Genomic DNA, 230,686 nt, shown 5'->3' with positions numbered 1-230,686 from the left:
ATCGCTTTATATAATTTTTTTTAGTATATCATATTGTTTCCTGATAAACAATATTTAGTTTCCCGATTAACAATAAGTTTTTATTTATTGTTTTCTGTCAATGATATTTTTTATCAATAAACTCGGCTTCATTTGGCGTATTTTTCTCCAACAAGAAATTGATTGTCATGACAACATCCAGAATGTTCACCTGACCATCATTATTCACATCTCCGCTTGTCGGCAGATAATCGCACCCGGCATGAGCTTTCCGTGCGATCACTCTCACCTCAGCGTAAAAAGCCTCTCCATTTTGGAAAGGCCTTTTATTCATAAATAAATATTATCAATATTATATGGTTCTGTTTTTTCTTTAATCCCTTTGTCTAAAACAGCCGTATGGCAAACTGAGGGCAATGAGGACTGCAATAACCGCACAAAATACAACGCTCTGTATCGACTTCAGCTTTATCATCCTTTAACATTAAAGCATTGTTGGGGCAGGCATCCACACAAGCGCCGCAACCAATACAGCCATCCTTAAAGATCCATAACCTTTTCTTCGCCTTAACCTGGTCAATTGGATCCAAGATAACCTCTTCATGATTAAACAATTTTACATTGATCTCCAATTCCCTTTCTTCCACCATTCCTACGGCAACTGAACTGATCCCAGGAATTCCCAGGACAAAATCATAAGATTCCTTCACTTGATCAATCAAATTACCTCCTGCCAAAGCTTTCATCGCAAAAAGCCCTTTCCCTTTTTGATGAGCCTGGGTAATGGCGCGGATCATCTCCTCCTTAGTACCTCCCACAATACCCAGTCCGGCTTGGTTAATCAGGGGGAAAACCACATCAATATCCTTTTCTTCCGCTGCTCCTTCTACCACCTCAATTGCATGAGTGGCAATGCCGATGGCGCGGATGACACCTTTTTTCTTCAGATCCTTTAAACATTGAAAAGCTCCCCCGCGTTCTTCAAAAACAGTCCTTTTGGTGCGGGCGGCATGAAGGTGAAAAATATCAAAATAGCTTCTTTCTAAAGCAGACAATCCATCAAAAACAGCCTTTTCCATATCTTCGTAAGTTGTCGCCATCGATTTAGATGAGATAATTACTTCCCCGGTAAAGCCGGTCAATGCCTCTTTAATGTATGGATAAGTAAAATAGCTTTCTGCCGTATCAATAAAATTAATTCCCTGCTCCAATCCCTTGCGGATTAAAGCAGCTCCTTCGGGTAAGGGAAGATTCTTCTGTAATGGTCCCAAAGGCAATGCCCCAAAGCAAAGGGGCGATACTTCCATTCCCGTTGCCCCTAATATATTTCTTTCCATAAAATATCTCCTTTTCTTTCTCGAATCTAATCGGATAATAATTAATACTATATCAAATTTTTGTTTAGCAGCATAGACTAATATCCCAGTTTCTTGACGAAAGCAGTTGGATAATTGGTATTAAAAGATTTCCAGGCATTTAACTTATTGAACAATCCCGTATGGCCAATCAATAATGCCGCCAAAGTCATAAACATTGGTATAGCCCATTTCCAGCAGAAGTTTTGCCGCTTGGGCACTTCTGTTGCCGCTGCGGCAGTAGATAAGGATTTTTGCGTTTTGATCCGGGAGCACCTGAGCAGCCTTTTCCTTGATTTCGGTATTTGGCAAAAGCACAGAACCTTCAATATGCCCTGCCTGGTACTCACTACGAGTACGCACATCAAGAATAATGACTTCCTCTTCCCCATCGATCATGGCTTTGGCCTCTTGGGCGGAAATTTTTTGATTAATAGGACGAATCTCTATTCCTGTAACCTGAACGGGATAACTTTCGCGAATTTCAGGTAAGATCGTTATCTCAACCCCTTGACCCACCGAAAGTTGAACTTTACGTTCTGCATGGGAAATATCGACACTGGCTTTATCAAAATCGGTACTATCCCCGGTAACAGTTACCAGGATACTGTTTTCAGTAATATCTTCTATTACCCCACGAAAGGTAATATTTTCTTCTTTTTGAGCACAGCCAGACGAAAGCAGCAGCATGACACAAAATATCATTAAAAAATGCCTATTAATTTTATTTCTAATTCTCATTCTAATTCTCATTTCATTAAATCTCCCTTCCATGAGCGGTCATACTTTTCAGCTACTCTTTAATGTTTTTTTAACAAAATAACCTAAGGGATCAATTACTTCCCGTATTAAACCGATCTCTTCCACGGTAGGCGGTTCAAATTCATAGACATTATCATCCACCAAAAGAGGAAAACCTGTCATATCCTGGACACTGGCCACGGTTTCCCCCGGCATGGTGGCGAGAATCTTCATGCGTTTTGTTTCCTCATCAAAGCCCATCAATGCTTTGGTCGTGATTACCCGGGCCGGGCCATTTCCCTGCAAGCCGGCCGCTTTTCGTGCTCCGGGTTTTCCGTCAAAATAACCCATACTGGTATAGTAATTCAACCTGGGGGCAAAGCGGCGTGGTTCATGGGCCATAATGATGATGGTATTAGTGCAGGAGCATGCCATATCACCGGCACCTCCGCTCCCCGGCAGCCTTACCTTGGGCTTTTGGTATTCTTCAGGAAAACACCCCATCATCGTAGAATTAAGATTGCCATAAGGATCAATCTCCGCCCCGCCGATAAAACCGATATCAATAAAACCCCTTTGGGTGAGTTCAAAAGCCGAACTCAAACCTTGCATATAATGAGCTTTGCAGCTGGTTCTGGAATCACCCACTGATAAAGGAAGGCCTCTCGTTAGGGAAGACCCCACCGCTCCGGCTTCAAATACAGGTATAATGCCCGGTGCATGGGTTAATTGAGCCAGGGTAATGCCCACCATCGGCAGTCCTGTTCCGGCAAAGATCACCTTATTGTCCTCTAGTTGGCGGGAACCGGCCGCCACCAGCATTTCCTGAGGAGTATAATCTGCGGCGTATTGTTTCAAAATTCATCCCTCCCCTTCTCAATATACTTCCAAAAACTTTTGCAGGTCCAGGGATCGTCCTTCTGCCTGCCGGCTGTATTTCAGCTCTTGATAAGGAATCTGGCTGATAAATCCGTCAAAATCAGTGACATCAAAGATATATTTATGGTAATAATCTTCCAGTCCCCTGGCGTCCCCTTGACGAAAAGCTTCCGTTTTCATTTTAAAATCGGCAATATGTGTCTGCCCGAAATAATAATGATCATGACACATACCGGGGAAAGCACCAAAAGGAATTTCCACGACCGCATCCACGGCAAAGAAAGGGATACTGGTTTGGGTGGGATTAGCCGTTATTATTTCGTGATCCACCAGCTTTTCACAGGTGATAATGGTATGAGCAGAGGCCATGGCAATTTCCGGGCAGGTAAAGGTTTGTCCATTAATGCGGCAATTCCCATAGATATCCGCCTCCTGTACATGGATTAATCCCACATTGGGATGAGCTGCCGGTACAAGACCAATGGGACGGCCGGTAAAAGGACAATCCATGGTTTTGGACCGGTTACCGGCCATGACGTCACTGCCTAATGGGCTCCGGACAGGCATGAAAGGAAGTCCGATTGACCCGGCCTTAAAACGGGCGGACATATTATAATTGCTCCAGTCTTCAAGTTCCGTTAAACCCTTTTCGGCCAGATAGCGAAACATGGATGATATTCCGGCAAATTCATGAGCAAAATAAGCAAATTCCATGCGCTTTATTGAAACATGAGAAGGATTAAGGGCCATCGCACCGGCTAAAAGCTCCGGGGCTAATCCGGCGGAATGAAAATTTAAGGTTAGGTTGCATCCTCCCTGCCGGATGATTTCGTGGATAATGGCTACTGGTTGGCGACTGTTGACAAATCCCCCGATACCCAAGGTATCTCCGTCTTTGACAAAAGTTTTTACCGCCTCAGTCAAGGTCATCCTTTTATCTCTTTTTGACTTGTCTTTGTTCGCCAGGAATTCTCTGGCGTCATCAGGTGAAAGTCCACTCCAGAACAATAAACAAACCTCCCTATTTGACTATAATCATGATTGACTAAAAAATACGCAGCTCCTGCTGCGCTGTTTTCGTCACATAATGTCCCTTACGATAATTTTATTTTTTTTAGTATAGCATATTTTCCCCTAATAATATCAACAATATTTAGTTTCCTGTTTAACCATAAGCTTTTAAAAAAAAAGAAGACTGCCGGGCAAAAACTCAGGATCTTTAAAGTTTTTGCTCTGACAGTCTTCAATTTTTATGGCGCCATGATAAATATAAGACTTACTTTCGATATGTCTTAACTTCGTTCATAATTTCGTCTACATCAAGAACCATTTCCATCATGCTGATTTGTTCGTCATAAACAGCTGGATCAATTTCATCTTTAAGTTCAAAAATATGATAAGCTTTGAGTCCCAACGAGACTCCGGATAATGGACCGGCAAAAGTAGGATCACCGACAGATACGGTTTCGGCGGCAAGACCGGAAGCCTCTGCTTCAGCCCCGCCCAGAACAACTATTAAATCTTCTTTTCCGTATTTCTCTGCCAAATCTTTGATCCTGGATTGGTTTTCCAGGTCCATTGCGCCTGCCGCTGTTCAGACAAAGCATTCAGTAGTGGAGAATACTACTTCTGCCCCGGCTGATTTCAAACATTCTTCCATGGCAGGCCCGGGGATGCCGTCCCGGTCACCAATTACTGCCACTTTTTTGCCTTTTAGCATGGTGTTTACCCCTTTCATATTCTAAAATTTTACTCATTACGGAAGCAGTCATATATAGTTAAATATAGTTAATTAACGAAAATAATTTATATTTTAACTTTGAACACAGTTTGTTCTTGTACATCTTGCGTTAATGAATCCAGGGCAACGCCTACCCGGTGATAACGAAGTTTCCATTGTTCCTTTTTATCTGTCCCCGGGTCGCCCAAAGGATAGGGGATGGAAATGGTGGGTACTATTCTGTTGGAACCTACAGTTGTCGCCACCGGAATCAAATTAGCCATTTGGACCACAGGGAATCCTGCCCGTTCTAACTCTTTTACCATCGTTGCACCGCAACGTGTACAGGTGCCTCAGGTGGAGGTGAGAATAATACCGTCCACATGATCTTCTCTTAGATAGGGTATCATCTCTTGGGCCATTCTTGCTGCTTCTGCCTGTGTTGTGCCGGTACCTACCGTGGAATAGAAGAAATTATGCAGCTTACCGATCTTTCCTTCCTTTTCATAAGCCCTCAGAGCATCTACCGGAGTAATTACATCCGGATCTGCATCTGCTGCAGCCGGGTCAAATCCGGCATGAACAGTTTTGTATACGCCGCTCTTTAGATCATCCAAGCCTTCAATGTTGTATCGGCCCCACCTGGTAGCAGAGGCTGATTGGATTCTGTCCGGATTGTCCACGGGAACAATACCGCCGCTTGTGATCAGGGCAATATTAGCTTTACTTAAATCTGCGATAGGAGGAGCAATCGGTACCCGATCCATTTTAGGAATCGGTAATTCCGTTTCATAGGGTTCGCCATTCAATTTTTTGATCAGCATTTCTACAACTCTGTCGGCAGCCGGTTTTTTGTCATCCAGCCACACTTGGTGTCTGATGCCTCTGGGATAATATCCTTCCAGGGCAGCTTCCAGAATAGCCTCGCCTTTTAAGAGTTTGTTGCCAAGGCGGGCCATATTTTTGATGTCTTCTCTCATTTTGGCGGCACTCTTGCCGCCCCTCATGATATACATATCCTTCTGGAACATCTCTACCCCAGGGTTCTCTTCGTGCATCGATGTGACCACCGGGATGTTAAATTTTTCTTTTACGGCTTTACAGATGTGACCGCAAGCGCTGCCATATCTTCCGGCCTGAAAAGCAGGACCGGCTAAAAAGATATCCATTTCCTTGTCCTTAAGAAACTCTAAGATGGTATTAACCGCATCTTCGGTATTGGACCCCATATAGTTATCACCGCAGATGATCGTATGGGTAACATCTGCGTCCAAATGTTTTACAAGCTCGTTGGCCGGTCCAACCAAGCCTTCCTGGATCATAGGCGCAATATCAGCTTTGTCTTCCCCGCCGATCTGGCCAAAAAACTGGTTGATATATAATATTGCTTTTGCCATAGCTTACACCTCCTTAAAATGCTTTGACGGTCTTGGGGGACCATCCTACAACCTGATCACCACAGAACATCGCGTTGTTTTCCATAATCACAGAACCGTCTTCTCTGACGGATGGTCCCAGGATTTCGTCTGTTGACCAGCCGCCGGAACAACCGTCTCTGCCCAGAGCTTCCAATTCTCCTAACACTGTCTCCATGGGAGGAAGTTCAATTATTTCTGATACATTACCACAGGAAACGATGGCAGTAAGTTTTTCGTCCATTGTGACCAGAGGTTGTGATGCTCCGTCTCTTCCGGTACACTCGTTGGTGATACCCACGGTTTTAACTCCTGCATCCTCCAGAGCTACGATGCATGCCACAAAGTCGGCATCCGGATTTCCATAGCCTTCTTCCGCAACAATCGCCCCGTCGGCGCCCAGGGATTTTGCGATCTGGGCCACAAAGAGAGCAGATCTTTCTTTTTGTTCCAGGGCGACATTAAGATTTGACATGATGACCCCTAAGAAGTTTAATGTCTTGCCATGTTCTTGATACAGCCTCTTAATTACAGGAAAGTTCTGAAAGTCATAGGTGGACCACTTGGAAGAACAGGGCATAAAGCTTCCTGAAATAATCGAGCCATCCAGCACTTCATTTGGATGCATAAATGTGGGTACCATGTGATTGGTGTCCCAGCCATAAAGCAGGTCATTGTATCCGCTTTCTTCCATCTGAGACTGAGGCTGAAGCACCAGTACCACCTTGGGCAGCTTCATTACTTCCGGATCCCTGTTTAAAACAGGATCCAACTGATAAACTTCCGTCTCTTCCGGCACCAAATCTTGCACACATGAAGCGATAAACTCAGCCAGTTTGTGGCCTGCCAGTCTTAACGCCTTGTTTTTCTTCTGCTGCTCATGCTTTTCAAAATCCTCATCAGTATCAGCTACCAACACAATATTTATCAACTGGGAGTAGTAGGTGTATTTTGCTCCTTCACCGCTCATATCGATGAAGCCATCCTGGAATCCACCCCAGTGTTTGCCCACGACAGTGACACAGCAGTCTTTAAGTGCATGGGTCTTTCCTTCTCCTACAGGCATTAATTCTCCGGTAAATCCCGGAAAGAGGGGACCGCAATTTAACCTTACCCGGGGTTCAATTGCTTCCTTTACCGGGCACATACGAATTTTGTCTCCCGGTTTAGCGATATAAAGTTCGGCTTCTGTGATATGCTCGTCCTGACAGATAAAGTCCAAAGCTTCTTTTTTATCGATGGTCAGGATACCGCTCTTATAAGAGGTCTTTTCCCCAAAAACAATATCCTTCACATAGAAATTTCCTATTTCGAGTTTCAAATTTAACACTCCTTTCTTTAATGAAAAACTAAAGTTATTCTTTACTGAAAATCTAAAGTTATTATATTAGCAAAAGTTATGCCAAGTTGTTGGATGATAAAATTATTTTTGGAATTATAGCTGTTAAAGGCAGGTAACACTAGAAAAATAAATGTTCCAAATAGTACAAAGTTCCTGAGGGATGATTACTTAACGATTATAAAAATTAATGCAAAAAGCAAAATAAGGTAGGTTTTGATGCATATTGTGAAAAAGAAAACAAGCCCACCTTGTACGGTGGGCTTATCATCATCATATCCTGAATATTTTTTGTTTCTTATTTAATACCATATTTTTTCATGCGGTAAACCAGCGTCTGTCGGGACACACCCAATTCTTGAGCGCTATTCGTGATGTGACCTTGATTTTTGATTAATGCGGCGATGATTTTTTCCTTCTCATTTTGCCGGATGGAGGACAAAATATTAACCTCCCCCGATGCATTATCTTTAGGCATTTCCGGGGCAGTAATGGGTGGATTAAGCTTCCCCGCCGGTAAATCCAAGTTGGACAACGTAAGGGAATCATGGCCGTATTCTAAACCCTCTTTCAAATAGAAGGGTAAATGTTGTTTCTTAATCGTAACTTCATCATCATTAACCAAATTCATGGCACATTCAATACTGTATTTCAATTGGCGTACATTGCCCGGCCAAGGATAATCCATAATGAAGTTTGTCACTTCATCATCCATGGACTGAACCTTCTTACCATACTTGGCGTTATACTGGGAGATAAAATGATTGGCCAGAAGAAAAACATCGCTTTTTCTTTCTTCCAATGAAGGAATCAAAATATTGATCACGGCCAGGCGATAGAATAAATCTTCCCGGATCTGCTGTTTTTTTATCGCCTCCCTGGGAAATACATTGCAGCTACTGATAATTCTGGTGTTGATTTTAATTTTTTCTTTACTGCCCAAGGGTGTAACATACTTATCTTCGATCACCCGGAGCAGCTTGGATTGGGACGATAGGGGCATCGAATTAATTTCATCCAAAAACAAGGTGCCTCCGTCCGCCTGCTCAAAGAGACCCTTTCGTTCTATCGCACCGGTAAAAACACCCTTTTCCGTTCCAAAGAGTAATCCTTCCAGCAGGGTTTCAGGAATAGCGGCACAGTTTATTGCCAAAAATGTCTCATTTTTTCTTTTGCTGGCCGAGTGAATACTTTGGGCAAACAGTTCTTTACCTGTCCCCGTGCGCCCGCACAAGAAAATAGGTGCGTCACTTTGGGCCGCATTATACGCCAGATTCTTACATTCTTGCAGCAAGGGGTGATTACCGATAATATCATTAAATGTAAAAAGCTTTCCCTCTTTTTCTCCCTTGACTGGTGTTTCGTCATGATATTTAAAAAACTTTTTTTGTAATTCAATGTTTTTTTCAATAGTTTCCTTTAACTTGGTAACATCTTTTTGAATGGAAAAAGCTCCCCAAGTGCCGTCCGGAAATTCAATAGGAAAAGTATTGCAAATCTTGTAAACTTCCCTGTTATTAACGTCATAGCGTAAAGTATGGTCATAGAGGGGTTCTTTGCTGGCAGTCACACGGAGCAGAGGGCTTTGCACAGTATCCAGACCGTATAGTTCTGTGACCGTATGACCTTCCGCCTGTTGCAATGTATAACCATCCAGTTTTTCCGCTGCTTTGTTCATGTAGAGGATGATACCCTGGTGATCAACAAAATAAACAGCATCACTTAAATGGTCAAATATTTCTCGTAAAACGGTGTTACTGCTAAAGAAATCTCTTTCCATGAAAACATCACCCCCGCTGGATTCAAAATCTGGTAGCTCTCTTACGTGATATCATTTAATATACAATCTATATTGCACATGATGCCTCTTCTCGATATATTATATCATCATAAATTGAAAAGAACACCCCTGCACGATTACAACTGCATTATTGAAACCGGATCACCTGCCTCGTGCAAGAGCCCTCCCTTTATTATAACAGGAAAATTAGATAGAATATGTGTATGGTTAATGGGGAAAATGTTATAATGAATGATAAATACATATAGAAAGGAAAAATATAATGAACAACAAATACAAAGCTCTTTTTGAACCCATCACTCTGGGAAACGAAGTGCAGGTGGATAACCGATTTGCTATGGCGCCGATGTTGATCTTCGCCTCCAACGAAGACGGTTCTATCGGGCAGGAGGACTATGATTACTTTGAACTGCGCAACGATACGGGAGCTCTGATTATCACCGACGCGGCAGCAGTATCGGAAGAAGGATTGGGCATGCCCAACCAGCTTACCGTGTACAATGATGATAAAGTCCCGGGATTGAAGAAACTGGCCGATATCATCAAGGCTAAGGGGAACAAGGCGATCATGCAGCTGCACAACGCCGGACGTGAAGCGCTAGGTGCTTATCAGCGCTATGGCAAGGTACTGGCCCCCAGCGCTATTGATTTTCCTTTTTTAAATTACGTGCCCGAAGCGCTCACAGACGAGCAGATCCTTTCTATTATCGATGATTACGGCCAAGCCACGCGCCGCGCTGTGGAAGCGGGTTTCGACGGGGTCGAGATTCATGGCGCCAACCACTACCTGCTGCAACAGTTTTTCTCAGCCTACTCCAACACCCGTACCGATGATTGGGGTGGCAGTTTTGAAAAGCGGATGGCCTTTCCGCTGGCGGTGTTGAAAAAAGTAAAGGAAGTGGCCGCTGAAAAGGCCGGCAAGGAGTTCATCGTTGGCTACCGCATCTCCCCCGAAGAAGTACATGGCGAAAACGTAGGTTATACCGTGGATGATTCCGTCAAGCTGATTGCCAAAGTAATCGACGGCGGCGCTGACTATCTGCATGTCTCCTCGGCAGACTACAAAGCTATGCCGGGCGCCGGCGGTCAGGGCGAACCAATCGCGCAAACAGTATACAAGAGCATCGGCGGCAGAGTACCAATGATGCTGGCAGGCAGCATCCTGACACCGGACGATGCGTTGAATGCCTTGCGTTACACCGATATCGCAGCGTTAGCCCGGGCAGTGATCATTGACCCGGACTTTGTGCCCAAAGTGCGCGAGGGCAAGGCAGAAACCGTGGAACTGAGCGTGGCCGGCCGTCTGGACAAGTTGGCACTATCCAAGGTGCTGTTGAACTTCTGGCAGATGGAAAATTGCCCGCTGCCACCGCTGAAAGGGATCACCTACTAAACACCGTTCTCACATAGTAAAGAATAGTGTCGACATCGGACTTCAGATGGGATATCTACCCCACCTGAAGAAAAAATGAGCTCCCTCTTAATAGAAGTGGGAGCTCATTTGAATTTGATCAATTTTTAGGGGAAGCATGTTGTGGCTGCACACCATAATCAGTCAAGCACTTCAACCTTTGCATAATAAGGCTCAATATGCACGATGACCTGAACATTATTGTTAATTTCCTCCTTGATTTTGTCTTCAATATTATGCATCAACTTATGAGATTCTTCAACACTCATGTCAGGCTCGATCATTACATGCATATCGATATGAAGATCATGTTCACAACCTCGGCTCCGAATGTTATGGGCATCCTTAACTTGCTCAAAGCCAAGAGCAATATTCCTGATTTTTTCTGTATCTACCACTACCTTATCAACTAGTATTTCGCCATTATTTTTGAAAATTTCATAAGCTGCATGCATAATAAAACCAGCTACAACAAGAGAAGCAATCGGGTCAATGATTGGAGGTAAACCAATCTTGATAGCTATTAAAGTCACCAGTACACCCAGTGAGACATAGATGTCACTTCTGGTATGCATAGAGTCGGAGATTAGAATCGGGCTGCCCAGCTTCTTACCTGTACTGAATTCATAGTAGCTTACAAAAATATTGACCAAGAGTGTGGCAAGAAGAGCAATCAGGCTTGCCATCGTAATGTCAGGTGCGACAGGGTTCATGAACCTGCTGATGGCATTTAAAATGATGTTTACGCCAATAAAGAAAAGCATGCCGGCAATAAAAAGCCCTGTCAGCATCTCAATCTTGCCATGTCCATATGGGTGATCCTCATCAACCGGCTTGGATGCATATCGTATCCCGATCAACCCCACGATATTAGAAGAACCGTCAGTTAGAGAATGAAACCCATCAGCGGTCATACTGGAACTATTGATGATGTTACCAACAAATATCTTCAGAAATGCAACCCCCAGGTTGGCAAAAAGAATAATCCAAAGTACCTGTCTCACTTTTTTATAAGTATGATCAGTCATAATTATCCACCTTATCAATTATTTCCCTTGGGGATATACTCTTTAAATCTAACCTTACCTTTAAATCATATTAATCCTAATATTAATCTAACTATAAATATAAATACCAATGAAAATGTCAATCTAACTATTTATATTATCTATCCTTCTGTGTTTAAAAAAATACCCATGGGTCTATAATTTGTTGATAATTATAGTCCCACAGGTATTTTCCCTGTTGCCGGCATTACGCCTGCCCGACCCTATACACTAAAAAAGTGTATCGCCTGATCTATTTAAAGTATTTAAAGTATTTATAGTATTAAATTGTCAGCTCCTATAAATCTTATGCTAAAACCCATAATTTTGTCAACTGTTTTTTGTGATTAAATTTAAAAAAATTACAGGGGAAGGCAAACAGGGGAGAAGGCAAACAGGGGACGGCAAACAGGGGAGACGGCAAACAGGGGACGGTTCTTTGTTTGACACAGATATCCAGACTTAACGGATTTATTGTTAGTAAGATTTTTCAATGCTAGAACAAAGAACCGTCCCCTGTTCTACTCGGGAACAGCTTGAAATTGCTTGATGTTATCTGTTATTATTCGGCAATTGTTTTGCCAAAGTCCACCGCCGACTTTTGCGCTGCATCATCCGGGTTCCATTGGTTTCTATAGCCTTCCGACACAACTTTAAATCCCGCGTTTTCCATCAGCTCATTAATAACCTTTACCGATTCTCCGCTCCAACCATAGCAACCGAAGGCCGCCGCTTTTTTCTCTTTGAATTTAAGCTCTTTCATAAGATGGATAAACCCAGCCACCGAATGCAGAATGCTGTTTGAAATTGTCGGCGAACCGATAACGACGGTTTTTGATTTAAAAACCTCGGTAATCAGATCGTTCTCATCGCTCTTGGAAAGATTATGGACCTTAACAACCACGTCAGGATCAGCCAGCCTGATTCCTTCCGCTATTTTTTCAGCGAGCAGCTTTGTGCCGTTCCACATGGTGTCATAGATAATAACAATTTGATTCTCCTGATAATTATTTGACCACTGGGCGTATTTTTCAATGATCTGCATGGGATTGTCCCGCCAAATAACGCCATGACTCGTCGCGATCACTTCAATCGGAAGGTTCAACGCGATGACTTCGTCCAGCTTTTTTCTTAAGATGGGGCTGAACGGGGTCAGGATATTCGCGTAATACTTAGTAGCCTCATTGAATAGATCGCACTGGTCAACCTGATCGTTAAACAGCTGCTCTGTGGCTAAATGCTGTCCGAAAGCATCGTTGCTGAATAAAATATTATCCTTGGTTAAATAAGTTGCCATGCTGTCCGGCCAATGAAGCATTTTCATTTCGACAAAAACGAGTTCTTTTCCATTCCCGATATCAATTTTATCTCCGGTCTTAACAACCTGAAAATTCCAGTCTTGATGATACTGGCCCTTCAGGGAATTGACCGCGCTCGCAGTGCAGTAAATCGGCTTGTCCGGAATCTGCTTCATTAATTCGGGAAGAGCGCCGCTGTGGTCAACTTCTCCGTGATTAGCAATGATAAAATCAATTTTATTCAAATCGATTTCCCTGTCCAGGTTATCAACAAACTCTCCGGCAAAAGGAGCCCAGACCGTATCAATCAGAACGGTCTTTTCTTCCTGAATCAAATAGGAATTATAAGTGGAGCCTTTATGAGTTGAATATTCGTTGCCGTGAAATTTTTGAAGTTCCCAATCTACTTTGCCGACCCAAAAAACATTGTTTTTGACTAGTTTTTTCATTTTTTATCATGCTCCTTTATCGTTATTTATTCTTCCCTGATTATTTTCCCTTTGATCACACCATTCAATCCGCTTTTTATACAGGGTATTTACATCAAGAACAAAGAACCATTCCCTGTTCTACTTAAATAGCCCGAGGCCTTGAGGCCGACGGTATTCTGAATAGCGCAGGCCATGAAAAGTGGTACACCAGCATCATCAATCAAATTCTGCAAAATGAAAAATACATCGGCGATGCCCTTTTGCAGAAAACATATACCACGGACTTCCTCACAAGGTTTTATATATATTTGCTGGTTAATGGTTTGAAAAAATCTTCCGGAATGATATTAAATAAATTTATCTGCCCGCCTCCTCACCATTCCCTATTGTTATCTCATTTCGACATAATTGCCTAACACCATTTTGCATAATTATACTATTATCAATTAGACTTAACAACATATTGGTCATGACATTGATTTTAATGTACTTTCATCAAAGAAGACATTCCTCAATGAAAATTCTCTGGAGCCGGAATTGTATTTTATTCATTGAGTTGTAGGAAATATTTAAACATAACTTTCCACTATTTTTTTTAAGTAATCTGCAAAATATATACTTGTGGACAATTCCATTATAATTATTAATTATTTGAAAAGAGGATGAAAAATGGGTAAGCAACACGGGAAAAAATTATTTGTTGCCTGTTTAGTATTATGTTTTATAGCTGTATTGACCTTTATCTATTACTTACCTATTAATTATGTAAAAAATGTAAATAAAGAGGAAAAAACTATTCTACTACCCTTAGGGCAGGAAAAAAATGGCGTCAATCCGATAAATACAAATAATCGTAAAGCTAAAGTAGCCATCGTTATTGATGATTTTGGACAATTCAATCAATCAGGTATAGAAGAAATGATGTCTATCCGTAAACCTTTGACCTTTGCAGTTATGCCTAACCTGGAATTTTCGCAAATAGCGGCGAACAAAGGAGCAAAAAGCGGATTCGAAATCATAGTCCACTTACCCATGGAACCCAAAAAAGGTAAGTCCAGTTGGTTAGGTCCGGGTGCCATTGTTTCCACAATGAATACCAACCAAATTAAACACAGGGCATCTTTAGACTTAGCGGCAATTCCCGGCGCGATAGGTTTCAATAATCACATGGGATCATTAATTTGTTCAAATGAAAATTTAATTCGACCGGTACTAGAAGCGGCTAAAGAAAAAAACTTTTTTGTCTTAGATAGCGGAACAGATGAGCACTCCCTCATAATACCTTTGGCTCATCAGATGAAAATACCCTGCGTTAAAAGAGATATTTTTCTCGATAATGATAAAAGCATATCACACATAAAAAAACAATTAGACTTATTAGCTGATAGAGCATTGACCAATGGCGGTGCAATAGGCATTGGTCACGTCGGTTTAGGCGGTGAAAAAACCGCCCAAGCTCTTCAGGAAATGATCCCAATCATGGAGAACAAAGGAATAGAGTTCGTCTACCTATCTGAATTAGTCAAATAGTACTTATGAAACTAATAAATCTAAGGGGGCAATTATGCATAAAAGATTTATTCTCACTACAGTAATGTTCTTCCTTGTTATTTTATCCCAAATAGCAATAGCTTCCCCGGGTTATGGCAATTATGGCATTATTGCTCAAGCACCGGGTTCCCCTATTATTGCCATAGATCCGGGGCATGGAGGTTATGACCCAGGAGCAGTTTCCGGCAATGTTCTGGAAAAAGATATCAATCTAATAATTTGTAAAAAATTAAAAGAACATCTTGAAAACAAAGGATTTTTGGTAGTACTAACCCGTAATGGTGATTATAACCATGCAATAAAAGGTCTGCATGGAAAAGAAGCAAAACGCTATGACCTAACAGAAAGAATCAAAATAATAAATTCCAGCAATGCGGAAATACTATTGACCGTCCATGTTAACAGCAACAATAAAAACGCCTATGAAGGCGCAGAAGCATTTTACCATCCGAAATCATTAAATGGTAAAATGCTAGCTAATTACATTCAGGAAGAACTCAGAACTGTTCCCGAAATTAGAAAAAGGCTGTCAAAAAACAGTAAATGTTTTATGCTGTGTAATACTAAAATTCCTGCTGTACTGGTAGAAATCGGTTACCTAAGTAATCCTAGAGAACAAAAAAAATTAGAAGACCCTCAGTACTTAGATCTTATCGCTCAAAAAATCACAGCAGGAGTATTAAAGTACTATGATCTAAAAACTGCTTGGGAACACATGGTTACTTTTCTTCCTTTGAATTTTTAAACTCTTTGGATTTGTCAATATTGGTTCAGTAAAAAAGCGCAAGGATAAAATATTAGTTTAATTGAAAATGGAAATTTACTCTTTCTAAAATAGCACCACCATTGAAAACATGTTTAAGAATTAATGAAAACTATTAATGTTTTTTGGTGAGCCCAGAGATAATTACCACTTGGGCTACTTAGGTGCCGAAGGGGAGCCTTTACAGACGGGGTCCCCAAGCGTGTTAAAATAGTTTTTAGACGGGCTTATATGAAACATTATGTTTCTCGGAGCCGCCCGTCGGTAATTTAATAACGACACGCGTGGGGTGGATGTCAAGGCCACCGGGGTTTCATAAAACAATCGGACTATATTTTAAAAAGTCAATTTAGGCTGCTATTTGATTTTGGTAATACATTCCCCTAAATATCATTGGGGGCCATCCATTGTTCGTACTATAAATACGCCTTAAATTATAGTAACAAATATACCTGTATATTACTGTTTTAACCTCTGCTGTAGTCATTTTTGTAGTATCCATCTGATATAGTTTTTCTTTTTTTAGGGTGGCAAAAAAGCTCTCCATTCTAGCATTGTCATAACAACGGCCGACACTGCTCATGCTTTGTATTGCCCCATATTGAGTTAAGGTGTTTCTGAAGATACCGCTGGTAAATTGGCTTCCCCTGGCCCCATCATTGCGACAGGCATGTTTAAAGGCCTCTACGCAAAGTTCGGCTTTCATATTAGTATCCATTTTAAAACCACGTATGCTGCCGTCGTAGCAGTCAAGTACTGGCGCAAGATAGAGCTTCCCGTTTTTACAAGGTATTTCGGTAATATCCATTAACCATTTTTCATTGGGATTTTGTGCTGTAAAATCCTGGTTTATGAGGTTCTCTGCTTTTTGTGCCTCAGAATCGGCTTTCGTTATTCCTTTTGGCCTTCTTTTACAATGGATCATTAGATTGTTTTCTTTACATATTCTGTATATAGTGCTATAGCTACCTTCATAATTTTTATTATTCATTAGGTATTGATATATTCTTTTAACTCCATAATTTGCGTTTTCCGGATCTTCTTTCAAGAGATCATAAATCTGTTTTAATAGATCAGCATATTTGTAGGGTTTACTTTTATTTCTAAGGTATTTATAATAGCCGGATTCGCTTACCTGAAGTACCCGACATAATGCCGCTACGCTCCATTTTCTTTCCTGGCTGCGTAATTCAATGTACTTCATCCGCTGATCCTTTTTTACTTCCTCCGGCTTTTTGCGAAAAAACCTAAAGCATCCTGAAGTATTTCTATGTCTTCCCGGGCTTGTTTTAATTCCTTGCGAAGTCTGTCATTTTCTGCTTTGATTTCTTCTTCGCTCATTTGCCGGCCGTTACTATCAAATACCATTTTTTGTTTCTTGGCTCGGGCTTTCCAACCGTAAATTGTACCTTCTTTAATTCCCAATCGTTGGGCTGCTGCCGCTGCCCCTATTTCATTAGCTAGTTTTAGAGCTTCAATGCGTTCCTCTTTTGTGTAACTTTTTGCCATCCAAAATCGCTCCTTTGTATTTTTAGTATATCATTTCCTTGCGATTTTGGACTGCACTTTAATTATAGCACTCCACTCTAAGGAGGAGTTGGGTTAGTTCAGTTCTTAGTCTTCATATCCGGCAAGATCTTCATTGTCGTTTTCATTTTGAATATTATCGTTATCCCCAGCTTTTGATCCCTTTTCTAGAACAAACAGGGGGAACAAACAGGGTCTTACAAACAGGGTCTTACAAACAGGGTCTACAAACAGGGGACGGTTCTTTGTTTGGCACAGATACTTACAAACAGGGGACGGTTCTTTGTTTGGCACAGATATCCAGACTTAACGGTTTTATTGTTAGTAAGATTTTTCAATACTAGAACAAAGAACCGTCCCCTGTTCTACCCGGCCACGCAATCCCCGTACCAAGCCTTTTCATTATCCGGCACCTTTTTGTCCACCTTTTCATAAAATATATCGTAATAAGATTGTGGCAGAGAGTAAAAAAAATATTAGGAGGGTGGCCATGACTAAGAATAGAAATTCAAGTTGCGATGATAAATGTGATGATAAATTAAAAGTAAGAATAAGACAATCGGATGATGGTTGTAAGAAAAAATTAGAAATTAAAAATAACTCTTTTAAAGTGAAGGTGCGTGTGAAAGACTAGGACTGGGGAATTTAAACAAAAGATGATGACTGATCTATAAATTTAGGTAGTGTCCCGGGATTTGTGTAAACCTAAAAATTTGATGTAGAATATCTTAAATGAGTTAGGGGTTAAGAGCCGTTTCGAGGCACTTGACCCCTAATTACATAATAACTTTACTAATAAACATGTCAATAGGTTTAACCTTTCCATTCATATAGCAATGAATAAAAAACTTATCTCTCATTTATCGCCAATTCGTTTTTTATCAATGTAATGACCACAGGAATCAATGAAACTGCAATGATTCCCAATATAACCAGGCTTAAGTTATCTTTAACAAAGGTCAAATTGCCAAAGAAATATCCGCTGAATAATGCAATTGTTACCCAGGAAATTCCACCTGCTACATTAAATAGAGCAAACTCACCATAAGGCATGATACCCACTCCGGCCACAAATGGTGCAAATGTTCGGATGATAGGGACAAATCTGGCAATGATAATGGTTTTACCACCGTGTTTTTTAAAGAATTTGTTTGTGCGCTCAAGGTATTCTCTTTTTATAAAGCGCATATTTTCATGCGCAGAAACCTTGTACCCAAAAAAATGTCCTATTGCATAATTTAAGGTATCTCCGGCGATAGCAGCAACACAAAAAATCAGATAAATCGGCAGGACCTTTATTGAACCGGCCGCTGCTAACGCACCTGTAGTAAATACAAGCAAGTCCCCCGGCAGGAATGGTGTCAACACAAGACCTGTTTCACAAAATATAATGGCAAATAGTATAAAATAGATAAATATGCTATATTCATTTATATGTAAGCGTCAAATCAAACCCACATATTCGTCCTTTTCTTACTATGAGATAATGAATTCGAAAAGAGGGACAAAACCTCCTCCATGACAATCACAAGGAAGTGAGTGTGGCTATGATGTTAGGCCGAGTAGACACGGTTTATCTTGCAGCCGGCGCAACGGATCTTCGCAAGTCTATCGATGGCTTGGCTGTAATCGTGCAAGAGCATTTCCGCTTGGATCCATTCTCTAGGCATCTTTTTGTCTTTTGTAATCGCAAAAAGGACAAAGTCAAAGTCCTAGAATGGGGTGGCGATGGATTCTGGCTCCATTACAAGCGCCTCGAGAAAGGACACTTTCAGTGGCCAGATGGCAATAGCCAGTCACTTGCTGTCAGCCAGCGAGAATTTCGATGGCTGCTCGATGGTTTACCCCTTCATCAGGCAAGTGCCAATCCGGAAATAAGCGAGAGAATCATCATATAAAAACTGCGAAAAACCTTGATTCTATGCGGTTTTTGGCTATCTTTCATTAGCGAAAAATGATATAATAAAGCCATGGAAAACATAACTGAATCAGACGCAAACCATCCTCAAACGGATGAACATATACAAAGTCTTAAGGACAAAATTTCTGTTCAAGAGCACCAAATCGAAGAGTTGTCCGCTAAGCTGAAATGGTACGAAGAACAGTTCCTTTTAAGCCAGAAGCGGCGATTCGGTGCATCCAGCGAGAAAACCAATCCAGATCAATTAAGTTTCTTCGATGAAGCGGAACAAGAAGCCGATCCTAAGGCATCTGAACCAACGGTTGAGGAAATTACATATAAAAGACGCAAGACCAAGGGCAAGAACGACAAAATGCTTGATGATCTTCCCGTAGAGACTGTGGAATACCCCTTATCGGATGAAGCACAAACTTGCCCACAGTGTGGTGAGCATTTACATCAGATGAGTAAAGAAATCCGAAAGGAGATCAAGGTTATTCCAGCTCAGGTTAAGGTAGTCAAACACGTGCGACACGTATATACATGCCGTAACTGTGAGAAAAATGACATCTCCACGCCGGTGATCACTGCACCAATGCCTGCCCCTGTGCTTCCGGGTAGCTTTGTCTCACCGTCTTTAATGGCGTTTGTGATGGATCGAAAATATACTTTAGCTGTTCCGCTTTACCGGCAGGAGCAGCAATTCAAACACTTTGGTATTGATTTATCTCGCCAAACAATGGCCAACTGGATGATTCACGGTGCGAATGATTGGCTTGTTCATCTGTACAACCGCATGCATACCAAGCTAATTGAGCATGAGATTTTACATGCGGATGAAACGATATTGCAAGTGCTGCGTGAAGAAGGAAGAACAGCCGCTAACAAATCATATATGTGGCTGTATGCTACAGGTCATACGGATGTGCCGATCTATCTTTATGACTATCGTACGACCAGAGCCAGTAAGCATCCGCAAAACATGCTTGACGGTTTTAATGGATATTTGCATACTGATGGCTATATAGGGTATAACGGCATTCCAGGTGTCAAACCGGTCGGTTGCTTCGCTCATGCCAGAAGGTATTTTTCTGATGCACTCAAAGCCTTGCCAAAAGGCTCCGACCAGACATCTTCTGTTGCGAAAGAAGGGCTGGATTATTGTAACCAGCTTTTTCACCTAGAGCAAGGGTTCAAGGATCTGGATGCTGACGAGCGATACGACAAGCGTTTGGAACAAAGCAAACCGGTTCTTGATGTCTTCGAAGCCTGGTTAAGAACGAAGAAAAGACAGGTTCTTCCGAAAAGTGCTTTAGGAAAAGCCATTGATTACAGCCTGAAGCAGTGGGATAAACTGTGCGCGTTCTTGCTTGATGGTCGGCTGGAAATCAGTAATAACCGAGCAGAACGAGCCATCAAGCCTTTCGTAATCGGAAGAAAAAACTTCCTCTTCAGTAACACTCCGAAGGGTGCTACGGCCAGTGCAATCATCTACAGCATGATTGAGACGGCAAAGGCCAACCATCTGAGCCCTTTTCATTATTTGACGTATCTATTTGAGAAGTTGCCCAACATTGACTTGGGAAATATGGCTCAACTGGATGCTTTGCTCCCATGGTCGGACACGCTTCCGGAATCCTGCAAAGTTTCTTCAAATAACTGATAGCGTCTTAACGACATCAGAGAGAAGTTTGGGATTGAATCCCGGACGCACTTCAATAGTTGCTTTGCCTACACGAACGGGCAAAGCTTCTTGAGGTTCGCTTACTTCTAACCCGCCGATCTCCACGGAAAGCCACTGCATTTTCTTCTCTGCTGACTTGCTTTCTGACTTAAACTTACGCATCCAGTAGCGCAGCTGATTGATCTTCAATTCATGTGCTGTGCACCATGCTGTAGCCGTTTGGCCACTCGATTTAAATTCATTCACCCTGGATTTCCACATTTGGCACTTTTCAACTTTGGTCAATGAGCAGGCCTCCTTATAGTTATCATGGAGACATTATCTCATAGCTAGATTCAAAAGAATATGTGGGTAGTATTTGACGCTTACATGGCAAATAGTATAAAATAGATAAATATGCTATATTCATTTATATAAATACTTAAATGTTGATCCAGATGTAAAAAAATATCTATAAAGCTCATTACACTGCCCATTTCACTTCTCCTAACCCATATTATTGATTATTGAAATAACTCTAACCCAACCTATAACCACTTTTAACCACTTTTTATCCAATTTCAAGACTCCTACTTCTATAAGTGGGAGTTCCACTTTTTGCTTCGGTGGGGGTAGAGTCCCTCACCGAAGTCTCGATGTCCAGCTTAGCTGGACGAGTTCACTTTAGCCTTACTTGAATATTATAATCCCCCGACTTAAACTCCACCGAAAACAAAGTTAAACTATTCTTAAACTATGGATAATAGATTATTTTAAAGGGAAAAACAAGCTTTCCTTTCGACATTGTTTATGTTGGGTTTAAAACCGAATAAAAAGTCTATGCTATAATTTAGAATATAAGTCAGCAAGGCGGTACTTTATATGACAATAAAAAATATGACGATAAAAAAACGGCTTGTCATTTCAAATATCCTGATGATTCTCTTGCCGGTAGTGATCACCACACTCATTGCCCTTGTGTGCGTGGGCATAATCTGGTTTGCAGTTACGCACAGCGCGGGAATCGGTTTCGGGGATAGCAAGGACTTTTATAGGGCCAGCCAGAGCATCGCCTTGATTATCGAGAAGTCTCTAAAGGATATATCTCACGAGGGCCGACCAGACGAACTGTCAGGACTTAGCCAGGCCCTTGACCAAAGCTCCATGACGCTGTCTGTAGATTCCTCCGGCGAGAATATTTATCAGTATGGAATTGGTACCGATGCCGACAAGACCCTGCTGGCAGCCGTGAACATATTGGGCGGCGAGGGCTTTGTTTCCAACGGGAGCCGAGAGCTGTATGTCCGGCAGACGGAGATTGACGGCATCGTTTACCGCATTGCGATCTTTGCCAGCCCATCGGAACTATCCTATGGCACTCTTAAGGTTGCCCTTGCGCTGTCGGCGATTATTCTGATATTTGCCATCTTCTTCTCCATTCTGCTCACGAACCGCTTTCTTACCAAATTTGTGTTTCAGAAGATCGAACACCCGCTGGATATTCTTTCCGAAGGAGTAAGACAGATCAGTGAAGGAAATTTAGAGTACCGCATCGAATATGACTTGCAAGACGAGTTTACTCCCATATGTGCGGACTTCAATGAAATGGCTACCCGACTGAAAACAACGGTTGAGCTGTTACAGCAGCATGAGCACAGTCGTAAGGAATTGCTTGTCGGCATCTCACATGACCTGCGCAGTCCGCTGACCTCGATCCGCGCTTATGTGGAGGGACTTTTGGACGGTGTTGCCAAAACGCCCCAGGCCCAAAAAGGATATCTGGAAATCATAAAGAGCAAGGCCGAGGACATCGACCGTATGCTGGCAAAGATCTTTTTGTTCTCCAAAATGGAGCTGGGCGAGTACCCGGACAATCCGGAACTTCTGCGGCTTGACGATGAGGTGCGGCAGCTTGTACGAGCACTGGGCGCAGAGTACGAGGAAAAGGGGCTTATCATCTCTATAAATGTACTTGTGCCGGCGACAATAGCGGCTGACCCGGATCATCTTCGACGTGTGCTCACAAACATTATCGAGAACAGCTTAAAGTATAAAACTAAGGCGACGGGAAATCTGGACATTTCTTTGGAGGAGGAAAACGACGGATATTGTCTGTCTCTTTGTGATGATGGCCCAGGTGTTTCTGAGGATGCATTGCCCCATCTGTTCGAGGTGTTTTACCGCAGTGATCAGTCACGGCAGAACCCCCATCGCGGCAGTGGTCTTGGCCTTGCCATCGCAGCCAATGCGGTACACCGCATGAAGGGAACCATTAAGGCAAAGTCCCAAGAAAACTGCGGTCTGGAAATCTTAATTTGGCTGCCAAAAGCGGAGGAATAACATGGAAAAAATATTGATAATAGAAGATGATAACGCCATCGCCGCCATTGAGCGGGATTACCTTGTGATTGACCATTTTGAGGTAGAGATCGCGCCGGACGGCAAGAGCGGTATGGAAAAAGCTTTAAAGGGCGGTTTTGATTTGATCCTGCTTGATCTTATGCTTCCCGGTATGGATGGCTTTACCGTCTGCCGTGAGCTGCGGGAGACACTGGATATTCCGATTCTGATGGTCACAGCTAGGCGGGAGGATATCGACAAGATACGCGGACTTGGACTCGGCGCGGACGATTATATCGAAAAACCCTTTTCGCCAAGCGTGCTGGTGGCGCGGGTCAAGGCGCATCTGGCACGGTACGCCCGATTGAAGCAGACGGGCAAGACCGTACCAACGCAGATCAGCATGGGCAATATCCGCATCAACACCAATACCCACCGGGTCTATATGAACGAAACAGAAATTGATCTGAAAAATAAAGAATATGAACTGCTGCTGTTTATGATGCTTAACATGGACGTGGTGTTCAGCCGCGAAACGCTCTATGAGCGCATCTGGGGTATGGACGCCATGGGCGATAATGCCACTGTTGCCGTCCACATTAACCGGCTGCGGGACAAAATAGAAGCAGACCCGAGCAATCCTCGTTATATCCAGACTGTCCGGGGTGCGGGCTACCGGTTTAAGGCGTAATTGATAATATTTTATCTGCAGTTTAACTCTATTATAGACAAAGTTTAATCCACTTGCTTATACTGGTTTCAATACAGGCAACAAATGAATTTTTTAATTATGAGGTTAGATGTTATGTCAAAGAACTTAACAAAAAGAACCATCAACGCATTCTCTGTACTCAGCCTGGCAGTTTGTATCGCGTTTTTTGTTTATGCCTACAATCGGCATCTTTTCACGTCTCTGGAGGCTTTGCAGGCATATATCGCAGGGTTTGGTGCAATCGGAGCGCTGGTTTTTATCGCTTTTCAAGCTGTCCAGGTGGTCGTTCCAATCCTTCCGGGGGGTCTCGGCTGCTTGGGGGGCGTATTGCTGTTCGGTCCATGGACAGGCTTACTCTACAATTATATTGGCATTTGCATTGGTTCCATTACGGCATTCTGCATTGCCAGAAACTGCGGTAAGCCAATTTTATACTCTATTTTTAACGAGAAAACAATTGCAAAGTATGAAACGTGGACGGGAAACGCGAGTCAATTTGCCAAATGGTTTGCAATCGCGATTTTTCTTCCGGTGGCACCGGATGATTTTTTGTGCTATTTGGCCGGTACCACCCAAATGAGTTGGAAAAATTTTGTCGCCGTTATCCTGCTCGGTAAACCCGCCAATATAGCTCTTTATACCTTGGGATTGAATACGGTTTTTCATCAGATCGTATCTCTGATGCATTGAAAGGAGTTTTCATATGCGTGTTACCTTATATGCCGGAGGCCTGTCACTGGTGCGAAAAAGCGGTGTCGGACAAGCAATTATGCATCAAAAAGCCATGCTGGAACGTGCCGGTGTTGAAACAACCAACAAGTGGGCAGAACCGTCAGCAGTGGTGCATATCAATACTGTCTTCCCTGATTCGCCGGTGGCAGCTTGGCTGGCGCGGAAACAGCACAGGAAGGTTGTATATTATGGACATACCACCATGGAGGATTTCCGAAACTCCTTTAAGTGTTCCAATTTATTCGCGCCGTTGTTCAGGCGTTGGATCATCCTTTGCTACGAACTGGGCGATGTAATCATCACCCCCACGCCTTATTCGAAAAAGCTGTTGGAAAGCTATGGGATAAAAAAACCGATATACAGTCTCACCAACGGGATCGACACGGATTTTTTTGCACCCAGCAAAGAACGCCGCGCCGCATTCCGCGCGAAGTATCAGCTTCTTCCGGATACCAAAGCTGTTATCTCTGTCGGTCATTATATTGAGCGCAAAGGGCTTTTGGATTTTGTGGAGCTGGCGCGCAGTATGCCGGATGTGCGGTTCTTTTGGTTTGGATATACCAATCTGAATCTTGTTCCTAAAAGTATACGCACTGCCATTAAGAATGCGCCGGAAAATTTGTGTTTTCCGGGTTATGTGGAGCGGGATGAACTGCGGGATGCCTACTGCGGCTGCGACCTGTTTGCGTTTCTCTCCAAGGAAGAAACCGAGGGGATTGTAGTGCTGGAGGCGCTCGCCTGCGGTATTCCTACTCTTGTCCGGGATATTCCGGTCTATGAGGGCTGGCTTGCTGACCGGAAAAATGTGTACAAAGCAAAAGAACTGACCGAGTTCAAAGAAAAAGCGAAAGGCATCCTGACCGGCACTTTGCCCGTTCTTACGGAGTCCGGCCTGAAAGTTGCACAGGAACGCAGCTTGGAAGCTGTGGGCAAACAGCTTCTAAGCATTTACAGAAAAGAAAATATTTTATTTCCCGTTTATCTTCATGCAAACAGCAATTTAGAAGCGGTTGATACATGATGCACTTCATTATGCCTCCATGCAGCCAAAATTTTATGATCCTAATCAGAATGATAAATTTATTTGGGCTAATTTATTAAACGTTGGGGTATCTTGACCGGAAGTCTTTTTAAATCCTCTGCAGTAATTCCTTTAATTTTAATCATACCAAAGAGATAGATAATTCCACCAAGAACGATAGAAAGAGAAACAGAAATTAAGTTGAGCCAATAGGCCGAAGCAATGATTCCGGAGAAAAGCATCTCTGAACCTTTATAGCAAAACAGAACCAGTACCCCCATCACCAGAGAAATAGATAACGGCCTGAAGAAAATGCTTTTAAAATATACCTCTACCCCTGCATGTTTTTTAATGCTTAAATGATTTAGTATAGCAGCCAGGGCGTAACAGACCATACTCCCGATAACAGCGCCGTTGACATTAATGCTTTTAATAGCAATCAAATTGTAATTGATTATTACTTTGAAGATTAGAGCAACAACCATATGGATAGTTGGTAAATGGGTCTTCCCTATTCCCTGGAGGATTGCTCCCTGTACCTGTACAAGTGACATAAGCACTACTACAGTAGAACCAATCTCCAAAAGAACCCAACCATGAACATTAGCGGGAAACAAAATGGTTATCACCGGTTTGGCTAGAACAGCAAGACCTATGGCCGCCGGTATTGTGAGCAAAAAGATCGCCCGCAAGCTCTCATTTATTTTTCTGCTTAGCAGTCCCATATCTTTGATGGCAGAGGCGGCAGAAACCGAGGGTATGATGGTTGCAGCCATAGCAGTTGAAATGACAAGAGGGATATTCATGATTTTCTGAAACTGGGTCGTTAGAATCCCATAAAGTGAACTCGCTTCATAGGCGCTAAACCCAGCTGTCATAAGACGGCTTTTCGTATATTTCATGTCGATGAGATTGGCTGCATAAACTGCAAAAACACCTAGTGTTATGGGCAATGAATATCTGAGAATTCTCCTTGCGATCACCCGTTTCGACTCCACATGAAATTTCTCTGTCTGTAAGTCTACTTCATCGATAATGGATTTCCTGCTCTTTAAATAAACGATGGCTAAATATGCCACACTACCGATCGCACCGACAGATGTCCCCACAGTTCCACCGGCCGCAGCAAACTCGATGGCAATCAGTTTGACCTGATGCGCATCACTAATCCCGTGTACGGCAGCATAATGATAACCATAGCGTAACATCAACCAGGCAAAAATGATGGTCAACGATGAATTGATAAACTGCTCAATAACCTGTGAGACAGCAGTTGGCATCATATTGGACCGACCTTGAAAATATCCCCGAAATGCACAGGAGACAGCCGCAAAAAACATAGTCGGTGAGAGGGCTAAGATGGTCAAATAGGCTTCCGGCCATCCAATGGCCCTAGATAAGGGTCCCGCAAAAATCGCCATAAATGAGCTAGTGAAAAACCCCAGGAGCGCCAAAATGACTAATGAAATCTTCAGGGTGCGTCTGGTAGCTTGATAGTTTCCCAGCGACATCTGTTCGGAAACTAATTTGGAGATAGCAACCGGGATACCTGTGTTGGTGATGACAAAAACCAGAGTATAGATCATATAGCCGGCATTATATATCCCATTGCCATAATCATCTATAAGCAGGGTAAGAATAGGCACATAAATAACTGCCAAGAATTTGTTAATAATCCCGGCGATGCTTAATATGGTAAAACCTTTTGTGGAAGTCTGTTTTTGAACCATTTATACACCTTTTAGATTTATTTTGACTTAATACGGGAATTAAGGATACTGATTGCCGCCGCTGGCTGCGAATGCTCCGGTGCCAAACTGTCCTATGAGGATATTCAAATATTTATCCAAATGCAAGAAAATGTCAAACGCTATTTTAATATAATTCATTCATCCCCCTGATTTTTTCCCCTCATTCCCGAATTGTACTCCTTTTCTAAAAAAGGTCAAACTATTTTTGATCGGCAAGCAAACATGGGAGCAAACATGGGACGGTTCTTTGTTCGACATTGATATCCAGATATACCTGTGTTAGAACAAGGAGGAACGAAATCGCTGGCGCAGCTGCTTTTGTGAAGCTGCCATATTCCACCGTCTAGATAAAAGCCATGAATTTTTGAATATCCATATTCATATCCCATATCCATATTGGAGCACACCCTTGCATCTGACTTTATCATATATTACATGACAAACATTCACTTTTGTAATTCACAAGGCCATGATACAATAAGTACATGATTTTTTCAACAAAGAGGGTACAGATATGGTAAAAGCAATCAACAAAATATCATACCTCAAATACATCTTGGCACTATTACTATTTGGGTCAAACGGCATTGTCGCAAGCTACATTTCACTTACAAGCTATGAAATCATCTTTTTACGTACATTGATCGGCAGCTTATTGCTCATAGCCTTGTTTAAATTAGCAGGAAATAAACTTGACATTACCAAAAACAAGCGACATCTAATTTATCTTACAATATCAGGTATCGCAATGGCAGTAAGCTGGATGTTCCTTTATGAAGCTTATCAACAAATCGGTGTCGGTATCGCATCCCTTGCCTATTACTGCGGCCCGGTAATTGTCATGGTTCTTTCCCCGCTGCTGTTTAAGGAAAAATTCACTCTGCCCAAAGTTGTAGGATTTGTTACTGTAATCTTTGGGATTATGCTCATAAACACACAGGCGATGCACGATGGCAAGACATCCTGGGGACTCTTTTGTGGAGTTATGTCTGCCATCATGTATGCAATTATGTTGATTTTTAATAAAAAGGCGGATAGCATCACAGGAATGAGCAATGCCATGCTTCAGCTAACTATCAGTTTTTTAACTGTAGCTATCTTTTTAGGCTTTCGGCAGGGTTTTGTCATTCATGTTAGGGAAGGTGATTGGATTCCCATATTCATCCTTGGACTTATCAATACTGGGATTGGATGTTACCTGTACTTTTCTTCGATTGATAATTTGCCCGTTCAAACAGTCGCGACTTTCGGCTACCTGGAGCCCCTATCGGCTGTTGCTTTTTCAGTCTTGTTTTTAAGAGAAATACTGGATCCAATCCAAGTTCTTGGTGCTTTATTGGTTATCGGTGGCGCCGTATTTACTGAAGGAATATTCAAACGAAAAAATCCAAATAGCATTACTACGCCATATTAGACCAGTTCCAGATTAGATTTATCTTTTACTCCGCATCCTCATCCAGTGTCTCAATCAAAAAGCTCACTGGACGGAAGCCGTCATTACACGAAATCATTGCCGACTTCTTGTTCTTCATCCACCCGTCATAAAAATCTTCGCCGCCGTGGGCAAGTGCCATAACAAAAGGAGACATACTTTCCCATGCACTATCACACATTTCTTTAGGCTTTTCCCACCCATTAGCAACAGAAAATTGCCCAATCTTCATATTGCAAGCGTGCTGTATGGGATTTTCATATTTATCTATCAAGTCTTGATAAACTGTTTGTTTCATCGCCGTTATTTTTACTTTTTTCATATTGATTTCTCCCAATCTCAGTTTTATTATGTTTTAGGGGTAGCAATTTCGATGAAGCGGCCGGTCGCTTTTCAAACGACAAATGACCTGCTTTGATATCTCTCAAAGAGGATCTGTCACAGTAAACTATCCCATTAACTCAATAGAGCTGCCCAGCATGCCCTTTTTTATGATCACTTTTTTGTCGATCCTTTCCTTTAATTCATTGACGTGGGAGATGATCCCTACCAGCCTGTTCCCTGAGGTTAAATTGTTTAGGGTGACAATGGCCTGCTCCAGGGATTCAGTATCCAAGGCTCCAAAACCCTCATCAATAAACATGGTATCAATCTCCACGCCCCCGGCATAGCTTTGGATGACATCAGAAAGGCCCAAGGCCAGGGAGAGAGACGCCTTGAAGGACTCACCCCCGGACAATGATTTAACGGTGCGGATCTTTCCGGTGTAGTTGTCCAATACATCAAGCTCTAATCCGGATTGAGACCGGTGGTCCGTGGCGTTCTCTTTCCGGAGCAGCTCGTATCTTCCGCCTGTCATCGCCGACAGCCGCTTATTTGCTTCCTGGATGATCTGGTTAAAGTAAGATGCCTGGACAAATTGTTCAAAGGCCAGCTTCTGCTTGCCGGCAAGCTCCCCATTGGCAGTTTTCGCTAAGCCGCTCACCGTCAGATATTCCTTTTCCGTTTGGCGGCGCTCTCCGTCAATCCTGACAATTGATTGCACCGTTTTCTCGTTGTTTTGCAGCCTGCCCAGAACCCGCTGCGCCTGATCGTCCAAGGCAGCCTTTTTCAGTTGCCATGCTTTTTGATCTTCCAGGATCTTCTGAAGATCCTGAGGTTTCTTATCTTTCGTTTCTTCCCTGAGGCGGAGGATATCCCCATTGGTGATTTTGCAGGCTTCCCGATAGTCGGCAATACTCTTTTGCAGTTGGGAAAGATTCTCCTCCGGGAGCAGTGCCTCATGATAAGATTCCGCATCCCTAAAGCCATATTCCTGATATTTGCCTGTAAAATCTGCCCAAGCATTCTCTGCTGTCCGGACAGCCCCTTTCAATCTCTCTTCCTGATCCAGGAGTAATGCTTTATTTTTGTCCAGTGCACCCTTGTTTTCTTGATAGAGGTTTTCTGCCTCCTTAAGCATCCTTTTTGATTCCTTAAGTTTTTCTGCGGTAAACCCGATTATTTCCTGAGCTTTTTCCAGGGAGGGGTGTTCCAATAGGGCTAGGAGAGTATTGATTTCACTCTTGATGCTGCTCACTTTTGCAAGAAGGCTGCCTCGCTCCTCTGACTGCCCGGTGAAAGATTCATTAATTTTCTGAATCGTCTCCTCCAGCTGCCCCAGTTCCTGCTCACAGGCTACCTTTCTTTTTGATTGGGCTTCCAGGATCCCTATTGCCTCAGTCTGCTTACCCTTATTTTCCAGGGTTTGGGTAAGACTTCTTACTGTCATCAGCTCCAACTCCGGGATATTTTTTGGAGTTTTCGAATTTTCATGATTTTCCGAGTTTTCCGGCGTTCCCAGAATTTCCAGAGTGTGCTCCTCAAACAGTTCTTTGCCCCTTTGCATCAAATGAGTCCGGGATGTATCTATTTCGGATTTTTTCCGGCCGGCATCTTCACTGGCCAGCTGCATGGCCTTCAGTTTATTATCTTTTTGGCTTTTCAACTTTTGGATGTCTGCTTCCCTGGGGGCATCTGCTGTCGCTTCGGCCTTCTTGGGATGCTGGGTAGAGCCGCACACCGGGCAGGGAGACCCCTCTTCCAGACTCTCTGCCAAAATACCTGCCTGCTCCCGAAAAAAGGCATGCTCTTTTTCTATGTATTCCTCATTTATCCCTTGATATAATTTCTCCGCCTTTAGGAAGGATCCTTGCAATTCCTGGTACTCCGTCTCCATCTGCTTCAAAACAGCCATGTCGGTGATCATAGCATTGAAGAGTTTTTCATCAGCGGCCAGATTGATGAGTAAATTGGTGCACTCCAAGAGCCGGATATCCGCGTCCTTCAGCGCACCTTCCTCCTCTTTAAGCTTGTCCTTCTTTTCCGACAGTTCTTCCTGCTTAGCTTTCAATGCTGCTAAGGAAATTTCTGCGGCTTTCAAATCTTTTTCCAGGTTCTCTTTTTCATTTTTCAGCTTATCTACTTTTTCATATTGGGGCAGGGTTTCCGTGAGCTTCATCAAATCACCGGCCCACCTCTCCCTGATGGGTTCCTTTTTCTGCTCTGCCAGCAAGGCATAATGAAGCTCCTCCACCTGCGGGATTTGCCTTTCAATTATCGTACTCAGTTTTTCTATTCCGCTCTTTAGTTCATCATGAGCCTTTTTCTCACGCAAATAGATGTCCCAAACGGGTTTTACCCCATAGAGGGCCTTTTCCCCAGCTCCGGCTGCTTTTTCATTCTCTTCCATTTCTTCTGCCTTGTTCAAAAGCTCCTGCCGGGATTCTTCCGCCTGTTCCAGAGCAGCAAATGATTTATTTACATATTCTCCTTCTTTAAGCTCCGCTGCCTTTCTCATAATCAAATTGTCAATTTCTTCAGACTGCATTTTAGCCGCTTGGAAGATGGATCTGTCCTCCTTAATCAACCCCTGAAGCAATTTAATGACTTCTTCTGTTCCGTGGACACTGTTCTTAGCTATCAGTCCGGAAAGCTCCCCATAATCCTCATGCTCCTCATTACATATGATGCCGTCCATGAATTGCAAAATGCTCCGTATTTTTTCCTCGTATCGGCCTTTTAGTTCTTTCTCTCTTTTCTTCAAGGCCTCCTGAACCGAGAGATAAATATCCGTATTAAATACCTTACGAAAAATCCCCGCCCGCTCGCTGCTTTCCGCAAGGAGAAGCTTCAAAAACTCTCCTTGGGCAATCATGGCAATTTGTTTGAACTGCTTATAATCGATCCCTAAGAGTGATACAATTTTTTCGGTAACTTTATTGTTGCCTGTTACTACCCCGCCGTCAGGATAGTAGAATGTGGCATCAGCATTCTCATTGGTGAAACCGGTGCCGCTTTTTTTAGGCCTCTCATATTTAGGATTGCGCAGCACTTTATATTCCTGCCCCTTATGCAAGAAATCCAGTTCCACATAGGTTTTCGTCTCCGGTCTGGCAAAATCGCTCCTTAAGGTATCCACAGTACGTACCGAACCGCTGGCACCGTCAAAAAGAGCAAAAGCGACGGCATCAAAAATGGTGGTCTTCCCTGCTCCCGTTTCTCCGGTGATCAAAAAAAGGCCCTCCTGCCCCAATTGAGTGAGAGGAAGTTCCACCTTTTCCGCATAAGGCCCAAAGGCACTCATCACTATTTTTAATGGCTTCATTTCCCGGCACCCCCCGCATCCTCAAAAACTTCCTCCATCATACCAAGTTCCTCCGCTGTCATTTCCACGTTGTTCTGCTTGAGATAAAATTCCTCAAATAATTCCAAGGGACTTTTTTGTGCTACATCCCCATAAGCAGCAGATTTTGAGTTAATCTCCTCTATGCTCCTGCTGTTATCAAAGTCGATGCGCATGATGTTGGGATAAACCTGGCGCAGCTGTCCAATGGCATCATACAACTCACCCTCGTCAGTTAAAATTGCCCGGATATAATCCTGATCATTTTCCGGAGATGACCCGTGAGTTCCAATCAATTCATGAAGGGGACCCTTGATTTCTCTCATGTCCCGAAAGGGATGGAGGGGAACGGTCCCGATATCCAAGGCTCCTTTATCCCCTAGCTGGAGCATGGTCAGAGATTTATGATGGCGTGCTTCAGAAAAGGAATACTTCAGGGGTGAACCGGCATAACGAACCGTTTCCCAGCCGATGGACTGAGGTCCGTGCAAATGCCCCAGAGCTACATAATCAAAAACATCAAACACGGCGGCATCTATATTATCCAATCCTCCCAGAGAAATTGTCTCGGAATCACATCTCTCCGGTTCCTTACTGCCCCCTGTTATGAACTGATGGGCAACCAGGATGTTTCTTTCCTGGGGATCGATTTTTTCATGATCAATTATTGCCTTTACCGCGTCCTCATAGGATTGGATATCCTGGTCCTGGAAATGCGGGCTTACCACAGCCGGTTTGATAAAGGGTAAAAGATAAATATTTAAAGGACCGAATTCATCATTAAGGACAATATGCTTCAACCTGCCGTCAAAGGTGCCTGCGATATAGACCCCCGTATGCTGCATAATCCGGCTGCCAAAGTTCAGCCGCTCCGGGGAATCGTGATTTCCGCTGACGATGAAGACCTGAATCTTTCTGGCCGCCAGTTCCGTCAAAAAATCATCCAGTACCTCAACCGCCTCGCCCGGAGGAACACTTTTATCATAAATATCCCCGGCCATAATGATCCCCAGGGGATTATGCTCATCTGCAATTTTCAGGATTTCCTTCAGTATGTATTTCTGATCCTCAAGCATACTGAACTCGTTGACCCGTTTGCCGATATGCAAATCTGCGATATGTAACAGCTTCATGTGCTTAGCTCCTTACATTTTGAATATGACTCCGGCATGGTATCAATGCCGATATGAATAAAAAAATGGCGAACACAAATACCGCACCCCCAAGCCATCCGGACAAAACCGGAAAGACCGAGGATATAAATAAATACTTCTGACAGGCGGCCCAGATCAATGTTCCCAGCAAAAGAAGCGCGCAGCCAATCCGAAATATTCTGATACCGGTTCGTTTTTGTCGAGCGAAGCTCAAACCCAGGCTTAAAACAATGAGCAGGCTCGCGGATACCAGCATCCCGATTACTGCACTCAATACGTATTGCCCCCAAATAATTCTTCTCATGCCGACAGAGGGGAAGGAACGCCATTGGGCCCAGTCGCTGAGTAAATAGGATATAAACGGCCAGCTTCTTTGGCTGTTGGTCAGGATCACAAAGGCATCACCTGTTTTCGGCACAGCTTGAAAGTGGGTCATGATGCCATTACCCTGACCGCCGTGAGCAACGGAGAGGGCACCGTTTGGCAGCGTTTCGGTACAATGCCCCAATCCATAAGCGTCAAACACCAGTCCGTAAATTCCGATTTTACGAACTTCACTTTCAGGTGCATACATCAGCCGGACACTTTCAGCCCTTAGTACCGGATTTTCTTGCATGTCCGCCGCCGCAAACCGGGCAATATCCTCAACCGTGGCAAAAAGGCCCCCTGATGCCTTTGTGGGATAAAGGTAAACCGGCACCGGCTTTCCATCGAGAGTATATCCCGTAGGGGGATATTGGGCCATAGTTTCGTCTACAGCAAAGGCAGCCCTTTCCATGCCCAGGGGAAGAAGCACCTCTGAGCGCATATACTCCGCAAAGCTTTGCCCCGTGACCTCCTCAATTAAGAGTTCCAGCAGGTTGTAGCCCACATTGGAGTAGGAGAACCCCGCTCCCGGCTCGCGCAGCAAAATCGCTTCTTGGGTGAGTTTTTCCCGGAGGGAAGGCATTTCTTCTCCGGGGGCATAAGTGTCGGTGAAGTCACCCAGGGGCAACCCCGCGCTGTGATTTAAAAGACGGCGTATTGTAACTTTTTCCACCGGATAATCGTTCTCTGGAAATTTCCAGCTCTTCAGATAAACCGACAAAGGTGCGTCCAAATCAATCAAACCTTTTTCGACAAGCTTCATTACTCCCCATGCCGTAACGGATTTGGTGATGGATTGAACGCTCATAGGGACATCGGTGGTCAGGATTCTTCCCTTCTCTACATCCGCGTAACCAAAGCTTTCAGTCCATTCAATTTCGTGATCACGCACAAGTGCGATGCTGCAGCCTGGAATCTGATACAATTTCATTAAAGCGGGGATGCGTTCATCCATATACCCCCGGAAATCGTCCAAAGAGGCATCAGCGTGGATATTTCGTTTGATTTGTAAACTGCCGGAAAACAATGCAAGAACCAACCCGATAAATAAGGATAAAAGGATAAACCATACCCATATCCAGCGGCCTCCAAGCCGTTTTGGGTTTTTCATTTTCAAGTCCGCACCTCCTTGAATAAGATGGCTCCAATCCAATTTCTTCAAAAACATACGAAAACATACGAAATGTACTTTTCCGGCTACCTGCTGGATTCCTTAACCGTTAAATATCCGGGAATAATTTTTAACGTATTCATATGCGTGTGTTCATATGCTTGTTTTTATGCTTGTGTTCATAAGTAAGCAAGAAACGGGTATGGCCAATTATTTTGACAAGAGGAGGCAATTGTCCTGTTTTTTTGCCAAAATATTTACCCGGGAAGCATTGAGGTGCAAAATTAATTGGGGTATTGGGTTATGTAACCGGAGAATTATTCTGTGTTTTATGTTAAGAAAGGGCAAATACATATTCAAAATTTATCAGAAAGCATAAAAAAAGAACAGCCAAAGCTGCTCATTTTTTATGTTTCAGGTTTTTTAAACTAAAGTGGTAACATTGTTTTTCCATATTCGTTATTGATAACCTGAGCAAGACTTGTATAAATTGCTGAAGCTCCGCATACTATTCCTACCCAACCACCTAAAATTTTAATAAAATGAATTCCGGTAAAATCTCCAATTGATAAAAGAATAAATAGCATTGTCAAGGTCAGAAAGATAAATTGCAATGAACGGCTAAGCTTCAGTGTAGCTACAAACATCATTAAAGTAAAGATACCCCATAATAGCAGATAAAATCCCATGCTTTTTTCATCTGCAGCTGCAATTCCCTGAAATGGATTGATCCAGATCATGATTAAAGACCACCAAAAAAAGCCATAAGAAGTGAAGGCAGTTGCGCCAAATACATTATTTTTTTTAAATTCCATAATTCCGGCTATTATCTGGGCAGACCCGCCAAGAGCGAAACCCATTGCTACAATTACAATTGATAAAGGTATGATGTCAGTATTATGTAGGTTCAGCAGCAATGTGGTCATGCCAAACCCCAAGAGTCCAAGTGGTGATGGATTGGCAATAGAAGATTGATTGTTTTCGCTTGTCATTTTCTCCCCCCTTTTATTAATTATTTTAATACCATTAAAAATATACCATGAAGTGACTGTCTTTACAATATGAAACATCCATTCATGTTTGTCATTCTGAGCATTAGTTAAGTGGTCAGATTGGATGTCATAGTCAGGAGAAAGATCTTCCCAGCTAAAAAAATAAAAAAGTTGGGAAAAGGCACGTTCCAATAGGGTAACTTATTGAACCATACCCCAAACCGATACGGAAATGGAACAAGCGAGGCACATCGTGACGATATTGCCTCGCTTATTTTATTTTCACTTGTGACTATACTCGCCTCTGTCCTGCTTCGAATATTCTGTGCCATTTTTGATTTATATTATAAAATGGAACAATATCTATTGACATATTCTTGAATTATGGTTATTATATAACTGTGCCAAAATTAAATAATCGCAAGGAGTGGAACAGATGAATGCATTTGATTTAATACCCAAACTTGTCCGTTCAAGCTTGGAAGCTGATAAAAAGAACATTGAGGCAACGGCGCTCATGATTGCAAGGAAAATAAAAAAGGACTACCCCGCTGCCGCCGAGGAAATAACAAAAGCATTAGCCTACTCAAGACTCGATAGCCCTGTAACCCGCTCAATTGATTTGCAGCCGTTGCCCGTTGATAAGGAAACAAGGTATTCCCTTGTAAAAATCGAAGAGCCGATTGAAATGCCCGATCCAATATTAGAGGATTTTATCAGGCAACAGCTTGAAGACTTTATCAAGGAAAGACAAATCCTCGAAGATTTTCTGAGAGAAGATATCGTTCCGCCTAACAGTATATTGCTTGATGGCCCTCCCGGAGTCGGCAAGACTTATATCGCTTATTGGCTTGCATACCGATTAAACACGCCAATAATAACGCTTGACTTGGCATCGTCGATTTCAAGTTATCTTGGTAGGACTGGTCAAAATATCCGAAACATTTTCGATTACGCAAGATCACAGAGAACAATCTTGTTCTTGGATGAATTGGATGCCATCGCAAAGCGGAGAGATGATGCTGGCGATTTAGGTGAACTAAAACGCTTGGTAAATGTGTTATTAAAAGAATTGGAAGACTGTCCTTCCTCCTGTGTGATCATTGGCGCCACCAATCATCCCGAGCTTCTTGATAAAGCTATATGGAGGCGATTTGACCGAACCTTAACTATTTCCATGCCCGATGAACGCGAGCGTCGCTCTTTGTTAATAAGGCATCTCGGGAAATTCGGAGATGAATTGAGAAAGGATACTTTGGATTATTTAGTCAAGCACACGAAAAATATAAATGCCGCAGATATATGTAAACTAAGCGAGCATATGAAACGGAGGGCGTTCCTGAGTCCGAACGAACCTCTTCAAATAATTGCATTATCGGAATTATATAAAATAAAACCCTTAGCAACAAAAGAAGACAAAACCAATATCTGCAGATTACTAAAAAAAGAATTTTCCGGCTTGAGCGTAAGAGATATCTCGATGATAACACAAATACCATCGACCACTGTCTCAAGATATCTCAGTGTAAACAGAAAGGGGGATGAAGAGCATGTCGAATGAAAAACATCCAATAATCGCTAATGGCGAGCTATATGTTGAACCAATCAGGAAGAAGACCCGTCCTATGGAAAAGAAAATTCCTAATGAGTATCCAATTGCAAAACAAAATATGATCCGCTATATCGATCATATTTTTGAGCAGGTACAGAAGCAGGAAGAAATATTTTTGGACGAAAAAGTAATATGCGTTCGTATGGAGCCAAAATTTGAAGCGAAATCTTACGTTCCTACTTCAATTATCCCTGGTGATGGGAGCTTAGAAATAGTCGGCGGTAGGAAATATAGAATTGAATCTGAAGAAGATACAGATGCTAAGCTTTATTTTGTTAAGGCAACGGATCGGGGACTAAGCAACTTGAAAACCACTTTAGAAAAAGGCCTCAAGGATAATGTTGAATCATGGAGAAATCAGATTGGCTCCATTCGCTCCATGGATTTGCTTTCTCGGGATGAAAAAATTATGGGGTTTCCCGATGATTGGGATTCTGGAACCGTTGAAATAATATTGCATCCCATGGCTGGCGAAACAGATGAAATGATTTCTCTTTTTCGCAGCACAAGCAAATTACCAGAAGATCGTATGATTATTCGCAGTTACGACGGCGGTCCAACCTTTATTTCTGCAAATTGCTCCAAAGATGAAGTAGAAAAAATATCGGCACTAAACCCTTTGAGAGCTATTCATCCAATGGGCCAGGTCAGTATTGCACCTATCAGAACACTACCTTCAAATAGCGCACCTCAAGCGCCAGATGCAAAGAAAAAGTCAAAGATTACAGTCGGTGTATTTGATGGTGGTGTCGCCGAAAGCGTGCCTTTGTTGTCCAAATATGTGACCGCCATCGATTGTGTTTCCGAGCCAGAGGATGCCAGTTGCGTAGAACACGGTACTGGTGTTTGTGGAACTGTTTTATATGGAAACCTTGCCGGGCGTAGTTCAACAGATAGATTGGAAATACCGCATGTGTCCGTTGAGAGCTATCGTGTACTGCCCATAAAAAATCGTTTTGATTTAGAGCTTTACGAGGCTATTGATGCTATCGAAAATGTTATAACAGGACAATCCAACATCAAACTATATAACCTGTCCTTCGGCCCGGTGGGGGCGATTGTAGATGATAGCATAAGTCGCTTCACCTACGTCCTCGACCTTTTGACCTATAAAGTTGCCGATGGTGATATAAACCCTTTAATCTGTGTCGCAGTTGGAAATGATGGCGAATGTGATTATCCACATAACCGAATTCAGTCACCATCGGATATGGTTAACGGGATGGGTATCGGAGCATACACCTTTGCCGCTGACGGCTCAAAAACACGGGCATCATACAGTTGTGTCGGCGGAGGCAGAGAAGGTGCCAAAATTAAGCCCGATATACTTGAGTTTGGTGGAAGCATTGATAGACCCTTTGTGTTAGTCGGAGCAGCTCCCAATACTTTATCAACCTCTGCAGGGACAAGCTTCGCATCACCGTTCGCAGTACATAAAATTGGGAAGCTAATGGCTAAGAGCGACGGAATTATTCCTCATATCGGTCGCACTTTATTAATTCACACCGCTCAAAAGTGTAACACATTAACGCAGGATGAACAGGGATTTGGATTTTGTCTTGATAATGTTGATGATATTCTTAACTGCGAAGATAACAAAGTTACAATTCTCTATTCTGGTGTACTTGATTCTTCGCAAACAGTCAGATTGCCTATTTTTGCTCCCAAAATTAATGATGTTAAAGGAAATATCACCATAACGTGGACTGTCTCGACTATCGTGAATCCGAACGTAAACGACCCCGACGCTTATTCATGCAACTGTATCGAGGATACCTTTATTCCTCATGACATGACCTACAATTTTACAAAAAAAGGCTTTTCAAGTAAAACGCTTAACTTTCTCAAGCCTGACCATGCAGTTCAGGTAAAGGGTTTATTAGATAATGGTTATTCCAAGTCGGAATTTCCTAAGAGCCATCCAGCAAAAAAATATTGGGATGAGACGGATTTACGGGCTGTAGATTTGAAATGGGATACCGTAATCAGAAAATTTGTAACGATGAGGGGTTCTTCGATATTGAATCCTGCATTAACACTCCATGCCATCGGGCGTAATGGGTTCGGTACACAAAAGATTAAATATTTTACAGCTATAACTATTGATGCCCCAAAATACGGCGGCGCTTTGTATGATGCTATTCTCCAGCAGTATCAAAACTTAGCTCCTATAGAAATCCGCAATATTAACCGCGTATTAGTCGACATAAGGTAATTCAGCAAGAGCAGCAAAGAAGCAGCTGAAAGCATATTTTTAATATGGAAACTTATTGAACCATACTCCAAATCGGTACGGAAATGGCAATGTAGGCGTTGTCCCGCAAGACCATAGCGCCACTCTGCTCAATTCTTGACCTGATTTAACGGCTACAAATCAACCGCGAGAGTTGGGGGTCTATTTCGGCACAATCTTCCCATCAATTTCTTGCGCTCTACCCTGTTTTATCAATAAATCACAGGCTGCATACATTGAGGCACCAATACCCTGTGTCATGCGCTGCCAGCCGTAGACTCGTGTTGTTTCTATGCAAAGTCCTTCTCGCGAACTGCCAACAGCGATTTGGAGAATAGTATTCATAGCCTCTGCAATTTCCTCTACTGCAATATGGCCGATTTTACGCATATTAGGCACTCGCACTATGATTTTTTGCCATCCAGCAGGATAGAGGAAGTCTCCTTTTTTGATAATTTTATTGCGTAACCGGTTTATGCCGTAATCGACTTCTCGCCTAACTTTTACGGTTGCTTTTTCATTGCCATAAAGCGGCGCAAGCCTTTGGCAGAGCAATTCATAATGCATAGGATACTCGTTATTCACATATGCCATAATGCAATCAGCTATGTCCAAATATCCGCTGGAGTTGCGTGGCAATGTGTTTAAGCTTGTTGTTTTCGCTTCTGCAAAGCCGTAAGGATTTACTTGTTCGGTAATACTCACTTCCTTTTTATCAACAGACACAAAGTCGTCAGCTTCTGGCTCATCGTCTGACATATCAACTGAAGACTCAAATTTTGAAGTATCACCATAATTAGCGATTGCATCATTAATTGCGGCAATAAGTGCCTCGCCTTCAGTCCGTGGGTCTTTGATCCAGTCGGTTGACCATATACGATAGATATTCCACCCCATATTTTCAAGAACTTCTTGACGCAAACGATCCCTTTCCCGTGCAGTCCTTGCAGAATGGTATGCGGCTCCGTCACATTCAACACCAAGAACATAAATTCCGCTGAGGCTCGGATGGTTTACCGCCATATCAATACGGTAACCAGAGCAACCCACCTGTGTTGCAACTTTATAGCCTTTTCTGTCAAGAAAATTGTATACTGCTTCTTCAAATGGTGAGTCGTGTTCGGTTACATCAAATTCAGTAGTCTCACGTGCAAGTGACTCTACTCCATTAATGGCAAAATCGATATATGATCTAAGCAATTTAGGCCCATCTGATGTTATTTTTTCGACATCAATATCGGTTGGTAAAATTGAGCCGACAAGCTTTACATTATACTTGGCACGGGTAATGGCAACATTAAGTCTGCGCTCGCCGCCTGATTTGCTTAGAGGCCCGAAATTCATGCGAAAAACACCGGCAGAGTCTTTTGCGTATCCAATGCTGAAAATAATTGTATCCCGCTCGTCACCTTGAACGTTTTCAAGGTTTTTTATAAAGAATGGCTCATCCGAATCTTCCTTAAAAAAATGTTCAAAACTTTGATTCCTCAAACGCATTTCACGAATAGCAGTATCTATTGCCATTTGCTGAACTTCACCGAAAGCAATAATCCCCAAAGAGCGGTTAGGGTGTTTTCGGAAGTGTTCGAAGACCATTTCGGCTACTTTTTTTGCTTCGATTACATTTCCCTTTTTCCCGCCACGGTCATAGAATCCATCGCGAACATACACATACTCGACACCGTTGTCAGGCATTTTATCAATGTTTGCAGGGAATGTGATGAGGTTGTTTTTATAGATTTTTGTGTTTGAAAAAGCAATAAGATGTTCGTGCCTACTCCTGTAATGCCAAAGCAGCGTACGTTCTGGTAAAAGTCCTGCCTCGTCAAGAATAGATTCATAAGCACCGGTGTCATCAAATTCGTTTTCATCATCTGTGTCAAAATCACTATCCGATGAAGTTGATGCAGAGAAAAAGTTTGTTGGCGGTAATTGTTTACTGTCTCCGGCGATTATTACCTGCTTCCCACGTGAAATAGCACCGATTGCGTTTTCGGTACAGACCTGAGACGCTTCGTCAAAGATTACGGTATCAAACTGATATGTTTCTGCTTCGAGGAACAGACTTACGGAAAGCGGGGACATCATCAAACACGGCTTTAAGGTCAATAATAAATTCGGTATCTCTCGGAAAAGTTTTCGAATAGGCATTATACGACGTTGCTTGCCGAGTTCCCGCTTCAAAATGCTAATCTCATCAACACCGTTTGTAAACCTTTGTAAAGAAGGCAAGTCATTAATGAGTTTGCTCCTGATTCGAGCTTTTGCTATTTCAAACTGAATTTTATCCAGTCGTGCGAACTCATCGATAGCATTTTCATGCATTTTGCGCCGGAAGTTTAAAATAGCCGGATAATTTGGTAATACTGCATCAAGCCAGAGCCTGAAAAAACGCTTCTGGAACACGGGTATTATTTGAGAGGCCTCAATATGTAGTTCTTCAATTTTACTTATATAGTCAGCCAGTCCCTCCGCTCTGCAGTTTTCTCTTGCAGTACGGAAGTCAATCCATTCTTCGAGCAATGCCAGCCCGTTTTGGCAAGCTATTAAGCGGTCTTGGAGTTCTGCCATTGGGATAACTTTGAACGGGTTAGTATTTTCAAATAATCCAATAAACCAGAGAAACTCACTATCGAGATTTTCCGTGAGCATTTCCAACTGCTTTATTATATTTGTATATTTACTTGACGGTATTTCTCCAGAGCATACAGATTCAACGAAACGGGAATTTAGTTTTAGCTGGCCGACATAATTTCTGAAAGTGGCCGCCCAAGTTAACGAACTACGTATATGCTCCCATTCTGTATCAAATCCTTTATACAGGAACTGATAATGGGCAATCAGGGTGTTTTCAGATTGTTCCGATTTATTCGCTATTTCAAGTAACTGTTTGAGCAAATGAACGCTACCTAACATTGAAGAGTTTGCCAATATATAATTTTCTGTTTTTAGGAAGTCAGACTTCTCATCTGTAATCAGATTGCCAAAGAGCTTAACAAAACCACCTTGGTTTTGTGAAAACCACTGTTTTAACTCCTCGACTTTACGGAGATGTGTCACGAGTTCCAAGACTTGTTTGTCAGACACTTTCTTCACGATTTCCTTGAATTGTGCCTGAATCAGTTTTTTGTCCGCCTTGTAATTTTTATTAAAAAACTTTAAAAACGATGTATAATCTGTTTTGTAGCGTGTCAGGATTCCGTTGTAATCAATAGCAAAAACCGTCTCCTCAAACGAAGCAGATATTAGTCCGATGATTTCGTTTAATTGGTTCGCCTTGACGCGAGCTTCGTTAAATAAAGCCTGGGCAGAAACAAAATCTGCGTTCATATTTGAATAGGGGAAGTGATGTGTAATGGATTCCGTCAATTGATTCAGTTCATCTTCAATCGCTTCCGCTGTTATCAGCCTACTCATTGGCGACAATTCGATAGTTGCGTCATTTGAAGCAATAACTGAATATTGTACCCCCAATTCTCCATGCTTCTCCCAAAACTTATTTTTAAGCGCTTCACACTCAGATACCTCTTCAAAAAGCGGTTCGATGGTGCTTCCAAGAATCCAAGCAGCAGGAACAATAGGTGCTTGACCAGCTACCTTAACAACTGGAATAATGTCCATAATAGCTTGATAGGATGTGTTCCAATCTAACGACATTCTATCAAACAAGGTGATTAATTCCTTTTGCGCCGCTTCAACTTTAGGTATAAGCGAACCAAGTTTTTGCCCAACATCATAACGAAGCTCATGAGATACAGACTGTACCGTTGCTCCGTACCACGGGTTGGCTTTATAGTCATCGGACATCTTTCCAATCGTGGAAGTAAACTGCTGTAGGAGATAGATAAAACGGTTAAAGAGTTTTGCATCAACCTTTCCAATATTCTCAATCTGGAATATTACATAGTCATACGATTCCAAGTGAGCAAGGGCACCGTTTACTTGATAAATGGATCTTCCGAGAGGCTGAACAACATCGAATACCTGTGAAGCGTATTCATTTAGCCTTTCTTTATCGGCTTGTAATAAATCAAGTTTCTGATAAGCTTCATCACTCAGAGTGGCTTTTTTCTGTGCCAAAGCAAGAGTTTCCCCTAATTGGTCAAGCACGGCGTGTTTATTTGCTTTATAGCTGTGAAGAATAAGACAAAAATCATTTATACCTGCACTTGTTAGCCTCCTATGTACGACTTCAAGCGCAGCCATTTTTTCCGATACAAAGAGAACCTTTTTACCATCTTCAAGGCATTCAGCGATAATATTTGTAATGGTTTGACTTTTCCCGGTTCCCGGAGGGCCCTGTAATACAAAACTAATGCCCTTTTTGGCGCAAAGAATAGCGTCTTGTTGACTCGAATCCGCATCAACTACCTGGAACATTTCCGAAGGTGTAAGGTTTTTATCATAATCAAAATCTGAAATGTCATCAGGAATTTTGTTAGAGGCTGAAGCGTCTCCGCTTACAGTACGCACAATTGGGTTTAAGGCAATTACCTCTTTATGTTTGCTCAAATCATTGTACATATTTATTTTTAAGAACGAGAGCAGACTCAAACTTGCTTCTTCCGCAACTTCCCATTTATTTGCCTTGCATAAGCGTAAAATTTCGGAGAGGATTGCCCGAAGGTCATCGCCTTCTCCGTACTTAGGGAGAATAATTCCAAAATCATTTTCGAGTTTATATGCCAAAGTTGGGTTAACCACAATTTCATCTTCATGAAGACTGAGAATATACGGAGATGATATCGATTCGATTTTTAACGATGCCGGTACAAGCAAAATCGGCGAATTAAACCAATAATCTGAATCCTGAGACTCAGACCACCTAAGAAATCCAAACGAGAGGTACAAAATATTAACACCCTGCTCTTCAAGGGCGGTCTTAGCCTTATCTCTTAGAGATTTCAGTGTCCTTTGAGTCTCTTTGGGACTTTGGTTTGTCTTTATCGGATAATAATTTTCGTCGTCTCCCTCTTCGTCAACATCACTATCGTTTATGATGTTTGGAAAAGTAAGCTGAGCCTCTTCGATATTTGGGAAAATAAGAGGCTGCTCATTCTGGACAAAGGAATTATACAGATCGAAGCACTGGGGAGTATGTATTTTCAGACTTGAGCGCTTTGTTTCTCGATAATTCAACAGACGATTACGCTTACCCAAGTCAAGCAACTTGTTTTTCCATGTTTCGATTTTAGCATCCACATCAATCTTGGGCATATATAAACCTCCGATATTTTAATTCATAGCATCGACCATGATTTGGTTGAGCTTGTCGATTATTATAAGCGATTGCTATAGCCGTCTATCTCTAAAATAATTTCTTTACGGAAATACCGTTCTGCTCACAAAAAGATATAAACACCTGCATCGTCAATTTGTTGGGATGAGTCTTGCCGTTCTCCCAGCGATTGATTGTGGCGAAACTTACATTCAAGGCGCGGGCCAAATCTTCTTGGCTCATATTCAGTTTTGTGCGTATCATTTTGACTTTTGCGGGAAAATCCACTTATTTTCACCTCTTACCGACAATTATAGCATGTGTTATAACTTTTTTCAATTTCAAAGGATACTTTTCGCATAATTCAGTAGCTATCTTCGAAAAGCTGTGGTAGTGTTGTCGCTTGAAGGGAGATGGCCTTATGAAAAAGCATATAATCGCTGTATTCGCAACTATCGCCTGTATCGCGCTGTGTGCCGCCGTGTGGCTACGAAGCGCCGAGGTGGAGGAATTACCCGCCGAGCCGTTAATAAATGCCACAAACGCCGAAATTGAGGCTCGGTCAGAGGAAACGCCGCATATTTTTATCTCTGCAGATGTACCTACCCCTGTAACGGAGGTTATCACAGAAAGCAACTTTCCCGAAACGGAGATAATAGCAGAAAAAGAAACAAAAGAGCCCGCACCAGCGCATACAGCGCAACAGGCAAAGCCAGCCGTATCGTCCTCCGAGCCGCATAATGGAGATGTTCGTGTCGTAGATGGTGAGAAGCAAATCTATTTCCTCGGCTTTGGCTGGATTAAAGATGAGGGCGGTGGTAGCTGTGGAACAATGGTCGGTAATTCCGGCGACCAGCTTACCGGCCACAAGGTAGGCATTATGGGAGGTGGAACGACCGTTGACGACAAAGGCGACATCAACAAAATGGTCGGCATCATGGGCGGCGGAAACGTCGCTAAGGATATGTATGAGTCGGGCGTAAAAATCGGCATCATGGGTGGTGATGATTCTGCACCTCGCGAAACAACTCCGCCGCCGTCAGAGCAGCCGGAGCCGACCGGCGACGTCATATATGTAGAGCTTCAGCCGCCGGTAACAAAGGACAGTACCCCACTAGCATATAAGCCAAACGGAGAGCCATATACTCCGTAAGAAATTCAAAGGAAGCGTACTCAGCCCGCCAGACCGAGTACGCTTCCTCTTTCTGTTCAAAAACGCAGGAATATGAAGCTATAAGTTACATTTCCGAGTGTTCAGCTTCGAGGTATATAGTGCGCTGTGAGCGCACTATGCCTTGACAATCCTCAACATCTCATCGCCGGTTATCAGCTTCCGCTGGTAATCGGCCTTCGCTTTGGATGCCGCCTTTGACCATGTGCGAAATTCATCACGTGTCATATCCTTGCCAGCAAATTCGGCGTCCGTCTTTCCGTCGGCACGGTAAAAGCGGGAATAGACTTTGTTATACTCGGTTTCAAATCTCTGCAGACACTCGTCAGCCTCAAGGCTCTGTTCATAACGGAGCAGCGGGCCAATGTCCTGACAGGTCTTGCCGTTTTCATATTCTCTGTCACAGAACTGCCGCTTGCGTTTATCTATGAGCACAAAATATCTGTCGCATAGAGCGCACCTCTTGACTGGAATCCCTTGCTTGAGCATCTCAACAAATTCCAGAAACAGCATCTCGTCTAATGACTGCACATGGTAGTACGGCAGGACATTCACTCTGGAGCTGTCTGTGTTCACCGCCGCCAGCAGTTCTCTCGTACCCGTGATACCGGTATCGTTAATTTCCTTTGTCCTCTTGAAATCCAAGAAGCCCTTTCTTATTGGTATAACAGCAAAACCGGTCGAGATGGTGAAGCTGCCCAAATCGGGATATTTGAAATAGAAAGCGTTGACACGCTCCGCAACCGGCCTGTCGGTATGATTGTCTTTATCAAGGCAGAGGCTCAACGCAAATGAAAATATATCATAAAGCCCGACGAGGGAATCGAGATACAGGATGCACTCCCGAAGATGTGACAGCAGCTGGTTATCCTCTTCTTCGCTGCCGTTAAAAACCGTGTTATACATCGCATCCTCATCTTTGACTACGACCTGAGTAAGCAGAATGTTATTCAGCGCGCCGACCATAAAGAAATATGCGTACTCATGCTTGTCCCTGAAATATTCGATAGCGTCAAAAACGCCATTGCGTATGGCGTCGTAGTTTTCATTCGTCAAAGGTATGGAGTCAAGCTCCTTCACTTTTTCAACCAGCGGGTTGATGTCCAGTTCGCAAAAGCTGACAAGACCTTCTCCAATATGCGTGAACCGCTTGAAGCTGTGACGCTTCTCATCGGTGTACATGATTGCGTCTATGCACATATCGCTGTCTATAAAAACCTTGCAGTACGGATACATGTCTGTCCTCCTTTGCAAATAATCTATTTTTACAAAAATAAATTTTTTGTATTCTCTGTATCAGTCTAACACAGCTTCTGCGAAAATGGAAGCGCAGAAGAAGGGAGGTGAGAAAATGCAGAAAAAGAAAAACAGAATCATACGCATGAGCGACATTGAAACCGAGCAGGTGCGCTGGCTGTGGTATCCGTTCATCCCCTATGGCAAGGTTACGATTATACAGGGCGACCCAGGCGAAGGCAAAACATCTTTTGTTTTGGCGATGATTGCTCTTTTAACAACAGGCAAACCTCTGCCGGAGGAAACTGAAGCTGCGGAACCCATCAGCGTCATCTACCAATCCGCCGAGGACGGTCTGGCGGATACCATCAAGCCAAGACTCGAAGCATCAGGCGCTGACTGTTCCCGTGTGCTGGTGATTGATGAATCGGACAAGGAATTGAATCTTTGTGATGAACGGCTGGAGCAGTCGGTGCAGGAAACCGGCGCAAGGCTGATTGTGCTTGACCCGCTGCAGGCCTATCTCGGCGACAACGTGGATATGCACCGCGCTAATGAAGTGCGTCCCATATTCAAACGGCTTTGTGCTATGGCCGACCGTACCGGCTGCGCCATTATACTCATCGGTCATATGAACAAGGCGCAGGGATTGAAATCCTCATACCGTGGACTCGGCTCTATCGACTTCCGTGCGGCGGCGAGAAGTGTGCTTTTGGTAGGCAGGCTGAAAAGCGATCCTGCCGTCCGTATCGTCGCTCACGACAAAAGCAGCCTTGCGCCGGAGGGTGAGTTCATCGCATTCTCGCTTGACGCCGAGAACGGCTTTCAGTGGATTGGTTATTGTGATGTCTCTGTGGATGACGTTCTCTCCGGCACAGGTTCGGTTCAGACTAAGACGGCGCAGATTGAGGACGAGCTCAGGAAGATGCTTATAAAATCAGTTCCGGCGGAGGAAGTATTTCGCAGAGCGGCGGAGCTTGGTATCTCGGAGCGTACGGTCAACATTGCATAGAAGAATGTCGGCGTCGTTACGGAGAAGGTCGGAAACCGTTGGAATTGGCGGATTTCTGATTCAAGGTTGTAAGGGTGCAATGTTTTATACACTTTGCACCCTTGCATCCTTCCCGAATGAACCGAGTTGGCTCACTTTTATAGAATCTCCTCCACGAAGGCGAAAAAGTGATCCGGCGTGGCTCACTTTCGCGGTCACTGGCGTCATACCGGAGAAGAAATAAACCACCGTGGCTCATTTTTCTGGTCAAGGATTGCAACAGCTAAGAATTCTGACAGCGGACAGAAACAGTAATCGGTAGCAACATAAAAGATCCCGAATGTAGGTGAATCACGGGCCGATTTCCATAGCAGGTTAAAGCGCGGGGCTGCAGGCCGCCCCTGCACCTCTTACATCGCCCCGCAACGCGGGTCGTTTCAAGGACTTTCGCCAAGGGGTCAAAGGTGCACCTGAAAATGAATTAGGCGACGTATGAAACGTCCGTAAGCCGAGAAAACGCCGTTGTTAGGCACTATTGCGGAAGTCCCATACGGAATTTTAAAAAGAAACGGAGGTCATTATGAAAGAGAACAAAAAAGAAAAAGTACCAATCTGGATGTATCCCGACATGGTGAAGCAGGTTGACGCAGCCTATCCGCTGCATGAAATATCAAGCAGGAGCGAGTTTGTCTGCAAGGCCGTGGAGTTTTATCTCGGCTTTCTGCAAACGGAATCGAGCCAGGAATACATCAACAAGACAACGCTGGCGTTCCTTGAAAATCAGCTTGGTAAGCTCGAAGCACGGGTATGCCGTCAGCTTTTTCGGATGTGCGTGGAGCAGTCGATGGCGGCTCACCTCTTCGCTTCCCAGCTCAGATTCAAAGGTGATGGTATGGAAGCGCTCAGAAAGAAGTGCGTGAAGGATGTAAAGAACACCATCGGCAACATCCGCTTCGACGGCATCTACGCCTATCAGCATCCGAATGAATACAGAAACGAGTGTTGATATAAGCAGAGAAATTGAGAAAATCACTGTGTCGCTGCCGGCGGAAACACTCCGCTTGGCTGACGAGAACCACAAGCGCTTCGGCTTTGATAACCGCTCTGAATTCATAAACGCCGCCATTCGGGAGTATGTAAGCCGTGACATTCTGAGGCAGTTTGGCGGAGAAATCGCCGAGGTGTACTCAAAAATACAGCACAGCGAAATACGGAATCTGGAGGAACATTTGTCAAAGCTGTCATATAAAATCGCGGTTGAAATGGCGCAGGTGAATCTGTTTCTGGCATCGGCGATGGAGGTTCCTTACCTCGATATGCAGAAGCTGCGAGGAAAAGCCGTGCATCTGGTCAACAGCAGCAGAGGCTATGTTCCGTTAAGCGAAGCCGTCAAGCACAATATGGATATTCGTTTTTTGGAGCACACCGTTGATGACGATGATGAAAATTATTAAAGCACCAGCCACGGCAGGCATTAATTTATGAAACCACAGCAGGAATGTTTCGACGCCTATGTGTTCGGAGAAAGGATAATCCTTGTCCCTAAAGGTCATCCGTACACGTCGGAGTTCGATTTAATCGCAAAGGAATATGGCGGCAAAAAGGCACGGGTATGGCGAAGAAAGGTCGAGGATGAGTATAAGCATTACTTAAAAACGGGCATTGACGGCGGCTATGAAACAGCCGGTATTATTGATACGGAACTCGAAAATAAGCTGCTACCTCTATTTGAGGATACGGAATTAATCGAGCAGCCAGACAGTATCTGTCTCGACCGCCATATGATTGTGGGCGGCAAGAAGTTTGCCGTGCGCTCGGTTTTCCCGAAAACAGCAACCAAAACACCCACGTGTTTCCGCTAATCTAACTTGGCGGGAAATTTTTCCTTTATTAGGCAGATATTCCATGTAAAATGGGTAAAAAAGGGGAAGCTGAATAAATATATAGATCAGCTTCCAAATTACACTTCGCATGACAATTTTAACACTGATCAAGCCCTTATTCAAGAAACAAACTAAAAGGATCTATGGGCCGCAGGAAATCCCCCCATGGCATTTTTTGTACGGCAAGAAGTGCTGGCGTTGTGGCCACTATGAGCGCAAACTGCGCCTTTACGATAAATCCGTTATTATTGTTGTGGTCTATCGGTTTTATTGCCCCGAGACCAGAAAGACATATTCCTTATTGCCTTTTTTCATTTCCCGTTATGAACGGCATATTAATACCGTGTTGGAGGATGTTCTTTATGGTCGCCTGGTAGACGGCCTACCTATAGAAAAATTATCTGAAGAACCAGCCCCTTCCCCTTGGACTGTCCGTAGGTGGATTCATAAATTCGGTGCTATTTTAGAGAATTCCAAACAATCAGTAGAGATTTTTCTGATCCGCAATATTCCTGATTACCACCCGGCAACTGTTTCGATGAGTTCACATCCTTTTAAAACGTTATTGGAAAAAGCCTCTCATTTGGAGGCTAACCAAAGCCACTTATCCTTTTTTAGTCCTTTAAGCTATATTTTTTATGTCAATGCTATGTAAGCCATTCTTTTTTAAGCTTGGTCCTCTTTTTTCCGCCTTCATTTTTCTTATTTCCGTCAATCAACCGTAGTTATCCGCATGTTGCCCTCTCACTGATAGATTTCCGCCTTTGGGGCGGATCTCCGAAGATTAGTTTTGTTGATTTTATGGATTTTTTCCCCAGATATTTCCGGTACTTTATGATTAATAACAGAATTCTATCTTTTCCTTTATCATCCTTTCGAATATTATTCATTCTAATACCAGGAAAGGATGTGTTTTTTTGAAAGAGATTGAACGTGAAAAATCGCCCAGCAAAGATATGATCTCATTGCGCCTATTGTCAAACACCCTGCTGAAAATATGGGTCGTGGAGAACGATATGCCATCCTTCGGTCTATTGCGGAAGGTAGATATCCTAACCTTTTGCCCGAGGGAAAAAAGGTTGGTCTTCGTACCTTGGAACGTTATCTCCAACTCTACGAACAAGGGGGCTACGAAGCACTAAAGCCTAATATGCGCGGCCGTTCCCGTAAAATCCCCTCCGAATATCTAGAAGCTGCAGCTGAATTAAAACGGGAAAATATGCAGCGTAGTATTAATACGATTATTACTCTCCGGAACAGGCCGGGAAAGTTCCTAATGGTGTTTTAAAACCTAGTACGGTTTATGATTTTTTTAGTCAGGAACGGCTTACCCGTCCCTTTCTTTTACCCACTAAAAATGGCCAATACACTAAATTTGGTGCACAGTTCCGGGGAGAAATCCTTCAGGGAGATGTTCATCATACCATGAAACTTCCTGATCCCTCCCGCCCAGGACAGGAACGTCAGGTCTATCTTTTTGCTTGGCTGGATGATTACTCCCGCCTGGTGTTTGGCCAATTTTATTGGAAAGAAAAACTCCCTGCGTTGGAAGATTCCCTAATGAAATGGGTTTCCCTTTATGGTGTTCCCCTTAGTATTTATTGCGACAATGGTGCCGTTTATTCATCTCATCATCTGCAAAATATTTGCGCGTCTTTAGGCATTCAATTACATCATAGCCGTCCTTACAGGCCCCAAGGTCGCGGCAAGGTTGAAAAGTTCTTCCAACTTGTTGAGAGATCTTTTAAATCCGAGGTAGAACTCCTTGTTAAGCAGGGAAAAATCTCTACTCTTAATGATTTAAACAATCTTTTTTCTCTTTGGCTGAACAAGTTTTACAATCGCAAGTTTCATTCTGCTACCAAACAAGCGCCCATGTCACGTTGGGAAGGAAATTCCTATCAATTGAAGCATCCACCTGTCGATACCCTTCGAGAAGCCTTTCTTTGGAAAGACGAAAGGACAGTCTCTCTTACAGGTATTATCTCAGTGGATACAAATCAATATGAAGTGGAACCTTTTCTTTGTGGTAAAAAAGTTACCCTCCGTTACGATCCCTATGACCTTTCATGCGGAATTAGGGTTTTCTATGATGGCCGACAGTTTAAGGATGCCGTACCTGCTAAAATTCACCGTCATAGCAAGAAAGGGTTTCAAAAAAAGCTTTCTTCTACACCTCCTGTTACTGGATTGAATTTTCTGGAACAGCTGGCCGAAACTAAACTAACTAAGAAGCAAGCCCTTTCTTTTTCCGGGTTGGAAGGTGATTTAAAATGATGGCTCAACTTTCTTTTTTACGGGAAATCCCCACGGAAAGTTTACTTTCTCTCCCACAGCACAGGGAAGCTCTTGCCCGTCTTAAATACATAATAGCATCGAAAGGTTTTGGTGTTATGACCGGGTCCCCAGGTATGGGAAAATCCTCAATTTTACGCACTCTTGATGCTTCCCTGGATAAATCACGGTTTCTTTTTTGCTATATCAATGATGCAGATTTAAAACCAAAAAATCTGTATAGCAAAATTCCTTATTATTTATCTGTACAGCCATCAACCTATCTGGATCGGATGAAAAAACAGTTTCGTGATGCCGTAGTCAATTTATATGATACTCATGACCGCCTACCCATCATCGTTATTGATAACGCTCAAGATTTACCTATCCAGACTATTAAGGAGATACGTTACCTACTAAACTTTGAAATTGATGCCAAAAGTTTACTGTCCCTTATCCTCGTGGGCCACCCTGAATTAAGGGATACTTTAAAACTTCGTTCCTTTGAGGCAGTTTCCCAGTGTATTACCGCTCACTACCGTCTCTCACCTTTGGATGAGAAACAAACATACGAATATATTTCGCATCATCTCAATCTTTCTCAACTTAAGATGCTATTTCCTGAGGATGTTGTTAACCGTATCCATCAGTTTACTTCCGGGATTCCCAGGGTCATTAATCAGATTTGTCGACACTGTCTCATTGATATGGATTCCAATCAACTGGAATTGGCAGATCACCAAGTATTAGAACGGGTTCTTTCTGAGTTCCAGTATTAATGGAGGGAGTGGATTTTAATGAATTTTTCATGTTCCTGTTGTTGGGAAAATGGTAAAAAAGAAAATTGGACGGGACGTATTGCTGACATCTACTCTTATGGCAGCCATTATGAAATTTCCATCCAAAGTCGTTCCAGCATTCGTATCCTTATTGGCCAAACGTGTTCCGGATTCTTTGCCTGCATCCCTGATTTCCAGGCCGGATGCCACTTAGGTTCCTTAGAGGACATCTTTTACAATCAAGAAAAGTTAACGTTCGCTATGGAAAATGTTATTGATGCTGCTACCGTAGCCTCGGCCCTTAGGTATTTATCCGGTATTTTATCATTTTAATTTCTTTCTATATTTTTAAAGCAGATGGGTTTTCCTCTCACGGAGAGGGTAGGGCAATGTCTTGGGGATGACAACCTGAGCGCTCTGTGGGAGGCCTGGAGTAATTCCTCCCACCCTTACCGGGTGGGGAAAGCCCATCTGCCTTTTTATATTACTCTGGGCCTTTAAAGCGTTAATTCCCCCCCACGATCTTTTTCCGTATTTATACGTCAAAAACTATATATCCGTCACTTATCATGGAATTATCCGCCATTTTAGATTGGAGTCAACACCACGGACAAGCTCCTCTCTTTAATCGACAAGGAGCTTGAAATATGAGCGTTTTTCTTTCGAAATTCAGTAGACTTCCGGCAAACTCTTCGGTATGCTTGGGATTGCGGAGAAATCCGCATTCCCAGCATTCCGTATCGGTTTGCCAAACGAAAAGGAGGTTATTATGACACAGGCAAACCAAAAGTACACAATACTCTACGGCAGACTGAGCCAGGAGGACGAGCGCGATGGCGAATCCAACAGCATTCAGAATCAAAGACTAATGCTGGAGAAATACGCTGCCGACAACGGCTTTGAGAACATTCTCTTCCTTTCTGACGATGGCTACAGCGGAACAAACTTCAACCGCCCCGCTTGGAAAGACCTGATGAAGCTGGTGGAAAGCGACCAAGTGGCTACGATTATCGTCAAGGATATGTCCCGTCTCGGCAGAGATTACCTGCTGGTCGGCCAGTACACAGAGATGATATTTCCAAGCTACGGAGTCCGTTTCATCGCCATCAACAACAACGTAGACAGTCTTTATGGCGACAACGACTTCACCCCATTCGTAAACCTGTTCAATGATTTCTATGCCAAGGATACCAGCCGGAAAATCCGTGCTGTTGTGAAGTCCAAGGCAGAGCGAGGCGAGCGTGTAGGCACAAGAGCGCCTTATGGCTACAAGAAGGATGAGGCTAACCCCAAGAGCAAAATCGTCCCCGACGAGGATGTGGCGCCGATTGTCCAGAGGATATTCAACCTCTGTGTTGAGGGAAAAGGCCCGACTCAGATTGCCAAGCAGCTTAACAAAGAGCAGGTGTTCTCGCCTGGTTACTATTACTACATCAAGACCGGCAAAATTCTGACCAACGTGGATATCACAAGACCGTATGCTTGGAGCAGCGCCTGTATTGCTGACATTCTGGAAAACGAGGTTTATCTCGGACATACCATTAATCTGCAATATACGACGCTGTCCTACAAAAACAAGAAACGGATCGAGCGTCCCGAGTCAGAGCATCTGCGGTTTGAGAACACCCATGAGCCGCTGATAACGAAGGAAATATGGGACATCGTGCAGGACATCCGTGAACACAAAAGGCACAGGACAAACATGGAGGAACAGGATATGTTCTCTGGCTTGGTACGCTGCCTCGATTGCGGCGAGAAGATGACCCTGCATCGGGCACACACCCTTGCCGCCGTGAAAAACAACTTCATGTGCTCCACCTACCGAAAACGCGGCAAAGAGAAATGCAGTTCTCACTACCTTCGGGAAGTCCATCTGGCGGCAATCGTACTGGATGACCTGCTCAGAGTGACCCACTTCGCACGGCAGCAGGAGGCGTTATTCATCCAGTATATCAATCGAAAAAATAACGCAGAAACCCGACGTGAGATTGAGCGGCTGCAGAGGGAACAAGAATTAATGCGCCGAAGGGATATCGAACTGAGCAAATTGTTCAAGCGTTTATATGAGGACAATGTGCTTGGCAAGGTAACCAACGAGCAGTTCCGGATGCTCTCAGAGGATTACAATACAGAGCAAAAAAGCCTTAAGGAGCGAATTCCTAAGAGTGCGGTGCGCATCGAAGAACTGCAGGCTTACATCTCAAACGTCACCCGATTTATCGATAAGGCAAGGCGGTACACCGAGATAACCGAACTCAGCGGTGAACTGCTGAACATTTTTATTGAGAAAATTGAGGTAGGTGAAAGAGCGGAACGATACTCCAGAACGGCGGAACAGGAAATCATAATTCACTATCGTGACATCGGCGTCGTCGGAGCTTTTGCCGAAGAAGCCGAGAAAGTGGCTGAAATACGGCAAAGGCAGACAGCTTAATCTGCTGTCTGCCTCCACCAATACCCACGGTTCATAAATTGGAGAACGCTTAAAATTTCGTGTAATTGGTAACAATAACTATAAAGGAGATGTTATCAATGAACGAAAGAGCAAATGAATTAGTAAAACTATTGGCACAGGAATGCAGTAGCATGGAGGACATCCATTCCATGCTGAAAAACCTGTTCAGCGGAACAATTGAAGAGATGCTGGAAGCAGAAATGGATGAGCATTTGGGATATGATAAGCATAGCCCGGCAGGAGATCTGAGCGGAAATAGCCGGAATGGCTACAACAAAAAAACGTTACAAACGCAAATGGGAAAGACGGAAATAAAAGTTCCACGAGATCGAAATGGTGAATTTGAACCGCAATTGATTGAGAAATATCAAACAAAATCAAATAATTTAGAGCACCAAGTGATAGCCATGTATCAAAAAGGAATGTCTACCCGTGATATAGAAGACCACCTGCGTGATATCTATGGAGTAGATGCATCACCGGCTCTGATCAGTCGAATTACAGACAAAATCATGCCGCAGCTAATGGAGTGGCAATCAAGACCATTGGAGAGCATATATCCTGTAGTCTTCTTTGACGGAATAGTCTTCAAAGTGAGAAAGGATGCCAAGATCATCAACAAATGTGCCTATACAGTATTAGGGATTAATATGGAAGGCAGAAAAGAGATATTAGGTATTTGGATCAGCGAAAATGAAAGTGCAAGCTTTTGGGCAACTGTAGTCAATGAGATGAAAAATCGGGGCATAAACGACATTTTAATTGCATGCCACGACAATTTAAGCGGATTATCGACAGCGATAAACAGCGTTTTCCCGAAAACAGAGCAGCAGCTTTGCATCATCCACCAAATCAGAAACTCAACAAAATATGTTTCATACAAAGATTTAAAAACTATTATGGCGGATTTAAAAATGATCTATCAGGCTCCATGTGAGGATGACGCACTTTATCATCTTGAAGAATTTGGGGAGAAATGGAGTAAAAAATACCCACAGATAGCAAAGTCATGGCGAGATAACTGGAGCGAGCTTTCGGTATATTTCAAGTATCCAGAGAATGTTAGAAGGCTAATTTACACGACAAATTCAGTAGAAGGATTTCATCGGATGTTACGGAAATTTACAAAAACCAAAACCACCTTTCCCGGCGATGAATCACTAAAAAAATCAATCTACTTGTCCATTATGGAAATTGAGAGAAAATGGAGTTTACCAATTCGCGATTGGGGAATAATAATGGGGCAGATGTCTATCTTCTTTGAGGAACGTCTGACGGACAGCAAAGGTGTATAACTTCTCGGGGGCTCTGCCCCCGAACCCCCGGAGTTTTCCGGGTTGGGAATCTAAGCAATAGAAAATGAAAAAGCAGCCCCATTTGAGACCGCCTTTTCAATTGCTTGAGTTCCCCAGTCAGACCCTCAGGTTGCCCTCCGGCAGAGCCCTGTCTTTCTGACTGTACTAAAATTTTACCCATTATTGCAAGGTATTAAACCTTGTTGGGAATAGCCAATTACACGAAATATGAAACACTGCCATAAATTGTCCCTATGGATATGCGCCTAAGCATCCCAACTTATTTTTTCTTGCTTTTCAATTTTGTCGGTTCCTCTGTCACTTCCTCTATCAGCTCCTCGCTGGATTCCATATCCACCCTTGAGACAGGAAAATTGTCAGGACCGTAAATCGTATCTTCCTCAGTAGATTTCATTACCATGTTTTTTAAGCCTTCGGGCAAATGAGCATGAGGATCAGGGATAAAACTTTTTTCTGTGGTCATATCATTACACCTCCACAGTTATTCTCCCATTTCTCCATAATTCTTATGCAGGGTGGCAAAAGAAACGGTTGGTAACCCAAGCAGTTCCTGCGTTGTTTCATCACAAAAACCGCAGGATTGTCCCTGCGGTTTTACGCTTCTATTTTGCGTCAGTATCAATGATAGCTTTTGACATTTCAACCATTTCCTTGAGAGTAAAATTATAATCACTGCCCATAATCATATACTGTAACCCATCTTCGTACCAACTTAGGCCCTTAATATTTTGATAGCTTACTTCCGGCGATCCATATGAGATCTCCAGTTCACCTGCTTCATAAGCTTTTTTATCTTCCTCAGTAAGCTCGTAAGCTGGCGGCACAAATTTATAATCTTTTTCATAATAATACAGGTTAATGCCATTATAGTTATCCACTAAGCTGCTGGAGCTATTATCTATAAATTCTTCTTTTATTTGAGAAACATTCAAGGATATTGATGATTTCTCAGACCCTCGTGTATAGGCAAAATTTACGTCTTTGGTTTTGGTTAAAACATTTCCCGCTTCATCTGAAAGTTCTGACTCGCCAGTGCCTCCGCGACTAAATTTAAACCCTCCCGGCAACATTTCTGTATATTTAGGAGCAAATCCTACATCCTTTATAACTCTGTCCACGCTAGGGAAGGTCATATACTGAGAATTTGTACTATGTCCTTTCCAGCTTGTTGCTAAGTTTGTTCCAATTACCGCTGTTGAAACAAGTAATAATACACAGCATGTTAACACTGCTACTGACATCTTACCTCTTTTAAAACCAAATATCTTACCTCTCATTTTTTCTTCATACCCCGTTTCAGTAATATTTTTTTTGATTCTGCTAAACATTTCAGCAGATGGCTCTGCTTCTGCAGCTTTTTGAATTAAGTTTAATCTAATTTCCTCATCCTTATATTCATTTATTTTCATACTGCAAAACCTCCCTTGAAATATTATGGTTATGTTGTGCAACTAAGCTGTTTTTCAGTTTGTTTCTTCCCGCATAGAGTCTGGATTTAACAGTTCCTTCAAAACATCCCATTATTTTTGCGATTTCTTTAACTGAAAAGTCATCATAGTAATAAAGAATTAGTGTCGTCTGCAACTTGAGATCTAATTTTGATATTTCTTCATAAAGTATATTTGTCGTTGCTTCTTGTTCAAGTTTTTCCGCATAGGATTTGGCGCATTTCTCCTCTACCATTTCTACAATGCCTTCAGCTGGTAATATCTTTTTTTCTTTCTTCATGTATTGCCAGGTTGTTCTGGTTAATAACCTAAAGAACCATGTTTTGAAGTATTCTGGATGTCTAAGACTTTTTATAGAGCTATAACACTTTACAAAAGCCTCCTGCACAACATCTTCACTTACCACCTTATCTCTTGTCATTAAGTAAACTGTTTTCAAGGCTTTTAATTTATATCGTTCAAATAACTGCTCAAAGGCTTGTATATCTCCCTTCTGAATCTTTTCTATCATCTCTGCTTCTTGCAAAACAGCCCCTCCTTCATTAGACGCGTCTACTTATATAGAGATTAAATTAGTTAATTCGGTTCATTTTTATTAAAAATATTTTTAAATAAGAAAAACGGAAAAAAGCGGTTGCCCATTCAAAATAGGCAACCGCTTTTTTTCTAGTATGCCGGGCATGGCATGTTACTGATGGTGAAAGTTCAGTCTTTTTGAGGATGAAAGTAATCCATATTCCCCTCCTTTACGATTTTAAAAACTGCCTTAGCTACATCCTACCCCATTTCATTTCTTTACCTTCTGAATCATACTTCTTCCTTTTGGCAGTAAGTTCCCTAATGTCTATCCGATAAACATTAACGCGGTCCATACCTGCCTTTATGGCATAGGGAAAGTACTTCATCTTGTCCGGGGTATATTTTTCACAGATCAGCCTCAACGCCTTTACCCGCTCCTCTTCATCATCCACTGGCTGTACTCTGCCCTTGACGATTGCAGATTCATACTGGGTGGTAAATACACTACTGATCAAGAACGCTGTTTTATTCTCGTCTTTGACCATCTCGTCCAGTTCCTCCTCGGAAAAGTTATCCGGAACAGCGACATCCCCTACAAATGTTACGTTTACCACTGGAGATGAATTGAAGATATCCACCTTTTTTCCCTCTTTAGCTGAATGAAGGTATAGATAATCCCCTTCGCGCACGATGGAAAGGGGCAGCCCATAGGCCTGTTCCGACTCATCAATCATGGAAACCACACCAAAACGGGCTTTGTCAATGATCGACAAGCCAAATTCTCTGCCCATTTCTCTATCTTTTCTTCTCATCGAATAACCTCACATTATTTATTAATTCCATCAGCAAATAACTCTATTGGAGATGCTCTGTCCTTTATCTATCTATTAGGATATCCCTATATCCTTCATCAATCCATCTCTCCAAGCCATGCCTCAATGGGTATGCCCTTATATTTATCCACATTGTCCTTGTTGAGAACAATGAGTTTCCTTATATAATCCATAGCAGCTTGGACACTTGATTTTAGGGAAGAGCCGGACAGGACCTTGCCCATCATCACCGCGGAAAAAATATCTCCGGTACCGGGAAATCGCACCGGTACAAATTCAAAGGGCAAAGTGAAGTATTCATCAGTTTCTGCGTCATACCCTAGTACAGCCATCCGATCTGAGAGTAGGATACTCGTTATGACAACGGATTTTGCGCCCATTTCCCGAAGCCCATTGATCAGCTGATGCCCTTCATCAATGATAATGGCGTCTGTCTTGATCTCCATGCCTACAAGAAGAGCAGCTTCTGTATAATTGGGAATCATATAGTCAGAGACCTTGCAAAGCTCCCTCATGTACGTCACGGTTTTTTCCGATATGCCGTTATAGAGCTTTCCGTCATCTCCCATGATAGGGTCAACAAAGATTTTAGTCCCATTTCGTGATTGTTGCCTGCAGAAATCTGCAATCAGTCCCACTTGCTCCTCAGACACAATAAAGCCAGTCGAGATAGCATCGAAGCTGAAGCCTAGTTTCTCCCACACGGCGAGGGTATTCTTCATGTAGTCGGTTGTGTCCAGAATGTCAAACAGCCCATAGTCCAAAGTGTTGGAAACCAGTGCCGTGGGCAGGTTATAAAGATTGAAACCCATATGGGACAATACCGGAATCATGGCTGAAAGAGCCACCTTGCCATAGCCCGGAAGATCGTTGATTAAAAGTATCTGATCCTTCAATTTATTCCTCTTTTCTTCACGCATTTAATTTAATTAAGTATAACACAAATTGTATTGGTTTTAAATTTGTTAATCGCCCCCGTCCACAATCTATGGTCAGGCCGCTTGCAACGGATATTAATCAGAAATGAAACATCCCTCTTTAGTGGGTGTTTTGTTCTTGCCAACACTAATGAAGTTCAGTTTTAATATTGTTAATAGTTGGAGTCTCTTCCAACACAAAATGAAAGAAAGATCATCTTGGAAGTTAGCAGAAACATTATGTATAGCGTCGTGATGCTCATAAAATGACAGCTTCACTACTTTAAAATTTGTTTTAAAATAAAATCGATTTTGGCAAGTGCATAATTCCCTTAATAAAAAAACACGCTCTGTCAGCGTGTTCTCTCATTGCGTTGTTTAATCCATTGAAATACCTTTTTCTTGTTCATCTTCAGCTTCCGTATTATTCTCCTGCATCAGCACATCAAGCTGCCGGATAATACCGGAGCAGTATGTTTTTAATTCCGGAATGTCTCCCGTGATAGTTTCCCATAAACCCTCAACATCAATTTTGCCATAGCTGTGGGCAACGATATTTCTTAGTGCTTCTATTTGCGTCCACGGCATTTGGTCATAGGTTTCTTTGAAATCATCGGTGAGTTTGCCGGTTAGTTCGCCAATCTGGAGTACGCAAAGGGCGACGGCATTTCTGTAAACGGAATCTTTTTGAAATACTTCATACTCTGCTCCAAACCGGCCCATGTTTTCTTCTATTTCATTGCAGTATAAAATGATATGCCGTAATACTTCGGCATTTCGGCTACTGAGCATAGAGAAGCACCTCTTCCTTCTGGATTCTGTGAAAGAAGTCATCCTCCAGGCTTCCGGTAGTCAAAACATCAACTTTGCTTTCTAAGGCATCCTGAATTTCCGTATACAGAACAGGGTACAGAACAGGGTACGGTTCTTTGTTTGGCGCAGATATCCAGACTTAACGGTTTTACCGTTAATAAGATTTTCTGGTGGCAGAACAAAATCGAGTAGCCGGGGCCCTACGGCCCCAAGCCCTCACAGAACCGGACGTGCCCTAATAAGGCATCCGGCTCTTCACTTCATCATTTACAAACGTAGCTACTTCCTATTCCTATGTCAAATATTCTTATATAGGTTTTCGCCCTTGGCAGCGGGTATTTTCTTAGAAAGGGTAGAACAGGAGACGGTTCTTTGTTTGGCGCAGATATCCAGGTAGAACAGGGGACGGTTCTTTGTTTGGCGCAGATATCCAGACTTAACGGTTTTACCGTTAATAAGATTTTCTGGTGGCAGAACAAAATCGAGTAGCCGGGGCCTCACGGCCCCAAGCCCTCACAGAACCGGACGTGCCCTAATAAGGCATCCGGCTCTTCACTTCATCATTTACAAACTTAGCTACTTCCTATTCCTATGTCAAATATTCTTATATAGGTTTTCGCCCTTGGCAGCGGGTTTTTTCTTAGAAAGGGTAGAACAGGAGACGGTTCCTTGTTTGCCCAGAACAAGGAACCGTCCCCCGTTCTACTCCCGTTTTACTCTATAAACATAAGCGCTGCTCTTGCCCGGATCATAGCCAATGCACTTGTGAGAAGACGTATTCCGATCCAGACGCCACATGGGAATGAAACGGGGTCAGGCTTAAAATATTGAATTACTTTTTAAATAATTCACTATTTTAAGCCTGACCCCAAGCCCCGAAAGACAAAAGTTAATGGCCCTGTAAGTGATATTGCTTTTAGTTTAAAGAAGAAAGGATTAAAAGCGATGGAAAGAGGAAAATATTTCCCCGGCTTCAAAATTTTCTGGGCAGGGATAAGGCAAATATTGCCCTTCCAGATAAGCAACGGGATGAACTTCCCGTGCATAAATGGCCTGAATCAGATCCTTTTCATCCCGGATACCGTCGGGAAATACAGTGGCATAACGACCTACCTCATGGCGGGCATGGGCATCACTGCCGCCCAGACATGGCAGTCCCAGCTCCTGAGCCAAAAAATAGGCATCCATATTATGGTGGTACTCCGTATTGCCATTAAAGGCCTCCACACCACCCAAAAGCTTCATATCGCGAATGGCCTGACCCATGCCCCGGTTGTTTTGCCGGAAAGGATGGGCACTGACCGCCACACCACCCTCTTTAACCACCAAATCCAAAAGCTCCGGTGCGTGCAACTTTTCTTGGGGGATATGTTCCAAGCCGAAAACCGTAACATCCCCCTGCCAGGTGAGTACCTCTGCCCCCGTGATAATCAAAAAACCAGTCCGTTGGGAAAGACGAAATGCCTCTTCTTTGATTTCATTGCTCTCATGATCCGTAATGCAAATCCCGTCCATTCCCATCTCCCGGGCCTGGTCAACAATTTCCTCCAAGGAAACAAAACTATCCAGGGAGTATTTACTTTCATGCAGATGGGTATCAATGATCATTGGTTTATATCCTCATAATCTTTAGAATGGTAAAGCTTAAAACTTACTTCCTTATCATACCATTCAGCTTTCATTTTTAAAAATTAAAATTTTTTATTAAACGATCCTGTCTGATAGATTTTATCGATAAAGGACATCATCCGAGAAAATACTCCCTCCCAGCTCAATGTGCCAATCGCTTTTTCCCATGCCGGTCCGTGATCATCCCTCTCTTTGACCCGATTCAACTGCAGGTTAATGGCGTCATAAAGGCGGTCTTCAAAAGCAGGCAGATCCTGAACCGAGGGCTGATCCACCCGTAAGGGGGGTAGTTCCGCATATTGAATCATTTCCCGGCTGCCCGGAACCTGATCTAGATAGCTTTTTAAACCGGGCTGCTCCGTCGTTACCACCCGAAGACCGGAAGCCAAGGCCTCGATTACCACCAGGGGCAGTCCTTCAAAAAAGGAGGGCAACACGAACAGATAGGAGGTACGGAAAAGCTCCCCCAGATTTACCTGGCTCAGATTGCCGTGAAAAAGGACATCAGTCCGGCCCTTTGCCATAGTGATGATCTCACGGGCCTCCATACCGCTCCCTGACCCGGCTAAATGAAGCTCTATACCAGGGTGTTTTTCCGAAAGCCTTTGAAATACTCGGATCAGAGAAGGCACCCCCTTGGCAGCGCTCAGTTTCCCTGCGTAAACAAGCTTCAGGGGCCGGAGACTTTTTGCCTTGTTCGGCGGAAAGAAAAAGTCGGGACTGTAGCCTGCACCGCTCACCTGGATCAGCTCTTTGGGAAAATCCAGCAGTTGATGAATCTCCTCCTTCTGTGCTTCATGAAGAGCAAAAATCCCGTCCAGCCTGCGGCACCCTGCCCGAGCCAGGCCGGAAAACCTGGGAGCCAAATGATACTGCCTAAGGCAGGTTCCGTGGCATAAACCCAGTACTGGGATATGGGGCAAGGTTTGTCGGGTCAGTGCGCTTAAGAGCCAGAGATGATGACAGATAACAAGATCAGGCTGAAAAACCTCAGCCGCCTGCACTAGCTTTTTTCGAAAAGCCATCTCCCAGCTTTCCAGCATTTCTTCTGTCAGATCCCGATATCTGGTGCTGGGATAAGGCATCACATCGCTCATGCCCACTATGGGAAAGGGCAGCGCATCCGTTTCAAACTGCACCGGGAAAAAGGCTGCTTGTCCCATCATTTTTGCCGCGGTTTCCGTTTCCTTCAAAGGCACACCGGCCACCACCCCTGGGCTGATACCGGCTGAAGTCCCGGCATGGATCAGAGCTTCCAGGAATACACCGCTTCCCGTAAGCCACGGTTTCTGGCAAAGCACCTGCAAAATCTTCAATCTGCCGCCCCCTATCCGCCAACATTCTTCCGAATTTCCGAATTTCCGAATTTCACTGCATTAAGGATTCGACAAAAATGAGCAAAGCCCTTGCCCGATCAGTTTTTTATTAACTCTAGGGTAAAACAGGGGACGGTTCTTTGTTTGACACAGATATCCAGACTTAACGGTTTTACCGTTAATAAGATTTTCTGGTGCCAGAACAAAGAACCGTCCCTCGTTCTATAAGATTTTCTGGTGCCAGAACAAAGAACCGTCCCTCGTTCTACCCCCTCGTTCTACCCCTCGTTCTACCCCGTCCCCTGTTCTAACTTCTTATTGTTTCGCTTTCTTCATCTTCGCCCTATATGCCTTAAGAAAACCTAAGCAATCCTTATCTCTTCCGCTTATGAGTTCAGCTACAACAATCGCGCTTTTCATTTCCTCTTTGGTGGGATCAATAATAGCGCAAGTCAGTCCGCTATCGATGGCGGCAATCAGGAAAAATGAGTTAATAATATCCCGATCCGGTAAACCATAGGAGATATTACTGACCCCTAAACTCATATTGCAGCCCAATTCTTTTTGCACTTTCTTCATGGTATCCAAGGTTAGTTTTGCCGATTGATCGTCGGCGCTTAATGTCATGGCCAAGCAATCAACGATGATGTCCTTGCGGTCGATCCCTATTTTTTCTGCTGCTTCCACAATTCTTGCCGTTATGGCAAAGCGTTCTTCCGGTTCATGGGGAATCCCCTTATCATCCATGGGCAGGGCAATCACTGCGGCATCATACTCTTTAATTAAGGGAAGGACCTTATCTAGTTTTTCCTTTTCCCCGGAAACCGAGTTGACCAAAGCTCTTCCTTCATATGCTTTAAGTGCAGCTTCCAATACATGACTGCCGGCCGAATCAAAACATAAAGGCAAATTAGTGATATCAGTGATGATTTTAATCGCTTCAACCATCGTTTTTGCTTCATCAATACCTGAAGCGCCCACATTAACATCCAGCACATGGGCCCCTGCCTGCACTTGCAGTTCCGCTTCTCTGGCTACACCGCTCAAATCATTATTTTCTAATTCTGTAGTAAGCTTTTTTCTCCCCGTAGGATTAATTTTTTCCCCAATTATCACAAAGGGATGATCCGGGCTGATCGTGACAGTTTTTGTCTTGCTTTTTAAAATGGTTTCCATGAAATTAATCTCCTTTTTACTTTTTTCATCATTTCATAATTTTTTATAAATTTTCTGTTTTTTTACGCTATTTTACGCTATTCCATGTTTTCTTATGCTATGCACTACACACTATCTTATATCTTTCCAGATGCCCATATATTTTATTTTATTATATTATCTCTTAATCTACATCATCCCAGGTTCCAGGAGTCTTCTGTCCTGCCCAAAGATATGGTTTTTGACCGACACCAAAACAATAGACCCAGGAAAAGCCCCAAAATACGGTGTGCCACGCCATTATTTGTGCTTGCCATAAGGAAGCATCCCCGGGAACGATCGTATTAAATAATGGTATGATGGCACGGGTGATTAGAAAACACCAGGTTAAAACTGAGAAAAGTGCGATCGTTGTACCCCATGGTTGTCTGATACGGCTAAAGGGCCAGCATTGGGTGCAAGCAAAAACAGCAAAATTCAGACCACAGGCAAAGGCAAAAAATAAATTAAATTCGGCAGAACCGGCACCTAAATTCCATGTCCAAAACTGGGGCGCATTATGATCAATCGTAAAATGACCAAGCCATGAGGCCACGGAAACAAAGATCCACATTAATCCTAACAGTAATGACCAGGAAAGGATGCTAAAGGTGGGTTGCTTAACACGCCGAAACAGATATGCTAATCCCCCGGTCACGATAATGGGCTGCAGCATGGCAAACCAGGTAGAGGGAAAGATGACAATGGTACGCAACAGAACGAGGGTACCACCCACGGCAATAATTAAATTAAGAAACATTTTTCTGACAGGAGGAACATTGGGCAGATGCGCATCTCCACCCACAAAGCTGGTTGCGGCCAGAATCAACCAGGCATTAGATATAATCGGAAAGGCCCACATGACAATATTGACATGAAAAACACGCACCAGCATGATCCAAAATGCAGCGGCAATAACCTTGGCCAGCAAAATCAGCAGAATTCCCCTAACCCATTTGTTTTCAACTTTTTGAAAGGGCCATTGTCCGGCGATGGCAAAGATACTGACTAAATATGCTCCGATTGTTGAGATCCCAATGGAAGCATATTGGGCGGATTCCCCATCCATAAACATGCTGAGAAATGGTTCCCAAAACAACCAAGATAAGAAAGCAAACACCAAAATCATGACGACCCAGGGAAAACCCCTTAGAAATGATTGAACATTCGGCACTTGAATACTATTTGTGGTATCTGACATATAAATCCTCCTTCCAGCTAGAAAAATAGCATGTAACTAACCGAGACATCTCAAAGAGAAGGGATTTTTACATTTAAATTAAGTTGAGCAAAATGAATTTGCATTGATCAAGGTGTAATCAAGGTGTAATCAAGGTGTAATCAAGGGCAGCATTGATAATCTTTTTCTCTGCTGCCCTTGATCGTCACACTTTCTTACCGGTATTACAGGTATTAGCGGTCTTCTTTAATATCTTAATTCATGGGGAGGCCCATTTCTCGAAGCTCCGCCTTTACCTTTTCATAAATAGCAAGATATTCTTTTTTGGGCTCAACTGTTTCTAAATCATAGCACTCTCTAAAATCGCCGCCTAAGGTGTGTGCGGTGTGGTCATCAATATATGGTTGATATTTTTTCATAATATCAAGGACAAGTCCATTGGCCTGTTCTCTGGTAAGTTTTGTTTTGGCAACTGCTTTAGCTACCTCACCGGAAAATCTCAAACCTAATCCACTGGCATGATCCAAGCCGCCGCTTTGACAACCTGATCCGCCGGAAACTCCGCAACCCAGAACAATTGCGCTGATCGCCGAGGCGGCAGATTCCCAGAAGAACTCTTCGCTGCCAATTCCCGCTGTCATCTGCCAACCGCCCCCGATCAATGGAGCACTATGGGTGTTCCTCATAACAGCAGCATTTTGGTAATTGCTGCACCACAAGGAATATTTACTGGTATTACTGAAATACATGGCATCAACTGCCCAAGAACCATCAAGGGTAAGATCAAAGAGCAATTTATTTAAAATGAACTCCGCGGTACCGGTCACTGCCGAGTGAGCAGGAGATCCGGATAAACCGCCCGGATAGCAGCACATACCACCCTGGATGATGTTACCATTCGCATGCCATATTAATGCTCTGTTTAAATGAGCGTACTCCACCTTATGCTGAGGTGTGAGCAAGGCAGATCTGTTATCCCCCGGCTGCATGCCCCAGCCAGGATTATTAACGGAAAGCAGAGCCGGTATGGAAATGGATCTGATCCCTCCGTCTGCCATGCCCGGGCGGCTGGCACGACGGCATACATCCTTAACGATGGAGGTGCATTTCATCTCAGCCATTATTTCCCAAGGGGAATTCGGTGTTACCGGCATACCAAAGATGGAGGTCAAATTACCCTGGAAGGCAATATGATCTGCTAATGGTTCTCGAATATAACTCCAACAAACCTTTTCATAAATATCTTCAGAAATCGGTCCCAAGATGCGGCCATGCAAAAATGCGGGCTGTTTTAAGTCATCGTAATTTTCTATGCCACGATGCTTGCACACAATGGCATCATTGCCCCGGCCCATGACAAAATGATCAGGGATATTTTCAATCACATCAAGAATTTCTTTTTCCGTGAACTCAATGATTCTTTCCGTATCAACACATAATACGCCCACTTCAACAACCAGCTCAATTGCCGCCTTCCACAAACGATCAAGCATATCATCATCACAAGGAATCATATGACTGGGATCGTATACAATCCCATATTTTTTGGTAATTTCCTTTACCTTGGGCCAATAAACCTTGGTATCAAAATCATCCCGAAAGCAAATCGGACCTGTTTCAGCTCTTTTCCAGAAATCTAAGAATCTGCCTCTGCTGCTAATCAACATATCTGTGCAACCCCCTTTTTTATTAAATCATAATTATACTTAATTGGCGATTAATTTCTTGGCAACTTCAACGGCACCAACGGCATCCTTGGCAAATCCATCGGCTCCGATAGAATCTGCCCAGCTTTGAGTGCAAGGGCCGCCGCCAACCATGACCTTAAATTTATCACGTAATCCTTTAGCTTTAAGAAACTCAATAACTGTTTTTTGCTGTGCGATGGTCGAGGACATTAAAGCAGACACGCAAATAATTTTTGCCCCAAAAGCATCGGCTTCGGTAATAAAGGTAGAAGCATCCAAATCAATCCCCAGGTCTTTGACCTCGAAACCGCCCACGGTCAACATGGTGGTTACCATATCTTTTCCTACCGTGTGCAGGTCGCCTTTGACGGAGCCAATTACAGCTCTCGGACGCTCACCTTGTGTTGTCCCTGATTTGAGCAGTTCCGGTTCAAATATTTTCATCGCTACTTTAAAAGCCTTTGATGCCAGCAGTACTTCCGGCAAAAATATTTCCATAACTTGGAACTGTTCGCCGATTTCGCCCATGGTATCACCCATAACCTTCATGGTTTCTACAATATCAGCTCCTGTACTGACCACTTCCTCGGCAGCAGCTTGTGCCATATCTTCATCAAAAGCTAAGAGAGCATCTTTCATTTTCTGAATAACTTCTTGATTTGCCATTTTTAAATCCTCCTTATTTTTGCTTGATTTCTTTTTATAAATTCACAGGACTGTTACTTAAAGCAGCAACAGAGTAGTCCCCGTGCAAGCCGATCAGTTAAAATTTCGATTCTCAGTTTTCTCAGTTTTTGCTATTTCTTTGCCTTCGGAAGGCGGAAGTTAAAAGTTCCATCACTAATGATTTGGTCCCCCAGCTCATGTTTCCAATCAAAAAATCCTTCCATGGCACTTAGTGGGGCATCCGGTTCCATGTAGATCAGGTACCAGATATCATCTTCTGCAGTAAATGAAACAGGCATGTCCTTTTCCATAGGCAAATGGGCGTTCTTCCAGGCATTTGTGCCGCCTTCAAGGAAGAAAACTTCGGCCTTATTCCATATCTCTTGGGCATCGGCAGCTGCAAGTTTGGCATGTGCTTCGCAATCCGAGGTAAGCACGACGACTCCTGCATCAGGATTTGCTTTATAAGCCAGTTCCAGCCAGCCGCGAGGTACCCAGGCAGATCCCGGAATATGCCCCTGACGATGTTTATCGCTGTATCCCACGTTCATCACCAACGGGGGGGTCATGCCTGAGAGCATTTCCGAGAGATTTTCCGGGGTGATGCTATTTATAAAAGCGGGGGTAGGGATAGGCTTTGGTTCGGGACCGGAGACGAGGCCTTCCCTGCCAAGTCCTGAGCCCCCCAGACCGCCTTTAAGCACGTATACGTTTGGTATATCAATTTGTTTGAGCCAGTAAGCAGTGATGATGGCTCGAACCTCTGTGTCGTCAATAAGTACGAACCGAGCCTTACGCACAGAGGCATATTCGTCGGAACGCTGTGTCAGTTGTCCGCCGGGAGCAGAGCGGGAACCTTCCAAATGCCCTGCTTCGTATTCCTCGGGTTGGCGCACATCAAAAATATAGAGGGGATTGTCCTCTGCTTCCTCCTGCCACTTGCGAAAAGTATCCGCATCGATAAATTCAATACCGAAGGCGTCCGCCATTTTACCGGCTCGTTCTTTGGCCAGACAGTGTGCCTCAGCAGAAGGTGGAGCGATTCTTTTCCTGATGCCATGTTCTAATTCAAAGCCGCTCTTTCTCCAGTTCATCGTGCCGCCTTTCAAAGAGGCGATTGGGTTTGGTGCGCCGAAATCAATCAGCATTTGGGTAAAAAGAATACTACGGGTCCTGGCCGCACAATTCAATACCACCAAGGTGTCCGGGTTAGGCGCGATATCATGCAAACGATAGGCAGATTCGCAGCCAGGGGCGTTAATGCCTTCAGGCAAAGACATGCTGGTAAACTCTTCCGGTACACGGATATCTACAAATGCCACATCTCTTCCCTGAGCCACCTGCTCGTCGATTTCTGCAGGAGTGTAACCGGGCACATCTTTTTCCTGTTCCAAAATCTCGGCATAGCCTTTGGCCATACAACTTGACCCTTCTACCACCACATAACCGGCATTTTGCCATGCGGCCAAGCCGCCCTTAAGAATTTTTACCTGGGTATAGCCCATCTTTCCTAAAAGCCGGATGGCCTTCTCGGCCCGGGGGTCATCTTTTTCCCCGCTGTCAAAAATGACCATGGGAACTGTCTTACTTGGAACCAGCACAGGAACAATGAATTCAAGACGGCTGTACGGTGCGGAGCTGGACAGAAGCAGATGGCCTCTGGAAAATTCCTCCTGCTCCCGCACATCAAGAACTGCGAATAGGCCGCCCTTTTTGAACAACTCCATCGCTTCAGCAGGAGTGCAGTAATGATCTAAAAGTGATTCTTTCGATTCTTTCGATTCTTTCTCATTTATCGTATCCAATTTCATCTATTCTCCTTTCTAGGTTTCTCCTTTCATAATTAATAAAAATTCACGAAGGATTAACTAATTAAAAACTTAATGATGAGGGTTTTTTGTTGGGGTGAAAAGTAAATTCGTTGCTGCCCCAAAAGGTATTATGTTTAATCTCAACTTACATGATTAATTAAAAGCAATTATCATGCCAATCTCAGAAATTCAAATTATTTGTCGAAAAATGCAGGATCCGTGGATTATATACCCTGGTCTATTGCTGAATATTCATTGGTATTGCTGGATATTTCGGTTCTATGCCATTTAGTGGAGTTATCCTGATAGAAACAGACCTGAATTTGCCTGTAATAATTTAAGAAATAAAAAAAGTCGCATCATTGCGACCTTAAAACAGATAAATCATTTCGATATAGGTATATAAAGAAAAATCTTATGTCGCATCATTGCGACATAATTTTAAAACTGCGACAATTATTACGCTAAATCATATTTTTTAATCTTCCTAAAGATTGTCGAACGGTCAATCTTTAATGCTTCGGCCGCTTTATCTGCCGAACCATAGGTTTCTATAGCCTTTTTAAGTAAATTTTTTTCATAATCTCCCACCATTTCATTTAATGATTTATCAGCATCCTGAAAATCAATATTGTATAATTCGGCAGTGTCCGTAAGCATATGCTGGGGCAGGTCACCGATATCGAAGATATCATTTTCATGAGAAACAACAAATCCCTGAATGAAATTTTCCAGCTCCCGTACATTACCCGGCCATTTATAAGAAAGCAAAGCTTTTTCGAATTGCTCTGTAAAAGATACATTCTTATGATATTTGTGATTGTATTTGTCTAAAAAGAAATTTACCAGCTCCAAAATATCATCTTTTCTTTCCCTTAAGGAGGGGATATTAAGCACAGCAACACATAAGCGGTAAAATAAGTCGCTGCGAAACTTACCTTTTTTAACTTCTTCCGCTAAATCACTATTTGTCGCGGCAATAAACCTGACATCTACTTTTCTGATCTTGGTGGAGCCGACACGCATAAATTCCTGGTCTTGGATTGCTCGTAATAATTTAACCTGCATCTGTAAAGGCATATCGCCAATTTCGTCCAATAATATGGTTCCTTTGTCGGCCATCTCCAATAAACCGGCTTTACCTTTTTTATTGGCACCGGAAAATGCCCCGGAATCGTAGCCAAACAATTCTGATTCGATCAGATTTTCAGGGATCGCCGAGCAATCAATTTTTAAAAAGGGTTCTTTAGAGCGCATGCTTTTTTCATGAATTTTTTGAGCCAGCACTCCCTTGCCTACCCCTGTTTCACCTAAAATCAAGACCGTCGCATCAGTATTGGCAATCAATGTTAATTTTTCCATTAGTTGAACCATAGGGGCGCTTTTAATAATTGTCGTCCCTTGATCAAACTCTTTTTTGCGCTGGTTATTGACCTCCCGATATTTTTCAATCATAAATTGCTGATCCATGATCTGTTCCTTGAGTTGGTTAACTAAGGTTAAATCCCTGACAAAGGTGATCACCAGGGAAATTTTGCCTTCCTCATTGAAGATGGGGTAACCGTTACACAAAACATTTTTGTTCGCCTTCGTAGTTTGCATGGTCGTTACTTTCTTTCCGGTCGCAATTACTTCCGGATAGGTAAGAACATCAAAATTCCCTTCTTCTTGCAGTTCAAATACTAATCTGCCCACCAGATCCTCCCGATTTAAACCGGTTAGCTTTTCATACATACTATTGACAGCCAGTGTTTTCCCATCAGCATTTGTTACATATATTCCTTCCGAGAATAACTCCAATACTTCCTGATGAAGCCTGCCCAGATAGGAATTGATCCATAAATTATTAAACAAGTGATTTCACCTCTTATTATCGGCTGATTATAGGCTGAAACAATTAGCAGGTTTTTTACTCTTGGTATGGTCTTGGTTTTGATTATGGTCATGATTATGGCGTTGATTATGACGTTAATATATCTTCTATAATAATTTCCCCATTCCTTATTATATAATGATAACCCGCACATGGCAATTTTCCCTGAGGTTCAAAGAAACAGAAGGTGTCGGGTAAGCAATCTCTTTGCCCATGGTCAACACGCACCAACACGCTCTTTTTTACGAGCAAGCTCATCGTTGCGTGGGAAAGACCGTTTTCCCTTCTTAATATAATTTATTTGGAAAAATTGGCTCGCCCTTAACAATCCGTATTTTGGTTAAATAAATAACAGAGAATTGATGCAAAAGGTGCTTGTTCTTCTTACGACATAAGTTTACTGCTGATAGGATACAAGCAACATAAAGGGCTTGCCTTGGCTAATTCACTCGTCACTTTATTGAACATGGGACTCCTCTTTCACTTGGCGTTCCGGCACATCTTGGCATCTTTTACCTTAGTGTTATGCTATCAAAAATAAATTCAAGGGACAAGGGACCTGTCCCCCCGTCCCGCCAGGGACAAGGGACCTGTCCCCCCGTCCCGCCCCCGTCCCGCTGGCATCCTTTTATCTTGCTCTTTAGATCGTTAAAGGATAGAATAACCATTGATAGCCATTGATGACCGATCAATAAACCATCAGGCAGCAATCATTAAGATCCTGCATGAGATACGAAATGACGGGTAGGCTGAAATAATTTCTGATTAAGCGAAAACTGTTTCAGATAAAGGGAAATATGAGGAGTAGATTCTATGACCGAGAAAGATAAACTTATCATCAGCGAAAACATCGCCATGCTCAAATGTCCTGTCTGCGGAGACAGGATGTCTGTTCAAGGTAACAAAAGCATTGTTTGTTTGAATAACCATTGCTTTGACATTGCCAAAAAAGGGTATGTCAATCTCCTGCAAAATCATGGTAATTCAAAATATGATAAAAAACTGTTTCAATCCAGAAATATCATATCCCAAACCGGCTTCTTCGATCCATTAATCGAGGCTGTGGTGCAGATGATGGGAAAGATTATATCTGATAACGGGAGCATTTCTGATAACAGGAGTATTTCTGCTCTCGATCTCAAAACTAAATCGATCAAGATTTTGGATGCGGGATGCGGTGAAGGTTTTCATTTAGCTCGGATTATCAACGGTTTAAATGATCAGGAACATCAGGAATACCAGGAATATTTAGAAACAGCTCATCTTTTGGGCGTGGGCATCGACATCTCCAAAGGAGGCATCCAAATTGCCGCCAAAAATTATCAGGATATCTTCTGGCTTGTCGCAGACCTGGCTAAGACTCCCTTTATGGATCAGCAGTTTGATGTCATCTTAAACATTCTTTCTCCGGCAAATTATGGGGAATTTAAGAGGATTATTGGTGATGAAGGGATCTTGATTAAGGTTGTCCCGGACAGTGATTATCTGAAAGAATTAAGAACGGCCTTTTATCAGGAAACCGACAAAGAATTATATTCGAATAAAATGGTGCTTGATCTTTTCAGCAAAAATTTCCATATCATTGACACCCAAAAGGTTAATTATGAGTTTAAGTTAAACAGTGAAGAGCTGCACCATTTAATAAAAATGACCCCTTTGTCCTGGGGTGTCTCAGAGGAAAAGATGCAGGAGGTATCTGAAATAGGTATTAACAGGGTGACTGGGGCTTTTACTATTATTGCTGGTATGCCCAAAAAATTAGACTTTAAAAAGAATCGTTAATCAACTCAGGTTCTGAACATCCTTTAGTGTAAACGGAATAATCATCCAAAAATTTGTTAATACTTTTATTGTAGCATAATCAGGGCAACGCTGAGGAGCGACCCCACGCTTGCTACGGACTTATACGGTAAAACGGCGGGCTTATGTTCGCTGTTTTACATTTTACCGGTAAGTCCAATGCGTATAAACCTCGGGGGTTTGGGGGCAGAGCCCCCATGCAGCTTTTAAGCCGTAAATCTATCTGCGAAGTAAATCATAATCTGGCTGTATGCCATCGCCCAATTACGAGCTGGCAGCGTCCATTTTTTAGCGATTTCTTTGACCGATAGGAAAACAACCTTTCTTATCGAGTCGTCAGTGGGGAAAATCGCCTTTGCTTTCGTGAATTTTCGCACCATTCTGTGGTATGCTTCCACCGCATTCGTTGTATAAACCAAATGCCGGATTTGCTCAGGATAGTTGAAAAACGTTGTAAGTTCAGCCCAATTTGCGTCCCAGGAACGCATAATAGATGGATACTTCTTATCCCATTTTTCCCGAAATTCCTCTTTTGCATACTCCGCATCGTCAAGATTTACCGCGCCGTAAATTTTCTTTAGATCGGCACAGACTTGCTTTCTATCCTTGTATTGCACAAACTTAGTAGAATTGCGTACTTGGTGCACTATGCATAACTGCTGCTTGGTCTCTGGGAATACCGCGTTTATGGCTTCTCCAAGCCCTTTTAGGTTATCGTGGCAAGCAATAAAAATGTCCGTAACACCGCGGTTTTTAAGGTCGGAGCAAATGCTTGCGTAAAATGAAGCTCCTTCGTTTTCGCTTATCCAAATCCCTAAAATATCCTTCTGGCCGTTCATATCAATTCCCAAAACTGAATAGACGCACTTGTTTATAATTTGGCTATCTTTACGGCTTTTGAACACAATGCCATCAAAATATATTATCGGATAAATCGCTTCCAACGGGCGGTTTTGCCACTCATTCACTTCCGGCAGAATTTTATCTGTAATCTTAGAAATCAAGGTTTGAGGGATTTCCGCCCCGTATATCTCGCGCAGATTATCCTCAATGTCTCGCTGCGACATTCCTTTAGAGTACATAGCCATTATCTTTTGCTCAATCTCATCAGTTCGAGTTTGCCGCTTTCCAAGGATTCTTGGTTCAAATTCACCATTACGGTCACGGGGTATGGCTATTTCGCTTTCCCCGTAATCGCTTATAATAGTCTTGCGATTGTAACCATTGCGCGAATTACCACTGTTATTACCCTCTACACAATGTTTTTCATAGCCCAAATGTTCATCCATCTCGGCTTCTAGCATCTGCTCAATAGAACCAGCAAATAGTCGTTTTAGCTTTGACTGTATATCACCCGTGCTTTGGCAATCTTGCATCAGCAGACTTACCAATTCCATTTCTTTGTCCGTGAGTTTGTTCTTAGATGTTTTCATATGATAACCTCCATTTGTTTTATGTGGAGATTATTACCATTTACACGGATTAATATTCAGCCTCTCAACTCAGTAAAATAGAAAATGATAAAAGGGGTCGATTCCCTTTTATCATTTATTATTTATCATTTGATTAATTATTCTAATTCAAGTGTTCCTGCATTTAGTGCATAGTATCTTCCTTTTTGTGCCATTAAGTCATCATGGTTTCCGCGCTCTATGATCTCCCCTTGTTCCAGAACCATGATGGCATTGGAATCACGAACTGTTGACATCCTATGGGCGATGACAAAGGTTGTTCTTCCTTCCATGAGCTTATCCATTCCCTCGGATATTAGCTTTTCGGTTCTTGTATCCACAGAGGATGTAGCTTCATCCAGGATTAAAATCTCCGGATCGGCAATAGCTGCTCTTGCTATTGATAGTAGCTGTCTTTCCCCTTGAGACAGATTCAGTCCATCTACAGTTAGCATCGTATCATAGCCTTGAGGAAGATGCTTAATAAAATAATGGGCGTTGGCCAGCTTTGCTGCCGCCGTTACTTCCCCATCGGTGGCATCAAGTCTGCCGTATCTGATGTTATCGGCTACAGTTCCTTCGAATAGATGAACATCCTGAAGAACTATACTCATCGTGCTTCTTAAATCCATCTTATTTATTCTTTTGATATCCACTCCATCATATAGAATTGTCCCATCGTTTATCTCATAGAATCTGTTGATTAGATTTGTGATGGTGGTCTTTCCAGCTCCTGTTGAACCAACAAAGGCAATTTTTTGTCCGGGTCTTGCATAAAGATTGATATCCTTTAAGACCTGTTTTTCGGGAACATAGCCAAAATCCACACCCTTAAATTCGATATCGCCATTTACCGGTATATAATCAAAGCTGCCAGCTCCATTAGGAACCTTCCAACAATGGCCGCCCTTTCCCTGGCAATCCCTTTCAAGCACCACATCTCCTTCATCCTCTTCCACTTTTTCATCTAGAATGGCGAAGATTCTTTCAGCTCCGGCAAGGGCTGCAAACAATGTATTAAGCTGATTAGATACCATGGTTATCGGTCTTGATATTGTCCTGGTAAATTGTAAAAAGGCAGCAATATTACCTATACTAAGGGTTTTCTGAATCACCATAAAGGAGCCCAGAATAGCTACTACGGAATAGAGCATAAATGTTAGATTCCCCATTATCGGCATTAACATCACGCCGAATGTAGCAGCCCGGGATGATGATTTTCTAAGCTGATCATTTCTATTTCTGAAATCTTCTATTGCTCGATTCTCATAATTAAACACCTTAACCACTTTTTGTCCCGACATCATCTCCTCAATATAACCATTCATATTGGCAAGTCTAAGCTGTTGATCCCTAAAATAATAAGCAGATTTTGAACCGATGATCTTAATAATGACGAACATCAAGATAAACATAATGGCCACGACAAGGGTAAGGGCAGGGCTAATAATTAACATCATTATGAATGTACCAATTGTCGTTACGATGGATACGATGATTTGAGATACTGCCTGCTCCAGGGATTGATTCAACATATCCACGTCATTTGTAAAGGTAGACATTAATTCACCATGAGAATGGGTGTCAAAGTATGAGATAGGCAGTTTTTCCATATGCTCAAACATATCTGCACGTATTTTATGAATAATCTTTTGCGCCAACCTTGCCATATTTCGATTTCCAATATACTGGCCAAGGGTAGATAACAGTACAAAACCTATCATGATGAGGATAAATCTTATGGCATCGTTGATAGAGCCGCCGCTCACAAATACATCGATAATAGGGCTTAACATCCCATTTGTAAATACTTCCATCAAAGATGAAACTATTATGGATAATATCCCAATGACAAATAGAGCCTTATAAAATTTAAAGTAGCTAAATAACCTTAATAATGTTTTCTTTGGATCCCTTGGTCTGAATGTGGCTTTATTTTTTCTATCCATTATTCTCCAATCACTCCTTTCTGCTGTGATTCATATATTTCTTGATAGATTGGAGATTTTTGTATCAAATCGTCATGAGAACCGATCGATTCTATTTTCCCTTCATGCATGACGATGATCCTATCTGCATGCTGGATTGATGAGATTCTCTGAGCTATGATAATAGTAGTCACATCCGCCAGATCCTGTTTAAATGCCTTTTGAATCTTAGCATCAGTAGTCATATCCACTGCACTGGTAGAATCATCCAGTATGATGGCTTTTGGCGATTTCATCAGAGCACGGGCAATGGTCAGTCTTTGCTTTTGTCCGCCTGAATAGTTATCACCATTTTGCTCTACGATATGGTCTAAACCATCATCGTAGTTAGATACGAATTCCCAGGCTTGTGCATGTTTTAATGCCTCTATGATCTCTTCATCAGCGGCATTTTCGTTGCCCCACTTCATATTGCTTCTAATCGTACCTGAAAACAAGGTATTTTTTTGTAATACAAATGATACCTTATCCCGCAAAAGCTCTAGATCATAATCCCTGACATCTACTCCTCCTACCTTTACCTTTCCTTCAGTTACATCGTAAAGTCTGGGGATTAATTGAACCAGAGTAGATTTTGATGAGCCCGTGGAACCAATAATCCCCAAGGTCTCTCCGGAGCTAATGCTAAAGTTAATATTTTTAAGCGTGAATTCGGAGCTGCCCGGGTAGATAAAGCTTACATTTTCAAAGGATATTGAACCATCCTTCACTTCCTTAACAGGGTTTGATATTTCCTTGATTTCTGATTCGGTATTTAATACTTCAACAATTCTTGATACAGAAGCTGAACCACGCAAAAGATTCATAAAGTACATAGATATCATCATCAATGACATCAGAACCTGTGTAATATATGTTACAAAGGATATCAGGGCTCCGCCGCTCATACTTCCTAATGTAATTTGCTTTCCGCCGAACCATAATACGGCAATGATCGTAGAATAAACAATTAGACTAAATATTGGCATTAAAAGGATTACATAGGTAATGGCTTTAAGTGCCGTATTCATGAGGCCATCATTTTTTACTTTAAACTTTGATTCTTCAAAGCTTTGTCTATTAAATGACTTAACAACCCTTATGTTGGTCAAGTTCTCCTGAATCACCCCGTTTACCTTGTCTACGTAAGTTTGAAGTATAAGAAAAAGCGGTCGCGCTTTGCTTAAGGCAACAGTAATTGCTATCGTTAAAAGCGGCAATGAAATTAAAAACACCCTTGCCAAGGATGAGTTTACTTTAAATGCCATAAACAGAGCAAAAATCATCATAAACGGTGCCCTGATTGCCATTCTAAGACTCATCATCGTTACCTGCCCGATGGTATTACAATCATTTGTGAGTCTTGTGATCAGGGAAGATACTTGAAATGTATCCAGATTTGCAAAGGAAAAGCTCTGCACCTTTTCAAATACATTTTGTCTTATTTCAGCTGCAAATCCATATCCTGCACTTGAACCGAAAAAGGAACTGGCCACTCCCAAGGTCATAGCAATTAATGCTACACCGATCATCATCATGCCAATTCTTACAATATAGTCTATATCTTGATTTGCAATACCTACATCAACGATTTTGGCCATAAGATAGGGAATAATTACATCTCCCAATACTTCCAAAATCATAAATAATGGGCTTAATATTGCAAATACCATATACTTCTTTATTAATGGTAATAATTGCTTCATATATTTCTCCTTAAGGGGGGACGAGGGGACAGGTACCTCGTCCCTATATCCGGTCAATTACACTTTTTGATATCCCGGTGATTCTGGATAATTGCCTAATTGTTACCCCTTTTTTAGATTTTACAGCTTCTATGATCTTATTTCTTTTACTTATTTCTAGTTGCTTTAGTTTATTAATGTCAGAAATATCATGCTGAGCAAAATAAGATATGACTTCCTGATCTGATATTAGGTATTTTCCCTCATATTCCAAACACTTATCCTCATTAAACTCATTCATGAATTTCCTTAATAATTCAATAGCTTTGATCCTATCTTTAGAAAATATTTTTAAGGTAAGATCGATATCTACTTCTGTTTGTTTTCCTAAATATTCATTATAACTGCTCCATTTATATGCTTCAATATTTTTTATTAAACCCGCCTTTAATGGATTCTGATGTATATAACGAAGTACAGTTAAAAAATATACCTCGCTTTCTACTGCCTCACTTTTAAACCGTTCTTGAAACAAGTGCCCGCATCTGTCGTACTTCCGGTTGTACCAATAAACGAAACTGCTGCTGATTCTTTTTATGATCATTGAAATTGGCTCTGATGTTTCTTTAATTAGTAAATGGACATGGTTATCCATGAGACAATACCCATATAGTTCATAATTACTTATGGATTTATAATGCAATATTGTTTCTATAAATTTTTCCTTATCCTCATCATCTTCAAAAATTACTTGTCTGTTTATACCTCGAAGCATAGTGTGGTATATTCCGCTTTCACTTGGCTTTCTGGCACACCTTGGCATTTTTTTCACCCCAGTGTTATTCTACCAGAAATAAACTCAGGGGACAAGGATCGAGTAGCCGGGTCCTTACGGCCCCAAGCCCTCCCAGAACCGGACGTGCCCTATTAAGGCATCCGGCTCTTCACTCCACCATTTACAGAACATAGCCTTGACCTGCTCCTAACTCGAATATGTTTACATAGGTTTGCGGTTTCGGTAATGGATACTTCCTAAGAAATAGGTTAAATTTGTCCCAATTGAAACTCTTACGTTGACTTCTCCGATTTAGCCATTTGTATACCAATCTCTTGACTTCATCGATGTAATTTGAGACTGCTTCCCTATTGCCTGTAATACCATAATATCGACAGTATCCCTGTAGCTTAATTCTTAGCTTCTTCATGAAGTCTTTACTGGGCATATGTCGATTGTTTCTTATCCATTCCTTACACCGAAGGAGACTAGCCCTAAATTTCTTCTTACTCGTCTTCCTTCGAATGTACTTAACGCCTTTGTCACTGACCCAAAGATAATGTGTGAATCCCAGGAAATCAAATGAGCTATTGGTATGTTTTCTACCGGGTCCCCCATCATCCTTATCGTTGTGTTTATTACCCTTACGTTCATTGAGACAAACAATCTTCGTCTTTTCTTCTGCCACTTCTAAGTTAAATTTCCTCAACCGTACTATCAACTCAGTATAGAATGTCCTGGCATCCTCTTCGTATTCGAAGCAAAATACACTGTCGTCAGCATACCTTACCATGTAGGCTTGTCCTTTGCAGATTTTCCTGACCCGTTTCTCAAACCATAAATCTAGTACGTAATGCAGGTAAACATTCCCAAGAATGGGGGATACGACTCCTCCCTGAGGGGTTCCCTCAGGTGTATCATAAGTTATGCCTGCCTCAACTATACCGGACTTTAGAAATCGTGCGATGAGTCTTAATATATTAGGGTCTGCTATCCTATGCTCTAAGAATTTCATGAGCCATCCCTGGTCAACATTGTCAAAGAATCCTTTTACATCTGTGTCAACTACATAATTGATTCTCCTCTTGTTGACGATTTTATTCAGCACTTTCAAAGCATCATGACATCCTCGATCAGGTCTAAATCCAAATGAACATTCTAGAAAATCTTGTTCATATATAGCATTGAGTATCTGCGCAAGGACCGCCTGTACTAGTTTATCTTCATATGCTGGGATTCCAAGGGGTCTTTTCTTGTCACTTCCCGGCTTAGGGATGTAAGTTCTCCTTACTGGTTGAGGTTTGTAGGCTTGCCGTTTCATTCGTTCTATGAGATCTTGCACATTAGCGTCCAGATTTAATTCATAATCCGCTTTCGTCTTCTGATCTACTCCGGCTGCCTTCTTACCATTCATTCCATCATGGCATTGTTTGATTGTCTCTTCATTAATAAGGTGGGCCAGTGATGTAAACTTTTCTTGCTGATGCATTTTCGCTACTTCTGCTATCCTTGCCAGTTTCGTTTCCATAGTTCTTCTACCTCCGGGTGTAGTCTATGTTTCTCTTTTAAGGTCGATGTTGTGTTACCGCCTTCCCTCTACAGGCATTACCCTGTTTCATCAGTACTATGCAGTAATCTGACTCCCTAAGGCGTTCGGCCTCCTAACTTTCTTATCGCTTGTTAGCCTTACTTTCTCTGTGTAAAGAGCGCTTAGGGCCTCCCACGTTGACGCATCATAACCATGTATAGCATGCCAAGGTCACCGACCCCGGGGAAGCTAGGCTATTCTTGCATAGCGAATAGACTAGTGTTGTTTTCTACTCAGGTAAAAGTATCAACCTTCCCATTTGGGATTTCGGGGCTCCATCCCTTAACTTGCGTTTCGGCCTACTACCTTGCTGTCTACGCTTAACATCATAAGTTACCCGATGATGTCCAAGACTCGCTATGAGTGATTTGCTAAATCTTACTCAGTGGGATTCCCACCCACTATATGATGCGCCCCTGCGTGGCGCACTACCTGTCCCCTTGTCCCCAAATTTCCTATCGTATAGTAACGCTGCAATCAAAACTACTAATATCGAACCTGCATTATGAACCAAAGCACCCGTCGTAGGAGTTAACCATCCCATAAATGACATTAAAATTGCCACGAAATTTATAAATAGGGACAAGGCAATACTGAATTTTATAGTGCGTACTGTCGCATTGGAAAGCCGTTTCAAATACGGAATTTTTGAAATATCATCGCTCATCAGGGCAATATCTGCGGCATCCACAGCAATATCGCTACCCATGGCTCCCATCGCTACGCCTACCGATGCCGTCTTGAGGGCAGGAGCGTCATTCACGCCGTCTCCTATCATGCAGACCGACTTGCCCTCCTGTTGCAATTGTACAATGTTCTCTACCTTCTCCTCTGGCAGCAATTCCGCCCGCACGGAGGTAATGCCTGCTTGTTTTGCAAAATAATCAGCTGTCCTGCGGTTGTCACCGGTAAGCAGTACAGTCTGTGTCCCCATCTCACCCAATTCAGCGACCATCTCATTCGCCGTAGGGCGCAGTACATCGGAGAGACCAACCACACCCACGCAAATCCCGTCTGCAGCTGCCAGAAGCGAAGCTTTACCTTGATTGCGCAAAATATCCAGAGTATCACGAACCTGTTTTGGGATGTCAATTCCATTTTCTGTTAAATATTTCTCGCTGCCGCAGAGCAGCTTACAACCAGAGACATTAGCATAAATTCCTTTACCTGCTTCCATACGAAATCCTGATGTCTCTTTCAAAACAAGGTTTTTTACCTTGGCATGTAAGACGATTGCCTTTCCTAAAGGGTGTTCACTGCGGGATTCTGCAGAAGCAATCAAAGCAAGCAGCTCATTTTCATCCAGTTCTTGGGTGAAGGAAATCGTGTCACTAACCTCAAGTTTTCCAAAGGTAAGTGTCCCAGTCTTGTCAAATGCTATGGTATCCACTTTGCCCATCTTTTCCAGTGCTTCACCGGATTTGATGATGACCCCATGTTTGGTAGCCTGCCCAATGGCGGCCATAATGGCGGTAGGAGTAGCCAGAACCAAAGCACAAGGGCAAAACACTACCAGTACGGTAACACCACGGACGATGTCCTGAGTAACGAAATACGTCACAATAGCAATCAACAATGCTACCGGCACAAGCCGAGTTGCCCATTTATCTGCGATACGTTGGATTGGCGCTTGCTTGTTTTCAGCATCCTGAACCATACGAATCAGCTTCTGTAATGAACTGTCCTCACCAACATTTGTTGCTTCCATGTCAATGGCTCCAAAACGGTTGATGGTACCGCAAAAAACACTGTCACCGACTTCCTTATCCACAGGTAGCGACTCCCCAGTCATGATAGCCTGGTCGACCGATGTATTTCCACTGATGATTTTCCCATCAACAGGAATGATTTCTCCGGGAAGAACTCGCAGAATATAACCCACTTTGATTGCTTCCGCGTTTATCATTTCTTCTTTCCCATTATTAATTCTGCGTCCTTGCTGCGGAGCAAGGCTAATGAGTTCCTTGAGACCCTTTTTGGATCGTTCGGAGGTTTTATCCTCCAGAATCGCACCAATCGCCATGATAAATGCGACTTCACCCGCTGCAAAAATGTCTCCAATGGCGATGGCTGCAATCATGGCAATGGATATTAAGAGCGCTGAAGATATCTTGTTTATGCCTTTGTTGCAGATGACTCTCCATATTGCCAGATACAGAAGGGGAATCCCACAGATGATAACCGACACCCACGCCGGGTCAACGGGAACTTCAATTTTCATTAACATCAGAATTAGGCTTGCGACCAGAAACACACCACCTGCTATAGTCATAGGTAATCCAGCAAAAAAATCGTTTAATCTTTTCATTTCATAAAAACCCTCCCTTGCATTGTTTGTAAAACAATGGTACAATTTATTTGTTATCGAACATTGTGTTCATTATGATTATATGGCTATGTGATGCCATCTACAATAATCAAAATGGTCATTTTGTAAGTTACTGAACATTATTTCATATTTGTACGAGAGGTATTATATACGAGAGGTATTATAATGGATAGAAGACAACAGAAAACAAGAGATGCAATTTTCAAGGCACTCAGTGCACTACTTGAGACAAAGCGGTACAGCAATATAACGGTACAGGAAATCATTGATGTAGCGAATATTGGTCGAAGCACTTTTTATGCTCATTTTGAAACAAAAGACGAGCTGCTCAAGGCAATGTGTACCGATATTTTCTGCCATGTATTTTCAGATGAACTCATGTCAGAGAAAACCCATGACTTTTCGGATGGAAACAACGAGCTTGAAACAAAGCTCACACATATCCTCCATCATTTAAAAGACAGCGAAAAAAACATTGTGGGCGTATTATCCTGCGAAAGCGGCGAACTCTTTATGGCATATTTTAAGGGGTACCTTACAGAGATGTTTTCCAAATATTTAAATGAGATAAAAGTCAATGCCCCTGCGGATTTCGTGCTAAACCACCTCGCAGGTAGTTTTGCCGAAACAGTAAAATGGTGGATTGATAATAAAATGAAATATACACCCGAAGAGACAGCCCAGTATTATTTAGAGGTTAGCGGTATCAATAGAATCTCAGGTCAATAGGGTTAAAAAAATAACAGGCACTATACGAAATTAAACCGTAGAGTGCCTTGCCTTGCTTGCTGTTGTGCATAATTTATGTTTCAGAAAAAGAAGCTTTGGGGGACAAGGTGCCTGTCCTATTGTCCCCTACCAAAAAAATCGCCAGTTTAATATTAACAATAAACTTAAACCGGCAATTTTTCAATAATTTAAATGATATTCTTTTTAATCCTCGCTGAATAACCTAATGCATTTGCACCCGCATTTCATGCATACTTCTTCCCTTACTATAAGCAATCCAAATGGACGATTTAAATTTCCTGCATTGAATTCCCCTACATGTACAGGAGCAGTACGTTCACATATATCAAAAACTTCTATCGTGTTATTATTAAAATTAGACACATAAAGGGTATTACAGGTAATCGCCAATTCAACAGGGCCGTTTAAAAAGCCTGAACCGAATCTACTTATAAACTCAGGGTGCTTAGGGTTTGATATGCAATAAATAGATATAGTGTTTGCATGAATAAGTTGAAAATTTGCAACATAAAGTATTTCTCCAATAATTGCCATGCCAATATGATTGCTTATTTCCGTATCATTACCAAACTGACCGATACGCTTTGGATTATAAGGATTGCAGACATTGTAAATCTCAATACTCGCATCTTCAGAATTTGATACATAAAGAATATTCCCGTTAACCGCCAACCCATCAGGACGGTGTAACTCTCCAGCCCCAAACTCCCTGACACGTTTTGGATGCCGCGGATCGGATATATCGTAAACCTCTACTGTAGAATCAACAAGGTTCGTTACATATAGAGCATTTTCCTTTATTGCTAATCCATTAGGGTTCGCTAAGTCACCTTGCCCAAACTGGCCTATACGCTTTGGCATAGTAAGGCGGCCTATATTATAGATTTCTACAGTACTATCGCGAGAATTTCCAATATAAAGAATGTTGCCTTTTCTAGCCATTCCACAAGGAGCAGATAAATCTCCCGCACCAAATTCACTGATGCGAACTGGATTTGAACGGCTATTAATATTATAAATTTCAGTAGTATCATTACCGGTATTTGTTACATATAGATTTTTTTTAATATCCCTCATCGTTTTTCCTCCTTTCAAAAATTATTACTTCATAGTACAAGCCTTTACCATATTTTATCTGTTTCCCTACAATATACTATGTTTAAATTTGTTCCGTTGTTACAGTTTACGACAGAATTCGTGAATCCAGATACGGAATTAAGAATTTTCCCCCAAAAAAACTCTGCTGTTTAATTACAGCAGAGAATCAATATCTTTTATTCTGTCATATATATCAAATAGATCATGATAAAAATATTCGGTTAATTACACTTTTTAATATCCTGGTGATTATCTGTTCATACCCCGAAGCATAATATGGTATATTTCACTTTCACTTAGTATTCTGCACACCTTGGCATTTTTTCATCTCCATGTTATTCTACCAGAAATTAAAGGGACAAGGTACCTGTCCCCTTGTCCCCCCCCTTGTCCCCCCGAAGGGTGATGATGTGCTCCTAAGAGCCAATTGATCTTTGCCTTCCTTTCTCCAACAATTCCCTTTGCATATTTTTAAAATATTCTTTGATAATTTCCCAGTTTGGATCTCCCCTCATAACAGGCATTAATTCCCTTTCTGCATCTTTGAAATAAGAGAGGCTTTTAATTAAATGATAATAATTAATATTTATACCCGGGAATTTCTGTGGCATCAGCTGATATAAAAGCTCCAAGCTGACATTTTGCTGACAAATCCAATATAAATCAACAAAATCATTTCGCGCCCCACGTTGGCTTAAGGCAATCCATTTCAATAGTCCGATATCCTTTAATGATGCAATTTTTAGTCCCGGTATTTGTTTTTCTTCTATCAGATTATCCATCATGGGATTAGGACAGTGCAGCCAGGTCACCCTCACATTATCAATAAAGCCACGGAAGTTCCCTTCAGCCGTATCGGCAATTTCAACCTTACCGATCATGGCTAACTTATCTATGAGTTCTTGAATTTGAAACACTTCAGGAGTAATCCAGTCAAAGTCAATAGATTCCCTGTGTCCAAGCATTAATGCTAAACCCGTTCCACCAGACAAGAAAGATCTGGGAACAGGCTCGATTTCAATAATTTTGCGCAGTATTTCCATTCTGGCTTCATCGAGTACGTTCCAAAACATCCCATTTTCTTCTTCCTTTAGTTGAAAAAAATTCTGCCAACAAAGGGTAGTTTGCAACGAAAGCCCCCTGCTTTGCAGCACGACATTTTTAATTTGTTTTAATGAGAATGTTTGAAATAACCACTTTACAGCTCGATGATCCCCTTCATTAAGCAACCTTTCGATAATATATTTCTGATGGTCATTTAAGTCGAGGTTATTAATATCTACATCCCAAAAGAAAGGCCTAATTTCATCAGGAATTATGGTTTGTCCCATTATCAACACCATCCCTCCCTTTTTTATATATAATCACACTTCTGGCATTGCAAAAGTGTCTTTTCATTATCATCTTTATGATAAGCACCTGACCATCGGCATATATTCTGCAAGATCGGTAATACTGATTTTCCTTTTTCAGTCAAGCTGTATTCAACCTTAGGCGGAATCTCATCAAATTGCTTCCGATTCACAATGTCATCATTCATCAATTCTTTTAATGTTGACGCCAAAACGGCATCAGTTATATTGGTCATCTCTTTTCTTAAAGCGCTGTAACGTAGTACTTCTTTCTCAGCAAGCACACAGATAATACGTGACTTCCACTTTCCGCCGAATATTTGCAGGCCATATTCTAAGGGACAGCGGATATCTTTTTCTAATTTTGGTTCATACATAATTCTAACTCCTTACAATGTTGAAAGCCCAGTAAAGTATAGCAAGAATATTTCCGGGAAGAGCAAAAAAGCTAATAAGCATATATCCTATATCCATATCCTATCAAGGCTCCCAATATATTTGTTTTATCTGTTGGATCTTCCGGCTCCTGTTTCTTATCATAGCATTATTATAATTATACAGGTATTGCTATTTATAAACAAGTAACTATTAAAATTATTAGCTGCTAATAATTTTGCTTATAACTTCAATCTCTTTAGCGATGTGAGTATAATATACATACGCTCATTTAATAAGCGAATGATATCTATTCAGGAGGATCTATTACTATGGAACGAATTTATGACACTCTTCCGGAGCTCACTTATCCCGAACGGGTTCAAGCCCTTTATAAATTAATGCATGAAGCAGATGCTATCGTGATTGGTGCCGGATCTGGTTTTGGTTTTTCAACCGCGGCAGGTTATGATTTTGGCGGGCCCCTCTTCAATGAATATTTCTCACAATTCCAGAAAAAATACGGCTTCGATGATGCCTATGCCGGAATTTTCTACCCATATCCAAGCAAAGAGGAATTTTGGGCATTTTGGGCATGCCTCTGCTATGTTTTCCGCTACCGGGAAGACTCTAATGAGACTTACCAGATGCTGAAACAATTGTTTCAGGATTTCAACCATTTTATTATTACAACCTATTATTACAACCAATGTTGACCATCAATTCATTACCAACGGATTTGATAAAACAAAACTATTTTATACCCAAGGATCCTTTGGCCTCATCCAATGTGCCACTCCTTGCCACCAAGAAACCTATGATGCTTCAGATCTGCTCATGGCTATGTATCAGCAGACTGATGAAAACTTGAAAATCCCCAAAGAATTAGTCCCGGTCTGTCCCAAATGCGGCGGGCCCATGACTAAAAATGGCCGGGTGGATAGCCGCTTTGTTCAAGATCAAGGTTGGTATCAAGCCAAAGAACGTTATACCAACTTTTTGGAAAAAAATAAAGACAAGCGGATCCTCTATTTGGAAATGGGTGTGGGCTACAATACCCCGGTTATTATTAAATATCCATTCTTACGCATGGCCCGTGAGAACCCTAAAGCTTATTATGTCAACTTATCTGTGGAAAAACAGCCGATCCCAGATTATCTCTTAGATCGAGCCATGCCTATTTACGGAGATCTTGCTTTACCGATCAAAGATTTATACAGATTGAGTCAACAAGGAGGTCATTAAATGGATCAACAAGACCGGATCAACTATATGATTAATTACCTGGAAAAGGAACGGGGGAACGAAACAATTGATCTTACCAGACCCCAGGACCAGGCAAAAGAATATCTGCGGGCTTTAATCAATATCCGCCCGCCCCAGGAGATTTCGGAAGAATTTTTAGCAATTGAAGACAGCTTTCTGGCAGAAGAAAATCAAAGCCGGGATAGGATTACTTTAGCAGACCTAACCCCCATCCGGGCCAATCAATACTTGTGGCAAGGAGATATTACCCAGCTTCAGTTAGACACCATCGTTAATGCTGCCAACAGTCAGCTCTTAGGCTGCTTTGTACCCAATCATTCTTGCATCGATAACATCATCCATACCCGGGCCGGTGTCAAAATGCGCCTCTATATGAATGATCTGATGGTCAAGCAGGGTCATGATGAAGGAGTGGGCCTTGCTAAAATATCGCCTGGTTACCAACTGCCCGCAAAATATGTCATTCACACGGTAGGCCCGGCAATCCCACCCGGTCAAGCTCCGGGTACCCAAGCCCAGGAAGCATTGCGCTCCTCCTATATTTCCAGTTTGAAGCTGGCGCAAGACCATGGACTGACTAATATTGCCTTTCCGTGCATCTCTACGGGAGTCTTCAATTTCCCGCAAGAGCTTGCCGCTTTAATTGCTGTGGCCGCTGTGACCGATTTTCAAGGTGTTCAACGAACCCTAGGGCAAACCCCAATTCAGGTGGTCTTTAATGTCTTCACTGACCGGGATTTTATGATCTATCGAGATATTCTCAGCTCATAATTTAACTAAAAATGCCATTTTGCCTTGAAAATAAGGCTCCGAAAAGAGAACCTTCTTAGCCCTCTCTTCCGTAATGATAACAGCAGCCCCAATCATATCCACTTCACCAGAAACAAGTGAAGCTATCAACTCTGAAAAAAGAATATCGGTAATTTCCAGATCCATGTCCAATCTGCTGCATATGCGCTTGGCTAACTCAATATCAAAACCTGTAGTTACTTTATCTCCCACAATAAATGTAAAAGGTCTCTCCACCGCGCTTGTTCCTAATTTTAATGTTCCATTTTTCCCGGTCAATTCAATTTTGGGCATAATTCCTGTCGCCCCGACTTTCGGAAACCATCTTTTTATCATTTTTTCATAAATACCATTAGCTTTAATTTCAGCAATGGTATCGTCTATTGCTTTCTTTAAATCCGGTCTGTTAAAGTTCACAGCAAATCCGTAATCATCAACTTTAACGTTAACGTTATCAATGTTTATAATTGTAAACGATTCATGTAAATTTGCTGAAATATATCTTAGCATGACATCCTCATAAGGAAAGACTTCCACGTCACCATTCTTCAATGCCGCAAGACAATCATTTATCGTTCTGAAATAGTGGAAATGTGCCTCAGGCAGCAGTTTTAAAACCCACTCATCATAAACCATTCCTTCTACAATTGCAAAAGTTGCATTTTCGAAGTCTGAAAGGGATCTCATCTTTGAGGTTTTTTCTTCAATAATCATGGCCCACCTCCTGAATCATTCTATCTATTCGATATCTTCCTGATATCTGCATATATTCTTCCTTTACCATTGAAATTCCATTGAAATTCCATCAATCTAATCAAAATAGATACTTCCTCCAATAAATTCACGCAATATGGAATTGAAAGGGACTTTTGCAGTATCCATTGGCTCAAAGAAAGATATAATTCTCAGCAAACGTTCCTTTGTCTCCGCAAATGGGCTGTCATCCTCAATTTTATTCAGAGATTCTTCTGCATATGGCCTAAGGGCATTCACTTCGTAGAGAAGACTGGAATTGAACATGACATCAGCTTCTTCCTGGAACTTAAATATATTTTTGTATTCCCCAAGTCTCACGTTATCCCACTGCTTCAGCGTTTCCTCCGGATGGGTATCACGGAATTGATCCCCTCTGACAATTCTTCTGATCATTCTAACTTCCGTGCTTGGGACTCTGTTTATCAAGTCGATATTCAATTCGTAAAGAGCCGTAATGTACACTTTAAATAAGATGATTCTGTTAATATTAGGAAACAAAATGGGGTTCAAAGCATGGATACCCTCCACTACCAGGATATCATCAGGACCGACATGCAATTTTCTTGTTTTTGAGGAACGGAGGCCGGTTTTAAAATCGAAAATCGGCGTCTCTACCGTCTTCCCATCAATCAGATCTGACAGCTGCTGCTGCATAAATTTAATATCTAATGCTTCTACGCAGTCGAAATCATACCTTCCACACGCATCGCGCGGGGATTTTTCCCTGTCCACAAAATAATCATCCAAAGAAAGTGTGATCGGATTAAATCCGTTTACGCTCAACTGAGTCGACAATCTTTGAGAAAAAGAGGTCTTGCCGGAAGAAGATGCCCCAGAAATGAGAAGCACCCGCAGGATTTTTTTCCGTTGAAGTATCACATCTGCAATATTCGAGATCTCCTTCTCTTGCAAAGCTTCTGCCATCCCGATCAACTTGAGGGTTGCCCCGCTTGCGATATAGCTGTTAACATCACGCAAAAGCTCCAACTTAATGTTCTTCAGCCACTTTTGTGTCTTATCATATGTGGCGGAGAGTTTGTCCGGCGGAACCAACAAAGTATTGATTTGGCCATCTTCCCTAAAGGATATAATGAATCCGTCTGCGTAAGGAATCAGGTCGAAAGGACCAATCGTTTCGACGCTGGTTTCGCAGGGATAAAGCATCTTAATAACGTTACCTGCGACCCGGTAATGATAATATCCCCCCTCCCGGCTTAAAAACTCAATATCGGGGTCGGTCAGAATCCATTCTTTCAGTTTCAAATCAATCTGGCGGACTTCTCTAACTGAAATTGCCGTTTCTGTAAACCGGCAGAATAGTGCTTCCTGTATGGAATAGGCGATTTTTAGTGATTCCTCAGGAAAAAGCTGCTTAGTAACGATGATCAATCCGAGGTTGACAGTCTGACGGCTTTGTGTCAGGTGCGTTTCGGCCATAGCTTCACCTTCTTTCAATTTAGCATTCTTTTGAGCAACGATACCTATCTTATTAGGAAATAATGACCAGAATATATTTATATACTCCGGTCATTATAGCAAGTTTTTAATTAGTCGACAATTCGGGAATTCAATGGCCATAATTATTGCTTGTATCGAGATTATATAAGTTCCTATATTTCTTTTTCGTCGATCCAGTTCTTTATTTCATCAATTAAATTTTTATCATATCGATTTTTTAAATTTTCCAGATTCATTAAGATGGCTTTTTTAGAAAACTCTATTCCCAGCAATACTTCTTCGATATCTTTGATTAGTTTACAATCGATGGCATCGGAGAATACAGTTACCTTGCTGATATGCCCATCTTTTAAATTAAAATTAATATCTAAATCTCCCCACTTGAATCTGTGATAAAGTGTCATTTCAAATTTTGGCGATTCTCCATAGCGCCAATTCCATGAAGAGTATTTTTCATAAAGCTTTTTAACGCTGCCCATATCCTCATCTATCACCTTGGTTTCGCTGATCGTACCATGATATACTTGTTGAAAGCTTTGCTCTAAGGCTGCACTTAAATTATTAATATCTAAGCCGGGATTGATCGTGTTAAGATTTACCACTCGGGATTCAACCGAATTAACTCCCTTTGATTTTATTTTTTCCTTACTCACCTGGAGATATTGCTGTATTTTTTTCATATCTGATGCGACCAGAAGGGTACCGTGGTGATAGCAGTTATCATCATCATAGTAAAATGCATTCCCTGAAAATTTCTTTCCCTGGGCGACAATATCATTTCTTCCGGAAAACTCAGCATCAATGCCCTTAAGTTTAACTGCCTCAATAATTACTTCCAGTTGTTTCTTGATATTAAAGGCGCCTTCTTTGGCGACAAAGGTAAAATTTAAATTACCCAAGTCGTGATAAACTGCTCCACCACCGGAAAGTCTTCTGGCTAACTTTCCGCCATGCTCTTCTAATATTTTACATCGGCACTCTCGCCAGGGGTTTTGATTTCTGCCGATTACTACGGTATTTTCATTTTGCCATAGGTAGAGTATTACTTGATCCGATTTTATATTCCTAAAAAGCTCCTCTTCGACAGCTAAGTTATACCAAGGATTGAAACTCAAGGATCTAACCAGTTTTAACGCACAATTATTCGGCAAAATGCAATGCTCCTCCTTCTACAGAGAGAACACCTTCATGGATCACCTCTGCAGTTGTGGGATGAGCAAAAATTGTCTCTGTGATTTGTTTTGTCGTCAACCCATTTTTAACGGCTATTGTTAAAGAGGATATTAAATCAGCTGCATTTATGCCGATGATATGTGCTCCTACGATTTTTTCTGTATCTTGATCTTTGATAATTTTAATAAATCCCCGATCATCTCCCACGGTAAGTGCTTTACCATTGGCGGCATAAGGAAATTTGCCTACTTCTATGTTTAATCCCTTTGATTGAGCCTCCTTTTCAGTTAATCCTACTGTGGCAATTTCCGGGTGGGTAAATATGGCACTGGGTACCGCCGAATAATCCATTTCTGCATTATGTCCCATGATATTTTCGACAGCCACAATTCCCTGATGAGAAGCTACATGAGCAAGCTGCATGATATCGGTAACATCGCCGATAGCATAGATATTGTCGATATTGGTTTGCATTTTCTCATTTACTTTAATGCCTCTTTTGTTTTCATTTAGTTCTATGCCAACTGCTTCTATGCCTAATCCTTCAAGATAAGGTCTTCTCCCGGTGCACATGAGTATCTTGTCGACGGATAAATATTCTGGTCTTCCATCTTTTGTAAACCTTACCATGGACTTTTCATTTAATGTGTCTATTACTTCTTCAACCTCTGAACCTGTATAAATCTTGATGCCCTTTTGTTCTGCCGCCGTTTTTATTTCTTCAATTACGTCCTCATCTAAGGTCTGAAGCACATCATCCAAGAATTCGATGACAAATACCTCCACCCCGAAAGAAGCAAATATAAAAGCAATTTCCATTCCTATTACTCCGCCGCCTACTATGGCAAACTTTTCGGGAAGCTCCTTCAGATCCAATATTTCTTTACTGGTCACGACGCTTTTAGAATTTGCTCCGGGAATAGGGGGACATGAGGGTTCAGAGCCTGTGGCGATGATGATATCCTTGCTATTTACTTCGATAATCTTATCTTCTGTTTCTGCTTGAACAGTGTCTTTATTTATCAGTTTTCCCCTGCCGGAAATTACTCTGATATTATTTTTTTCTAAGAGGTCTTCTACCCCTCCCACCAATTTACTGACAATAGCATTTTTTCGGTCGATAACCTTTTCCATATCCACACGGAAGTCTTTGGCACTTAATCCATACTCAGCAGCTTCTTTAAAGCTATCAAATACTTCCGCCGATCGCACAAGGGCTTTGGTCGGGATACATCCATAATTTAAGCAGGTCCCCCCTAAAGCTCCTTCCTCAATCAATACGACTTTAGCCCCCAGTTTTGCCCCTTTAATAGCGGCCACATACCCGCCGGGACCTCCGCCGATAATAGTTAAATCACATTCGATTTTTTCTTCAGATTTAACTTTTTCCTCAGTTTTCTGAACAGCCGTCTCTTGTGATCCGGCAATTTTCAATAAAATATCTAAAGCCTTTACTTCTGCCCCTTCCTCTACCTCGATAGATTCTACAGCTCCGTCATGTTGGGATTTAACAACTGCATTACCCTTCTTAGTTTCTAATGATAATAGCTCTTGACCCGCTGTAACTTTATCACCCACACTTACATTTATTTTACCTATAGTCCCTTTTTTGGGACTCTTTATTTCAATGATCATGATTTCCCTCCAAAATTCCCCTGTATATTAAGAGGACACTAGCTCCCCTTACCATCTAGTTGTCCCCTAAAAACTTCTAATTATTTTTCTATGGTTATTTTAGTTCTTTCCAGTTTTACTCCGTTTGCTAACGAATCCCCCACTGGGCACCTGGATTCAACAAGCTCGATAAATTCTTCGATTTTATCTGCGGGAGAGTCACTTTTAATATGCATATGGAATCTAATATCTGAGCATCCAGGTCTTGCTTCAGATAATCCTTTGAAACCTTCAAGGTCAAGATCGCCTTCCAGCTCTACCCAAAAGTCTTGTACGTCTATCCCCACATCGTCTGCAAATGATAAAGCAGCAATTGCCTGGCACCCGCCAAGGCTGCATAACATAGCTTCAACCGGGTTCATGCCGGTATCTGTTCCGCCCAGATCTTCCGGCTCATCAAATATAACCTTAAATCCTCTTGCTTCAGCTTCAACTGCCAGACCTTCTTTTTTTCTCACAACAGCTTTCAATGTCATTAATTCCATGGTATCGACTCCTTTACACATTTTGAGTAATAGCAGTGTTTGCATAAAATAATTGCTATTACAACTATTATATCAGCCGACATGATAAAGTCAACGGATTTAGTGGTTTTTTGCTAATCATTTTAATAATTATTTAATTATGTATTCTTTTAAATACAGATCTTTATTAAAAAAAGAAAAAAGCTGCATCACTCATAGGTGATGCAACCCTAAAACTTAGTTAATATTAAAGCCTTTTTCACTCTTCTTCTTTGCTCACATTTTCAGACATTGTTTTCAATACATTCTTAAAGATTGCCAAATGTTCCTCTGAAATTCCTTGACTGACAATCTTGCTCAGCTTATCTGCTTTCGGTAATAAATCTACCCTTGCCCTTGTTCCCTTGTCGGTTAAACTTAAATATATCACCCTTCTGTCCTCAGAACTTCTTTGCCTTAATACATATCCTTCTTTTTCCATTCTATCAATTAGCCTGGCAACTGTAGATGGTTTTTTATTCATTGCATGACAAAGGTCCGTTTGACTAATTTTTTCATATTTACCTATATTGTATAAAGCTATCCATTGAACCGAGGTAACTCCATTTTTAAATACCCTCTCATTAACTGCCTCGTTTATTTTCCTGGCAGAGTTTCCTGTTATATAGTATAAACAAGTGTCTATATCAAACATCCAATTCCCCCTAAACTAATATCCTGATTTATAATATCCGATCTACCTGAATTATGCACGGTTCTTCCAACAAATTAGTTCAACCGTTGAGATGTGGACTTTAAAAGAACCCGCAGAAAGGGCTCTTCATATGCTTACTTTATCGCAAATCACTCATAATTTCAATCACAAAATCATTTACGAAAAGGGCACTCTATTTAAGAGTGCCCTCGCGCTTTAATACTTTGATTTTTTTTAAATTTTAGGGTCTGGATCATCAATATTATCATAGGATGCATTTAGCCATCCGACAATCTGTGCCCAAAATAATCGACTAACATGTGATCATTCGTTAATTGCCTCGATCCCTTGCGATTTTAGCTTCTCAAGGTTATCTAACATGTTCTGGAGCACCTCTGGAGAATGTCCCTCCCATTCCAAGACTTCGCCCACTATTCGCAGCGGTTGCTTGGTACGATAAGACCTTGTCGGATTGCCTGGGAATTTCTTATCAGTTAAATTAGGATCATTCTCAAAAGTATCGATGGGCTCCACTTGATAGATCCGACCTGGATGATCACCAACCGCAAGTTCTGCTCCCCAAATCGCCGCATCCATGGTTGCGGTGAAATAGATGAAGTTAGCCTTCTTTCGCTTACCATAATTAGAACTAAAGCCAGGTTCCAGCAAATCCCCAACCTTTAAATCGGCTTTTGTGCCATGGTAGAAAGGGCCGGTGTCTATGGGTTTATTCAATAATTTCTCTAATCCAGTTTCAGTGGTTAGCTTTTCGAGATTATTAAGTATTTCTTTTTCGCCCACCATTGAAGCCTCCCGTCCCCTTATCTCCCTAAATCAATAATGTTTTGGATAAGGCCCTTACATTTTCCACATTCTTCACCTGTTTCTTCATCTACACCTGTTCCAGCGCCTGTTACTTCTCCAACCTTTTCTACTGTATCTGCACCATTTTTAACTGCATTTACTACCGCTTCCAAAGAAACCTTCTTGCAGCCGCAAACAGAAGAAAGTATTGCTTCTAATTCACTTTTACATCCTTCACACTCAGTACATACTCCTGCTAACTCTGCTATTTCTTCTATAGTTCTTGCACCAGAAGTCATCGCCTTTCTAATTGATAGATAATCAACATCATTTGTTGTACAAATTATTCTGTTTTTTGCCATTTTTTGTATCTCCTTTAAATAAATATTTACTTATCTAGTATACCTAAAATCGACTGTTTGCCATAGAGTTTTTCCTGTATAATTTTAATATATTTGTTTTTATATCTTACTCTGCCGGGGGGACAGGGGGACAGGTACATCGTCCCTATCAGAAATAAACTCGAGGAACAAGGTGCCTGTCCCCTTTCCCTTTCTTTCCCTTTCTACCACCTTTTTTTATTACCTCCAAAAATTTGTCATATCTTTTTTATCCTCAATGTTGTAGGCAACCATTTTATATAACAATTCAAAATCTACATTATCCGCCCACTTGATTCTGAACAGCTCCTGTGTATGGGTATAACCTGCTTCCTCGATCTCCTTTTCAAACAGACTAATGACCACCGCTTCAGGCGCCACCGCAATATGCCCTTTAGCAACACTAAAACCGATGATAAAAGTTCCATGGTCACTAAACATCGGCTGATTCCACTTAATTTCTTCATTCAATTGAGGAAACTTGTCTTTAATGTTATTTAGGATGCTTTCCATCCGTTCCCTTTTGTCCGATTCACCGATACTATCTAAAAATATTTGAAAATCTTTCATAGCTAGTCTCCCTTCCGCCGCCAAGTCGCGGCCTACACGGATTGCTATAATGCAAGTTATTGCTTTAAGACGAATACATCCCACAGTTCATTGGGCAACACTTTTACTTGTCTTTCTGGCATACCTTGGCATTTTTTAACTTAAGTGATATTCTACCAGAAATAAACATGGGGGACAAGGTGCCTGTCCCCTCGTCCACATGTATTTGAATCTAATTGAATATTGCGACAACCAAGATAAATTATAAAATTTCGGGTAAAATATAAAAAATATAAGTAAATAAGGTGGCTAGTATTATGAATAATATTTTAGAAGTAAAAGAGTTAAAAAAGATTTTTACTATGAAAAATGGACGCAAGATTGAAGCTGTAAAAAATATAAGTTTTAATGTTAGACGTGGTGAGGTGTTTGGTTTTTTAGGTCCAAATGGTGCGGGTAAAAGCACAACTATTAGCATGTTGACAACACAAAAACCAGCAACCGCTGGAGATATTTTGCTAGATGGAGAATCATTGATCAAAAATCCGGCTAACGCACGAAGAAAGATTGGAGTTGTCGCGCAGCATAACAATTTAGATAGAGGTTTGACTGCAAGGGAAAATCTAATGTATCATGCAAAATATTTTGGCATGGAAACAAACATGGCAAACAAAAAGGCAGATGAATACCTTGAAAAATTTGGCCTAGCAGATCGTCAACATGATTATGTAAAAAGCTATTCAGGTGGTATGGCACAAAGGGTAAAAATCGCTAGAGCAATGATTCATACTCCTGACATACTGTATCTAGATGAACCAACCACAGGTCTTGACCCTAGTTACCGCTCTATTTTGTGGGAACAAATGGTAGAGCTCAACAAAGCAGGTACAACAATATTTCTTACAACACATTACATGGAGGAACCTGAGCAACTATGTGACCGTATCGCAATCATCAATAATGGAGAACTGATAGCTCTAGGTACTTCTTCAGAGTTGAAGAACATGATTCCATCCAACAACATTGTATCCATGAAACTGTCTGTACTTAATGATAGTTATGTAGAGTCGGCAAAGGAATTGCCTGGTGTTGAGAAGGCTACTATTCAAAGCGGCTTACTCCAGCTTTATATGAAGGATGCGCAACCGGATTTTAACCGTTTAGTAAGTTGGGTAAAAGGTCTTGATACAACTTTACAGAACATCAGCTTGAGTACCAGCACGTTAGATGATGTATTCATTCACTTGACAGGAAAGGGGATTATGAGCAATGAAATCAAATAATCAAATAAAGGATACTACATTGACTGCCTTCAAGGCGATGGTCAAACGAGACCTTGTTATACAATTGAGAGATAAATGGGAGTTTGTATTCCGTGTTGCTATGCTACCGTTTATCCTGATTTTAACATATGGTTATATTCTACCAAGAATCGGTTTATTACCTACTACCTTTCCAACCCAGATGTTTTCAGGAATGATAGGCATGAGCATGTTAATAACAGGTATCCATGGAACAGCAGTTCCGTTTACAATGGATTTCAATAATCTCCGTGAGATTGAAGACCGGCTACTTGCACCTGTATCGATAAATATCATTGCATTGGCTAAAATGTTAGTTGGTATTATAGAATCATTTATCGGAGGGCTGATTGTGTTGCCAATTTCTCTTGTTTTCATGGGAAGCTCTCTTGATATTTCGGTTACACCAGAAGGAATTCTTATTCTGATTCCAGTGCTTATACTGATTTCTATTGCCTCTGCAACACTGGGTCTTTTAGTTGGTACAATTATAAAGCCAATGCAAATTGCAGCAATGTTCCCAGGGTTCTTAATGCCTGTTGTGTTTTTGGGTGCGATTTTCTTCTCTTGGAGCAGCCTTGCCGCCACTCCAGTTATTCAAAAAATCGTACTTATAAACCCTCTTGTGTATGCAAATGAAGCTTTACGAGCGATACTTACACCACAAATTGGATATATGCCTATATGGCTTAGCATTACTGGTCTGATAGTAAGCATACTTATTATGGGCTATATTGGTGCAAAAAGATTCACTAAAATGGCAACTGGTGCTAAGTAAAGTAGCTACAATTATTGATAAGTAATGCAGTATAAATGAACATTTTAATGGGGTGGGACGGGGGGACAGGTACATCGTCCCTATCAGAAATAAATTCGAGGGACAAGGTGCCTGTCCCCTTTCCCTTTCTTTCCCTTTCTATCACCTATTTTTATTACCTCCAAAAATTTGTCATATCTTTTTTATCCTCAATGTTGTAGGCAACCATTTTATATAACAATTCAAAATCTACATTATCCGTCCATGTGATTCTAAACAGCTCCTGTGTATGGGTATAACCTGCTTCCTCGATCTCCTTTTCAAACAAACTAATGACCACCGCTTCAGGCGCTACCGCAATGTGCCCTTTAGCAACACTAAAACCGATGATAAAAGTTCCATGGTCACTAAACATCGGCTGATTCCACTTAATTTCTTCATTCAATTGAGGAAACATGTCCTTAATGTTATTTAGGATGCTTTCCATCCGTTCCCTTTTGTCCGATTCACCGATACTATCTAAAAATATTTGAAAATCTTTCATAGCTGGTCTCCCTTCCGCCGCCAAGTTGCGGCACACACGGATTGCATAATGCAAGTTATTGCTTTAAGGCGAATACTTCCCACAGTTCATTGGGCAACACTTTTACTTGTCTTTCTGGCATACCTTGGCATTTTTTAACTTAAGTGATATTCTACCAGAAATAAACTTGAGGGACAAGGTGCCTGTCCCCTTGTCCCTCTTATAGGTTAGGGTAATAGCACCTGTTTCCCGATCGGAATGACAGAGGGACGGGGTTGTCGACACCTAATAAATGTCAATAACCCCCTCCCCCTGTTACCTCTAAAAACAGATCAATGGAGAATACACACCCCACCATATTTTTATCGATTAAAGCTCAATGCTTAACGGGAGTGTTTGTCGCTTTTTCGAAGGTTCTCAGTTCGAGTTAGAAGTTGCAGATTATCCATTACCGTCAGACCTCCACTGGACATTGGTTTAATATGGTCAATTTGAAAATCAAGCTTATTCTTGCTTTTATATCCGCTCAGACCGCTATAATAAAAGCCACTTGGATCCGAATATTTTTCAAAGACTGCGTATCTGATTTTTTCTTCAAGTTCTGGGAATCTGCGTCTTATCTCTTGGAGCGGTAATTCCTGAATGAGGATTTTTTCCTTCTCAGTGATGGGTTTGACCGATGGCTTAGCATAATCTTCAGGATTTTCAATGCGGTCGATGGCATCGTTAATCAACTTACGGAACGCTTTCTGCTTATCAATGCCGAAAAACACGGCCCAATGCGTATCACTCCTATTCCATTGTGAATCGATGTATTCTTTTTTGGCCGACTGAGTAAGCTCATTATCCACAATATACCGAGCAATATTGGTTACGTCATAGTCTGAGCGCTCTGACAAATAAATCATCTGTGGAGTTTCCTGCGTCTGCTTATAATACTGAATGACATCGAAGACATCCTGTTTTCTGTAACCAAGCAGAAGATCCATCGTTCCGAACAGTGTGGTGTCCACATGCTCGACCGCTGCATCAACGTCAGATAAATCAGCTGACTGAAGCCATGCCAGAAAATCCTCATAGGCTGTTTTCATGCAATCATACACAAGCACATTACAGGATTTATCAAGTTCTTCTTCCTCAGAACCTTCAACAAGATAAGAAAACTTATAAATTCCAATCGGAATCCGGTCAATAAAGGCCAATTCAGACAACCTTGAATCAATGGTGTCGTTTGCGATTTTAGCAAATTCCTCCAGTTTGGCAATGGAAACAAGGCGCATTGCCATTTTTCGCGTCTCGTAATCTTTTTTTGTAAAGTCGACGTTTTCGTCGATGAACAATTGTTCCGGGTTGACCCAGGCTATTTTTTCCTGCCACTCATCAATAAAGCTGACGATATAAGCGTCTTTTGTCCCTCCAGCCTTTTCACCGCGTAACGCACGCCCAATCATCTGTGTCATAAGTATATTCGATTTAGTCGGACGCGTCAGAAAAACGGACTGAACCTTTGGCAAATCAGTACCTTCAGTCAGAATGTTGACGTTTACAAGAACGTCCAACTCGCCATCACGGAATTTTTGAATTTTTTCTCCATTTTCTTCGGAAGAAATTGTAACCTGAGTCACTTGATCCCTGATGTCGGATACAACGAAATCCGAGCGGATACCTGCCGCATTAAATAATCCGTTTATGACAATCGCCATGTCCACATTCAAGGCAAAGACAAGCGTTTGCCTATACTTATCTTTATTTTTCACATACTCATTAACTATTGCGCTGTTTCTCTTGCTGTTATTAGCAATTGCTGCAGCCGTTTCTTTACCAATACTTTCGATATCAAAAAAGCTGTCGCGCGCAATTCGATCTAATGCCTCTTTTGAATTGTTTTCTTCAAACAGTTTAACCATGTTAACATTTGTTGAAACGGATTTGAAAATTGGTTCAGAAAGGATACCCCGGTTGATCAGTTCACGCAAATCAATTTTATATACAATATCATTTGGAAAAACTTTTTTCAGCAAACCCTGCTCATTGCTGGCAGTTCTAAACGGCGTAGCCGTTAAACCAAGCATTTTGAAGTGCTTTGAATTAGTCCTGATGCAGTTAATTAAATCACGGTATTCGCTTGCAGTGGCATGGTGGGCTTCATCAATAATCAAAAATACTTTGTCTCCATTTTCTTTAAGCCACTTTTGCAGGAAATAATCTAATCCCCGCTTTAGACTGGTTTTGCTAGCAATGATGATATCGTCAGTAGGCTTAATGTGAATCGGCTTATCGTGTTGACCGGAAATAATTCGCCAGTTATAGGATGGTTTGTTTTGGGCAATATCCTTATAGCAGACCTTTTCAAAACCACGCTGAGCCTGATTTAGCAACTCGTGCCGATGCGCAAGCCAGACGATCTTTCTGCCTTTGTCCAGGAGACTTTGCATTAACCAGTATGTTGCAGTAAGGGTTTTTCCACCGCCAGTAGGTAAAACCAAAAGACCAGCATAATCATTGGCATTTAAGATAACTTTATTCATGGCCCGAATAGCATCCTGTTGATGGGGGTACAATTCAATCCCGCTCGAAGCGTTGGCAACTCTCATTTCCCCGGCGTAATCCGATTCAGTTACTTCGTTCAATTTCCTGAAGATATCGGTCATTTGCGATGATCCCCCCTTGATTTTTTGGAATTCTTCCCTGTAAAACTTTGTGTTGAAATATTTGGGCCATGTTTCAACTAGCACTACTGCTTCTTCAATCCTCCCTAGTTTCTTTAGCGTGTCAAACTTATTCCTATATGGAAAGTGCTTATCAGTTTCAAGTTCAATACACTGATCGAAAACGGCAAGTGCTTCTTCATACCTTAGTTGTCTAACAAGACAATAACCCAAGTTGTTATTAGCAAACGGGTACGCGGGGGTAATTTCAATACATTTTCTGTAAGCTGTTTCTTCGTTCTTATAATCCTTGAGTTTTGAATAAGCCCATCCAAGGTAGAAATATATGGCGTCGGTTTTGCTATACTCACTTGTTTTAATAGCTTTTTCATAATTCTCAACAGCCTTTTGCCATTCTGACTTATCATAGTAAATATCCCCAAGGTGAGCATAAGCAACTGCCCATTTTTCATCATTTTCCAACACACCCTGGAGATGTTTTATGAGTATGGTCGAATTCTGTGTTTTCGCCAAACAAAATCTTATATACCGTTCTAATGCCGAATCTGGACAATGCTTTTTAAGTATTGTATGAAATTTTGGAAGGAATTTATCGGAATAAGAAGCTTGAAATACTTTATCATTTAACTTTAAATTATTAAACACAGCAAAAAAATAATCTTCAGCAGCTTCATACGAGAATTTTTTCTTATCTTTTATATACTTAGCTACAAATACTCTAATCGTTTGCAAATAGTCATTATATTTTCCTGAGACATAAAAAAGAAAGGCTTTGACAAAATCATAAAGCCAATCATTAGAATCAATATTAGTATGAACTTTCTTCAGGAGCTCCAATGCCCTGCTAAAATCTATCTTATTTTCATTTTCCACTGCACTTCCCATGTCAATAATAAGGCTAACAAGACTTTGGACAGCAGACTTCGCGATTTCCTGATCGATACTATCTAGGTTTATGTTTTTCTCAATATCCTCAATGTCTTTGTTAATTTTTTGCTTCGTCAACTTTTCCCACCTCTATCAAATCTGTGCCTTAACTCTCTAATAAATTAGCACAGAATGACAGTACATTCAATATATTTATGTAAAATTATAGTATAAAGTGTAAATAATGCTTATATTTTGTTTTTTTAGCCTTAACCCCTTGAACAATTTAAGCTCTTTGCTTCTGTATTATTTCGGTTAAAATCCACACAAATTACTCAGCCTTCCATATCTCTAATATAAGGGACATATTGTATATTTGCTGCAACTCTCGCTTTTCCCGACTCAATAATGGTATGTTCCAATCGTTCAACTTCAGTTCTTGTCAATTCAAGTATGCTGTGAAACTTAGTTTTATAATTATTAAGGTAGCAAATAAATTTGCTTTTCATATTTTGATCCTGCACAATTGTTATTGAGTCGGATACTGGTAGCAATGGGAATTCATCACTTTCAATATGTGCATCATTTTCTATTATATACCGAACACTGGTAAAACCACGCCGAGGCTTATCTTCAATGTCAGGGATTAACCAATCGCGTCCATTCTTTTTTGCATGTCCTAATTTACCACGTTTTATCCATTGTCTTATGGTAACAGGTTCTACATTGTTCATAGCTGCATATTGCTCAACTGTAAGGTAATCACATTCAACCGTAATCAAAGTGTGTTCAACGGTAGAGGTCATGCCACTAATTTCACCATTTTCAACTTCAATCTCGTCTGCCTGACACAGATTCGACTTCAGGAGTGTCGGGGGGACGGGGTTATTGACAGCATCATGTTTTTAAAACAATACCCCTATTGATACCTGTAAGTCTTTCAATTTGTCTAATTGATAAGCTATATCGGTCTTTTAGTTCTTTTAAATATGCATTCCTTATAGCTATATCGGCCTTTTGGATATCCGATGCATTCTCTACATGACAAACTTTTTTGATTATGTCTCTTGCTTCTTCATCCGTTATTCGATGCTTTTCTTCAATATCCAAACAAATATCGTCATTAGCTCCTCTAATGTATTGAGTAAAGCTGTTTTTTGCCGTTTCTCTATCACCGTTAAATATTTCTAAAGCAAAATCCACATCAACTACTTCTGTTTTATTTATATATTCAATAAAACTGCTCCATTTGTATTGCTCGACATCTCTTACCAATCCGGCTTTAACTGGATTTTGATGAATATATCTTAAAAGAATTAAAAAGTAAGTTTCACTTTCTACTGGCTCGCTTTTAAATCTGTCTTGAAATAAGTTTCCGATTCTTTGATATTTGGAGTTGTACCAATAAACATAACTGCCGCATATTCTCCGCATTATTTGTTCTAGTGGCTCTTTGCCAATTTTTAATAATAGATGAACATGATTTCCCATTAAGCAATATGCATAGATTTGATATCCACTTTTTTCTTTGTATTGCTGTATAGTTTGAATAAATTTCACACAGTCTTCTTCATCTTCAAAAATGCTCTGCCGATTTATTCTCCTCATCATCATGTGGTATATTCCACTTTCACTTTTCTTCCTGGCTTTTCTTGGCAAAAGAAACACCTCCAATTGATGCTACCATCAATTGGAGGTGTTGTCGACGACCCCGTCAGACTGTGTGAAAAGTCAGCAATTCGAAATAAAAAACCTAAATTGTGGGGAAGAGACATCAAAATTTAACCGAATTTTTGATGTTATCCATCGCAATAATAGTAAATATAGGATCAATGTGGAGAATTAAATTTCCAAAATTAGTTTTCACACAGTCTGCCGTCCCCCGACACTCTGTCAGTAGGAGGAGCTTTCAAACTAAGGTTTTTTCAGTGGTTTCGAACGCCCCCTTGGTCTTTTTCAGTCTCTGACCGGTTAGGGTGGGTATTCCTGAAAAGACGTTCCTTTTATACGCTAAGGAATCCACCATCAACAACGACTTGGGACCCGCTCATAAATGATGCCTTATCCGAAAGTAGGAAACAAGCAACTTCAGCAATCTCCTTTGGTTCAGCCAGTCGACCGATTGGATGCAGCCCGATCAGTGCGTCCTTTAATTCGGTATCCGTCCACTGCGCGATGAGCGGTGTCATGACATAACCTGGGTGTAACGAGTTGATGCGGATACCTTGTTTACCATATTCGATCGAAGCTGATTTGGTAAGGCCAGCGACTCCATGTTTGGAGGCACAATAGGCGCTCAGATCAGCAATCCCAATAAAACCAGCGATGGAAGAGGTGTTTACGATTGCACCTCCTCCCGACGCCAGAATCGCTGGGATCTGGTAGTGCATAGCATAAAACACGCCATTTAAATTGATGTTAATAACAGTCTGCCAACCTTTAGGCGTGAGGTCACCGACGTATTTCTCCGGACCTACGATCCCGGCATTATTGAATGCCAGATGTAGACCACCATATGTCTTTTTAGCGAACTCAACGGTAGCTTCAGCATCTTCAGGATTTGCTACATCCGCTTTAAATGCTGCCGCCTTGCCCCCGGCGTTCACGATCTCAGCTGCAACCTCTTCCGCAGCTGGTAGACTTATATCGGACAGAACGACTGATGCCCCCCCGGCAGCAAGAATTTTTGCCGTTTCGGCACCGATTCCCGATCCACCCCCAGATACAATAGCAACTTTTCCCTGAAATTCATTAGACATTAGACTTTTCCTCCCATAATACATTTTGATAATACCGAAAAGATATCAGTTATGGTTATGTTATAGCCATATTAATAGCAAAATCTATGCCAAGTTGGGTGTTAATAAAGAAAGTGCTAACAAGTACAATTCTAACCAGGTTGCGTAGTTTTATGACAAGAGAAGGAAAAATAAAAGTGCTCCAAAACGGACCATGCTTAATGTTACATGTTCCATTCTGGAGCACCCGCTATCCGGATTAAAGTTCCCCGGAATTGTTAGCAATATTATATCTCTTCATTTTGCGGTAAACAGTATTGCGAGCAATACCTAGTTTCTCAGCGGTTTGCTTAATGTTTCCGTGGGTCTCCCGCAACGTTTCCATGATTAAAGTTTTTTCGGTTTGCTCAATATAAGTGATGTCTGGCGCGGCTTTAACACTCTCTGCGGTTAAGTGATTTGGCAAATCGCTGCACTTGATTACTAAATCCTCACATATGTTAACCGCCCTTTCTAAAACGTTTTCCAGTTCGCGTATATTTCCCGGCCAGTCATATTTTTTTAGTACATTCATGGCTTGGCGATCAATGGTCAGATAAGATTTGTTTGTCTGGTTCTTTATTCTATCCATCGTACTATTTATCAAGATTTCCAGATCTTCCTTACGGTCTCTCAGACTAGGCATATTGATCGTAAGAACATTTAAACGGTAAAAAAGATCTTGGCGAAAATTTTTGTTTAGAACTTCCTCCGCCAAATTCCTATTAGTGGCGGCAATAACCCTAACATCAATCGGTTTAGGTTTGCTGCTGCCAAGGCGGTTAACTACCTTTTCTTGTATGATCCGGAGTAATGTAACCTGGCCATCCAACGGCAATTCACCAATTTCATCCAGGAAAATGGTGCCCCCGTCTGCAAGTTCAAACTTCCCTGGATTACCACCCTTCTTGGCACCGGTAAAAGATCCTTCTTCATAACCAAATAGTTCACTGACTATTAATTCCCGTGGCAAAGCACCGCAATTTACACTTATGAAAGGCTTATGGAATCGGTTACTGGCATTATGAATGGCATGGGCCATGAGTTCCTTCCCCGTCCCACTTTCTCCGGTAATTAGTACGTTGGAACTGGCCAGCGCCGCCAGCTTACCCTGACGTATTACCTCCTGAAAAACGGATGAGCGGCCTGTCATTTGTTCGAAAGTGTATCTGGCCACGGAACCTGTTACCTGATTGACCAAGGCATGAATATTCTTGCTGGGAGTAAAGGTTAAGATTAAACTTTCCGGTAGGGCTTTTTCATTCCTAATAATAGCCGTAGAAACGGAACAGGACAAATCTTTGCCCGGTAAAGCAAAGTCAATTTCTATATTCTTAAGCATTCGCTGCTTAGTAAAAATATCCTCAATATCCAAACCAGAAGGAATAAGCTTTGCTACTGATTGATTTATAATCTCGTTTTTCGCCATGCCAAACATTTGCAGAGCATATTGATTTATCTCGGTCACTTTACCGGCTGGATCAACTATTAATACCCCATCTGTAATCAAGTTCAGGATTACTTCTTGTTTCCGAATAACTTTTTGATTCTCGTCCATAATTTGGTTAATTTTAATTTGTCTTTCAATGGCATTGGCTATCCCCAAAACCATGCCTAAGGTATGAGCATGCACGCTTTGCGATTTACCGGTAACGTTTAAACATCCGAGCATTTTACCGGCCGGATCAAAAATGGGAGCTGAGGAGCAATACCATATATGATTGCCCTGATAATAATGTTCCTCAGCCCATATCAGGAAGGGTTTTCTTAATGCCAAGCAGGTCCCTACCCCGTTGGTTCCCATGGTTTCTTCACTGCAGTCATGAGCAAATTCAGGTGCCGTAGTTTCCCGCATGGTTTTTTCGTCGCCCAGAGCAAAGATAATAGTCCCTTCTGTGTCAGACAAAACCACGACACCCTGGCTGCTTAAAAATTTGGAAAAGAGATCTTCCAAGTAACCCTGAGCAGCATTCAACAAGATTATGCTCTTTGCTTGTCTCTTTTTTAGTTCTTCAGGTGAGCACAACTGTTTATTCTGATGTAAGGCATTCACGCCATACTGTCGGCTCCGCTTCCATGAATCAAGAATCACCTTACGGACACGATCAGTTCCCACAGGTTTATTATTTTGAAAGTCTAGCCAGGATTCTTTAATATCTTTCCTGTTTAGCTTATCAAACAATGTACCACCCCTTTTAAAGTACTAAAACTACACCCTTGTCATCATTCACCTATCAATATGCTGACTGCTTTACCACTTTACTAACCTTACGTAATCTGCCTTTGATAGGTGTTTTTTGTAACGCCTGGAATACCAACTCACCTTTATTATTTAATATTTCTACAAAGGTAGATATATCCTGAATATTGATAATCCCGATATCTGCCGCTGTCATACCTTTAATATTGCAAAGGGTCCCTACCACATCTACTGCTCTCATCTTTGTCTTCTTCCCTGCATTTATATGTAATTTCATAATTTCCTTACTCAGTTCTGCACCTTTGATCTCCTTCATTTCAGGTGTGGTATTTATTTTCTCTACAAATTCTTGTTTAACATCCTGAACTGTTTCTTTTTCCGGTCTTCCCATCAAAATAATTTCTTTTCCAATATATTTATGGATATCATCCAGAAACAACTTTTCATTTTGGGTAACAAAAGTAATAGCTTTCCCCATCTTGTTCAGCCGACCGGTTCTTCCGATTCGATGAACATAGCTTTCTCTGTCTTGAGGAATATCAAAATTAATTACCAGGGTGATGTTATCAATGTCTATTCCTCGGGCTGCAACATCTGTTGCTAATAGATATCTAAATTTACCTTGCTTAAAGTTATTCATTACTCTTAATCTGTCCCGCTGCTCCATACCACCATGAATTCTCTGACAAGAATACTTAAGATTCAATAACTCATGATAAACATCTTCTACCTTCTGCTTTGTATTACAGAATATCATACAACTATCCGGATTTTCGACGATGGTAATATCTCTCAAAAGTTGGGTTTTATCTATTTCCGCTACGTTATATCTTTCTTGCCTTATTCTATCAGCAATTGAATTTTCTTCTTCTATTTCAACGTATCCCGGATCTTTCATATATTTATTACATAAATTCTTTATATCCATAGGCATTGTCGCAGAAAATAACATCGTCACCCGCTCTTTTGGCAAACTAGTTATGATCGTCTCTATTTGTTCAATAAACCCCATATTTAGCATTTTATCTGCTTCATCGATGACAAGATATTTTATCTTTGATGTATCAAATGTCCCTCTTTCGATATGATCAATAATACGGCCTGGTGTGCCAACCACCACATGTGTTTTTTGCTTGATTTCCTTTTCTTGATAATAGAATGGGGACTTCCCGAAAATTGCCGCTACTTTTAATCTCTTAAATCTACCTATATTAAAGATGTCTTCTTTTACCTGAATAGCAAGTTCTCTGGTCGGCGTCATTACTAATGCTTGAGGTTTATTTTCCTCCCAATCAACCAATTGGCAAATAGGGATAGCAAATGCTGCTGTCTTTCCGCTGCCGGTTTGAGACTTTACGATGATATCCTTTTCTGCCAGAACAACTGGTATCACCTGTTCCTGGACTTTTGTGGGAATTTTGAAATTTAACAGCCTAATTGCTTTTAATAAATCACTATTTAATTGATAATCTTTAAAATTCGCCATTTCTCTTTGGTCATCTCTTTCTAACAATTAATTGTATAGGCTACTACGGCACCTCTATCTGCCCCTACCTGGATCTAGTATTTTCCCCCTAGATACTACCTCCTATTGATTTTGATCTTAAAGTCTCTTTCATATCTTTTGATTAATACCGTTTCCCTCTCTGTAACAATGGAAACAGCCGGGGACAGGAGGGGGGACAGGAGGGACAAAGTACCTGTCCCCTTGTCCCACCCTTGTCCCATTTTAGAAATAGAGCAGAGGCTTAAAAGCATCAGCAACGAGAATAACTCATTGAAAAAACTATTAGTCGAAAAAGAGCTCGAATTAGATGTGCTAAGGGATTTGAGGGATAGACTAAACCAGAAATAAACTTGAGGGACAAAGTGTCTGTCCCTTTGTCCCCCCCCAGAAGTAGTTAAAAGCAGTTTATCATGCCTTATTTCCCTTGTTATTTGCTCAAATCAATCAGCTGATAATCCCGGTATTCATAATAGAGGTTATCCACGATCATCTCAAGACTGCCGTCACGGTCTAAGTCAAAGGCTGCATACAAGCTATTACGGATGGTTTCGCGAATAAATCTATCACTTTGCTGAATATTTTCCAGCACTACCTGGTATTCATTTGGCTTGGTCAGATCGGGAATAAATAAAATGGTGCTGACAAAAGCGACTTTTTTGGCTGTAAAATCATCAGCATCCCAGCTTTCTATTTCTGGCGGTAAGGGTTCTTGGAAGCGCATGGTATCGACCACCTCCAGCAGGGCACTTTTTTTGTTTTGGCCGCTAAAATCAGCGATATAGCAGGAAGCAATTTTAACCGGGGTATTTTCGATCTGTTTTTCCGTTAAATAATCTTCCACCGCTTGCTGATAATCAGAACCTTGGCCCTTGGCGATGGATGGCTGGCTTTGTGACAGCAAGAGTTGAGGGATAGCAACGAATTCATTATTCTCGTCTACATAGCTTTCACCAAAATAATCCGGGAATAAGGCCATCACTTCACCTTCATAGAAACCTTGATCCAGTTTGATGGGCGCACTGCCCACCGCCTTGCCATCTTGATAGATTTGGCAGCTTAAGCCATCCAAAGCACAAAGAGGGAATTTTTTGCCTGTGGTAAGGGAAATGCCGTCCACCATGATCATATTATTGATAATGGCAACGCTATGCTCCGTTAAATCCAAGGTGCCGGCATAGCCGGCTTTTTTGTTTTCATCATAAGGCTCGTAATAGCTTTGATAGCCATCTTGCAGATCGAGCAGTACCCAGGGGCTCCGGCTATCCTTTTGGGCATAGGCCGAGGGCTGCTCTGTTTCAGAAGCGGCATCTTGGATATAAGCCAACAAAAGCTTATCATATTCAACCGGTACAATCTCTTGACCCGCGGTATTGATGAGGCCGGATTTACCATCCTTTTGCACAAAAGAAATGCCATAATGGAAACCATAAACCGTATCATAGGGATAAGGCTTGCCGTAAATATCATAGACCTGCCAGGTGCGATTGCCTGCCTCATCGTCATAGGCAATATTATTAACGCCATTGCGATAGCCGTGGTGGCTGGCATAGATTGGCTCTAAGACGATCTTACCCTGCTTATCTTTAAAGCCTAATTTGCCGTCTTCATAAAAAGGCAGGGGCTGATCCCATTCTTTAATCTCCGGGGTGATAACAAAATCAGGCAGCTTTTGCCGGATCTCACCATAAAGGCCGATCCCCGCTACATCTTGAGGCTGAAGCAGGTCAGACCCCTCCGGCTGATTGGCAACATTATTGCTGCACCCCCCCATGATGCCTAAGCTGAAAAATAACAAAAGACTGATAGCTATTTTTTTGTGATTTCCCATTTTAGTCCCCCCTTTTATTGGCTGGTCTCCTTAGAAATATACCTATTGCATTTTGATTAATATTTCCCCCTCATCTTGTATCCAATCTACTTTTCCGCCCAGAGATTCACTGATAAACCGCAGGGGCAAGTAAGCAGTGCTGACAAGAATAAAAGGCTGGTTGGAAAGGGAAACAGGTTTATTATTCAGATCAACCTTTCCGGAAGAATAATTAATATTAATGATGACAGGTTCTTTTTCAGGTTCTTTTTGACTGATAGTTACGGTTTTATTAGCTGCATCCCAATTTAGTACGGCACCCATTTTCTCGAAAACTGACCGGAGGGGAATAAATGCCTGACCGTTTCGGATGATAACACCGCTATTCATCACAACGGGCTCATCGTTTAAATAAACTGCAACCGGTCTTTGCACCCGCTGAGGCGTTAAGTGGATAAATTCAAAATCACCGCTGCCTAATTGTCCGTTTTTGTTGACACCCCATCCCCATAAAGAGCCATCGTTTTTCTTCATCATGATATGGCGGATGGCGGGCACCCAGCTTTATTTCTTGTACCCCGGACGTAATATGATCGAAGACCGGATTTACCGGCATGGCTTCCCGATCAATAGAAGCTTCCCACACATTCCCATCATTTGTTTGCACAACCAGGGAACGCTCAACAACAAAAGCATCCTCAACATCCTTAATGCTGTTCAATTTAACGGGAACAATCTGGTTATGCCTGATCGTACCGTCGGAAGCTCCGGTATATGTTACACCCCAGAACCACAGGGAAGCGTTTTGATCAATCGCGACTTGTGATTTCCCATAAGATTTTATTTTTTTAATATTAGTTAATTCCGTAATTGGAGCTGCCGTGACCGAATCACTTAAGGCATTATAGGTTTGGTTTGGCCAGTACCAAACAGTACCGTCCTGTTTCAGGGCGATGTTTTCTTCGATTTCAATAACATCATTGAGAACAGGAATAGGTGCAAAGGCTTCCGATGGAAAATTCCCTCTGTTTACCCAAACCGTGCCATCCTTTTTCAAAAAAGCCCACTTCTCAACGCTATATTGATGACCATAATCCCAATAAGCACCGATATCTATCACATTATCAATACCGGAAAGTGGAGCAATTTGATTTAGTCGGTCGGAGGATAACTGACCTTGTGCTGAGAGAAGATAAACCATCCCTTCCTGATCCAAGGCCAAGAGATCACCCATTTTGTATTGAACATCAATTAGATTATTTAATGCCGGGACATGGTAGACTTTTATTTCTCCGGAAGGAGCTATCCTCTCCCAAAACCAAACCGTTTGGTCCTTTTTCATGACAAGATGACTTTCAAATGATTTTTCCACATCTGACAAGCCATAAATTTGAATGGGAACTGACAGGCCTTCACCCCATACCCAATAAGAACCGTCTGATTTACTTAAGGAAGTTGCATCAAAGGATAGAAATTCCCCGTTTGGTGCAGCTAAGGCAGAGGTATTAAACAAGGCAAATAATAAGCAAAAAAGAGTGCCATATCTTACAATCCGCTTTTTCATTAATAACACAAATATCACATCCATTCTTATTTTTTATCCCTTTTTAATGGTCTAATCTTTCCATTCTATTTCTTAGACGATGGAATCCATTTTTTAGTTCCCTCCGTTAAGTTCCTTTTGGGTTCTGCTATTGCAGTAGCAGTTAGCGAAACTCCAATTGCATTACCAAATGCGCAAAACTTAGATGGTTTTGTTGCAAATGCAGCAAATACAGTATTTACAGTGCCTCAAACCGGAAGATACTGTATTAATTATGATATAAAAATTATGTCAGTATTCATGATGCGATCAGAATTATTAGTTGATGGTGCAATAGTATCAGCCGCAACTGTTAATCCAGTATTATCAATATCAAAATATAATTTTCAAATTATATTGAATTTAATAGCAGGTGACACCATATCAATCCGTTTGTCAGGATTGAATGTTGAAGCAACATTATAATTAGGTGCAGGTGCATCCTTAGCAGCAATAAGACTGTCATAAACAAAAAATAGCCAAAGGGAACTGTTTCTCTTTGGCTACACCCGTGAGGATTTAATCTTATTTCTTAAACAAATCAGCATGAGTACCAGTCCGTGTGAAAGTCAGCGTCAAAATGTCTTTTTCAGCAAAGTATATCAGCAGCCAATCCGGTTGTATATGGCACTCCCTGAACCCTTCAAAGGTGCCTTTCAAGGCGTGGTCATTATATTTTTCTGCCAATGCCCGGCCATTTGCTATCTCTCCGACCACATACTCAAACGGTTTGGAATCATAGCCCCGCTTCATCATCTGTCTGTATTCTTTCTTGAAACGGGAAGTTCTGTTAATCTTCATCATCGCTGTTCAAGTCATCCATCAGCTCTGCTATTGTACTAAAGCTTTTTGCCGGGACTTTTCCAGCGGCAATATCACGGGCTTCCTGCATGGCGGCAATGGTTTCAGCATTATATTGAGGGTTTTTGACCTCAAAAGGCAACCCTCCAGTGAGAATAACCTGGTGAAGAAATATATTAATCGCTTCAGTGGTTGAAAGTCCCAATGTTTTAAGCGTGGCCTCAACACCGGCTTTAACAGCTGGTTCAATCCGAATATGCAGAGTTTCCGATTTAGCCATATTGCTCACCTCCTGTATTATTATATGTATCGTATCACATTTTATATACATATTAAACACATTTTCCAAAAGCAATATAGAAATATATCATTTTGATAGATGATCTCTACGTTAATGGTTATTTATTGTTCTAGTAATATTTTCAAAAACATATCCAACCGCTCAGAGGGACAGAGGGAGAGGGACAGAGGGAGGGACAGAGGGACAGGTACATCGTCCCTATATATATATATTTCACTTTCACTTGGTTTTCTGGCACACCTTGGCATATTTTATCTCATTGTTATTCTACCAGAAATAAATTCGTGGGACAAAGTACCTGTCCCCTTGTCCCACCCTTGTCCCACCCTTGTCCCACTGACTGCCCCCTTAGCGTGCACCATAATGTTTTTTGTAAATAACGAAAGGTTGGATATCTATACATCTTGTGTTAAAGAGGTAACTGTAGTTTATAGCAATTTTTATTTTTATATCGATATTAAAAAACACGATCGAACTTGTAATGTTCAATCGTGTTATTATTTTTGAAATGTATTAACCGCCGGAACCTCTTTCCGGGATAAGTTATGGTATTAGCTGGTCTCCTTAGAAATATACCTATTGCATTAAGATAAATATTTTCCCCTCATCTTGTATCCAATCTACTTTCCCGCCCAAAGATTCACTGATAAACCGCAGGGGCAAGTAAGCAGTGCTGACAAGAATAAAAGGCTGGTTGGAAAGGGTAACAGGTTTATTATTCAGATCAACTGTTCCGGAAGAATAATTAATGCTAATGGTTACAGGTTCTTTTTCGGGTTCTCTTTGACTAATAGTTACAGTTTTAGTATATGTATCCCAATTTATTGCGGCACCCATTTTCTCGAAAACGGACCGAAGGGGAATAAATGCCTGATCGTTTCTAATGATCACTCCACTACTATTCATCACAATGGGTTCATCGTTTAAATAAACCGCAACCGGTCTTTGCACCCGCTGAGGCGTAAGGTGCATAAATTCAAAATCGCCGCTGCCTAATTGTCCGCTTTTGTTGACACCCCATCCCCATAAAGAGGCATCGTTTTTCTGCATCATGATATGGCGGGCACCTAGCTTAATTTCTTGTACGTCAGATGTAAGATGATTGAAGACTGGATTTTCCGGCATGGATTCTCGATCAATAGAAGCTTCCCACACATCCCCACCCTTCGTTAGCACAATCAGGGAACGTTCAACAAAAAAAGCATCCTTAACATCCTTAATACTGTTCAATTTAACAGGAACAGTCTGGTTATGCCTGATCGTCCCGTCGGAAGCTCCGGTTAATGTTACACCCCAAAACCACAGGTCAGCGTTTTGATCAATAGCAACATATGATTTATTATATGATTTTATTTTTTTTATACTAGTTAATTCAGTAATCGGTGCTGCCGTGATTGAAGCACTTAAATCATTTTTGGTTTGGCTTGGCCAGTACCAAACCGTACCATCCTGCTTCAGGGCGATGTTTTCTTCGATTTCAATAACATTATTGGGAGCAGGAATAGGTTCAAAGGCTTCTGTTGGAAAATCCCCTTTATTGATCCAAACTGTGCCATCCTTTTTCAAAAATGCCCATATCTCAGCGTGGGATTGTTGATGATAATCCCAATAAGCACCGAGATCCACAACATCGTCAATGCCGGAAAGATGGGTAATTTGATTTAGTCGGTCGGAGGTTAACTGACCTTGTGTTGAGAGAAGATATACTTTCCTTTCTTGATCCAAGGCTAATAGATCACCCATTTTATATTGAACGTCAATTAGATTATTTAATGATTGGACATTGTGGACTTGTATTTCTCCGGAAGGATCTTTCCTCTCCCAAAACCAAACCGTACCGTCCTTTTTCATGACAAGCTGGCGATCAAACTGGCAATCAAATGATTTTTCCACATCTGACAAGTCATGAATTTGAATGGGAACTGACTGGCCGGCACCCCATACCCAATAGGAGCCGTCTGATTTACTTAAGGAAGTTGCTCCAAATGATTGAAAATCTCCGTTTGATGCAGCTAAGGCAGAGGTGTTAAACAAGGCAAATAATAAGCAAAAAAGGGTGACATACATTACAATCCGCTTGCAAATGGAATCTTTCAATAGAAAATGATGGCTCTGATTTTACTAAAAAGCAGCAAATGCAGATTGAAGCTGAAAATCCTATGGCGATCAATATTATTCCGGAAATTATACTTAATGACAAAACAATTTCCTGCTCACACGGATGCGGCCTGTCTTGGAATCCGTGTTTTTCCGAACTCAATGGCATAGAGTCCGAAGGTGTGCTAAAACAGTACAAGCTTGATCCCGCTAGCGGTTGGGTTATTTGGCGTTCTGCTTTTCCTTGGTCAACAACACGCAGACCGCAAATTTCCACCCTTAGCGTAACAATCAAGCACGACCCTATAGAAATCTCTGGTTCGCACTTTAGTGTATCAACTCCGGGTGAATGTATTGATTTCAGCCACCCCATAACCAATTGTTCATATACGCTGACAGTGCAGGAATATGAGCAGCAGGAAATCCCTACAAATCGATTTATTAATAATAGCTATGATTTTCCAACGCTGTATTTGTCAACTTAAAATTAGGCCATATAGTCATTTAATTTTCGGCCACTAAGAAAAAAAATTTAGTCGTTTCATAAGCATATTTAGTTTTCAAAGAGCATTGTTTCACGATGAATGCTAACGCGCTATCGCTTGTTACACCCTGTATAAATGTTTATCAAAAACATGATAAACCTTTATACAGGGTTATTGTTTTTTTCTTCATGCCAGTTGCTGTTGTTGTAACCACTCCTTCGTTTCTTTCATGCGGTACGAGTTTCCATTCATGTTGACGATGTATGACTGATGCGTCAACCGGTCAATCATGGCCGCCGTCATCACGGGATCCTGAAAAATTTCACCCCATCGTTCGAAGGATAAGTTGGTTGTGATGATTGTCGATTTGCGACCAGCCCTCAGCGACAAATGGGTAAACAATAATTCAGATCCTTCCTTATCAAAAGATATATAACCCATTTCATCGGCAATAACCAAATCATATTTTTCAAAGCGGTTCTGGAAGGCTCGAAGAGTTTGCTCTGCTCGGCATTCTTTAATCCGGTTAATGAGGAGGGGAACAGTTGTAAACCATACTTTATATCCCTCCAGGCAGGCCTTTAAGCCTAGCCCAATACTCACATGCGTCTTGCCTGTTCCCGGGTTCCCCGCCAGAATAATGTTGCGCCCCTCCTGAATAAACTCTAATGTTTTCAGCTGCTTTAACTTCTTTTGGGCATCATCTGGCAAATCCGCGATGACCAAATCTTCAAGGTACTTTTTATGTGTAAATTCAGCCAGACGAATGCGATTATGCCGCGAGGCTTCCCGACGAGCATCACATTCCTTCTCCAGTAACTGCGCCAGAAATGCTTCATAACTGGCATCCTGCTGCGTTGACTCCCGAACTTGCTCATCCAAATGCTTACGAATCATAGGGAGTCTCAGTTCTTTGCTATATTCCAATATCGCTTCCTTAAACGCCTTGCGCGGCGCGTTACTCATGCAACGTCCTCCTTTGCTTTTGGTGTATGGGTATCAAACATGTCATCGTACATGCGAAGCTGCTGTGCTGACCGCTCTACAATCTCTTTTCCCGTTTTCGAGAGATTTGGTTGAACAACAGGCATCGCGTCACGATTCCTAGCACAAAGCACTTTAATTTTATCCGTAGTCACTTGAGCCGGATGAATTTTCTCCAGCTCCCGAATAGCTTGCTCGACTTCCGCAAATGGGACATCGTCTCGAATATATTGCAATAGCTGTATAAATTCCTTGTCTTGTTTGGTATAATATGTTTCGTATATTTCTTTTATCCTTTTAGGAGCCTGCTGCCATGCCGCACTACCGGCAAATGCACCAGGTTTTTTCCTTAGCGTATCCAAATAATGATTCAGATCAAGCCGCCACTCGTGGTTGCCGGTTAATCGCACATGCTCCGCTACCAAGGATTCCTGATGGAAGCATCGCACCCGGGTCGCATATGCTTTAATCATGATCGATTCACCTACCAAATGATCCGGTACTGAGTAACGATTCTGATCAACGATGATGGTGGAATATTTGTTCACCCGTCCATAAATCACGCGAGCTGCATCAAATGGTGGAAGGGTGGGCAGCAATGCGGGGCGCTCTTCTTCCAATCGTTCCTCCGCCGTCTGGCCGTTGTACTCATCATGGGACTTACGATTACGCTTAGTGCACACATCCTGCAAATATTGATTTGCCTCCTCCAGGGATTCAAATTCGTCCCGAAAAGCGAAGGCTTTTCGGCGAACGACCTCGACGCTTCGCTCCACATGACCTTTTTCGTTGCCCTTGCGAATATTGCAAAACCGATACTGAAAACCATAGTAGAGCGACAATTGAAGCAATCCTTGCGTCGGCTCCTTCTCCGTTCCAATAAACCTTTTCACCGCGACTTTCATGTTATCGTACACCATGGTACGATACACTTGGCCGATATGCTGGAAAAACAGGGCGTGTGCTTCCTGAAAACACTCTGTTGTTTGTTTGGTGAACAGATAAGCAAAGCGATAGTTCCCGTAAGCCGTTGTGAATACGGCCATCTGAAAAACTTGAAATTTTCCATTAATTTTTAGTTTAACCTCACCCCAATCAAATTCGCAAATGTCTCCAAGTTCATACAGAGCCTTAATAAACGCTTCCTTTGGTTTCCGTTCCAAGCTTCTAATGGTTCGAAGAACGGTACTGTAACTTAGTTGAGTACCCTCGGCTTCCAGTGCTTCAAAGATATCAATGGCTTTTTTTTGCTGCTTGTGCCGCCCCTGATTTCGCTTAGTTTCATTCTCGTCAAGATAGAACTGGATCCTGTTCACAACCTCGTCAGTCATTTTTCTTTTGGGTCGAATGCCCACAGTATACTTGGGGGCAGAAGTGAGGGTGTCGACTAGTGCCTGGATATCTGCCGACCCGCTCGACAATAATTGCTGTCTCCCTTCCTCATATTGTCCAATGTACTTTCCTACGGTGTCCCGATTGATCCCTGTTATTTTCGCAATTTCCCGGCGCGATTTCCCTTCATGAATATGCATCATTAAAATTTGTTGCTTGATGTTCATTGTGATCATCTCTCCCAGCCCCTACCTGTTGAATTTCCTCTCAAGTAGGTTAATCTATTGTGGCCGGTTTTTCAATGACTACGGTGGCCTACTATTAGATTACCATAGACACCAACGCACTGTATTACAATGAGTTACACTCTTTCTCCAGATCTCACCGATGGTTCTTTCTCCATTCGTGATTGCAACAATGGCGATAGACCTCGTAAAAAACTGACTAATCCAATGGAACCACATAGCAGTGCCGACTGCTTTGCATTTGGTGTGATCGGCGGTGCAGATAGAGCTACCGCTATTGCCTTTGGCGGCAAGGAGCAAGGGAAACTCCGTGCTGCGTGTTCGGCACTGCACTTTAACCCAGTTGATACTGTGGAATGGCAGATAATATTTCATGAAAAGCCCTACGCAGATAGGACCGTCACAATAATATAAGCTGTCATAGCTATCGCATGCTCTCACAAAAACATATTTCTATCATTTAAATAGAGAGGGCCACTACACATTCTGCATAATGTAGTGGCTCTAAGTTTGTTATAGACCCAATATTGACCAGAGTATCCTTGCAAAAGGATGATGGAAAGAAATCTGATGTATATGGTATGATAACGACAAATACGAATTTATCGATCCGTTTCGAACCAGTGCTTATAGATATTTTCTCAAAATAGTGCTTGACTATCACCTTGGGTGTTGGCTTAAAATGTGATTGAGGTGATAAATATGTTAATCAATCAAGTCAGCAAAACTACAGGCTTAACCAAAAAAGCGATAGAATACTACACGTCGCAAGGACTGGTTTCGCCGTCTGTCTTTGATAACGGATATAGAGATTACAGCGAAAATGATGTCGAGGCTCTAAGCAAGATTTTTGTACTACGACGGCTCGATATCGGTACAGATGAAATAAAAACTGTCCTTTCCGACAAGTCAAATACTGTTTTGCAGGTAGTTTCTGTTCGAAAAGAGTTGCAGCTTCAAAGAGAAGCGGCAAAAAGGGCAATTCTCGATCAATTAAGTAGCGGTAAAACTTTTGGTGAAATTGTCGAAAACTTGCGGACACTTGAAAACAGCAAGACCATTACTGAAAAGCTTTTGGATGCTTTTCCTGGGTATTACGGTAGATTTGTTTGCCTGCATTTTGCTCGGTTTTTGAATGAACCAATCAGAACAAGAAATCAGCAAACTGCCTATGAAACGATAGTCACATTTTTGGATAATGTTCCAGCACTCAATTTGACTGAAGAATTGCAGGAATATTTAATCGAGGGTACAAAACACATTGGTACAGAGCAAATAAAAGACATAGTTGAAAGCACAAGGAAGTCGATAGAAAACCCGGATAATTTTCTCTCTGCAAACAAGGAAGTGCTGGAACAATATCTGGCGTATAAGCAGTCGGAGGAATATAAAAAGTCCCCTGCTTTCAAAATCACGGAGTTGCTGAAAGAGTTTAATAACGCAAGTGGATATTATGATGTTTTTATTCCTGCATTAAAGCAATTGAGCAGTTCATATGCGGAATATTGCGAAAGCTTAGAAACGGCAAATGAAAAGCTTTTAGCTCAATATCCCGAAATTTCAAAAATCAGCAACTGGAACGAATGAGTAGCGTTCAAATCTTAATTTGCAGAGCAAACCGAATCCTGATTAAATGATTTGGCTTGCTCTTTTCATCACATCCCCAATATAGTCCAGATATAGGGCGGAGCAGTCAGGGCAAAAACAAGGCCGGCGAAGAGGGTCGCTGGCACTGCAACTTGTAAGTTACGTTCAGCCCTATCCTTCTCAAAAATTGCTTGTCTGTTTGTACCTTGAATCATAATAAATATATTCCACTTGCACTTGGCTTTCTGGCACACTTTGACATTTTTTACCTCAATGTTATTCTACCAGAAGTAAATTCGAGGGACAAATCCGCGGTATCGTAGGGACAATTTAAGAGAAGCAAACCGAATACGGAACCAGCAAGGATGGGAACAGATGTCAATTCCCATCCTTGCTGGCTATTTATATCATAAGGACCTACTTTACAAGACCATATGCCCTCATTTGTAAGCGTCAAATCAAACCCACATATTCGTCCTTTTCTTACTATGAGATAATGAATTCGAAAAGATGGACAAAACCTCCTCCATGACAATCACAAGGAAGTGAGTGTGGCTATGATGTTAGGCCGAGTAGACACGGTTTATCTTGCAGCCGGCGCAACGGATCTTCGCAAGTCTATCGATGGCTTGGCTGTAATCGTGCAAGAGCATTTCCGCTTGGATCCATTCTCTAGGCATCTTTTTGTCTTTTGTAATCGCAAAAAGGACAAAGTCAAAGTCCTAGAATGGGGTGGCGATGGATTCTGGCTCCATTACAAGCGCCTCGAGAAAGGACACTTTCAGTGGCCAGATGGCAATAGCCAGTCACTTGCTGTCAGCCAGCGAGAATTTCGATGGCTGCTCGATGGTTTACCCCTTCATCAGGCAAGTGCCAATCCGGAAATAAGCGAGAGAATCATCATATAAAAACTGCGAAAAACCTTGATTCTATGCGGTTTTTGGCTATCTTTCATTAGCGAAAAATGATATAATAAAGCCATGGAAAACATAACTGAATCAGACGCAAACCATCCTCAAACGGATGAACATATACAAAGTCTTAAGGACAAAATTTCTGTTCAAGAGCACCAAATCGAAGAGTTGTCCGCTAAGCTGAAATGGTACGAAGAACAGTTCCTTTTAAGCCAGAAGCGGCGATTCGGTGCATCCAGCGAGAAAACCAATCCAGATCAATTAAGTTTCTTCGATGAAGCGGAACAAGAAGCCGATCCTAAGGCATCTGAACCAACGGTTGAGGAAATTACATATAAAAGACGCAAGACCAAGGGCAAGAACGACAAAATGCTTGAGGATCTTCCCGTAGAGACTGTAGAATACCACTTATCGGATGAAGAACAAACTTGCCCACAGTGTGGTGAGCATTTACATCAAATGAGTAAAGAAATCCGAAAGGAGATCAAGGTTATTCCAGCTCAGGTTAAGGTAGTCAAACACGTACGACACGTATATGCTTGCCGTAACTGTGAGAAAAATGACATCTCCACGCCGGTGATCACTGCACCCATGCCTGCCCCTGTGCTTCCGGGTAGCTTTGTCTCGCCCTCTTTAATGGCGTTTGTGATGGATCGAAAATATACTCTTGCTGTTCCGCTTTACCGCCAGGAGCAGCAATTCAAACACTTTGGTATCGATTTATCTCGCCAGACACTGGCCAACTGGATGATTCACGGTGCGAATGATTGGCTTGTTCATCTGTACAACCGCATGCATACCAAGCTAATTGAGCATGAGATTTTACATGCGGATGAAACGATATTGCAAGTGCTGCGTGAAGAAGGAAGAACAGCCGCTAACAAATCATATATGTGGCTGTATGCTACAGGTCATACGGATGTGCCGATCTATCTTTATGACTATCGTACGACCAGAGCCAGTAAGCATCCGCAAAACATGCTTGACGGTTTTAATGGATATTTGCATACTGATGGCTATATAGGGTATAACGGCATTCCAGGTGTCAAACCGGTCGGTTGCTTCGCTCATGCCAGAAGGTATTTTTCTGATGCACTCAAAGCCTTGCCAAAAGGCTCCGACCAGACATCTTCTGTTGCGAAAGAAGGGCTGGATTATTGTAACCAGCTTTTTCACCTAGAGCAAGGGTTCAAGGATCTGGATGCTGACGAGCGATACGACAAGCGTTTGGAACAAAGCAAACCGATTCTTGATGTCTTCGAAGCCTGGTTAAGAACGAAGAAAAGACAGGTTCTTCCGAAAAGTGCTTTAGGAAAAGCCATTGATTACAGCCTGAAGCAGTGGGATAAACTGTGCGCGTTCTTGCTTGATGGTCGGCTGGAAATCAGTAATAACCGAGCAGAACGAGCCATCAAGCCTTTCGTAATCGGAAGAAAAAACTTCCTCTTCAGTAACACTCCGAAGGGTGCTACGGCCAGTGCAATCATCTACAGCATGATTGAGACGGCAAAGGCCAACCATCTGAGCCCTTTTCATTATTTGACGTATCTATTTGAGAAGTTGCCCAACATTGACTTGGGAAATATGGCTCAACTGGATGCTTTGCTCCCATGGTCGGACACGCTTCCGGAATCCTGCAAAGTTTCTTCAAATAACTGATAGCGTCTTAACGACATCAGAGAGAAGTTTGGGATTGAATCCCGGACGCACTTCAATAGTTGCTTTGCCTACACGAACGGGCAAAGCTTCTTGAGGTTCGCTTACTTCTAACCCGCCGATCTCCACGGAAAGCCACTGCATTTTCTTCTCTGCTGACTTGCTTTCTGACTTAAACTTACGCATCCAGTAGCGCAGCTGATTGATCTTCAATTCATGTGCTGTGCACCATGCTGTAGCCGTTTGGCCACTCGATTTAAATTCATTCACCCTGGATTTCCACATTTGGCACTTTTCAACTTTGGTCAATGAGCAGGCCTCCTTATAGTTATCATGGAGACATTATCTCATAGCTAGATTCAAAAGAATATGTGGGTAGTATTTGACGCTTACGTTATTCTACCAGAAGTAAATTCGAGGGACAAATCCGCGGTATCGTAGGGACAATTTAAGAGAAGCAAACCGAATACGGAACCAGCAAGGATGGGAACAGATGTCAATTCCCATCCTTGCTGGCTATTTATATCATAAGGACCTACTTTACAAGACCATATGCCCTCATTTAGCTAAATTGTAAATTCAATTTTTTCTGTAATACTTATTACCTTACCATCTTTTACTTCAATAAAAAACGGAACCTTTTGCGCTGGTGGTGAATCAGAATATGATTCATTTAGATGTAGAAGAAATTCTTCTTTTTCTGTTGTCGTATAAACCCTGTCTCCATCGTTCTCTTTTACAAAAAGAAGATTAATGTCAACAAAATAATATACTGTTTCCTTTGTGAGTTCATAGGTCTGTTTTTCTATGTCAGCATTATAAATATAGTATCCGTTCGGCATATCAACTTGTTGATTTAATTCAAGCTCTTCTATTCGATCCTCATCTTCAGCCTTAATGATCTCAACCCTATCAAGATGCAATATATTATCGTCTATTACCATATAACCTGTTAGTAATTCTGGATTGGATGCAGGCGCACAAGCAGAAATAGTAAGTACCAATATTAAAAGACATAGGGATAATAGCAAGGATTTCTTATTATTTTTACATATTATAGAATTAATTCGTATTTTCATATCTTTCTTTCCTCCATAAAATCTTGTGGATAAAATCTTCACCAAATATAAATATGCTCAAGGTATGATTTACACCTTAACGTACATCCAAATTACCAATACAACCTTGAAACTTGGCTACTGTTCTGCATCCAACTCTTTCAAAGGCTGCCCATACTGTTGAAGCATAAATTTGCCATTCTGCTCATACACAAAAGAAATATCCTCAAATGGAATAATTCCCTGCTGAGCATCACTCGAGATATAACCGCCTAACCAGCGGTTTTCATGTCTTTTCAAGAAGTAAACCCTCGTAGTATGCAAGGGGAAAACTCAAATCCAATCCAACAGATATTTTATAAGCAAGCAGGTTGGCGGCAGTTGCCGCCAACCTGCCGGAATATTATTGGACGTACCGAATAGTTACAGCCTGGTGATGTAGGTTTGCGGCAAGCAGTCACTTTTTGAATTGATACTATTCAGCAATAAATGTCGCTGTTCGTGTTTCTCCATCCCATTCAACCTGAACCCCAAGTATTTCAGCAATCTTTCCTACAGGCAGAAAAGTCCTGCTGTTTTTAATCATGGGTACTGCGTCTTCAAAATACACCGTTTCCCCATCAACCAGTATCTCCGGCTCTCCCATGTGTAAAATGATTGTTTTATCGTCTTTTGTCAGGATAATTTTTTCTTCACTTTGTTCCCAGTCTACTTCAAAACCGAATGCATCCGCGATTGCCCTTAATGGAATCATTGTTCGTCCATTTTCAACAAATGGCTCCGCTCCGGTCCCAAATACAGTATGCAGGTATTTCCCGTTTACAAGGACTAAGACACGATTTTTAATTGCTTCTTCATAGGTGGGAAGCTTCAAGTTAACTTTCTCACCATCAATCACCACCCCCATATTCCCAGAGGTTCCATCTCTGTTCTCAGTATATGCCGGTACAGGTACTGCCTCCGACCAAAAGAAATCTTCTGTTTCTGCGGCATACGCGGTTGTCTATGGTAATCTAATAGTAGGCCACCGTAGTCATTGAAAAACCGGCCACAATAGATTAACCTACTTGAGAGGAAATTCAACAGGTAGGGGCTGGGAGAGATGATCACAATGAACATCAAGCAACAAATTTTAATGATGCATATTCATGAAGGGAAATCGCGCCGGGAAATTGCGAAAATAACAGGGATCAATCGGGACACCGTAGGAAAGTACATTGGACAATATGAGGAAGGGAGACAGCAATTATTGTCGAGCGGGTCGGCAGATATCCAGGCACTAGTCGACACCCTCACTTCTGCCCCCAAGTATACTGTGGGCATTCGACCCAAAAGAAAAATGACTGACGAGGTTGTGAACAGGATCCAGTTCTATCTTGACGAGAATGAAACTAAGCGAAATCAGGGGCGGCACAAGCAGCAAAAAAAAGCCATTGATATCTTTGAAGCACTGGAAGCCGAGGGTACTCAACTAAGTTACAGTACCGTTCTTCGAACCATTAGAAGCTTGGAACGGAAACCAAAGGAAGCGTTTATTAAGGCTCTGTATGAACTTGGAGACATTTGCGAATTTGATTGGGGTGAGGTTAAACTAAAAATTAATGGAAAATTTCAAGTTTTTCAGATGGCCGTATTCACAACGGCTTACGGGAACTATCGCTTTGCTTATCTGTTCACCAAACAAACAACAGAGTGTTTTCAGGAAGCACACGCCCTGTTTTTCCAGCATATCGGCCAAGTGTATCGTACCATGGTGTACGATAACATGAAAGTCGCGGTGAAAAGGTTTATTGGAACGGAGAAGGAGCCGACGCAAGGATTGCTTCAATTGTCGCTCTACTATGGTTTTCAGTATCGGTTTTGCAATATTCGCAAGGGCAACGAAAAAGGTCATGTGGAGCGAAGCGTCGAGGTCGTTCGCCGAAAAGCCTTCGCTTTTCGGGACGAATTTGAATCCCTGGAGGAGGCAAATCAATATTTGCAGGATGTGTGCACTAAGCGTAATCGTAAGTCCCATGATGAGTACAACGGCCAGACGGCGGAGGAACGATTGGAAGAAGAGCGCCCCGCATTGCTGCCCACCCTTCCACCATTTGATGCAGCTCGCGTGATTTATGGACGGGTGAACAAATATTCCACCATCATCGTTGATCAGAATCGTTACTCAGTACCGGATCATTTGGTAGGTGAATCGATCATGATTAAAGCATATGCGACCCGGGTGCGATGCTTCCATCAGGAATCCTTGGTAGCGGAGCATGTGCGATTAACCGGCAACCACGAGTGGCGGCTTGATCTGAATCATTATTTGGATACGCTAAGGAAAAAACCTGGTGCATTTGCCGGTAGTGCGGCATGGCAGCAGGCTCCTAAAAGGATAAAAGAAATATACGAAACATATTATACCAAACAAGACAAGGAATTTATACAGCTATTGCAATATATTCGAGACGATGTCCCATTTGCGGAAGTCGAGCAAGCTATTCGGGAGCTGGAGAAAATTCATCCGGCTCAAGTGACTACGGATAAAATTAAAGTGCTTTGTGCTAGGAATCGTGACGCGATGCCTGTTGTTCAACCAAATCTCTCGAAAACGGGAAAAGAGATTGTAGAGCGGTCAGCACAGCAGCTTCGCATGTACGATGACATGTTTGATACCCATACACCAAAAGCAAAGGAGGACGTTGCATGAGTAACGCGCCGCGCAAGGCGTTTAAGGAAGCGATATTGGAATATAGCAAAGAACTGAGACTCCCTATGATTCGTAAGCATTTGGATGAGCAAGTTCGGGAGTCAACGCAGCAGGATGCCAGTTATGAAGCATTTCTGGCGCAGTTACTGGAGAAGGAATGTGATGCTCGTCGGGAAGCCTCGCGGCATAATCGCATTCGTCTGGCTGAATTTACACATAAAAAGTACCTTGAAGATTTGGTCATCGCGGATTTGCCAGATGATGCCCAAAAGAAGTTAAAGCAGCTGAAAACATTAGAGTTTATTCAGGAGGGGCGCAACATTATTCTGGCGGGGAACCCGGGAACAGGCAAGACGCATGTGAGTATTGGGCTAGGCTTAAAGGCCTGCCTGGAGGGATATAAAGTATGGTTTACAACTGTTCCCCTCCTCATTAACCGGATTAAAGAATGCCGAGCAGAGCAAACTCTTCGAGCCTTCCAGAACCGCTTTGAAAAATATGATTTGGTTATTGCCGATGAAATGGGTTATATATCTTTTGATAAGGAAGGATCTGAATTATTGTTTACCCATTTGTCGCTGAGGGCTGGTCGCAAATCGACAATCATCACAACCAACTTATCCTTCGAACGATGGGGTGAAATTTTTCAGGATCCCGTGATGACGGCGGCCATGATTGACCGGTTGACGCATCAGTCATACATCGTCAACATGAATGGAAACTCGTACCGCATGAAAGAAACGAAGGAGTGGTTACAACAACAGCAACTGGCATGAAGAAAAAAACAATAACCCTGTATAAAGGTTTATCATGTTTTTGATAAACATTTATACAGGATGTAACAAGCGATAGCGCGTTAGCATTCATCGTGAAACAATGCTCTTTGAAAACTAAATATGCTTATGAAACGACTAAATTTTTTTTTCTTAGTGGCCGAAAATTAAATGACTATATGGCCTAATTTTAAGTTGACAAATACACGCGGTATTTCCGATAAATAAAAGACAAAGTAAACTGAGAGTCATATATTTCAATTTTGTTCTAAACATACTATTACCTCCAAACTATTTCACCGCATCAAGGTAAGCCTGCGGCACAGGAATGCCTTTTTCTTCATGGAGTTTGATTCGTTCCATAATTTCTTCGTAGCTAAGTTCATGCGGAACATAGCTATCTTTTGGGTTCGCCTGTACCACATCACCTTCTTGATTATAGGATATTGCGCTTCCATTCTCACTTACCACCGTTATGTTACTTCCACCTTCCAATTGGAGGGTATTCTCCGCAGCTAATGCAGAGACAGTTGTTCCGATACTTGTGATTGCTACGACTGCTGCAACAGCAAAAATCGTAATATGCTTCTTCGTTTTCTTAACATTTAATAACATGGTTAATCTCCTTTCAATGTGCTTCTTGCTTTCGCATAGGGAAGAACAAAAAGCCGTGTTCATGCCGGAATAGTTATCCAGCGTGTTCAAGATGGCTTCGCCGTAAAGTTTTCTTTCCTCGTGAGACATTTCTGCTGCTAAGGCCTCGTCACAGGATAACTCTCCCCATGTGCTTATATCCTTGCGGAGAACATGGACAAAAGGGTTAAACCAGTGCAGCGTTCCTGCAATTAGGGCAAACATTTTTACCCATAAATCCTTGCGTTTCACGTGCATTAGCTCATGGATCAACACCAGATTCAAGTCAATTTCTGATATTCTGTAGGCTGGTAACAGTATCGTGGGGCGGCGCAGCCCCACAAGCATAGGGCTTGTGATTTTTGGGTTCAGCATGAGTTTTACTTCGTCGGGAATGCCTAAAGCCGTTTTGCATGAGGAAAGCAGAATGGCTGCGGTGTCCTCTGGTACGGGAAGGCTGTCAGCCCAAAGCTGTCTACTGAATCTGCGGTAGCAATAGAAATACCATCCAGCAAACAGCACTGCACCAAAAATCCAAATAAACACAAATGCTTCCATTACTTCAAACGTGAAATGCTTCATCAATGTGCCCATTGCATCCATTAAAGCGTGTGATGGTAGTGCATTCTGGATAGCCGACGGTTCGGCAGGATAACTCTCCATAATAGACTGAGACAAAGGGAGCTTCCCGGCAAAGAGGTAAACAGGTATTAGAAAAAAAGCTATCGCTATCTTTCCAATTCCGTATTGCCACTTGGCAGGAAAAATTTTCACCGTAACGCGCCGAAGCAGAAGCATCAACCCGACAACTATACTTCCCGCAATAGACATGGCAAGGAGAATTGACAACAGATTACCCATTCTTCTCACCTGCCTTTTCAGCGAACCAGCGTCTTAACTCGGTCATTTCATCTTTTGCCAGCTCTTTGCCGTCATAGAGCGTTGCCAGGAAATTTTTAACCGAACCCTCATACAGCGTTTCAAGTAGGCTCTTTGCTTCTTGGCTCCGATATTCTTCCAGCGACATGCGAGGCCTGTAAATATTCGCCCGACCTTGTTTGATGGAAGTCAGGACACCCTTTTCAACCAGCCTTGCCAGAAAGGTTGCCATTGTTTGTCCTTTCCACTCCTTGCCCTTTTGCTGTGCAAAAATATCAAGCAGTTCGCCGGATGTAATGGGATGGTCAGAAGCCCAGATAATTTGCATCACTTCCATTTCCGTTTCCGATAGTTTTTGAAAATTAGTCATGGTGTACACCCTCCGTTCCTTGCCGCACGTCTGCGCCAATTCCACTACATTAATGTAGTGGTTTTATTCTACTACGAGCTTGTAGTCGATGTCAAGAGATATTTTTTGTACTTTTTTGTACTTGCCTAATATAATCTGAATTGAGCACGGCTTCAGCAGATTTTTACCGCACATTTTTTCATGCAATTTCAGTAGTGATGGTAAAGGGGTAAACGCTAAACGGCAACCCCAGTCGATAATCTCTCGCACTGATGGTAATCAGTCTAATATTTTGGAGATACGAAGCATTATAACGACATTCCTATTCTGGCTTTTCCGAAATCCGCCTAAGAAGCTCCTCGCTGCTGATTTTACTCTGCTTGTACTTGAGCCTTGCTTTAGAAGCTATATCAGTCCATGCCTTAAACTGTTCTTCTGTTAGTTTGTTGGTCTGGCGGTCGCTATCCCAAGCATCCATACGGTAGAAGGGTGACAGGGGGCGATCTGCGCAGGGTGACCCACTACGCAAGGCAGCATGAATTCCTTTTTGCCAAGCATATAACACAGAAAAACAGTGCTGAAATTCGCAGAGAGATTGCACAAACCGAGCGAGATTTAGAAAATCTTAAACGTAGGGATACCGAGCTGACGGTCTTGTTCAAGCGGCTTTACGAGGACAATGTCCTTGGAAAAATCCCAAACGAGGTATTCCGCAAGCTCAGCGATGACTATCTTTCAGAACAAAAAGAAATCCAGACCACAATCCCGAAAAAGGAAAGCGAGCTGGAAAGGTTAAAAGCTTCTGTCATCAACGCCAGTGCTTTCATTGACAAGGCGAAGCAGTACACTGAAATCAATGAATTTACCGCCGAGCTACTCCACCTCTTCATTGAGCGAGTGGAAGTCGAAGAACGCACCGAAAAATGGTCACGCACCGCCATGCAGGAAATCAATATTTACTACCGAGATATAGGGCTGCTGGATAATATGATTGAAGCGCAAGCAGAAGAACAGGAACAGCCTCAAACATCAATAGAGGTAGCATAAACGGCAATCGGCAGACAGTGAATACCCACTGTCTGCCGAACCATACCACCCCTTCTCCACGGTTTAGAAAATGTCCCTATGAAACCGCGGAGAAGGGGTGGGTTCTTTTGTGTTGTGTTTTGACTGGCTCTACATAACATCAAGTATAGGTATTAATATTTTGTTATAAATTGAAAGGAAAGCAGATAAATGGTATAATTTAATTGCAAAAATAAAACAAATTAAATTTCAACACAAAGGGAAAGTTCTTTTGTATTATTTATTAAATATAGGTGGTGGTAGGATGAAGGTTCAGAATCCACACGATAAATTCTTCAAAAAGACCTTTGGAGATGTGGCCGTGGCTGGGGATTTCTTAGATAATTATTTACCTCAAAGCATCGTGGATATAATAGATATAGATACATTGGAGGCGCAGAAAGATAGTTACATCAATAAAGAGCTGCAGGAGAGTTTTTCGGATCTTCTTTTTAAAGCCGACATAAATAATCGGGAAGGTTATCTTTATTTTCTCTTTGAACATAAAAGCTATCCTAGCCGTGATGTAGCCTTTCAGCTCTTGAAATATATGGTGGAAATTTGGAACACAAAGGCCGAAAATATTACCCAACTACCGGTAATCATTCCACTAGTAATATACCATGGCAAGGATGGCTGGAACATAAAACCCACCTTGGGAGAAATAATTTTAGGGTATGAGGATCTGCCGGTGGATGTGCAGGCACTCATTCCGAATTATAAGTATTTACTTTATGACCTATCAAGGTATACCGATGAGCAAATAAAAGGTGCAGTAGAAAACAAAATTGCAATGACTATGATGCGGGATATGCCACGGAAGAATATCGACGAAATCCTAAAGTTTGTTTTGAGGGGATCCATTCATTTGCTGGAGCTTGAAGATAAACAGACAGGGATGGAATATTTTGAGACCCTGATCAGATATCTGCTCAGTGCCAGGAGTGATTTAACCAAAGATGCTTTTAACGAATTGGTTAAGCAAATCGAAACCATCTATCCGGAAGGGAGTGAAAGGATAATGACTCTAGCTGAACAGTTTAGGGAAGAAGGCATGGAAAAAGGTATGGAACAAGGCATGCAACAAGGCATGGAAAAAGGCATGGAAAAAGGGGAAGCCAAAGCCCTTGTGAGAACGGCGATAAAGTTACTTACTAGAAAATTCGGTTCCGTACCGGAAGATTTAAAACAAGGCATAACGAAATTAGATGTACCGACACTGGAGGTCATAATTGAAGGTGTTTCGGAATATAAAGGCCTTGATGAAGTAAAAAGGTATCTCCAGTAACACAAGGAAGGAAGTGACAGGGGGAGAGGTGCATTGTCCCTACCTGTCCCCTTATCCCTACTCTGAACCTAATATTTTACTTAAGAATTTACGCTTTAGCGAAAGAAAGAGCCGTGCACCGATTTTTCATTTAGTGCGACAGCCCTACTTCTACACATCTTCACAAATATATATGTGGTTATTTCATCAGCCCTGCACCACTGTTCCTTGCCTGCCCAACCTTATCGCCAATTGCGTAGTAACCGCTCTGGAACTGATCAAAGACAAAGGCATTTAGTTTCACTGGGTCTACATTCCCTTTTTCGTCAAGGACTGCTTCATCCGCCAAAACATTCACAATCTCACCTAACACTCTAAAACCGTATTTGCCATTTTGAATTTCAACTATAATGTACCCATAGAACAAGACACGATTTGAAAAAATGAAATGACAATAGTAAAATGAACCGATATAAAAACTGAGGAGAAAAGCATATATGGAACGACGTCAATTTACACCTGAATATAAAACTAAAATCGTGCTTGAAATATTAAAAGAAGAAATATCAATTGGCGAGATAGCCAGCAGGGAGAGTATTAATCGAACACAGCTTCAAAACTGGAAAAAAGAGTTTTTAGAAAATGCAAGCCGTGTATTCGCGCAAAGCAAAACCGAACGTGAAGCCCAACAAATGGTAAAGGAGGCAAATGAGAGAGAGCAGAATTTAATGGTCAAAATTGGTCAGCTCACCGTAGAGAATGACTGGCTCAAAAAAAAATCTGCTCAAGTGCGTGCTCGGATCCAACTGGGAGAATAAATCTGGTTTCAAAAGATGATGAATTGCCAGTGAAGCGTCAATACGAGCTACTGAAAGTAAATCGAACAAGTGTATATTACAAACCCATAAAGCCTTCAAATGAAGACTATGAAAGAGAAGAATATATAAAAGCAAGGCTTGATTATTGGCACACAAAAATGCCTTATTTAGGCGTCAGGCGGCTTGTTAGAAAGCTACGAGGGGAGGATAATATTACAATAGGAAGAAAGCTGGTAAAAAGGTATATGGCTGAGATCGGGATATATTGTATATTCCCGAAACCTAATTTATCAAAACGAAATCAACAGCAGGTGGACACTATATTTAAGGACAGCACAGAAATCAAGCATAGAGTCACTGAAATTAAAAACTCCTCATCACCGATATTCATAAAATAAAAAGGAGGGCGTAACCATGACAAAATGTAAAATAACTGTATTAAAAAGAGAGTTTTACCCCGATTTAGCAAAAGAATATATTCCTTTTCCCGACTATGGCCCATGTCACATGATGAAAGAAGGAGATGTATTCCTAACGGGCGGGCCATTTGGCAATGAGAAGCCAGAGGGTTTTTGTTCTATGGCTTGGCAAGCAATTGCACTGCACGCAACTTCGTTATCAAGTGGTGGCAAAGTTTTTGGCATAGATTCGGTTCATATAGTATGCTGCAATGATGGCGTTCGTCCAGTTATATTTAGAATTGAATCGTATCAAGATGAGTAGGATTCGTAGTATGGCATTTGTAGTATGGCATTGCACAGAATTTGCAGAAAGTACTCTACTAAATAAAATCTTACTAAATTATGCAGCAAAGGCACTGTACTATTTGTTTTCGTACAGTGCCCTTGCTCTTTATATCCCTAAAATAGTCCCATTAAAAGACTGCGTAACAATACTTGCCAATGGTTATTATTTTTAACTTCTGAATAGCAAGTTCCAGTCAGTTATATTCGCCGTATTATTCAAGTTCAAATGCTCCTGTATAGAGTTGATAATATTCCCCCCTCTCGTTAATAAGTTGTTCGTGGGTGCCCCGTTCAATGATACGGCCATTCTCCAGCACCATAATGACGTTAGCATCCTGAACGGTTGACAGGCGGTGGGCTATCACAAAGACCGTCCTGCCTTTCATCAGGGCATCCATGCCCCGTTGGACAATCGCTTCGGTTCGGGTATCAATCGAAGAAGTGGCTTCGTCCAGAATCATGACGGGCGGATCGGCCACAGCAGTGCGGGCTATGGAAAGGAGCTGCCGCTGTCCTTGAGAAAGGCCGCTGCCGTCGCCTTCCAGTACGGTTTGATACCCCTGCGGAAGCATACGGATAAAATCGTCGGCGTTAGCGAGCTTTGCGGCTTTAATGCACTCTTCATCCGTCGCATCCAGCTTACCATAGCGGATATTATCCATGACCGTCCCCGTAAACAGGTTCACGTCCTGCAAAACCATACCAAGCGAACGGCGAAGGTCGGCCTTTTTTATTTTGTTGATGTTGATTCCGTCATATCGGATTTTCCCATCGGCAATATCATAGAAACGGTTGATCAGATTGGTGATCGTCGTCTTTCCTGCGCCGGTCGCGCCGACAAAAGCAACCTTTTGACCGGGCTTGGCGTATAGCGTAATGTTGTGCAGGACGGGCTTATTTTCCTCGTAGCCGAAATCCACGTCGAAAAAGCGGATGTCCCCTTGGAGCGGCGCATAGGTTAACGTCCCGTCGCTGTGCGGGTGCTTCCATGCCCATGTATTGGTTCTTTCTTCGCACTCTCTGACTTCGCCGTTTTCCATTTTGGCATTTACCAAAGTCACATAGCCGTTATCCGCTTCGCTGACTTCATCCATCAATTCAAAGATACGGGAAGCGCCCGCCAGCGCCATAACCACCATGTTAAACTGCTGGGAAACCATCCCGATGGGCATAACAAAACTGCGTGACAGGGTGAGGAAGGAGGCAATCGTTCCAAGGGTCATGACATTGATTCCCGTAAGACTGAGATTGTTTATACCGGCAATCCCCAATACAGCGCCGACTACGGCAAGCAGCACATACAGAAAATAGCCCATGCTGCTGACAATCGGCATCATGACATTGCCGTATTTATTGGCTTCGGTGGAGTAATAGCAAAGCTCGTCGTTCTTCGTATCAAAGGCTTCTTTGGCTTTTTCTTCGTGGCAGAAAACCTTGACTACCTTCTGTCCTTCAATCATTTCTTCGATATATCCGTTGACATCTCCCAGCGAGTTTTGCTGTTTCATAAAGAAGGAACCGCTTTTCCCCACGAGTGATGCAATAACCTTCAACATGATGATGACAAAGACGATAACCAAAAGCGTCAGCCCCACGCTGAGATACAACATTGAAACAAACACCGCAAGTAGAGTGACCACCGAAGAAAACAACTGGGGCAGGCTTTGGGAAATCATCTGGCGGAGCGTATCGGTATCGTTGGTATAATGGCTCATAATATCGCCATGTGCATGGGTATCAAAATACCTGATCGGCAGGGTTTGCATATGATTGAACATCTTGTCGCGTATCTTTTTGAGCGTTCCCTGCGAAACCGTTACCATGATCCGGTTGTAGAACAAGGTGGCAAGTACGCCGACCAGGAAAACAGCGCCCATCATCAGAACCGCTTGCAATAAGCCTGCAAACGAAGGGTTGGTCTGACCCAGCAGCGGGGTAATGTAATCATCGATCAGCGTCTGGATAAAAAGCGACGAGGCGGCACTGGCAACCGCACTAAGAAGGATGCAGACTACAACAATAACAAGCTGTATTTTATAATCGCCCATATAGGAAAGCAGACGTTTAATTGTGCCGGGCTTAAACCTTTGTAAAGATGGCTTTGGGCCTGTGCCGGGAGCGCCGTTTGCAGACATTTTTTCCATTAGAGGGGCACCCTTCGGCATCGTCTTACCCTGATTGTAATTATCTGTCGATGGCATTTTATTCATGGAGGTGGCCCCCTTTATTCTGAGATTCATAGACTTCTTGATAAATCGGACAGTTTTCCAGCAGCTCATCATGGGTTCCTATGGCATTGATTTTGCCATCGTCCAATACGATGATCTTATCGGCATCCATTACGGAGGCGATGCGCTGTGCAATGATGATCTTGGTCATATCCGGGAGCTCCTCCCGGAAAGCCCCCCGAATGAGCGCGTCTGTTTTTGTATCCACGGCGCTGGTGGAATCATCGAGAATGAGGATTTTCGGCTTTTTGAGCAATGCCCGCGCGATACAAAGCCGTTGCTTCTGGCCGCCTGAAACGTTGCTGCCGCCTTGCTCGATATACGTGTCGTATTTGTCGGGGAATTCCTGAATAAAGCTGTCCGCCTGCGCCAGCTTGCAGGCGTGCACCAACTCTTCATCGCTGGCGTTTTCATCGCCCCAGCGCAAATTCTCTTCAATCGTACCTGAAAACAGAACGTTTCTCTGCAACACCATCGCCACCTGATTGCGGAGCGATTCAATATCATAATCGCTCACATCTGCGCCACCTACCATCACCATGCCGCTCTGGGCGTCATACAGCCGTGGTATAAGCTGGACAAAGCTGGATTTCGCAGAACCGATCCCGCCTATGATACCAACGGTTTCGCCGGACGCTATGGAGATACTGATGTTGTCAAGCACCGGCTTTTCCGTTTTACGCGCATAGGAAAAGGTTACATTTTCAAACGATATAGAACCGTCTTTCACCGAAAATAAGGGGTTTTTCGGGTTTTTTATATCGCTTTCCTCGCTGAGAATTTCCGAGATTCGCTCCGCAGAGGCACGAGAAATGATTATCATGATAAAAACCATCGACAACATCATCAGGCTCATTAATATCAGCATGGCATAGGTGATCAGGCTCATAAGCTCGCCGGTTGAAAGTCCGATGGCGGGATTGTTATTGCTGGCAACAATCTGTTGCGCTCCCAGCCACGACACCAGCAATATGCAGACGTACAGACAAAATTGCATCAGGGGCATATTGTATGCAATTCTCTTTTCAGCCTTTGAAAAGTCTTGGAAGATTTCTGTTGATATTTTCCCAAACTTATTTTCTTCAAAACTTTCCCGGTTGAAGGATTTGACAACGCGAATGGCGCTGAGATTTTCCTGCACAACATTGTTGAGCCTGTCGTAAGTCTTGAAAACCTTCCGGAAAACAGGGTGCACATGGGACGTAATCAGCCATAATCCAATCCCAAGAACGGGAATTGTCGCCAAAAAGATCAAAGCAAGCTGCGCGTTAATACGGAAGGAGACAATCAGACAGAAGATTAGCATAAAAGGGCTTCGTATCGCCATGCGGATAATCATCTGATAGGCATTTTGCACGTTGGTCACATCGGTTGTCAGGCGGGTGATAATACCCGCAGTGGAAAATTTATCAATGTTGGAGAACGAAAAGTTCTGCACATTGAAGTACATGTCGCGCCGCAGATTTCTGGCAAAGCCGGAAGACGCAACCGCCGCGCTGCGCCCGGCCATCGTACCGAAAGTCAACTGTATTGCCGCCGAAATAAGCAGCGCCAGTCCTATCATTAAAACGTAAGAGAGGTTGTTCTTCTCGATCCCGTAATCAATCAGATAAGCCATTAGAATGGGTATGATAATTTCCATAATGACCTCGAATGTTACGTACACAGGGGTAAGTATGGAGTCCTTTTTATACTGCCCAATACTGGCAGCCAGTTTTTTAATCATTTTCGATTCCCCTTTCAGTCTGATGATATAAGCCGTTTATCATAAAGCATTGACCGCTTTTTAATCGTGCAGATTGTTGCCTTTTGAAACAGTCGCATAATGCGACAATGTTGGACGTCAAACAATATGCCTAAAAAAATAAAACTGGGGTTAGTTTACTTTATGTTGTCCTTCATACGTTGGATATAGCTATAAAGGGCTTCTGACTCTTCTTCGGTGAATCCCCTTGTTAAAGCTTCCTCAAGTTTATCTCCCTTTTCTTTCATTAATTTGCTTAATTTCCAAGCCTTATCCGTAAGAGTCAGCTTTTTTAGCCTGGAATCATGGGGGACGCTTTGCCGCTCAATTAATCCCTTTTTCTCCATTAAAATCAGGACTTTTGAAACAGTAGAGCGGGTAATGGTAAACTGTTCCTCTAAGTCCTTCTGATAAATATCTTTATCGGCGTTATTGGCAAGAAACCCAATAATCCAGCCATTTGTGCTCGTAACAGGGTCAATTTGCTTTTTGTCCTCCGAATTTGCAATTTTACGCATAATGAGATTTTCGAGGGCGTGGAGTTCTAACCCGATTGGATTTCTGTTCATCCCTATCCTTGCCTCCTATTTCTTCGACATAAAGTTGTACGTCATACTGTACGACATGCTACATTATAAATCGCCTTGTTATTTTTGTCAATAGGAATAACGAGAAAATTATTGATGGCATTTTCGGTAACGGTAAACAGTAAACGGCAGAATGAGTCCAAGATGAAGCCGACAAACTCCAAATTGTAGAGCAAGCCAACCCTGGCTAAAGGATTCGGCTTGCTCTTTTCATCAAATCCCCAATATAGTCCAGATATAGAGCGGAGCAGTCAGGGTAAACGGCTCGGGAGAAACGCACTTTGGGGTGATAGGGCAGTTCGTCCTTCACCAGCTGCTCTAAAGCAAACGATAAATCTGTTTGGCAAATTCAATAAAATCATTAATATTGCTCAAGCTTTTAAATACGATGCGATCATCTATGTCCAGATAGTCATGGACAAGAATATTTCGAAACCCGGCAATCATTCTCATTTTTTCAGCCATGTCAGGAGAAATAACCCCTTCTTCTTCCAATACAAGGAAACTATCCCCATAGCCGACAGGAGTCCTAAAACCATGGTCAGCAATTACATGATTGGCGATATCAATACACGCTTGCGCTGCAACTTGTAAGTTACGCTCAGCCCTATCCTGCAAAGAATCATCATTTTGATAATCATTCCATGAATACTCAGCAATAACCTTTAACTTACGCACTGCTTGCTCCAGCTTCATGATCCGCTGCTCAACCTTTTCTTTATCAACCACCAAACCTTCCCTCCTTCATCCGCCGAGCTAATCCATCGGAAAAGATCTTTTGTGTCGGAAGATAATCAAAATACCGATCCATAGTCATAACCTGGTAATCAATAAGTTGTGATCTTGCACCATCGCGGATGTATAGCAGCTGACCATCCTTGATTACACGGTAACCGAGGGAAGGTGGCGCTTCATTGAGTACCACCAGATCAATATCATCGCGACCCAAAACTATAGATAACTCCCCCATTAATCGTAGTCTTTCAGTAAAGATCTGTTTAGGTTTAATCGTTTTACAAAAGAGCACAGCTATATCAACGTCACTTAATAAGGTCTGCCGGCCTGCAGCATATGACCCAAATAGGAAGACTGCTAAAATTAATTTATTCCCTTTTACTTTTTCAATGAAATCCTCTAATTTTTTAAGCAATTCAACCTTAGACAGATAATTTTTCACATCAAAACCTCCAACAGCAGCATTGCAACACATCTTTGAGTATCATTATACTTTATTATCTACATTCCTATCTACTTTCTTTCATCTGCTTTTGTTGACATTTTTCTAATATTATTTTGTTATTGTTCATGTAATATTTTCAAAAACATATCCAACCGCTCATTTATATATCCTGCAAATAGTTTTTCCATGGCAGAAAGATTGTGTTTTACATGATATTCATCAAATGCATTGTAATAAGCGATGCGGTCGGTAAATTTAATATCAATAGGCGGAAAACCTGCCTTCATCAACTCAAAGTTAACCAGCAGACGACCGGTTCTTCCGTTGCCGTCAATGAATGGATGAATGCCCTCAAATTCGATGTGAAAACGAGCTAATTTTGTTACAATATGCCCGGTGCTCTTAGCAAAATCAGCCATTAACTCTTCCATTTTGGGCCCAATGAGATATGGCTGTACAGGCTCGTGCTTTGCTCCCATGATACGAACGGGCACACGGCGGTATACACCCCGGTCATCCCTCTTATCCGCAAGCACCAAATAATGAATCTGCTTAAGAACGCTCTCGCTCATTGGAACATTATTTTTCGTAAGCTCACTGACAAACTCAAATGCCTCCTTATGACCTATAGCTTCCAAATGATCTTTCAGAGGTTTTTGGCCGATAGTAAGACCCCTAAGAACCATATCCGTTTCACGCAGTGTAAGCGTATTACCCTCGATTGCGTTAGAATTGTATGTGTATTCTACAACAAATTGCTCCCTAAGTCTTTCGACCTCACCTTCTGTCAAGGGACGTCTGTTATCCAGCTCTTTCTTCTTACGGTCTAGTTTATCAAGCAGGCTTTCTGTGGATTTATATCTGCCGTCAGCAGGTTTTACTGCATCAATAGGAATTTTCCATCCTCGTCCTTCTTGAAATACGCCGGGGATTTTACCTTCAGAACACAGGACTCGTATTCTTCTATCCGAGATGCCCCATTTTTCTGAGGCTTGCTTTACATTCATGTACATAAATATCCCTCCAGTCATTCATATTATACCCTATTATTGGAATAATATCAATGATTTAGGAATGACACATTAACAATTATCGGAATAATACAATCAAATAAACAAACAGCTTGCTTGTTAATTAAAAACTAACATAGCAAGCTGTTTTTAAGGTTATAAACAGAGTTTTTGGCATCAGGTGGAGTTAACGCTCCATCTGATGCCAAAAAAGTTATCCAGGAACTTAATGCCACTTATCCCACCGCTTTTAGAAGTGGGGGTATTAGTGGCAGTTAGTTATCGGATAAATCATGGTACTCACTGTACTACTTGAATTGTGCTGATATGTTTGCCTCCGGTATAAATATGTGTCGCACAAGAAATACAAGGGTCAAAAGACCGGATTGTTCTGCCTATTTCTATGGGATGATTAATATCCCTGATCGGGGTACCGATCAGTGCCTCTTCCGCAGTTCCTTTCACATCACTGTTGCTTCGGGTTGAAAGGTTCCAGGCAGATGGCGTGATGATCTGGTAAAATGAAATAACCTGATTGTTCACTCTAAGCCAATGCCCTAAAGCTCCTCGCGTCGTGTCAATCAAACCTTTTCCCACTGCTATTTCCGGAATAGTATACTCCTTTTGCACTGATACTCCGGGTATCAGGTTCTCAATCAGGGTATTCATAATTGAAGCAATTTTTTTCGCTTCCAAAACTCTGGCGATCGTCCTGTCCATGGTTGATATGCCGTTTCTGTATTCTCCGGAAAGCCAAAGTCTCGCCAAGGGTCCGGTCTCGAAGGGCAGATTGTTGTAGCGTGGAGCCTTGACCCATGAATATGCCTGGGCTTTGTTCATATCGGCTTTCGGGTCAGCATCAAATGGTTTATCCCCATTTTGTGTGCCCTTTGTACCCTTTGTGTTCTTTGTGTTCTTTTTTGTCTCCTGATACCAGGCATAGTCAATTTCTTCAGTAATGTCATCCGGATTGAATACGTATGTTTTACCCTCGGTGTAAACAAGGGGATTCACATACAAAGTTCCCAAAGCCTGATAGCCGTCGAAACAGCCAAAGCTTAAAAGGTTCCCATAGCCCCTGCCCATCGAAAAATAATCATGATAATACTCGGCAATGATATTGACGTCAGGGAGCATTCGATCATTAATAAATTGATATATGGCATGGAGAATAGATTTTATCTGAATAATTTTATCAGTGGTTGCCTGTGTGGTAATCCCGCCGATAAACACGCCATGATTATGGGGAGCTTTGCCGCCAAGTACGGCAAGCATTTCATGGGCACTTCGGCTTAAATCCAGAGAAGCAAAATAATCCTTGACCAATCTGTCATTCTTCTCTTTGGGCAGTCTGAAATCATGATGATCCGCCTTGAACAGAGGATAATCTTCGGGCAGTTTGACAAAATCCGGGATGGTATATTGATAAAAATGGCGGATATGGTTTTGCAGAAATTCGCAGCCATGGATAATATCTCTTAAATATCTCCCCTGCTCAGAAGGGACAACACCAAGGGCATCCTCCAAGGCAAGGGTAGAAGCCATAGAATGGGCAGTTGAACAAATGCCGCAAATGCGCTGGGTGAAATATACTGCATCAAAGGGATTCCTGCCGGTTAGCATCTTTTCAAATCCACGAAACATCAGGCCTGCTGTTTTCGCATCCACAACCTGGTTATTTTCTATATCCGCTTGAATTTCCATAAATCCGCTGATCCGGGTAACGGGATTAATCACGATTTTCTTGGTCATCATTAACCTCTCTTGTGGAATTTCTTGTGGTATTATAGCTAATAAAAGGCTCCATGGCATCAGGGAAGCCAAATTGCGCACAACCAATGCAAGGAGTGTCATCCTCAACCGGCCAGTTCACATACTCATTCCACTGCCTGATCGGACAGTCTGTGCGTGTTACCGGTCCGCGGCAGCCCAATTTAAACATACAGGTTTTATCCCCTAGCTTTTCGGCAAAGATGCTCTGATCAAAATATGACCTGCGGGGACACCTGTCATGAATCAAGGTGCTGTAAAACAAAAGAGGTCTGTCCCTGCTATCCAGCTCAGGTTCTCCATAGAGCAAGATATGAGCTAATGTCCCCATAAACCAGTCCGGATGACAGGGACATCCCGTCAGCTTGATCACCTTTCGATTTAATACACTCTGAACACTGACACACTCAGCCGGATTTGGCCTTGCTGCCGAAACCCCTCCATGGGTGGCACAGGCGCCGATGGCAATAACATATGATGCCTTAGCACCAAGGATCTGAACCGCCTCAAACCCAGTTACCGCTTTTCCATTCAGGCGGCCGATGATGTTATACAGGCCGTTATTCTTCGTCGCCACAGCACCTTCAACCGCAAGGATATAGTCACTTCCCAGTACACTAAATAACTGTTCCATGGCATGCTGCCCTTCACTGGCTGAAAGACTGTTATTAAGTATTGAATATCAACTACGCAATAAAAATGACAATCGTCGTTGGTCTAATATTCGCACTGTCTTATCTACGCATTAAAGAAATACAGTCGTACTAACCGATGCCGGGCAGTAGATTTATTTGATTCGTGTATCCGGTATACCCGAAACTGCTCATCGTGATATTTATTACGAATCAGATGTTAAAGATTCACTAAAACGATTGCATGAAGTCATTGGTAAAAGATTGTAGTGACATAATTAACACTACAGCGTAATTTAAAAAACAGTGGACAAAACGAATTCGATATGTTAAATTGGTAATGAGGATTCGGAGGTTGGCAACAGGGATACCTCTGTCTCTAAAACTGAAAGGATTCGTTATTATGGAACCAAGAAATGTTATTCCTTCTATTGACGATACCCCCTTGGTAGAAGAAATATTTAAGATAAAATCTGCGCTAAGAATTGAGCTTGTCAATCGCACAGGACTGGAGGCTCTCTGGAATCAGCTTGTAAAATTGTACCATTATCTGGGCTATAATAAAACAATTGGCGCACGCGTTAAATATCTTGTGTGGTTTAATGAACGTCCCATTGCGGCTATCAGTTATAACCAAGCTTCTTATAGAGTAGGCGTACGGGATACCTTTATTGACTGGAATGATGAAGAGCGCAAAAAGTATTTACCGCATGTTTTAAACAATAATCGCCTATTAATTTTACCATGGGTGCACGTTAAAAATCTTGCTTCCCATCTAATAGCCTTATCTATCAAGCATCTCAAACATGATTGGCCACTCCTTTATGGGGTTGAGCCCTATTTATTAGAAACCTTTGTTGATCAAGATAAATATAAAGGAACTTGCTACAGGGCTGCGAACTGGCACTATGTTGGGGAAACCAGCGGGTTTGGCAAAGTCGGAATCACGTATCAATATCACGGAAACAAGAAAGGAGTCTATTTATATCCGCTTAAGAAAAATTACAAACAACTAATGGGCTGTACAGGTAGGCATAAACCACTCCGGGTCCTCAAAAAAAGTAATAAATATCTGGAGATGGTTTCGATGCAACTACAAAAAAACACTTGGCATGAAGGGATCCTGGAAGAAGCTAAAGTGCCTGATATTATAGATAAGCTGCCAGAGATGTTCAATAATTATATAAATCGTTTTGCAGACTGTTTTAAACGAGCAGAGCCAATTGCTAACTTATATGCGTATACGAGAGGATTGTTAAGCAATTTAGAAAGGAAGTCAGTTGGACCTATAGCTTTGGAATTCATTGATAATCCCAGAGGCCCACGTAATTTGCAGAATTTCATGAAGAATGCTCAATGGGATGAAGAAAAAGCCATCAAAATTTATCAAGAAGGTCTTTCCGAACGCATTTCTGATGATGAAGGAATGCTTACTGTCGATGAAAGTGGCTTTGTTAAAAAGGGTAAACATTCTGTGGGCGTGGCCCGTCAATATTGTGGCAGTGTTGGCAAAGTTGAAAACAGTCAGGTAGGTGTTTTTGTAGGCTATTCAGGCCATAAAGGTTATGGTCTAATTTCGACCCAGCTTTTCATGCCGGAAAAGTGGTTTGGCGAAGATTATACACAGCGTAGGCAAGACTGCGCTGTACCTGATGAACTAACCTTCCGAACAAAGCCACAGATTGCGCTGGATTTGATTCGTAAAATCGAAGAATCTGAGCTATTTAAAGCAAAATGGATAGGCATGGATTGTCTTTACGGAAACAGTAAAGAGTTTCTTGACGCTATCTCAGATAAATATTGGTATTTTGCGGATATTCATAACAACACACAGGTTTGGCGCACCCAACCAACCTTTAAAGTGCCTGAATATAAAGGACGGGGTCCACGCCCTACAATAATGGCAGCAACAACTCCCACAGAACATGTTTCAAAGATCGCTGGGGATGAAACGATACCCTGGGTAAAAATGTATCTTGGGGAAGGATCAAAAGGACCGATTCATTCGGATATCAAATGTCTTCAAATTTATAGAGCCTTTGCGAAAGAGACGTGCGAAGTCCCTAGAAAATCATGCTGGTTATTTATTCGCCGTTCCGAAGAAGGGGTGATTAGGTATTCTATCAGTAATGCGCCGGTGGACATTCCAACCTCTGAACTGTGCAAAGCATCGTTGATGCGCTGGCCTATTGAGCAGTGTTTCAATGAAGCCAAAGACGAATTAGGCATGGATCATTATGAATTCAGGTCTTGGACTGCCTGGCATCGGCATATGCTTTTGGTGTCGATCGCGAGTTCATTTTTACTTGAAATAAGACTGCAAGTGATTGATAAAAAAAAAGTCTGTCTATGGTAATCTAATAGTAGGCCACCGTAGTCATTGAAAAACCGGCCACAATAGATTAACCTACTTGAGAGGAAATTCAACAGGTAGGGGCTGGGAGAGATGATCACAATGAACATCAAGCAACAAATTTTAATGATGCATATTCATGAAGGGAAATCGCGCCGGGAAATTGCGAAAATAACAGGGATCAATCGGGACACCGTAGGAAAGTACATTGGACAATATGAGGAAGGGAGACAGCAATTATTGTCGAGCGGGTCGGCAGATATCCAGGCACTAGTCGACACCCTCACTTCTGCCCCCAAGTATACTGTGGGCATTCGACCCAAAAGAAAAATGACTGACGAGGTTGTGAACAGGATCCAGTTCTATCTTGACGAGAATGAAACTAAGCGAAATCAGGGGCGGCACAAGCAGCAAAAAAAAGCCATTGATATCTTTGAAGCACTGGAAGCCGAGGGTACTCAACTAAGTTACAGTACCGTTCTTCGAACCATTAGAAGCTTGGAACGGAAACCAAAGGAAGCGTTTATTAAGGCTCTGTATGAACTTGGAGACATTTGCGAATTTGATTGGGGTGAGGTTAAACTAAAAATTAATGGAAAATTTCAAGTTTTTCAGATGGCCGTATTCACAACGGCTTACGGGAACTATCGCTTTGCTTATCTGTTCACCAAACAAACAACAGAGTGTTTTCAGGAAGCACACGCCCTGTTTTTCCAGCATATCGGCCAAGTGTATCGTACCATGGTGTACGATAACATGAAAGTCGCGGTGAAAAGGTTTATTGGAACGGAGAAGGAGCCGACGCAAGGATTGCTTCAATTGTCGCTCTACTATGGTTTTCAGTATCGGTTTTGCAATATTCGCAAGGGCAACGAAAAAGGTCATGTGGAGCGAAGCGTCGAGGTCGTTCGCCGAAAAGCCTTCGCTTTTCGGGACGAATTTGAATCCCTGGAGGAGGCAAATCAATATTTGCAGGATGTGTGCACTAAGCGTAATCGTAAGTCCCATGATGAGTACAACGGCCAGACGGCGGAGGAACGATTGGAAGAAGAGCGCCCCGCATTGCTGCCCACCCTTCCACCATTTGATGCAGCTCGCGTGATTTATGGACGGGTGAACAAATATTCCACCATCATCGTTGATCAGAATCGTTACTCAGTACCGGATCATTTGGTAGGTGAATCGATCATGATTAAAGCATATGCGACCCGGGTGCGATGCTTCCATCAGGAATCCTTGGTAGCGGAGCATGTGCGATTAACCGGCAACCACGAGTGGCGGCTTGATCTGAATCATTATTTGGATACGCTAAGGAAAAAACCTGGTGCATTTGCCGGTAGTGCGGCATGGCAGCAGGCTCCTAAAAGGATAAAAGAAATATACGAAACATATTATACCAAACAAGACAAGGAATTTATACAGCTATTGCAATATATTCGAGACGATGTCCCATTTGCGGAAGTCGAGCAAGCTATTCGGGAGCTGGAGAAAATTCATCCGGCTCAAGTGACTACGGATAAAATTAAAGTGCTTTGTGCTAGGAATCGTGACGCGATGCCTGTTGTTCAACCAAATCTCTCGAAAACGGGAAAAGAGATTGTAGAGCGGTCAGCACAGCAGCTTCGCATGTACGATGACATGTTTGATACCCATACACCAAAAGCAAAGGAGGACGTTGCATGAGTAACGCGCCGCGCAAGGCGTTTAAGGAAGCGATATTGGAATATAGCAAAGAACTGAGACTCCCTATGATTCGTAAGCATTTGGATGAGCAAGTTCGGGAGTCAACGCAGCAGGATGCCAGTTATGAAGCATTTCTGGCGCAGTTACTGGAGAAGGAATGTGATGCTCGTCGGGAAGCCTCGCGGCATAATCGCATTCGTCTGGCTGAATTTACACATAAAAAGTACCTTGAAGATTTGGTCATCGCGGATTTGCCAGATGATGCCCAAAAGAAGTTAAAGCAGCTGAAAACATTAGAGTTTATTCAGGAGGGGCGCAACATTATTCTGGCGGGGAACCCGGGAACAGGCAAGACGCATGTGAGTATTGGGCTAGGCTTAAAGGCCTGCCTGGAGGGATATAAAGTATGGTTTACAACTGTTCCCCTCCTCATTAACCGGATTAAAGAATGCCGAGCAGAGCAAACTCTTCGAGCCTTCCAGAACCGCTTTGAAAAATATGATTTGGTTATTGCCGATGAAATGGGTTATATATCTTTTGATAAGGAAGGATCTGAATTATTGTTTACCCATTTGTCGCTGAGGGCTGGTCGCAAATCGACAATCATCACAACCAACTTATCCTTCGAACGATGGGGTGAAATTTTTCAGGATCCCGTGATGACGGCGGCCATGATTGACCGGTTGACGCATCAGTCATACATCGTCAACATGAATGGAAACTCGTACCGCATGAAAGAAACGAAGGAGTGGTTACAACAACAGCAACTGGCATGAAGAAAAAAACAATAACCCTGTATAAAGGTTTATCATGTTTTTGATAAACATTTATACAGGGTGTAACAAGCGATAGCGCGTTAGCATTCATCGTGAAACAATGCTCTTTGAAAACTAAATATGCTTATGAAACGACTAAATTTTTTTTTCTTAGTGGCCGAAAATTAAATGACTATATGGCCTAATTTTAAGTTGACAAATACAAAAATATCTGTTAATATAAATAAGCTGCTCTTTTATCTGCTTATCCAGCTCTTTATAGTTAATAAGCGTAATGATTGATGCCTTTATGATCTGATTAAACAAAACATTCGGGGAAAGCTCATCATATTCACAGCTAAGCTTACCAAGAATAAAGCTCTGTCTTTTCAAAGTGTCATTTACGGCTATTTTCCCCCTGAGCACAGGCAGTTCATCGGACACACAGATATATTCCCTGTTGAAACCACGTTTAATTAGAAGATTCAATCCATTTACGAGAATCTTTCCGAAGAGGTCATAGATGTTATCAAATTCCTCATTTGATAAATGGACATTGTCCCCTTCCTTTAAGACATCATAAACATAGCTGAGCATATAGTATATATTACGGATCGGTATCTCATTTGCCATTCATATCACCCCAGCAAGTAATCCATGTACTCCTGTGCCTTCTCTTCGTTGTCGAACCAGTATTCCGCGATAAGTGGGTTGATTTCATATTCAATAACACTCTGATACCAGTTCTCATCTGTGGAAGGATTACAGAAATAACTGTGTCCGATTCTAAATCCTCTGCCTAAATTACTGTCGGATGAAATTTGACTATTTAAATAGTTCAGCCTGCTGATAATCTTTTCTATTAAGTCCACATGAATTCCACTGTCCACCAGATGCTTTCTAAATGATTGTGTATTAAAAGCTGGCTCAATCTCGATAAAACAGAACCTTCTTCTAAGGGCATAATCAATCATCGCCAGAGAACGATCGGCAGTATTCATCATTCCGATAATAAATATGTTCTGTGGTACATAAAAACGGCTGTCCGGTTTGTATGTAAGGGGAACCGCAAACTTTGAGCCACGCTTATCATTTTCAATAAGCATTAGAAGCTCACCGAAAATTTTACTTAAATTCCCCCTGTTTATCTCATCAATAATAAAGTAATAATCCCGGTTAGGGTCATTAGCAGCCTTTATACAGAACTGATGGAAAATACCGTTTCTAAGTTCAAAGCCTCCACCTTCAACCGGTCTAAACCCCATAACAAAGTCTTCATAGGAATAGTTTTGATGGAACTGAACCATTTCTATTCTTGAATCATCAACAGATCCCATCAGTGAATAAGCTAGCCTTTTTGCAGCAAAGGTCTTTCCGACCCCAGGTGCCCCCTGCAATATTATGTTTTTCTTTCTATTCAGGAGAATTGCAATTTCACCATATTGTTGTTCTGAAATAAATACTTCATTTAAAAAGTCTTCCTTGGAGTACAATTCTAATAAACCTTTTGGACCTGCAGGCTCCTCTTCTTTAACCAAGTCCATAATAGCCTCATATTCCTCTTGAGTAAGCTTAAAAAGGCTCCCTCTTGGTGTTTTGAAGTACTCCATATTTTGTAGCTCATCGATTTCAAGCAGGTCACTGTATTTTGTCTATGGTAATCTAATAGTAGGCCACCGTAGTCATTGAAAAACCGGCCACAATAGATTAACCTACTTGAGAGGAAATTCAACAGGTAGGGGCTGGGAGAGATGATCACAATGAACATCAAGCAACAAATTTTAATGATGCATATTCATGAAGGGAAATCGCGCCGGGAAATTGCGAAAATAACAGGGATCAATCGGGACACCGTAGGAAAGTACATTGGACAATATGAGGAAGGGAGACAGCAATTATTGTCGAGCGGGTCGGCAGATATCCAGGCACTAGTCGACACCCTCACTTCTGCCCCCAAGTATACTGTGGGCATTCGACCCAAAAGAAAAATGACTGACGAGGTTGTGAACAGGATCCAGTTCTATCTTGACGAGAATGAAACTAAGCGAAATCAGGGGCGGCACAAGCAGCAAAAAAAAGCCATTGATATCTTTGAAGCACTGGAAGCCGAGGGTACTCAACTAAGTTACAGTACCGTTCTTCGAACCATTAGAAGCTTGGAACGGAAACCAAAGGAAGCGTTTATTAAGGCTCTGTATGAACTTGGAGACATTTGCGAATTTGATTGGGGTGAGGTTAAACTAAAAATTAATGGAAAATTTCAAGTTTTTCAGATGGCCGTATTCACAACGGCTTACGGGAACTATCGCTTTGCTTATCTGTTCACCAAACAAACAACAGAGTGTTTTCAGGAAGCACACGCCCTGTTTTTCCAGCATATCGGCCAAGTGTATCGTACCATGGTGTACGATAACATGAAAGTCGCGGTGAAAAGGTTTATTGGAACGGAGAAGGAGCCGACGCAAGGATTGCTTCAATTGTCGCTCTACTATGGTTTTCAGTATCGGTTTTGCAATATTCGCAAGGGCAACGAAAAAGGTCATGTGGAGCGAAGCGTCGAGGTCGTTCGCCGAAAAGCCTTCGCTTTTCGGGACGAATTTGAATCCCTGGAGGAGGCAAATCAATATTTGCAGGATGTGTGCACTAAGCGTAATCGTAAGTCCCATGATGAGTACAACGGCCAGACGGCGGAGGAACGATTGGAAGAAGAGCGCCCCGCATTGCTGCCCACCCTTCCACCATTTGATGCAGCTCGCGTGATTTATGGACGGGTGAACAAATATTCCACCATCATCGTTGATCAGAATCGTTACTCAGTACCGGATCATTTGGTAGGTGAATCGATCATGATTAAAGCATATGCGACCCGGGTGCGATGCTTCCATCAGGAATCCTTGGTAGCGGAGCATGTGCGATTAACCGGCAACCACGAGTGGCGGCTTGATCTGAATCATTATTTGGATACGCTAAGGAAAAAACCTGGTGCATTTGCCGGTAGTGCGGCATGGCAGCAGGCTCCTAAAAGGATAAAAGAAATATACGAAACATATTATACCAAACAAGACAAGGAATTTATACAGCTATTGCAATATATTCGAGACGATGTCCCATTTGCGGAAGTCGAGCAAGCTATTCGGGAGCTGGAGAAAATTCATCCGGCTCAAGTGACTACGGATAAAATTAAAGTGCTTTGTGCTAGGAATCGTGACGCGATGCCTGTTGTTCAACCAAATCTCTCGAAAACGGGAAAAGAGATTGTAGAGCGGTCAGCACAGCAGCTTCGCATGTACGATGACATGTTTGATACCCATACACCAAAAGCAAAGGAGGACGTTGCATGAGTAACGCGCCGCGCAAGGCGTTTAAGGAAGCGATATTGGAATATAGCAAAGAACTGAGACTCCCTATGATTCGTAAGCATTTGGATGAGCAAGTTCGGGAGTCAACGCAGCAGGATGCCAGTTATGAAGCATTTCTGGCGCAGTTACTGGAGAAGGAATGTGATGCTCGTCGGGAAGCCTCGCGGCATAATCGCATTCGTCTGGCTGAATTTACACATAAAAAGTACCTTGAAGATTTGGTCATCGCGGATTTGCCAGATGATGCCCAAAAGAAGTTAAAGCAGCTGAAAACATTAGAGTTTATTCAGGAGGGGCGCAACATTATTCTGGCGGGGAACCCGGGAACAGGCAAGACGCATGTGAGTATTGGGCTAGGCTTAAAGGCCTGCCTGGAGGGATATAAAGTATGGTTTACAACTGTTCCCCTCCTCATTAACCGGATTAAAGAATGCCGAGCAGAGCAAACTCTTCGAGCCTTCCAGAACCGCTTTGAAAAATATGATTTGGTTATTGCCGATGAAATGGGTTATATATCTTTTGATAAGGAAGGATCTGAATTATTGTTTACCCATTTGTCGCTGAGGGCTGGTCGCAAATCGACAATCATCACAACCAACTTATCCTTCGAACGATGGGGTGAAATTTTTCAGGATCCCGTGATGACGGCGGCCATGATTGACCGGTTGACGCATCAGTCATACATCGTCAACATGAATGGAAACTCGTACCGCATGAAAGAAACGAAGGAGTGGTTACAACAACAGCAACTGGCATGAAGAAAAAAACAATAACCCTGTATAAAGGTTTATCATGTTTTTGATAAACATTTATACAGGGTGTAACAAGCGATAGCGCGTTAGCATTCATCGTGAAACAATGCTCTTTGAAAACTAAATATGCTTATGAAACGACTAAATTTTTTTTCTTAGTGGCCGAAAATTAAATGACTATATGGCCTAATTTTAAGTTGACAAATACAAAAGTCCGGTCTTAACTCATCCGATGGCTCTATTGCTTGTTGTTGCAGCCCTGTCATGTGACGAAAAAATAATACAAAAGGCCTTAAGAATTGTAGACTATCATCTTCGTCGTAATTATTGCGCGTACAAATCCCACAGCTTAAAGAAATTAGCCGGCTGTATTAGTGAATAAATAAATTACGCTGTAGTGTTAAATTAACGAAACCGGAAACCGTAAGGGTTTTAGGCTTATCTAGACGAAAGTTAGTTTGAAAATACTGAAAAAATTTACTTTTTGTACATATTCCGACAATCTTTTTATTTTGATTCTGATATAATGAAGAAAATAACAAGATACCCTGAACAAGGATGCCTCGTGATGCTGTAACACCCTGACGTTTTGTAATTCGGCAATAATTACATCATCATAACGTAACTATTATCAATTCCTAAGTTTGAGTAGCTGTCCAGCGTTCAAAATAAATTATTTAAAGGAGTTGAAATTAATTTATGAAAAAGTTGAAAATTCTACTTGCTATTTCTCTGCTGTGTTTAAGTACTTTTTCGATCTCAGTATTTGCGGTTTCAACTGAACCAGTTGAAAGTTTAAAGGGAACCAATGGTAAAACAGTTAAGGTTATACACCAGGAATCAGTAAAAGTTTCAGATTCAATACTAGAAATGATGCTAAAAAATGCAAAAGATGCCATTGCGGAAGAAAAATCTAAAACTAATCAAGCTGAAAAAAATGCAAGTAATAATGGTACAACATACGATTATGTAACATTTGATGAAGATAATTATTACTTTTATGAAGAGTCTTTGAATTCTGATCCTGAATTAATCGTATATGACATTGACCAGCAGGATATTGCTGTCCAAGTTCAATCTTTCGATAGTACAATAACACCAATGGCTACTCAAACGGATTTCATTTCAGACGGAGTTGGCGGTAAGCAAAAAGTTACAAAAACAGGGACAAGTGGAAGTTACTTGAGTACTCAAATGACTCTTCCAACAAGTTCTCAAGTAAGCACTGATTTAACAAAGTATGCACCATATAATTATGGTGGGTTTGAATATACCCTTTCAGGTAATAATGGTATAGGCTCTTGGGCGGCAGATATGGGATTGCAACTCTATAATAATCTCGGCCCACAATCTAATGCTAGTGGCTGGAAACCATTAATAGTACTTAAAAAGAAGATAGGTATAGACTCATGGCAACAATATTCAATCATATTTCCTGACACCTTACATCAAGAGGGACAATATCACAATGGATATAAACCAGGATCTGCCCCTGTAATGTACTTCTGGTATAACTACAACGGTAAAGTCAGAATGAAAGTTGATGGAACAACTATATGCCCAACAAGGCACGGCACTACACTAGCAGACACTCATAATATAACAATAATGGAGTCATCCAGCAGTTGTAATCTTTCACAAATAACTACCTGGAAGTTATTATCAACTGTTGTATCCACAGATAATACAGGGAAAAACAAAGCAGTATTTTCAAACATTAAGGTTGATGGTGTTGCTGTTTCAAGTACATACTTTCCTACTCCAGAGCAAGACCATGCTTCTGTGACTAGAAGTAGCAATAATGTAACTATTGTTGTTGACTCTAGTATTTATCAATTTTAAGAATAATGGTATAATAAGGGTAAAAATCACACTTAATATGGTGTGATTTTTACCCAAGACTGGAGGATGAAATATGAAAAACACTCGTAATCTTTTTATAATATTGACCTTTTGCACACTCTTTCTATACAGTGGTATAAGTATTGCCAATGCTGACTACCCCCCTAGCGTGCATCCTAGTGTTTATGTAAATGACGAAAAGTTGGATATCTATACATCTTGTGTTAAAGATGTAACTGTAGTTCCATGTAGGCCAATATTTGAAAAATACAATATGACTCTTTTATGGGATGGTAAAACAAAAACAGTAACGGCAACTAAAGGTAATACAATCATTAAGTTAACTCATAATTCTTTGGATGCCGATGTAAATGGTAATATTGTTAAGTTACTTCAAGCACCATCATTTGATACCACAACAGGGATATTCTATGTTCCCATAAGATTAATCTCAGAAGTACTAAATGGCACTGTAACTTGGGAAAAAACGTCTGAAACTGAGGCAACCATATATATAAAATTCCCTAATCAGAACTAAATTGAAGGGTTATAATATGATATATAATATGTTTGGGTACACTATGTTAAGACTATACCACTGAACAACTAAAGCCTCGATAAGAGAACGGGTGGTGCTTTAAAACTTATCGTGCCTGACACCAGATTTTCATGACACCAGATTATCAACTTATTGACATTCAACATCTAAGACAGTCTACAAATTTCAAAACAGCTTGCTTGTTAATTAAAAACTAACATAGCAAGCTGTTTTTAAGGTTTTAAATCATGGTACTTACTGTACAACTTGTATTGTGTTGATATGTTTGCCCCCCGTATAAATATGAGTCGCACAAGAGATACAAGGGTCAAAAGAGCGGATTGTTCTGCCTATTTCTATGGGATTATTAATATCCCTGATCGGGGTACCGATCAGCGCCTCTTCGGCAGTTCCTTTCACTTCACTATTGCTTCGGGTTGAAAGGTTCCAGGCAGATGGGGTGATGATCTGGTAAAATGAAATAACCTGATCATTCACTCTCAACCAATGCCCTAAAGCACCTCTCGTAGTGTCAATTAAACCTTTTCCCATGGCTGTTTCCGGAATAGTATACTCCTTTTGCACTGATACTCCAGGTATCAGGTTATCAATCAGGATATTCATAATTGAAGCGATCTTTCTAACTTCTAATACTCTGGCGATCGTCCTGTCCATGGTTGAGATGCCATTTCTGTATTCTCCGGAAAGCCAAAGCCTGGCCAAGGGTCCAGTCTCGAAGGGCAGATTGTTATATCTGGGAGCCTTGACCCATGAATATGCCTGAGCTTTGTTCATATCAGCTCTCGGATCAGCTTCAAAAGGTTTATCCCCATTTTTTGTGTCCTTTTGTGTGTCCTGATACCAGGCATAATCAATTTCTTCAGTAATGTCATCCGGATTGAATACCCTTGTTTTACCCCCAGTGTAAACAAGAGGATCCACATACAAAGTTCCCAAATCCTGATAGCCATTGAAACAGCCAAAGCTTAAAAGGTTCCCATAACCCCTTCCCATAGAAAAATACTCACTATAATACTCGGCAATGGTATTTACGTCAGGGAGCATTCGATCATTAATAAATTTATCTATGGCATGCAGAATGGATTTTATTTTAATAATTTTATCAGTGGTTGCCTGTGTGGTAATCCCACCGATAAACACGCCATGATTATGGGGAGCTTTCCCGCCAAGTACAGCAAGCATTTCATGGGCACTCCGGCTTAAATCCAGAGAATCAAAGTAATCCTTGACCAATCTGTCATTCTTCTCTCTGGGCAGTCTGAAATCATAATGATCTGCCTTAAACAGGGGATAATCTTCGGGCAGCTTCACAAAATCCGGGATGGTATATTGATAAAAATGGCGGATATGGTTTTGCAGAAATTCGCAGCCATGGATAATGTCTCTTAAGTATCTACCCTGCTCAGATGGGACAACACCAAGGGCATCCTCCAAGGCAAGAGTGGAAGCCATAGAATGAGCAGTTGAACAAATTCCGCAAATACGCTGGGTGAAATATACTGCATCAAAGGGATTCCTGCCATTTAGCATCTTTTCAAATCCACGAAACATCAGTCCTGCTGTTTTAGCATCCACAACCTGGTTATTTTCAATATCCGCTTGAATTTCCATGAATCCGCTGATCCGGGTAACGGGATTAATCACGATTTTCTTGGTCATCATTAACCTCTCTTGTGGAATTTCTTGTGGTATTATAGCTAATAAAAGGCTCCATGGCATCAGGGAAGCCAAATTGCGCACAACCAATGCAAGGAGTGTCATCCTCAACCGGCCAGTTCACATACTCATTCCACTGCCTGATCGGACAGTCTGTGCGTGTTACCGGTCCGCGGCAGCCCAATTTGAACATACAGGTTTTATCCCCCAGCTTTTCCGCAAAGATGCCCTGATCAAAATATGACCGACGGGGGCACCTGTCATGAATCAAGGTGCTGTAAAACAAAAGAGGTCTATCCCTGCTGTCCAGCTCCGGTTCTCCATAGAGCAAGATATGGGCTAATGTCCCCATAAACCAGTCCGGATGACAGGGGCATCCCGTCAGCTTGATCACCTTTCGATTTAATACACTCTGAACACCGACACACTCAGCCGGATTCGGCCTTGCTGCTGAAACACCTCCATGGGTGGCACAGGCGCCGATGGCAATAACATATGATGCCTCAGCACCAAGGATCTGAACAGCATCAAGGGCAGTTACCGCTTTTCCATTCAGGCGGCCGATGATGTTATACAGGCCGTTATTCTTCGTCGCCACCGCACCTTCAACCGCAAAAATAAAGTCACTTCCCAGCACACCAAATAACTGCTCCATGGCATTCTGCCCTTCACTGGCTGAAAGACTGTTATTAAAGATAAAATAAGTCATCTGTGAGATTAAGTACTTGAAATCAGGATTTGACCCGTCCAGAAGGGAGATGATATTTCCGGAACACCCCGTCAGCTCCAGCCACACAAAATTCTTTTTCTTTATAGCACCCTGTCTGATTTGTGTCTTAACAGTATCCACAAGTGTTGCGGCCGTGTTGAGCCTTTCTTGATATTCAGGGCAGGTAATGCTTCTCTTACTCATTTCACACCAACTTTCCAACTACTTTTAACTTACTTAATATCGGCTGACCTCCATGGCAGGTTGCAAATTCATTGGTCAGGTCATTGCCCGCCGTCAAGCCAAAGTGGGTTGCAGCTGCCCAAGTTGCATTGTTCGTAACATCATAAACAATACCGTTTACCCCAATATATGCGGGGTTGCCATCCTTCCCATCATACTGGGATAACTCTGGCAATGTAAATGTTGATTGATTTCCTGCTGATGTTGGTATTAGTGGCGTAGGTGGCTCTGCTTCAGGAGTGGCTTTTATAACAGCTTCAAGCTTGAGAATTCTATCTCTTAAATGATCCAGGATCAGATTTCTAGAATAAACACAGGGAGCTGCATATAATAAGGTGATATCATAGTAAATTTCCCCAATAATACGATCCAGGTTTTGGCCCAAAAAATCTCCCTCCCTCATGTTTTCCCCTCCCCGGCAATAAACAGATTTCTTAACATATCCTGGGCAGCATCTGACCTTCAAGTATGGGGACGATCCGTTTACCTCCGATCAATGTTTTCATAGATACCATCCCCTGATGTCCTGAAGTAAACCGCCCGATGATCTGAGCTTCCCCACAGTAGTCAAGTGCTTTTATCTGGTGCAGCATTTTCTCTCCCCAGCCTTTTTCAGCCACAATCAGCATCCTTCCTTCAGAGGCAAGATATAAAGGATCAATGCCCAGAATATCACCAATGGCATCTACTTCACTTTTTACCGGAATTGCCTTTTCATTAAGTTCTACTTCCAATGCCTGTTCTGCCGCTATTTCATTTAATGAAGTTGCGATTCCACCCCGGGTAGGGTCTTTCATTAGTTTTACATGTTTAAGATGCTCACCCAACCCATTGATCAGAAAAGACATCGGTGCACAGTCACTTGTTAGCTTTGTTTCCATACCCAGATCATATCTGGCTAAAAGTATGGATGTTCCGTGCTCTCCTATCCCACCGGTGATAATAATCTCATCTCCCGGTTCTGCCTGCTGGGGATGATAATTATCTGACACGATCCCTATTCCCGAAGTGTTGATAAAAAGACCATCCACATTTCCTCTTTCTACTACCTTGGTATCCCCGGTTACTATTTTCGCACCAGTCTCCTGACAAATATCACTCATTGATTTTGCGATTAGGTGCAGCTTTTCCATACTGAAGCCTTCTTCGATGATAAAGCCGGCACTTAAAAATAATGGTCTAGCCCCAGCTGTTGCCAGATCGTTAATGGTTCCGCATACGGCCAGTTTTCCGATGTTTCCTCCCCTGAAAAACAAGGGCTTAACCACAAAACTGTCCGTAGTAAAGGCGAGTTTATGCTGCCCGGCTTCAAAGACGAAGGAATCCGGCATGCTATTTGAAAGGGGTTCATCAAAATATTGATAAAATAGATTTCTGATTAAGCCCTGGGTATCGACGCCACCATCTCCATGAGCAAGATTGATTTTTTCATCAATATTTATATCCAATTTTTCAGCCATTTTTCCCATCCCCCCCAAACTTGAAGTGAGCTGCACAGGCTCCTTCTGAGGATACCATACATGGGCCCGAAGGATGTTCCGGTGTACAGATTGACCCAAAAAGACGGCATTCCTTGGGCAGTTTTAGGCCAAGCAGGATTTCGCTGCACAGGCAGTTTAGAGGACTTGAGTATTGCTCGTTCTTAATCTCAAACCTTTTAACCGCGTCCAGATACCGATACTGATCATTCAACACCAAGGCTGAATTCCTGATGGTGCCAATCCCTCTCCATTCTCCGTCCGCTATATCAAATACTTCATTAATCATTTGTTGAGCGATGGGATTACCATTAGGGGTAACACACCGCTGATACAAATTCACAAACTTCTTATCCCTTTTTCCCGTAAGCTGTTCAAGGAGCCGACATATCCCTGCTGCGATATCCTGACTTTCAAAACCGCATACTACCGCCGGAATACCAAATTCCTCAGTGATAAATCTGAAATGTTCTGCTCCTGTAATTGATGCCACATGACCGGGACAAATCATAGCATTGATTTTATTTCTCTCATCCTGCAAAATAAACCGGATAACTGGTTCCATGCGTTTTAAGGCGGTCAGAAAGAAGAGATTATCAAGGCCTCCCGCCTTTGCCTGCTTCACGGTCACCCCAATCAGGGGTGCTGTGGTTTCAAATCCCACGGCGACAAATACGACTAACTTATCTCTATGATGTGCTGCAATATTTAATGCATCTTCAGGTGAATAGACCACAGTTATTTGGGCACCTTGCGCTTTTTTATCTGACAGGCTAAAGCATGTTCCTTGCACCTTCATCATATCGCCAAAGGTTACCAGAATCACGTCTTCCCTATCTGCTATTGAGATCATGATATCGATATAATATTCAGGGGTAACGCAAACCGGACAGCCGGGTCCGGACAAAAGAAGTATTTCTTGGGGCAGCAAATACCTGATTCCGGATTTTGCAATGGCGCGAGTATGGGTTCCGCAAACCTCCATAATACGCATACTCTGACCAGATAAACCAGATATATCTTCAAAAACCCGGTTTAAGCGCTCGATGATGGGCTCTATAATGCTCTGATCATTCATTTCCTGTATCATTTCCTGTATCATTTCCTGTCCCCTCCAGCATTTCATCAAGCGTCTCATTTAAAAAGCGAAAATATTCCACGTCTATTTTTTCAATGGCAAAGCCTGCATGAACCAAGATGTAGTCGCCAGGGATAGGAGCATCAATCAACTGAATATTTATTCTTTGCCCCACCCCCTTTGTTTCCGCCCAGGCGTGCCTTTCATCAATCTTGACAATTCTTGCTGGAACCGCCAGGCACATAGTTTCCCTCCTTTATCATGTGAGCTGCAGCTACTGCTTGCCCCAAGGCAATCCCCCCGTCATTAGTGGGGATCTTCCTATGGTAATAAGTTCTAAAGCCCCGCTCCTTTAGTCCTACCTTCAGGTTTCTTAACAGATAGGTGTTTTCAAACACCCCGCCGCTTAAAACGACATTGTTGATACCCCGTTTTTTTCTTATTTTACAGACACAGTCTATGGTAGCTGCACAAACTGTATTATGGAATTTAGCTGAGATATATCCAGGTGTCTTGCCCTCCTTGCCCTCCTTGCCCCCCTTTATGTCACTCAAAATACCTGATAATATTTCCTTATATCCGATTTCTAACTTCTCTTCTTTTTTATCTGTTTTTTCATCGATTTCTTCATCAATTTTTTCATCGATGAAATAGGGATAAAAATCTGTTAAATCTGTTACCTCCGCTGCTATGGCATTTTCCAATTCTATCGCGGCCTGAGCGTCATAAGTAATATGGGTTTTTCCCATGACCAGGGCCGCTGCACAGTCAAACAACCTACCCATACTTGACGATTGGAAACAGTTAATATTATTACTGATTGCGCTTTCTATCATTTTGACTTTTAAACTTGAAACACTGGCAAGATATTCCTTGCTCTCAACGCCCATAGCATATAAATAGGAAGCAGCTGATTTCCAAGGTTCTTTAACAGCACTATCCCCACCCTGCAACGTTACGTACTTCCAGTGCCCCACCCGCGCGAACTTGCCTTTTGAACCCTTTGAACCAATGGAACCAACCAGAAATTCCCCGCCCCAGATCGCTCCATCTGTGCCTAATCCTGTTCCGTCATAGATAATTCCGATGGCATCCTCTGTCAGGCTGTTTTCCGCCATGCAAGCGGCCATATGGGCATGATGATGCTGGATCGGGATTTTTGCGGCAGACTGCTTCATCGCCCACTGGGTGGAAAGATATCCAGGATGTAAGTCATGGGCAATAAATTGGGGTTCTGCTCCAAGCAATACCTGCATGTTTTTCATGACCTGAAGATATTCTTGATATGAATTCATGTCATCCAGGTTGCCTAGATACTGGGTGGCATGGGCAAAACCTAGATGCAACAGACATAGTGATGATTTTTGTTCCGCACCCATTGCCATAATTTCGCATTCTGAGTCTGAGTTAATCTGTAAGGCAGAAGGGGCATAACCTCTGGCACTTCTGCTGACCATTACCTCCTCATCAATAATCCACACTACGGAATCATCGATCGGGGTAAGAATTTCCCGATCATGGATCAGGAAAAAATCTACGATATCTCTAAGTTCTGCTAGTGCCGCCCCATCCTGGTAGCATATCGGCATCCCGCTGACATTGCCGCTGGTCATAATAAGGTATGGAAGATCTTCTTGAAAAAGGAGATGATGCAGAGGGGTATAGGGGAGCATCACTCCCAGACGGTTAATCCCGGGAGCAATATTCTTAGGCAGGATTTCCGGGAATCTCTTTTTAAGGAGTACAATGGGTCTTTGAATGCTGGTCAGTGTTTCTTCTTCTTTATCGGTTACCCGACAGATTAACCTAGCAGCTTCCAGACTTGCGGGCATTACGGCTAGTGGTTTCTCCGGTCTTCTTTTCCTTTTACGCAGCAGATCTATGGCTTTTTCGTCCTGGGCATTGCAGGCAATGTGATACCCGCCAAGCCCCTTGATCCCAATCAATCTCCCATCACGAAGCAATTGTACGGCAGCAGCAACAGGATGAATACTGCCACTATCCAGTTGCTTGCCTTTACTGTCCATCAGAGTCAGCTTTGGCCCGCAATCAGGGCAGCAGTTTGATTGGGCATGAAATCTTCTGTTATCCGGACTTTCGTATTCACTCCTGCATGCAGGGCACATTTCGAAAGCCGCCATGGAGGTGTTGACCCGGTCATAGGGTAATGTTTTTATGATGGAGTATCTGGGACCACAGGTGGTGCAGTTGGTGAAAGGGTACAGATACCTGCGATTTGTCTGATCACTGATTTCTTTGATACATTGATCACAAATTGCCGTATCAGGAGGGATAAATCCTGGAAGTTGATTGTCTGAAGAATCTGAAGAACTGGTGATAATTGAGAAATTAGGATATTCCCCATAACATTGGGGTTTAATTTTGATCCTGTTAATTTTTGCACCGGCAGGAGGGTTCTCCGACAAGGCCTTAAGGAATTCCCGAATGCTTATTCTGCGACCGGCAATCTCCATCACTACCCCTGAGCCCTGATTGCTTACCCATCCTCTCAGGCCCAAATGTTCTGCTGTTTTAAAAATATATGGTCTCATGCCCACTCCCTGAACAATACCGGTGATATAAACAGTGTAACTTGCCAAATCATACATCGGTTCATTCATTGGTTCATTCTTCGGTTCATACATCGGTCGACTCACCTTCAATGCTCTTAATAACGGCATTGAGTTTGCCCACATCCTGCTTTTCAATAATAATTTCTGTCCATGCACCCAGCAGATCACTACCCTCACTATTTCCCTCACAAAAATGTTCACGCAGGCTGTTTTCACTGATATGACTATCGGTATGCACAGCAATATGTACTTTATTTAGTTTTAAGATCTTGTTTTCCCGGCAAAGCTTCAGCAGTGTCTCAAATATTCTCTCATTTAAAAAAGTATCGTGCATTTTAACCTCCCTCCATTTCCTTGACAATTTCAAAAATAATACGTTCAACATCAAGACAAATATCATTGAATTTGTCCTTTAGTGCATCACTTAGCTCACAGCCAAATCCGGCTTCTGCTATTTCAATGCCAATAAAGCAGCCTTTCACAGGCTTAGAGTACAATCTCATCAAATCAAAGACGCTCATATCATGCTGAGAGTTGGTCTGTCCATAGGCAGTGATTGCTTTTTGCAACTCACATGAATGAACATTTCCCGCCCCTCCCCCTAAATATGAAGCATCCACGACAATAACAAAGTCATCTGCTCTTAATTGATGAAAGCAAAACTGAAAATCGGTTTCTGCAATTATGACTTCAATTCCTACTGATTCCCCTATTGATGCCAGTTTATTTCTTATGTTTTCTAGTACCGCGATAGCAATCCCATCATCCATCATCAGCCTGTTTCCAATACCAATTACTTTTATCATCTTAAAAACAATCCTATCAAAGTTATCAATGTTATCAAACCATTCTTAATTAATTACACCATTAAATATATATGCTTAAATTGGTATGAAAATTATAGAAACTCCAAAAAAAACTAGCATATTTAAGAAAAAAGGATGGTAAACATAAAAAAGCCGCCCTGGATATCCCAAGGTCGGCTGTCTATTTTATTTATACTTAATAAAAATTGAATAAAAGGATGAATTACGGACTCTTTACAGAAACCACTGGGGTCATGTAAAGCGTCTTTTCTTTTTTCTTGGATTCTCCTATTTTTTACCCAATCCAGCTAAAAACTCAACTGTCTCCGGATCGTAATGAGAGAAGAAGCAACTTTCTCCAGTATCAAGTTTCTCAATCCCTGCCATATCTTCATCTGATAGTATGAAGTCAAAAACATTGAAGTTCTCCACCATCCGCTCTTTGCGAGTGGATTTGGGAATAACCACAACGCCCTTCTGAATCAAGAAACGAAGTGCAGTCTGGGCCACGGTCTTGCCATGTTTCTCACCAATCTCTTTTAATGTCTGGTTCTGGAAGTAATCATTTTTGCCCTCAGCAAACGGGCCCCATGACATAATTTGGGTGCCGTATTTCCTCATAATTTCATGAGCCGCTTTCTGCTGTTGGAATACATGAGTTTCCACCTGATTGACCGCAGGCTGCACATTCACAAATGTGGAAAGATCAATAAAGCGGTCGGGGTAGAAGTTGCTGACACCAATAGCTTTTGCTTTCCCAGCCTTATATGCTTCTTCCATAGCACGATAGGTTCCGTAGTAATCATTGAACGGCTGGTGGATAAGCAGCAGATCAACGTACTCCGTTTGCAGCTTACGCAAAGATTCGTCGATAGATGTCTTCGCCTTTTCGTATCCGGCGTTGCTAATCCAGACCTTGGTGGTGATAAATAACTCCTCACGTGGAACACCGCTCTTTTTTATGGCATTACCAACACCATCTTCGTTGTAGTAAGCTTGTGCCGTGTCAATGGAGCGGTAACCTACCTCAATCGCATCCAGTACGCAGCGCTCACATTCTGCCGGGTCAACCTGATATACGCCATAGCCCAAAATCGGCATTTTAATGCCATTATTTAATGTAACAAATTCCATAAGATATCCTACCTTTCCATTTAGATATTTTCCTGTAATGTGATGTCTTTGTTAAATCTTTCTACATCCTTAAAAATCATGTTAAATCCATTTTTTAATGGCAGCTTGGGCGTCATTTACCTTTGCCCCATGAATTGCAAGCCCCTTCTCAACAATAGCGCCCTTACAGAGTTTTTTAATATCGCTCTCGCTTTTTCCCATGCCACTGCCCTCATGAGTGCAAAAGGGTTTAATCCGCTTACCGGTAAAATCAAAATGTTCGAGAAAGGTAAATACCGCCATAGGTATAGTCCCCCAATAATTGGGATAGCCAAGATAGATGGTGTCATAATTATTCAGGCTATCAGGATAAGCTTCAAGTTCAGGTCGTGCATCACGCTTCAGGTCAGCCTGTGCCTCGGCAATACACTCATTATAATCTGCTGAATATTTGACTAGCGGTTCTATTTTGAACAGATCCCCGCCTGTCAATTCCTGCATCATCTTTGCTGCAATCTCCGTATTTCCAACAGGAAGATTTTTAATCGCCCCATTAACATAGTTGTTTCCTGCGCGGGAGAAGTATACAATCAGCTGTGCCATAGTAACCTCCTTTTGAACTTTATAATTTCATTGCTTTATCTTTACAGGGTTTATCTTTACTGCTTTATTATACAGTCCTCATTCTTGACACGGAAGAACATATCTGATAGCATCATATCAACCGAAGGTTTATGCGATGAATGGAGGTAAATATGTATAATAGCCGGCTTACCACTTTTGTCTCTGTCGCAGACTATGGAAGTTTTACAAAAGCTGCAGAAAAATTATTTATCTCATCTACTGCCATTATGAAGCAAATTAATTCACTGGAAAAACACCTGAATCTAAAACTTTTTGAGCGAACGAATCAAGGTGTCAATTTAACGGAAGCAGGCAAGGTCATTTATAAACACTCAAAATATCTGTTTACATATTCGGATAAAGCGATTATGGAAGCCCGACAAATCATGGAGACAGCAGAGACCACATTTTGTGTCGGAACCTCGATACTAAATCCCTGTAAACCATTTATGGACTTGTGGTATCAAGTAGATGACTATTTTCCAGGGTATAAACTGAACATCGTTCCTTTTGAGGATAAGCATGAAGGTATTTTAACCGAGGTATCCGCATTGGGAGAAAAATTTGATTTTCTGGTTGCAGCCTGCGATTCAGCACAATGGCTGAACCGCTGCAATTTCTTTGAACTTGGAACCTATCAGATAGGCTGTGCAGTTCCTCGCGGACATTCCCTTGCTTCGAAACAGCAGATTGACATAACAGATTTATATGGTGAATCCCTAATGATTGTGAAACGTGGAGATTCCCATACTATTGATGAAATCAGAAATGAAATAGAACAAAACCATCCCCAAATTCACATCGAAGATACACCACAATTTTACGATATGGAAGTGTTTAACAAATGTGAGCAAACAAGACATCCCCTCTTAACTTTAGAATGTTGGAAAGATGTTCACCCTTCACTTGTCACATTACCGATGAGCTGGAATTATAGACTCCCATATGGGCTTCTGTATTCAATTGATCCAGAAGAGGATGTACTTAAATTTTTAGAGTTGCTTAAAAAAAGATAAATCTGTCTCAGATGCTTCTTTAAAATATCCCGTTTTCATTTTCTCATAAAGCTTTGTAAGCCTTTATCAATAGCTTCCTTAATAATCTTATGGCAACATACTCCCAATGGATTGTTTTCTCTACAATTAGAATTTTTCATTGCTCCTGTTATGGCATTTACTTCTTTTACGGTTTTCGCACCATGCTTTACAACTGCTTCAATTACCTGATCTTCTGTAACTTTGCTGCAATAGCAAGCATATTTAGGATCTGCATCTTTCTTGAACCAGATAGGCACTCTAACCTGGTTTTTTAAGAATTTTACTTCATTATCTAGGTTATAGTAAACAACATCGCACTCCTCATTCATGCAAATCTTATATTGATCCCCGTCAACAACATTACGATAATCATCTGTCACTAGATGTTCTACAGTTACTTTACTAACAGAAATCCCTTCATTATTACATATAGGGCAGGTCTTATGTCTTTTAGTTGTGTCTTCTGATTCACATCTGCATCGGCATTCATTAACGATTTCCATTGATGGTACCTCCACAATTAGATGATCTAGATCTTGAAATTAATCACTTTCCTTTAGTTTCCACTTTTGTTACTAAACAATTCTTTAAACCGTTTCACAGCAAATATGGCTACATCAATTAGCCATTTCCATAAAGACTCAAGGGGTTGCTTTTTCCAAAGATAGAGCTTGATGATCAGTAAGATCAGGAGCAGAACAAGTCCGGCAATCACAAAAACAACTGGAACAGGATTTTCTTCATACATCGCATTAGCGAATAATTGTATAGTTGCCCCATATCGCGAAATATAGTTGTTTGCTGGTGATGGCAATTCAACTATTGTTGCAGTTTTAACATCACCAATTTTTGCTATCATATAATGATAATAGCTATCTTTTGTCAAAAGCTCTGCTCCTGCACCGCCAGTAATAAGATAACGAACACCGTCTTTTGTGTATTCCAGATAGCTGTGAATATGAGATAAGTAAACAGTATCTACACGATAGGTACTCATGAGATTTTCGAACTTGGCCGCTTCATTTGGATCCTGGAAACCATGATTCATGCTTTTGCTTTCACTGTAGTTATTTAATTTTTCTTCCAACCAATTTCCGTTTTCTTTCACTTCATTTACATAATTTGGGATTTCATTTTTTGTTACATCACTTCGCGGGTCTTGAGGTGGTATATGGCTAATAACAAAAATACTTTTACCCTGTGCCTTTTTTAAATCATTTTCCAGCCAGGTATATTGTTCGTCTGAAATTGCTTGTTTTTCCGCCCAACCTGGGGATGAATCCAAAAACACAAAATGACTATCTGCGAAATCAAAAGAATAATAAGCGGGGCCGTACAACATGGTATATATGTCCCTGCCATTCCCACGAATATCATGATTGCCCATAGTCGTGCAAAGTGTCGTAGATATGTTTCCCACCGTCTTGTCAAACAATCTATATTGGTTTGGTTTTCCACTGAATACTAAGTCCCCATTGTCAATAACAAATACCGGATTTAATCCGTTTGCCTGCTGTATAATCTGTGCAAATGTATCATAACCGTCCCGATTATCCCCGAGTATTACATATTTATTTTTTCCCGAACTATCTGTTCCGGTCGGCTGTACGGGTTCGATATTAATGATTTCCCCGACATCAAATGCTACACTTAACTGCAAGGTGTTGACCGCCACTTTTGCAGTCGGTAGGTTGTTTGCAATAATACTCTTTGCATAGAAATCAGGGTTTATATTTTCAAGTCTCAACGAGATATTGCCAGTTGTCTTTCCTTTAATTTTCATAGAAGGCAGCGGTGATAATGCCCTGATAACAAGGCTTTTTGTTCCATTTTTATCCTTTTTGGTTCCTTTAATAAAGCCGCCATATACAGTTACTTCTACATTATTCATTTGATAAGATGAGGAAGAATCGTCTGGGTTGAACTGAAGAGGAACGCTTTCAAAATCGTTGTTTATTTTATAAGAGCTTTCAGCATTATATATAAAGACACCAACCCCTGCCGCAAGACATAAACATAAAGCAATTATCGTTATGTTAACAATCTTCTTTATTTTCATAGCTTCACCACTTTTTTTCATTTTTTTCACACCGTGTATCCGTAGCGCTTAGTTGAATATCGTCTGCGACATTCACATCGATATGAAGGATCTTCTAAAGATGTGTTAGGCTCATTCAGCACTATCTAACTTAAGCACAGCTTCATCTATGCTTGACAAAAAATAAATACTGTTTCCTTTGTTGCTTTCATATATAAAGTCCTTAAGAGGTTTGCTTGTGTATTTTGAGTAATCTCCGACAATGGCGACTTTTTTACGATAGTTGATGAACTTCTGCAATATTTCGCCTGCAATTCCGGTGCTTAAAACAAAAAACTCATCAGCCACGCATGACTTGTATATTATAAGTTTATCGCAATCAGTTTCGTATTGCGCAGACGCAATCAAATCTAATGCGGATTGAGCATCCTTGATAACAACCTCATCAGTAATAATCAGCGCAATGTCATTTTGTTTACCTAATATTTTATATTCCATGTTATGCTCCCCTTTATTTTGTAAATAATCTGACAAATAAACCTGTCCGGCGAATTCCTGTTTGTTTATATGTTCTATATTTATCACTATATAGTCCAGCCATGAGAAATTCAAGCATGGACTCTGAAATTCCGAATGTCATCTATGAAACGCCCGAAAAAAAGGGTCAAAAACCGTCCCTCGCTATTCTGTATGACACATATTCTGTATTACTTACTGCCACTATATAGCAACACTGAATAGTATGGTTGTAAATAGATATATTTATAAGAAGCAAAATATTTCCCTAGTAATGTCCTTATTATGTTAATCTTTAAATAATAAGGGAAAAGGCGGAACGGTCAGCAATTCTGACCGTTCCGCCTTTTCCGCGATGCATAAAATGAATGTTACTTATTTAACCCTTTTCGCCCAGTTCTGCATTGATCAAACGGAGGAGATGCAAATATTATATTGTTACCTGAGCTTACTCAGTCCCAAAATCAATATTAATAAACCAGGAATAAAAGCGGATTTCTTAATCAACTGATTATTTGCACTGAGCCGGCCTAGTCTAACTGCAGCAGGAAGGATGATAAATTTGCATAGCCCAACCATCAATGCTGTCCATAATGGGGGAAATCCGGCAAATGCAGCGGCAAAACCGGCCGCCAGGGCATCCATCGCCAAAGCAACCCCCAGGATCAAGGCTTCTTTCACGTCAATAGTACCGGACTTATCCATATCGGCGTGACCGGGCTCTTTCAGGATTTGGATCAAGATGCCTAAGGGAATGATCTTGAAACTCACCAGCACTTTCTTTTCCTCAGTTCCGGATAATGTTTCTTTCTTACTTTCCTCATTTCCCTCACTTTTCTCACTTCTTTGAACCCAAGCATGGATTAACATCAATAAGCCGATTCCGGATAATATTAAAGCACCTATCAAGCGGGCCGTTTCAAGTGGAATGAATGATACAATCACTTGGCCAAAAAACATTGATGCGGCTATCGCCGATGCGGATGTGAAACAAATGATCAACAAGGAGCGCATCGGTATAATAATATTCTTCATCCCATAGGCAAAACCGACGCCGAATCCGTCAATGCTGACTGCTAAGGCAAACAACAGTAAAGAAATAAACAGCATAATATTCCCTCCTAAAAACTCTGTCTTAATTAGTATATTGCCGGAGGGGAATTATGTGCTTCTTATCACTATGCCCTCTAAAGGGCATGGATGACGAAGACTTAAACTGATCTAAACGGTCGTTTTAGTTATTTGGTCGCTTATTCTTATTATTCCTCATACTGAACTCCCTTAGACAGCCCGGCTGACCGGCATTACTGCTTGGATATCTGCCTCCGGTAAAAAACCAAATAATAGGGAATATGCCAGGCTGTCCACACACAGCCATTTTCCCAGCTAGTCCGGTTATTGCATATCATCGCTAATTCAGATTCACGGCAATAACTTTTAAATTGGTCATCTCTTCGATTGCATATTTTACCCCTTCTTTTCCTATACCTGATTCTTTGATCCCGCCATATGGCCCGTTATCCACCCGATAGCTGGGTGCGTCATTAATAATGACCCCGCCGGTTTGGATAACCTTTGCCGCTTCCAATGCTTTATTGATATTTGAGGTAAAAACACCCGCCTGGAGGCCATACTTGGAATCATTAATTTTTTGCAGAGCCTCATCAAATTCCTTGAAGGTAGCGACACATAAAACAGGGGCAAAGACTTCTTCACACCACATTTTCATATCGGAAGTAATTTGATCAATAATGGTCGGTTCAAATAAGGCACCTTTAATTCTTTTCCCGCCATGTAAGACAAGGGCCCCCTGACGGGCGGCTTCCTCCACCCATGCTTCTGTGCGCAACGCTTCTTTTTCACTGATCATAGGGCCAATATCTGTCTCGGGATCAAAAGGATCTCCTACTTTTAGTTCTTTAACTTTTTCCAGCATTAAGTCCATAAAATCATTTTTTATTTTTTCTTCCACCAATACCCGCTGCACCGAAATACAAACCTGCCCGGCATTTGCCATTGCCATCCGGAGGCATTTTTCCACGGCTAAATCTAAAGAAGCATCGGCTGTGACTATTACACCGGAATTTGAGCCAAGTTCTAAGGAGCATTGACGCAAACCGGTTTTTTGGGCGATCTCTTTCCCCACCTTAGGGGAACCGGTAAAGGAATAAAAGGCAATATCCTGATTTTCCAACAGGGCATGGCCAATCTCTTCCCCCGCTCCGGGAACCAGATTGATATAGCCGGCAGGAAGCCCGGCCTCCTCCAAGATCTCGCACATCATAACTGAGGAAATCGGCGTTGCAGAAGCGGGTTTTAACACGACGGCGTTACCCGCAGCCAGCGCCGGACAAACCTTGTGGGCAACTAAATTAAAAGGGAAATTAAAGGGGGTAATGCATCCAATGACGCCTTTCGGTTGGCGCATGGTAAAACAAAAACGGTTTTCATTGCCTTGAATGGCATCAGCAGGTATGATCTCTCCCACAATGCGCTTGCTTTCTTCCGCGGCAATAATGAAATTGTTAATTACTCTCCCCGCCTCAACCTTTGCTTCTTTAAAGGTCTTGCCCACTTCTTGAGAAATGGTTTCAGCCACTTCATCTTGGCGCCTTTTCAGAATTTCCCCGCTATTCATCAGTATTTCGTAGCGCTGAAAAGGAGTCAAAGGTTTTTCTCGCCAGGCTTTATCGGCAGCAGCAACTGCCCCTCCAACAAGATCCGCATTGGCTGCTGCTATAGACGCAAAGGGCTTCAGGTGATACTTGTCCACAACATCAATCCATTTCCCGGTTTCAATCCATTCCCCATTGATTAAGATTTTATATTTTTTCATACTTTTCATCCCCTTTCCTTCCCCTCATTATTTCAATTAAATAGTTCAATTTAAAATTAATTCTCCTTTATCTGGCTTTATCCTGCAACAGATTTTTCAATTTAAACCACTGAAACCAATTTAACCAATTAAATCATTGGGACCAATCAGCCCAATTTAACGGAAATCCCCTCCTGTTATAAAACGATATTGCTTGTCTAGCTTGCCCCCGCGGGACGATGGACCTGTCCCCCTGTCCCCCTTCAGGTATATTTTTGGGTTGATATAGAATATAATGTGAGGTAAAATGTCACATATATTATTCGGTACTCTAATCAAAACTATCTCATATTGAGGAGCTGCATTATGAAATTATCCAAGGAATTTTTTATGGGTTATGGCATGGGTGAGGCAGCAGCCGGCTATTTGTCTCAGGCCGTCATGTTCCTGCTGGTTGTATTGCTCTGTGTGCTGGCTAATTTTGTGACGAAAAAAATCGTCTTGCGTTTGATCGCACATGTCATCAAAAAGAACAAACTCCAATGGGCCGATATTTTTCAGGAGCATAAGGTGTTCCATAAATTCTCCCATCTAGTACCGGCTATAATCATTTACTATTCTGCTCCTTCATTCCCAGCTTACCAAATCTGGATCGAAAAGTTTGTAATTTTTTACATTATTGGCGTAATTATTTCAGCCTTAAATGCTTTTCTCAATGCGGTAAACGATATTTATCAGAGCTTTGAAGTTTCCAAATCCAGGCCTCTGAAAGGTGTTATTCAAGTAATAAAGATCATGATCTTCATTGTTGGAGGCATCTCACTTGTCTCCATCCTCATCGAAAGGAGTCCCCTTCTGCTCTTAAGCGGTCTTGGTGCCCTTTCCGCAGTACTGATGCTGATCTTCAAAGATTCGATTTTGGGGTTTGTGGCAGGGGTGCAGTTGTCGGCCAATGATATGGTCCGCGTCGGGGATTGGGTGGAAATGCCGAAATACAATGGAGACGGCGAGATCGTAGATATTTCATTAACCACGGTGAAAGTTAAAAACTTTGATAATACGGTCACGATGATTCCCAGCTATGCCTTCATCTCCGACTCCTTCAAAAACTGGCGCGGCATGCAGGACAGCGGCGGCCGGCGCATTAAACGCTCGATCTATATCGATATTACCAGCATTCGGTTCTGCTCCCCGGAGATGCTGGAGCGCTTCAAGAAAATTCATTTTCTCACCGCCTACATCGAAAATAAAGAAATGGAGATTGCGGTTTACAATGCCCGCAATAAGATCGATCAAGCCGCCAGAGTAAATGGCCGAAGCTTAACCAACATTGGCACCTTTCGCATCTATATTCAAAATTACTTGCAGGATCATCCTCTGATTCATAAGGGCATGTCCATTATGGTGCGTCAGCTTGCTCCTGATGAAAATGGTTTGCCTTTGGAGATTTACTGTTTTACCAATGATATCCGCTGGGGGGCTTACGAGGCCATTCAGGCTGATGTCTTTGACCATCTCTTTGCGGTGGCACCGGAGTTTGAGCTGCGCATCTTCCAGAACCCCAGCGGTTTCGATATGCGCAGTGTCCTGATGCATAATGAAGATGATGTTGCGCAGAGCACTCTTTCCACCCTGGAAATTGCCACCCCTTACGAAGAAAGCACTGATTAACCTGGAACCTATATTATTGCTTGCAATAATTTATGCTGTCGTAACAAATGTTACATATTACCCTAGGAAAAGACTGTATAATTAGTGTATAATTAAGGTAATAAATTTCCTGATAAGGGGTGAAAATTATGATTGAACAGGTTTGTAATTTGAAAGTGACTGATGAAAAAACTGTAGAAAAACTGATTCAGGATGAAAATGTACATTATTTGCATATGGTTTTCCCAAAGGATCAAGGCCTACCCGAGCATTATTCAAATTCCAATGTCTATATGACTGTATTAAGAGGGAAATTATCCATTCAGCTTGATGACCAGGAAATTCACGAATATGAGGCAGGCTGTGTCCTGAAAATTCCCTATAAAACCAAAATGAATGTTAAGAACCTGCACGAAAATATCTTGGAAATAACGGTCCTTAAGGCACCGGCGCCTAAAAATTAATTACTAATCGCTAATCTTTAATCACTATTTACTATTAACTAAACATTAAGCATTAAGAATAAAATAAATTAGAAATAGGAGAATTGATGATGGGACAGGCAACGAAAGATCTGATCAATGAACATAATAGCATCTTACATGTGTTGGAAATATTGGATAAAATGATGGCAGATCAAACCAAGGCGGAGGATCTTAAACTGAGATATTATGATGAGCTGGTCTATTTTCTGAAGATATTTGCTGATAAATGCCATCATGGAAAAGAAGAAAATTATCTTTTTAAGGAATTAATCAGCAAGGGTGATGTAAGCGTGGGAGGATCCGTTAGTGAACTGCTTCAAGAACATGATCTCGCCAGGTCATATATTGGGCAAATGAATCAAGCCCTGGCAGAAAAGAGTTTGGTTGAGTTCAATAAGGCAGCTGTTCAATATCGGGATCTCTTAAGAAATCATATTGATAAGGAAAATAATGACTTATTTGTTATAGCCGACCGCCTTTTTGATGATGCTTTCCAGGATGAAATGTTTGAAAAATTTGAGCAGTTTGAAGAAGAAGTTATCGGTCATGGAGTTCATGAAAAGTTGCATCATATGATTCATAAGTGGTCAGAAGAATTTGCCGGATAAATCCGGCATTTTTCTTTTGATAAAGAAGGTGCTCTATTTAACCACTTAATCATGATGCTGTTTCAGATCAGCTCATTTTTAATTTCTTCATACTGATAACGGCTCATCCTAGCTTTCTTATGATAACCAAGAAACTCAATTTCAAAGGATCTGTTTTCCAATTTGGTAATATTGCTGATTTTTGCTTTGTTGACGATAAAGGATTGGTGTACCTTTAAAAAATTTCCATCAAGCCTTTGCTCCCACCCGCTAATGCTGTATCTTGTTGTGTAAGCCCGTTCTTTTGTATGTACGATGGTATTCTTTTCCGATTTCTCGATAAATAATATTTCTGTCGGATCGATAAAGACCGTTTGTCCTTTAAACTCCAAAATTATTTTTGAGGGTTTTTTATCCTTTTTTATCTTATCCGCAATCTTACTGATGGTTTCCGATATCTTTTCTCTTTTGACCGGTTTGAGGATATAGTCAAAGGGATGAACGGCGAATGCATCAATTGCATATTGGGCATAGCCTGTTACAAAGATAAAGTAAACCTCCGGCAGTTCATGGGAGATGCTCTTGGCTATTTCCAGACCGTTAGCCGGCTCATCTGCTCCAAGCTCAATATCAAGCATGGCAATATGAGGCCTGTGCTGCTTGGCGATCATCTGTGCCTGGGAACCGCTGGAGGTATCATAAACTTTTGTTACCTGTGGATTTTCCAATAATAATTTTTTAAAGAATCTTCTGGTATAGATTTCATCTTCAAGCAATAATATTTCAACCATAAACTCATTCCTTATTTTTTAACATTCCGGGGACATCCGGCTCATATAGAAACCATGTGCTGTTAGTACCCACTCCTGTTTGAGCGACAATTAATAAAAATGCGGCAAATACAAATGAAAGTTTATTTAATATTTTCATGTGATCAAATACCCTTCTAAATTTTCATATTAATATCATATACTACAATGTCGTAGAATAAGTTTCTTTAATTTGGCCTCTAATGCATCCTAAATAGTTGTCATTTTGATACCTGAGAGAATTGCATATTCGCAATTCTCTCATATTCTCTCATGTAAAATTCAAATATTTGTACACGCTAATAAATGAATCTTTGTCGTCCGCAACCAAAAAAATTCCCTCCGGTTAATGTGGCAAACGAAACGTCACCTTGCCACCTTTGAAACTTAAATTTCAAACCGAACTCCCTTAGGATCTATAAAAGTTGTACTTTTTACTTTATTATTCTCGTCTGTAATTATTTCTAATGTACTTTCATGCTCAAACAAAATGGTTTGATTTGCACCACCCTTTTTTTCCTGAATCAAATTTTTCTCCAGATCCAGCTCTACCACCTTTATTAACTGGTCATTCTCATCGGTTAGAATGTTATGACGGAAATTATATATGTGACTAATTTTTTTTGTTTTTATTTGTTTATCTTGTTGAATGATTCTTTCATAAAGATCTGGGAATACATCCTTTACAGAGGAATCTACAGTTTCCATAATCCAAGTTACGCCACCAATAGCTTCATTTTCAGTTAAAGCCTCTTCAATCATATTTCTTAAGTAAGCTATTTTCTCATCTTTATTTAGTGAATTATAATCTGCATGCATTTTTTCAAAAGGATTTTCTGTCTTATCTTCGGACTCCCTTGAGGTCCCTTCTTCTGGATATGATACGCTGCTTGTTGTAAGAAATAATGGAATAAAATTATCCAAGGCCAATTTTTCTTCTGGTATATCATTTGCAGTACCATCTGTGCTGTTTCCGCACGCAGTAAGATTTGGCAGTAAAACGAAAATAAAAAGCAGAAATAAACTTATGTTTTTTGATTTATTGGACATATAATCCAGCTCCTTTTTAATTCAAGTAGTAATAATAATTTAGAACCTTTCTTCAAAGGCTATATGTTATGTTGTATAGGAATTACTGGATTGGTTATCATCTCCTAATATACAATGGTACTCGATACTTACGTTACGCATTTTTCAATACCTGTAACTGTAAGAATGCCTATCTATGAGACCTATCCTTTGAAGTATGCCTTGAAAAAAAGGCCAAGAGCAAACACTATAAAGCCTTTAAAAGAAAAGGCTTTATACTAAAAGAAAGTAACATCGCTATACTCATTACAACTCCCAACAGTTTTTTCATCATTTCATTCTCCTTCATAACATAATAAATTGTTTCTAATCCTTTGACACTGATAAATTTCACCAAAATTTACGGAGTTTTTCTGATCCTTTCCTTTGCTTAGGTTGATGAATCAAAAACAGACAACTAAAATATTGAGCTTCATTTATCATGTGTTATAAATACTATTCATAAACATACCTCCCCCAGCCAAATTCTCTCCTATACTTCAGGCTTAGGAAGATTTATAATAACACTAAACCTAGCCTTTGCCTTGGGTAGAGGAGGGTGTGCTCCCGGACGAATCTGAACTTTCAGGTTGCCATGATTCGTCCGGGATTTGCTATCTACTTCACTTTGAGTTAACTGAACTATATCATTTTCTTCCAGGTATTTCTATAGGGATTGCCTATTTAGCCACTTTTAGGGTCTATTTAGCCACAACATGATAGTTTTATCATTGTTTTAATTTTTACTGCAGACTGGCTTGATAATAAAATCTAATAAACGATCTATGCTTTCTATCATTAGAAATCCTAAAGGTGTTATAAAAAAAATTGCACCTACTAGCCCATAAGCCACCCCATTGGCAAACGTATAGAGCTTACAATATAGGAAAACAATGATAACAACAAAGCAGGATATTAAAAATATCATAGCCTTTATTTTCTGCTTTAATCTTGATTCTCTGTCAATAATCATCTTTTTTTCTGTTCCAGCCGGTACCCATCTAATTATTGAGTATATTCCACACATGAATATGACAAAAAAAGCAGGCATGAGAAAATGCGGATCCATATTATAGGTTGCGACTTTCCCAAGGATTAATAATATTATTAAACTTCCTGCTAAACATCGATAGTAGGTCGATAAATGTACCCCGCCTCCGAAAAACCTGATACCCGCAAATGATATTGTGCCCAGCATCGTTGGATAAAGAATATTTAATAAACCTGAAATAAGCAATAACATCACTATTTTTAACAGCGAACCTAATAATAATTCTAGTGCATAGGAATATACTTCGATCTGCTCCTCATCAGCTAATTGGTGCTGTCCGATGCTCCTCGCTATTGTTAATGATATCTTTTTGACCATGTCTTATCCTCTCTTTGGGCAGCGATATAATAAATACAGTTTTCTCCTCCGATAATACCTGGATCTCGCCATTATACTCATCAACCAGTTTTTTTATGATGAACAACCCATACATAACTGCTTATTTTAGAATGTGATAAGGGATGTTTTCACACAGTCTGACATCCTCTTGACACCTCAATGAATATCCTTATTCTCACAATAGATATATACCAGGTCTTTCGTTTCCGGATCAATATAATATTGCAAATGTATTGTAAAGTAATGTCCTTCACGGAATATTTCTGTATCTCCATCAATAATTATTTGCCTGATCGCCTTATTTGTGGTTAATAATCCTTTTTTTATCGGTTCCTTATACTTCTCTAAAATGTGTCTCGCTTGGGGAGATGCTTCATTTATATATTTATTATAGAATTCATCTTCAAAAAAACACCCCAAATCCGAAACCGCACCGGGAAGCTCATGTTCATTGAGGAGGTATTCATCTAAAAAAACATCATAGATTATTCGGTTGTTTTCCGCATCTTTTCTTTCATTTAAAGCCACTACTTCACAATAAGTCGCAAGCTTCCATGAACCGGGCAGGGGGCTATAGACCTTTCCGTCAAAATCCCAACCTTTACCAATATTGCTAGGCGAATGGTCGATATCTTTTACTTTAAAAGTAAGCGTCAAATCAAACCCACATATTCGTCCTTTTCTTACTATGAGATAATGAATTCGAAAAGAGGGACAAAACCTCCTCCATGACAATCACAAGGAAGTGAGTGTGGCTATGATGTTAGGCCGAGTAGACACGGTTTATCTTGCAGCCGGCGCAACGGATCTTCGCAAGTCTATCGATGGCTTGGCTGTAATCGTGCAAGAGCATTTCCGCTTGGATCCATTCTCTAGGCATCTTTTTGTCTTTTGTAATCGCAAAAAGGACAAAGTCAAAGTCCTAGAATGGGGTGGCGATGGATTCTGGCTCCATTACAAGCGCCTCGAGAAAGGACACTTTCAGTGGCCAGATGGCAATAGCCAGTCACTTGCTGTCAGCCAGCGAGAATTTCGATGGCTGCTCGATGGTTTACCCCTTCATCAGGCAAGTGCCAATCCGGAAATAAGCGAGAGAATCATCATATAAAAACTGCGAAAAACCTTGATTCTATGCGGTTTTTGGCTATCTTTCATTAGCGAAAAATGATATAATAAAGCCATGGAAAACATAACTGAATCAGACGCAAACCATCCTCAAACGGATGAACATATACAAAGTCTTAAGGACAAAATTTCTGTTCAAGAGCACCAAATCGAAGAGTTGTCCGCTAAGCTGAAATGGTACGAAGAACAGTTCCTTTTAAGCCAGAAGCGGCGATTCGGTGCATCCAGCGAGAAAACCAATCCAGATCAATTAAGTTTCTTCGATGAAGCGGAACAAGAAGCCGATCCTAAGGCATCTGAACCAACGGTTGAGGAAATTACATATAAAAGACGCAAGACCAAGGGCAAGAACGACAAAATGCTTGATGATCTTCCCGTAGAGACTGTGGAATACCCCTTATCGGATGAAGCACAAACTTGCCCACAGTGTGGTGAGCATTTACATCAGATGAGTAAAGAAATCCGAAAGGAGATCAAGGTTATTCCAGCTCAGGTTAAGGTAGTCAAACACGTGCGACACGTATATACATGCCGTAACTGTGAGAAAAATGACATCTCCACGCCGGTGATCACTGCACCCATGCCTGCCCCTGTGCTTCCGGGTAGCTTTGTCTCACCGTCTTTAATGGCGTTTGTGATGGATCGAAAATATACTCTTGCTGTTCCGCTTTACCGCCAGGAGCAGCAATTCAAACACTTTGGTATCGATTTATCTCGCCAGACACTGGCCAACTGGATGATTCACGGTGCGAATGATTGGCTTGTTCATCTGTACAACCGCATGCATACCAAGCTAATTGGGCATGAGATTTTACATGCGGATGAAACGATATTGCAAGTGCTGCGTGAAGAAGGAAGAACAGCCGCTAACAAATCATATATGTGGCTGTATGCTACAGGTCATACGGATGTGCCGATCTATCTTTATGACTATCGTACGACCAGAGCCAGTAAGCATCCGCAAAACATGCTTGACGGTTTTAATGGATATTTGCATACTGATGGCTATATAGGGTATAACGGCATTCCAGGTGTCAAACCGGTCGGTTGCTTCGCTCATGCCAGAAGGTATTTTTCTGATGCACTCAAAGCCTTGCCAAAAGGCTCCGACCAGACATCTTCTGTTGCGAAAGAAGGGCTGGATTATTGTAACCAGCTTTTTCACCTAGAGCAAGGGTTCAAGGATCTGGATGCTGACGAGCGATACGACAAGCGTTTGGAACAAAGCAAACCGGTTCTTGATGTCTTCGAAGCCTGGTTAAGAACGAAGAAAAGACAGGTTCTTCCGAAAAGTGCTTTAGGAAAAGCCATTGATTACAGCCTGAAGCAGTGGGATAAACTGTGCGCGTTCTTGCTTGATGGTCGGCTGGAAATCAGTAATAACCGAGCAGAACGAGCCATCAAGCCTTTCGTAATCGGAAGAAAAAACTTCCTCTTCAGTAACACTCCGAAGGGTGCTACGGCCAGTGCAATCATCTACAGCATGATTGAGACGGCAAAGGCCAACCATCTGAGCCCTTTTCATTATTTGACGTATCTATTTGAGAAGTTGCCCAACATTGACTTGGGAAATATGGCTCAACTGGATGCTTTGCTCCCATGGTCGGACACGCTTCCGGAATCCTGCAAAGTTTCTTCAAATAACTGATAGCGTCTTAACGACATCAGAGAGAAGTTTGGGATTGAATCCCGGACGCACTTCAATAGTTGCTTTGCCTACACGAACGGGCAAAGCTTCTTGAGGTTCGCTTACTTCTAACCCGCCGATCTCCACGGAAAGCCACTGCATTTTCTTCTCTGCTGACTTGCTTTCTGACTTAAACTTACGCATCCAGTAGCGCAGCTGATTGATCTTCAATTCATGTGCTGTGCACCATGCTGTAGCCGTTTGGCCACTCGATTTAAATTCATTCACCCTGGATTTCCACATTTGGCACTTTTCAACTTTGGTCAATGAGCAGGCCTCCTTATAGTTATCATGGAGACATTATCTCATAGCTAGATTCAAAAGAATATGTGGGTAGTATTTGACGCTTACCTTTAAAATGATTAAAAACGAACTGATCTAAATAGTAAGTGGTAAAACCGCCATTCTCACCACCAATAAGGGCGTCATCCATACGACACAACAACCAGGCATACTCTAAATAAGTTTGGGCAACCGAAGGGGGAGCGTTGAGAGGAAAATCAGGAATAAAATCAAACCGGTTATTCCAAGCCAAATCAAAGTATTTTTCACGCAGTTCAGGGGTAATCGTTATTTCCGTTATAGTATTGCCCTCTATATCGCGGTTGCCTTCGCTATTGATTTTATCGTTCACGATATTACAAGCGGCGATAACAAACACCAATATAACCAATATAAAGATAATAATATAGGTACAAACTTTTCTCCTCAATGTTAACTCCTCCTTTTAATCATATACTAATATCAGCACTAATGTATTAACTCGCTGAAATTCATATTAATAGGATGGGGATTGCGAAATTGACTACCTAATCTGTTCTTCCAGGGCATATTGACGGATCAGCAACACATGATCGCACAGAAGATCAATGTCCTCCTTGTTGTGACTTGTTAGGATAATCGTTTTTCCCTTTTGTTTGAAATTTAAAAGCAACTGCCGAATAGTGTGCACGCTATCAAAATCCAGCGCATTGAACGGTTCATCAAGGACTAAAACTTCCTGGTTTTCCATAAAGGCTTGTGCCAGTGCAAGCTTTTGTTTCATGCCCAGGGAATAATTTTTTACCTTTTGCTTGGCATCAGGATTTAAGCCGACAAGTGTCATCGCTTGTCTGATCTCCTGATCAGAAATCAACTGTTGAATGTCCGCCAGCCTTTTCAAATTTTCAAATCCGGTTTTGCCAGCTATATAGCCAGGACGATCAATGATAATCCCAAAATTTTTCGGGAAATTTGTCTTCCTAGTCCGGTAGGCCGGATCAATCGTGATTTCTCCTGCATCTGGTCGCATAAATCCGCAAATCATCTTGAATAAGACGGATTTTCCGGAGCCATTTTGTCCAATAATTCCGTAGATCTTGCCTTCATCAAACTGTGCCGATGCGTTTTCAAACAAAGGGATACCTTTAAAAGATTTACTTATATTTTGAATATTAATCAGCGACATAGACGACGCTCCTTTCTTAAAGTGAAATTTTTATTTTTTTAAACAGATAGAAAAAGATGCCAGTCCTATGAGCGATAGATTGTTAAATATGCTGCCATAAGATTACCAGCAGAACGCAGCAAATGATTAGCAGAGCCGAAACCAGAAAAGCCGGCAGTGCGGAACCAAAAGAATAATACGCACAAGAAATGATTATATAATTCTCCACCTGACTCCAGATAAAATCAGGAGGGAAAATCCTAGGAAAAATCTTAAGCGAAATGATGATCCCGGCAAAAAGAAACACACTCATGGCCGCTATGGCTCTCACCTGGGGCACGATTACATACAATGCAGCCATGATAACATGCAACATGATCAAAAAAAGGCTTAATAAAGCTGTTTGCATAAAGAATATGCACCAGGGAGAAAGTCCGGTCTGTTGCAGGGGGAAAATTAGGTAATTCATAGGAGAATCAATTGAAGCAAGCGCACTCCAGCTGCTTTCATATGGTATACTGATCGTCACCAAAAAGCTGATCAAAATCCAAAGAGTTTGAAAGACCAAAAGAACTGGACTTATACTGATGATAGTGTGGAGCATCCATCCCGGAAAGCTTCTTACCCGGATGAGCAAAGTATATTCCCACTCTTTTATTATAAGATGACTTGAGAAAAACAGCCAAAAAGGCAATATTAAATAAAAAATCAATGTGAAATCGCTTAGAAATACCAATATAATATCCCATTTATTGAAAGAAACCTGATGAAGGTGGGCTTGGGCAGCAACGTCCAGACGGATACCCCCTCCGTAAGGGAATAGCAGCATTATAAAAAAAATCCATTTCCATGTTGTAAATTCATCTAAAATCTTCTTAAAATATCTCATATGACGTTATTCAACCGATCCAAATGTTTACTCGCATAAAGGCAAAGAACGGTACAAACCAAAATAATAAATAGCAAGGGTACAAAAGCCGTCCAAATCGGTTGCTGCATGTAACTGAATGGGAAAACAGCGTCGACAAACCTGAAACGAATAATACCTGCTGCACCTAGCACAAAGCTACCAAGAAGATACAGAAGAAAGGGGATAGATAAAGCCAAAAACTGACTTTCTAATATAAGCACTAAAAAGAATCCTAAGGATGCATAAACGGCAGCATTGAGACCAACCCAGCAAGAATAGAGGAAACCGTAAGTGAAAGGACCATATTCCAGTAGCTGTGAAAACGTATGTTGCCTATAAGAACCTTCTATCACCTTGGCCTCATCAAGATTATACTCTGCCAGATTATATGGGACGAGTTCCAGGGAAGGTTGGATATAAAAAGAAAAAAGAAAATAGCTGAATACGAAAATAAAAAAAACGCTGAATGTTAGCAGAAAGTTCGCAGAAAATTTGATGGCCAGCATCTTTCTCAATGGAATGCGTAAACGCGTGTATACTAAGAAACGATTTTTTATTTCCTGAGAAAATGAACCTGTGTAAACAAGCACAGCCAACGGAACAAACGCGAGGATTACAATACCCTCCATCATAAAGGTAAACACATCATAATCGCCATGAAAAATATAGTTATTTCGTTGAATCATAAAATAGATAAAGGGCCATGACATCAAAAGAAGCCATATGAAAATACGTTTTAACGAGAGAAAATTTTTTATCTCCTTTATTATCGAGTAATTCATAATGATAAGTCACCCTCTCAAAATCCCTTAAAATAACAAAATTAAAGAACAGATCGATTTCATGCTGTTCTTTAATTTTGTTTATAACACTTATATTCAGTAAATCACGGAAAATGAAAATGATTTAAACTAATTACTCCTCCAAGAATAAACAATATTAGTAGTCGGACTAAACAGATCGGAACTAAAATGCAACTGAACTTCCGACTTAACTGGCTGAGGGGCACTTATACTATAAGTATTTCCTCCTCTAACATCTCTTGTCCAACCACCATTAACAGATCCAATCGTCCTAACGTCAATATTATATCCTTCAGTAGCATGCATTTTTAAACCTGCAAGGCCAACAGCTTTTTTTCTTGAGTACTAGAGTAGGCGCTGCCATTTCTCCCAGGCAGTGTTCTTGACTCTTCTGGCGACCAATCAGAACCAGCAAAAACAACTCCTCCAGATAACAGTAATACACTTGCCAGAGTTCCTACTAATAATTTCTTCTTCAAAATAATCATTCTTACCCCTCTTTCCATGTTAATTTTTTAAAGCGGTTTTAAACAGGTTACATTATTTGCCCGGGACTTTATTTGGTTATTTAACTTAAGTTAACTGGATTATATTATTAATTTCATTATCTTTCAACAATTTGGCCTATTTAGCCACTTTTAGGGTCTATTTAGCCACAACATTATAGTTTTATCATTGTTTTAATTTTTACTGCAGAGGGGCTTGAATATAAAATCTAATAAACGATCTATGCTTTCTATCATTAGAAATCCTAACGGTGTTATAAAAAAAATTGCACCTACTAGCCCATAAGCCACCCCATTAGCAAACGTATAGAATTTAAAATATAGAAAAACAAAGATAATAACAAAGCAGGATATTAAAAATATCATGGCCTTTATTTTCTGCTTTAATCTTGATTCTCTGTCAATAATCATCTTTTTTTCTGTTCCAGCCGGTACCCATCTAATTATTGAATATATTCCACACATGAATGTAACAAAAAAAGCAGGTATGAGAAAATGAGGATCCATATTATAGGTTGCGACTTTCCCAAGGATTAATAGTATTATTAAACTTCCTGCTAAACATCGATAGTAGGTCGATAAATGTACCCCACCTCCGAAAAATCTGATACCCGCAAATGATATTGTGCCCAGCATCGTTGGATAAAGAATATTTAATAAACCTGAAATAAGCAATAACATCACTATTTTTAACAGCGAACCTAATAATAATTCTAGTGCATAGGAATATACTTCGATCTGCTCCTCATCAGCTAATTGGTGCTGTCCGATGCTCCTCGCTATTGTTAATGATATCTTTTTGACCATGTCTTATCCTCTCCTTGGGCAATGATACGATAAATACAGTTTTCTCCTCCGATAATACCTGGATCTCCCCATTATACTCATCAACCAGCTTTTTTACGATAAACAACCCATACCCTCTGCCTTCTGAGCCTTTTGTAGTATTACCGGGTTGAAAAATACTCTTTTGAATTGATTTGGGGATCTTTGGGCCATTATTTATCACGTAGATAACATAATTATTGTTTTCAAATTTAATCTCCAGCCCCACATTTCTATTGTTTTCTTTCTCTAAGACCGCTTCAAAAGCATTGTCCAGTATATTTCCGATGATACTGCACAGATCCCAGGGTGGAAGAATTATTTCATTAATATTGCATTTGATACTAAAATCAAATTTTATCTGTTTTAGTTCTGCCACTTTATATTTGCTGTTTAATAATGCTGTTAAGGCTGGATTTCCGGTAAATTTGACAACATCGGTGTACCTGTGTTTCTCCGCGATCCCGTCAATATATTCTTTGGCATTGTCTATTTCATTGAGATGTACCATTGCCTGCAAAGTTTGAATATGCTTATTATGATCATGCTGTTCTTCTTGCATCATTTTTAACATTGTTTCTATTTGTTTTAAATGCTCTTTTAACAAATTAGCTTCTAATCTTTTTTTGGAAAGTGTTTCTAGCTTCTTTATTGACTTAAATAAAAAAATGAACAAAATTATCATAAGTATATTAATAAATGGAAGTAAAGCTTTTAAAGAGATAAAATCATCCAAAATAAATATATAATGATTTACTATGACAAAAAGAATTGCTTGCAAAAATATAGTAATGATTATTGTAAGATTAACAGACAAAATATTAACATCCTTCCTATTCATCAATTTCAAAGTTGTATAATGTGTATCGATACTTTTTAATAAAAAAATCCAAGATCAACATTGCTATTAATGCAGGAATAAATAAGAAAAAGTTCAGCCATGAATCATTCGTAATATTATTAAGATCAATTTTCATGGCACTGATAACTAAGGGCAGAAGGGCGCTTTGAATGAGCCCGGTTATTAAAATACCTGCTGTAATGGAAATTAATGAGTAGATAATTTTTAATTTAAGCATTGTTCTTGATAACATGACAAGAAATAGCAATATCAGAATAGTATGTATGCCAAAAACCAATGATAGGCCCCTTAAATAATAGACAATGATACCATTCAGTATGGCGAGAGTTAATATTTTTTTATTACTTATCTTTAAGTTAAATAAGTTAAATCCAATAGAAAGATACAAAAAAGTTTCGGGAACACTTACTAATAAGACAATATACCAAGATATTGAATGAATCATGATTTATCAATCCTTTTATTTACGCATTTACAGCATACACCAGATGAAAAATAGCCTAATCCTTCCATTTATATAATAGACGATGGAAGCCATTTTTTAGTTCCCTCCGTCAAATTCTTATATAACAAACAGCCGCCTTAATTTCAGGCGGCTGTTTATTATTACCCATTCAGCTTAATGACTAGGTAATACACAATATGATTTGATTTACATGGCAAATACATGACAATAATATGGAAGAAACTAATCATTATTCATAGCGCAGCGCCTCTATGGGATCAAGCTGCGCCGCCTTATTAGCAGGGTAGTACCCAAAAAACACGCCAATCACCATGGTTATGGAAACACTTAAAAGAATAACCCCGGGAGAAGCCGCTGCAGGATATCCCAGAAGTGAGGCGCCTAATAAACCCAGGAACAGTCCCAAGATAATACCGATGATCCCCCCGATGATACAAATAATCACAGATTCTACAATAAACTGAAGCTTAATATGAGAATTTCTCGCCCCCAGAGCCTTTCTGGTGCCAATCTCCCGGGTACGCTCGGTGACTGAAACCAGCATAATATTCATGACACCAATCCCCCCCACTAAAAGGGAGATGGCGGCAATGACTGAAACGGCCAGAGAAACCGTATCCAGCATGGAGGTCATGGATGAGATGGTGCTTTCCATGTTCATGACACCGACTTCCCACTTGGTGTTGTTTTCATAGACCCGGGAAAAATAATTTTTGATATCCTCTGTAAGAAAAGCGGTATCCATACCTGTTTTTGATACGACGATAAAGGACTGATAATTCTTGATTGAAGCATCCTGCTTTGCCAAGCTGATAGGAATATAAAGGTCGGTGTTGATATCTTGTTCCGCAGAGGCAACAGGCATAAAGGCATTCGTTTCATACTTATAGACGCCAATAATGGTGTAGGTCTCGATGCTGTCAGAATATATTTTGACCTCTTGGCCTAGAGGATCCACCCCCGTCGGGAAGATGTTGCCGACTAGTTTATCAGACACCACGGCAACTTTTTTTGCTGATCTTACATCCCGCTCAGCGATAAACCGTCCTGAAAGCAGTTCAACATTATTTGCCATTCCATATCCTTCATTAACCCCCGAAACACTTACGTTAGCATACAATCGCCCCTCCTGGGCCTTGGCCGATCCCACCCCATGGGACAGGCTGATGGTTTCCACTTTGTCGCTGAATCTTTCGTTAAAACTTTCGATATCCTCCTCGGTTAAAAGATCGCTCTCTTCCGGCATTGCGGTAGCAGAGCCGGGCATACGGTTGAATTCTTCCCCGCCCCGCTCTCTGACGCTGACCATAATCGAATTGGCTCCCATCTCTTCCATGGTTGAGGTAATGGAGGAGGAAAGTGAATTACCTACGGTGACAATAGCGATCACCGATGCGATACCGATAATGATGCCCAGCATGGTCAGCATGGCCCGCATTTTATTTGCTTTCAGTGCCGCAAAAGCCAGCATAATATTTTCAGTGATATTCATTATTATTCATTCCTTCCCTTTAACCCCTTTCAACCATGGTCAGCTGTCAGCTTCCGATTGGCTTCTGCTTCTGCCTCTGCCTCTGCCTCAATAATCCTGCCGTCTTTGATCGTCACGATGCGCTGTGTCTCCATGGCCAATTCCTGGTTATGGGTGATAAGAATAATGGTGGTTCCTTTGGCCTCATGAACTTCATGAAAGAGCTCCATGACCTTTCTTCCGGTCTCAGAATCCAGCGCTCCCGTGGGTTCGTCCGCCAATAAAATGGCCGGATCATTAGCCAGAGCCCGTGATATGGCAACCCGCTGCTTTTGTCCCCCCGAAAGCTCATTAGGCAAATGATCCATGCGATCATTCATCCCCACCAGCTCCAGCAATTCTTCCGCCCGTTCCCTTCTTTCTTTTCTGCCAACTCCTGCATAAAGCATGGGTAATTCCACATTCTTTAATGCTGAATTTCTGGGTATGAGATTAAAGGTCTGAAAGACAAACCCGATCTTTTTGTTACGGATGTCGGAAAGCTCGTTATTGGACATATCCTGGATGGGGACACCATCCAAAAAATATTCTCCCGAGGTGGGACGATCCAGTGCGCCGATGATATTCATCAGTGTGCTTTTCCCGGATCCGGAAGCACCCACAATTGAGATGAATTCCCCTTTTTTGACCGTCAGGTAGATATTTTTCAAAATCAGCAGTTCGTTTGGTGTCCCAATATAAAATTTCTTGACCAGATCACGCACATCAATCATGATCTCATTTGATTCGCTTAACTCGCCCCCCATACTTATCTCCTTCCCCTTGGTGCCGACAAATCAACGATATCCCCCGGCTGCACACCGGCTGCATTATTGACCACGATCACGCCCTCTGCTAACTCGGCTCCGGATACCTCCGTGTAGAGATCTGTTTCCATCCCCGTTTTCACGACAGCTTCTTTGACAATTTGCTTGCCCTTCTCGTCGGCGACAATATAGATAATGGTTTCTCCGGCACTATTGGTGGTAACTGCATCATAAGGCACCGCGAAAACACCCTGCTTTTCTTCCAGCACAATATTCAGGCGCGTATTCATCCCAATTTTCAATTCAGGGTGATCATCCAAGATGGATACCTCTGTTTCAAATTCCACAGTACCGGAAGTATCAATATTTCCGGCGGCGTTTTTAGTTGAAGCCGGGGCGATCTTAATTACTTTACCATTAATAACCTGATCCCCGGTGGCATCTGATTTAATCCTGACCATCTGTCCCGGATGGACCTGCCCGGAGTCATATTCTTTGACGTAGGTGGTAATCATCAGATTTTTTGTATCTTCAACGACAAAAAGCAAGCCGCTGCCGGGAGAGCCTTCCACAGCATACACCCCTGTCACCGTACCATCGATGGGTGCTTTGATCTTAGCATCACTAAGATTCTTTTCTAGCTTTTGGAGGGCGATCAGCTGACTGTCATTATCCTTATTGGATTGGGCAATGCTCATGTTAGCCTCGGCGGTTTTTATCTCCTGCTCGATTTTTGTTTTTGTTGATTTTAGAGAGGCTACTGCCCGATCATAGGCAATTACGGCCGCATTATAGCTAGTTTCCGACTGATCGAATTCCTGTCTTGAAATCGTATCGCCTTCAAGTAATATTTTATTGCTTTCGTAGGTTTTTCGCTTGGACCCGAGGTCGGTCTCTGCAGTTTTGACGCTGTTCTCCCCATTAATTATCTCAGCATTTAAACCGGCTTCGTACTGGCTTTTCAGATCCTGGTAGATGCGTTTCTTGTTTTCCAGTTCAATGCCGGAGGTTTTTGAGGAATTATTTAAAGCATCGCGCTGCTGGGCAATATCCAATTCCAAGGTTGATGTATCCAGCTTGGCTAACGTATCCCCCTTCTTAACCTGATCTCCGATACTCACATTGATTTCTTCTACAAGATAATTCAAGGTAGAATAAACATGCTGCACATTTTGGCTTTCGATATTACCGGAGACACTGATACTATTGACCAACTCCCTTTTAGCAAGTACGGTATGCAGCACCTGGTCTGCCTTGCTGCCCCCTGCTGCCGAAAATGTTCTGATCCCGATGATGCTAATGCCAATGATACCAAGTATTACGACACCTATAATGATTGATTTCTTTGGGTTCTTTAATTTTTTCACCATATGTCCTCCTATTAATCTTTTAACCTTTAACCTTATTGGATGATTTTAAAGTCTATGAATCTTTGGCGCTGATTAAATAAGCATAACACCCTAATATGAACTGAATATTAACTGAACAGAAAACAGATCTCCAGGCAGTCGTGAATTTTTTTCAGAAGTTTATATTCAGTTCATATTACTGGGCTATACTGATGCCAAGCTGGTTTTCACTTACCGGCTCCTTTTCATTGCGCAAGACACGGGGAAACACTATAATTAAATCATAGTGCCAGGGGGAGGAAGAAGTAAGATATGTTTAATATACTCGTCGTTGAAGATGACAAAAAATTACGCCGGCTCCTATGTACCGTCTTAACAAAAAACGGCTACCATGCCATTGGAGCGGAAGATGGCCTGGCCGCCCTTGAAATTTTGGATCAAGAATATATCGATCTAATTATTTCGGACATTATGATGCCCAACATGGATGGCTATGAACTCACCAAGATGCTATGGGAAACAAAGCATCATTTGCCAATTTTGATGGTCACGGCCAAAGAGAGTTTTGATGATAAAGAGAGAGGTTTTTTGGTGGGCACAGATGATTATATGGTAAAACCAATTGATGTCAATGAAATGATTTTACGGGTGGGCGCATTGCTCCGCCGCGCCCGGATTGCTAATGAACGCAAGCTTACCTGCGGAAACACCATTTTGGATTATGATTCTTTGACTGTATATCAAAACGGGCAGAGTTTCATTCTTCCGCAAAAAGAATTTTATTTATTGTTCAAACTCATTTCTTATGCCAATAAGATTTTCACCAGGCAGCAGCTGATGGATGAAATTTGGGGCATGGATTCAGAAACAGATGAACGCACTGTGGATGTGCATATTAATCGCTTGCGGGAAAGATTTAAAGATTCCGGGGATTTTGAGATCGTTACCGTGCGGGGTCTGGGCTATAAAGCGGTAAGGTGCCATGATTAAAAAGAGAATTTTAAGCTTATGGGCAGCCCATGTACTATCAGTTTTTCTGATCATCCTGCTCTCCTCCCTGACCATTTTTTTGCTCGCCCTGCTGGTCGTGCACTTTGACTTGATTTCACTGAAGGACCGCCATCCAGTCATTCCAATCTTATCCTTTTTATTTACCAGCGTTGCCATCGGCACATTCATCACGGTACTGGTGAGCAGAAGAACTTTAACACCAATTACCAATCTCATCAAAGCCATAAAAGAGGTGGCCAAAGGTAATTTTAATGTCAAATTGGAAGAGGTGCACCGCATTGATGAATTAGAAGAAATGGCAAGAAATTTTAATATCATGGTACAGGAGCTGAATAGCATCGAAACCCTACGCACTGATTTTGTGGTCAACGTTTCCCATGAATTAAAAACGCCGATTGCAGCGATTGAAGGATATGCCACCCTGCTGAGAGAAACCGCCCTGACACCGGAGGAACATGAGGAATATCTGCAAATGATTATTGAAAGCGCCCGGCAGTTATCTGCCCTATCCAGCAATATCTTAAAAATCTCCAAGCTTGAAAACCAGGAGCTCTTTGCAGAAAAGGACAGCTTTCGCTTAGATGAGCAGCTGCGGCAAGCATTGTTGCTCTTGGAAGCTCAATGGAGCAAAAATGAATTAAATTTAAATATTGAGCTTGAACCCGTTGTTTTTCGCGGAAATGAAGAAATCCTGATGCAGGTATGGCTGAACCTTTTAGGTAACGCGATTAAATTCACTCCCCCCCGGGGGGAAATATCCCTGTCCTTGACGGCCTCTGAAGATAATGTTACGGTCAAGATTGGTGATACGGGCATTGGTATTTCGACAGAGGTGCAAAAACATATCTTTGAAAAATTCTATCAAGGTGATAGGTCCAGAGCCTCTGAGGGCAACGGCCTTGGATTATCCCTTGTTAAACGTATCGTTGATTTGCATGGCGGCAGTATTAAAGTTGAAAGCCAATCAGGCGTGGGTTCATTGTTTACAGTGACGCTGCCGCAATAAGCGGGACAGTTATCAGGTTAAAACCTGTTCGATCCATTTACCTACTGGAGTAAACACTTTTTCCAATACTTTTACAGGATTTAGAAAAGTAATATCCATGATCATAACAATAGCTAAGGTTGCTCCCGTCAGTAAAAGCAAGGAAAAAACCCCCAATTCCTTCCACATTTTTTCTTTTATCAAACGGGGTGCTTCCAAAGCACCGATGATAACAATTATTACAAATAAACCTGCTGTCTCCATTTATATCACCTTATTCAACCTTAATACTGTCTGTAGAAAGACCTGTGCGGCGCACATTGGCCTTCACGTCTACCTTGACCTCAACCTGGGGGAACATCGACTGCCAATTTTTCTTTAAGTTGTTTTCTTTCCAATACTTTGCTTGTTGACGATGGAGGACACTACCAAAACCAAAAATATCCGATGCGAAATCCTTTTGGCACTTACTTATGACCGGCATCACTTCTTTTCTGATAGTTTCTGCATAGCCCTGATTCACCTGTGCAATATCCTGGGATGTAATAGCGGCATAATTATCGGAAAACTCACCCAGATTTCCTTCTGCATCAATCTTTACATTAATAACCGGTTTTCCTTGAACAATTTCCGTTTCAATTTTTGACTTTGCCCGGGTCATTTCCACTGATACCTGGACAGGTTCTTTTGTTCCCGAATTTTTCACGGGAAATGTGAGGGTACCGCTTTGTGCTTCTCCTATAACCCAAAGAAAACCTTTTGTTTCCGTGTCCTCCAGCTTTCCGATCATTTTATCTCCTTTAAAAACAGCCAGCCCTTTCAAACGAACATTTTTTTTTGGCTTAGGTGCGCTGCCTTCCTGGGAAGAGGAATCATCAGCAGGCAGCGTTCTTATCTCCAGTAAAGGAAGTACAGCCTCTTTACCGGGAGTAGCCAAGTCAGTCAAAAAACCTTTTAAATCAACAGCATAGGATTTTGAAACCCGGGAGGCACTTAACGTAAGAAGATCATTTACTTCTTCCGAAAAGGTACTGGTCAATTCCGGAGAAATACTAAAAAAATCCACAGCTGTTCCACCCGATGCAACCAGAAGCCAGTTTCTCAGCCTGATTTCCTCATTTCTGAAGAGAAAGTCAATAATATCCCCTACACCATCTCTTGCTTTTTCTTCTCCCAGCACTATCATGCGGGAGTGTCCCAGAAAAAGTCTTTTCGCGGTGGTCGTAGCCAGATTTCTTTTGGCATCGTCCATACTGTTTCCTTTTGCGAAATTCATCCATCCCTCGGTTTGTCCCCCTGACGCTCCCCCGGAACCCCCGCCGGATCCACTGGAGCCTTGCCCCCCGGCATTTCTCGATTTTAGGACCCGTACAGAAAACAAGGTCTCACTTTGGTCGTTTTGGGAAACCCTGTCAATACCAATGGCCGTGGCAATGGCCAGATCTTCCACTTCAACTTTACTCCCACAGCCGACGGAGACAAAGATCAGCATTAATAAGAGCATCATTAATAATAATCTTCTCATAACTTTTTTACTCAACTTTTTTTACTCTCTTTCTTTGGGCGGTCGGGGCATCTGCCCAAAATCCTGCCGCTGTGGTTCTTTATATCCGATTAACCGGGGACGTTTTAACATTGCCCACCAAGGTGCCCTGATAGGTACATCTTTCAAATCACTCACAGTAAGAGGTGTAATGGGTGATAAATATGGCACACCGAAAGATCTTAATGAGCAAAGATGAATTAAGAGTAACAGTAAAACTGCCATCACTCCGAAAAGCCCCAGACTTGCCGCTGAAAGCATAATGGGAAAACGCAATAAACGAATGGCTTCCGTGGCATGAGCTGTTGGTAGTGAGAATGTGGCCATGGCAGTCAGTCCTACCACAATTAACATGGCCGGTGACACTAATCCGGCGGATACGGCGGCTTGACCCACCACCAAACCACCCACAATAGAAACAGCCGAGCCCATCGGTCGGGGTAAACGAATCCCGGCTTCCCGGACAATTTCAAAGGCAAATTCCATCAATAATGCTTCTACCAAGGCGGGAAAAGGTACACCTGCCCGGGCTTGGGCAATGGAAATCAGCAAAGGAGTAGGCAGCATTTCCTGATGAAATGTGGTAATAGCAATATAAAAAGAGGGAAATAACAAGGCAATATTCAAAGTAACCAGGCGCAGCAGCCTTAAAAAGGTGGCCTGATGTGGTCTCATATAATAATCTTCCGGTGTTTGAAGAAACTGCATAAATAGTACCGGAACAAGAAGGGCGAAGGGAGTATTATCTACCAGAATTGCTACCCGTCCCTCCAGCAGATTGCCGCACACCTTATCCGGTCGTTCCGTTACATCCACTTGAGGAAAAGCAGACCAAGGATCGTCTTCGATAAATTGCTCCAAGTAGCCGGATTCCAAAATGCTGTCTGTCTTGATCCGCAGAATACGGCGTTTGACTTCTTCCACGACCTTTTCATCGGCAATTCCTTCAATATAAAAAATAGCAATGCTTGTTTTGGTAAGTGCCCCCAGCTCTAGGGACTCCAGCTTTAACCGGGAACTTTTGATGCGGCGGCGCACTAATGCTGTATTGGTACGAATATTTTCCGTAAATCCGTCCCGGGGTCCCCGTACCAGAGGTTCCGCCTGAGGTTCCGAGACCGACCGGGACTGCCAGCCTCGAGAACTGATGATAAGTCCTTCGGGCTCTCCATCAATGATTAGTACTACATCACCGGAAAGCACAGAATCAACAAGCTTGATCAATTCCTTTTCCGGCTTAATTTCCGGTATAGAAATGACATGTTTCTGCACATGCTCCATGGGTGGTTCTTCCCCATCATTTTTTTCATCTAAGTATCGGGCCATTAAAGACCTGACCACTCCTTCACCTACCAAATAACTGCTCATCCCGTCCAAATAAATAATTAAGACCCGTGTGCTTTTCGGAGTAGGGATTTCGAAAGTCCTAAAGACAACATCAGAGCACTTGCTAAATATATCCCGGAAATATTTCTCGTTTTCCGCCAAGCTTTGAAGGAGAAACTTTTTTCCCTCCTCCCTCTTTGCCTCAGTCTTATCCCGGTTCAGGATTCCCTTTAGTTTTTCTTTAATCTTTTTAAGCACCATCCTGTTCTCCTCTTTTCTTCTTGTGCAGACCTCTGAGATAAATCACACCTAATAATCCAAAAGGAACTAAATATTCAAATAACAAGTCAATGGGAATCTCTACATTAGTAAACAAACTCCAAAAGTCAGCCATATTAGGAGCAATCATAATTACCATAGCCCCTATGATTAAACCAACAGGATAAACTAGACATTTATATTCCTTGATCCCAAAAAGCTCTCCTATTAAGAGACAGATCACATAATAAAACATGCTGATTTTTATAAAGGCCCCCGCGATCCATACCGCCATAAAAATTGCATCCAATCTGGTTAAAAATCCGATTTCCATATAACTTACGATAGTAAAGGTAGGAAAGTGCAAATGAGAGGTCAATGGCCCTAAGATGGCGGTGGCAACTATGGTAATAGATAGCATGATGAACAGTAATGATACAGCTGCCAGCAGCATGGATCTAAATCCTTTTTCCGGCCTGTTTAAATAAGGCCAAATAAAGAGCATTAAAACAAATTGCCCCTGCCAAATAGCAGGAAAAAGAGACCCATAGATAATAGGCTTAATGCCTCCATCAAAGACAGGCAGCAGGGTGGCAAGATCCATTTCCCCGATTAACAATACTAAAAGAACCCCAAAGGATATGAGAAATATAGGGATAATAAAGGTAGCTGTGCGCGCTAATACTTCCAGCCCTGCCCTTACTACCATGGCACTTAAGAAGAGCATAATAATAATAAATACTTCAATAGGAGTGTCCGGCATAAAACTAATTAGGAGAAACTCGCACACCGACCTGGTAATGACAGCTTCATCAAAAATCAAAAAGCTTAAATAACCTAAGACAATTAGGGTGCCCAAGTACCTTCCCGTAATATGATTAATATGACTGATCATACTTATGCTGCTTTTTTTCGGGAAAGTCTTGCATATTCGGTCTATCACCCAAATTAATAAAATGTTAAGAAAAAATCCCAGAATTATGGTCATCCAGGCGTCCATACCGGCAAACCATGAGGTAACAGCCGGCATAGTCAAATTGGCGGTACCCAAAACAGTTAATATCATTAAGAACCCAGCTTGGCTGGGTGTTATTTTTCCTGGTTCCAGCATCTCATACTCCTAGATAAAGATATTTCTATTATCTTTTCCAATTTAGGCATAATATACTTAATTTTGGTAAAGTCTAGGTCGTAATTATTTAAGGGGCGTCAAGGGGGACAGGGGGGGACAGGGGGACAGGTACATTGTCCCTGCGCTTCAATATACGAACTATGACACTTTTTATAAAAAACTCAAATAACAGGAACAGGACACTTTAAAAACGCTGACTCACATGGAACACATGTGAGTCAGCGTTTTTTGGCTTATATCTTCGAATAGTTAGGAGTAAATAGTTACCGGATAAAACTCATTCGTTCCTTTGGTTCCTTTTCAGGTATTGGGATAGCTTTTTTCCCCGCATCAATTACTTTAATCAACCAAGCCATGTTTTTGCCCAGAATTCGGGCAATCTGTTTTCCTTCCATATCATTTTCCGCTTCACCCGGGGCGGCTCCATAAATAACATTCCAATAGTTTGAGGTAGGCATGATCATTTCCGCATAAGTGATATATTGATTTAAACCGTTAACTGTGGTTACTCCGCCCGAGCGTCTAACCGCAACAAAGCTTGCACCTACCTTATGCCTTAACATTCTGTCATTAGCTGAAACAACATACATGGCCCTGTCAAGGAAGCATTTCATGGTGCCGGAAATTCCGGAAAAGTAAACCGGTGAACCAAGAATGATCCCATCAGCTGATTTCATTTTTTGGATCCAATCATTAACTTCATCATTAAGAGCGCATTTTTCGTCTTTGTTTTTCATACACAAAAAACAGCCAATACATCCCCTAATATTTTTGTCCCCTACCTGCACTATTTCAAAATCAATATCGTTATTAACTAGTTCCTCGCCGATAATTTTCAATGCACAGGCCGTATTACCGTCTTTTTTCGGACTGCCGTTAAAGGCAACTACCTTCATAATGCTCGCTCCTTTGGTATTTTAATTTTTAAGATAATGATAATAACTGTGACAGCTGAATTGATCTTAGTTAAATTGATAGTTTTGATCTTAGTTTTATTTTCTTCACTAATGTTATTTTTCCTGCATCAGGCAACCCTTATTGCCTTATTGAGTCTGAAAATTGGAACATAGCATCAAAAATCCTCTCCATAATGTTTTGGAGGAATGATTGAAACAAAAGCTATAATATGAGAACAGTGAACTTCTTTCTGAAAAAAAAAGAGTTTTCTCCAAAAAATTTAGGAAAGGAGAAGGAAATTAGGATTTTTTAGCAAATATATTATCTTATCTCAGATATACATATGTAATGTGTTCCAACTGCTCTCCATAGTCATTCCAAACGCTGTGAGTAATCTCTGGTTTAAATCATTTAACAGAAGTATATAGGAGAAAGAATCTTTGTGAGGATCTTTGTGAAAAAATTGGTAATACGCAAAATCTATGGGGAGATGATCTACTAATGGATTTTCCACTGTAGATCATAAATTAACTTACCGCCAGTAAATTTGAAATGGAGGGAAAATATTATGAGAAAGAATATCGCTGTTGTAATAATCCTTATAATGAGTCTTGTATTAATTTCATGCAGTTCCAATAAAGAACCTTCTACTACGGAAAATTCCGGCCAGCTTACTGACGATTCATCTCAAGGACAGTTGCCAAAAGGTACTGAACAACCATCATCTGAAAAAAGGCTTTCAGAAGTTTTTCAAAAAATTATGGCAAATGGCAAGTATACTATGAAATATAAAACCACATTGAATGTAGACGGTGATAGCAGCGAAATTGAAACAACACTTGCAGTTAAGGACAATATGACCGCTATGATTATGGATTCTGATGGTAATAAATCTATGATTATCAATAAAGATAATACTCTCTATATGATTAACCATGAAAATAAAACTATGATAGTGATGCCTGAGAATACTCAGCAAAATGAGGAAGAAACTCCCGCAAGTCCAGATGAGTTAAGTGATTATAAACTAGAATATGTAGGTAGTGGTCGTGAAGATTTCTTGGGTGATGAGAGACAATATGAAGAATATAATTTTGAAGGAGGCAGGACAAAGTACTACTTTGATGGTGATAACTTAGCAGGTCTGGCAATCACAATAGATGAACACACAACAACTATGAAAATTGAGGAAATGACTGAAACAGTTGACGAAAGTTTATTTGAAATACCATCTGGATATCAAGAAATCAAATTATAATTATAAATATAAAAACAGTGTGGACAGCAGACTGGCTGTCCTCTCACTTTTCTAGAACAGTCTAGAACAGTCTAGAACAGTAGTACAGGGGACTGTTCTTTATTTGACACTGATATCTAACTTAACGGTATACTGTTAATAAGATTTACCGGTATCAGAACAAAATCGAGTAGCCGGGGCCTTACGGCCCCAAGCCCTCACAGAACTTATCCCGCAAAATGCGGTATCCCGCCTAATTATTACAAACCCTCATCTCAAGCCCTTCCTTCATAAAAATAGCGGGATAATATTTACTGGATTAACCCATATAACTGCCTGATTAACGCCTCATCATCTTTCCATTCAAGGTATGTAGTTTCGCTGGATAGCAACGGGTTCAATTTTGAAGTAGCTTTTATGATAGCCTCTTTTTTCATTTCAGTATCAGCATTCGCATAAATCAGCGTTGATGAAATTTGTGCATGCCCGAGCCATTCAGCCAGCAAAACCATTGGCATCCCACTTTTATACAAGTGCATGCTGCGAGAGTGACGAAACATGTGGCAGGAGTGACTCTGGGACTTTTGGATTGACGTTATGCGCGGCGGTACCATATTTCTTGACAAACTTTTCTGAGCAGTCTGGCGACATAGCGGATCGGTTCCCTTTTCGTTCGATGTAGAAAAGATGATTGCTAAAGGAAGCTTCAGGGTGGAAGACACCAACATACTTTCTAAAATGATCAACGGTTTTGGGCATTACTGGCACCAAGCGCGTTTTCCCACCTTTCCCAGTAATGACAACATAGGGAGATTTACCTTCGAAGTGGATGTCACTTAACCTAATATCTAGCAACTCTTGGTTTCTAGCTCCAGTATCATACATCAGTATCATAAAGAACAAATTTCGTAGCCCCTTTTTTGTTCTGACATCTGGCTGCTCAAGTATAGTTTTCAACGCAGATTCACTGAAGAACTTAATGACGGCGGTCTTTGCCACCTTTTTCTGAGGGATAGTGCATAAATCATTAACGCATGCCTGAACACTAACATCCCTGACACTGGCATATTTAACGAAAGACCGGATACATGCAAGGCGATGGTTGCGTGTGGAAACACTGCAATGCCTTTCCTTTTCAAGATACTCCAGATAGCTCTCAACCGTCTCCCTGGAAAGATATTCGAAACTGAGTTTTCCCAAAGCGAAACCGTTTCTGTCGCAAATATAGCTCAACAATTGATTGAGACATTCACGGTACGACTTAATAGTATTGACGCTCACAGCCCTTTGATCAGGGAGATATACCATCAGAAAGTCCCGTACTAATTTGAAGAAGCGGGTGCGTTTCTCATTCATCTTCGGGCACCTCCGGGATCAAATCCGAGAAATGGCTTCAGTCGATAGCCGATGAACGAATGAGGTTTTCCGGTAAGAGGTGGATGTAATATGCCGTATCCGAAAACTAATCCAACTTCTTTTTCTAAGATTGCCAATGCCTGTTGGATAATTCCCAAAATAGTATTGTCTTTCATATGAGCCTCCTATTGAATTTAGTAATTTCAATATACAGCATAATGAAAGAAATATTATCCCGCCATTTCTGTGAAGGAAGGGCTTGAGATGAGGGTTTGTAATAATTAGTCGGGATACCCCATTTTGCGGGATAAGTTCTGTGAGGGTGAGAGGCTGTGAGGCCTCGATCTACTCGACCAATTAGGCAATTATCCAGAATTACTGGCATATTTAAAAGTTTAATTGTTCGGATATAGGGACGATGTACCTGTGCCCTCGTCCCTGTTTTTCTTATGAGTCTGAAAACGAAAAATTCTAATATCTCAGGGGATTTGTAGTAAAAAAAATAGAGAATAAAATAGTAAAAGTTGATTTTAATCAAGGATATTACTTCTCATTACTACTAAAATAAAACCATAAACAAGAGAGGAGGTCATAAAAAAACAAAAAGATCATGAGACCATCAAAGAATCTTCAATAAATTAATTTAAAAATATTATGTTAAAAGGAGGAAAGAAAATGAGCATTGATATCTTAAGCTTAAAGTCAAAAATGACAAAAACATTAGGGTTAGTTGCTGCGGCAGCGGCAATCATGGTAATCATGCCCCTATCAGCAAGTGCCCATTGCGACACAATGGAAGGGCCCACAGTTTCTGATGGATTCAAAGCATTGGAAACCGGCAACGTCAACTATACATTAAAATGGATTCAACCGCAATATGAACAAGAGATCAAAGATAAATTCAACCTTGTTATGAAAATGAAGGATTTTAGTCCCGAAGCAAAGGAAGTTGCAGAGCAATATTTCTTCAGTGAACTTGTCAGGGTTCATAGAACTGGTGAAGGCGCACCTTTCGATGGTTTAAAACCCTATGGAACCCCAGTGGATGAAGTGGTGGCAGCAGCCGATGAGAGCATAGCAGCAGGCAACTTAAGTCCAATCAACAAGCTAAATAAAGAAGGCTTAATTCCAGATGAAAGAATGCCAGAAATTACAGAAAGATTTGAAAAAGTAATGTCTTCAAAGGATTTTGATGTAAACGATCTTGAAGCTGGCAGAGAATATATTGAATCCTATGTAAAATTCTTCAAGTATGCAGAAGGTGAAGAGGAACATGGCGCACACGGAGCGGAAGCTATACATGAAAAAGAGGATGCACACGACGCAGCAGCCAGCCACCAGGAAGTTCTCTATACTGTAAAATCCGGTGATACTCTTTGGCAAATTGCATTGAAATATGATACAACATATCGGCAGATTGCAAATGTAAATAAGATCTCCAATCCGCATATGATCTATCCTGGGCAAACATTCATTATTCCAATAGAATAATATAAAAGTCTCAATTCATGCTTTATGAATTGGGACTTTTATAAACGAAAGGCGATTGTCAATGATGCATTCTGTTTGTAAAAACATTAAAAATAAAAGGAAGTTTAAAATGAGGGAAAAATTAAAAACCTTTGTGCTATCTGGCAGGCATCTTCATTGCGATCGCTTTATTCTATAATTATGTCTTTTTTGTAATTGTTGTCCCAAGTGCCTCCATGTACCCCTCAATAGAAATTGGAGACCGTATCATAACCACCAGAATATTGGATACATCTAAAATTGGACGAGGGGATATTCTTGTGTTTCGATCGGACGAATTCAACGAAATTATGGTGAAACGAGTAATTGGTCTTCCAAAGGATCAAATTGAAATTAACCCAGAAGGGGAGGTTTCCGTAAATAATGAAAAACTGGCGGAAGCCTATGTACATTATCCAGACCACCTTAACCTTAGTGGAAGCTATAAGGTGGCTGAAGGAGAATATTTTTTCCTTGGAGATTACAGGGAGCATTCTCTGGATAGCAGAAAATGGAACGAACCTTTTATCCCGGAAAGCAAGTTATTAGGAGAAGCTAAGTTAATACTTTTTCCTCTTAACAGAATTATGGTACTGACATAGATGCCTCTTTTTAGGCATAATGAAAAAATAAATTCTATTGACCAATGTAAAACATAAAAGGGGATGCTTTATGTTAAATATCATAAAAAGAATTCAAAACCATGTTGAAAAGCATGGCCAAAATGGTAAAAATGTGAAGCATGGACATCATCACGGAGATGACGAGGATCATGAATCCTGCATATCCTTGGTTCCGATTTTCAATCATTTGGAAAAGGATCAAATGGACGAAATTATGAGGGTTACTCATACCGTCACCTACCGGAAAGGAGAAAATCTTCACCGATCTGGAGACATGTCAGACTCCCTTTATATTGTCAATAAAGGGAGGATAAAAATATATCGACTCTCTGAATCCGGAAAAGAACAATTGCTTCGAATTCTGGCTCCTGGCGATTTTACAGGTGAGCTTGCTCTGTTTAGCGAGACTATACATGAGTCATATGCCGAGGCAATGGAAGAAGCTAGTGTTTGTACTATTAAGCGTTCCGAATTTCAAAGCCTTCTCTTAAGGTATCCTTCCATTTCTTTAAAAGTGTTGGTTGCGTTTTCAAACAGGCTCGAGCAGTCAGAAAAACAGACCACACGCTTTGCCACGGAAAAGGTTGAAACCAGAATAGCACTCTTCTTAGCTGAATGTGTTAGTCAAGAGAATCAATCTATGATCATTGAATTACCCATGAATAAAAAGGATCTGGCTTCCTATCTGGGAACAACACCAGAAACAATCAGCAGGAAATTGTCAGATTTGGAAAACGAAGGATACATTAAGCAAATTTCCAACCGTAAAATTGAAATCCTTGATTTGGAAAGTATGTTAATGGTTTAACAAGAAAAAAACGATGAATAACATGGAAAAAGGCTGATTGGACGACCCCGAATTAATTTTCATGTTTACAAATGGCCACGGACCTGGGCAATTTTTATGGCCAGGATTTTGCTGTCTAAGTCAAATGCCGCATTAGGAAGTCGGACTACTGCATAGTACTGATGAGGGCGGGTAATGCCGACGGAGGAAAGGCGGTAGCACGTTATGAACCAAGCAGGAGAAACATTCTCCACACTGGAGGTGAAGATAGAATGGACACGAAACTTGCAAGGATAGCCGAGAAAGTGGAAAAACACCCATCAAGAAAGCTGGTAGAACATAGAACAGGGGACGGTTCTTTGTTTGACACAGATATTTAACTTAACGGTTTACTGTTAATAAGATTTACCGGCATCAGAACAAGGAACCGTCCCCTGTTTGACCCCTTAAAAACCTAATGATTCTACAAATAAATCTGGAAAATCCCTCCTGCTGGAAAGCTCAATATGCTTTGCCACCCGGGCGATATCAGATGCTCTTTTTCTTTCTTCAACAGAGATCAGTGCAATCTGGGCACCTTCTCCGGCAGCATTTCCGATCGCCATAATGCGCTCCAAGGGTAGATCGGGCAATAATTTTATGCCAAGGGCACTTTCCTTTTTAATAAAATTTCCGAAGGCTCCGGCTAAAAATACCCGGTCTATTTGATTTGCCTCAATCTCCATTTCTTTTAATAAGATTTTTATGCCGGCCATGATGGCTCCCTTGGCTAATTGCAGCTCTCTAATGTCCTTTTGAATCAAAACAATATCTTCTCCATTCCCAGAATCCTTGGCCCAGGCCAAGACGAATTCCACGCCGTTTGCCCCTTTGCGGATACGGGCTTGTAATTGGGGAGATAGCTTTGCTAACTCCTCCGGTTCTCCTGCGATACGGCCGGACGCATCGATTACCCCGCTTTTGGCCATTTCCGATATGGCATCAATCAGACCTGAACCGCAAATTCCCTTAGGCTTTACATCGGCAATAACCTTAAGTTCCACATCGTCCGAAATTGTTACCCCTTCAATGGCACCCTCCGCAGCCCGCATGCCATATTTGATCTCGGCGCCTTCAAATGCCGGCCCCGCCGCCGTGGAGCAGGTAAGTATTTTGCCCTTGCCGGCAAGAATCATTTCTCCGTTGGTACCGATATCAATGGCCAAAGTAATGCCGGTGAGGCGGTCAATCTTTGAAGCCAGGGCTACGCCAATGGTATCTGATCCCACATAACCGGCCACAATGGGCAAAACAATTACCTTGCCGGTTGGTAAGATCCTCAGTCCCAGCTCCTTGGCAGTCACTTTCACCGATTCATGAAAGACGGGGATAAATGGTGCCGGAGCTAAATAAGTAGGGTCAATACCCAAAAACAGATGGCTCATGGTGGTATTGCCTACAATGGTAACTTGATAGATTTCTTCCGCCTTAAGCTGATGTTCTTGACACAGATGCTCAATAATGCTGTTCAACCCGCCGATTACTTTCTCCTGCAGCTGGAGGAGGGCATCAGGACCAAGGGAAGCATGATTTATCCGAGAGATCACATCAGCCCCGAAAAACTGCTGGGGATTTGTTAAAGCACCGTTTCCTACCACCCTGCCGCTATTCAGATCCATAAGATATGCAGCAACTGTAGTAGTCCCAATATCCACAGCCAAGCCGAAAGAGCGGTCCGTGGTATCACCTGGCTCGATAGCCAAAAGTTCATTTTCGTCCAGAACGGCAGTAACCTGAAAGTTAGCCTTGTATAAGATGCCAGGGAGGGATGATGCCAAAGACCTATCAAAGGGAATATCTTTTACTGGTAAAGCATTCTTCACTCTATCCCAGTCAGGAAGCTGATCTTCAATGGTGGGATGGTTCAAAGTGAGAAAATGTTTTGCAATGCTGGGCTCTAGAGAAATATCTTCTGTGATATTTTTTAACCCTGTTTTGCGGCTGAAAGAATCCTTTTGCTCCCGTAAGGAAATTACCGTATCTTCCTCCAGATACCTTTGGCATGCTAAAACAAAACCTTCCGCCAATTCACTTTTACTTAAGAATTTCTCTTCCGCATCGGAAATGGGAGTTAGATTTCTATCGGCCAGCTGTACTTTGCATTTTCCGCAGATACCTTTTCCGCCGCAGTTGCTTTCAACTTTGACATCGGCAGCAATGGCGGCCTGTAATATGGTACTCCCTTTCGAAACACTTACTGTTTTGTTCGCTGGTAAAAATGTTACTTTAACCATAACAATCTCCTTTCTATGGGGGACAGAGGGACAGGTTCCTCGTCCCTCTATCCCAATATCCAGTCAATGACACTTTTAGATATCCGGTGAATCTGGATAATTGCCTAATTGTTACCCTTTTTTTTAGTTATCTGTTAAATGGACAAAGAAATTTATCGGATAAAACTCATCCGCTCCTTTGGTTCCTTTTCTGGAATTGGGATGGTTTTTTTCCCAGCATCAATTACTTTAATCAGCCAAGCCATATTTTTGCCCAGAATTCGGGCAATCTGTTTTCCTTCTATATCATTTTCGGCTTCACCCGGAGCGGCTCCATAAATAACATTCCAATAGTTTGAGGTCGGCATGATCATTTCCGCATATGTGATATATTGATTTAAACCATTAACTGTTGTGACCCCGCCCGAGCGTCTGACCGCTACAAAGCTGGCCCCTACCTTATATCTTAACATTCTGTCATTAGCTGATGCAACATACATCGCCCTGTCCAAGAAGCATTTCATGGTGCCGGAAATTCCGGAAAAGTAAACCGGGGAACCAAGAATAATCCCGTCAGCCGATTTCATTTTTTGGATCCAATCATTTACTTCATCATTATCATTGAGAGCGCATTTTTCGTCTTTGTTCTTCATGCACAAAAAACAACCAATACATCCTCGAATATTTTTGTTCCCTACCTGCACAATTTCAAAATCAATATCGTTATTAACCAGTTCTTCACCGATAATTTTCAATGCACAGGCCGTATTACCGTCTTTCTTGGGACTGCCGTTAAAGGCCACTACCTTCATAATTCCCTCTCCTTTGGTATTTAAATTTTTAAAATAAAGATAATATCTATGGCAGCTGAATTGATCTTAATTTTATTAATCTTAGCATTATTGGTATTAGTTTTATTGATCTTAGTTATATTTTCTGCACCAATGTCTTCTTTCCTGCATCAGTCAACACTTTTTGCCTGATCTATTCTGAAAACTTACTTTCTCTCTGCTTTTTAATGTTATGATAAGAAAAGATTCTTATCGAACCGCCAATCCAACTGAAATAAAGAGCATCAGAGGGGTTAATCTTGTTTTTTTTTAAGAAATGAACTTTATGCCCCTTTGATTACTCTTACTATTGAGCATGTTGAGCATGTTGAGAGTGAGGTGCTTATGTGGATGCGACTCCGGTAGATGTAGCCCTGGTCAAGGAAGCAAAAAAAGGTAACAAGGATGCCCTGGTCCGATTAATCATGGATGAAAAACAAGAATATTTTCGGCTGGCCTATGCTTATACCAAAAATCAGGCTGATGCTTTGGATGCTTTGGCAGATATGATTGTCATTTTGTATGAAAAAATATCACAATTAAAGAATGAAGCACGGTTTGACACTTGGAGCCGCACCATTTTGGTTAATTGTTGCAAAGATATTTTGCGAAAGAAGAAAAAAATTATTCCTTTTGGTCAATTGCCTGAAATATCCCATGAAGGAGAATTCCGTAGGAAAGACGAGGAAATCATGCTGGACTCTGCCCTTGCCAAGTTGAGTCGGAAACATCAGGAAGTCTTGAAGCTCCGTTTTTTCCTGGACTTTGATTACCAAACGATAGCCGATATCTTAAAAATACCGGTGGGTACGGTTAAATCCCGCATATCTATTGGTCTTGCAAAACTGAAAGTTATTCTGGGAGGTGAAGATTTTGCCGGAAATTGAAAATATGCTCAAAAAGCAAGGAAAAGAATTTAACCACATAGAGCCGCCGCCGGAAATGGAAGAACGGCTGCGTACTGCTCTTGAAAGCACTGCCAAGAGAAAACATCCGAGAAAAATGTGGTTCCCAAAGGCGGCAGTGGTTATTATTGCATTATTTCTTTTTGGTTACCAATTTGATACCTTTGCCTATTACGGAAAAAAATTGTTGGGGTATGATCAAGTCCTGACCGGAACCTTAAAGGAATTGAACGAATTAGGTGAGGGACAGTCCATCGGCAAAAGCTACACATTTAAAAACGGGGTAAGTGTTACCCTGGACGGCATCATGTTGGACGATAACCAAATGCTGGTTTTCTACACCGTGAAGGATCCGAGGGGTCAGATGGATGAATCAGATTTTCTCATCCCCATGTCGCTAAAAGGATTATTCAAGGAATACCAAATGCAAAGCGGCCAGGGAGACATGAATGAGGAAAAAACGGAAATGAAAAACATGTTTCAATTTCAGCCTCCCCTTTTCTTTGAAAGGAAACTAACACTTTCTTTTTCTTTGGAAGAAAACAATCAAAGAGAGTTTGGGGAAATTCCCTTTTCCTTGGACTGGGATAAGGCCATGGGACATAGCATCAGAAAGCCTCTCCGAAACGTTCTGGCGGTTGACGGAATTAAAATACGCTTTGATTCTCTAACTGCCTCCCCTACGACAACAGTGATTAAAGGGCAGATCCAAAGCATTTGGGAATTAGCCCAGGATAAAATGAAAGGTGAACGCATAAGACCCGAAAATATGGGCCTCAAACTTCTGGCTAACGGCAAAGAAGTTCCCGGTCAAAGCAGCGGCATGAGGACAGATATGAAAGGAATCACCTTCCATCAGGAATTTGATGCTTTGCCCAGAGATTTACAGGAGCTGCAGCTTCAACTGGTGAGTTTTGCCGCTGACCATGATGTCCATGAGCAAGTGGAGTTGAATATTAAAGAGACGGAAAAAAGTCTGGAAATCCTGGGCCAAAAGATAGTTATTAATGAAGTATTTCATAAAAATGGGGACACGTTTATCAAAATCACAACTGAAGAAAATGTGCTCTTCACCCAGATAGACCTGATCATAGACAACAAAAAGGCAGATCTGATAGAAACAACCTCGGACCAATACGATAAAAAACCGGACGGAACCATTCTCCACACCAGGATACTGCATTTTCCAGGTTCAGGCAGTAAACTGGAATTGGATATTAAGAGCATGAAATATGAAAAAAAATATGATCTAACGATTGACATTCCCCTTGATTCATAGGTATTGCAGGAAGAATTTCTTAAAATTTCATATTATCTTAGTATATTATTTCCTTGCGATTGTGGACTGTACTTTTTTTACAGCACTCCAATTTTTCTCAAACATTGCAATCAGCGTTAAAAAATCAACTGAATATTACGGATCAACCACTTCCACGCAGAAGCATCAAAAAGCAGCTATAATCGGCTGCTTTTTTTTGAGGTCAAATCACGCCAAACCGGATCTATCGTTTTGAACCATTGAACCTGTTTCAATATTGCTGATTGAAGGATTCCCTATTCTATTAATCAATAAATCCACACTGATCCTGGGATCTTTACAAACCAAAAATATTCGAGATATCCTTAGGCGCAATTTCCCGTTCGCTTTTCCTGCCTGCATTTTTTAGCATGCTATCAAGCTTCTGCTCCATGGATTTTTGGATCAGCTCCCGCCCGTCGATATCTCTCAGCTCAAAAAACAGCAGCGGACTCTGATCCAATCTGGCACCGATACCATACAATGCTGCCGCCACATGTTTGCACATACTGGCGTAATCAGGACAGCTGCAATTAAAATGTATTTCCTTGGGGGATGGAAACATAGAATACCTTTTATCCGTGAATAAAATCTCTAATTCCTTCGGAAATTTGCCTTCGATCAACTGTTCCAAAGTATCGATTCTATGATTGCATAACTTCAAAATTTCGTGCCATTTCGTGCTGTCCAGAATATCAATGCGAATCTCCGTATCATAGGGTTTAGCCCTGCTCCCCTGTACCCTGGCCGCTACTCTCCCTTTCGATATCTTTAGATCCAACACAGCATTGCTCCGAACATAGCTTTTTCCTCTGGCGATTCGGTTGCTGTAATCTGCATAGCTCTCCAGATTTAGGTTCCACGCCTTTCCCCACCAGCTTTTGGCCAAGGTCCTGCCCTCTATGATGACGGGTTCCAGATCCGGATTATTCTTCTTCAATTTTTTCAGTGATTTTTCTGCTTTAGCCTTTTTTTCCGCAGCCGATACATATTTGGGAAATCCATAATCGCTCATACTTTATCACCGCCCAATGCGAATAGCTTCATTAATTCTTCATTGTTATACTCGGTAATCCACTGCTCACCCTCGGCACTCAAAATGTCCCCGGACAGTTTCCGTTTCTCTGTCAAAATCTCGTCGATCTTCTCTTCTATCGTACTTTTGGTAACAAACTTATGCACCATAACATTATTCCGCTGTCCAATACGAAAAGCCCGATCGGTGGCTTGATTTTCAACCGCCGGATTCCACCATCTGTCAAAATGAATCACATGGTTGGCTGCCGTCAGATTCAGTCCGACACCGCCTGCTTTTAGCGATAGCACCATATAGGGAATATATTGTTCTCCATTAAACTCGCTAACAATCTCATTTCGTCTTTTCACCGAGGTACCTCCATGAAGCACAAAACCTTTTTTATTGAATATTCCCGCCAGAAAATCGGAAATTGGCTCCGTCATTTCCCGAAATTGAGTAAAGACAAGAACCCGCTCCCGTTTCTCCCGAATCGTTTCACAAATTTCCCGCAACTGTTCAAACTTGCCGCTTTGTTCCGGCTTAAATTCCTCCCGTCCCATATATTGGTCCGGATGATTACAAATCTGTTTGAACTTCATAATGCCGGATAAAACAAGCCCTTTTCGGGCAATGCCTTCAGCGTCCATCAGTTCCTTTTCCATTTGACGAATCAGCTGTTGATAAAGAACAATTTGCTTTTTGGACAGGGTAGTGTATGCGTTCATTTCCAATTTATCAGGCAGATCTGAGATGATACTTTTATCTGTTTTCATCCTTCTAAGGATAAAAGGCTGTATCATTTTACGCAGTCTCATATACCCGCTCGGATGATCCCCCAGCTCTTTCGTAAAATTCGTAAATTCCTTGGCAGTGCCCAAAAGCCCTTGATTCAAAAAATCAAACAAAGACCATAAATCACCTAATCGATTTTCAATAGGCGTTCCCGTCATCCCAATCCTCATCATCGCCGGAATCTGCTTAATCGCTTTGGTCTGTTTAGTGCCGGGATTCTTAATGGCTTGGGCCTCATCCAAAATCAGGTAATCCCACTTTCTGTTTTTAAGCTCTTCCAGCCGGACTGCCATGCCATAAGTGGTAATAGACAGAAAACAATCTTCTTTAATCTTGATCTCTTCTTTAGCTTTTAATTCACTCTTATGCAGTATCTGGTACGACATTTCCGGTGCGAATTTATCAATTTCCTTCTGCCAGTTGCCAATCAGAGAGGCCGGCAAAATCAACAAGGCCTGTCCTCCGGAATGAACCCTGGCATCTTCCAGATAGGCAATGATCTGAACGGTCTTGCCCAATCCCATATCATCCGCCAGACAAGCCCCTAATCTCAACTCAAACATTTGATTAAGCCACTGATAACCGGTACTTTGATAAGGCCTAAGGGATCCATGGAAGGAAGGTACGGAAGCTACGGAAGGTACAGAAGATAGCGACCGTAATGCTGCCGGGTGCGTCAGCTTCTCTTTTATGGCTTTGAGCCATTGCCCATTGTTAACGGACACCTCTTCTATCTCCTGGGCCGATGTATCTAATAGCTCATTCCCCTTCCATTCAAGCCTGAGAGCATCCCTAAGAGATAATTCACCCTCTTCCCCATAGCTCTTTACCTTCTCAAAAGCCTGAAGCAGGGCATCCAACTTATCTTTACTGACATCAACCCATTTGCCTTTGTATTGGATAAGTCCTTCCGCCATATTCTGAAACTCCCTTAATTCCTCAACGGTAAGGGACTCATCTCCGATTTTAAAAGTAGGTGAAAAATCCATAATAGCATCCAACCCCACCTTGGACGGTTCTTTTTCTCCCACTGTAATCGTAAGCCGGATAGAGTTACTCCTTTTGCGCCACCAATCCGGAACCCGGCACATGATGCCGGCCTCCTCATAAAGCTGCATCTCCTTTAAAACAATGTATGCTTCATCAGTAGTGAGCTTTAGGGGTGAGAATAATTCCCCGCTTTCCAGCAATTCTGAGATAAAGCTGCTCTTTTCTGCCGCCTTGATGACTGTTGAAATGAGGTTAAGCAGCTTCTTTTCCTCGCCTTTAAATTCTTCTAAGGCATTTTTCAAAGGTGTGTGTACTGCCCGCTTACTCTTGACCGGTTTGGTTGAATAAGTGGCCATAAAAGCAAAAGGGAATCTTCCTTCCTTATTCTCATGCTCAACATTATTTGCGACATTTTCAACATTTTCGACCAAGTGAAAAAATACCCTGCCTGCCACATTAATATTGGAGTTATATTCCGCAAAGTACCTGTTAACGGTACCATCATAGTCCCTGATTTCCGTCCGGAAAACAGTAAACAATGATTCCCAAAGCTTTCGAATCCAGTCCGCATCGATATATTCCATGCCAATCGCAAAGGGAATTTCCTCCTTAAGCCTTTCCACCTCATCATTTTGCAAATCAGCCTGAACAGCATCCCGGCTGATTTCGAGATCCGCCTGTTGGCTGATTTTTCTAATGAGCAGCTCTACAATATGATGGAGATATTCGAGGGCAGGCGAAAACCACTTTCCCCTTTTCTGAAAGCCAAGGTGAAACAAGGCACTGTATTTGTCTTCCTTGAATTGCTTCATCCAGGACTTGATGGGATCCTCTGGTTCTGGTTCTGGTTCTAATTCTAACTCTAATAGTTCCTCTTCAATAACAAAGCCGGAAGATGTGAAATAGGCGTTTAATTTCCGATCATCTTTTTTTATTATCCGTGGCATAAATGTTTTCCTCCGCTATCGATTTGTTTATCGGCAAATCTACTCTGATTAAGGTTTTGTCACAAATTACCTCATGTCAAATTATATCACGCAAAGGAGAAGAGATAAATCGGCGGAGTGAAGGACAAGAGGGGTAGAACAGGGGACGGTTCTTTGTTTAACTCAGATATCAAGACTTAACGTTTTACTGCTAATAAGATTTACCGGTGGTAAAACAAAGAACCGTCCCCTGTTTGCCTTTAAAGGGTTGCCTGACAACGATAAAAGCCCCGAATGTTTTCATATTCCGCAAGTGCCGGCTTGCATTCCGGTGCGGAGAAAAACTCCCCGTCAATTTTTCCATCTCATCTAATGAAGTGAGCATATGGCAGACTACATAAGGTCTATTCATGATATACCTTAAACCTCTCTTAATTTCATTTTTTATAATCCCAAATCTTCTATCCAAGCCTTCACAGTCTCTTCTGAGGAGTTTAATTGGAACCGCTCACCTGCCAGCCAGTTTCCTGTTCCCGCCAATTTCTTCAGCAGCTCGTCGCTTTCACCCAAACCGGAGCTTGAAGAAGTACAGAAAGGCACCACTGTTTTCCCCGTAAAATCAGTCCCTTCGATAAAACCATCCACCGGCCATGCTGCATTCCCCCACCAGATAGGATAACCTAAGTAAACCGTATCATAGGACGCCCAATCAGGAACTGTTGTCGTCACAAGTTCTACATCTCTGGCATCGGGATGATCATGTTCATAAAAAACCCGACTGTCTTCGTTTCTCCAGTCCAAATCCTCCTTGCTGTACGGCTCCACCGGTTCTATTTCAAAGAGCTCTGCCCCAGTAGCTGCTGCAATGTAATTTGCGACCTCTTCTGTATTACCGGTTGCTGAAAAGTAAACAACAAGCGTTTTGCCATTTGTGCCTTTCGTTTTTTCTGAGCCGGCAAGAGCAGAGGTGGTTTCTCTTTCTTGTTCGGAAGATGGCATAGGGGTGGTATTCTCTGCCTGCTTACTGTTGCCGCAAGCCGTAAGGCTGAATATCAGCATCAGACTCATAAAGATGGTTGTTATTTTTTTCATTGTTTTATGCTCCTTCCCTGATTAAAAACTCTGTTTTTCCCAAAAAGCCACTGCATCATTTATCCATCCCTCAGCGGCAGTTCCGGTTCCAAGACCAAAGCCGTGACCGAGGTTTGGGTATTTATGAAACTCCGTGTCGATTCCCTTCGCGCTCAGATGATTCAAGCGGTTTTCCATGGTTCGCCAGCTTGCAATGCCCTCATTTTCACCGACGCATACGTATGTGGGCGGGTCATTCTCCGTATAATCACTATGTCCTGTATACTGCATGATTACTGCTCCGGGACGGGGCAGTTCAACTTCTCCAAAAGCTGCTGTTCCATAGGAACCAAGCCACGCCGCCATTCTTGCACCCGCCGAGCCGCCCCATAAGGAATAGCCATCGATATTTACCTCCAATTCCCCGTCATGTTCAAAAATAAAGCTGATCGCCCGCGCCAAGTCCTCACAAGCTGTTTGTGCACCCGGACGATAAATCAATGCAAAAGCCTTTATCCCATTTTGGATAATTCAAGTGCATGGGGGAAACTGTCCTGCATAGCTCCTACATAAGCAAAACCGCCTCCCGCATTGCACACGGCAAATCTTTCGCCAGGAGTTCCCTTAAAAAAGAATAATCCAGTATTTTCTTTGTCCGGATCAAAGGCTTTTTCTTCATCAGTATAAATATCAAAAAAGACAGCCTCATCAGCTTCGGCCTGACCTTTCATATAATTTGCAATCTCCACCGTCTTTGCCGGATCAATATTGTTATACCATATCAGCCGGAGTTCTCCTAATGTAGTGCCACTGTAATATCCGCCGCCTACAGGAAAAATCAATCTGCCATACTTACCAAATACCGGATCATTTACAACATCTGATATTTTCGTATCCGTTGTATAAAAATCGGTTGTATAAGCATTAGTCATACTGTGATTTGCTTGCACAAAGTTTTCTCCTCCCTTAGTTTTTTTGCGTTGACATATCTGCACTGCACCATATAAGGCAGGGCAGCAAACAAAAAATCAGTACCTTGGTTCTAATTCTAATTCTAACTCTAATAGATCCTCTTCTAGATCCTCTTCAATAACAAAGCTGGAAGATGTGAAATAGGCGCATAATTTCCGATCATCTTTTTTTATTATCCGTGGCATAAATGCTTTTCCTCCGCCATCGGTTTGTTTATCGGTAAATCTACTCTGATTAAGGATTTGTCACAAATTACCTTATGTCAAATTATATCACGCAAAGGAGAAGAGATAAACCGGCGGAGTGAATGACAATGAAATTTACACCTTCATATCGCAATTATAATTTTTTCATGACATAATAAATTTTAATACCAGGAACGAGGTTACACAAATTGACGCTGATAACCTTACATATGTTGGCACAGGATCGGCAACTTTTATGGGAGATAATAGAAACTACGAGGAGTATGTTGTTGGGAATATAACTATTATATTATTTTAATGGTGATAGTTTAGATGGGATGGAAATCATCCCAGATGATGGAACAATGACTATGGATATAGTGGAAATGTCTGATGATGTTGATGAATCTATGTTTGAGATTCATGATGATTATCAGATAATGGAGTTAGAAAGTTTAAAAGTTTAAAAGTTAAGAAATAAAGGTTCACCATTGGTGAACCTTTAATTTAGTTCATTTGCTTTCCTTTCTCTTTTTCTTTTTCTTTTTCTTACCGGTCACCAGCTCCACCCTGAAGCCTTTCCGGCTTTGGCGCACAGTAGCTGCTATAAAACCGAAAAACATCACGGACCACACACCCCCGGTAACCAGGATCCCTGTGAGCATCCCCATCCAGGCGGGCCAAAACAAGGGTCTGCTTAAAAGGTAGAGTCCATAAATGACCGCGGACAGAAAACCTCCTTCGAAGGTTGCGGGAGGAAACAGTTCCAAAACAGCGATTAATTCAGCGGGACGGAGCATATAGGTGATCCCTATGGCCAGAAACATGATGAAGACCAGATTAATCAGATACATAAACAGGGAGGCACCCGGGGCAATGCGCTGCTGGGGTCTCTCCGGATTATAACGGCTGTTGTTGATGGAATAAAAAAGACCGATAGCGCTTGAACCCAGGGAAAGAAAGACCGCCCCCACAGCCAAGGCAATAAGTACCTGAAAGCTCAGCCTGACGGCGATCCCGGTTCCCACCAGCATCGCTTCCATCAGCACTAAGGTGGGCAGCACCGCACCTAATAATTTGCCCAAGACCACCGGCCAACCGGCCAGAGGCACCGAGTTCAGCAACCAGTCAGATTCACCTTCCCGGCCGAAGGACTGGAGAGCCATATTGCCGCTGAACATCACTGTATAGATGATAAAAATAGTAATCAGTGAAGCACGTGACCCCTCCGAACCACCAAAGAGATACTGGGCAATAAAGAAGGCCATGATAATCAGGGGAGTTAAATAGCCAAACCACTCCCGGGTATCCCGTTTTAAATAGAGTAAATCCTTCTTGGCCACCGCCCAGATGCCGGCGAATCGTGAGACCTTCCCATACCCAATTTCCTCCCCCGGTTTAACTGCCAATAGCTGATGCGCAAGAACCTTTTCCGTTAAGGGGGTTGTCGTTATTTGCTCTTTGCCCTTTCCTTTCTTCTTGGGGCGACGGCCGCCTCCTCCCTGGCTTAAAGAAATAAATCCCCGCCGGAAGCCCCGTTCAACAAAGCTGAAGGCGAAGCCAAAAAGCAAAACTCCCACCAACAAGATGAGTAAGCTCCAGCCCAGTGCACCCGGCACATGGCCTGACATGGCGTCAACTAAGGCCTTGGCGCCCCATCCCCAGGGAAAGAAGTTCATGGCATCAAGGAATTGAGCATTACCGGCCAGCCAGGAGGCGAGATCCAGTTGTTCTCCCCGCTCCATCATCATATTGGGAATTTGAAACAGGAGCGCAATGATAATTCCCGCCAAAGCCCCAATGAAGCCAACGGCCTCTTTGCTGCGATGAGGCGGAACGATGCGCATCACCAATAGGTTCAGCAGTTCGGCCAGGGCGGTACCAATAGCCAGCAACCCTAAGGCGACAAGGAGGACAATCGGGTAAAAGAACCCTGGAGCCTGAAACAGCAAACCATAAAAAATTCCCGGTAACAGCACAAAAAGCACGGCAATAATAAAATTGCTGACCAATACACTCAGGGACTTCACGGCAAAAACCGCCTTAAGGGACACCGGCGCCATAAATAACAGCTCCAGATCTTCGGACATATAAAGGGAAGCAAAAGCCGCCGTAATGCCAAAAAAGATTTGGGCCGCCAAACCGCTCATAAATATCAGGCTGAGTAAACCCTGACCAAATTCATATGGTACATTGCCGATGGCACCATAAGCCAAAGAACCTAAATAAAAAATAAAACTAAGCACCCAAACCAAAAGTAAACCTATTAAAACCAAAGTCTTCTTAGGTCGATGATGCCATTTGTTCCAGGTTACCCGCATTTGATTTTTTGTGAGGAGCATCAAGTCATCAAGAAAGGATTGAGCAGGCGGCGGAGACTCTAGGGGAGGAGGTAAATTAATCTTCACTGGCTATCTCCCCCCAGACTCTTGAGCAATTCATCATTTTCCTGGCCCCCGGTAAGTTCAAGGAAGATATCTTCCAGGCTCTCTCCGGTGTGACCGGCCATTTGACGCAATTCCTCCGGACTGCCTTGGGCGATCAGTTTTCCTGCCTTAAGAATGCCCACCCGGTGACACATGTGCTCGGCAATCTCAAGAATATGGGTGGAGACCAAAACGGCCGCTCCCTGTTTTGCCAATTCTTGCAGGATATCCTTGAGCAAGCGGGCGCTGGCCGGATCAAGGCCAACGGTGGGTTCATCCAGGAGGATTACTTGGGGTTGATGAATCAAGGCCGAAGACAACACCACTTTTTGGCGCATGCCGTGGGAATAACCTTCCAAGAGTTCGTCGGCCCGGTCTGAAAGGCCAAACATCTCCAACAACATCTCCGCTCGCTGGGCGCCGATAGCTTTGGGCATACGGTAAAGGGAGGCCACCAGCTGCAAAAACTCCCGTGCCGAAAGTTTTCCGTATACTTTGGGCTGATCCGGGACATAAGCCATCAGTGCTTTGGCTTCAGTGGGCTGCTTTTTAATATCGTAACCACAGATATAAGCCTCTCCTGCACTGGGCTCCAGCAGGCCGGTCAGCATTTTAATGGTCGTGGTTTTCCCGGACCCATTAGGTCCCAGAAAACCAAAGATTTCTCCTCTTTTAACCTCAAGGTTAAGGGCGTTGACCACCGGGACTGTGCCGTATCGTTTCGTCAGCTGATGAGTTTTGATCAGGACCTGTTCCATGATAATTTCTCCTTTCAGATGCTAAGCTAACTCTCAGTATTAAGTATTAATAGTAAATAATTTCTTATAATATAAGCATATATGCTCATATATGTTTATATTATAACATTATCTTCATTTATTTTATTTGTTTTACTTTTAACAGTTTTAAACAATTTTCAAGGATTAAATTTTTATCAAAAAAGCATCCTCTATGAGATGCTTTCTTTAATTTGCTATTTGCTTCAAATAAATTTATTGCCTGACTAATTACTCATGTGATTATTAGCCCTTCAGCCCAAATTTTTGCATTTTCAAAGATAAACCGTTTAGTTCTTCGAGCATCGCCGGGCGGCGTGGGTACTTTGATATCATTTCGGATATAATGTTCTGGGCTTCGGAGATACCACCGAATTCATACAGCTTTTTAACGAGATTGCATACCTTCTTGTATTTGATACGGTTGTCTGCTTCGGCAGCTTGTTTACGGATTTCGTCAAGGCAGAGTGCGAAGGTTTCCTGTGGGAACGCTGCCGACATCTGTTTGCCGTAGTCGAAGACGCAGGACGGGTAGGATTGAAACACTGCAAGCATTCGGCGCGTTTCGTTCTCTTTGGAAAGAATGCCCAAATACGCATGGTACATCATGCTTTGACCGAGCCGCTCCAAAAGGTACGGATATCTCGCCCCCCATTCTCCTTGTTCAATGAGTAGTTGTTTCAGGATATTGTAATACTTGGTATCTCGTTTGTTGAGGAGCAAATCCTCAGCGAGGTCTGACTGCTTGTTTTTGTCTCCCTTTTTGCGGTAAATGTCGAAAAGCCGGTCGTACCACTCCCGCGTCCAATGGTAATCGAGGTCGGTGGAATTTATCTTGTCGATGCACAACATTTCGGCGGCTGCGTAATCCCCTTTGCCGACAGCCCGTTGGATGGCAACGCGCCGAACACCATCATATTTGAGGTTACCGACAATGAAACGCTCCGCCGCCGCGTCACCGTCAACCGCCGTAACAGCCTGAAGCCGAACAAGGCTGTCACACTCCAAGTACCACGATGAATAAGCCTTTTTCGACAGTTTCGCGCTGAATTCGTCAAGAGCAGCGTACAATTTGCCGACGTTCTTTGGAGTGGCAAGCCTCGCCGTAGGCCGAAGCAGGTCGTAGGCGAACTCGTCCCAACCATCAAACGCTTTGTTCTGGCTGTCTTTGATGGATTGCAGGAAAATAAACTCTGCGTCAGTCGAACTGTATGATACGCCTGAGCAGACTTTTTCCAAAACATCATCGACATAGCCACGAGCGTCTGTGATACCGCCCGCACTATCATCGGCAGAACCGGCTAGTTTGGCAAGGTTTACGAGGACAAGCGCCGCAACGGAATATGCGTAAGTGAACTCACCACGCTCCGCAGACTTTCCCGCTCCCTCCAGGATGCTGATAAACTCCTTCGTCACAGAGATGCATCCGTGATAATCGATAAAACCTCTGTGTGTTCCTCGCCTTTTGGCGGCGGCTATTTGCTCGCGGACGATTGACATTGCCGCTTTAAATTCTTCGGTTTTCGGGGTCATAATCACCCTCCAGTTAATTATAACTACTTACAAATGTAACCACATCTGTTCTTTCCTTCGTGAGATTCAAAAAAGATACCGCGGGACAAGGGGACAGGTACATTGTCCCTATATCCGATCAATTACACTTTTTGGTTTCCCGGTAAAATGCCGTTCTACAGCACCGGACCCCATTCCTTAGTTTCGATTATCTCATCCTCATTAAGAATTTTGATCATCTGCAGAAGTTCGTCTTTTTCGTAATCTTTCTCCAAAACCTTAAAACCGAACTTTTCATATAGATCGATAAGATAAGGAATATTTTTACACTCCAACATGATTATTCTTCCACCTAATCGAACTTGTCCTTCAAGAATTGTTGCCAGACAATATTCTAAAGCTTCTTCTCCGGAAATCTTATCTTGGTACATTTCATTTTTACCAAGTTGCCCAATTAGTATCGATGGGAATTCAGTAATTTTATCTCCTTTGATTTTAGAACTAAATCCATCAAGTAATTTCGCTTTTCTCCCAGATAACTTATCTTCTGGAATTTTTAGCACCTGAATTGCAAGAGTGAAATATGCCAGAATTTGAAATTCGTCCTCATCCTCATTATAGATGAAAAAAGTTCTACTCCTACCTAGTTTCTCAAACTGGATCGCTCTGTCCTTCAAGAAATTTTCAATGTCTGCATCTTTTGTACAAACAAAAATAGAAATAAGTTCCTGAGCTTTAGCCTCATCACTTATTTCTATTAATCGTTTCAGCGAGATAACATTTGTTTTAATTTCTGCTCACCTCGCCTCTCTTTTTCAGGCGATACCAAATTTCTATTTATTTTTTTGCTTTTTGTAGGAGTGGAAATTATTCTCTCGAATGACTCCACAGCCTTCTTGGTATTCAGCGTAAAATCCTTGTTAAAAGATGATGTGGCCATTCAAATCCCTCCTTTATAAATAATATATGCCTTAATCATTCTTTCGATACAGCTATATTTTAACACATTATAGTTTTCTTGAACAGCTAACTATTTGCCTATCTAAACATTTTACCGGGATAAGTTGGCTCGAGAAGAAGCAGGACTAACGGATGTTGACTTGACTGTTTTTTTTGAATGTCAATAAGTTCACACGAAAATGATTACCAATCCTTGGGATATCCATTATAAGGAATAAAACCAGGGTAACTTGCTATTTCTACGGGAGTATGCACGGGACAAGGGCGGGACAAGGGGCGGGACAAGGGGACAGGTACATTGTCCCTCTGTCCGATCAATTACACTTTTTGTTATCCCGGTGATTCTGGATAATTGCCTAATTGTTACCCCTTTTTTTGATTTTTCAGCTTCTATGATCTTATTTCTTTTACTTATTTCTAATTGCTTGAGTTCATTAATGTCATAAATATCATGCTGAGCAAAATAAAACATGACTTTCTGATCTGATATTAGGTATTTCTCCTCATATTCCAAACACTTATCCTCATTGTTTTCATTCATGAATCCCCTTAATAATTCAACCGCTTTGATCATATCTTTGGGGAATATTTCCAAGGTAAAATCGATATCTACTCCTGTTTGTTTTCCTAAATATTCATTATCATTAATACTACCCCATTTATATACTTCAATATTTTTTATTACCCCTGCGGTGAATATACCAGGTCTCCAAGATACAATGCATGCATTACGGCTCGCTTGGTATCCTGCCTACGCTTAATCCTTACCTCACGGCTTCAGCCCCAAGTTTGGATAACGGTGACTGGCTAGACCTAAACGTGCCGGCTTTCCACTGTCTATCTTTATAGCATCGAACTGGCGCACCCTCAGTGTTATTCTACCAGAAATAAACTCGGGGGACAAGGAACCTGTCCCTTTGTCCCCCCCCACTTTTTGAGTATGTGCAAAAACAAGCGTTATTTTTTAAAGGAAATTAAACCAATCTCTTGAATTCTATCAATATGATTCTTATCCGGGAGGGGTCCCCATCATGAAACTCATAGCCGAAAGAAGCCATCTGGCCGAAATCAATGATGTTATCGAGGAACTCACCAGGCAAAATAAACGGTTAACCATCATTAACCGCATTGCCCAAAGCATCAATGTGGAAATGTCCTATGATGAAATCATCCATCAGGTTGCCGGACCTTTGAAAAAGGTATTACCTTACGATCTATTAAGCTTTTGTCTCATTGAAAACAATCAGTTGATTATTAAATCCGGTATCCCCAAGGATCAAAAAATTTTAGGGGAGGGATGGGTGCTTCATGCTGAAAATTCAGCCCCTTGGAAAGCAATCCATGACAAGCACTGTTTCTTGCGTCAGGATATCCCCAACGACCCGCATCAATATCAGGAGGATGAGGATTTACTTTCTCTTCCTATCCGTTCCGCCATTATGGCACCTCTTTTGGTTAATAATGAAGTCATCGGTGCTCTTAACTTCGGCAGCAAAAACACCTATGCCTACCGGGAGCAGGATTTTCTTTTTGTTCAGCAATTAGCGGATCAATTAGCCGTATGCCTCAAAAACACTCAGCTTTTTTAACCAAATTTCCAGAATTAAAGCAGATTGGGAACAAACCTTCCAAGCAGTTCCGGATCAATTGTTTCTTATGGATCAGAACTACACCGTCTTAAGACACAACCAGCATCCGGAGATCTCTGCCTCTCCCCAACGACCGAAATGTTATCAGATCTGTTATCGCTGTCACGGCTACCTGCAGCTCTGTCCCGTGGGAGAGGCCTTTATCCAGGGCGAATCCATCACCAAGGAGCTGATCAGTGCTGATCAGCAAAAGATTTATCTTGTTTCTGCTTACCCTGTCAGAACCGGTCAGGAAAAAGTCAGTAATATGGTGCTCTATATTCAAGATATCACGGAAAAACGGTTGCTGGAATACAAGCTCTTTGAATCGGCAAAAATGGCTTCCATTGGGGAGCTGGCCGCAGGAGTGGCTCATGAGTTGAACAGTACCCTGACCGCAATTATTGGCAACTCCGATTTACTTTTAAGGAAACCCCTCTCGGAAGATAAATCCACTAAGCTCCTGACTGATATCAGAAACTGCGGCCAGCGCAGCAAAAAAATCATCCAAAACCTGCTCACCTTTTCCCGACAGGATAATGTAGCCTTAGAAACTGTGCTAATTAATGATGTGGTAAAAAACAGTCTATCCCTTATTTCTTATCAGATTGAAAAAAATAATATTACCATTCAAGAAAACTATCTGAGAAATATTCCTCCTTTGCTGGGTAACAAGCTCCAATTGGAGCAGGTGGTGATTAATTTTCTTTTGAATGCCCGGGACGCATTACAAAAAAGCGAAAATGGCACCATTACGGTCAGCACCACCCTTACCGACGATATTAAAACAAGAACCACCTGGGCGGTGGTGACTGTGGAAGATAACGGCGAAGGCATTTCTAAAAAAAATTTGAATAAAATCTTTCAACCGTTTTTTACCTTGAGGGCCCAGACAGGAGGTACAGGGCTGGGACTTCCCCTCAGCCTGGGTATAGCCCAAACCCATGGAGGCAGGATTGAGGTCTGGAGCGAATTAGGTAAAGGAAGCAAATTTTCCTTAATGCTTCCCCTTTGAGTATATAATTCAAAGGGGTGGTTTCCCAGGATAAGGAGGTCAAAGTTATGGAGCAGCCAAAAATTCTCGTCATTGATGATGAAGTAGAGGTATGTACCTTCTTTTCCTTCTATTTTCAGGAGGAAAAAGGCCTGACTGTTCAGGTAGCTTATTCCGGCAAGGATGCCCGGACATGTTTTTCTAATAACAGTTACGATCTGGCCTTGGTGGACTTGAAGCTTCCTGATGACGATGGTATCAGCCTGCTAAAAGCAATAAAAGCTTCTAACCCCCATTGCCGTGTGATTATTATGACTGGCTACAGCACCATTAAATCTGCCGTAGAAGCCATCAAATACGGTGCTGATGACTATATTGACAAGCCTTTTGACGATCTGAATCAACTGGATGAAATCCTGGATCAGGTGCTCCAGGAGATCCGGGACGCGAAGCCCTATTTCACTCCGGAATTAGACACAGATGCTTTAAACTACGGCATTGTCCTGGCCAAAAATAGTCCCCTGAAACAGGTGCTGACCCTGGGTAAAAAAATCGCCAACAAAAAAATCCCCATTCTCATCGAAGGAGAAACAGGCACCGGCAAGGAGCTTTTAGCGCGCTTTATTCACGGCCATAGTCATCGGGCAAACCAACCTTTCATTCCTGTTAATTGCGGTGCCCTGACCGAGTCCTTATTAGAGAGTGAGTTATTCGGCTACGAAAAAGGTGCCTTTACCGGGGCATCAGGCACCAGAAAAGGATTTTTTGAGATTGCTCACAACAGCACTCTTTTTCTGGACGAGATTAATAGCGCCTCCCCGGCCATCCAATTAAAGCTGCTGCGGGTTTTAGAGACAGGAGAGTTTTTTCGCGTGGGCGGGGAAACACCTGTTAAAACAGACGTGCGCATTATCGCCGCTTCCAATCAAAATCTAAGGCAAGCTGTGCAGGGCGGGGATTTTCGTGAGGATCTGTTCTATCGATTAGATGTGGTTAAGCTGCTGCTGCCACCCTTAAAGGAGAGAAAGGCAGATCTGCCCCTGCTCATTCAATATTTTATTGATAAAAATAAACCGGAAAAAGGGGAAGGTTCTTTGATTTCTTTTACCCCGAAGGCCATTGAAGCGTTAATGAATTATTCCTGGCCCGGGAATGTGAGAGAGCTATCCAATATCATCATCCGTGCTTTAACCCTATGTGAGGAAAAGGAAATACCGGTTCATGTCCTGCCCAAGCATATTCTGGACACTTCTGTCCCCATGGCACTTTTTGAGGAACAGAGCATAGACTGGGCCAGCTGGCGTAAAAATCAATTGCATTTCATTATGAGTCAGGATTCCATTCAGTTTATGGACATCCTGGAAAAATGGGAGCATGAAAAATGCCTTTTCCTGCAATCACTCATTATGGAGGTCCTGAAAAAAACAGAAAATGATCAAAAAGAAGCGGCCCGGCTTTTGGGTATTACCCCTCGAACCCTGCGATACTGGAAAAATGAACAAAATTGATAGATTATTTTTAAAGTAAATAGCCGTAATTTCGGCAATGCCGTTTTTTCGGCTATTTACCCCATAAATAAATAAATTTTATCGGTCATAGATAAATCATAGCATTTTCCTTTATAATGCCCTGTCTAAACCTGATTATTTCTGGTTTCCTTAGCCGAAATTTCGGCTGCCAAATTATTGCATTCCTTTCCTTTCTACTCCTGCTTAGCTTGCGGAGAATCTCCTTTTTGGCACCCTTCTTGCTCTAAACATATCACATATATCACATCAACCATTTTCCGTATTTCATTTTAAACTTCACTTTCTATATTTATAAAATTCCAAGACTCCTACTTCTATAAGTGGGAGCTCCTATTTTCACTTCAGGTGGGGTAGATTCCCCATCTGAAGCCCCGATGTTCAGCTTTAGCTGAACGAGTTCACTTCACTTTGCACTACCACTTGCTGCATACGACAAATTGCTTCCCTGAAATCTTATTGACAAAGGAAAAGGAGGTTCATGCTCATGATAGAGGAGTATTATTTCGCAAAATCAGTCTCTGATGCCCTATTTTTCCTCAAGGAAAATCAAGGTCAAGCTCGGATTATTGCCGGTGGTACAGATTTATTGTTGGATCTCGCGGATGAAAAAAAGCATGCGGCCAAACTGGTGGATATCACCCACATCTCCGAACTGGCAGAAATCACGGTGGAAGAAAATTTCATGCGCATCGGCGCCGCCGTGACCCATACCCAGATTACCAGATCGCCCCACATTCAAAAACACTTCCCGGCCTTGGCTGCAGCTTCCGGTAAAGTAGGTTCTTTACAAATTAGAAATATTTCCACCTTGGTGGGAAATATTATCAATGCCCAACCGGCAGCAGACGGAGCTGTTGCCTTAAGTGCCTTAGATGCCCGCATTGAGATGATGTCCGAAGGGAGCTTAAGCACTTTGCCCTTGGATGATGCTTATCTGGGCACGGGAAAAAGCGCTGTCAATAGCCAGGCGCAACTGGTCACCGGCGTGATCATTCCTCTGCCCCAGAAAAATCAAAGCTCCGCTTTTATTCGTCTGGAGCAAAGAAAGGCTCTGGCACTGCCGATGTTAAATGTGGCTGTTAATGTTACACTGGATGCTTCACTGGAAGGCTTTGTCAGAGCAGCCATCGTGATGGCGCCTGTAGGTCCCAAACCCACTCATGCAATGGAAGCAGAAGCTTTTCTGCAGAATGTCCCCGTCACACCGGACACAATTAGGCAAGCTGCCCAATTAGCTGCCAAGGAAGCTAATCCCCGTACCAGCCTGATTCGCGGCTCAAGAGAATATCGTATCAATGTCTTACCGGTATTGGTACAAAGAGCCCTTGATCAGGCAATACAACAAATCAAGCAGGACAATCATTTAATGTAAAGGAGGCACTTCCGCTATGTTTAACCTAAAATTCACCTTAAACGGAGAGGCTGCAGAAGTCTTGGTTGCTCATGGGGCAATGCTGGTTGATATTCTGCGGGATCAGCTGACCTTAACCGGCACAAAAAAAGGCTGCGGCAAAGGAGAATGCGGAGCCTGTACCGTAATTATGAACGGTATTGCCGTAAACTCATGTATGATCCCCGCGATGAAGGCCTTTGGCTCAGTGATTGAAACCATTGAAGGGATTGCTCCTAAGAATGGGGTGCATCCCCTCCAGGAATCCTTTATGGATGAAGGGGCAGTCCAATGCGGCTTTTGTACCCCGGGGATGATCATGTCTGCCAAGGCCTTGTTGGATCATAGACCTCACCCTACCTCAGAAGAAATTAAGGAAGCGATCGGCGGAAATATCTGTCGCTGCACAGGCTATGTGAAAATTGAGAAGGCCATCCAAAGAGCGGCTGAAGAAATAGAAAAAGCAAAAAATGAAGAAGTAAAGTGCCAAAAAGGGAGGGATTCTTGTGCAAACCTTTAATATCGTTGGGAAAAATATTCGCAGAAATGATGCTTTGGAAAAGGTCACCGGAACGGCCACCTTTTCCAGCGATCTGAATTTACCCGGCATGCTTCATGGTAAGGTTTTAAGAAGTCCCCATCCTCACGCCAAAATTTTATCAATTGATACCTCGGAAGCAGAAAAATATCCTGGCGTCAAAGCTGTCGCCACCTGGGAAAATACCCCCCGGGTATTGTTTAATACTTCTGCTTCCATGACTTTTACCGTACCTCATCTCACACCGGTGCTGGATCAATATATCTTTGATCAGGTGGTGCGCTATGTGGGAGATGAGGTCGCCGCTGTTGCCGCAGTCAGCGAGGAGGCAGCCGCGGAAGCCCTGAAGCTGATCAAGGTAGAGTATGAGCTGTTACCTGCTGTTTTTGATCCTTTAGATGCCATCAGAGAAGATGCTCCAATCATTCATGAAAGCAAAACCGGGAAAAATATTTCCGGGGAGATTGTCAATATTCAACTGGGGGATACAGAGGCCGGCTTTGCCGAATGCGATCTGGTTCTTGAAGAAACATTTAAGCTTCCGGTGCAAAAACAAGTTCAGTTAGAAACCCAGGCTGCAGTAGCTCGTGTGGGCACCAACGGAGAAATTACAGTTTATTCCACAACCCAAACACCCCACCCCAGCAAAATGATTTTAGCCGGAATCTTTGGTATCCCCCAGAGTAAGGTTCGTGTCCTTAATCCCCCTTATGTAGGGGGAGGATTCGGCGTCCGTATTGGTCTCAGCGCCAAAGCGGAACCCATAGCTGTTGCCCTGGCACAGCTTTCCGGTCATCCGGTAAAAGTAGTCTATTCCCGTGAAGAAGATTTTATCGCTTCGGATACCAGACACGGGGGTTACGTAACCATCAAGCTAGGTGCCAAAAAAGACGGTACCTTTCATGCCATTCAGCTTCAATCAAGGTTGAACGGCGGCGCCTACTGCAGCTTTGGGGGAGAGGTACCTGGAGTCCTGGGAGCAATGGGTCTGTCTGTTTACCGCATTCCCCACCAAAGTTATCAGGGATATACCGTCTATACGAATCGCACCCCTGCCGGTGCTATGCGAGGTTTTGGAAATCCCCAAGCCATGTTTGCCATTGAATCCATGGTAGATATGATGGCAGAAAAATTAGGCATGGATCTTTTAGAGCTCCATCGGAAAAACATTATGCAGGTGGGAGACACTTGGTGCCTGCCCTATGCTTGCTCCTCCACCGGGCTTATGGAATGTATGGAAAAAGCCGCTCAAAGTATCGGCTGGGAAAGAAGGGGTAAATTAAATCAACCGGGAGACACAAAACGTCGGGGCATCGGTATGGGTGTAGGTACCCATGTCAGCAACTCCTGGCCCTTCTGTGTCGACTATGATAATGCCTTAATCACGATACAGCAGGATGGCTCCGTATTGTTATCCTCCGGTGTTCCGGATATCGGTACCGGCACAACCACCACCCTGCCCCAGTTAGCAGCCGAAGTTTTAGGTATTTCCATGGAGCAAATATATATGACCTTTGCCGATACTCTTACCACTCCCTTCGATATTGGCAGCCATGCCAGCCGCACCCTGTATGCCGCCGGAACAGCCGTTATTGCCGCGGCGCAAGATGCTAAACAACAAATATTAGAATATGCGGCGGATCTTTTAGATACACCGGCAGAACGATTAGATATCAAAGAAGGTATGGTCCATATTCAAGGACAGCCCTTTGGCATCTGCTACGGCAGTGATGCCTGTAAAATGGGGAACGCCAAGTTCACAAGTATCACTCTTAAGGATCTGGCCTACTATGCCCATCTGAGAAATAAACAATTTATCGGTGTAGGTCGTATCATTCCGGCTAATGCTCCGCCTTGGCATGCACACTTTGTAGAGGTAGAGGTAGATACCCAAACCGGTGTGATCCAGATCATTAAGGTAGCAGCCGCCCATGACGTAGGTCGGGCTATCAATCCCAAAATTGTGGAAGGACAAATTGAAGGTGGCGTGGTAATGGGTCTCGGTTATGCCCTGGGAGAAGAAATTCTTGTGGACGATAAAGGTAAACCTCAACACACCGGCATCCATAAATATTTCCTGCCCACCGCCATGGATATTCCGGAGATTGATGCCATGTATGTGGAATCCATTGATCCCACCGGCCCCTTTGGCGCCAAGGGTGTAGGAGAATGTGGCTTGGTACCTACGGCACCAGCTGTAGCGACAGCAGTATTTGATGCCATCGGCATACGTTTTACCGAGATCCCCATGACCCCAGAAAGAGTTTATAAAAAAATCAAGGAACAAAAGAGGATGTGACTATGACTATGCTCCTTCGATCAGATCCATATAGCTCCAATTGTATGCCCGTTGGGGAAAGGATCTGTGGAATCCGGCACATAAGTATTATAGCGATAACCGGTAATCCCCCCATGATGAAAGTCCAGAAATCCGGAGAGCAGATAGCCTTTAATTTAAATTAAACTAATCAATTAAATCAAAAAAGCATCCTCTATGAGATGCTTTTTTGTTTGTCACAAATATAAAATTTATTACTGCATTTTATCGCGTAATATTTTGTCCATCTGAAATAAAGCTCTGCAAAATACTACTTGAAAATATCATACCACAGAAATAATTGAAATCGAAGAGTAGTCTTTTACGTGCCCTCAGGTCAGCGTTGAAAATTTTAATATTTTACCCTTCATCAAAAGAGTGACCTTTTTTTCTTCCAGGGTCGGGGGTTCAGGAACAGAGATCTTATCATTTGATGGGATGCCGGATGCAATAATGACTTCCTCATCCAAAAGCAAAATATTTCCATTGTCTTCCCTGACAGTTAAAGGCTTATTTTTAACGCTCCTTAACCGTACCATACATTTCTTGAATCAAGCGCATATCCTTCTTTCCAACTTCATTTCGGGGAATAGATTCAACTATGGTAATATATTTGGGCCTTTTGATGGAAGATAGATTTTCAATCAGGTATTCCTTCAGTTCTTCCGGCGCCAAATCATAACCTTCATTTGGAACAACGAGTGCTCTGCCTACCTCACCCAACCTCTTATCCGCTACTCCGATCACACAGCTTTTTTTCACGTGAGGGTGTGAGTTAATCACGCTTTCCACCTCTAAGGGGTAAATATTTTCACCGGCGGAAATATACATATTTTTCAAGCGGCCACAGATATAGACATCTCCGTCTTTATCCATATATCCCACATCTCCTGAACGAATCCAGCCATCGACCATAATCTCTTCCATAGCTTCAGGGTGATTCCAATACCCGCTGAAGGATAGCTCGCCTTTCCAGAGCAGCTCCCCAGGCTTACCCTGAGGAACATCATTTCCCTCCGGATCAACAATGCGTAGTTGATTGAAGAAAAACGGCTTGCCAACAGTATTGATTTTTTTACGGTTTTCCTCCAGTGTCATATTAACTACGTCCGGAGACAAATTGTTGGGACCGATTTCAGTGGCTCCATAACCGTTAAACACTCTGATCCCGCGATTCCAATAGGGCTCCAAGGACTTTTTACAAATTGGCCCTCCGCCATTAATCATCCAGTTATAGCATGAAAGATCAGTGGTTGCAAAATCAGGATGATTAGAAATGCAATTAAACATAGCTTCAACACCCATGAAAATTGAAGGTTTCTCTTCCTTGGAAATCTTCAGCATCTTTCCCGGATCAAATACGGAGGCAAGAACTAATTTACCCCCCGTCATCAGTAAAGGCAGTGTCAGCAAATTCCAACCTCCCGTATGGAATAAAGGCATGGCAATATAGGCGCTGTCTTTACAGGTCAACTGCCAGGTCAAAATCTCACTGATCGCATTCATAAACACACTTCTATAGGATAGAATGGCTGCCTTCGGCGTGCCTGTGGTTCCGCCTGTATGCACAAGCATATGAAGATCTTCCGGATCAATCAGGGGACGTGACAGTTTTTCTTTTACTTCACACTTTAAAATATCCTGGTAACTGTATCTGTTTTCCGGTCCGTAAAAATCATCCAAGCAGATGAACTCCCGAATACCCCGGACTGTGTCCCGGATATTTGAGGCTTTACCCCGAAAAAACTCAGAAAAGAAAATGACTTTGGGCTCTTCGTTTTCTACCAACCCAATTAGTTCCGTGGTTTTCAGTAAACCGTTATAAGTAGTAATAATAATGCCTGTTTTACAGGATGCGTAAAAGGCATCAAACATTCCCACGCAAGTCCTGGCGATAAAACCGATACGATCTCCTTTTTTTAAACCTAGCTCTTTAGTCAAAAAATAGGCTAATTTTTCGGAACGGTTTTCCAGATCACTGTAGGAATAACGGATGCCGGAATCATAATCGAAAATTGCTTCCTGCTTAGGCGAAATACGAGCTCTATCGAAGGCTAGATTTGGAATTGCATGACTAAGGATCACCCTGATCGCCTCTTTCTAAATTTTTGTCATAAAAGTATGCAACTTTACTTGCTTTTCTAATGTGATTATTTGCACAATTCTGCCTGCATCGCGTTTAAACTACCCGTCCCCCCGATACGCCTCTTATCTTCCTTCTTAAATGAGATATTAAATCATCACACTATTAAAAATTGTAGCCCAATCCAGGGCATGTCCTGTAAAATACATGGTGAAAGTACCTTCCGCAGCTAGGATGTGCTCTTGGTCATATATTTTGACTTCATAGA

General features: G+C 41.9%; 216 protein-coding genes, 2 pseudogenes and 1 riboswitch (1 of these 219 only partly in view). Of the genes and pseudogenes, 73 read left to right on the top strand and 145 right to left on the bottom strand.

The features are described 5' to 3' along the window. Positions 1–97 precede the first annotated feature (97 nt). The 9 genes from CEQ75_RS11830 to CEQ75_RS11790 form a co-directional block, all read right to left on the bottom strand. Positions 98–262 carry a dockerin type I domain-containing protein gene (locus CEQ75_RS11830; protein WP_157677442.1) on the bottom strand — a complete coding sequence of 55 codons (165 nt, stop codon included), beginning with the start codon at positions 260–262 and terminating at the stop codon, positions 98–100. Between the two features lie 103 nt (positions 263–365). Then, positions 366–1,316, bottom strand: coding sequence for an aldo/keto reductase (locus CEQ75_RS11825; protein WP_089610873.1), 951 nt, complete (start codon positions 1,314–1,316; stop codon positions 366–368). A 144-nt stretch (positions 1,317–1,460) separates the two neighbouring features. Further along, positions 1,461–2,087 (bottom strand): rhodanese-like domain-containing protein, encoded by a 627-nt coding sequence (locus CEQ75_RS11820; protein ID WP_198306524.1) that lies wholly within the window; start codon positions 2,085–2,087, stop codon positions 1,461–1,463. Positions 2,088–2,123: 36 nt separating this feature from the next. Then, entirely contained in the window at positions 2,124–2,933 is an 810-nt protein-coding gene (locus CEQ75_RS11815; RefSeq protein WP_242965154.1) for a CoA-transferase subunit beta, read from the bottom strand. 18 nt (positions 2,934–2,951) lie between these two features. Next, positions 2,952–3,962 (bottom strand): CoA transferase subunit A, encoded by a 1,011-nt coding sequence (locus CEQ75_RS11810; RefSeq protein ID WP_089610871.1) that lies wholly within the window; start codon positions 3,960–3,962, stop codon positions 2,952–2,954. Positions 3,963–4,230: 268 nt separating this feature from the next. Continuing rightward, complete coding sequence (grdA, locus tag CEQ75_RS11805) at positions 4,231–4,674, bottom strand: glycine/sarcosine/betaine reductase complex selenoprotein A (RefSeq protein ID WP_089610869.1); 444 nt, start codon at positions 4,672–4,674, stop codon at positions 4,231–4,233. A gap of 86 nt (positions 4,675–4,760) precedes the next feature. Further along, complete coding sequence (grdH, locus tag CEQ75_RS11800; RefSeq protein WP_089610867.1) at positions 4,761–6,071, bottom strand: betaine reductase selenoprotein B; 1,311 nt, start codon at positions 6,069–6,071, stop codon at positions 4,761–4,763. 13 nt (positions 6,072–6,084) lie between these two features. After that, complete coding sequence (locus CEQ75_RS11795; RefSeq protein ID WP_338031964.1) at positions 6,085–7,419, bottom strand: glycine/sarcosine/betaine reductase component B subunit; 1,335 nt, start codon at positions 7,417–7,419, stop codon at positions 6,085–6,087. 307 nt (positions 7,420–7,726) lie between these two features. After that, the gene (locus CEQ75_RS11790; protein ID WP_089610863.1) at positions 7,727–9,208 is read right to left on the bottom strand and encodes a sigma-54 interaction domain-containing protein; all 1,482 of its coding nucleotides are present in this window, start codon (positions 9,206–9,208) and stop codon (positions 7,727–7,729) included. 283 nt (positions 9,209–9,491) lie between these two features. Here CEQ75_RS11790 and CEQ75_RS11785 point away from each other — a divergent pair, with 283 nt between their 5' ends. Then, positions 9,492–10,622, top strand: a complete 1,131-nt coding sequence (locus tag CEQ75_RS11785; protein WP_089610861.1) for an NADH-dependent flavin oxidoreductase — start codon at positions 9,492–9,494, stop codon at positions 10,620–10,622. A 158-nt stretch (positions 10,623–10,780) separates the two neighbouring features. Here CEQ75_RS11785 and CEQ75_RS11780 read toward each other — a convergent pair whose 3' ends face one another. Next, entirely contained in the window at positions 10,781–11,668 is an 888-nt protein-coding gene (locus CEQ75_RS11780; protein ID WP_089610859.1) for a cation diffusion facilitator family transporter, read from the bottom strand. 192 nt (positions 11,669–11,860) lie between these two features. Continuing rightward, positions 11,861–11,952: riboswitch (NiCo riboswitch) on the bottom strand. Between the two features lie 296 nt (positions 11,953–12,248). Next, complete coding sequence (locus CEQ75_RS11775; protein WP_089610857.1) at positions 12,249–13,433, bottom strand: anaerobic nitric oxide reductase flavorubredoxin; 1,185 nt, start codon at positions 13,431–13,433, stop codon at positions 12,249–12,251. 128 nt (positions 13,434–13,561) lie between these two features. On the opposite strand from CEQ75_RS11775, the pseudogene CEQ75_RS19010 reads away from it, so the two are divergent. The 3 genes and pseudogenes from CEQ75_RS19010 to CEQ75_RS11760 form a co-directional block, all read left to right on the top strand. Beyond that, positions 13,562–13,711, top strand: a pseudogene (locus tag CEQ75_RS19010) (recombinase family protein); the annotation flags it as partial. A 373-nt stretch (positions 13,712–14,084) separates the two neighbouring features. Further along, on the top strand, positions 14,085–14,945 hold the full coding sequence (locus tag CEQ75_RS11765) for a divergent polysaccharide deacetylase family protein (protein WP_089610855.1): 861 nt from the start codon (positions 14,085–14,087) through the stop codon (positions 14,943–14,945). Positions 14,946–14,979: 34 nt separating this feature from the next. Further along, positions 14,980–15,711, top strand: a complete 732-nt coding sequence (locus tag CEQ75_RS11760; protein ID WP_089610853.1) for an N-acetylmuramoyl-L-alanine amidase family protein — start codon at positions 14,980–14,982, stop codon at positions 15,709–15,711. 367 nt (positions 15,712–16,078) lie between these two features. Here the strand turns inward: CEQ75_RS11760 and CEQ75_RS11755 are convergent, their stop codons facing one another. Together CEQ75_RS11755 and CEQ75_RS11750 are read right to left on the bottom strand one after the other, a co-directional pair. Then, the gene (locus tag CEQ75_RS11755) at positions 16,079–16,933 is read right to left on the bottom strand and encodes an IS3 family transposase (RefSeq protein ID WP_157677441.1); all 855 of its coding nucleotides are present in this window, start codon (positions 16,931–16,933) and stop codon (positions 16,079–16,081) included. A 14-nt stretch (positions 16,934–16,947) separates the two neighbouring features. After that, entirely contained in the window at positions 16,948–17,238 is a 291-nt protein-coding gene (locus CEQ75_RS11750) for a transposase (RefSeq protein ID WP_089610851.1), read from the bottom strand. Positions 17,239–17,746: 508 nt separating this feature from the next. Between CEQ75_RS11750 and CEQ75_RS18425 the strand changes: the two genes are divergently transcribed. Continuing rightward, complete coding sequence (locus CEQ75_RS18425; protein WP_157677440.1) at positions 17,747–17,890, top strand: hypothetical protein; 144 nt, start codon at positions 17,747–17,749, stop codon at positions 17,888–17,890. A 215-nt stretch (positions 17,891–18,105) separates the two neighbouring features. On the opposite strand, the gene CEQ75_RS11745 is transcribed toward CEQ75_RS18425, so the two are convergent. Then, the gene (locus CEQ75_RS11745; protein WP_420828419.1) at positions 18,106–18,624 is read right to left on the bottom strand and encodes a VTT domain-containing protein; all 519 of its coding nucleotides are present in this window, start codon (positions 18,622–18,624) and stop codon (positions 18,106–18,108) included. A gap of 179 nt (positions 18,625–18,803) precedes the next feature. On the opposite strand from CEQ75_RS11745, the gene tnpB (CEQ75_RS11740) reads away from it, so the two are divergent. Both tnpB (CEQ75_RS11740) and tnpC (CEQ75_RS11735) read left to right on the top strand, forming a co-directional pair. Continuing rightward, positions 18,804–19,154 carry an IS66 family insertion sequence element accessory protein TnpB gene (tnpB, locus tag CEQ75_RS11740; RefSeq protein WP_089610481.1) on the top strand — a complete coding sequence of 117 codons (351 nt, stop codon included), beginning with the start codon at positions 18,804–18,806 and terminating at the stop codon, positions 19,152–19,154. Positions 19,155–19,226: 72 nt separating this feature from the next. Continuing rightward, the gene (gene tnpC, locus CEQ75_RS11735; RefSeq protein ID WP_089610849.1) at positions 19,227–20,819 is read left to right on the top strand and encodes an IS66 family transposase; all 1,593 of its coding nucleotides are present in this window, start codon (positions 19,227–19,229) and stop codon (positions 20,817–20,819) included. Here tnpC (CEQ75_RS11735) and tnpA (CEQ75_RS11730) read toward each other — a convergent pair. Continuing rightward, a complete protein-coding gene (tnpA, locus tag CEQ75_RS11730; RefSeq protein ID WP_089610477.1) occupies positions 20,808–21,125 on the bottom strand; it encodes an IS66 family insertion sequence element accessory protein TnpA in 318 nt (105 codons plus the stop codon). The two genes, tnpC (CEQ75_RS11735) and tnpA (CEQ75_RS11730), sit on opposite strands and share 12 nt — an antisense overlap. An 858-nt stretch (positions 21,126–21,983) precedes the next feature. Here tnpA (CEQ75_RS11730) and CEQ75_RS11725 point away from each other — a divergent pair. The 4 genes from CEQ75_RS11725 to CEQ75_RS11710 all read left to right on the top strand — a co-directional run bounded on the left by CEQ75_RS11725 (position 21,984) and on the right by CEQ75_RS11710 (position 25,624). After that, entirely contained in the window at positions 21,984–23,159 is a 1,176-nt protein-coding gene (locus tag CEQ75_RS11725) for a sensor histidine kinase (protein ID WP_242965148.1), read from the top strand. A 1-nt stretch (position 23,160) separates the two neighbouring features. Continuing rightward, positions 23,161–23,850 carry a response regulator transcription factor gene (locus CEQ75_RS11720; protein ID WP_089610846.1) on the top strand — a complete coding sequence of 230 codons (690 nt, stop codon included), beginning with the start codon at positions 23,161–23,163 and terminating at the stop codon, positions 23,848–23,850. 114 nt (positions 23,851–23,964) lie between these two features. Further along, positions 23,965–24,561: a TVP38/TMEM64 family protein gene (locus CEQ75_RS11715; protein WP_089610844.1), complete on the top strand. Its 597-nt coding sequence runs from the start codon at positions 23,965–23,967 to the stop codon at positions 24,559–24,561. 13 nt (positions 24,562–24,574) lie between these two features. Then, positions 24,575–25,624, top strand: coding sequence for an LTA glycolipid anchor biosynthesis glycosyltransferase, IagA/BgsA family (locus tag CEQ75_RS11710; protein ID WP_089610841.1), 1,050 nt, complete (start codon positions 24,575–24,577; stop codon positions 25,622–25,624). Between the two features lie 68 nt (positions 25,625–25,692). Here the strand turns inward: CEQ75_RS11710 and CEQ75_RS11705 are convergent, their stop codons facing one another. Then, positions 25,693–27,354: a putative polysaccharide biosynthesis protein gene (locus tag CEQ75_RS11705; protein ID WP_089610840.1), complete on the bottom strand. Its 1,662-nt coding sequence runs from the start codon at positions 27,352–27,354 to the stop codon at positions 25,693–25,695. Positions 27,355–27,889: 535 nt separating this feature from the next. Between CEQ75_RS11705 and CEQ75_RS11700 the strand changes: the two genes are divergently transcribed. Further along, positions 27,890–28,789 carry a DMT family transporter gene (locus CEQ75_RS11700; protein WP_198306523.1) on the top strand — a complete coding sequence of 300 codons (900 nt, stop codon included), beginning with the start codon at positions 27,890–27,892 and terminating at the stop codon, positions 28,787–28,789. Positions 28,790–28,814: 25 nt separating this feature from the next. Here the strand turns inward: CEQ75_RS11700 and CEQ75_RS11695 are convergent, their stop codons facing one another. The 5 genes from CEQ75_RS11695 to CEQ75_RS11675 all read right to left on the bottom strand — a co-directional run bounded on the left by CEQ75_RS11695 (position 28,815) and on the right by CEQ75_RS11675 (position 36,094). After that, entirely contained in the window at positions 28,815–29,129 is a 315-nt protein-coding gene (locus tag CEQ75_RS11695; protein ID WP_089610838.1) for a TIGR04076 family protein, read from the bottom strand. A gap of 126 nt (positions 29,130–29,255) precedes the next feature. Continuing rightward, complete coding sequence (locus CEQ75_RS11690; protein ID WP_089610836.1) at positions 29,256–32,453, bottom strand: AAA family ATPase; 3,198 nt, start codon at positions 32,451–32,453, stop codon at positions 29,256–29,258. After that, positions 32,450–33,604, bottom strand: coding sequence for an exonuclease SbcCD subunit D (locus CEQ75_RS11685; protein ID WP_089610834.1), 1,155 nt, complete (start codon positions 33,602–33,604; stop codon positions 32,450–32,452). The genes CEQ75_RS11690 and CEQ75_RS11685 overlap by 4 nt, the downstream gene beginning before the upstream one ends. Positions 33,605–33,608: 4 nt before the next feature. Then, positions 33,609–35,102 (bottom strand): serine hydrolase domain-containing protein, encoded by a 1,494-nt coding sequence (locus tag CEQ75_RS11680; protein ID WP_242965473.1) that lies wholly within the window; start codon positions 35,100–35,102, stop codon positions 33,609–33,611. A gap of 428 nt (positions 35,103–35,530) precedes the next feature. Next, positions 35,531–36,094, bottom strand: coding sequence for an acetate uptake transporter (locus CEQ75_RS11675; RefSeq protein ID WP_089610831.1), 564 nt, complete (start codon positions 36,092–36,094; stop codon positions 35,531–35,533). Between the two features lie 436 nt (positions 36,095–36,530). Here CEQ75_RS11675 and CEQ75_RS11670 point away from each other — a divergent pair, with 436 nt between their 5' ends. Beyond that, positions 36,531–37,655, top strand: coding sequence for an ATP-binding protein (locus CEQ75_RS11670; RefSeq protein ID WP_089610829.1), 1,125 nt, complete (start codon positions 36,531–36,533; stop codon positions 37,653–37,655). Then, entirely contained in the window at positions 37,645–39,921 is a 2,277-nt protein-coding gene (locus CEQ75_RS11665) for a S8 family peptidase (protein ID WP_157677439.1), read from the top strand. The genes CEQ75_RS11670 and CEQ75_RS11665 overlap by 11 nt, the downstream gene beginning before the upstream one ends. A gap of 180 nt (positions 39,922–40,101) precedes the next feature. On the opposite strand, the gene CEQ75_RS11660 is transcribed toward CEQ75_RS11665, so the two are convergent. Further along, positions 40,102–45,156, bottom strand: coding sequence for a DUF4011 domain-containing protein (locus CEQ75_RS11660; protein ID WP_089610825.1), 5,055 nt, complete (start codon positions 45,154–45,156; stop codon positions 40,102–40,104). A 91-nt stretch (positions 45,157–45,247) separates the two neighbouring features. After that, positions 45,248–45,445, bottom strand: a complete 198-nt coding sequence (locus tag CEQ75_RS11655; RefSeq protein ID WP_242965146.1) for a helix-turn-helix domain-containing protein — start codon at positions 45,443–45,445, stop codon at positions 45,248–45,250. A gap of 133 nt (positions 45,446–45,578) precedes the next feature. On the opposite strand from CEQ75_RS11655, the gene CEQ75_RS11650 reads away from it, so the two are divergent. After that, the gene (locus tag CEQ75_RS11650) at positions 45,579–46,310 is read left to right on the top strand and encodes a DUF6550 family protein (RefSeq protein WP_089610823.1); all 732 of its coding nucleotides are present in this window, start codon (positions 45,579–45,581) and stop codon (positions 46,308–46,310) included. A gap of 135 nt (positions 46,311–46,445) precedes the next feature. Here CEQ75_RS11650 and CEQ75_RS19005 read toward each other — a convergent pair whose 3' ends face one another. After that, the gene (locus CEQ75_RS19005) at positions 46,446–47,564 is read right to left on the bottom strand and encodes a DUF6076 domain-containing protein (RefSeq protein WP_242965144.1); all 1,119 of its coding nucleotides are present in this window, start codon (positions 47,562–47,564) and stop codon (positions 46,446–46,448) included. A 115-nt stretch (positions 47,565–47,679) separates the two neighbouring features. On the opposite strand from CEQ75_RS19005, the gene CEQ75_RS11640 reads away from it, so the two are divergent. The 11 genes from CEQ75_RS11640 to CEQ75_RS11590 all read left to right on the top strand — a co-directional run bounded on the left by CEQ75_RS11640 (position 47,680) and on the right by CEQ75_RS11590 (position 57,241). Beyond that, positions 47,680–48,576: an AAA family ATPase gene (locus tag CEQ75_RS11640; protein ID WP_089610821.1), complete on the top strand. Its 897-nt coding sequence runs from the start codon at positions 47,680–47,682 to the stop codon at positions 48,574–48,576. Between the two features lie 559 nt (positions 48,577–49,135). Then, positions 49,136–49,561: a hypothetical protein gene (locus tag CEQ75_RS11635; RefSeq protein WP_089610819.1), complete on the top strand. Its 426-nt coding sequence runs from the start codon at positions 49,136–49,138 to the stop codon at positions 49,559–49,561. Then, the gene (locus CEQ75_RS11630) at positions 49,539–50,009 is read left to right on the top strand and encodes a ribbon-helix-helix domain-containing protein (protein WP_242965143.1); all 471 of its coding nucleotides are present in this window, start codon (positions 49,539–49,541) and stop codon (positions 50,007–50,009) included. The genes CEQ75_RS11635 and CEQ75_RS11630 overlap by 23 nt, the downstream gene beginning before the upstream one ends. Positions 50,010–50,036: 27 nt before the next feature. After that, on the top strand, positions 50,037–50,417 hold the full coding sequence (locus tag CEQ75_RS11625; RefSeq protein WP_089610817.1) for a hypothetical protein: 381 nt from the start codon (positions 50,037–50,039) through the stop codon (positions 50,415–50,417). Between the two features lie 109 nt (positions 50,418–50,526). Continuing rightward, the gene (locus tag CEQ75_RS11620) at positions 50,527–51,093 is read left to right on the top strand and encodes a hypothetical protein (RefSeq protein WP_157677438.1); all 567 of its coding nucleotides are present in this window, start codon (positions 50,527–50,529) and stop codon (positions 51,091–51,093) included. A gap of 405 nt (positions 51,094–51,498) precedes the next feature. Beyond that, complete coding sequence (locus CEQ75_RS18420) at positions 51,499–51,726, top strand: hypothetical protein (RefSeq protein ID WP_157677437.1); 228 nt, start codon at positions 51,499–51,501, stop codon at positions 51,724–51,726. Positions 51,727–51,836: 110 nt separating this feature from the next. Next, positions 51,837–52,715 carry a DDE-type integrase/transposase/recombinase gene (locus CEQ75_RS11610; RefSeq protein WP_276327735.1) on the top strand — a complete coding sequence of 293 codons (879 nt, stop codon included), beginning with the start codon at positions 51,837–51,839 and terminating at the stop codon, positions 52,713–52,715. Further along, a complete protein-coding gene (locus CEQ75_RS11605; RefSeq protein ID WP_089610810.1) occupies positions 52,712–53,491 on the top strand; it encodes an ExeA family protein in 780 nt (259 codons plus the stop codon). Before CEQ75_RS11610 ends, CEQ75_RS11605 begins: the two co-directional genes overlap by 4 nt. A gap of 18 nt (positions 53,492–53,509) precedes the next feature. Continuing rightward, positions 53,510–53,824 (top strand): DUF6618 family protein, encoded by a 315-nt coding sequence (locus tag CEQ75_RS11600; protein WP_089610808.1) that lies wholly within the window; start codon positions 53,510–53,512, stop codon positions 53,822–53,824. Between the two features lie 436 nt (positions 53,825–54,260). After that, positions 54,261–55,925 (top strand): recombinase family protein, encoded by a 1,665-nt coding sequence (locus CEQ75_RS11595; RefSeq protein WP_089610806.1) that lies wholly within the window; start codon positions 54,261–54,263, stop codon positions 55,923–55,925. Between the two features lie 98 nt (positions 55,926–56,023). Continuing rightward, a complete protein-coding gene (locus CEQ75_RS11590; RefSeq protein ID WP_089610803.1) occupies positions 56,024–57,241 on the top strand; it encodes an IS256 family transposase in 1,218 nt (405 codons plus the stop codon). 280 nt (positions 57,242–57,521) lie between these two features. Here the strand turns inward: CEQ75_RS11590 and CEQ75_RS11585 are convergent, their stop codons facing one another. The 14 genes from CEQ75_RS11585 to CEQ75_RS11520 form a co-directional block, all read right to left on the bottom strand. Continuing rightward, on the bottom strand, positions 57,522–57,725 hold the full coding sequence (locus CEQ75_RS11585; protein ID WP_089610801.1) for a hypothetical protein: 204 nt from the start codon (positions 57,723–57,725) through the stop codon (positions 57,522–57,524). Between the two features lie 139 nt (positions 57,726–57,864). Next, on the bottom strand, positions 57,865–58,671 hold the full coding sequence (locus CEQ75_RS11580; RefSeq protein WP_089610799.1) for a hypothetical protein: 807 nt from the start codon (positions 58,669–58,671) through the stop codon (positions 57,865–57,867). Next, complete coding sequence (locus CEQ75_RS11575; RefSeq protein WP_089610797.1) at positions 58,658–59,236, bottom strand: RNA polymerase sigma factor; 579 nt, start codon at positions 59,234–59,236, stop codon at positions 58,658–58,660. Before CEQ75_RS11575 ends, CEQ75_RS11580 begins: the two co-directional genes overlap by 14 nt. A 244-nt stretch (positions 59,237–59,480) precedes the next feature. After that, positions 59,481–60,041: a pyridoxamine 5'-phosphate oxidase family protein gene (locus CEQ75_RS11570; RefSeq protein ID WP_089610796.1), complete on the bottom strand. Its 561-nt coding sequence runs from the start codon at positions 60,039–60,041 to the stop codon at positions 59,481–59,483. Positions 60,042–60,139: 98 nt separating this feature from the next. Then, positions 60,140–60,958 (bottom strand): pyridoxamine kinase, encoded by an 819-nt coding sequence (locus tag CEQ75_RS11565; protein ID WP_089610794.1) that lies wholly within the window; start codon positions 60,956–60,958, stop codon positions 60,140–60,142. A gap of 399 nt (positions 60,959–61,357) precedes the next feature. Beyond that, complete coding sequence (locus CEQ75_RS11560) at positions 61,358–61,771, bottom strand: HepT-like ribonuclease domain-containing protein (RefSeq protein WP_089610792.1); 414 nt, start codon at positions 61,769–61,771, stop codon at positions 61,358–61,360. Between the two features lie 957 nt (positions 61,772–62,728). Further along, positions 62,729–63,400, bottom strand: coding sequence for a PHP domain-containing protein (locus CEQ75_RS11555; protein WP_089610790.1), 672 nt, complete (start codon positions 63,398–63,400; stop codon positions 62,729–62,731). Positions 63,401–63,483: 83 nt separating this feature from the next. Continuing rightward, a complete protein-coding gene (locus CEQ75_RS11550) occupies positions 63,484–64,737 on the bottom strand; it encodes a glycosyltransferase family 4 protein (protein ID WP_089610789.1) in 1,254 nt (417 codons plus the stop codon). A 315-nt stretch (positions 64,738–65,052) separates the two neighbouring features. Continuing rightward, positions 65,053–65,913: a dihydropteroate synthase gene (locus CEQ75_RS11545; RefSeq protein ID WP_089610787.1), complete on the bottom strand. Its 861-nt coding sequence runs from the start codon at positions 65,911–65,913 to the stop codon at positions 65,053–65,055. Positions 65,914–66,076: 163 nt separating this feature from the next. Next, positions 66,077–67,132: a hypothetical protein gene (locus tag CEQ75_RS11540; protein WP_089610785.1), complete on the bottom strand. Its 1,056-nt coding sequence runs from the start codon at positions 67,130–67,132 to the stop codon at positions 66,077–66,079. 233 nt (positions 67,133–67,365) lie between these two features. Beyond that, the gene (locus CEQ75_RS11535; protein WP_089610783.1) at positions 67,366–68,778 is read right to left on the bottom strand and encodes a monomethylamine:corrinoid methyltransferase; all 1,413 of its coding nucleotides are present in this window, start codon (positions 68,776–68,778) and stop codon (positions 67,366–67,368) included. Between the two features lie 39 nt (positions 68,779–68,817). Next, complete coding sequence (locus CEQ75_RS11530) at positions 68,818–69,465, bottom strand: cobalamin B12-binding domain-containing protein (protein WP_089610781.1); 648 nt, start codon at positions 69,463–69,465, stop codon at positions 68,818–68,820. A gap of 131 nt (positions 69,466–69,596) precedes the next feature. After that, positions 69,597–71,270, bottom strand: a complete 1,674-nt coding sequence (locus CEQ75_RS11525) for a rhodanese-like domain-containing protein (RefSeq protein WP_198306521.1) — start codon at positions 71,268–71,270, stop codon at positions 69,597–69,599. Positions 71,271–71,735: 465 nt separating this feature from the next. Then, the gene (locus CEQ75_RS11520; RefSeq protein WP_089610776.1) at positions 71,736–73,130 is read right to left on the bottom strand and encodes a sigma-54 interaction domain-containing protein; all 1,395 of its coding nucleotides are present in this window, start codon (positions 73,128–73,130) and stop codon (positions 71,736–71,738) included. Positions 73,131–73,962: 832 nt separating this feature from the next. Here CEQ75_RS11520 and CEQ75_RS11515 point away from each other — a divergent pair. Next, positions 73,963–74,931 carry a putative RNA methyltransferase gene (locus CEQ75_RS11515; protein WP_089610774.1) on the top strand — a complete coding sequence of 323 codons (969 nt, stop codon included), beginning with the start codon at positions 73,963–73,965 and terminating at the stop codon, positions 74,929–74,931. A 224-nt stretch (positions 74,932–75,155) separates the two neighbouring features. Here CEQ75_RS11515 and CEQ75_RS11510 read toward each other — a convergent pair whose 3' ends face one another. The 6 genes from CEQ75_RS11510 to CEQ75_RS11485 all read right to left on the bottom strand — a co-directional run bounded on the left by CEQ75_RS11510 (position 75,156) and on the right by CEQ75_RS11485 (position 84,723). Further along, positions 75,156–76,346: an IS256 family transposase gene (locus CEQ75_RS11510; protein ID WP_420828418.1), complete on the bottom strand. Its 1,191-nt coding sequence runs from the start codon at positions 76,344–76,346 to the stop codon at positions 75,156–75,158. Between the two features lie 173 nt (positions 76,347–76,519). After that, positions 76,520–78,349 (bottom strand): ABC transporter ATP-binding protein, encoded by a 1,830-nt coding sequence (locus CEQ75_RS11505; protein ID WP_089610770.1) that lies wholly within the window; start codon positions 78,347–78,349, stop codon positions 76,520–76,522. Then, complete coding sequence (locus CEQ75_RS11500; protein ID WP_089610768.1) at positions 78,349–80,073, bottom strand: ABC transporter ATP-binding protein; 1,725 nt, start codon at positions 80,071–80,073, stop codon at positions 78,349–78,351. The genes CEQ75_RS11505 and CEQ75_RS11500 overlap by 1 nt, the downstream gene beginning before the upstream one ends. 43 nt (positions 80,074–80,116) lie before the next feature. Then, positions 80,117–80,875 carry a transposase gene (locus CEQ75_RS11495; RefSeq protein ID WP_089610766.1) on the bottom strand — a complete coding sequence of 253 codons (759 nt, stop codon included), beginning with the start codon at positions 80,873–80,875 and terminating at the stop codon, positions 80,117–80,119. A 133-nt stretch (positions 80,876–81,008) separates the two neighbouring features. Beyond that, positions 81,009–82,355 (bottom strand): group II intron reverse transcriptase/maturase, encoded by a 1,347-nt coding sequence (gene ltrA, locus CEQ75_RS11490; protein ID WP_089610017.1) that lies wholly within the window; start codon positions 82,353–82,355, stop codon positions 81,009–81,011. A gap of 442 nt (positions 82,356–82,797) precedes the next feature. Beyond that, positions 82,798–84,723, bottom strand: coding sequence for a heavy metal translocating P-type ATPase (locus CEQ75_RS11485; RefSeq protein WP_089610764.1), 1,926 nt, complete (start codon positions 84,721–84,723; stop codon positions 82,798–82,800). Positions 84,724–84,909: 186 nt separating this feature from the next. Here CEQ75_RS11485 and CEQ75_RS11480 point away from each other — a divergent pair, with 186 nt between their 5' ends. Beyond that, positions 84,910–85,473 (top strand): TetR/AcrR family transcriptional regulator, encoded by a 564-nt coding sequence (locus CEQ75_RS11480; RefSeq protein ID WP_089610761.1) that lies wholly within the window; start codon positions 84,910–84,912, stop codon positions 85,471–85,473. 204 nt (positions 85,474–85,677) lie between these two features. Here the strand turns inward: CEQ75_RS11480 and CEQ75_RS18685 are convergent, their stop codons facing one another. The 3 genes from CEQ75_RS18685 to CEQ75_RS11460 form a co-directional block, all read right to left on the bottom strand. Beyond that, positions 85,678–86,571: an LVIVD repeat-containing protein gene (locus CEQ75_RS18685; RefSeq protein ID WP_089610759.1), complete on the bottom strand. Its 894-nt coding sequence runs from the start codon at positions 86,569–86,571 to the stop codon at positions 85,678–85,680. A gap of 437 nt (positions 86,572–87,008) precedes the next feature. Further along, positions 87,009–87,923 (bottom strand): nucleotidyl transferase AbiEii/AbiGii toxin family protein, encoded by a 915-nt coding sequence (locus tag CEQ75_RS11470; RefSeq protein WP_242965472.1) that lies wholly within the window; start codon positions 87,921–87,923, stop codon positions 87,009–87,011. Between the two features lie 23 nt (positions 87,924–87,946). Beyond that, positions 87,947–88,321 (bottom strand): winged helix-turn-helix transcriptional regulator, encoded by a 375-nt coding sequence (locus tag CEQ75_RS11460; RefSeq protein ID WP_089610758.1) that lies wholly within the window; start codon positions 88,319–88,321, stop codon positions 87,947–87,949. Positions 88,322–88,651: 330 nt separating this feature from the next. Here CEQ75_RS11460 and CEQ75_RS19000 point away from each other — a divergent pair, with 330 nt between their 5' ends. From CEQ75_RS19000 to CEQ75_RS11450, 3 genes are all read left to right on the top strand, one after another. Next, positions 88,652–89,035 carry an SIR2 family NAD-dependent protein deacylase gene (locus CEQ75_RS19000; protein ID WP_242965141.1) on the top strand — a complete coding sequence of 128 codons (384 nt, stop codon included), beginning with the start codon at positions 88,652–88,654 and terminating at the stop codon, positions 89,033–89,035. A gap of 121 nt (positions 89,036–89,156) precedes the next feature. Continuing rightward, positions 89,157–89,564 carry an SIR2 family NAD-dependent protein deacylase gene (locus CEQ75_RS18995; protein ID WP_242965139.1) on the top strand — a complete coding sequence of 136 codons (408 nt, stop codon included), beginning with the start codon at positions 89,157–89,159 and terminating at the stop codon, positions 89,562–89,564. Further along, positions 89,565–90,356 (top strand): protein-ADP-ribose hydrolase, encoded by a 792-nt coding sequence (locus tag CEQ75_RS11450; RefSeq protein ID WP_089610756.1) that lies wholly within the window; start codon positions 89,565–89,567, stop codon positions 90,354–90,356. On the opposite strand, the gene CEQ75_RS11445 is transcribed toward CEQ75_RS11450, so the two are convergent. From CEQ75_RS11445 to CEQ75_RS11405, 9 genes are all read right to left on the bottom strand, one after another. Continuing rightward, a complete protein-coding gene (locus tag CEQ75_RS11445) occupies positions 90,351–91,088 on the bottom strand; it encodes a transporter substrate-binding domain-containing protein (protein WP_089610754.1) in 738 nt (245 codons plus the stop codon). The genes CEQ75_RS11450 and CEQ75_RS11445 overlap by 6 nt on opposite strands. A 96-nt stretch (positions 91,089–91,184) precedes the next feature. Beyond that, complete coding sequence (locus tag CEQ75_RS11440) at positions 91,185–92,567, bottom strand: uridine kinase family protein (protein WP_089610752.1); 1,383 nt, start codon at positions 92,565–92,567, stop codon at positions 91,185–91,187. Between the two features lie 173 nt (positions 92,568–92,740). Then, entirely contained in the window at positions 92,741–93,739 is a 999-nt protein-coding gene (locus CEQ75_RS11435; protein ID WP_089610750.1) for a lipoate--protein ligase, read from the bottom strand. Beyond that, on the bottom strand, positions 93,729–95,396 hold the full coding sequence (gene lpdA / locus CEQ75_RS11430) for a dihydrolipoyl dehydrogenase (RefSeq protein WP_089610748.1): 1,668 nt from the start codon (positions 95,394–95,396) through the stop codon (positions 93,729–93,731). The genes CEQ75_RS11435 and lpdA overlap by 11 nt, the downstream gene beginning before the upstream one ends. Positions 95,397–95,476: 80 nt before the next feature. Then, a complete protein-coding gene (locus CEQ75_RS11425; RefSeq protein ID WP_089610746.1) occupies positions 95,477–95,920 on the bottom strand; it encodes an OsmC family protein in 444 nt (147 codons plus the stop codon). 238 nt (positions 95,921–96,158) lie between these two features. Then, positions 96,159–96,593: a MarR family winged helix-turn-helix transcriptional regulator gene (locus tag CEQ75_RS11420; protein WP_089610744.1), complete on the bottom strand. Its 435-nt coding sequence runs from the start codon at positions 96,591–96,593 to the stop codon at positions 96,159–96,161. A gap of 324 nt (positions 96,594–96,917) precedes the next feature. Beyond that, the gene (arr, locus tag CEQ75_RS11415; protein WP_089610742.1) at positions 96,918–97,397 is read right to left on the bottom strand and encodes an NAD(+)--rifampin ADP-ribosyltransferase; all 480 of its coding nucleotides are present in this window, start codon (positions 97,395–97,397) and stop codon (positions 96,918–96,920) included. A gap of 17 nt (positions 97,398–97,414) precedes the next feature. Then, positions 97,415–97,759 (bottom strand): (2Fe-2S)-binding protein, encoded by a 345-nt coding sequence (locus tag CEQ75_RS11410; RefSeq protein ID WP_089610740.1) that lies wholly within the window; start codon positions 97,757–97,759, stop codon positions 97,415–97,417. A gap of 219 nt (positions 97,760–97,978) precedes the next feature. Then, positions 97,979–98,347 carry an iron chaperone gene (locus CEQ75_RS11405; protein WP_089610738.1) on the bottom strand — a complete coding sequence of 123 codons (369 nt, stop codon included), beginning with the start codon at positions 98,345–98,347 and terminating at the stop codon, positions 97,979–97,981. A 296-nt stretch (positions 98,348–98,643) separates the two neighbouring features. Between CEQ75_RS11405 and CEQ75_RS11400 the strand changes: the two genes are divergently transcribed. After that, positions 98,644–99,609: an ABC transporter ATP-binding protein gene (locus CEQ75_RS11400; protein ID WP_242965137.1), complete on the top strand. Its 966-nt coding sequence runs from the start codon at positions 98,644–98,646 to the stop codon at positions 99,607–99,609. Further along, on the top strand, positions 99,596–100,405 hold the full coding sequence (locus CEQ75_RS11395) for an ABC transporter permease (RefSeq protein WP_089610736.1): 810 nt from the start codon (positions 99,596–99,598) through the stop codon (positions 100,403–100,405). Before CEQ75_RS11400 ends, CEQ75_RS11395 begins: the two co-directional genes overlap by 14 nt. A gap of 154 nt (positions 100,406–100,559) precedes the next feature. Here CEQ75_RS11395 and CEQ75_RS11390 read toward each other — a convergent pair whose 3' ends face one another. The 10 genes from CEQ75_RS11390 to CEQ75_RS11345 all read right to left on the bottom strand — a co-directional run bounded on the left by CEQ75_RS11390 (position 100,560) and on the right by CEQ75_RS11345 (position 114,307). Beyond that, positions 100,560–100,928 (bottom strand): iron chaperone, encoded by a 369-nt coding sequence (locus CEQ75_RS11390; RefSeq protein WP_089610734.1) that lies wholly within the window; start codon positions 100,926–100,928, stop codon positions 100,560–100,562. A gap of 362 nt (positions 100,929–101,290) precedes the next feature. Further along, a complete protein-coding gene (locus tag CEQ75_RS11385) occupies positions 101,291–104,581 on the bottom strand; it encodes a DEAD/DEAH box helicase family protein (RefSeq protein WP_089610732.1) in 3,291 nt (1,096 codons plus the stop codon). A gap of 197 nt (positions 104,582–104,778) precedes the next feature. After that, positions 104,779–105,249, bottom strand: a complete 471-nt coding sequence (locus CEQ75_RS11380) for a helix-turn-helix domain-containing protein (protein ID WP_089610729.1) — start codon at positions 105,247–105,249, stop codon at positions 104,779–104,781. 91 nt (positions 105,250–105,340) lie between these two features. Further along, positions 105,341–106,102, bottom strand: coding sequence for an REP-associated tyrosine transposase (locus tag CEQ75_RS11375; RefSeq protein WP_089610727.1), 762 nt, complete (start codon positions 106,100–106,102; stop codon positions 105,341–105,343). Between the two features lie 344 nt (positions 106,103–106,446). Then, positions 106,447–107,202, bottom strand: coding sequence for an SDR family NAD(P)-dependent oxidoreductase (locus tag CEQ75_RS11370; RefSeq protein WP_089610725.1), 756 nt, complete (start codon positions 107,200–107,202; stop codon positions 106,447–106,449). A 238-nt stretch (positions 107,203–107,440) separates the two neighbouring features. After that, the gene (locus CEQ75_RS11365; RefSeq protein WP_089610722.1) at positions 107,441–109,402 is read right to left on the bottom strand and encodes a sigma-54-dependent Fis family transcriptional regulator; all 1,962 of its coding nucleotides are present in this window, start codon (positions 109,400–109,402) and stop codon (positions 107,441–107,443) included. A 52-nt stretch (positions 109,403–109,454) separates the two neighbouring features. Further along, a complete protein-coding gene (locus CEQ75_RS11360; RefSeq protein WP_089612605.1) occupies positions 109,455–110,906 on the bottom strand; it encodes a DEAD/DEAH box helicase in 1,452 nt (483 codons plus the stop codon). A 448-nt stretch (positions 110,907–111,354) separates the two neighbouring features. Next, positions 111,355–112,755 carry a WG repeat-containing protein gene (locus CEQ75_RS11355; RefSeq protein WP_089610720.1) on the bottom strand — a complete coding sequence of 467 codons (1,401 nt, stop codon included), beginning with the start codon at positions 112,753–112,755 and terminating at the stop codon, positions 111,355–111,357. 42 nt (positions 112,756–112,797) lie between these two features. Continuing rightward, entirely contained in the window at positions 112,798–113,271 is a 474-nt protein-coding gene (locus CEQ75_RS11350) for a stalk domain-containing protein (RefSeq protein ID WP_089612604.1), read from the bottom strand. After that, positions 113,201–114,307 (bottom strand): RCC1 domain-containing protein, encoded by a 1,107-nt coding sequence (locus tag CEQ75_RS11345; RefSeq protein ID WP_157677436.1) that lies wholly within the window; start codon positions 114,305–114,307, stop codon positions 113,201–113,203. The genes CEQ75_RS11350 and CEQ75_RS11345 overlap by 71 nt, the downstream gene beginning before the upstream one ends. Before the next feature lie 108 nt (positions 114,308–114,415). Between CEQ75_RS11345 and CEQ75_RS18405 the strand changes: the two genes are divergently transcribed. Next, positions 114,416–114,742 carry a BclA C-terminal domain-containing protein gene (locus CEQ75_RS18405; RefSeq protein WP_157677435.1) on the top strand — a complete coding sequence of 109 codons (327 nt, stop codon included), beginning with the start codon at positions 114,416–114,418 and terminating at the stop codon, positions 114,740–114,742. A 99-nt stretch (positions 114,743–114,841) separates the two neighbouring features. On the opposite strand, the gene CEQ75_RS11340 is transcribed toward CEQ75_RS18405, so the two are convergent. From CEQ75_RS11340 to CEQ75_RS11330, 3 genes are all read right to left on the bottom strand, one after another. Beyond that, the gene (locus CEQ75_RS11340) at positions 114,842–115,120 is read right to left on the bottom strand and encodes a type II toxin-antitoxin system RelE/ParE family toxin (RefSeq protein ID WP_089610717.1); all 279 of its coding nucleotides are present in this window, start codon (positions 115,118–115,120) and stop codon (positions 114,842–114,844) included. After that, on the bottom strand, positions 115,107–115,397 hold the full coding sequence (locus CEQ75_RS11335; RefSeq protein ID WP_089610715.1) for a type II toxin-antitoxin system RelB/DinJ family antitoxin: 291 nt from the start codon (positions 115,395–115,397) through the stop codon (positions 115,107–115,109). Before CEQ75_RS11335 ends, CEQ75_RS11340 begins: the two co-directional genes overlap by 14 nt. A 597-nt stretch (positions 115,398–115,994) precedes the next feature. After that, positions 115,995–117,485, bottom strand: a complete 1,491-nt coding sequence (locus tag CEQ75_RS11330; RefSeq protein WP_089610713.1) for a stalk domain-containing protein — start codon at positions 117,483–117,485, stop codon at positions 115,995–115,997. 68 nt (positions 117,486–117,553) lie between these two features. Here CEQ75_RS11330 and CEQ75_RS18400 point away from each other — a divergent pair, with 68 nt between their 5' ends. Beyond that, positions 117,554–118,000 (top strand): hypothetical protein, encoded by a 447-nt coding sequence (locus CEQ75_RS18400; RefSeq protein WP_157677434.1) that lies wholly within the window; start codon positions 117,554–117,556, stop codon positions 117,998–118,000. Positions 118,001–118,186: 186 nt separating this feature from the next. Here the strand turns inward: CEQ75_RS18400 and istB (CEQ75_RS11325) are convergent, their stop codons facing one another. Both istB (CEQ75_RS11325) and istA (CEQ75_RS11320) read right to left on the bottom strand, forming a co-directional pair. Continuing rightward, positions 118,187–118,966, bottom strand: a complete 780-nt coding sequence (istB, locus tag CEQ75_RS11325) for an IS21-like element helper ATPase IstB (protein ID WP_089608935.1) — start codon at positions 118,964–118,966, stop codon at positions 118,187–118,189. Next, positions 118,963–120,552 carry an IS21 family transposase gene (gene istA, locus CEQ75_RS11320; RefSeq protein WP_089608934.1) on the bottom strand — a complete coding sequence of 530 codons (1,590 nt, stop codon included), beginning with the start codon at positions 120,550–120,552 and terminating at the stop codon, positions 118,963–118,965. The genes istB (CEQ75_RS11325) and istA (CEQ75_RS11320) overlap by 4 nt, the downstream gene beginning before the upstream one ends. 216 nt (positions 120,553–120,768) lie before the next feature. Between istA (CEQ75_RS11320) and CEQ75_RS11315 the strand changes: the two genes are divergently transcribed. Both CEQ75_RS11315 and CEQ75_RS11310 read left to right on the top strand, forming a co-directional pair. After that, positions 120,769–120,975, top strand: a complete 207-nt coding sequence (locus tag CEQ75_RS11315; RefSeq protein ID WP_089610711.1) for a hypothetical protein — start codon at positions 120,769–120,771, stop codon at positions 120,973–120,975. Between the two features lie 288 nt (positions 120,976–121,263). Then, on the top strand, positions 121,264–122,148 hold the full coding sequence (locus CEQ75_RS11310) for a MerR family transcriptional regulator (protein ID WP_089610709.1): 885 nt from the start codon (positions 121,264–121,266) through the stop codon (positions 122,146–122,148). 68 nt (positions 122,149–122,216) lie between these two features. On the opposite strand, the gene CEQ75_RS19220 is transcribed toward CEQ75_RS11310, so the two are convergent. Then, positions 122,217–122,363: a DUF3852 family protein gene (locus CEQ75_RS19220; protein WP_157677433.1), complete on the bottom strand. Its 147-nt coding sequence runs from the start codon at positions 122,361–122,363 to the stop codon at positions 122,217–122,219. A gap of 342 nt (positions 122,364–122,705) precedes the next feature. On the opposite strand from CEQ75_RS19220, the gene tnpB (CEQ75_RS11300) reads away from it, so the two are divergent. Both tnpB (CEQ75_RS11300) and tnpC (CEQ75_RS11295) read left to right on the top strand, forming a co-directional pair. Next, a complete protein-coding gene (gene tnpB / locus CEQ75_RS11300; RefSeq protein WP_089610481.1) occupies positions 122,706–123,056 on the top strand; it encodes an IS66 family insertion sequence element accessory protein TnpB in 351 nt (116 codons plus the stop codon). A gap of 72 nt (positions 123,057–123,128) precedes the next feature. Next, a complete protein-coding gene (gene tnpC, locus CEQ75_RS11295) occupies positions 123,129–124,721 on the top strand; it encodes an IS66 family transposase (protein WP_089610705.1) in 1,593 nt (530 codons plus the stop codon). On the opposite strand, the gene tnpA (CEQ75_RS11290) is transcribed toward tnpC (CEQ75_RS11295), so the two are convergent. The 4 genes from tnpA (CEQ75_RS11290) to CEQ75_RS11280 form a co-directional block, all read right to left on the bottom strand. After that, the gene (gene tnpA, locus CEQ75_RS11290) at positions 124,710–125,027 is read right to left on the bottom strand and encodes an IS66 family insertion sequence element accessory protein TnpA (RefSeq protein WP_089610477.1); all 318 of its coding nucleotides are present in this window, start codon (positions 125,025–125,027) and stop codon (positions 124,710–124,712) included. The genes tnpC (CEQ75_RS11295) and tnpA (CEQ75_RS11290) overlap by 12 nt on opposite strands. A gap of 257 nt (positions 125,028–125,284) precedes the next feature. Further along, complete coding sequence (locus CEQ75_RS11285; RefSeq protein ID WP_089610703.1) at positions 125,285–125,797, bottom strand: hypothetical protein; 513 nt, start codon at positions 125,795–125,797, stop codon at positions 125,285–125,287. Between the two features lie 117 nt (positions 125,798–125,914). Then, positions 125,915–126,076, bottom strand: coding sequence for a hypothetical protein (locus CEQ75_RS18395; protein ID WP_157677432.1), 162 nt, complete (start codon positions 126,074–126,076; stop codon positions 125,915–125,917). Positions 126,077–126,251: 175 nt separating this feature from the next. After that, positions 126,252–126,683: a copper amine oxidase N-terminal domain-containing protein gene (locus CEQ75_RS11280; protein WP_089610701.1), complete on the bottom strand. Its 432-nt coding sequence runs from the start codon at positions 126,681–126,683 to the stop codon at positions 126,252–126,254. Between the two features lie 195 nt (positions 126,684–126,878). Here CEQ75_RS11280 and istA (CEQ75_RS11275) point away from each other — a divergent pair, with 195 nt between their 5' ends. After that, the gene (gene istA, locus CEQ75_RS11275) at positions 126,879–128,468 is read left to right on the top strand and encodes an IS21 family transposase (RefSeq protein WP_089608934.1); all 1,590 of its coding nucleotides are present in this window, start codon (positions 126,879–126,881) and stop codon (positions 128,466–128,468) included. Then, complete coding sequence (istB, locus tag CEQ75_RS11270; protein ID WP_089608935.1) at positions 128,465–129,244, top strand: IS21-like element helper ATPase IstB; 780 nt, start codon at positions 128,465–128,467, stop codon at positions 129,242–129,244. Before istA (CEQ75_RS11275) ends, istB (CEQ75_RS11270) begins: the two co-directional genes overlap by 4 nt. A 288-nt stretch (positions 129,245–129,532) precedes the next feature. Here the strand turns inward: istB (CEQ75_RS11270) and CEQ75_RS11265 are convergent, their stop codons facing one another. Both CEQ75_RS11265 and CEQ75_RS11260 read right to left on the bottom strand, forming a co-directional pair. After that, positions 129,533–130,735, bottom strand: a complete 1,203-nt coding sequence (locus CEQ75_RS11265) for a M56 family metallopeptidase (RefSeq protein WP_089610699.1) — start codon at positions 130,733–130,735, stop codon at positions 129,533–129,535. Continuing rightward, the gene (locus CEQ75_RS11260; protein WP_089610698.1) at positions 130,728–131,123 is read right to left on the bottom strand and encodes a BlaI/MecI/CopY family transcriptional regulator; all 396 of its coding nucleotides are present in this window, start codon (positions 131,121–131,123) and stop codon (positions 130,728–130,730) included. Before CEQ75_RS11260 ends, CEQ75_RS11265 begins: the two co-directional genes overlap by 8 nt. A 468-nt stretch (positions 131,124–131,591) precedes the next feature. On the opposite strand from CEQ75_RS11260, the gene CEQ75_RS11255 reads away from it, so the two are divergent. Then, positions 131,592–132,149 carry a DUF4368 domain-containing protein gene (locus CEQ75_RS11255; RefSeq protein WP_157677431.1) on the top strand — a complete coding sequence of 186 codons (558 nt, stop codon included), beginning with the start codon at positions 131,592–131,594 and terminating at the stop codon, positions 132,147–132,149. 283 nt (positions 132,150–132,432) lie between these two features. Further along, positions 132,433–133,455 (top strand): Rpn family recombination-promoting nuclease/putative transposase, encoded by a 1,023-nt coding sequence (locus CEQ75_RS11250; protein WP_089610694.1) that lies wholly within the window; start codon positions 132,433–132,435, stop codon positions 133,453–133,455. A gap of 178 nt (positions 133,456–133,633) precedes the next feature. Here CEQ75_RS11250 and CEQ75_RS11245 read toward each other — a convergent pair whose 3' ends face one another. Next, positions 133,634–133,792 (bottom strand): hypothetical protein, encoded by a 159-nt coding sequence (locus tag CEQ75_RS11245; protein ID WP_198306520.1) that lies wholly within the window; start codon positions 133,790–133,792, stop codon positions 133,634–133,636. Positions 133,793–133,931: 139 nt separating this feature from the next. On the opposite strand from CEQ75_RS11245, the gene CEQ75_RS11240 reads away from it, so the two are divergent. The 3 genes from CEQ75_RS11240 to CEQ75_RS11230 are packed head-to-tail and all read left to right on the top strand — an operon-like array spanning position 133,932 to position 134,975. Next, positions 133,932–134,252 carry a transposase gene (locus CEQ75_RS11240; RefSeq protein ID WP_089610692.1) on the top strand — a complete coding sequence of 107 codons (321 nt, stop codon included), beginning with the start codon at positions 133,932–133,934 and terminating at the stop codon, positions 134,250–134,252. A 29-nt stretch (positions 134,253–134,281) separates the two neighbouring features. Then, positions 134,282–134,650: a helix-turn-helix domain-containing protein gene (locus CEQ75_RS11235; protein WP_089610690.1), complete on the top strand. Its 369-nt coding sequence runs from the start codon at positions 134,282–134,284 to the stop codon at positions 134,648–134,650. 16 nt (positions 134,651–134,666) lie between these two features. Beyond that, positions 134,667–134,975 (top strand): TIGR04076 family protein, encoded by a 309-nt coding sequence (locus tag CEQ75_RS11230; RefSeq protein WP_089610688.1) that lies wholly within the window; start codon positions 134,667–134,669, stop codon positions 134,973–134,975. A 235-nt stretch (positions 134,976–135,210) separates the two neighbouring features. On the opposite strand, the gene CEQ75_RS11225 is transcribed toward CEQ75_RS11230, so the two are convergent. The 8 genes from CEQ75_RS11225 to CEQ75_RS11190 form a co-directional block, all read right to left on the bottom strand. Beyond that, complete coding sequence (locus CEQ75_RS11225; protein WP_089612603.1) at positions 135,211–137,142, bottom strand: ABC transporter ATP-binding protein; 1,932 nt, start codon at positions 137,140–137,142, stop codon at positions 135,211–135,213. Between the two features lie 58 nt (positions 137,143–137,200). Next, positions 137,201–138,952 (bottom strand): ABC transporter ATP-binding protein, encoded by a 1,752-nt coding sequence (locus tag CEQ75_RS11220; RefSeq protein WP_089610686.1) that lies wholly within the window; start codon positions 138,950–138,952, stop codon positions 137,201–137,203. 155 nt (positions 138,953–139,107) lie between these two features. Further along, complete coding sequence (locus CEQ75_RS11215) at positions 139,108–139,539, bottom strand: MarR family winged helix-turn-helix transcriptional regulator (protein ID WP_089610684.1); 432 nt, start codon at positions 139,537–139,539, stop codon at positions 139,108–139,110. A gap of 336 nt (positions 139,540–139,875) precedes the next feature. Continuing rightward, positions 139,876–140,286: a type VII toxin-antitoxin system HepT family RNase toxin gene (hepT, locus tag CEQ75_RS11210; RefSeq protein WP_157677430.1), complete on the bottom strand. Its 411-nt coding sequence runs from the start codon at positions 140,284–140,286 to the stop codon at positions 139,876–139,878. Continuing rightward, complete coding sequence (gene mntA / locus CEQ75_RS11205) at positions 140,279–140,734, bottom strand: type VII toxin-antitoxin system MntA family adenylyltransferase antitoxin (protein WP_157677429.1); 456 nt, start codon at positions 140,732–140,734, stop codon at positions 140,279–140,281. The genes hepT and mntA overlap by 8 nt, the downstream gene beginning before the upstream one ends. 119 nt (positions 140,735–140,853) lie before the next feature. Beyond that, entirely contained in the window at positions 140,854–141,750 is an 897-nt protein-coding gene (locus CEQ75_RS11200; protein ID WP_089610678.1) for a Fic family protein, read from the bottom strand. Positions 141,751–142,047: 297 nt separating this feature from the next. Further along, on the bottom strand, positions 142,048–143,499 hold the full coding sequence (locus CEQ75_RS11195; RefSeq protein WP_089610676.1) for a nickel-dependent hydrogenase large subunit: 1,452 nt from the start codon (positions 143,497–143,499) through the stop codon (positions 142,048–142,050). Then, positions 143,477–144,193, bottom strand: coding sequence for a hydrogenase small subunit (locus CEQ75_RS11190; RefSeq protein ID WP_257913932.1), 717 nt, complete (start codon positions 144,191–144,193; stop codon positions 143,477–143,479). The genes CEQ75_RS11195 and CEQ75_RS11190 overlap by 23 nt, the downstream gene beginning before the upstream one ends. A gap of 311 nt (positions 144,194–144,504) precedes the next feature. On the opposite strand from CEQ75_RS11190, the gene CEQ75_RS11185 reads away from it, so the two are divergent. From CEQ75_RS11185 to istB (CEQ75_RS11175), 3 genes are all read left to right on the top strand, one after another. Then, on the top strand, positions 144,505–146,505 hold the full coding sequence (locus CEQ75_RS11185) for an IS701 family transposase (protein ID WP_198306519.1): 2,001 nt from the start codon (positions 144,505–144,507) through the stop codon (positions 146,503–146,505). A gap of 90 nt (positions 146,506–146,595) precedes the next feature. Next, the gene (istA, locus tag CEQ75_RS11180; protein ID WP_089608934.1) at positions 146,596–148,185 is read left to right on the top strand and encodes an IS21 family transposase; all 1,590 of its coding nucleotides are present in this window, start codon (positions 146,596–146,598) and stop codon (positions 148,183–148,185) included. Continuing rightward, positions 148,182–148,961 carry an IS21-like element helper ATPase IstB gene (gene istB / locus CEQ75_RS11175; protein WP_089608935.1) on the top strand — a complete coding sequence of 260 codons (780 nt, stop codon included), beginning with the start codon at positions 148,182–148,184 and terminating at the stop codon, positions 148,959–148,961. The genes istA (CEQ75_RS11180) and istB (CEQ75_RS11175) overlap by 4 nt, the downstream gene beginning before the upstream one ends. 150 nt (positions 148,962–149,111) lie before the next feature. Here the strand turns inward: istB (CEQ75_RS11175) and CEQ75_RS11170 are convergent, their stop codons facing one another. Together CEQ75_RS11170 and CEQ75_RS11165 are read right to left on the bottom strand one after the other, a co-directional pair. After that, a complete protein-coding gene (locus CEQ75_RS11170; RefSeq protein ID WP_089610670.1) occupies positions 149,112–149,573 on the bottom strand; it encodes a 5-methylcytosine restriction system specificity protein McrC in 462 nt (153 codons plus the stop codon). A 5-nt stretch (positions 149,574–149,578) separates the two neighbouring features. Beyond that, positions 149,579–150,550, bottom strand: coding sequence for an AAA family ATPase (locus tag CEQ75_RS11165; protein WP_089610668.1), 972 nt, complete (start codon positions 150,548–150,550; stop codon positions 149,579–149,581). Between the two features lie 141 nt (positions 150,551–150,691). Here CEQ75_RS11165 and istA (CEQ75_RS11160) point away from each other — a divergent pair, with 141 nt between their 5' ends. The 4 genes from istA (CEQ75_RS11160) (at position 150,692) to CEQ75_RS11145 (ending at position 155,431) form a co-directional block, all read left to right on the top strand. Then, the gene (istA, locus tag CEQ75_RS11160) at positions 150,692–152,281 is read left to right on the top strand and encodes an IS21 family transposase (RefSeq protein ID WP_089608934.1); all 1,590 of its coding nucleotides are present in this window, start codon (positions 150,692–150,694) and stop codon (positions 152,279–152,281) included. Next, positions 152,278–153,057, top strand: coding sequence for an IS21-like element helper ATPase IstB (gene istB / locus CEQ75_RS11155; protein WP_089608935.1), 780 nt, complete (start codon positions 152,278–152,280; stop codon positions 153,055–153,057). Before istA (CEQ75_RS11160) ends, istB (CEQ75_RS11155) begins: the two co-directional genes overlap by 4 nt. Positions 153,058–153,750: 693 nt before the next feature. Beyond that, a complete protein-coding gene (locus CEQ75_RS11150) occupies positions 153,751–154,893 on the top strand; it encodes a YrpD family protein (RefSeq protein ID WP_089610666.1) in 1,143 nt (380 codons plus the stop codon). 73 nt (positions 154,894–154,966) lie between these two features. After that, entirely contained in the window at positions 154,967–155,431 is a 465-nt protein-coding gene (locus CEQ75_RS11145; protein WP_089610663.1) for a copper amine oxidase N-terminal domain-containing protein, read from the top strand. Positions 155,432–155,686: 255 nt separating this feature from the next. On the opposite strand, the gene CEQ75_RS11140 is transcribed toward CEQ75_RS11145, so the two are convergent. The 11 genes from CEQ75_RS11140 to CEQ75_RS11090 form a co-directional block, all read right to left on the bottom strand. Beyond that, positions 155,687–157,111 (bottom strand): nickel-dependent hydrogenase large subunit, encoded by a 1,425-nt coding sequence (locus CEQ75_RS11140; protein ID WP_089610661.1) that lies wholly within the window; start codon positions 157,109–157,111, stop codon positions 155,687–155,689. Beyond that, on the bottom strand, positions 157,089–158,021 hold the full coding sequence (locus tag CEQ75_RS11135) for a hydrogenase small subunit (protein WP_089610659.1): 933 nt from the start codon (positions 158,019–158,021) through the stop codon (positions 157,089–157,091). Before CEQ75_RS11135 ends, CEQ75_RS11140 begins: the two co-directional genes overlap by 23 nt. Before the next feature lies 1 nt (position 158,022). Then, complete coding sequence (locus CEQ75_RS11130; RefSeq protein ID WP_089610657.1) at positions 158,023–158,463, bottom strand: cytochrome b5 domain-containing protein; 441 nt, start codon at positions 158,461–158,463, stop codon at positions 158,023–158,025. Between the two features lie 31 nt (positions 158,464–158,494). Further along, entirely contained in the window at positions 158,495–159,520 is a 1,026-nt protein-coding gene (hypE, locus tag CEQ75_RS11125) for a hydrogenase expression/formation protein HypE (RefSeq protein WP_276538662.1), read from the bottom strand. Further along, positions 159,513–160,640, bottom strand: coding sequence for a hydrogenase formation protein HypD (gene hypD / locus CEQ75_RS11120; protein ID WP_242965134.1), 1,128 nt, complete (start codon positions 160,638–160,640; stop codon positions 159,513–159,515). Before hypD ends, hypE begins: the two co-directional genes overlap by 8 nt. After that, positions 160,609–160,860, bottom strand: coding sequence for a HypC/HybG/HupF family hydrogenase formation chaperone (locus tag CEQ75_RS11115; protein ID WP_089610655.1), 252 nt, complete (start codon positions 160,858–160,860; stop codon positions 160,609–160,611). Before CEQ75_RS11115 ends, hypD begins: the two co-directional genes overlap by 32 nt. After that, positions 160,823–163,261: a carbamoyltransferase HypF gene (gene hypF, locus CEQ75_RS11110; protein ID WP_157677427.1), complete on the bottom strand. Its 2,439-nt coding sequence runs from the start codon at positions 163,259–163,261 to the stop codon at positions 160,823–160,825. Before hypF ends, CEQ75_RS11115 begins: the two co-directional genes overlap by 38 nt. Further along, on the bottom strand, positions 163,254–163,523 hold the full coding sequence (locus CEQ75_RS11105) for a hypothetical protein (protein ID WP_089610651.1): 270 nt from the start codon (positions 163,521–163,523) through the stop codon (positions 163,254–163,256). Before CEQ75_RS11105 ends, hypF begins: the two co-directional genes overlap by 8 nt. Before the next feature lies 1 nt (position 163,524). Then, positions 163,525–163,995, bottom strand: coding sequence for a hydrogenase maturation protease (locus CEQ75_RS11100; protein WP_089610649.1), 471 nt, complete (start codon positions 163,993–163,995; stop codon positions 163,525–163,527). A gap of 288 nt (positions 163,996–164,283) precedes the next feature. Continuing rightward, a complete protein-coding gene (locus tag CEQ75_RS11095; RefSeq protein WP_089610647.1) occupies positions 164,284–165,129 on the bottom strand; it encodes an aldo/keto reductase in 846 nt (281 codons plus the stop codon). Positions 165,130–165,210: 81 nt separating this feature from the next. Then, on the bottom strand, positions 165,211–165,711 hold the full coding sequence (locus CEQ75_RS11090; RefSeq protein WP_089610645.1) for a flavodoxin: 501 nt from the start codon (positions 165,709–165,711) through the stop codon (positions 165,211–165,213). Positions 165,712–165,863: 152 nt separating this feature from the next. On the opposite strand from CEQ75_RS11090, the gene CEQ75_RS11085 reads away from it, so the two are divergent. Then, entirely contained in the window at positions 165,864–166,748 is an 885-nt protein-coding gene (locus CEQ75_RS11085; protein WP_089610643.1) for a LysR family transcriptional regulator, read from the top strand. 35 nt (positions 166,749–166,783) lie between these two features. On the opposite strand, the gene CEQ75_RS11080 is transcribed toward CEQ75_RS11085, so the two are convergent. The 5 genes from CEQ75_RS11080 to CEQ75_RS11060 form a co-directional block, all read right to left on the bottom strand. Continuing rightward, positions 166,784–167,272: a Csac_0668 family 2Fe-2S cluster-binding (seleno)protein gene (locus CEQ75_RS11080; RefSeq protein ID WP_089610641.1), complete on the bottom strand. Its 489-nt coding sequence runs from the start codon at positions 167,270–167,272 to the stop codon at positions 166,784–166,786. Positions 167,273–167,325: 53 nt separating this feature from the next. Next, positions 167,326–168,849, bottom strand: a complete 1,524-nt coding sequence (locus CEQ75_RS11075; RefSeq protein WP_242965471.1) for a metallophosphoesterase family protein — start codon at positions 168,847–168,849, stop codon at positions 167,326–167,328. 90 nt (positions 168,850–168,939) lie between these two features. Then, the gene (locus CEQ75_RS11070; RefSeq protein WP_089610639.1) at positions 168,940–169,305 is read right to left on the bottom strand and encodes a DUF4180 domain-containing protein; all 366 of its coding nucleotides are present in this window, start codon (positions 169,303–169,305) and stop codon (positions 168,940–168,942) included. Between the two features lie 456 nt (positions 169,306–169,761). Continuing rightward, a complete protein-coding gene (gene ytaF, locus CEQ75_RS11065; RefSeq protein WP_089610637.1) occupies positions 169,762–170,433 on the bottom strand; it encodes a sporulation membrane protein YtaF in 672 nt (223 codons plus the stop codon). A 301-nt stretch (positions 170,434–170,734) separates the two neighbouring features. Then, positions 170,735–172,159 (bottom strand): aldehyde dehydrogenase family protein, encoded by a 1,425-nt coding sequence (locus CEQ75_RS11060; protein ID WP_089610635.1) that lies wholly within the window; start codon positions 172,157–172,159, stop codon positions 170,735–170,737. A gap of 345 nt (positions 172,160–172,504) precedes the next feature. On the opposite strand from CEQ75_RS11060, the gene CEQ75_RS11055 reads away from it, so the two are divergent. The 3 genes from CEQ75_RS11055 (at position 172,505) to CEQ75_RS11045 (ending at position 174,881) form a co-directional block, all read left to right on the top strand. Further along, entirely contained in the window at positions 172,505–173,809 is a 1,305-nt protein-coding gene (locus CEQ75_RS11055) for a mechanosensitive ion channel family protein (protein ID WP_089610632.1), read from the top strand. A gap of 128 nt (positions 173,810–173,937) precedes the next feature. Then, positions 173,938–174,252 carry a cupin domain-containing protein gene (locus CEQ75_RS11050; RefSeq protein WP_089610630.1) on the top strand — a complete coding sequence of 105 codons (315 nt, stop codon included), beginning with the start codon at positions 173,938–173,940 and terminating at the stop codon, positions 174,250–174,252. Between the two features lie 86 nt (positions 174,253–174,338). Further along, positions 174,339–174,881 (top strand): hemerythrin domain-containing protein, encoded by a 543-nt coding sequence (locus CEQ75_RS11045; RefSeq protein ID WP_089610629.1) that lies wholly within the window; start codon positions 174,339–174,341, stop codon positions 174,879–174,881. 62 nt (positions 174,882–174,943) lie between these two features. On the opposite strand, the gene CEQ75_RS11040 is transcribed toward CEQ75_RS11045, so the two are convergent. From CEQ75_RS11040 to CEQ75_RS11020, 5 genes are all read right to left on the bottom strand, one after another. Continuing rightward, the gene (locus tag CEQ75_RS11040) at positions 174,944–175,651 is read right to left on the bottom strand and encodes a LytR/AlgR family response regulator transcription factor (protein ID WP_089610627.1); all 708 of its coding nucleotides are present in this window, start codon (positions 175,649–175,651) and stop codon (positions 174,944–174,946) included. 4 nt (positions 175,652–175,655) lie between these two features. Next, complete coding sequence (locus CEQ75_RS19550) at positions 175,656–175,790, bottom strand: cyclic lactone autoinducer peptide (protein ID WP_089610625.1); 135 nt, start codon at positions 175,788–175,790, stop codon at positions 175,656–175,658. A 266-nt stretch (positions 175,791–176,056) separates the two neighbouring features. Then, the gene (locus tag CEQ75_RS11030) at positions 176,057–176,719 is read right to left on the bottom strand and encodes a hypothetical protein (protein WP_089610623.1); all 663 of its coding nucleotides are present in this window, start codon (positions 176,717–176,719) and stop codon (positions 176,057–176,059) included. A 754-nt stretch (positions 176,720–177,473) separates the two neighbouring features. After that, positions 177,474–178,106 carry an accessory gene regulator ArgB-like protein gene (locus CEQ75_RS11025; RefSeq protein ID WP_089610621.1) on the bottom strand — a complete coding sequence of 211 codons (633 nt, stop codon included), beginning with the start codon at positions 178,104–178,106 and terminating at the stop codon, positions 177,474–177,476. Between the two features lie 177 nt (positions 178,107–178,283). Beyond that, positions 178,284–178,784 (bottom strand): hypothetical protein, encoded by a 501-nt coding sequence (locus CEQ75_RS11020; RefSeq protein WP_089610619.1) that lies wholly within the window; start codon positions 178,782–178,784, stop codon positions 178,284–178,286. A gap of 100 nt (positions 178,785–178,884) precedes the next feature. Here CEQ75_RS11020 and tnpB (CEQ75_RS11015) point away from each other — a divergent pair, with 100 nt between their 5' ends. Then, positions 178,885–179,235, top strand: coding sequence for an IS66 family insertion sequence element accessory protein TnpB (tnpB, locus tag CEQ75_RS11015; RefSeq protein WP_089610481.1), 351 nt, complete (start codon positions 178,885–178,887; stop codon positions 179,233–179,235). A gap of 72 nt (positions 179,236–179,307) precedes the next feature. Beyond that, complete coding sequence (gene tnpC, locus CEQ75_RS11010; RefSeq protein ID WP_089610479.1) at positions 179,308–180,900, top strand: IS66 family transposase; 1,593 nt, start codon at positions 179,308–179,310, stop codon at positions 180,898–180,900. Here tnpC (CEQ75_RS11010) and tnpA (CEQ75_RS11005) read toward each other — a convergent pair. From tnpA (CEQ75_RS11005) to CEQ75_RS10945, 13 genes are all read right to left on the bottom strand, one after another. After that, entirely contained in the window at positions 180,889–181,206 is a 318-nt protein-coding gene (gene tnpA / locus CEQ75_RS11005; RefSeq protein ID WP_089610477.1) for an IS66 family insertion sequence element accessory protein TnpA, read from the bottom strand. The two genes, tnpC (CEQ75_RS11010) and tnpA (CEQ75_RS11005), sit on opposite strands and share 12 nt — an antisense overlap. A 22-nt stretch (positions 181,207–181,228) precedes the next feature. Then, a complete protein-coding gene (locus CEQ75_RS11000; protein ID WP_089610617.1) occupies positions 181,229–181,651 on the bottom strand; it encodes a hypothetical protein in 423 nt (140 codons plus the stop codon). 93 nt (positions 181,652–181,744) lie between these two features. Continuing rightward, entirely contained in the window at positions 181,745–182,386 is a 642-nt protein-coding gene (locus tag CEQ75_RS10995; RefSeq protein ID WP_089610615.1) for an ATP-binding cassette domain-containing protein, read from the bottom strand. An 82-nt stretch (positions 182,387–182,468) separates the two neighbouring features. Next, complete coding sequence (locus CEQ75_RS18390) at positions 182,469–182,774, bottom strand: hypothetical protein (RefSeq protein WP_157677426.1); 306 nt, start codon at positions 182,772–182,774, stop codon at positions 182,469–182,471. A 97-nt stretch (positions 182,775–182,871) separates the two neighbouring features. After that, positions 182,872–183,114 (bottom strand): hypothetical protein, encoded by a 243-nt coding sequence (locus CEQ75_RS18385; protein WP_157677425.1) that lies wholly within the window; start codon positions 183,112–183,114, stop codon positions 182,872–182,874. 136 nt (positions 183,115–183,250) lie between these two features. Next, on the bottom strand, positions 183,251–184,057 hold the full coding sequence (locus CEQ75_RS10985; RefSeq protein ID WP_089610611.1) for a hypothetical protein: 807 nt from the start codon (positions 184,055–184,057) through the stop codon (positions 183,251–183,253). A 329-nt stretch (positions 184,058–184,386) separates the two neighbouring features. Further along, entirely contained in the window at positions 184,387–184,566 is a 180-nt protein-coding gene (locus tag CEQ75_RS10975; RefSeq protein ID WP_089610608.1) for a hypothetical protein, read from the bottom strand. A gap of 192 nt (positions 184,567–184,758) precedes the next feature. Then, the gene (locus tag CEQ75_RS10970; protein WP_089610606.1) at positions 184,759–185,391 is read right to left on the bottom strand and encodes an accessory gene regulator ArgB-like protein; all 633 of its coding nucleotides are present in this window, start codon (positions 185,389–185,391) and stop codon (positions 184,759–184,761) included. Beyond that, positions 185,333–186,226: a sensor histidine kinase gene (locus CEQ75_RS10965; protein WP_157677424.1), complete on the bottom strand. Its 894-nt coding sequence runs from the start codon at positions 186,224–186,226 to the stop codon at positions 185,333–185,335. The genes CEQ75_RS10970 and CEQ75_RS10965 overlap by 59 nt, the downstream gene beginning before the upstream one ends. Before the next feature lie 16 nt (positions 186,227–186,242). Next, complete coding sequence (locus CEQ75_RS10960) at positions 186,243–186,716, bottom strand: hypothetical protein (protein WP_089610602.1); 474 nt, start codon at positions 186,714–186,716, stop codon at positions 186,243–186,245. Positions 186,717–186,966: 250 nt separating this feature from the next. Beyond that, on the bottom strand, positions 186,967–188,229 hold the full coding sequence (locus tag CEQ75_RS10955) for an ABC transporter permease (RefSeq protein ID WP_089610600.1): 1,263 nt from the start codon (positions 188,227–188,229) through the stop codon (positions 186,967–186,969). 29 nt (positions 188,230–188,258) lie between these two features. After that, positions 188,259–189,014 (bottom strand): ABC transporter ATP-binding protein, encoded by a 756-nt coding sequence (locus CEQ75_RS10950; RefSeq protein WP_089610598.1) that lies wholly within the window; start codon positions 189,012–189,014, stop codon positions 188,259–188,261. A gap of 2 nt (positions 189,015–189,016) precedes the next feature. Beyond that, positions 189,017–190,384, bottom strand: a complete 1,368-nt coding sequence (locus CEQ75_RS10945; protein WP_089610596.1) for an HlyD family secretion protein — start codon at positions 190,382–190,384, stop codon at positions 189,017–189,019. Positions 190,385–190,675: 291 nt separating this feature from the next. Here CEQ75_RS10945 and CEQ75_RS10940 point away from each other — a divergent pair, with 291 nt between their 5' ends. Further along, entirely contained in the window at positions 190,676–191,353 is a 678-nt protein-coding gene (locus CEQ75_RS10940; RefSeq protein WP_089610594.1) for a response regulator transcription factor, read from the top strand. Beyond that, positions 191,346–192,380 carry a sensor histidine kinase gene (locus tag CEQ75_RS10935; protein ID WP_089610592.1) on the top strand — a complete coding sequence of 345 codons (1,035 nt, stop codon included), beginning with the start codon at positions 191,346–191,348 and terminating at the stop codon, positions 192,378–192,380. The genes CEQ75_RS10940 and CEQ75_RS10935 overlap by 8 nt, the downstream gene beginning before the upstream one ends. A gap of 12 nt (positions 192,381–192,392) precedes the next feature. Here the strand turns inward: CEQ75_RS10935 and CEQ75_RS10930 are convergent, their stop codons facing one another. The 5 genes from CEQ75_RS10930 to CEQ75_RS10910 all read right to left on the bottom strand — a co-directional run bounded on the left by CEQ75_RS10930 (position 192,393) and on the right by CEQ75_RS10910 (position 197,514). Beyond that, on the bottom strand, positions 192,393–192,623 hold the full coding sequence (locus CEQ75_RS10930) for a hypothetical protein (RefSeq protein WP_089610590.1): 231 nt from the start codon (positions 192,621–192,623) through the stop codon (positions 192,393–192,395). A 10-nt stretch (positions 192,624–192,633) separates the two neighbouring features. After that, positions 192,634–193,899, bottom strand: a complete 1,266-nt coding sequence (locus tag CEQ75_RS10925) for a Ger(x)C family spore germination protein (RefSeq protein ID WP_089610588.1) — start codon at positions 193,897–193,899, stop codon at positions 192,634–192,636. A 6-nt stretch (positions 193,900–193,905) separates the two neighbouring features. Next, positions 193,906–195,489 carry a spore germination protein gene (locus tag CEQ75_RS10920; RefSeq protein WP_089610587.1) on the bottom strand — a complete coding sequence of 528 codons (1,584 nt, stop codon included), beginning with the start codon at positions 195,487–195,489 and terminating at the stop codon, positions 193,906–193,908. Then, positions 195,479–196,597: a GerAB/ArcD/ProY family transporter gene (locus CEQ75_RS10915; RefSeq protein ID WP_089610585.1), complete on the bottom strand. Its 1,119-nt coding sequence runs from the start codon at positions 196,595–196,597 to the stop codon at positions 195,479–195,481. The genes CEQ75_RS10920 and CEQ75_RS10915 overlap by 11 nt, the downstream gene beginning before the upstream one ends. A 284-nt stretch (positions 196,598–196,881) precedes the next feature. After that, entirely contained in the window at positions 196,882–197,514 is a 633-nt protein-coding gene (locus CEQ75_RS10910) for a flavodoxin family protein (protein WP_089610583.1), read from the bottom strand. A gap of 569 nt (positions 197,515–198,083) precedes the next feature. On the opposite strand from CEQ75_RS10910, the gene CEQ75_RS10905 reads away from it, so the two are divergent. Then, entirely contained in the window at positions 198,084–198,773 is a 690-nt protein-coding gene (locus CEQ75_RS10905) for a hypothetical protein (protein WP_089610581.1), read from the top strand. A 290-nt stretch (positions 198,774–199,063) separates the two neighbouring features. On the opposite strand, the pseudogene CEQ75_RS10895 reads toward CEQ75_RS10905, so the two are convergent. Both CEQ75_RS10895 and CEQ75_RS10890 read right to left on the bottom strand, forming a co-directional pair. Beyond that, positions 199,064–200,060: pseudogene (locus CEQ75_RS10895) on the bottom strand (tyrosine-type recombinase/integrase). Positions 200,061–200,104: 44 nt separating this feature from the next. Continuing rightward, positions 200,105–200,284 (bottom strand): hypothetical protein, encoded by a 180-nt coding sequence (locus CEQ75_RS10890; protein WP_089610575.1) that lies wholly within the window; start codon positions 200,282–200,284, stop codon positions 200,105–200,107. Positions 200,285–200,783: 499 nt separating this feature from the next. Here CEQ75_RS10890 and CEQ75_RS18985 point away from each other — a divergent pair, with 499 nt between their 5' ends. The 3 genes from CEQ75_RS18985 (at position 200,784) to CEQ75_RS10870 (ending at position 203,048) form a co-directional block, all read left to right on the top strand. Further along, on the top strand, positions 200,784–201,599 hold the full coding sequence (locus CEQ75_RS18985) for a DUF6448 family protein (protein WP_242965131.1): 816 nt from the start codon (positions 200,784–200,786) through the stop codon (positions 201,597–201,599). 131 nt (positions 201,600–201,730) lie between these two features. Further along, a complete protein-coding gene (gene lepB, locus CEQ75_RS10875; RefSeq protein WP_089610572.1) occupies positions 201,731–202,219 on the top strand; it encodes a signal peptidase I in 489 nt (162 codons plus the stop codon). A 70-nt stretch (positions 202,220–202,289) separates the two neighbouring features. Then, positions 202,290–203,048, top strand: coding sequence for a Crp/Fnr family transcriptional regulator (locus CEQ75_RS10870; RefSeq protein ID WP_089610570.1), 759 nt, complete (start codon positions 202,290–202,292; stop codon positions 203,046–203,048). A 425-nt stretch (positions 203,049–203,473) separates the two neighbouring features. Here the strand turns inward: CEQ75_RS10870 and CEQ75_RS10860 are convergent, their stop codons facing one another. Together CEQ75_RS10860 and CEQ75_RS10855 are read right to left on the bottom strand one after the other, a co-directional pair. Beyond that, positions 203,474–205,300 carry an ASKHA domain-containing protein gene (locus CEQ75_RS10860; protein WP_089610567.1) on the bottom strand — a complete coding sequence of 609 codons (1,827 nt, stop codon included), beginning with the start codon at positions 205,298–205,300 and terminating at the stop codon, positions 203,474–203,476. A 152-nt stretch (positions 205,301–205,452) separates the two neighbouring features. Then, the gene (locus CEQ75_RS10855; RefSeq protein ID WP_089610565.1) at positions 205,453–206,091 is read right to left on the bottom strand and encodes a flavodoxin family protein; all 639 of its coding nucleotides are present in this window, start codon (positions 206,089–206,091) and stop codon (positions 205,453–205,455) included. A 365-nt stretch (positions 206,092–206,456) separates the two neighbouring features. Here CEQ75_RS10855 and CEQ75_RS10850 point away from each other — a divergent pair, with 365 nt between their 5' ends. Together CEQ75_RS10850 and CEQ75_RS10845 are read left to right on the top strand one after the other, a co-directional pair. Beyond that, a complete protein-coding gene (locus CEQ75_RS10850; RefSeq protein ID WP_242965130.1) occupies positions 206,457–206,996 on the top strand; it encodes an RNA polymerase sigma factor in 540 nt (179 codons plus the stop codon). Beyond that, positions 206,983–208,293 (top strand): DUF4179 domain-containing protein, encoded by a 1,311-nt coding sequence (locus CEQ75_RS10845; protein ID WP_089610563.1) that lies wholly within the window; start codon positions 206,983–206,985, stop codon positions 208,291–208,293. Before CEQ75_RS10850 ends, CEQ75_RS10845 begins: the two co-directional genes overlap by 14 nt. A 316-nt stretch (positions 208,294–208,609) precedes the next feature. On the opposite strand, the gene CEQ75_RS10840 is transcribed toward CEQ75_RS10845, so the two are convergent. From CEQ75_RS10840 to CEQ75_RS10795, 11 genes are all read right to left on the bottom strand, one after another. Further along, complete coding sequence (locus tag CEQ75_RS10840) at positions 208,610–209,326, bottom strand: SWIM zinc finger family protein (protein WP_089610561.1); 717 nt, start codon at positions 209,324–209,326, stop codon at positions 208,610–208,612. After that, on the bottom strand, positions 209,323–212,058 hold the full coding sequence (locus CEQ75_RS10835) for a DEAD/DEAH box helicase (RefSeq protein WP_089610559.1): 2,736 nt from the start codon (positions 212,056–212,058) through the stop codon (positions 209,323–209,325). Before CEQ75_RS10835 ends, CEQ75_RS10840 begins: the two co-directional genes overlap by 4 nt. A 423-nt stretch (positions 212,059–212,481) precedes the next feature. Continuing rightward, positions 212,482–213,129, bottom strand: coding sequence for a flavodoxin (locus tag CEQ75_RS10825; protein ID WP_089610557.1), 648 nt, complete (start codon positions 213,127–213,129; stop codon positions 212,482–212,484). Between the two features lie 21 nt (positions 213,130–213,150). Beyond that, a complete protein-coding gene (locus tag CEQ75_RS19375; protein WP_338031963.1) occupies positions 213,151–213,609 on the bottom strand; it encodes an alpha/beta hydrolase in 459 nt (152 codons plus the stop codon). 11 nt (positions 213,610–213,620) lie between these two features. Next, positions 213,621–214,058 (bottom strand): hypothetical protein, encoded by a 438-nt coding sequence (locus tag CEQ75_RS19370; RefSeq protein ID WP_338031962.1) that lies wholly within the window; start codon positions 214,056–214,058, stop codon positions 213,621–213,623. A gap of 719 nt (positions 214,059–214,777) precedes the next feature. Then, positions 214,778–216,673, bottom strand: a complete 1,896-nt coding sequence (locus tag CEQ75_RS10815; protein ID WP_089610556.1) for a putative ABC transporter permease subunit — start codon at positions 216,671–216,673, stop codon at positions 214,778–214,780. Continuing rightward, positions 216,670–217,449: an ABC transporter ATP-binding protein gene (locus CEQ75_RS10810; protein WP_089610554.1), complete on the bottom strand. Its 780-nt coding sequence runs from the start codon at positions 217,447–217,449 to the stop codon at positions 216,670–216,672. Before CEQ75_RS10810 ends, CEQ75_RS10815 begins: the two co-directional genes overlap by 4 nt. Before the next feature lie 264 nt (positions 217,450–217,713). Then, positions 217,714–219,000, bottom strand: a complete 1,287-nt coding sequence (locus CEQ75_RS10805) for a hypothetical protein (protein WP_089610552.1) — start codon at positions 218,998–219,000, stop codon at positions 217,714–217,716. Positions 219,001–219,155: 155 nt separating this feature from the next. Beyond that, complete coding sequence (locus CEQ75_RS10800; protein WP_242965128.1) at positions 219,156–219,656, bottom strand: hypothetical protein; 501 nt, start codon at positions 219,654–219,656, stop codon at positions 219,156–219,158. A gap of 89 nt (positions 219,657–219,745) precedes the next feature. After that, positions 219,746–219,919: a hypothetical protein gene (locus tag CEQ75_RS18675; RefSeq protein ID WP_198306517.1), complete on the bottom strand. Its 174-nt coding sequence runs from the start codon at positions 219,917–219,919 to the stop codon at positions 219,746–219,748. A 225-nt stretch (positions 219,920–220,144) separates the two neighbouring features. Continuing rightward, positions 220,145–220,480, bottom strand: coding sequence for a hypothetical protein (locus CEQ75_RS10795; protein WP_157677422.1), 336 nt, complete (start codon positions 220,478–220,480; stop codon positions 220,145–220,147). 490 nt (positions 220,481–220,970) lie between these two features. Between CEQ75_RS10795 and CEQ75_RS18980 the strand changes: the two genes are divergently transcribed. The 6 genes from CEQ75_RS18980 (at position 220,971) to CEQ75_RS10770 (ending at position 228,317) form a co-directional block, all read left to right on the top strand. After that, positions 220,971–221,528 (top strand): GAF domain-containing protein, encoded by a 558-nt coding sequence (locus CEQ75_RS18980; protein WP_242965126.1) that lies wholly within the window; start codon positions 220,971–220,973, stop codon positions 221,526–221,528. 67 nt (positions 221,529–221,595) lie between these two features. Further along, entirely contained in the window at positions 221,596–222,582 is a 987-nt protein-coding gene (locus CEQ75_RS18975; protein WP_242965119.1) for a sensor histidine kinase, read from the top strand. A gap of 47 nt (positions 222,583–222,629) precedes the next feature. Beyond that, positions 222,630–224,069 carry a sigma-54-dependent transcriptional regulator gene (locus CEQ75_RS10785; protein WP_089610547.1) on the top strand — a complete coding sequence of 480 codons (1,440 nt, stop codon included), beginning with the start codon at positions 222,630–222,632 and terminating at the stop codon, positions 224,067–224,069. A 505-nt stretch (positions 224,070–224,574) separates the two neighbouring features. Next, a complete protein-coding gene (locus CEQ75_RS10780) occupies positions 224,575–225,462 on the top strand; it encodes an FAD binding domain-containing protein (protein ID WP_089610255.1) in 888 nt (295 codons plus the stop codon). Between the two features lie 16 nt (positions 225,463–225,478). After that, positions 225,479–226,000, top strand: coding sequence for a (2Fe-2S)-binding protein (locus tag CEQ75_RS10775; RefSeq protein ID WP_089610545.1), 522 nt, complete (start codon positions 225,479–225,481; stop codon positions 225,998–226,000). Continuing rightward, a complete protein-coding gene (locus tag CEQ75_RS10770) occupies positions 225,987–228,317 on the top strand; it encodes a xanthine dehydrogenase family protein molybdopterin-binding subunit (RefSeq protein ID WP_089610543.1) in 2,331 nt (776 codons plus the stop codon). Before CEQ75_RS10775 ends, CEQ75_RS10770 begins: the two co-directional genes overlap by 14 nt. A gap of 534 nt (positions 228,318–228,851) precedes the next feature. Here CEQ75_RS10770 and CEQ75_RS10760 read toward each other — a convergent pair. Together CEQ75_RS10760 and CEQ75_RS10755 are read right to left on the bottom strand one after the other, a co-directional pair. After that, a complete protein-coding gene (locus CEQ75_RS10760; protein ID WP_089610540.1) occupies positions 228,852–230,420 on the bottom strand; it encodes a class I adenylate-forming enzyme family protein in 1,569 nt (522 codons plus the stop codon). A gap of 147 nt (positions 230,421–230,567) precedes the next feature. Further along, positions 230,568–230,686 carry the 3' portion of a PaaI family thioesterase gene (locus tag CEQ75_RS10755; protein WP_089610538.1) on the bottom strand. 316 nt of this gene lie beyond the right edge of the window, so only the last 119 of its 435 coding nucleotides appear in the window; the start codon falls outside the window, past its right edge — the gene reads right to left on this strand; the stop codon is at positions 230,568–230,570.

Source organism: Dehalobacterium formicoaceticum (genome assembly GCF_002224645.1).
GTDB lineage: Bacteria > Bacillota > Dehalobacteriia > Dehalobacteriales > Dehalobacteriaceae > Dehalobacterium > Dehalobacterium formicoaceticum.
This window is presented reverse-complemented; position numbering and strand designations above follow the sequence as displayed.

Coding starts and splice junctions, on each gene's coding strand:
- CEQ75_RS11825 (WP_089610873.1), bottom strand. CDS start 1,316: ATGGAAAGAAATATATTAGGGGCAACGGGAATGGAAGTATCGCCCCTT.
- CEQ75_RS11820 (WP_198306524.1), bottom strand. CDS start 2,087: ATGAGAATTAGAATGAGAATTAGAAATAAAATTAATAGGCATTTTTTA.
- CEQ75_RS11790 (WP_089610863.1), bottom strand. CDS start 9,208: ATGGAAAGAGATTTCTTTAGCAGTAACACCGTTTTACGAGAAATATTT.
- CEQ75_RS11785 (WP_089610861.1), top strand. CDS start 9,492: ATGAACAACAAATACAAAGCTCTTTTTGAACCCATCACTCTGGGAAAC.
- CEQ75_RS11780 (WP_089610859.1), bottom strand. CDS start 11,668: ATGACTGATCATACTTATAAAAAAGTGAGACAGGTACTTTGGATTATT.
- CEQ75_RS11775 (WP_089610857.1), bottom strand. CDS start 13,433: ATGAAAAAACTAGTCAAAAACAATGTTTTTTGGGTCGGCAAAGTAGAT.
- CEQ75_RS11765 (WP_089610855.1), top strand. CDS start 14,085: ATGGGTAAGCAACACGGGAAAAAATTATTTGTTGCCTGTTTAGTATTA.
- CEQ75_RS11760 (WP_089610853.1), top strand. CDS start 14,980: ATGCATAAAAGATTTATTCTCACTACAGTAATGTTCTTCCTTGTTATT.
- CEQ75_RS11755 (WP_157677441.1), bottom strand. CDS start 16,933: ATGAAGTACATTGAATTACGCAGCCAGGAAAGAAAATGGAGCGTAGCG.
- CEQ75_RS11750 (WP_089610851.1), bottom strand. CDS start 17,238: ATGGCAAAAAGTTACACAAAAGAGGAACGCATTGAAGCTCTAAAACTA.
- CEQ75_RS18425 (WP_157677440.1), top strand. CDS start 17,747: ATGACTAAGAATAGAAATTCAAGTTGCGATGATAAATGTGATGATAAA.
- tnpB (WP_089610481.1), top strand. CDS start 18,804: ATGATGTTAGGCCGAGTAGACACGGTTTATCTTGCAGCCGGCGCAACG.
- tnpC (WP_089610849.1), top strand. CDS start 19,227: ATGGAAAACATAACTGAATCAGACGCAAACCATCCTCAAACGGATGAA.
- CEQ75_RS11725 (WP_242965148.1), top strand. CDS start 21,984: ATGACGCTGTCTGTAGATTCCTCCGGCGAGAATATTTATCAGTATGGA.
- CEQ75_RS11720 (WP_089610846.1), top strand. CDS start 23,161: ATGGAAAAAATATTGATAATAGAAGATGATAACGCCATCGCCGCCATT.
- CEQ75_RS11715 (WP_089610844.1), top strand. CDS start 23,965: ATGTCAAAGAACTTAACAAAAAGAACCATCAACGCATTCTCTGTACTC.
- CEQ75_RS11710 (WP_089610841.1), top strand. CDS start 24,575: ATGCGTGTTACCTTATATGCCGGAGGCCTGTCACTGGTGCGAAAAAGC.
- CEQ75_RS11705 (WP_089610840.1), bottom strand. CDS start 27,354: ATGGTTCAAAAACAGACTTCCACAAAAGGTTTTACCATATTAAGCATC.
- CEQ75_RS11700 (WP_198306523.1), top strand. CDS start 27,890: ATGGTAAAAGCAATCAACAAAATATCATACCTCAAATACATCTTGGCA.
- CEQ75_RS11695 (WP_089610838.1), bottom strand. CDS start 29,129: ATGAAAAAAGTAAAAATAACGGCGATGAAACAAACAGTTTATCAAGAC.
- CEQ75_RS11690 (WP_089610836.1), bottom strand. CDS start 32,453: ATGAAGCCATTAAAAATAGTGATGAGTGCCTTTGGGCCTTATGCGGAA.
- CEQ75_RS11685 (WP_089610834.1), bottom strand. CDS start 33,604: ATGAAGCTGTTACATATCGCAGATTTGCATATCGGCAAACGGGTCAAC.
- CEQ75_RS11680 (WP_242965473.1), bottom strand. CDS start 35,102: ATGAAAAACCCAAAACGGCTTGGAGGCCGCTGGATATGGGTATGGTTT.
- CEQ75_RS11675 (WP_089610831.1), bottom strand. CDS start 36,094: ATGACAAGCGAAAACAATCAATCTTCTATTGCCAATCCATCACCACTT.
- CEQ75_RS11670 (WP_089610829.1), top strand. CDS start 36,531: ATGAATGCATTTGATTTAATACCCAAACTTGTCCGTTCAAGCTTGGAA.
- CEQ75_RS11665 (WP_157677439.1), top strand. CDS start 37,645: ATGTCGAATGAAAAACATCCAATAATCGCTAATGGCGAGCTATATGTT.
- CEQ75_RS11660 (WP_089610825.1), bottom strand. CDS start 45,156: ATGCCCAAGATTGATGTGGATGCTAAAATCGAAACATGGAAAAACAAG.
- CEQ75_RS11650 (WP_089610823.1), top strand. CDS start 45,579: ATGAAAAAGCATATAATCGCTGTATTCGCAACTATCGCCTGTATCGCG.
- CEQ75_RS19005 (WP_242965144.1), bottom strand. CDS start 47,564: ATGTATCCGTACTGCAAGGTTTTTATAGACAGCGATATGTGCATAGAC.
- CEQ75_RS11640 (WP_089610821.1), top strand. CDS start 47,680: ATGCAGAAAAAGAAAAACAGAATCATACGCATGAGCGACATTGAAACC.
- CEQ75_RS11635 (WP_089610819.1), top strand. CDS start 49,136: ATGAAAGAGAACAAAAAAGAAAAAGTACCAATCTGGATGTATCCCGAC.
- CEQ75_RS11630 (WP_242965143.1), top strand. CDS start 49,539: ATGAATACAGAAACGAGTGTTGATATAAGCAGAGAAATTGAGAAAATC.
- CEQ75_RS11625 (WP_089610817.1), top strand. CDS start 50,037: ATGAAACCACAGCAGGAATGTTTCGACGCCTATGTGTTCGGAGAAAGG.
- CEQ75_RS11620 (WP_157677438.1), top strand. CDS start 50,527: ATGACAATTTTAACACTGATCAAGCCCTTATTCAAGAAACAAACTAAA.
- CEQ75_RS11605 (WP_089610810.1), top strand. CDS start 52,712: ATGATGGCTCAACTTTCTTTTTTACGGGAAATCCCCACGGAAAGTTTA.
- CEQ75_RS11600 (WP_089610808.1), top strand. CDS start 53,510: ATGAATTTTTCATGTTCCTGTTGTTGGGAAAATGGTAAAAAAGAAAAT.
- CEQ75_RS11595 (WP_089610806.1), top strand. CDS start 54,261: ATGACACAGGCAAACCAAAAGTACACAATACTCTACGGCAGACTGAGC.
- CEQ75_RS11590 (WP_089610803.1), top strand. CDS start 56,024: ATGAACGAAAGAGCAAATGAATTAGTAAAACTATTGGCACAGGAATGC.
- CEQ75_RS11585 (WP_089610801.1), bottom strand. CDS start 57,725: ATGACCACAGAAAAAAGTTTTATCCCTGATCCTCATGCTCATTTGCCC.
- CEQ75_RS11580 (WP_089610799.1), bottom strand. CDS start 58,671: ATGAAAATAAATGAATATAAGGATGAGGAAATTAGATTAAACTTAATT.
- CEQ75_RS11570 (WP_089610796.1), bottom strand. CDS start 60,041: ATGAGAAGAAAAGATAGAGAAATGGGCAGAGAATTTGGCTTGTCGATC.
- CEQ75_RS11560 (WP_089610792.1), bottom strand. CDS start 61,771: ATGCTCAGTAGCCGAAATGCCGAAGTATTACGGCATATCATTTTATAC.
- CEQ75_RS11555 (WP_089610790.1), bottom strand. CDS start 63,400: ATGATCATTGATACCCATCTGCATGAAAGTAAATACTCCCTGGATAGT.
- CEQ75_RS11545 (WP_089610787.1), bottom strand. CDS start 65,913: ATGGAAACCATTTTAAAAAGCAAGACAAAAACTGTCACGATCAGCCCG.
- CEQ75_RS11540 (WP_089610785.1), bottom strand. CDS start 67,132: ATGTCAGATACCACAAATAGTATTCAAGTGCCGAATGTTCAATCATTT.
- CEQ75_RS11535 (WP_089610783.1), bottom strand. CDS start 68,778: ATGTTGATTAGCAGCAGAGGCAGATTCTTAGATTTCTGGAAAAGAGCT.
- CEQ75_RS11530 (WP_089610781.1), bottom strand. CDS start 69,465: ATGGCAAATCAAGAAGTTATTCAGAAAATGAAAGATGCTCTCTTAGCT.
- CEQ75_RS11515 (WP_089610774.1), top strand. CDS start 73,963: ATGACCGAGAAAGATAAACTTATCATCAGCGAAAACATCGCCATGCTC.
- CEQ75_RS11510 (WP_420828418.1), bottom strand. CDS start 76,346: ATGGAATTGGTAAGTCTGCTGATGCAAGATTGCCAAAGCACGGGTGAT.
- CEQ75_RS11505 (WP_089610770.1), bottom strand. CDS start 78,349: ATGGATAGAAAAAATAAAGCCACATTCAGACCAAGGGATCCAAAGAAA.
- CEQ75_RS11500 (WP_089610768.1), bottom strand. CDS start 80,073: ATGAAGCAATTATTACCATTAATAAAGAAGTATATGGTATTTGCAATA.
- CEQ75_RS11495 (WP_089610766.1), bottom strand. CDS start 80,875: ATGCCAAGGTGTGCCAGAAAGCCAAGTGAAAGCGGAATATACCACACT.
- ltrA (WP_089610017.1), bottom strand. CDS start 82,355: ATGGAAACGAAACTGGCAAGGATAGCAGAAGTAGCGAAAATGCATCAG.
- CEQ75_RS11485 (WP_089610764.1), bottom strand. CDS start 84,723: ATGAAAAGATTAAACGATTTTTTTGCTGGATTACCTATGACTATAGCA.
- CEQ75_RS11480 (WP_089610761.1), top strand. CDS start 84,910: ATGGATAGAAGACAACAGAAAACAAGAGATGCAATTTTCAAGGCACTC.
- CEQ75_RS18685 (WP_089610759.1), bottom strand. CDS start 86,571: ATGAGGGATATTAAAAAAAATCTATATGTAACAAATACCGGTAATGAT.
- CEQ75_RS11470 (WP_242965472.1), bottom strand. CDS start 87,923: ATGGGACAAACCATAATTCCTGATGAAATTAGGCCTTTCTTTTGGGAT.
- CEQ75_RS11460 (WP_089610758.1), bottom strand. CDS start 88,321: ATGTATGAACCAAAATTAGAAAAAGATATCCGCTGTCCCTTAGAATAT.
- CEQ75_RS19000 (WP_242965141.1), top strand. CDS start 88,652: ATGGAACGAATTTATGACACTCTTCCGGAGCTCACTTATCCCGAACGG.
- CEQ75_RS18995 (WP_242965139.1), top strand. CDS start 89,157: ATGGCTATGTATCAGCAGACTGATGAAAACTTGAAAATCCCCAAAGAA.
- CEQ75_RS11450 (WP_089610756.1), top strand. CDS start 89,565: ATGGATCAACAAGACCGGATCAACTATATGATTAATTACCTGGAAAAG.
- CEQ75_RS11445 (WP_089610754.1), bottom strand. CDS start 91,088: ATGATTATTGAAGAAAAAACCTCAAAGATGAGATCCCTTTCAGACTTC.
- CEQ75_RS11440 (WP_089610752.1), bottom strand. CDS start 92,567: ATGGCCGAAACGCACCTGACACAAAGCCGTCAGACTGTCAACCTCGGA.
- lpdA (WP_089610748.1), bottom strand. CDS start 95,396: ATGATCATTGAAATAAAGAGTCCCAAAAAAGGGACTATAGGTAAAATA.
- CEQ75_RS11425 (WP_089610746.1), bottom strand. CDS start 95,920: ATGGAATTAATGACATTGAAAGCTGTTGTGAGAAAAAAAGAAGGTCTG.
- CEQ75_RS11420 (WP_089610744.1), bottom strand. CDS start 96,593: ATGTTTGATATAGACACTTGTTTATACTATATAACAGGAAACTCTGCC.
- arr (WP_089610742.1), bottom strand. CDS start 97,397: ATGGTGGGCGAAAAAGAAATACTTAATAATCTCGAAAAGCTAACCACT.
- CEQ75_RS11410 (WP_089610740.1), bottom strand. CDS start 97,759: ATGGCAAAAAACAGAATAATTTGTACAACAAATGATGTTGATTATCTA.
- CEQ75_RS11405 (WP_089610738.1), bottom strand. CDS start 98,347: ATGAAAGATTTTCAAATATTTTTAGATAGTATCGGTGAATCGGACAAA.
- CEQ75_RS11400 (WP_242965137.1), top strand. CDS start 98,644: ATGAATAATATTTTAGAAGTAAAAGAGTTAAAAAAGATTTTTACTATG.
- CEQ75_RS11395 (WP_089610736.1), top strand. CDS start 99,596: ATGAAATCAAATAATCAAATAAAGGATACTACATTGACTGCCTTCAAG.
- CEQ75_RS11390 (WP_089610734.1), bottom strand. CDS start 100,928: ATGAAAGATTTTCAAATATTTTTAGATAGTATCGGTGAATCGGACAAA.
- CEQ75_RS11380 (WP_089610729.1), bottom strand. CDS start 105,249: ATGACCTCTACCGTTGAACACACTTTGATTACGGTTGAATGTGATTAC.
- CEQ75_RS11370 (WP_089610725.1), bottom strand. CDS start 107,202: ATGTCTAATGAATTTCAGGGAAAAGTTGCTATTGTATCTGGGGGTGGA.
- CEQ75_RS11360 (WP_089612605.1), bottom strand. CDS start 110,906: ATGGCGAATTTTAAAGATTATCAATTAAATAGTGATTTATTAAAAGCA.
- CEQ75_RS11355 (WP_089610720.1), bottom strand. CDS start 112,755: ATGGGAAATCACAAAAAAATAGCTATCAGTCTTTTGTTATTTTTCAGC.
- CEQ75_RS11350 (WP_089612604.1), bottom strand. CDS start 113,271: ATGATGAAGAAAAACGATGGCTCTTTATGGGGATGGGGTGTCAACAAA.
- CEQ75_RS11340 (WP_089610717.1), bottom strand. CDS start 115,120: ATGATGAAGATTAACAGAACTTCCCGTTTCAAGAAAGAATACAGACAG.
- CEQ75_RS11335 (WP_089610715.1), bottom strand. CDS start 115,397: ATGGCTAAATCGGAAACTCTGCATATTCGGATTGAACCAGCTGTTAAA.
- CEQ75_RS11330 (WP_089610713.1), bottom strand. CDS start 117,485: ATGTATGTCACCCTTTTTTGCTTATTATTTGCCTTGTTTAACACCTCT.
- CEQ75_RS18400 (WP_157677434.1), top strand. CDS start 117,554: ATGCAGATTGAAGCTGAAAATCCTATGGCGATCAATATTATTCCGGAA.
- istB (WP_089608935.1), bottom strand. CDS start 118,966: ATGAGTAACGCGCCGCGCAAGGCGTTTAAGGAAGCGATATTGGAATAT.
- istA (WP_089608934.1), bottom strand. CDS start 120,552: ATGATCACAATGAACATCAAGCAACAAATTTTAATGATGCATATTCAT.
- CEQ75_RS11315 (WP_089610711.1), top strand. CDS start 120,769: ATGGAACCACATAGCAGTGCCGACTGCTTTGCATTTGGTGTGATCGGC.
- CEQ75_RS11310 (WP_089610709.1), top strand. CDS start 121,264: ATGTTAATCAATCAAGTCAGCAAAACTACAGGCTTAACCAAAAAAGCG.
- CEQ75_RS19220 (WP_157677433.1), bottom strand. CDS start 122,363: ATGATTCAAGGTACAAACAGACAAGCAATTTTTGAGAAGGATAGGGCT.
- tnpB (WP_089610481.1), top strand. CDS start 122,706: ATGATGTTAGGCCGAGTAGACACGGTTTATCTTGCAGCCGGCGCAACG.
- tnpC (WP_089610705.1), top strand. CDS start 123,129: ATGGAAAACATAACTGAATCAGACGCAAACCATCCTCAAACGGATGAA.
- CEQ75_RS11285 (WP_089610703.1), bottom strand. CDS start 125,797: ATGAAAATACGAATTAATTCTATAATATGTAAAAATAATAAGAAATCC.
- CEQ75_RS11280 (WP_089610701.1), bottom strand. CDS start 126,683: ATGGGGGTGGTGATTGATGGTGAGAAAGTTAACTTGAAGCTTCCCACC.
- istA (WP_089608934.1), top strand. CDS start 126,879: ATGATCACAATGAACATCAAGCAACAAATTTTAATGATGCATATTCAT.
- istB (WP_089608935.1), top strand. CDS start 128,465: ATGAGTAACGCGCCGCGCAAGGCGTTTAAGGAAGCGATATTGGAATAT.
- CEQ75_RS11265 (WP_089610699.1), bottom strand. CDS start 130,735: ATGGGTAATCTGTTGTCAATTCTCCTTGCCATGTCTATTGCGGGAAGT.
- CEQ75_RS11260 (WP_089610698.1), bottom strand. CDS start 131,123: ATGACTAATTTTCAAAAACTATCGGAAACGGAAATGGAAGTGATGCAA.
- CEQ75_RS11250 (WP_089610694.1), top strand. CDS start 132,433: ATGAAGGTTCAGAATCCACACGATAAATTCTTCAAAAAGACCTTTGGA.
- CEQ75_RS11240 (WP_089610692.1), top strand. CDS start 133,932: ATGGAACGACGTCAATTTACACCTGAATATAAAACTAAAATCGTGCTT.
- CEQ75_RS11230 (WP_089610688.1), top strand. CDS start 134,667: ATGACAAAATGTAAAATAACTGTATTAAAAAGAGAGTTTTACCCCGAT.
- CEQ75_RS11225 (WP_089612603.1), bottom strand. CDS start 137,142: ATGGAAAAAATGTCTGCAAACGGCGCTCCCGGCACAGGCCCAAAGCCA.
- CEQ75_RS11220 (WP_089610686.1), bottom strand. CDS start 138,952: ATGATTAAAAAACTGGCTGCCAGTATTGGGCAGTATAAAAAGGACTCC.
- CEQ75_RS11215 (WP_089610684.1), bottom strand. CDS start 139,539: ATGAACAGAAATCCAATCGGGTTAGAACTCCACGCCCTCGAAAATCTC.
- CEQ75_RS11200 (WP_089610678.1), bottom strand. CDS start 141,750: ATGTACATGAATGTAAAGCAAGCCTCAGAAAAATGGGGCATCTCGGAT.
- CEQ75_RS11195 (WP_089610676.1), bottom strand. CDS start 143,499: ATGACCAAGAAAATCGTGATTAATCCCGTTACCCGGATCAGCGGATTT.
- istA (WP_089608934.1), top strand. CDS start 146,596: ATGATCACAATGAACATCAAGCAACAAATTTTAATGATGCATATTCAT.
- istB (WP_089608935.1), top strand. CDS start 148,182: ATGAGTAACGCGCCGCGCAAGGCGTTTAAGGAAGCGATATTGGAATAT.
- CEQ75_RS11170 (WP_089610670.1), bottom strand. CDS start 149,573: ATGGCAAATGAGATACCGATCCGTAATATATACTATATGCTCAGCTAT.
- CEQ75_RS11165 (WP_089610668.1), bottom strand. CDS start 150,550: ATGGAGTACTTCAAAACACCAAGAGGGAGCCTTTTTAAGCTTACTCAA.
- istA (WP_089608934.1), top strand. CDS start 150,692: ATGATCACAATGAACATCAAGCAACAAATTTTAATGATGCATATTCAT.
- istB (WP_089608935.1), top strand. CDS start 152,278: ATGAGTAACGCGCCGCGCAAGGCGTTTAAGGAAGCGATATTGGAATAT.
- CEQ75_RS11150 (WP_089610666.1), top strand. CDS start 153,751: ATGAAAAAGTTGAAAATTCTACTTGCTATTTCTCTGCTGTGTTTAAGT.
- CEQ75_RS11145 (WP_089610663.1), top strand. CDS start 154,967: ATGAAAAACACTCGTAATCTTTTTATAATATTGACCTTTTGCACACTC.
- CEQ75_RS11140 (WP_089610661.1), bottom strand. CDS start 157,111: ATGACCAAGAAAATCGTGATTAATCCCGTTACCCGGATCAGCGGATTC.
- CEQ75_RS11135 (WP_089610659.1), bottom strand. CDS start 158,021: ATGAGTAAGAGAAGCATTACCTGCCCTGAATATCAAGAAAGGCTCAAC.
- CEQ75_RS11130 (WP_089610657.1), bottom strand. CDS start 158,463: ATGAGGGAGGGAGATTTTTTGGGCCAAAACCTGGATCGTATTATTGGG.
- hypE (WP_276538662.1), bottom strand. CDS start 159,520: ATGGCTGAAAAATTGGATATAAATATTGATGAAAAAATCAATCTTGCT.
- hypD (WP_242965134.1), bottom strand. CDS start 160,640: ATGATACAGGAAATGATACAGGAAATGAATGATCAGAGCATTATAGAG.
- CEQ75_RS11115 (WP_089610655.1), bottom strand. CDS start 160,860: ATGTGCCTGGCGGTTCCAGCAAGAATTGTCAAGATTGATGAAAGGCAC.
- hypF (WP_157677427.1), bottom strand. CDS start 163,261: ATGTATGAACCGAAGAATGAACCAATGAATGAACCGATGTATGATTTG.
- CEQ75_RS11105 (WP_089610651.1), bottom strand. CDS start 163,523: ATGCACGATACTTTTTTAAATGAGAGAATATTTGAGACACTGCTGAAG.
- CEQ75_RS11100 (WP_089610649.1), bottom strand. CDS start 163,995: ATGATAAAAGTAATTGGTATTGGAAACAGGCTGATGATGGATGATGGG.
- CEQ75_RS11095 (WP_089610647.1), bottom strand. CDS start 165,129: ATGGAATTTGTTACATTAAATAATGGCATTAAAATGCCGATTTTGGGC.
- CEQ75_RS11090 (WP_089610645.1), bottom strand. CDS start 165,711: ATGGCACAGCTGATTGTATACTTCTCCCGCGCAGGAAACAACTATGTT.
- CEQ75_RS11085 (WP_089610643.1), top strand. CDS start 165,864: ATGTATAATAGCCGGCTTACCACTTTTGTCTCTGTCGCAGACTATGGA.
- CEQ75_RS11080 (WP_089610641.1), bottom strand. CDS start 167,272: ATGGAAATCGTTAATGAATGCCGATGCAGATGTGAATCAGAAGACACA.
- CEQ75_RS11075 (WP_242965471.1), bottom strand. CDS start 168,849: ATGAAAAAAAGTGGTGAAGCTATGAAAATAAAGAAGATTGTTAACATA.
- CEQ75_RS11070 (WP_089610639.1), bottom strand. CDS start 169,305: ATGGAATATAAAATATTAGGTAAACAAAATGACATTGCGCTGATTATT.
- ytaF (WP_089610637.1), bottom strand. CDS start 170,433: ATGCTGTTTATTTCTTTACTGTTGTTTGCCTTAGCAGTCAGCATTGAC.
- CEQ75_RS11060 (WP_089610635.1), bottom strand. CDS start 172,159: ATGAAAAAATATAAAATCTTAATCAATGGGGAATGGATTGAAACCGGG.
- CEQ75_RS11055 (WP_089610632.1), top strand. CDS start 172,505: ATGAAATTATCCAAGGAATTTTTTATGGGTTATGGCATGGGTGAGGCA.
- CEQ75_RS11050 (WP_089610630.1), top strand. CDS start 173,938: ATGATTGAACAGGTTTGTAATTTGAAAGTGACTGATGAAAAAACTGTA.
- CEQ75_RS11045 (WP_089610629.1), top strand. CDS start 174,339: ATGATGGGACAGGCAACGAAAGATCTGATCAATGAACATAATAGCATC.
- CEQ75_RS11040 (WP_089610627.1), bottom strand. CDS start 175,651: ATGGTTGAAATATTATTGCTTGAAGATGAAATCTATACCAGAAGATTC.
- CEQ75_RS19550 (WP_089610625.1), bottom strand. CDS start 175,790: ATGAAAATATTAAATAAACTTTCATTTGTATTTGCCGCATTTTTATTA.
- CEQ75_RS11030 (WP_089610623.1), bottom strand. CDS start 176,719: ATGTCCAATAAATCAAAAAACATAAGTTTATTTCTGCTTTTTATTTTC.
- CEQ75_RS11025 (WP_089610621.1), bottom strand. CDS start 178,106: ATGGTCAAAAAGATATCATTAACAATAGCGAGGAGCATCGGACAGCAC.
- tnpB (WP_089610481.1), top strand. CDS start 178,885: ATGATGTTAGGCCGAGTAGACACGGTTTATCTTGCAGCCGGCGCAACG.
- tnpC (WP_089610479.1), top strand. CDS start 179,308: ATGGAAAACATAACTGAATCAGACGCAAACCATCCTCAAACGGATGAA.
- CEQ75_RS10995 (WP_089610615.1), bottom strand. CDS start 182,386: ATGTCGCTGATTAATATTCAAAATATAAGTAAATCTTTTAAAGGTATC.
- CEQ75_RS18390 (WP_157677426.1), bottom strand. CDS start 182,774: ATGCAAACAGCTTTATTAAGCCTTTTTTTGATCATGTTGCATGTTATC.
- CEQ75_RS18385 (WP_157677425.1), bottom strand. CDS start 183,114: ATGGGATATTATATTGGTATTTCTAAGCGATTTCACATTGATTTTTTA.
- CEQ75_RS10985 (WP_089610611.1), bottom strand. CDS start 184,057: ATGAATTACTCGATAATAAAGGAGATAAAAAATTTTCTCTCGTTAAAA.
- CEQ75_RS10975 (WP_089610608.1), bottom strand. CDS start 184,566: ATGATTATTTTGAAGAAGAAATTATTAGTAGGAACTCTGGCAAGTGTA.
- CEQ75_RS10970 (WP_089610606.1), bottom strand. CDS start 185,391: ATGGTCAAAAAGATATCATTAACAATAGCGAGGAGCATCGGACAGCAC.
- CEQ75_RS10960 (WP_089610602.1), bottom strand. CDS start 186,716: ATGATTCATTCAATATCTTGGTATATTGTCTTATTAGTAAGTGTTCCC.
- CEQ75_RS10955 (WP_089610600.1), bottom strand. CDS start 188,229: ATGAATATCACTGAAAATATTATGCTGGCTTTTGCGGCACTGAAAGCA.
- CEQ75_RS10950 (WP_089610598.1), bottom strand. CDS start 189,014: ATGGGGGGCGAGTTAAGCGAATCAAATGAGATCATGATTGATGTGCGT.
- CEQ75_RS10945 (WP_089610596.1), bottom strand. CDS start 190,384: ATGGTGAAAAAATTAAAGAACCCAAAGAAATCAATCATTATAGGTGTC.
- CEQ75_RS10940 (WP_089610594.1), top strand. CDS start 190,676: ATGTTTAATATACTCGTCGTTGAAGATGACAAAAAATTACGCCGGCTC.
- CEQ75_RS10935 (WP_089610592.1), top strand. CDS start 191,346: ATGATTAAAAAGAGAATTTTAAGCTTATGGGCAGCCCATGTACTATCA.
- CEQ75_RS10930 (WP_089610590.1), bottom strand. CDS start 192,623: ATGGAGACAGCAGGTTTATTTGTAATAATTGTTATCATCGGTGCTTTG.
- CEQ75_RS10920 (WP_089610587.1), bottom strand. CDS start 195,489: ATGGTGCTTAAAAAGATTAAAGAAAAACTAAAGGGAATCCTGAACCGG.
- CEQ75_RS10915 (WP_089610585.1), bottom strand. CDS start 196,597: ATGCTGGAACCAGGAAAAATAACACCCAGCCAAGCTGGGTTCTTAATG.
- CEQ75_RS10910 (WP_089610583.1), bottom strand. CDS start 197,514: ATGAAGGTAGTTGCCTTTAACGGCAGTCCGAAAAAAGACGGTAATACG.
- CEQ75_RS10905 (WP_089610581.1), top strand. CDS start 198,084: ATGAGAAAGAATATCGCTGTTGTAATAATCCTTATAATGAGTCTTGTA.
- CEQ75_RS10890 (WP_089610575.1), bottom strand. CDS start 200,284: ATGAAAGACAATACTATTTTGGGAATTATCCAACAGGCATTGGCAATC.
- CEQ75_RS18985 (WP_242965131.1), top strand. CDS start 200,784: ATGAGCATTGATATCTTAAGCTTAAAGTCAAAAATGACAAAAACATTA.
- CEQ75_RS10870 (WP_089610570.1), top strand. CDS start 202,290: ATGTTAAATATCATAAAAAGAATTCAAAACCATGTTGAAAAGCATGGC.
- CEQ75_RS10860 (WP_089610567.1), bottom strand. CDS start 205,300: ATGGTTAAAGTAACATTTTTACCAGCGAACAAAACAGTAAGTGTTTCG.
- CEQ75_RS10855 (WP_089610565.1), bottom strand. CDS start 206,091: ATGAAGGTAGTGGCCTTTAACGGCAGTCCCAAGAAAGACGGTAATACG.
- CEQ75_RS10840 (WP_089610561.1), bottom strand. CDS start 209,326: ATGAGCGATTATGGATTTCCCAAATATGTATCGGCTGCGGAAAAAAAG.
- CEQ75_RS10835 (WP_089610559.1), bottom strand. CDS start 212,058: ATGCCACGGATAATAAAAAAAGATGATCGGAAATTAAACGCCTATTTC.
- CEQ75_RS10825 (WP_089610557.1), bottom strand. CDS start 213,129: ATGAAAAAAATAACAACCATCTTTATGAGTCTGATGCTGATATTCAGC.
- CEQ75_RS10810 (WP_089610554.1), bottom strand. CDS start 217,449: ATGGAACAGGTCCTGATCAAAACTCATCAGCTGACGAAACGATACGGC.
- CEQ75_RS10805 (WP_089610552.1), bottom strand. CDS start 219,000: ATGACCCCGAAAACCGAAGAATTTAAAGCGGCAATGTCAATCGTCCGC.
- CEQ75_RS18675 (WP_198306517.1), bottom strand. CDS start 219,919: ATGGCCACATCATCTTTTAACAAGGATTTTACGCTGAATACCAAGAAG.
- CEQ75_RS10795 (WP_157677422.1), bottom strand. CDS start 220,480: ATGAATGAAAACAATGAGGATAAGTGTTTGGAATATGAGGAGAAATAC.
- CEQ75_RS18980 (WP_242965126.1), top strand. CDS start 220,971: ATGAAACTCATAGCCGAAAGAAGCCATCTGGCCGAAATCAATGATGTT.
- CEQ75_RS18975 (WP_242965119.1), top strand. CDS start 221,596: ATGGATCAGAACTACACCGTCTTAAGACACAACCAGCATCCGGAGATC.
- CEQ75_RS10785 (WP_089610547.1), top strand. CDS start 222,630: ATGGAGCAGCCAAAAATTCTCGTCATTGATGATGAAGTAGAGGTATGT.
- CEQ75_RS10780 (WP_089610255.1), top strand. CDS start 224,575: ATGATAGAGGAGTATTATTTCGCAAAATCAGTCTCTGATGCCCTATTT.
- CEQ75_RS10775 (WP_089610545.1), top strand. CDS start 225,479: ATGTTTAACCTAAAATTCACCTTAAACGGAGAGGCTGCAGAAGTCTTG.